The sequence below is a fragment of the Natrialba magadii ATCC 43099 genome, assembly GCF_000025625.1.
Taxonomy (GTDB): Archaea; Halobacteriota; Halobacteria; order Halobacteriales; family Natrialbaceae; genus Natrialba; species Natrialba magadii.
In genome coordinates this window covers 114,648-345,333 of sequence record NC_013923.1, presented here as the reverse complement: position 1 = coordinate 345,333, position 230,686 = coordinate 114,648, and the positions used below count along the sequence as shown (strand labels likewise).

The 230,686-nt window shown below is 60.9% G+C and carries 197 protein-coding genes and 1 CRISPR repeat array (2 of these 198 only partly in view); of the genes, 109 read left to right on the top strand and 88 right to left on the bottom strand.

The annotated features are described in order from the left end of the window. Positions 1–174, bottom strand: partial view of an IclR family transcriptional regulator gene (locus tag NMAG_RS18990; RefSeq protein WP_004214482.1) — the beginning only. 597 nt of this gene lie to the left of the window's left edge; only the first 174 of its 771 coding nucleotides appear in the window; it begins with the start codon at positions 172–174; its stop codon lies off the left edge, out of view. Between the two features lie 511 nt (positions 175–685). Between NMAG_RS18990 and NMAG_RS18985 the strand changes: the two genes are divergently transcribed. Together NMAG_RS18985 and NMAG_RS18980 are read left to right on the top strand one after the other, a co-directional pair. Beyond that, on the top strand, positions 686–1,909 hold the full coding sequence (locus NMAG_RS18985) for an MFS transporter (RefSeq protein ID WP_004214481.1): 1,224 nt from the start codon (positions 686–688) through the stop codon (positions 1,907–1,909). A 94-nt stretch (positions 1,910–2,003) separates the two neighbouring features. After that, the gene (locus NMAG_RS18980; RefSeq protein WP_004214480.1) at positions 2,004–3,206 is read left to right on the top strand and encodes a CaiB/BaiF CoA transferase family protein; all 1,203 of its coding nucleotides are present in this window, start codon (positions 2,004–2,006) and stop codon (positions 3,204–3,206) included. A 205-nt stretch (positions 3,207–3,411) separates the two neighbouring features. Here the strand turns inward: NMAG_RS18980 and NMAG_RS18975 are convergent, their stop codons facing one another. From NMAG_RS18975 to NMAG_RS18965, 3 genes are all read right to left on the bottom strand, one after another. Beyond that, positions 3,412–3,912, bottom strand: a complete 501-nt coding sequence (locus NMAG_RS18975) for an Lrp/AsnC family transcriptional regulator (RefSeq protein WP_004214479.1) — start codon at positions 3,910–3,912, stop codon at positions 3,412–3,414. Positions 3,913–4,007: 95 nt separating this feature from the next. Next, the gene (locus NMAG_RS18970) at positions 4,008–5,240 is read right to left on the bottom strand and encodes a mandelate racemase/muconate lactonizing enzyme family protein (RefSeq protein ID WP_004214478.1); all 1,233 of its coding nucleotides are present in this window, start codon (positions 5,238–5,240) and stop codon (positions 4,008–4,010) included. A gap of 193 nt (positions 5,241–5,433) precedes the next feature. Beyond that, the gene (locus NMAG_RS18965; RefSeq protein ID WP_004214477.1) at positions 5,434–6,831 is read right to left on the bottom strand and encodes an FAD-binding oxidoreductase; all 1,398 of its coding nucleotides are present in this window, start codon (positions 6,829–6,831) and stop codon (positions 5,434–5,436) included. Between the two features lie 160 nt (positions 6,832–6,991). On the opposite strand from NMAG_RS18965, the gene NMAG_RS18960 reads away from it, so the two are divergent. Further along, the gene (locus NMAG_RS18960) at positions 6,992–7,426 is read left to right on the top strand and encodes a universal stress protein (RefSeq protein WP_004214476.1); all 435 of its coding nucleotides are present in this window, start codon (positions 6,992–6,994) and stop codon (positions 7,424–7,426) included. A gap of 32 nt (positions 7,427–7,458) precedes the next feature. Here the strand turns inward: NMAG_RS18960 and NMAG_RS18955 are convergent, their stop codons facing one another. From NMAG_RS18955 to NMAG_RS18940, 4 genes are all read right to left on the bottom strand, one after another. Further along, complete coding sequence (locus tag NMAG_RS18955; protein WP_004214475.1) at positions 7,459–8,949, bottom strand: M20/M25/M40 family metallo-hydrolase; 1,491 nt, start codon at positions 8,947–8,949, stop codon at positions 7,459–7,461. 129 nt (positions 8,950–9,078) lie between these two features. Further along, the gene (locus NMAG_RS18950; protein ID WP_004214474.1) at positions 9,079–9,513 is read right to left on the bottom strand and encodes a Zn-ribbon domain-containing OB-fold protein; all 435 of its coding nucleotides are present in this window, start codon (positions 9,511–9,513) and stop codon (positions 9,079–9,081) included. 2 nt (positions 9,514–9,515) lie between these two features. Continuing rightward, positions 9,516–10,709, bottom strand: a complete 1,194-nt coding sequence (locus NMAG_RS18945) for a thiolase family protein (protein ID WP_004214473.1) — start codon at positions 10,707–10,709, stop codon at positions 9,516–9,518. Between the two features lie 84 nt (positions 10,710–10,793). Beyond that, positions 10,794–11,969: an MFS transporter gene (locus NMAG_RS18940; RefSeq protein WP_004214472.1), complete on the bottom strand. Its 1,176-nt coding sequence runs from the start codon at positions 11,967–11,969 to the stop codon at positions 10,794–10,796. Between the two features lie 220 nt (positions 11,970–12,189). Here NMAG_RS18940 and NMAG_RS18935 point away from each other — a divergent pair, with 220 nt between their 5' ends. Continuing rightward, positions 12,190–13,350, top strand: a complete 1,161-nt coding sequence (locus tag NMAG_RS18935; protein WP_004214471.1) for an NAD(P)/FAD-dependent oxidoreductase — start codon at positions 12,190–12,192, stop codon at positions 13,348–13,350. A 49-nt stretch (positions 13,351–13,399) separates the two neighbouring features. On the opposite strand, the gene NMAG_RS18930 is transcribed toward NMAG_RS18935, so the two are convergent. Continuing rightward, positions 13,400–14,686 (bottom strand): MFS transporter, encoded by a 1,287-nt coding sequence (locus NMAG_RS18930; protein ID WP_049916164.1) that lies wholly within the window; start codon positions 14,684–14,686, stop codon positions 13,400–13,402. Between the two features lie 251 nt (positions 14,687–14,937). Here NMAG_RS18930 and NMAG_RS18925 point away from each other — a divergent pair, with 251 nt between their 5' ends. The 8 genes from NMAG_RS18925 to NMAG_RS18890 all read left to right on the top strand — a co-directional run bounded on the left by NMAG_RS18925 (position 14,938) and on the right by NMAG_RS18890 (position 23,467). Continuing rightward, complete coding sequence (locus tag NMAG_RS18925) at positions 14,938–15,477, top strand: GNAT family N-acetyltransferase (RefSeq protein ID WP_004214469.1); 540 nt, start codon at positions 14,938–14,940, stop codon at positions 15,475–15,477. Positions 15,478–15,753: 276 nt separating this feature from the next. Next, entirely contained in the window at positions 15,754–16,983 is a 1,230-nt protein-coding gene (locus NMAG_RS18920; protein ID WP_012996935.1) for an enolase C-terminal domain-like protein, read from the top strand. 159 nt (positions 16,984–17,142) lie between these two features. Continuing rightward, positions 17,143–18,309 (top strand): enolase C-terminal domain-like protein, encoded by a 1,167-nt coding sequence (locus NMAG_RS18915; RefSeq protein WP_004214466.1) that lies wholly within the window; start codon positions 17,143–17,145, stop codon positions 18,307–18,309. Between the two features lie 168 nt (positions 18,310–18,477). Further along, on the top strand, positions 18,478–19,275 hold the full coding sequence (locus tag NMAG_RS18910) for an HpcH/HpaI aldolase family protein (RefSeq protein WP_004214465.1): 798 nt from the start codon (positions 18,478–18,480) through the stop codon (positions 19,273–19,275). A gap of 231 nt (positions 19,276–19,506) precedes the next feature. Continuing rightward, positions 19,507–20,421 (top strand): CoA transferase subunit A, encoded by a 915-nt coding sequence (locus tag NMAG_RS18905; RefSeq protein ID WP_012996934.1) that lies wholly within the window; start codon positions 19,507–19,509, stop codon positions 20,419–20,421. Beyond that, complete coding sequence (locus tag NMAG_RS18900) at positions 20,418–21,233, top strand: 3-oxoadipate--succinyl-CoA transferase subunit B (RefSeq protein ID WP_004214463.1); 816 nt, start codon at positions 20,418–20,420, stop codon at positions 21,231–21,233. The genes NMAG_RS18905 and NMAG_RS18900 overlap by 4 nt, the downstream gene beginning before the upstream one ends. 251 nt (positions 21,234–21,484) lie before the next feature. After that, complete coding sequence (locus tag NMAG_RS18895; protein WP_004214461.1) at positions 21,485–22,225, top strand: SDR family NAD(P)-dependent oxidoreductase; 741 nt, start codon at positions 21,485–21,487, stop codon at positions 22,223–22,225. A gap of 177 nt (positions 22,226–22,402) precedes the next feature. Further along, complete coding sequence (locus NMAG_RS18890; protein ID WP_004214460.1) at positions 22,403–23,467, top strand: 3-hydroxyacyl-CoA dehydrogenase family protein; 1,065 nt, start codon at positions 22,403–22,405, stop codon at positions 23,465–23,467. A gap of 60 nt (positions 23,468–23,527) precedes the next feature. On the opposite strand, the gene NMAG_RS18885 is transcribed toward NMAG_RS18890, so the two are convergent. From NMAG_RS18885 to NMAG_RS18875, 3 genes are all read right to left on the bottom strand, one after another. Further along, positions 23,528–23,899 (bottom strand): hypothetical protein, encoded by a 372-nt coding sequence (locus NMAG_RS18885; RefSeq protein WP_191219391.1) that lies wholly within the window; start codon positions 23,897–23,899, stop codon positions 23,528–23,530. Positions 23,900–23,960: 61 nt separating this feature from the next. Then, entirely contained in the window at positions 23,961–24,479 is a 519-nt protein-coding gene (locus tag NMAG_RS18880; protein WP_004214457.1) for a DUF7342 family protein, read from the bottom strand. 131 nt (positions 24,480–24,610) lie between these two features. Beyond that, positions 24,611–26,176: a class I adenylate-forming enzyme family protein gene (locus NMAG_RS18875; protein ID WP_004214456.1), complete on the bottom strand. Its 1,566-nt coding sequence runs from the start codon at positions 26,174–26,176 to the stop codon at positions 24,611–24,613. 205 nt (positions 26,177–26,381) lie between these two features. Between NMAG_RS18875 and NMAG_RS18870 the strand changes: the two genes are divergently transcribed. The 5 genes from NMAG_RS18870 (at position 26,382) to NMAG_RS18850 (ending at position 35,636) form a co-directional block, all read left to right on the top strand. Then, a complete protein-coding gene (locus tag NMAG_RS18870; RefSeq protein WP_004214453.1) occupies positions 26,382–27,536 on the top strand; it encodes an acyl-CoA dehydrogenase family protein in 1,155 nt (384 codons plus the stop codon). Positions 27,537–27,613: 77 nt separating this feature from the next. Beyond that, entirely contained in the window at positions 27,614–28,339 is a 726-nt protein-coding gene (locus tag NMAG_RS18865; RefSeq protein WP_004214452.1) for a cyclase family protein, read from the top strand. Positions 28,340–28,416: 77 nt separating this feature from the next. Continuing rightward, the gene (locus NMAG_RS18860; protein WP_004214451.1) at positions 28,417–28,950 is read left to right on the top strand and encodes a helix-turn-helix transcriptional regulator; all 534 of its coding nucleotides are present in this window, start codon (positions 28,417–28,419) and stop codon (positions 28,948–28,950) included. A 496-nt stretch (positions 28,951–29,446) separates the two neighbouring features. Further along, positions 29,447–34,579, top strand: a complete 5,133-nt coding sequence (locus NMAG_RS18855) for a S8 family serine peptidase (protein ID WP_012996932.1) — start codon at positions 29,447–29,449, stop codon at positions 34,577–34,579. A gap of 148 nt (positions 34,580–34,727) precedes the next feature. Then, a complete protein-coding gene (locus tag NMAG_RS18850) occupies positions 34,728–35,636 on the top strand; it encodes an AEC family transporter (RefSeq protein ID WP_004214445.1) in 909 nt (302 codons plus the stop codon). Between the two features lie 117 nt (positions 35,637–35,753). Here the strand turns inward: NMAG_RS18850 and NMAG_RS18845 are convergent, their stop codons facing one another. After that, positions 35,754–36,218, bottom strand: a complete 465-nt coding sequence (locus NMAG_RS18845; RefSeq protein ID WP_004214443.1) for a sensory rhodopsin transducer — start codon at positions 36,216–36,218, stop codon at positions 35,754–35,756. After that, positions 36,215–37,450, bottom strand: coding sequence for a D-arabinono-1,4-lactone oxidase (locus tag NMAG_RS18840; protein ID WP_004214442.1), 1,236 nt, complete (start codon positions 37,448–37,450; stop codon positions 36,215–36,217). The genes NMAG_RS18845 and NMAG_RS18840 overlap by 4 nt, the downstream gene beginning before the upstream one ends. A 472-nt stretch (positions 37,451–37,922) precedes the next feature. Here NMAG_RS18840 and NMAG_RS22850 point away from each other — a divergent pair, with 472 nt between their 5' ends. Then, positions 37,923–38,192 carry a DUF7560 family zinc ribbon protein gene (locus tag NMAG_RS22850; protein WP_081446732.1) on the top strand — a complete coding sequence of 90 codons (270 nt, stop codon included), beginning with the start codon at positions 37,923–37,925 and terminating at the stop codon, positions 38,190–38,192. A gap of 31 nt (positions 38,193–38,223) precedes the next feature. On the opposite strand, the gene NMAG_RS18835 is transcribed toward NMAG_RS22850, so the two are convergent. Both NMAG_RS18835 and NMAG_RS18830 read right to left on the bottom strand, forming a co-directional pair. After that, on the bottom strand, positions 38,224–38,685 hold the full coding sequence (locus tag NMAG_RS18835; protein ID WP_012996931.1) for a pyridoxamine 5'-phosphate oxidase family protein: 462 nt from the start codon (positions 38,683–38,685) through the stop codon (positions 38,224–38,226). Positions 38,686–38,783: 98 nt separating this feature from the next. Continuing rightward, positions 38,784–39,587: a helix-turn-helix domain-containing protein gene (locus tag NMAG_RS18830; RefSeq protein ID WP_004214440.1), complete on the bottom strand. Its 804-nt coding sequence runs from the start codon at positions 39,585–39,587 to the stop codon at positions 38,784–38,786. Between the two features lie 127 nt (positions 39,588–39,714). Here NMAG_RS18830 and NMAG_RS22845 point away from each other — a divergent pair, with 127 nt between their 5' ends. The 8 genes from NMAG_RS22845 (at position 39,715) to NMAG_RS18795 (ending at position 49,074) form a co-directional block, all read left to right on the top strand. Beyond that, on the top strand, positions 39,715–39,870 hold the full coding sequence (locus NMAG_RS22845) for a DUF7560 family zinc ribbon protein (protein ID WP_012996930.1): 156 nt from the start codon (positions 39,715–39,717) through the stop codon (positions 39,868–39,870). A 179-nt stretch (positions 39,871–40,049) separates the two neighbouring features. Further along, a complete protein-coding gene (locus tag NMAG_RS18825) occupies positions 40,050–40,418 on the top strand; it encodes a helix-turn-helix domain-containing protein (RefSeq protein ID WP_012996929.1) in 369 nt (122 codons plus the stop codon). Between the two features lie 105 nt (positions 40,419–40,523). Next, positions 40,524–42,137 (top strand): bacterio-opsin activator domain-containing protein, encoded by a 1,614-nt coding sequence (locus NMAG_RS18820; RefSeq protein WP_004214438.1) that lies wholly within the window; start codon positions 40,524–40,526, stop codon positions 42,135–42,137. A gap of 199 nt (positions 42,138–42,336) precedes the next feature. Beyond that, the gene (locus NMAG_RS18815; protein WP_049916157.1) at positions 42,337–43,311 is read left to right on the top strand and encodes a phytoene/squalene synthase family protein; all 975 of its coding nucleotides are present in this window, start codon (positions 42,337–42,339) and stop codon (positions 43,309–43,311) included. 158 nt (positions 43,312–43,469) lie between these two features. Further along, positions 43,470–45,179, top strand: a complete 1,710-nt coding sequence (locus NMAG_RS18810) for a thiamine pyrophosphate-binding protein (protein WP_004214436.1) — start codon at positions 43,470–43,472, stop codon at positions 45,177–45,179. 276 nt (positions 45,180–45,455) lie between these two features. Continuing rightward, a complete protein-coding gene (locus NMAG_RS18805; protein ID WP_004214435.1) occupies positions 45,456–46,616 on the top strand; it encodes an MFS transporter in 1,161 nt (386 codons plus the stop codon). Between the two features lie 85 nt (positions 46,617–46,701). After that, positions 46,702–47,976: a M24 family metallopeptidase gene (locus NMAG_RS18800; RefSeq protein ID WP_004214433.1), complete on the top strand. Its 1,275-nt coding sequence runs from the start codon at positions 46,702–46,704 to the stop codon at positions 47,974–47,976. Positions 47,977–48,066: 90 nt separating this feature from the next. Further along, the gene (locus tag NMAG_RS18795) at positions 48,067–49,074 is read left to right on the top strand and encodes an LLM class flavin-dependent oxidoreductase (RefSeq protein WP_004214432.1); all 1,008 of its coding nucleotides are present in this window, start codon (positions 48,067–48,069) and stop codon (positions 49,072–49,074) included. Positions 49,075–49,112: 38 nt separating this feature from the next. Here the strand turns inward: NMAG_RS18795 and NMAG_RS22260 are convergent, their stop codons facing one another. Next, positions 49,113–49,265, bottom strand: coding sequence for a hypothetical protein (locus tag NMAG_RS22260; RefSeq protein WP_160165655.1), 153 nt, complete (start codon positions 49,263–49,265; stop codon positions 49,113–49,115). On the opposite strand from NMAG_RS22260, the gene NMAG_RS21795 reads away from it, so the two are divergent. The 4 genes from NMAG_RS21795 (at position 49,248) to NMAG_RS18775 (ending at position 51,883) form a co-directional block, all read left to right on the top strand. After that, positions 49,248–49,451 (top strand): hypothetical protein, encoded by a 204-nt coding sequence (locus tag NMAG_RS21795; protein WP_148221943.1) that lies wholly within the window; start codon positions 49,248–49,250, stop codon positions 49,449–49,451. The two genes, NMAG_RS22260 and NMAG_RS21795, sit on opposite strands and share 18 nt — an antisense overlap. A gap of 359 nt (positions 49,452–49,810) precedes the next feature. Next, positions 49,811–50,788 carry a hypothetical protein gene (locus NMAG_RS18785; protein WP_004214430.1) on the top strand — a complete coding sequence of 326 codons (978 nt, stop codon included), beginning with the start codon at positions 49,811–49,813 and terminating at the stop codon, positions 50,786–50,788. Further along, entirely contained in the window at positions 50,788–51,471 is a 684-nt protein-coding gene (locus NMAG_RS21180) for a hypothetical protein (RefSeq protein WP_012996926.1), read from the top strand. The genes NMAG_RS18785 and NMAG_RS21180 overlap by 1 nt, the downstream gene beginning before the upstream one ends. Continuing rightward, positions 51,458–51,883, top strand: coding sequence for a hypothetical protein (locus NMAG_RS18775; protein ID WP_004214428.1), 426 nt, complete (start codon positions 51,458–51,460; stop codon positions 51,881–51,883). Before NMAG_RS21180 ends, NMAG_RS18775 begins: the two co-directional genes overlap by 14 nt. 792 nt (positions 51,884–52,675) lie before the next feature. Here NMAG_RS18775 and NMAG_RS18770 read toward each other — a convergent pair. From NMAG_RS18770 to NMAG_RS18760, 3 genes are all read right to left on the bottom strand, one after another. Further along, entirely contained in the window at positions 52,676–53,716 is a 1,041-nt protein-coding gene (locus NMAG_RS18770; RefSeq protein WP_004214426.1) for an alpha-ketoacid dehydrogenase subunit beta, read from the bottom strand. Beyond that, entirely contained in the window at positions 53,713–54,861 is a 1,149-nt protein-coding gene (gene pdhA, locus NMAG_RS18765) for a pyruvate dehydrogenase (acetyl-transferring) E1 component subunit alpha (protein ID WP_004214425.1), read from the bottom strand. The genes NMAG_RS18770 and pdhA overlap by 4 nt, the downstream gene beginning before the upstream one ends. Before the next feature lie 511 nt (positions 54,862–55,372). Then, positions 55,373–56,839 (bottom strand): sodium-dependent transporter, encoded by a 1,467-nt coding sequence (locus NMAG_RS18760; protein WP_004214423.1) that lies wholly within the window; start codon positions 56,837–56,839, stop codon positions 55,373–55,375. 379 nt (positions 56,840–57,218) lie between these two features. Here NMAG_RS18760 and NMAG_RS18755 point away from each other — a divergent pair, with 379 nt between their 5' ends. Next, the gene (locus NMAG_RS18755) at positions 57,219–57,599 is read left to right on the top strand and encodes a hypothetical protein (protein WP_004214422.1); all 381 of its coding nucleotides are present in this window, start codon (positions 57,219–57,221) and stop codon (positions 57,597–57,599) included. Between the two features lie 83 nt (positions 57,600–57,682). Here NMAG_RS18755 and NMAG_RS18750 read toward each other — a convergent pair whose 3' ends face one another. After that, positions 57,683–58,897, bottom strand: a complete 1,215-nt coding sequence (locus NMAG_RS18750; RefSeq protein ID WP_004214420.1) for an MFS transporter — start codon at positions 58,895–58,897, stop codon at positions 57,683–57,685. Between the two features lie 111 nt (positions 58,898–59,008). Next, positions 59,009–59,773, bottom strand: a complete 765-nt coding sequence (locus NMAG_RS18745) for a hypothetical protein (protein WP_004214419.1) — start codon at positions 59,771–59,773, stop codon at positions 59,009–59,011. A 316-nt stretch (positions 59,774–60,089) separates the two neighbouring features. Here NMAG_RS18745 and NMAG_RS18740 point away from each other — a divergent pair, with 316 nt between their 5' ends. The 3 genes from NMAG_RS18740 (at position 60,090) to NMAG_RS18730 (ending at position 62,143) form a co-directional block, all read left to right on the top strand. Further along, complete coding sequence (locus NMAG_RS18740) at positions 60,090–60,710, top strand: DUF502 domain-containing protein (RefSeq protein WP_004214417.1); 621 nt, start codon at positions 60,090–60,092, stop codon at positions 60,708–60,710. A gap of 105 nt (positions 60,711–60,815) precedes the next feature. Further along, positions 60,816–61,460: a TetR/AcrR family transcriptional regulator gene (locus NMAG_RS18735; RefSeq protein WP_004214416.1), complete on the top strand. Its 645-nt coding sequence runs from the start codon at positions 60,816–60,818 to the stop codon at positions 61,458–61,460. Between the two features lie 281 nt (positions 61,461–61,741). After that, positions 61,742–62,143: a zinc ribbon domain-containing protein gene (locus tag NMAG_RS18730; RefSeq protein WP_004214414.1), complete on the top strand. Its 402-nt coding sequence runs from the start codon at positions 61,742–61,744 to the stop codon at positions 62,141–62,143. Between the two features lie 207 nt (positions 62,144–62,350). Here NMAG_RS18730 and NMAG_RS18725 read toward each other — a convergent pair whose 3' ends face one another. Further along, entirely contained in the window at positions 62,351–63,796 is a 1,446-nt protein-coding gene (locus NMAG_RS18725) for an MATE family efflux transporter (protein ID WP_004214413.1), read from the bottom strand. Positions 63,797–64,997: 1,201 nt separating this feature from the next. Between NMAG_RS18725 and NMAG_RS18720 the strand changes: the two genes are divergently transcribed. Beyond that, complete coding sequence (locus tag NMAG_RS18720) at positions 64,998–65,840, top strand: ParA family protein (protein WP_004214410.1); 843 nt, start codon at positions 64,998–65,000, stop codon at positions 65,838–65,840. Continuing rightward, positions 65,837–66,574, top strand: a complete 738-nt coding sequence (locus NMAG_RS18715; protein ID WP_004214409.1) for a prolipoprotein diacylglyceryl transferase — start codon at positions 65,837–65,839, stop codon at positions 66,572–66,574. The genes NMAG_RS18720 and NMAG_RS18715 overlap by 4 nt, the downstream gene beginning before the upstream one ends. Positions 66,575–66,586: 12 nt before the next feature. On the opposite strand, the gene NMAG_RS18710 is transcribed toward NMAG_RS18715, so the two are convergent. Further along, positions 66,587–66,895, bottom strand: a complete 309-nt coding sequence (locus NMAG_RS18710) for a hypothetical protein (protein WP_004214408.1) — start codon at positions 66,893–66,895, stop codon at positions 66,587–66,589. 227 nt (positions 66,896–67,122) lie between these two features. Here NMAG_RS18710 and NMAG_RS18705 point away from each other — a divergent pair, with 227 nt between their 5' ends. Both NMAG_RS18705 and NMAG_RS18700 read left to right on the top strand, forming a co-directional pair. Continuing rightward, positions 67,123–68,325 (top strand): CaiB/BaiF CoA transferase family protein, encoded by a 1,203-nt coding sequence (locus NMAG_RS18705; RefSeq protein ID WP_004214402.1) that lies wholly within the window; start codon positions 67,123–67,125, stop codon positions 68,323–68,325. Positions 68,326–68,418: 93 nt separating this feature from the next. Beyond that, positions 68,419–69,639 carry an acyl-CoA dehydrogenase family protein gene (locus NMAG_RS18700; RefSeq protein ID WP_012996922.1) on the top strand — a complete coding sequence of 407 codons (1,221 nt, stop codon included), beginning with the start codon at positions 68,419–68,421 and terminating at the stop codon, positions 69,637–69,639. A gap of 36 nt (positions 69,640–69,675) precedes the next feature. Here the strand turns inward: NMAG_RS18700 and NMAG_RS18695 are convergent, their stop codons facing one another. Together NMAG_RS18695 and NMAG_RS18690 are read right to left on the bottom strand one after the other, a co-directional pair. Continuing rightward, positions 69,676–70,824, bottom strand: coding sequence for an ABC transporter ATP-binding protein (locus tag NMAG_RS18695; RefSeq protein ID WP_004214399.1), 1,149 nt, complete (start codon positions 70,822–70,824; stop codon positions 69,676–69,678). Positions 70,825–70,829: 5 nt separating this feature from the next. Then, positions 70,830–71,495 carry an RraA family protein gene (locus NMAG_RS18690; RefSeq protein ID WP_004214396.1) on the bottom strand — a complete coding sequence of 222 codons (666 nt, stop codon included), beginning with the start codon at positions 71,493–71,495 and terminating at the stop codon, positions 70,830–70,832. 90 nt (positions 71,496–71,585) lie between these two features. Here NMAG_RS18690 and NMAG_RS18685 point away from each other — a divergent pair, with 90 nt between their 5' ends. From NMAG_RS18685 to NMAG_RS18650, 8 genes are all read left to right on the top strand, one after another. Further along, positions 71,586–72,401: a carbon-nitrogen hydrolase family protein gene (locus tag NMAG_RS18685; protein WP_012996920.1), complete on the top strand. Its 816-nt coding sequence runs from the start codon at positions 71,586–71,588 to the stop codon at positions 72,399–72,401. Positions 72,402–72,601: 200 nt separating this feature from the next. Further along, entirely contained in the window at positions 72,602–73,396 is a 795-nt protein-coding gene (locus tag NMAG_RS18680) for a TrmB family transcriptional regulator (RefSeq protein ID WP_237076853.1), read from the top strand. Positions 73,397–73,680: 284 nt separating this feature from the next. Next, entirely contained in the window at positions 73,681–75,072 is a 1,392-nt protein-coding gene (locus NMAG_RS18675; RefSeq protein ID WP_004214391.1) for an ABC transporter substrate-binding protein, read from the top strand. A 2-nt stretch (positions 75,073–75,074) separates the two neighbouring features. Continuing rightward, positions 75,075–76,022, top strand: coding sequence for a carbohydrate ABC transporter permease (locus NMAG_RS18670; RefSeq protein ID WP_004214389.1), 948 nt, complete (start codon positions 75,075–75,077; stop codon positions 76,020–76,022). Beyond that, positions 76,019–76,873 (top strand): carbohydrate ABC transporter permease, encoded by an 855-nt coding sequence (locus tag NMAG_RS18665; protein WP_004214387.1) that lies wholly within the window; start codon positions 76,019–76,021, stop codon positions 76,871–76,873. Before NMAG_RS18670 ends, NMAG_RS18665 begins: the two co-directional genes overlap by 4 nt. A gap of 82 nt (positions 76,874–76,955) precedes the next feature. Then, entirely contained in the window at positions 76,956–78,443 is a 1,488-nt protein-coding gene (locus NMAG_RS18660; RefSeq protein WP_004214386.1) for a M20/M25/M40 family metallo-hydrolase, read from the top strand. Between the two features lie 203 nt (positions 78,444–78,646). After that, positions 78,647–79,612, top strand: coding sequence for an agmatinase family protein (locus NMAG_RS18655; protein ID WP_004214385.1), 966 nt, complete (start codon positions 78,647–78,649; stop codon positions 79,610–79,612). A 135-nt stretch (positions 79,613–79,747) separates the two neighbouring features. After that, positions 79,748–80,956 carry an NAD(P)/FAD-dependent oxidoreductase gene (locus tag NMAG_RS18650; RefSeq protein WP_004214384.1) on the top strand — a complete coding sequence of 403 codons (1,209 nt, stop codon included), beginning with the start codon at positions 79,748–79,750 and terminating at the stop codon, positions 80,954–80,956. 48 nt (positions 80,957–81,004) lie between these two features. Here the strand turns inward: NMAG_RS18650 and NMAG_RS18645 are convergent, their stop codons facing one another. Continuing rightward, positions 81,005–82,864, bottom strand: a complete 1,860-nt coding sequence (locus NMAG_RS18645; protein WP_004214383.1) for an aldehyde ferredoxin oxidoreductase family protein — start codon at positions 82,862–82,864, stop codon at positions 81,005–81,007. 120 nt (positions 82,865–82,984) lie between these two features. Between NMAG_RS18645 and NMAG_RS18640 the strand changes: the two genes are divergently transcribed. Continuing rightward, complete coding sequence (locus NMAG_RS18640; RefSeq protein ID WP_012996917.1) at positions 82,985–84,427, top strand: amidase; 1,443 nt, start codon at positions 82,985–82,987, stop codon at positions 84,425–84,427. Positions 84,428–84,488: 61 nt separating this feature from the next. After that, positions 84,489–85,790 (top strand): ArgE/DapE family deacylase, encoded by a 1,302-nt coding sequence (locus NMAG_RS18635; protein WP_004214381.1) that lies wholly within the window; start codon positions 84,489–84,491, stop codon positions 85,788–85,790. A gap of 159 nt (positions 85,791–85,949) precedes the next feature. On the opposite strand, the gene NMAG_RS18630 is transcribed toward NMAG_RS18635, so the two are convergent. From NMAG_RS18630 to NMAG_RS18615, 4 genes are read right to left on the bottom strand one after another with little or no spacing between them, the layout of a single operon-like run. Then, positions 85,950–86,789: an ABC transporter permease gene (locus NMAG_RS18630; RefSeq protein WP_012996916.1), complete on the bottom strand. Its 840-nt coding sequence runs from the start codon at positions 86,787–86,789 to the stop codon at positions 85,950–85,952. Continuing rightward, entirely contained in the window at positions 86,786–87,706 is a 921-nt protein-coding gene (locus NMAG_RS18625) for an ABC transporter permease (RefSeq protein WP_004214375.1), read from the bottom strand. The genes NMAG_RS18630 and NMAG_RS18625 overlap by 4 nt, the downstream gene beginning before the upstream one ends. Further along, positions 87,703–88,785, bottom strand: coding sequence for an ABC transporter ATP-binding protein (locus NMAG_RS18620; protein ID WP_004214374.1), 1,083 nt, complete (start codon positions 88,783–88,785; stop codon positions 87,703–87,705). Before NMAG_RS18620 ends, NMAG_RS18625 begins: the two co-directional genes overlap by 4 nt. Before the next feature lie 9 nt (positions 88,786–88,794). Next, positions 88,795–89,946 carry an ABC transporter substrate-binding protein gene (locus NMAG_RS18615; RefSeq protein ID WP_004214373.1) on the bottom strand — a complete coding sequence of 384 codons (1,152 nt, stop codon included), beginning with the start codon at positions 89,944–89,946 and terminating at the stop codon, positions 88,795–88,797. Between the two features lie 286 nt (positions 89,947–90,232). On the opposite strand from NMAG_RS18615, the gene NMAG_RS18610 reads away from it, so the two are divergent. Further along, the gene (locus NMAG_RS18610; RefSeq protein ID WP_004214372.1) at positions 90,233–91,351 is read left to right on the top strand and encodes a class II histone deacetylase; all 1,119 of its coding nucleotides are present in this window, start codon (positions 90,233–90,235) and stop codon (positions 91,349–91,351) included. A 165-nt stretch (positions 91,352–91,516) separates the two neighbouring features. Here the strand turns inward: NMAG_RS18610 and NMAG_RS18605 are convergent, their stop codons facing one another. Then, positions 91,517–92,866, bottom strand: a complete 1,350-nt coding sequence (locus NMAG_RS18605; RefSeq protein WP_004214371.1) for an aspartate aminotransferase family protein — start codon at positions 92,864–92,866, stop codon at positions 91,517–91,519. Between the two features lie 259 nt (positions 92,867–93,125). Between NMAG_RS18605 and NMAG_RS18600 the strand changes: the two genes are divergently transcribed. Together NMAG_RS18600 and NMAG_RS18595 are read left to right on the top strand one after the other, a co-directional pair. Continuing rightward, positions 93,126–93,680 carry a pyridoxamine 5'-phosphate oxidase family protein gene (locus tag NMAG_RS18600; RefSeq protein WP_004214370.1) on the top strand — a complete coding sequence of 185 codons (555 nt, stop codon included), beginning with the start codon at positions 93,126–93,128 and terminating at the stop codon, positions 93,678–93,680. Positions 93,681–93,904: 224 nt separating this feature from the next. Further along, the gene (locus NMAG_RS18595) at positions 93,905–95,290 is read left to right on the top strand and encodes a glutamine synthetase family protein (protein ID WP_004214369.1); all 1,386 of its coding nucleotides are present in this window, start codon (positions 93,905–93,907) and stop codon (positions 95,288–95,290) included. A gap of 9 nt (positions 95,291–95,299) precedes the next feature. Here NMAG_RS18595 and NMAG_RS18590 read toward each other — a convergent pair whose 3' ends face one another. After that, positions 95,300–96,559: a methyl-accepting chemotaxis protein gene (locus NMAG_RS18590; RefSeq protein ID WP_004214368.1), complete on the bottom strand. Its 1,260-nt coding sequence runs from the start codon at positions 96,557–96,559 to the stop codon at positions 95,300–95,302. Between the two features lie 104 nt (positions 96,560–96,663). Here NMAG_RS18590 and NMAG_RS18585 point away from each other — a divergent pair, with 104 nt between their 5' ends. Further along, the gene (locus NMAG_RS18585) at positions 96,664–98,682 is read left to right on the top strand and encodes an FAD-dependent oxidoreductase (protein ID WP_004214367.1); all 2,019 of its coding nucleotides are present in this window, start codon (positions 96,664–96,666) and stop codon (positions 98,680–98,682) included. 15 nt (positions 98,683–98,697) lie between these two features. On the opposite strand, the gene NMAG_RS18580 is transcribed toward NMAG_RS18585, so the two are convergent. From NMAG_RS18580 to NMAG_RS18565, 4 genes are read right to left on the bottom strand one after another with little or no spacing between them, the layout of a single operon-like run. Then, entirely contained in the window at positions 98,698–99,519 is an 822-nt protein-coding gene (locus NMAG_RS18580) for an ABC transporter permease (protein WP_004214366.1), read from the bottom strand. Beyond that, positions 99,516–100,496, bottom strand: coding sequence for an ABC transporter permease (locus NMAG_RS18575; protein WP_004214365.1), 981 nt, complete (start codon positions 100,494–100,496; stop codon positions 99,516–99,518). Before NMAG_RS18575 ends, NMAG_RS18580 begins: the two co-directional genes overlap by 4 nt. After that, the gene (locus tag NMAG_RS18570) at positions 100,480–101,556 is read right to left on the bottom strand and encodes an ABC transporter ATP-binding protein (RefSeq protein WP_004214364.1); all 1,077 of its coding nucleotides are present in this window, start codon (positions 101,554–101,556) and stop codon (positions 100,480–100,482) included. The genes NMAG_RS18575 and NMAG_RS18570 overlap by 17 nt, the downstream gene beginning before the upstream one ends. 22 nt (positions 101,557–101,578) lie before the next feature. Then, a complete protein-coding gene (locus NMAG_RS18565) occupies positions 101,579–102,640 on the bottom strand; it encodes an extracellular solute-binding protein (protein ID WP_004214363.1) in 1,062 nt (353 codons plus the stop codon). 173 nt (positions 102,641–102,813) lie between these two features. Between NMAG_RS18565 and NMAG_RS18560 the strand changes: the two genes are divergently transcribed. After that, a complete protein-coding gene (locus tag NMAG_RS18560) occupies positions 102,814–104,175 on the top strand; it encodes a glutamine synthetase family protein (RefSeq protein WP_004214362.1) in 1,362 nt (453 codons plus the stop codon). Positions 104,176–104,278: 103 nt separating this feature from the next. On the opposite strand, the gene NMAG_RS18555 is transcribed toward NMAG_RS18560, so the two are convergent. Then, positions 104,279–105,436 carry an NAD(P)/FAD-dependent oxidoreductase gene (locus NMAG_RS18555; protein ID WP_237076852.1) on the bottom strand — a complete coding sequence of 386 codons (1,158 nt, stop codon included), beginning with the start codon at positions 105,434–105,436 and terminating at the stop codon, positions 104,279–104,281. Between the two features lie 312 nt (positions 105,437–105,748). Between NMAG_RS18555 and NMAG_RS18550 the strand changes: the two genes are divergently transcribed. The 4 genes from NMAG_RS18550 (at position 105,749) to NMAG_RS18535 (ending at position 109,289) form a co-directional block, all read left to right on the top strand. Then, positions 105,749–106,390, top strand: a complete 642-nt coding sequence (locus tag NMAG_RS18550) for a type 1 glutamine amidotransferase (RefSeq protein ID WP_004214359.1) — start codon at positions 105,749–105,751, stop codon at positions 106,388–106,390. Between the two features lie 135 nt (positions 106,391–106,525). After that, positions 106,526–107,911: an aspartate aminotransferase family protein gene (locus NMAG_RS18545; RefSeq protein ID WP_012996914.1), complete on the top strand. Its 1,386-nt coding sequence runs from the start codon at positions 106,526–106,528 to the stop codon at positions 107,909–107,911. Between the two features lie 83 nt (positions 107,912–107,994). After that, on the top strand, positions 107,995–108,147 hold the full coding sequence (locus tag NMAG_RS22255; RefSeq protein WP_004214354.1) for a hypothetical protein: 153 nt from the start codon (positions 107,995–107,997) through the stop codon (positions 108,145–108,147). Beyond that, a complete protein-coding gene (locus NMAG_RS18535; RefSeq protein WP_004214353.1) occupies positions 108,144–109,289 on the top strand; it encodes an NAD(P)/FAD-dependent oxidoreductase in 1,146 nt (381 codons plus the stop codon). Before NMAG_RS22255 ends, NMAG_RS18535 begins: the two co-directional genes overlap by 4 nt. Positions 109,290–110,384: 1,095 nt before the next feature. Here the strand turns inward: NMAG_RS18535 and NMAG_RS18530 are convergent. Then, complete coding sequence (locus NMAG_RS18530) at positions 110,385–111,197, bottom strand: IclR family transcriptional regulator (RefSeq protein ID WP_004214352.1); 813 nt, start codon at positions 111,195–111,197, stop codon at positions 110,385–110,387. A 223-nt stretch (positions 111,198–111,420) separates the two neighbouring features. On the opposite strand from NMAG_RS18530, the gene NMAG_RS18525 reads away from it, so the two are divergent. The 3 genes from NMAG_RS18525 to NMAG_RS18515 all read left to right on the top strand — a co-directional run bounded on the left by NMAG_RS18525 (position 111,421) and on the right by NMAG_RS18515 (position 114,742). Beyond that, complete coding sequence (locus NMAG_RS18525; protein ID WP_004214351.1) at positions 111,421–112,725, top strand: glycosyltransferase; 1,305 nt, start codon at positions 111,421–111,423, stop codon at positions 112,723–112,725. Beyond that, positions 112,718–113,101: a cupin domain-containing protein gene (locus tag NMAG_RS18520; protein WP_004214350.1), complete on the top strand. Its 384-nt coding sequence runs from the start codon at positions 112,718–112,720 to the stop codon at positions 113,099–113,101. The genes NMAG_RS18525 and NMAG_RS18520 overlap by 8 nt, the downstream gene beginning before the upstream one ends. A gap of 129 nt (positions 113,102–113,230) precedes the next feature. Next, positions 113,231–114,742, top strand: a complete 1,512-nt coding sequence (locus NMAG_RS18515; protein ID WP_004214349.1) for an aldehyde dehydrogenase family protein — start codon at positions 113,231–113,233, stop codon at positions 114,740–114,742. Positions 114,743–114,762: 20 nt separating this feature from the next. Here NMAG_RS18515 and NMAG_RS18510 read toward each other — a convergent pair whose 3' ends face one another. Beyond that, positions 114,763–115,782 carry an ROK family protein gene (locus tag NMAG_RS18510; RefSeq protein ID WP_004214348.1) on the bottom strand — a complete coding sequence of 340 codons (1,020 nt, stop codon included), beginning with the start codon at positions 115,780–115,782 and terminating at the stop codon, positions 114,763–114,765. A 146-nt stretch (positions 115,783–115,928) separates the two neighbouring features. On the opposite strand from NMAG_RS18510, the gene NMAG_RS18505 reads away from it, so the two are divergent. Both NMAG_RS18505 and NMAG_RS18500 read left to right on the top strand, forming a co-directional pair. Further along, positions 115,929–117,335, top strand: a complete 1,407-nt coding sequence (locus tag NMAG_RS18505) for a phosphohexomutase domain-containing protein (RefSeq protein ID WP_012996912.1) — start codon at positions 115,929–115,931, stop codon at positions 117,333–117,335. A 177-nt stretch (positions 117,336–117,512) separates the two neighbouring features. Next, complete coding sequence (locus NMAG_RS18500) at positions 117,513–119,024, top strand: aldehyde dehydrogenase family protein (protein ID WP_004214338.1); 1,512 nt, start codon at positions 117,513–117,515, stop codon at positions 119,022–119,024. Positions 119,025–119,082: 58 nt separating this feature from the next. On the opposite strand, the gene hutH is transcribed toward NMAG_RS18500, so the two are convergent. Genes hutH through hutU form a run of 4 tightly spaced genes read right to left on the bottom strand, consistent with a single transcriptional unit; the run spans position 119,083 to position 124,779 of the window. Beyond that, positions 119,083–120,693 carry a histidine ammonia-lyase gene (gene hutH / locus NMAG_RS18495; protein ID WP_004214337.1) on the bottom strand — a complete coding sequence of 537 codons (1,611 nt, stop codon included), beginning with the start codon at positions 120,691–120,693 and terminating at the stop codon, positions 119,083–119,085. Beyond that, entirely contained in the window at positions 120,690–122,009 is a 1,320-nt protein-coding gene (hutI, locus tag NMAG_RS18490) for an imidazolonepropionase (protein ID WP_004214335.1), read from the bottom strand. Before hutI ends, hutH begins: the two co-directional genes overlap by 4 nt. Next, entirely contained in the window at positions 122,006–122,992 is a 987-nt protein-coding gene (gene hutG, locus NMAG_RS18485) for a formimidoylglutamase (RefSeq protein WP_004214333.1), read from the bottom strand. The genes hutI and hutG overlap by 4 nt, the downstream gene beginning before the upstream one ends. Continuing rightward, positions 122,992–124,779 (bottom strand): urocanate hydratase, encoded by a 1,788-nt coding sequence (gene hutU / locus NMAG_RS18480; protein ID WP_004214332.1) that lies wholly within the window; start codon positions 124,777–124,779, stop codon positions 122,992–122,994. Before hutU ends, hutG begins: the two co-directional genes overlap by 1 nt. Before the next feature lie 85 nt (positions 124,780–124,864). On the opposite strand from hutU, the gene NMAG_RS18475 reads away from it, so the two are divergent. The 3 genes from NMAG_RS18475 to NMAG_RS18465 all read left to right on the top strand — a co-directional run bounded on the left by NMAG_RS18475 (position 124,865) and on the right by NMAG_RS18465 (position 127,835). Continuing rightward, positions 124,865–125,512, top strand: coding sequence for a helix-turn-helix domain-containing protein (locus tag NMAG_RS18475; protein WP_004214330.1), 648 nt, complete (start codon positions 124,865–124,867; stop codon positions 125,510–125,512). Between the two features lie 79 nt (positions 125,513–125,591). After that, the gene (locus NMAG_RS18470; protein WP_004214329.1) at positions 125,592–126,845 is read left to right on the top strand and encodes a glycosyltransferase; all 1,254 of its coding nucleotides are present in this window, start codon (positions 125,592–125,594) and stop codon (positions 126,843–126,845) included. An 87-nt stretch (positions 126,846–126,932) separates the two neighbouring features. Then, positions 126,933–127,835 (top strand): universal stress protein, encoded by a 903-nt coding sequence (locus NMAG_RS18465; RefSeq protein WP_004214328.1) that lies wholly within the window; start codon positions 126,933–126,935, stop codon positions 127,833–127,835. Between the two features lie 12 nt (positions 127,836–127,847). Here the strand turns inward: NMAG_RS18465 and NMAG_RS18460 are convergent, their stop codons facing one another. Beyond that, positions 127,848–128,831: a sugar phosphate nucleotidyltransferase gene (locus tag NMAG_RS18460; protein WP_004214327.1), complete on the bottom strand. Its 984-nt coding sequence runs from the start codon at positions 128,829–128,831 to the stop codon at positions 127,848–127,850. Positions 128,832–129,157: 326 nt separating this feature from the next. Then, positions 129,158–131,440: a pyruvate, water dikinase gene (gene ppsA, locus NMAG_RS18455; protein WP_004214326.1), complete on the bottom strand. Its 2,283-nt coding sequence runs from the start codon at positions 131,438–131,440 to the stop codon at positions 129,158–129,160. Between the two features lie 254 nt (positions 131,441–131,694). On the opposite strand from ppsA, the gene NMAG_RS18450 reads away from it, so the two are divergent. Together NMAG_RS18450 and NMAG_RS18445 are read left to right on the top strand one after the other, a co-directional pair. After that, positions 131,695–132,561 (top strand): class 1 fructose-bisphosphatase, encoded by an 867-nt coding sequence (locus NMAG_RS18450; RefSeq protein ID WP_004214324.1) that lies wholly within the window; start codon positions 131,695–131,697, stop codon positions 132,559–132,561. 130 nt (positions 132,562–132,691) lie between these two features. Next, a complete protein-coding gene (locus tag NMAG_RS18445) occupies positions 132,692–134,098 on the top strand; it encodes an ADP-dependent glucokinase/phosphofructokinase (protein WP_004214323.1) in 1,407 nt (468 codons plus the stop codon). 146 nt (positions 134,099–134,244) lie between these two features. Here the strand turns inward: NMAG_RS18445 and NMAG_RS18440 are convergent, their stop codons facing one another. After that, positions 134,245–135,600, bottom strand: coding sequence for a sulfatase family protein (locus tag NMAG_RS18440; RefSeq protein ID WP_004214322.1), 1,356 nt, complete (start codon positions 135,598–135,600; stop codon positions 134,245–134,247). A 453-nt stretch (positions 135,601–136,053) separates the two neighbouring features. Here NMAG_RS18440 and NMAG_RS18435 point away from each other — a divergent pair, with 453 nt between their 5' ends. Beyond that, positions 136,054–136,941, top strand: coding sequence for a universal stress protein (locus NMAG_RS18435; RefSeq protein ID WP_004214321.1), 888 nt, complete (start codon positions 136,054–136,056; stop codon positions 136,939–136,941). Positions 136,942–136,945: 4 nt separating this feature from the next. Here NMAG_RS18435 and NMAG_RS18430 read toward each other — a convergent pair whose 3' ends face one another. After that, positions 136,946–137,341, bottom strand: a complete 396-nt coding sequence (locus NMAG_RS18430) for a DUF2267 domain-containing protein (protein ID WP_004214320.1) — start codon at positions 137,339–137,341, stop codon at positions 136,946–136,948. Positions 137,342–137,684: 343 nt separating this feature from the next. Then, the gene (locus NMAG_RS18425; RefSeq protein ID WP_004214319.1) at positions 137,685–138,149 is read right to left on the bottom strand and encodes a universal stress protein; all 465 of its coding nucleotides are present in this window, start codon (positions 138,147–138,149) and stop codon (positions 137,685–137,687) included. Positions 138,150–138,785: 636 nt separating this feature from the next. Between NMAG_RS18425 and NMAG_RS18420 the strand changes: the two genes are divergently transcribed. Together NMAG_RS18420 and NMAG_RS18415 are read left to right on the top strand one after the other, a co-directional pair. Beyond that, positions 138,786–141,590 carry a cation-translocating P-type ATPase gene (locus NMAG_RS18420; protein WP_004214317.1) on the top strand — a complete coding sequence of 935 codons (2,805 nt, stop codon included), beginning with the start codon at positions 138,786–138,788 and terminating at the stop codon, positions 141,588–141,590. Between the two features lie 334 nt (positions 141,591–141,924). After that, entirely contained in the window at positions 141,925–143,295 is a 1,371-nt protein-coding gene (locus NMAG_RS18415) for a chloride channel protein (RefSeq protein ID WP_012996908.1), read from the top strand. Here the strand turns inward: NMAG_RS18415 and NMAG_RS18410 are convergent. After that, entirely contained in the window at positions 143,292–143,942 is a 651-nt protein-coding gene (locus NMAG_RS18410; RefSeq protein ID WP_012996907.1) for a cytochrome b family protein, read from the bottom strand. The genes NMAG_RS18415 and NMAG_RS18410 overlap by 4 nt on opposite strands. 73 nt (positions 143,943–144,015) lie before the next feature. Beyond that, the gene (gene fer, locus NMAG_RS22510) at positions 144,016–145,263 is read right to left on the bottom strand and encodes a ferredoxin Fer (RefSeq protein WP_004214312.1); all 1,248 of its coding nucleotides are present in this window, start codon (positions 145,261–145,263) and stop codon (positions 144,016–144,018) included. Positions 145,264–145,408: 145 nt separating this feature from the next. Here fer and NMAG_RS18400 point away from each other — a divergent pair, with 145 nt between their 5' ends. From NMAG_RS18400 to NMAG_RS18390, 3 genes are all read left to right on the top strand, one after another. After that, on the top strand, positions 145,409–146,170 hold the full coding sequence (locus tag NMAG_RS18400; protein ID WP_004214311.1) for a proteasome assembly chaperone family protein: 762 nt from the start codon (positions 145,409–145,411) through the stop codon (positions 146,168–146,170). A gap of 92 nt (positions 146,171–146,262) precedes the next feature. Next, positions 146,263–147,366, top strand: coding sequence for a diacylglycerol/lipid kinase family protein (locus tag NMAG_RS18395; protein WP_004214310.1), 1,104 nt, complete (start codon positions 146,263–146,265; stop codon positions 147,364–147,366). Between the two features lie 117 nt (positions 147,367–147,483). Beyond that, complete coding sequence (locus NMAG_RS18390; RefSeq protein WP_004214309.1) at positions 147,484–148,626, top strand: glycerol dehydrogenase; 1,143 nt, start codon at positions 147,484–147,486, stop codon at positions 148,624–148,626. A gap of 156 nt (positions 148,627–148,782) precedes the next feature. Here NMAG_RS18390 and NMAG_RS18385 read toward each other — a convergent pair whose 3' ends face one another. Continuing rightward, on the bottom strand, positions 148,783–149,634 hold the full coding sequence (locus tag NMAG_RS18385) for a universal stress protein (RefSeq protein WP_004214307.1): 852 nt from the start codon (positions 149,632–149,634) through the stop codon (positions 148,783–148,785). Positions 149,635–149,795: 161 nt separating this feature from the next. Here NMAG_RS18385 and NMAG_RS18380 point away from each other — a divergent pair, with 161 nt between their 5' ends. The 4 genes from NMAG_RS18380 to NMAG_RS18365 all read left to right on the top strand — a co-directional run bounded on the left by NMAG_RS18380 (position 149,796) and on the right by NMAG_RS18365 (position 154,021). Beyond that, complete coding sequence (locus tag NMAG_RS18380; RefSeq protein ID WP_004214306.1) at positions 149,796–150,632, top strand: HesA/MoeB/ThiF family protein; 837 nt, start codon at positions 149,796–149,798, stop codon at positions 150,630–150,632. A gap of 246 nt (positions 150,633–150,878) precedes the next feature. After that, positions 150,879–151,130, top strand: coding sequence for a hypothetical protein (locus tag NMAG_RS18375; protein ID WP_004214304.1), 252 nt, complete (start codon positions 150,879–150,881; stop codon positions 151,128–151,130). A 166-nt stretch (positions 151,131–151,296) separates the two neighbouring features. Then, complete coding sequence (locus tag NMAG_RS18370; protein ID WP_012996906.1) at positions 151,297–152,634, top strand: RNA-guided endonuclease TnpB family protein; 1,338 nt, start codon at positions 151,297–151,299, stop codon at positions 152,632–152,634. Between the two features lie 163 nt (positions 152,635–152,797). Then, positions 152,798–154,021 carry a CBS domain-containing protein gene (locus tag NMAG_RS18365; protein ID WP_004214303.1) on the top strand — a complete coding sequence of 408 codons (1,224 nt, stop codon included), beginning with the start codon at positions 152,798–152,800 and terminating at the stop codon, positions 154,019–154,021. A gap of 65 nt (positions 154,022–154,086) precedes the next feature. Here NMAG_RS18365 and NMAG_RS18360 read toward each other — a convergent pair whose 3' ends face one another. Together NMAG_RS18360 and NMAG_RS18355 are read right to left on the bottom strand one after the other, a co-directional pair. Then, the gene (locus NMAG_RS18360) at positions 154,087–154,530 is read right to left on the bottom strand and encodes a universal stress protein (RefSeq protein ID WP_004214301.1); all 444 of its coding nucleotides are present in this window, start codon (positions 154,528–154,530) and stop codon (positions 154,087–154,089) included. A gap of 192 nt (positions 154,531–154,722) precedes the next feature. Then, positions 154,723–155,628, bottom strand: coding sequence for a glycosyltransferase (locus NMAG_RS18355; RefSeq protein ID WP_004214300.1), 906 nt, complete (start codon positions 155,626–155,628; stop codon positions 154,723–154,725). 274 nt (positions 155,629–155,902) lie between these two features. Here NMAG_RS18355 and NMAG_RS18350 point away from each other — a divergent pair, with 274 nt between their 5' ends. Next, positions 155,903–157,255 (top strand): TIGR00341 family protein, encoded by a 1,353-nt coding sequence (locus tag NMAG_RS18350; protein ID WP_004214298.1) that lies wholly within the window; start codon positions 155,903–155,905, stop codon positions 157,253–157,255. Between the two features lie 66 nt (positions 157,256–157,321). Here NMAG_RS18350 and NMAG_RS18345 read toward each other — a convergent pair whose 3' ends face one another. From NMAG_RS18345 to NMAG_RS18320, 6 genes are all read right to left on the bottom strand, one after another. Further along, entirely contained in the window at positions 157,322–157,522 is a 201-nt protein-coding gene (locus tag NMAG_RS18345; RefSeq protein ID WP_004214296.1) for a hypothetical protein, read from the bottom strand. Positions 157,523–157,596: 74 nt separating this feature from the next. Then, positions 157,597–157,788, bottom strand: coding sequence for a hypothetical protein (locus tag NMAG_RS18340; protein WP_004214295.1), 192 nt, complete (start codon positions 157,786–157,788; stop codon positions 157,597–157,599). Between the two features lie 8 nt (positions 157,789–157,796). Then, entirely contained in the window at positions 157,797–159,569 is a 1,773-nt protein-coding gene (locus NMAG_RS18335; protein ID WP_004214294.1) for a b(o/a)3-type cytochrome-c oxidase subunit 1, read from the bottom strand. Further along, positions 159,566–160,354, bottom strand: a complete 789-nt coding sequence (locus NMAG_RS18330) for a cytochrome c oxidase subunit II (RefSeq protein ID WP_012996905.1) — start codon at positions 160,352–160,354, stop codon at positions 159,566–159,568. Before NMAG_RS18330 ends, NMAG_RS18335 begins: the two co-directional genes overlap by 4 nt. A gap of 10 nt (positions 160,355–160,364) precedes the next feature. Further along, the gene (locus NMAG_RS18325) at positions 160,365–160,526 is read right to left on the bottom strand and encodes a hypothetical protein (protein ID WP_004214291.1); all 162 of its coding nucleotides are present in this window, start codon (positions 160,524–160,526) and stop codon (positions 160,365–160,367) included. A gap of 175 nt (positions 160,527–160,701) precedes the next feature. After that, the gene (locus NMAG_RS18320) at positions 160,702–161,214 is read right to left on the bottom strand and encodes a cupredoxin domain-containing protein (RefSeq protein ID WP_004214290.1); all 513 of its coding nucleotides are present in this window, start codon (positions 161,212–161,214) and stop codon (positions 160,702–160,704) included. A 1,031-nt stretch (positions 161,215–162,245) separates the two neighbouring features. Between NMAG_RS18320 and NMAG_RS18315 the strand changes: the two genes are divergently transcribed. Beyond that, on the top strand, positions 162,246–162,737 hold the full coding sequence (locus tag NMAG_RS18315) for a universal stress protein (protein WP_012996904.1): 492 nt from the start codon (positions 162,246–162,248) through the stop codon (positions 162,735–162,737). A gap of 89 nt (positions 162,738–162,826) precedes the next feature. On the opposite strand, the gene NMAG_RS18310 is transcribed toward NMAG_RS18315, so the two are convergent. Next, positions 162,827–163,672 (bottom strand): universal stress protein, encoded by an 846-nt coding sequence (locus NMAG_RS18310; RefSeq protein WP_004214288.1) that lies wholly within the window; start codon positions 163,670–163,672, stop codon positions 162,827–162,829. A 277-nt stretch (positions 163,673–163,949) separates the two neighbouring features. Here NMAG_RS18310 and NMAG_RS18305 point away from each other — a divergent pair, with 277 nt between their 5' ends. Further along, entirely contained in the window at positions 163,950–165,500 is a 1,551-nt protein-coding gene (locus NMAG_RS18305) for an ABC1 kinase family protein (protein WP_004214287.1), read from the top strand. Positions 165,501–165,539: 39 nt separating this feature from the next. On the opposite strand, the gene NMAG_RS18300 is transcribed toward NMAG_RS18305, so the two are convergent. From NMAG_RS18300 to NMAG_RS18270, 7 genes are all read right to left on the bottom strand, one after another. After that, positions 165,540–165,941, bottom strand: coding sequence for a hypothetical protein (locus tag NMAG_RS18300; RefSeq protein WP_004214286.1), 402 nt, complete (start codon positions 165,939–165,941; stop codon positions 165,540–165,542). A gap of 348 nt (positions 165,942–166,289) precedes the next feature. After that, positions 166,290–167,498, bottom strand: a complete 1,209-nt coding sequence (locus tag NMAG_RS18295; protein ID WP_004214282.1) for a phosphoglycerate kinase — start codon at positions 167,496–167,498, stop codon at positions 166,290–166,292. A gap of 43 nt (positions 167,499–167,541) precedes the next feature. Further along, positions 167,542–168,612, bottom strand: a complete 1,071-nt coding sequence (gene gap, locus NMAG_RS18290) for a type I glyceraldehyde-3-phosphate dehydrogenase (protein ID WP_004214280.1) — start codon at positions 168,610–168,612, stop codon at positions 167,542–167,544. A gap of 810 nt (positions 168,613–169,422) precedes the next feature. Beyond that, positions 169,423–171,309, bottom strand: a complete 1,887-nt coding sequence (locus NMAG_RS18285) for a transposase (protein ID WP_012996902.1) — start codon at positions 171,307–171,309, stop codon at positions 169,423–169,425. Positions 171,310–171,528: 219 nt separating this feature from the next. Further along, positions 171,529–171,840 (bottom strand): hypothetical protein, encoded by a 312-nt coding sequence (locus tag NMAG_RS18280; protein ID WP_012996901.1) that lies wholly within the window; start codon positions 171,838–171,840, stop codon positions 171,529–171,531. 232 nt (positions 171,841–172,072) lie between these two features. Continuing rightward, positions 172,073–172,399, bottom strand: coding sequence for a hypothetical protein (locus NMAG_RS18275; protein WP_004214277.1), 327 nt, complete (start codon positions 172,397–172,399; stop codon positions 172,073–172,075). A 385-nt stretch (positions 172,400–172,784) separates the two neighbouring features. Continuing rightward, the gene (locus NMAG_RS18270; RefSeq protein ID WP_004214276.1) at positions 172,785–174,011 is read right to left on the bottom strand and encodes a tyrosine-type recombinase/integrase; all 1,227 of its coding nucleotides are present in this window, start codon (positions 174,009–174,011) and stop codon (positions 172,785–172,787) included. Positions 174,012–174,320: 309 nt separating this feature from the next. Between NMAG_RS18270 and NMAG_RS18265 the strand changes: the two genes are divergently transcribed. Next, on the top strand, positions 174,321–175,292 hold the full coding sequence (locus NMAG_RS18265) for an NADPH:quinone reductase (RefSeq protein WP_004214275.1): 972 nt from the start codon (positions 174,321–174,323) through the stop codon (positions 175,290–175,292). Between the two features lie 111 nt (positions 175,293–175,403). On the opposite strand, the gene NMAG_RS18260 is transcribed toward NMAG_RS18265, so the two are convergent. Beyond that, the gene (locus NMAG_RS18260) at positions 175,404–175,808 is read right to left on the bottom strand and encodes a hypothetical protein (protein ID WP_004214274.1); all 405 of its coding nucleotides are present in this window, start codon (positions 175,806–175,808) and stop codon (positions 175,404–175,406) included. Positions 175,809–176,186: 378 nt separating this feature from the next. On the opposite strand from NMAG_RS18260, the gene NMAG_RS18255 reads away from it, so the two are divergent. Beyond that, positions 176,187–176,786 carry an FAD-dependent oxidoreductase gene (locus NMAG_RS18255; protein WP_004214273.1) on the top strand — a complete coding sequence of 200 codons (600 nt, stop codon included), beginning with the start codon at positions 176,187–176,189 and terminating at the stop codon, positions 176,784–176,786. Between the two features lie 149 nt (positions 176,787–176,935). Further along, positions 176,936–178,033, top strand: a complete 1,098-nt coding sequence (locus NMAG_RS18250; RefSeq protein WP_012996899.1) for a zinc-dependent alcohol dehydrogenase family protein — start codon at positions 176,936–176,938, stop codon at positions 178,031–178,033. Positions 178,034–178,063: 30 nt separating this feature from the next. Here NMAG_RS18250 and NMAG_RS18245 read toward each other — a convergent pair whose 3' ends face one another. Next, positions 178,064–178,516: a GAF domain-containing protein gene (locus tag NMAG_RS18245; protein WP_004214271.1), complete on the bottom strand. Its 453-nt coding sequence runs from the start codon at positions 178,514–178,516 to the stop codon at positions 178,064–178,066. A 279-nt stretch (positions 178,517–178,795) separates the two neighbouring features. Between NMAG_RS18245 and NMAG_RS18240 the strand changes: the two genes are divergently transcribed. Both NMAG_RS18240 and NMAG_RS18235 read left to right on the top strand, forming a co-directional pair. After that, positions 178,796–180,178 carry an aspartate aminotransferase family protein gene (locus NMAG_RS18240; RefSeq protein WP_012996898.1) on the top strand — a complete coding sequence of 461 codons (1,383 nt, stop codon included), beginning with the start codon at positions 178,796–178,798 and terminating at the stop codon, positions 180,176–180,178. Between the two features lie 33 nt (positions 180,179–180,211). Then, positions 180,212–180,613 (top strand): Rid family detoxifying hydrolase, encoded by a 402-nt coding sequence (locus NMAG_RS18235; protein ID WP_004214263.1) that lies wholly within the window; start codon positions 180,212–180,214, stop codon positions 180,611–180,613. Between the two features lie 65 nt (positions 180,614–180,678). On the opposite strand, the gene NMAG_RS18230 is transcribed toward NMAG_RS18235, so the two are convergent. From NMAG_RS18230 to NMAG_RS18220, 3 genes are all read right to left on the bottom strand, one after another. Continuing rightward, positions 180,679–181,242, bottom strand: a complete 564-nt coding sequence (locus NMAG_RS18230) for a pyridoxamine 5'-phosphate oxidase family protein (protein ID WP_004214262.1) — start codon at positions 181,240–181,242, stop codon at positions 180,679–180,681. Between the two features lie 106 nt (positions 181,243–181,348). After that, the gene (locus tag NMAG_RS18225) at positions 181,349–182,698 is read right to left on the bottom strand and encodes an MFS transporter (RefSeq protein ID WP_004214261.1); all 1,350 of its coding nucleotides are present in this window, start codon (positions 182,696–182,698) and stop codon (positions 181,349–181,351) included. Between the two features lie 125 nt (positions 182,699–182,823). Then, positions 182,824–183,045: a DUF7130 family rubredoxin-like protein gene (locus NMAG_RS18220; RefSeq protein ID WP_004214260.1), complete on the bottom strand. Its 222-nt coding sequence runs from the start codon at positions 183,043–183,045 to the stop codon at positions 182,824–182,826. Positions 183,046–183,256: 211 nt separating this feature from the next. On the opposite strand from NMAG_RS18220, the gene NMAG_RS18215 reads away from it, so the two are divergent. The 4 genes from NMAG_RS18215 (at position 183,257) to NMAG_RS18200 (ending at position 188,906) form a co-directional block, all read left to right on the top strand. Then, positions 183,257–184,537 carry an amidohydrolase gene (locus NMAG_RS18215; protein WP_004214259.1) on the top strand — a complete coding sequence of 427 codons (1,281 nt, stop codon included), beginning with the start codon at positions 183,257–183,259 and terminating at the stop codon, positions 184,535–184,537. A gap of 72 nt (positions 184,538–184,609) precedes the next feature. Further along, positions 184,610–185,257, top strand: a complete 648-nt coding sequence (locus NMAG_RS18210) for a hypothetical protein (protein WP_004214257.1) — start codon at positions 184,610–184,612, stop codon at positions 185,255–185,257. Positions 185,258–185,730: 473 nt separating this feature from the next. Next, entirely contained in the window at positions 185,731–187,407 is a 1,677-nt protein-coding gene (locus NMAG_RS18205; protein WP_191219390.1) for a BCCT family transporter, read from the top strand. Positions 187,408–187,544: 137 nt separating this feature from the next. After that, positions 187,545–188,906, top strand: coding sequence for a class-III pyridoxal-phosphate-dependent aminotransferase (locus tag NMAG_RS18200; protein WP_004214255.1), 1,362 nt, complete (start codon positions 187,545–187,547; stop codon positions 188,904–188,906). Positions 188,907–189,004: 98 nt separating this feature from the next. Here NMAG_RS18200 and NMAG_RS22250 read toward each other — a convergent pair whose 3' ends face one another. Both NMAG_RS22250 and NMAG_RS18195 read right to left on the bottom strand, forming a co-directional pair. Then, a complete protein-coding gene (locus NMAG_RS22250; RefSeq protein ID WP_012996896.1) occupies positions 189,005–189,175 on the bottom strand; it encodes a hypothetical protein in 171 nt (56 codons plus the stop codon). Positions 189,176–189,323: 148 nt separating this feature from the next. Continuing rightward, the gene (locus NMAG_RS18195; protein ID WP_004214254.1) at positions 189,324–190,856 is read right to left on the bottom strand and encodes a M81 family metallopeptidase; all 1,533 of its coding nucleotides are present in this window, start codon (positions 190,854–190,856) and stop codon (positions 189,324–189,326) included. A 137-nt stretch (positions 190,857–190,993) separates the two neighbouring features. On the opposite strand from NMAG_RS18195, the gene NMAG_RS18190 reads away from it, so the two are divergent. Next, positions 190,994–191,452, top strand: coding sequence for a universal stress protein (locus NMAG_RS18190; protein WP_004214253.1), 459 nt, complete (start codon positions 190,994–190,996; stop codon positions 191,450–191,452). 192 nt (positions 191,453–191,644) lie between these two features. Here NMAG_RS18190 and NMAG_RS18185 read toward each other — a convergent pair whose 3' ends face one another. After that, complete coding sequence (locus NMAG_RS18185) at positions 191,645–192,163, bottom strand: DUF2267 domain-containing protein (protein WP_004214251.1); 519 nt, start codon at positions 192,161–192,163, stop codon at positions 191,645–191,647. A 265-nt stretch (positions 192,164–192,428) separates the two neighbouring features. On the opposite strand from NMAG_RS18185, the gene NMAG_RS18180 reads away from it, so the two are divergent. From NMAG_RS18180 to NMAG_RS18170, 3 genes are all read left to right on the top strand, one after another. Continuing rightward, the gene (locus tag NMAG_RS18180) at positions 192,429–192,833 is read left to right on the top strand and encodes a secondary thiamine-phosphate synthase enzyme YjbQ (RefSeq protein WP_004214250.1); all 405 of its coding nucleotides are present in this window, start codon (positions 192,429–192,431) and stop codon (positions 192,831–192,833) included. A 304-nt stretch (positions 192,834–193,137) separates the two neighbouring features. Next, on the top strand, positions 193,138–194,394 hold the full coding sequence (locus NMAG_RS18175; protein ID WP_012996895.1) for an MFS transporter: 1,257 nt from the start codon (positions 193,138–193,140) through the stop codon (positions 194,392–194,394). Between the two features lie 626 nt (positions 194,395–195,020). Then, positions 195,021–195,191, top strand: coding sequence for a hypothetical protein (locus NMAG_RS18170; protein WP_191219389.1), 171 nt, complete (start codon positions 195,021–195,023; stop codon positions 195,189–195,191). A gap of 210 nt (positions 195,192–195,401) precedes the next feature. Then, positions 195,402–196,209: a CRISPR direct-repeat array (repeat unit 30 nt; unit sequence CCTTCAACCCTACAAAGGTTCGTCTGAAAC). A gap of 329 nt (positions 196,210–196,538) precedes the next feature. On the opposite strand, the gene NMAG_RS18165 is transcribed toward NMAG_RS18170, so the two are convergent. Together NMAG_RS18165 and NMAG_RS18160 are read right to left on the bottom strand one after the other, a co-directional pair. Continuing rightward, on the bottom strand, positions 196,539–197,819 hold the full coding sequence (locus NMAG_RS18165; RefSeq protein ID WP_004214246.1) for a threonine ammonia-lyase: 1,281 nt from the start codon (positions 197,817–197,819) through the stop codon (positions 196,539–196,541). Further along, entirely contained in the window at positions 197,816–199,171 is a 1,356-nt protein-coding gene (locus tag NMAG_RS18160) for an amidohydrolase (RefSeq protein ID WP_012996894.1), read from the bottom strand. Before NMAG_RS18160 ends, NMAG_RS18165 begins: the two co-directional genes overlap by 4 nt. A 153-nt stretch (positions 199,172–199,324) precedes the next feature. Here NMAG_RS18160 and NMAG_RS18155 point away from each other — a divergent pair, with 153 nt between their 5' ends. The 4 genes from NMAG_RS18155 (at position 199,325) to NMAG_RS18140 (ending at position 204,571) form a co-directional block, all read left to right on the top strand. Then, a complete protein-coding gene (locus NMAG_RS18155) occupies positions 199,325–200,296 on the top strand; it encodes an NAD(P)-dependent oxidoreductase (RefSeq protein WP_004214234.1) in 972 nt (323 codons plus the stop codon). A gap of 6 nt (positions 200,297–200,302) precedes the next feature. Next, entirely contained in the window at positions 200,303–203,515 is a 3,213-nt protein-coding gene (locus NMAG_RS18150; protein ID WP_004214233.1) for an FAD-binding and (Fe-S)-binding domain-containing protein, read from the top strand. 259 nt (positions 203,516–203,774) lie between these two features. Continuing rightward, positions 203,775–204,218, top strand: a complete 444-nt coding sequence (locus NMAG_RS18145; protein ID WP_004214232.1) for a helix-turn-helix domain-containing protein — start codon at positions 203,775–203,777, stop codon at positions 204,216–204,218. Continuing rightward, the gene (locus tag NMAG_RS18140) at positions 204,215–204,571 is read left to right on the top strand and encodes a type II toxin-antitoxin system PemK/MazF family toxin (RefSeq protein WP_004214231.1); all 357 of its coding nucleotides are present in this window, start codon (positions 204,215–204,217) and stop codon (positions 204,569–204,571) included. Before NMAG_RS18145 ends, NMAG_RS18140 begins: the two co-directional genes overlap by 4 nt. 28 nt (positions 204,572–204,599) lie before the next feature. Here NMAG_RS18140 and gdhB read toward each other — a convergent pair whose 3' ends face one another. From gdhB to NMAG_RS18120, 4 genes are all read right to left on the bottom strand, one after another. Further along, on the bottom strand, positions 204,600–205,898 hold the full coding sequence (gene gdhB / locus NMAG_RS18135) for a glutamate dehydrogenase GdhB (RefSeq protein WP_004214230.1): 1,299 nt from the start codon (positions 205,896–205,898) through the stop codon (positions 204,600–204,602). A 6-nt stretch (positions 205,899–205,904) separates the two neighbouring features. Next, positions 205,905–207,083, bottom strand: a complete 1,179-nt coding sequence (locus NMAG_RS18130) for a M24 family metallopeptidase (protein ID WP_004214229.1) — start codon at positions 207,081–207,083, stop codon at positions 205,905–205,907. A gap of 398 nt (positions 207,084–207,481) precedes the next feature. Then, positions 207,482–210,010 carry a heavy metal translocating P-type ATPase gene (locus NMAG_RS18125; protein ID WP_004214228.1) on the bottom strand — a complete coding sequence of 843 codons (2,529 nt, stop codon included), beginning with the start codon at positions 210,008–210,010 and terminating at the stop codon, positions 207,482–207,484. 250 nt (positions 210,011–210,260) lie between these two features. Continuing rightward, entirely contained in the window at positions 210,261–210,485 is a 225-nt protein-coding gene (locus NMAG_RS18120; protein WP_004214227.1) for a hypothetical protein, read from the bottom strand. 101 nt (positions 210,486–210,586) lie between these two features. Here NMAG_RS18120 and NMAG_RS18115 point away from each other — a divergent pair, with 101 nt between their 5' ends. From NMAG_RS18115 to NMAG_RS18095, 5 genes are all read left to right on the top strand, one after another. Then, positions 210,587–210,814: a hypothetical protein gene (locus tag NMAG_RS18115; RefSeq protein ID WP_004214226.1), complete on the top strand. Its 228-nt coding sequence runs from the start codon at positions 210,587–210,589 to the stop codon at positions 210,812–210,814. Continuing rightward, the gene (locus tag NMAG_RS18110; protein WP_004214225.1) at positions 210,811–211,713 is read left to right on the top strand and encodes a cytochrome c oxidase subunit II; all 903 of its coding nucleotides are present in this window, start codon (positions 210,811–210,813) and stop codon (positions 211,711–211,713) included. The genes NMAG_RS18115 and NMAG_RS18110 overlap by 4 nt, the downstream gene beginning before the upstream one ends. Beyond that, positions 211,710–213,482: a b(o/a)3-type cytochrome-c oxidase subunit 1 gene (locus NMAG_RS18105; protein ID WP_004214224.1), complete on the top strand. Its 1,773-nt coding sequence runs from the start codon at positions 211,710–211,712 to the stop codon at positions 213,480–213,482. The genes NMAG_RS18110 and NMAG_RS18105 overlap by 4 nt, the downstream gene beginning before the upstream one ends. 2 nt (positions 213,483–213,484) lie before the next feature. Then, positions 213,485–213,682, top strand: coding sequence for a hypothetical protein (locus tag NMAG_RS18100; protein WP_004214223.1), 198 nt, complete (start codon positions 213,485–213,487; stop codon positions 213,680–213,682). Between the two features lie 160 nt (positions 213,683–213,842). Continuing rightward, positions 213,843–215,006, top strand: coding sequence for a M20 family metallopeptidase (locus NMAG_RS18095; protein ID WP_004214222.1), 1,164 nt, complete (start codon positions 213,843–213,845; stop codon positions 215,004–215,006). 131 nt (positions 215,007–215,137) lie between these two features. Here NMAG_RS18095 and NMAG_RS18090 read toward each other — a convergent pair whose 3' ends face one another. Beyond that, on the bottom strand, positions 215,138–215,632 hold the full coding sequence (locus NMAG_RS18090; protein ID WP_004214221.1) for an Lrp/AsnC family transcriptional regulator: 495 nt from the start codon (positions 215,630–215,632) through the stop codon (positions 215,138–215,140). A 98-nt stretch (positions 215,633–215,730) separates the two neighbouring features. Continuing rightward, the gene (locus NMAG_RS18085) at positions 215,731–217,077 is read right to left on the bottom strand and encodes an aminotransferase family protein (RefSeq protein ID WP_004214220.1); all 1,347 of its coding nucleotides are present in this window, start codon (positions 217,075–217,077) and stop codon (positions 215,731–215,733) included. Positions 217,078–217,253: 176 nt separating this feature from the next. On the opposite strand from NMAG_RS18085, the gene NMAG_RS18080 reads away from it, so the two are divergent. Both NMAG_RS18080 and NMAG_RS18075 read left to right on the top strand, forming a co-directional pair. After that, entirely contained in the window at positions 217,254–218,735 is a 1,482-nt protein-coding gene (locus tag NMAG_RS18080) for a CoA-acylating methylmalonate-semialdehyde dehydrogenase (RefSeq protein WP_004214218.1), read from the top strand. A gap of 1 nt (position 218,736) precedes the next feature. Beyond that, the gene (locus NMAG_RS18075; protein WP_004214217.1) at positions 218,737–220,074 is read left to right on the top strand and encodes an aspartate aminotransferase family protein; all 1,338 of its coding nucleotides are present in this window, start codon (positions 218,737–218,739) and stop codon (positions 220,072–220,074) included. A 239-nt stretch (positions 220,075–220,313) separates the two neighbouring features. Here the strand turns inward: NMAG_RS18075 and NMAG_RS18070 are convergent, their stop codons facing one another. The 3 genes from NMAG_RS18070 to NMAG_RS18060 all read right to left on the bottom strand — a co-directional run bounded on the left by NMAG_RS18070 (position 220,314) and on the right by NMAG_RS18060 (position 222,812). Then, positions 220,314–220,937, bottom strand: a complete 624-nt coding sequence (locus NMAG_RS18070; protein ID WP_004214216.1) for an RAD55 family ATPase — start codon at positions 220,935–220,937, stop codon at positions 220,314–220,316. A 516-nt stretch (positions 220,938–221,453) separates the two neighbouring features. Continuing rightward, on the bottom strand, positions 221,454–222,272 hold the full coding sequence (locus NMAG_RS18065) for a polymer-forming cytoskeletal protein (RefSeq protein ID WP_004214215.1): 819 nt from the start codon (positions 222,270–222,272) through the stop codon (positions 221,454–221,456). Positions 222,273–222,299: 27 nt separating this feature from the next. Then, a complete protein-coding gene (locus tag NMAG_RS18060; RefSeq protein ID WP_049916140.1) occupies positions 222,300–222,812 on the bottom strand; it encodes a DUF7344 domain-containing protein in 513 nt (170 codons plus the stop codon). A 513-nt stretch (positions 222,813–223,325) separates the two neighbouring features. Between NMAG_RS18060 and NMAG_RS18055 the strand changes: the two genes are divergently transcribed. From NMAG_RS18055 to NMAG_RS18040, 4 genes are all read left to right on the top strand, one after another. Continuing rightward, on the top strand, positions 223,326–223,826 hold the full coding sequence (locus NMAG_RS18055) for a hypothetical protein (protein WP_012996892.1): 501 nt from the start codon (positions 223,326–223,328) through the stop codon (positions 223,824–223,826). Positions 223,827–224,066: 240 nt separating this feature from the next. After that, positions 224,067–225,317: a CARDB domain-containing protein gene (locus NMAG_RS18050; RefSeq protein ID WP_004214212.1), complete on the top strand. Its 1,251-nt coding sequence runs from the start codon at positions 224,067–224,069 to the stop codon at positions 225,315–225,317. Positions 225,318–225,475: 158 nt separating this feature from the next. Next, the gene (locus tag NMAG_RS18045) at positions 225,476–226,633 is read left to right on the top strand and encodes a signal peptidase I (protein ID WP_004214211.1); all 1,158 of its coding nucleotides are present in this window, start codon (positions 225,476–225,478) and stop codon (positions 226,631–226,633) included. Between the two features lie 146 nt (positions 226,634–226,779). Beyond that, the gene (locus tag NMAG_RS18040; protein ID WP_004214210.1) at positions 226,780–228,054 is read left to right on the top strand and encodes a DUF5305 domain-containing protein; all 1,275 of its coding nucleotides are present in this window, start codon (positions 226,780–226,782) and stop codon (positions 228,052–228,054) included. Between the two features lie 105 nt (positions 228,055–228,159). Here NMAG_RS18040 and NMAG_RS18035 read toward each other — a convergent pair whose 3' ends face one another. Beyond that, positions 228,160–228,792, bottom strand: coding sequence for a response regulator transcription factor (locus NMAG_RS18035; protein WP_004214208.1), 633 nt, complete (start codon positions 228,790–228,792; stop codon positions 228,160–228,162). Between the two features lie 292 nt (positions 228,793–229,084). On the opposite strand from NMAG_RS18035, the gene NMAG_RS18030 reads away from it, so the two are divergent. After that, a protein-coding gene (locus NMAG_RS18030) for a hybrid sensor histidine kinase/response regulator (protein ID WP_004214207.1) crosses the window boundary here: on the top strand, positions 229,085–230,686 show its 5' portion. Its footprint extends 210 nt past the window's final position; only the first 1,602 of its 1,812 coding nucleotides appear in the window; it begins with the start codon at positions 229,085–229,087; its stop codon lies beyond the right edge, outside the window.

The following is a 230,686-nucleotide window of genomic DNA, read 5'->3' as shown; positions in this document are numbered from 1 at the left end:
GTAGCCGTTCGCTTTGAGCGTCGCGAGGTGTTCAGAGGCAGTGCTGTTTGCGATACCGACTGCTGTCGCGAGCTCCGTCAGCCGCGCGTGGTCACGCTCGGCGAGCGTTTCGATGAGGGCGAATGTGGTCTCTGTCGCCCGGATCCCCCCTCCAGCCTCGGTATTGTGTGACATTCTGTCGGAACAAGTAGTAACTGGATCATAATTCTGCCGGTGTCGTCAGTCTTCTGCATACAACACGTTGAGAGTGTATTCGGAGTACTGCTGGTGATTCCAGATGTATCACTCTGAGTATTACTTCACCATTTCGATGACACCGAAGAAATGATGTGGTGTGCTATACTAGAGCACTACTCAGCGACCCGTTTGGGGTGAAATACCGACATGCTGGTCAAAATTACAGCTGTACATCCGTAATACACTATTACTGGTATGTTATGACTGGTCATACAAGCACAGAACGATGCGGAAAATCCGTGGAATTTCCACTTATACCCAGTAAGAGTTCTACTTTCGTTCTGTCGAGGATACTTTCTACAACGTTCATCCGAACGATATCGTCAGGACAGACACAAACCTATTTCGGCAGAGCCGAAATACCTCTGTTGTCGGGATCGCTCTGGAATGGAGTCGTTTTCGGTGGTATACCAATCTTTAATTGGTCGTACTGCTAGCGTAGGGCCACGTGGTACCCGATCCGTCGCGCTCCCTGACCGCACTCTCCGAGACAGTCGCTGCACTCCGCAAGGACGGCCGTGGGTCGATCCTGCTCGCACTGGCAGGTGGCTGGTTCCTCTCGATGGGCGTTCGAATGATCTATCCGGTTATGCTTCCCCACCTTCGGGAAGCCTACGGGCTTGATTTGACGACCTCTGGCCTGCTACTGACGGTCCTCTTTCTCGCGTACGCGACCGGACAGTTGCCCGGTGGTATGCTCGCTGATCGAATCGGTGAGCGAACCGTGCTGACACTCAGTACGGTCGTTGCCGCGATAACGCTCGGACTTGTCATCACGGCAAACTCGCCGGCGATTCTCTTCGTCGCGACGGCACTGTTCGGGTTCGGAACGGCGCTGTACGCCGTCGCGAGGTACACCATCTTGCCGAAATTGTACCCGGATCGGATCGGCGCGGCAAACGGCGTCACTGCAGCCTCACAGGATGCCGGTCAGTCAGTGCTCCCGCCGCTTGCCGGCCTCATCGCGTCACTGTTCCTCTGGCAGCTCGGGTTCGGATTCGTCATTCCCCTGTTCTTGCTGATGGGCGCTGTCCTCTGGTACACCGTTCCGGTCGAGGAACCGGAAACGAACGGTGAGGACGATTCAGGTCCGCTGTCCGAACGTATCCGCGACCTCCTTACCGTGCTCGGACAGCGGGCTGTCATCTATCCGACTGCCGTGCTGGTGCTCGGACTCTGCGTCTGGCAGGCCTTCACGAGCTTTTATCCCACCTATCTCATCGAAGTCAAAGACCTCTCGACTACTGTCTCCTCGACATTGTTCGGGCTCTTCTTTGCGCTCGGCATTCTCATCAAACCCCTCGCGGGCGGCGCGTACGACCGTATCGGCATTCGGCGTTCGCTCGTCATCGTCGCAAGTGGTCCCGCAATCGCGCTCCTCGCGTTGCCGTTTGTCGAGGGGTTCTGGCCGTTGGTTGGAATAACGGCCCTCGTGAGTACACTCCTTGGGTTCGCGACCGTGACCGAACCGTACCTCCTCGAGACGCTCCCGGAGGAGATTAGAGGGACTGGATTCGGTATCCTTCGAACGATCGCGTTCATGGTCGCAGCGCTAAGCCCAGTCGCGTTCGGTGCGGCCGCTGACAACGACTTCTTCGATCAGGCGTTCATGGCGTTGGCCGTTCTCGCCGGTGTGATGTTGTTGCTCGCCGCTCGCATTCCGAAGCGGTGAGTGTCTCGTCGCCGTCGTCTCTGATCACCGTTCGAGCCTCCCCGTGTGCATTGTTCCCAAAAGCCTTTCTCGATTCACTCACATCCACTGTACTATGCAACCACAGCCGCTGGACGATCTCACCGTTGTCGACATGACACAGTCGGTGGCCGGACCTGTCTGTACGCAACTGCTCGGGGAAATGGGTGCCACCGTCATCAAGGTCGAACCGCCTGCAGGCGACAACTTCAGACACCTGATGGGTGGCAGTATGTTCACGCCGTTCAATCACGGCAAGCAGAGTCTCTGTGTCGACCTCAAGTCAGAAGACGGCCACGAAATCGTCACCGAACTGGTCGACGAAGCCGACGTCTTCATCGAGAGTTTCCGTCCCGGTGTTCTCGAACAGTACGACCTCGACTACGAGTCCGTTATCGAGCGAAACGAGGATGTGATCTACTGCTCGCTGTCGGGCTTCGGCCGCACCGGTCCCTACAGCTCCTACCCCGGCTACGACCCCTGTATTCAGGCGGTGTCCGGGCTCATGGCGACAACCGGCTATAGCGATCGTCCGCCGGTCCGTATTCGTGCGAGTCTCATCGACTGCGGTACGGGTGCGAACGCTGCCTTCGCAATCCTGGCGGCCGTCCGCCATCGCGACCGCCACGGCGAGGGGACCGAGATCGACATCTCGCTGTTCGACGTCGCCGTCGCCTGGATGTCCTACTGGATTTCGCGCTACGACCGCACTGGCGACCTCCCCGAACGCGCCGGCGGCCGCGGAATCGGCAGCGCGCCGAACGGCGTCTTTTCGGCCGGCGAGGACGGTACCGACAACATCTACGTCGCGACACTCTCTGAAACGATGTACGAGCGTCTCTGTCACCTTCTCGGCCGCGAGGACCTTCTCGAGGACGAGCGCTTCCAGACCATCGACGACCGTATGGAACACCGGGAGGTGCTCCGCGACGAGTTCACCGCCGAGTTCGAACAGTACGACGTCTGGGAACTCGAGAGGGAACTGCTCGACGCGGGGGTCCCATCGGGTGCGGTTCGAACCGTCGCAGATCTCGTCGACCGCGACCCACACGTCGAGGAGCGGGAGATGCTCGCCGATTCGTACAACCCGCAGACCGGCGAGTCGGTTGTCGCGCCCGCGCTCCCGTTCCGCTTTAGCGCGGGTCTTCACGACGGCGGTTTTTCCTCGCGACCGCCAGCGAAGGGCGAGCAGACGGCCGAGATTCTCGAGGCGCTCTCGTATTCGGCGGCCGATATCGACCGGCTGCACGAGCAGGAGGTGGTCTTTTCGGAAGCGTAGCTGCTGTCTGACTCTCTGTCTCTGTGTTCGCGCTCGCATTCACACTCGCACTCGCACTCGCACTCGCACTCACACTCACACCCGCACTCAGTCGGACTCGCACTCACACTCACACTCAATCGGACTCGCACTCACACTCACACTCAGTCGGACTCGCACTCACACTCACACTCAATCGGACTCGCACTCACACTCACACCCGCACTCAGTCGGACTCGAGTACAGTCCCAATCATCTCGTCGGACATGTTCGCGATCACCCGCCCGTCCGTTTTCACCTCCTGAATCACGAACTGCGAGGATGTTTCGTTGACGCCGGCGATTTCGACGATATCGTCGATGAGCGCGTGGAGTTGGTCGTGTGTTTGGACCCGTGAGATAACGATGAAGTCGATGTCTCCCATCACGTAGTAGACCTGTGAGACCCCGTCGATTTCGGCAATCGCCTCGCCGATATCCGCAGCGTAGCCGCTCTCGTGGGAGACAGTTACATCTGTGAACACGAGCATATCGAGTCCGAGCGCGTGCGGATCGACTGTCGACGCGGTCGCGGTGATCACCTCGTTGTCTTTCAGTTTGGTCAGTCGGTAGTGGATCGTCGACTTCGAAAGCTCGAGTTCCTCGGCGAGTTCTTCGAGATTCATCTCGCTCGATTGCTCTACTCGCGCGAGGATTCCGACGTCGGTTTCGTCGAGAGCGGCAGTCATACCGTCTGTTCGGCGAACTGTAGCTAAAAATCTCGCGTTCAGGCCCTGTTCTGTTCGGACTGGACGGCACCGGTGTTCAATCCGCCAGCGCTGGCCTACGCGCGGTGTTCTTCGACAACATCCCAGTCCAGTTCGATTCCCAGCCCCGGCGTATCCGGCACTTCGATGTACCCATCCTGAATCAGCGGCTCCTCGCGAGCCACCAGGTCGTCCCACCACGGCACGTCGCGCGCGTGGAACTCGAGTGCCAGGAAGTTCGGCACGGTCGCGCCGACGTGGACCCCGGCCATCGTCGCGACGGGGCTGCCGATGTTGTGGGGTGCGAGCGTCATGTAGTACGTATCGGCGAGTTCGGCGATCTTCTTGGTCTCGGCGATGCCGCCGGTCTTCGGGATGTCGGGGGCAACGAACGAGACGGCTTCCTGTTCGACGAGGTCGCGGAAGCCGTGACGACCGTAGCGGTTCTCGCCGGTGAGCAGGGGTTGCTCGACGCTGCGGTTGAGCGTCGCCATTGCGTCACCGTTCTCCGGCGGCAGGGGGTCTTCGACCCAGGCGAGGTCGTAGGACTCGAGTGCGTGACAGAGTTTCCGGGCCGCGTCCGAACTGAAGTTCCAGTGGAGGTCGACGGCGACCTCTGCCTCGGCACCGACCTCGTCGGTGACGGCCTCGACGAGGCGACGCTTGTGCTCGATTTCGGGACTGTCGAAATGTCGCGAGATGGTGTCGATTTCGCGACCAGAGGGCACGTCCAGGTCGAACTTGATACTCTCGAAGCCGTCATCGACGGCGGCGCGGGCGGCGCGGGCGTAGGCTTCGGGCTTGTAGACGCCGTGTGCTTCGCCCTCGTTGAGCGCCGATTCGACCATTCCCTCGCCCGCATGGCAGTCAGCGTACATTCGGACCTCCTCGCGCATCTTGCCCCCCAGGAGCTGGTAGACCGGCTGGTCGAGAATCTTTCCGGCGGCGTCCCACAGCGCGAGTTCGACGCCGCTGATCGCGATGGTGCCGATGCCGTCCTGTGAGCCGCGTCCCGAGAGCGCCTCACGCATGAGGTGATAGAGCCGCTCGACGTCGAGCGGGTTCTCCCCTTCCAGTACGGGCCCGAAGAAGTCGGTGATGACCTCGTGGACGCCGGGTGAGGGGTAGGCCTCGCCGATGCCGGTGACGCCAGCGTCGGTCTCGACGGTGACGATGGTCCACGGGAAGTTGCCGTCGATGACGACCGTCTCTACGTCGGTGATCGCTGGCGTCTCGGTCGACCGCGCTGGCGTCTGATCAAAATCCGGCCAGATACTCGTTGCTAACCGCGCCGCGAAGTCCGTATACATGGTATCACGTGGCACCGTTGCGAGCCGAGGGTATCAATCTACTGGTACTGGCGATTTGGTGTGGCTGCCAGGGGCTTCGAAGAGCTGTTAGAAACCGTCTCTGTTGGTAGTGACTGGCGATAACGACGACGACAATTACAACTCCTACTCCCACTCCCACTCTTACCGCTGCGACAGCAACCGACGACGACACCTACTCCCGCTCCGGCAACACCTTCCCCGGATTCAGAATCCCGTTCGGATCCATCGTCTCCTTGACCGACTGCATCAACTCGAGTGCGGCCCCGTGCTCGTCGGCCATGAACTTGCGCTTTCCGATACCGACACCGTGCTCGCCGGTGGCAGTTCCACCGAGTTCGATCGCGCGAGTGACGACCCGCTCGTTCAGTTCGTGAGCCCGTTCGACCATCTCCTCGTCGTCCGGATCAACCAGTGGCGTGAAGTGGAGATTCCCGTCGCCAGCGTGGCCGACGCAGGACGTAACGAGGTCGAGGTCGTCGCTCACCTCCTGTACCGTCTGAACGATTTCGGGATAGGACGAGATCGGTACCACCACGTCGCCGACGAGTGCGATATCCCACTCCTCGCGGTAACTCCGCGTCGCAAAGAGCTTGTCCCGGCGGGCCTGCCAGATCTCGTCGATGTCCTCCTGGGCTGCTGCCTCCCAGGAGGTCATGCCGTGATCTTCGCAAATTGCCTTCGCGAACGCCAGATCCTCCTCGATCCCGTCGTTGTTGGCGTGTAACTCGATGAGCAACGTCGGCTGTTCCGTAAACGGCGCATCATCTCGGTAGGCGTTCAGCATCTTCGTCGACATCTCGTCGATGAACTCGAGTGCACCCGGCACGAGCGCAGAACCAATGGCGTCGGCGACGGCTCGCGAGGCCGACTCTCGGTCCGGAAAGGTGACGAGGGCCGCCCGCCGGTGTTCCGGAATGCCGACGAGGCCGATCGTCGCCTCCGTCACGACGCCCAGGGTACCCTCGCTGCCGACGAGCAAGTCTTTCAGGCTGTAGCCCGCGGAGGTCTTGACGACGCCGCGGCCACACTCTACCACGCGACCGTCTGCGGTGACGACCTCGAGCCGGCGGATGTGGTCGCGTGTCTCGCCGTAGCGGACGGCGTTGAAGCCGCTCGCGTTCGTCGCGACCATGCCGCCCATCGTGGCAACTTCACCACTCGAGATGCCCGGTGCGAACCGGAGTCCGTATGCGGCAAGCTCTTCGTTCAGATCGTCGTAGACGACGCCCGCGCCGACGGTCGCCTGCATGTCTGCGGGGGAGACGTCGATATCAGTCAGTTCAGCTGTGTTGAGAACGATGCCGCCGTCGACTGGAACGGCGTTGCCCTCGAGTCCGGAGCCGCCGGACCAGGGAGTGACGGGAATCCCTCGGTCGTTGGCAGCCTGCAGGACGGTCGCGACGTCGTCTGTCGAGGCTGCCCAGACGACTGCCTCCGGGAGGCGACCGGTATGACCGCTCTCGTCGGACACGTGCTGTTTGCGAGCGCTCGCCTCGAAGCTCACCCGACCGTCGATCGGGAGGTCCGCGAGGAAGCGACAGGCTGACCCGGACCCCGTTTCGTGTGCCATCGTCACATATGGTGTGTGGACGAGCACAAAACAGCACCGGTTGCGGAGAGAACCGCTGGCCAGGACCGTTGCTCGTCGCGATCGCTGGCGCTCCCGTCAGCACCTTCTGAGCCGGAAGCTACATACGGATCTGCACACATTCATTCCAACAGAGATTCCAATGTACCAGATTGTTATTCCAGTCGACTCGGAGCAAGACCGCGGCACGAAAGCAGCACAGCACGTGATCGACCTCGTTGGTGAGGACGGCCCGATCGATGACCCCGATACCGTTGCTGTGTCGGTCCTGAACGTGTTCAAGGAGTTCGAAGCGAGGGACGAAGGCATCGCTCGCTCCGAGGACCTCTACGACGAAAACGAGTTCCCGGACGCCGCTCTCGACGTTCGTGACGAACTGATGGCCGCCGGCATCGAACCGGACCTCGTCCGCCGCCACGGCGACCCGGCCGCTGAGATCATCGAGTACGCGAACGAACTGCCGGCCGACGCGATCGTCCTCGCGGGCCGCAAGCGCTCGGCCGTCGGCAAGGCCGTCTTCGGGAGCGTCACACAGGACGTTATTCTCAACGCAGACCAGGCTGTCACAGTCGTCTAAGTCTAAGTCTAAGTCTAAGTCTAAGTCTAAGTCTAAGTCGAAGTTGAGGTCGAGGACGAGGCCGAGGCCGAGGAACCCGAAAGATCTGCCTCGGCAAACTCCGAAAGGAGTGCTACTGTAGTCCGTGCCCCTGCGCGGAAGCACGAGAGTTTGAGGTTCTCGTTCGGCGCGTGGTTACGCTCGTCCTCGTTCGCGTAGGGGATCACGAGACACGGCACGTCCAAGTTGTCCGCGAAGACGTACGTCGGAACAGACCCACCGAGTGTCGGCTTCAGAATCGGCTCGGTGCCCCATCCTTCGCGCGTCGCCCGCATCGCCGGCTCGACCACGGGACTGTCGGCTGGCGTCCGCTGCGGTGCCATCGCGGCGACGCGGGAGAGTTCGACCTCGATGCCAGCCGGCACGTGTGCCGTCGCGTAGTCGACGAGCGACTCGTAGATCGCGTCCGGATCCTGGTCGGCAACCAGTCGGAAGTCGATATTCGCGCTCGCTTCCGAGGGGAGCACCGTCTTCATCCCGTCGCCGTGGTAGCCCGCGTCGAGCCCCGCGACGTTGAGGTTCGGACGCGTAAGCAGGCGCTCGACGTAGTTCTCGTCCGCATCGGTTTCGAACGCGTCGAGCGCGAGTTCGTCTCGAATCTCGTCCTCGTCGACCGGAATCTCCGCGACGATTTCTCGACCGCGGTCGGTTAGCGGCCGCACGTCGTCGTCGAATCCATCGAGCGTCACGTGCCCGTCGTCCTCGAGTGAGGCGAGTAGATCGGTGAGTGCGGCGGCCGGGTTCGGCACCGGGCCGCCGAAGTTGCCCGAGTGCAGGTCCTGATTCGCCCCGCGCAGTTCGAGGTCGACGTACAGGAGTCCGCGCGCGCCGAGCAGGACGTGGGGCCGTCCCGACGAATCGATCGGCCCGTCCGCGACGACGGCAACGTCGCAGGCGAGGTCGTCCCGGTGCTCGCGGACGAGCCACTCGAGATGCTCGCTGCCGCTTTCCTCCTCGCCCTCGATCAGGAGGGTGACGTTCGCGGGGAGGCCGGTGGTTTCGCGCAGTGCGCGGACGGCACAGACGTGGGCGAACCACTGGCCCTTGTTGTCGCCCGCGCCGCGGGCGTAGAGGCGCTGCTCGCCGTCGGGCCCCTCGCGGACGGTTGGCTCGAACGGCGGTGAGTCCCACTCCTCGGGTGTCGCGGGCTGGACGTCGTAGTGGCCGTAGAGGTGGATTGTCGGTGTCTCCTGACTGGTCTCGTCATCGTCAGCCGCTTTTTCTCGCGCCTCTCCGCCACGGTCGGCCGCCGCATGCGCGATAACCGCCGGCTGTCCCGGCGTCTCGACGATCTCCGCCTCGTCGAAGCCGTACTCGAGACACAGTTCCTGCACCATCGAGGCGCACTCGACAACGCCCTCGTCGGTCGCGCTGATCGAGGGCTGGGCGAGCAACGACTCGAGATCGGTGCGGAACGTCTCGTCGTGTTCCTCGAGGGCGTCCGTGGGATCGGACGCGCCGGCGGGCGTACTCGAGTCGGTCACGAACGGAACACCTCGCGTGGTGATCGCGGCTGCTGATGTGACATGCTATCTGAACACACGATTCGTGCCCGGATACAAAGCTCTACGGGAAGCCCAGGCATTTGACCGCGAGACAGGTCGTTGACGCCGTCAGTCGTGGTCCGTGTTCGAGTCTGCGGCCGGATCGCAATCACGCAAGCGAGCCACGAAGAACGGCTCGTCGCCGCGCCGGCCGCGGTCGTACTCGTGCGGATACGCATGGGGCTCAATCACGACGGCGTCGCCGATTGCGAGCTCTTCGTATGGGGCCTCGAACTCGGCGAGCACTCGCGGTCCCTCCTCGAGTGCCACCAGTCCGACGACGAGTTTGTCGTGGAATCCCTCGGCGGTCGCGTGCTGGCGGGTGACCGAGTACAGGGCTCCCCTCCCCGGCGAGTCGGCCCACTCGACGCTTCTCGAGTAACAGTGCGGACAGTTCGGTGCTGGTGGGAAGAAGTACTCATCACACTCCCCACAGTGTGGGACGACGAATCGTCCGTCTGCGAGTGCCTCCCAGAACGGGTCGGTGAACGCGGTTTCGGTCATCGCTACGCACCCCTCCCTCTCGCGAAGACGGTGGCGGTCGCGCCGTTGACGTGGCCGTGCTCTGCGGTCGTCATGACGTGCTCGGCGTCTACAATCTGCGTCGAGGCCGTTCCCCTGAGCTGGCGGACGGCCTCGACGTAGTTGTACAACGGCGTTACCATCGGCGGGTGGCCCCGGCCGAGACAGCCGCCGGAGGGGCTGATCGGGAACGAACCGTCAGGTCGCGTTTGACCGTCGAGACACGCTGTGACGCCCTCCCCGCGGTCGACCAGACCGAGTTCCTCGGTGATGATCGCCTCGATGTGCGGAAACGGCGCGTACGGCTCGTAGACGTCCAGCTCATCTGGTGCCAGTCCGGCCTCCTGGCTCGCCGTCCGGGCTGCTCGCCGAACCGCGGGGAGTTCGGTGATCGGCTCGCCGTGGGTCTGCAGGAAGTGACTCGCCGCGTGGTGGCTGCCGACTCCGGCGACCGTGATCGGTGGGTCGCCACCGTTTCCAGATTCTGTGTCCGTCTCCCCACCATCGTCGGCTGTCACCACCAGCGCCGCCGCCCCATCACACGGTGCCGGACAGTCGTACAGCCGAATCGGCTCTGCGATCGGCCGGGACTCGAGTACGTCCACCCGATCGACCCCGTCGCTGAACAGGGTGTCCGGATCGTCGGCCGCGTTCTCGCGGTTTTTCACGACGATGTCGGCGATATCGTCGCGGTCGATATCGTGTTCGTAACAGTACCGCTGCATGCTCTGGGCGTAGGCCCCCGGCACCGATAGCCCGATTGGGGATTCGAACTCCGCGTCGAACGTGCTGAGGATGTACTCGAAGTAGGGACCGGTCGTCTCAACGATCGAACTCCGTTCGGCGGCGAGGACGACCGCCGTGTCGACGACGCCGTGTCGAACGTCGTGGACAGCGGTCTGAAACGCGTTTGCGCTACTCGAGCCGCCGGTCGACACCTCGAGCGTCCGGTCGGGTTCGATGCCGAGTCTGTGGACGAGCGTGGTCGAGACGAACTTCTGCGCCGCCCACGGCCGCGGCGCGGGCATGTAGAGCCCGTCGATCGCTTCGGGCGACAATCTCGCGTCCGCCAGCGCGTCATGAAGGACAGTCAGTGCGAGTTCTCGTTCGGGACTCGAGTGCGTTCCGTTCGGGAGTAATCCGATCCCGGTAACTGCGGCTGTGCGTGAGTGTCCCATGCGATGGTGGGCTATTGTGGGTGCAGTGCCATACGTCTAGGTGCGGTTGAGATGGCAGGTGTGGGTAATATCGTCTGGGCCAACCTACAAATCCAGCGAGAACAGCCAGTTCGCGGCGAACGCGATAACCGCGAGGAGCAACAGGCCGGCGAGAAACGCGAAGGCAACACCCCAGCCGAGGAAATCGGCAATGAGGCCGACGATGACCGAGCCGAGCGAGGCCGTGATGACGTAGACCGTCCGGACGAGACCGAAGCCCGTTCCGCGCTCCTCGTCCCCGAGCGCGTTGAGAAACCGTGGTAGCAGTGATGCCTCGAAGCTCATGCCGATTCCGAGGAGGAGTACGCCTACTGCGGCGCTGACGAGGCCGGGACCGGCGACGAGCAGCCAGAGACCGATCGCACCGAGGAGGAGACAGCCGGCAGTCGCTCGGTCGCGTCCGAACCGGTCCGAGACCGCACCGACGCCGACCTGTGCGATTCCCTGCGCGACGAAGTACGCCGAGAAGCCGGTCGCCGCGAGGGTCGGTGAGTACTCGCGGTGCTCGATGAGAAAGACCGGGAGGAACGACGCCGCGCCCTGCCAGACGAACTCACCGACGATGGCGACGAACAGCGTGAACGCGATGACGGGCCGCGAGAGAATCTCGAGGAGCGACGCCAGGTCGAACTGGTCGCGCATCGACTGCTCTGGCCGTCGCGGCTCGGTCGGTTTGACTAACAGTGCGAACAGCGCGAACGCCGGAACCCCGACCACAGCGGTGGTGACGATCGCCGCGCGCCAGCCGTAGGTGACGCCGACCCAGGCGACGATCAGCGGCGCGACCAGGCCGGCGATCGTCGCTCCAGAGTTGTGGATGCCGATCGCGGTGCCGACGTTGTCGTGGATCCGCGACAGCAGCGTCGTCGCGACGCTGTAGTGTAACCCCGCGACTGCGCCGAGGATCACCGTCGCGACGACGAAAATGCCGAAGACTGGAGCCACAGCGATGAGCACGCTCGCGACCGCAGTTCCGCCGAGTGCGACGAGGATGACGACTCGCTCACCGTACCGGTCGCCGAGGACGCCGCTCGGGAACTGCGACAGTCCGTAGGCGAGCCACATTCCTGTCAGTGCCACGCCGATGACGGCGTTCGACACGCCGAACTCCTCCGTGATCGACGGCACGACCGGGCTGATCGCGACCCGGCCGTACATCGTCACGAAAAACGCAAGCGTACACAGGGCAAGCACCGTCTCTCGATATCGCCAGCGCATCATCGAACATCGACCGGTCGACTCGACAGTAGTCCGCTCGCACCCCGTCTGCAGCTCGATCCGATGGCGCTCGAGAGGGATGTACTCGAGTCGACTCGCTCTGCGTGATACTCATCCGTCGATACTAAGAATGTAGGGGATTCTGAGACGATGTTGAACGAGAGTCGGCGTCGTTCATACGGCGAACGAAAATGGTATGTCGGTGTTCGAATGATAGTGTCCTATGTGCTCATCTCACAAGGAACGCGATCACGTCGTGATTGTTGGTGCCGGCGTCGCCGGCTGTCACGCCGCCAGAAATCTCGCGGTCGACCACGAGGTCACAGTACTGGACCGAAGCGGTATCGCGGCCGAAGCGACGGGCCTCTCTGCGGGGATCATCGCCCCGACGCTCTTCTACAGTGACGCGCCCGATGTTGCTCGGCACGCGAACGACTTCTTCCGCGAGTTCGACGACTCCCACGGCTTCACGTTCACCAAACGGGATCGGATCGACGTGATGACCGAGGCTGAGGCGACGGAGGCACAGGAGCTCGCCTCCCGACTGTCGGACGAGGGGTTTCCGGTTGCGTACCGGGACTCGAGTGCGGTCACGGAGCGCTACCCCCAGTTCAATCTCGCGGAGTTTGCGGGTGCAGTGATGTACGAGGACACTGGCTGGGTCGACCCGTACACGTACGCGACGGCCCTCCAGAGTGCGGCGCGCGAGCGGGGTGCGACGTTCGAGTTAGATGCGGAAGTAACTGATCTGGTGAGTGACGGTGGCGATGTGTCTGGTGTCGAAACGGCGTCCGGAACTATCGAGGCGGACGCGGTTGTGATCGCGGCCGGCTGGCGAACGAGTAGTCTGTTGCCCGATGGTGTCGACGTTCAGATCCGCCCGTATCGGACGCAGGTCGTCGTCCTCGAACCGGAGGAGCAACTCTCGTCGGAGTTCCCACTCGGGCGCGTCGGGAGCGAACACATCTACTTCCGCCCGGAGCACAACGGTGACCTGCTGATCGGCGGTGGCCACTACCCGATCGACGATCCGGCGTCGTACACGACGGATGTCGACGAGTCGTTCCGGCTCGACATTGCTGATTTCGTCCCCGAGTTCGTCGACGGCTTCGACGACGCTGGCTTCGTCAACGGCTGGGCAGGGATCGATACCGCGTCGCCGGATACGCGTCCGATCATTGACGCGCCGCGGGATGCACCCGACGGCCTGCTCGTCGCAGCCGGATTCAACGGACTTGGCATCATGACCTCGCCGGTCGTCGGTCCGACAGTTCGTGAGCGGCTGACGGGCGAGTCGCCGTCGTTCTCGACCGACCTGTTCGCGGCGGACCGCTTCGGGGATGTCTCCGAGTCGTTCGAGTACGTTTCGACCTCGGACGTCTAGCGTCCCGATCTGTAGAACGAGTCTGCGGCGCTTTTTTGTCCGTTCGTCCTCAGCTCCGTCTGTCGCCAGTTCGTGAGAGCGCAATTGCGAGGACAGCGCCCGCTGCGGGGAAGACGGCGAGGATGACGAACGTCTGCCAGACGGAGCCGATCGAGAGGAGGAAGCCGGCGATCGCCGCGCCGGCAGCACCAATCCCGAAGACGCCCAGATAGGTGTAGCCGTAGGAGAGCCCACGCTCTCCGGGTGGACTATATTCTGCGATAGTCGCCTGGTACATCGGCTGCAAGGAGAACAGCAGGAAGCCAAGCAGCGCGCTGACGAGTAAGAGCGTTGCCAGCCCGGCCTGTGCGGCTGGCACGAACAGGACGGCGACGACGGTGAGCGAGGCGAAGATGACGGCAAGGCCGGTCTCGGTCGGAATGCGGTCGGTGAGCTTCCCGCCGACGTACTGGCCGGCCATGCCGACCATCAGGAGCCCGGCGTAGAGGTAGGATGCGGGGTTGAACTCCTCTGCCATGGGACTATCGGGGTCGAACAACTGGAGCTGCTCGGCGACGTCGGGCATGAAGTCGCTCAGCACGTCCGGCAGGAACGTCAGGGTGCCGCGGTAGAACAGCCCGTTCATCATCACGACCGCGATAGCGACAGTGAAGCCGAGCGTGAACAGCGCGCGACTGTCCGCGACGAATCGCGAGAGCGTCATCTGTCCCTCGGCGTCCCCGTCGACGTCGCCACCGTCGGTCTCGGCCTGCACGGCCGCTCGCTCGTCGAAGCTCGCCGTCAGCGCGTATGCGATCGCGATGCCTGCGGGAATGACGAGCAGTGCAGTAACGAGCCGCCAGTCGAAGAACAACAGGAGAATCGCCGTCAGCAACGGCCCGAAGGCGATGCCGAAGTTGCCGGCCATGCCGTGGTAGGCAAAGCCGGTGCCGCGCTGCTCAACGCCGGTCGAGATCAGCGAGAGCCCTGCTGGATGGTAAATGCTCGCTGCAACACCCCAAAGACAGAGTGCGATTGTGATTGTGACGATTCCCTGTGCAGCACTCAACAGGAGGAACGAGGCACCCATTCCGGCCAGACATGCCAACACGAGCTCGCGGGACCCGAAGCGGTCAACGAGGACTCCCGCCGGCAGCGCGCCGACCCCGAACAGGCCGTAGCCCACCGCGACGACGGTGCCCAGCACCGCCGTACTCACGCCGAACTCGGTGAGCCAGATCACCATCAGGATCGGGATCGAGAGTTCGTACGTGTGGACGACCGCGTGGGAAATCATCGCGAACCCCGTGATCGATTTGTCGTTGTCGTTCATCCGACCGGACTGTGCCGTACTCATTGACAGTTCACACACGAACTCCCTCCGCCATAACGATTTCCACCTGTACGTACCTGGGACGAACTTTCTGAGTATTGTAGAACCTAGTCCTTAACAAACGCATGATGGATGAATAATGTTAAAATAGTATCCGTCCTACGTGTGCACATGTCGCACTGTGACCAGCCCGTCTTTCACTGTCGATGGCCGTCTCGAACCGACCACGATGGTGGCCACGGTTGCCGCGTCACGTGCACTTCCTTACTCGAGTAATGACTGCTCACAACTCAGATTCCGAGACCGAGATGGATAGCGCCCCAGCGAAACAACCGCCGAGTCGGCCGCTCCGAACTGACGGTGGGAGCGACGACAGCGAGGCTGGACACGAAATCGATATCCGTGAAATCGAGTCGCTCGCCGACGTTCGCGATGTCTTTCCGATTCTCGTCGAACTCCGCGATCACCTCGATGAGGAACAGTATCTGGAACACTACGTCGAGATGGCCGGAGACGGCTACACGATGTTCGCCTGTGATGTCGACGGCGACCCCGTCGCGGTCGCCGGCGTGAAGATCACGACCAACTTCTACCTCGGTCGCCACGCCTACGTCTACGACCTCGTCACGACCGAGGGCGAACGATCGAAGGGCTACGGTCGGCGGCTACTCGAGTACGTCCACGAGTGGGCGGCCGACCACGGCTGTGAGGCGGTCGAACTCGAGTCGGGGCTGTGGCGCGACGAGGCGCACGCCTTTTACGAGGATCTGGGGTACGAGAAGTACTGTTATTCGTTTACGTACGACCTTTCCTGATCGGACGGGCCAGGTCCGTTCGAGTATCCTGTTCTGGGGCCGGCTCCGTTCGGGTACCCTGATTCGAGGTCGACTCCGTTCGAGTGCCTGTTTCGAGAGCCGGCTCTCTTCGGGTACCCGAACTGTTATGTTTGGCATTGCTGTGTGTTCACTCATGCCAATTAACGAGGCAGCTAACTCCACGAACTCACCAGCTGGCCGTCGGTGCCAGTGCCGTCCCGCTCGCGTCATCGACCAACGGACCGTTCCTGCCCGCCGAACTCGGAGGGGGTGGCCGTGAAGATCACCGGCTACGAGTGCGTCGAACTGACGGGAACACTCGAGGGCTACGACGATGCGCGAACGTTCTACGAGGAGCGACTGGCGATCCCACTCGACGTCTATGACGAGTTCCGTTCGATCGGTGCAGAGTATCTGATGGGGACGGACGACGTGATGACTCCCTACGTCGACGAGGAGCGAGACGAGATCCGCGTCACGCAGACGTACCTCCGGCTCGAGACCGACGCGGGTATCGAGGGTGTCGCGGGGCCGATCGACCGCGAGTGGGCTCGTCTGGTCGACTCCGTCGCCAGCCTGCTCGTCGGTCGGGACGCACTCGCAACCGAGAAGCTCTGGGATCTCATGTATCGAAACGAGATCCACGGCCGAAAGGGCAAGACGATGAAGGCGATCAGCGCGATCGACTGCGCACTCTGGGATCTGAAGGGCAAGTACTACGACGAGCCGGTCTACCGGCTGCTCGGCGGACCGACACGGACGGAGATACCTGCCTACGCCTCGATGCTCGGGTACTCGGTCGATCCCGCCGACGTTCGCGAGCGTGCGACGACGATGAAGGCAGCCGGCTACGACGCCCAGAAGTGGTTCTTCAGACACGGCCCCGGCTCCGGCACGGACGGGCTGGAACAGAACCTCGAACTCGCGGAGGCAGCACGCAACGCGGTCGGCGACGACTACGACCTCATGTTCGACTGCTGGATGAGCTGGACTCGCAGCTACGCCGAGCGGGCGATTCCGAAGCTCGCCGACTACGACCCGCGCTGGATCGAGGAACCAGTTCACCCCGACCGACTCGACCAGCTCGCACGCCTCCGCGAAACCTCCCACGTCCCCATCGCGGGCGGCGAACACGAGTATACCCGCTGGGGTATCCACCAGCTCCTCCAGCGCGAGGCCCTCGACGTCGTCCAGGCCGATACGTTCTGGGCCGGCGGCATCACGGAACTCCAGCGAATCTGCACGCTCGGTTCCGCCCACGACGTGCCCGTAATCCCCCACGGCCACTCCGTCTCGGCGAACCTGCATCTCACCGCCGCGCAGTCGCCCGCCGTCTCGCCGATACTCGAGTACCTCGTGAAGTGGAACGAAGGGTTCCAGTTCTTCCTGGAGGATCCGCCGGAGCCCGAGGATGGGGTAATTTCGCTCGACGACCGACCTGGGTTGGGGATCGTGATCGACGAGTCGGTGGTGGAGTCGCGGACGCAGGTGTGTTCGTCCTCGTAGGCGGGTTGTTGTTCCGGTTTTTGGGTTTTCAGACGTTCTGGTATTCGGGGTTTGGCTGTTTCGATGGTTTAGCACGTATCTCGCCGTCGTCGCTGTTATCATCCAGCCGGAATCACCGCGGGGAAAGAGATTAGGTAACAGTCGACAATGCGCCGGTAGATGCCTCCCGAGATCACGCGCATCGAGTCCGTCGAGTTCGGCTACGAGTTACCGGACGTCGGTTACGCGCCGAACGGTTTCAGTATCGTCTACGAGCCCGGAACGACCACGGAGCGGAAACTGTTCGCGCTTCGCGTCGAAACCGACGCTGGGATCACTGGCGAGTACATCGGTGGCAACTCGCCTGCCGCCGCACAGCTCAACATGGTCGCCGACTACCTCGTCGGGAAGAACCCACTCGACCGCGAACAACACTGGAGCGCGCTCAAGCGCGCACTCAGGAAGTACGACTGGATGGGGATGGGGCCGATCGACATCGCCCTCTGGGATTTCGCCGGCAAGTACCGCGACGCGCCGGTTCACGAACTGCTCGGCACCTACCGGCGATCGTTCCCCAGCTATGCCTCGACCTATCAGGGCGACCGCAACGGCGGTCTCGACTCCCCGGAAGCCTACGCTGACTTCGCCGAAGACTGCCTCGAAATGGGGTATCAGGGATTCAAGATCCACGACTGGGGCGGCGACTGGACCGACGCAGAGGAGTCGGCCGAGACGGTCCGCGAAGTCGGCCGCCGTGTCGGCGACGAGATGGACCTGATGATCGACCCTGCCTGCAACCCGGTCACGTTCGCGGACGCGCTCAAAATTGGGAAGGCCTGCGACGAGATGGACTACCTCTGGTACGAAGACCCCTACCGGGACGGCGGCATCTCCCAGCACGGCCACCGCAAACTTCGCGAGCAACTCGAGACGCCGCTGTTGCAGACCGAGCACGTGCGCGGCCTCGAGCCCCACACCGATTTCATTGCAGCGGACGCGACGGACTTCGTCCGCGCGGATCCGGAGTACGACGGCGGTATCACGGGCGCGATGAAGATTGCCCGCGTCGCGGAAGGCTTCGGGTTGGACGTGGAGTACCACGCGCCTGGCCCGGCCCAGCGCCACTGTCTGGCGGCGACGCGCAACAGCAACTACTACGAGGTCGCGCTGGTCCATCCCGACTGTCCGAACACCCAGCCGCCGGTGTACGCCGACGACTACTCGGACATGCTCGATACGGTCGACGAGAACGGCCACGTTCAGGTTCCGGAGGGGCCAGGCCTTGGCGTCGAGTACGACTGGGGTGAGATTTACGAGCGCGAGATTGGCCGCCGGACCTACGAGTGAACTGGTCGGAACTCAGCTTGATAATGAGCACGAACACACACTCACGACGAACGTACAGAGATCACGCTCACCAATGTACAGAGACACACCAATGTACAGAGACACTTCCCACCCATAGACAGAGATGCTACCTTACCAACCTACAGGATCACGGAGGCCCTGCTTCCAATGACCGATGATGCCGACAGTGCCGACCTCGCAGCACAGCTTACCTCGGAGAACGCGCTCGGAATGTGGGTCTCGATCGGTCATCCCGCGATCGTCGAAGCGGCTGCCAGCGCGGGATTCGACTTCGTGCTGATCGACACCGAACACACGGCGATGAGTCTCGAGACCGTCGCGGCGCTCGCGCGAGCAGCGACGGCTGCGTCGGACGACCTCTCGGTCGTCGTCCGGCCAGCCTGGAACGACCCCGTTCGAATCAAGCGTATCCTCGATATCGGTGTCGATGGGATCATGGTGCCGATGATCGACGACGCTGCGGACGCACGGGAACTCGTCCAGGCGACGCGCTACCCGCCCGATGGCGACCGCGGTGTCGCCTCTGGACGTGCGGCGGACTACGGGGAGAACTTCGTCGAGTACGTTGAATCCGGCCACCGATCGCTGTGCGTTATCGGCCAGATCGAGACCGAATCGGGCGTCGAGAACGCTGAGGAAATCGCCGCAGTCAACGGCCTCGACGCGCTGTTCGTCGGCCCGGCAGATCTCTCGGCGTCGCTCGACGTCTTCTACGACTGGGACGCGCCCGAACTGGAGGCAGCGATGACCTCCGTCATCGAAACGGTGAACGATGCGGGGCTCGCGGTCGGCACGCTTTCGGTCCGTGCAGCCGACGTCGACAGGGCCGTCGAACGCGGTTTCGACTGGCAGATTGCGGGCAAGGACATGACGAGTCTCATCGAAACGGGCCGGGACGTGTGTGCGGCCTACGAGGAGAGCCTGGAACGACACGGAGAGCGCTGACTCGCTTCTCGCTCTCTCACGCTTCTCGCTTTTCGTCCTCGTTCACTACTTGCGCTCTTCTCGCTACTCGCACTCGTTCTCTACTCGCACTTGTTCGCCACTCGTACCCGATCCTCACCCCTTCCCTGTGCGCTGAACGGTTTCCCACCATTGGGCTGATGTGGTGAATTCGGTATGGATAACAACGCTTATGGCTGCTATTGACTACCACTCAACTATCCAGCCTCATCCATGAGCAAAGTGACCAGTATGCACGACGCCGTCGCGACAGCCGTCGACGACGGAGATAGTCTCTACCTCGCGGGATTCACTCACCTCATCCCGTTCGCCGCGGGACACGAAATCATCAGACAGGGCCGTACGGACCTCGAACTCATTCGAGCCACGCCGGACCTGATCTACGATCAGTTGATCGCCGCCGGCTGTGCGCGGAAGGTAACCTTCTCCTGGGCAGGCAACCCTGGCGTCGGTAGCCTTCCTGCGTTCCGACGCGCAGCCGAGGAGGGGTATCCCACTGAAATCGAACTCGAGGAGTACACGCACTTCGGGATGATCGCGGCACTCGAGGCCGGCGCATCGAACCTGCCGTTCATGCCGCTTCGGGGATTCATCGGTTCGGATCTGCCCGAGCACAACGACAACATCGCGCGGGTCGAGAGCCCGTTCGACGACGACTACGTCTACGCGGTTGCGCCGATCGAGCCCGACGTTGCAGTCGTTCGCGCCCAGCGAGCCGACGAGGACGGCAACGCCCACCTCTGGGGGATTCAGGGCGAAGTGAAGCTCGCTGCGCTGGCCGCGGACACGGTAATCCTCTCCGTCGAGGAGCAGTGCTCCGAGGAGACGATCCGGAGCGATCCGAACCGAACGGTCATCACGGCCGACGAGGTCGACCACGTCGTCGTCGAGCCCTACGGCTCGCATCCCTCCTACGCGCAGGGCTACTACGGCCGGGACAACGAGGCGTACCTGTCGTGGGCCGAGACCGCGGCCGACCGGGACACGGTCGAGGCGTGGCTCGACGAGTGGGTCTACGGCGTCGACGACCGACGCGAGTACGTCGAGAAACTGGGAACCGAACGTATCCTCGACCTCGAACCGGAGACAGCCTATGCAACGCCGGTTAATATGGGTGAGTACCGATGACGACGGACGAGACTGAGACCGACACCGAGACCGAAACTGCACGCGAACGCGCATACACGAACAGCGAACTGATGGTCGTCGCCGCAGCGCGGGAACTCGAGTCCGACGACTCCGTGCTCGTCGGAATCGGGAAGCCGAATCTCGCCTGCAACGTAGCGAAGCGGACGCACGCACCAGAACTGCGGATGGTCTACGAGTCTGGGACGATCGGCTCGAATCCGAAGACGCCGCCGCTGTCGATCGGCGATCCGGGGCTCGCTGCCGGTGCGCTCTCGATCGAACCGATGCGAAACGGGTTCAACTACTACCTGCAGGCGGGCCGCCTCGACGTCGGTTTCCTCGGTGGCGCGCAAATCGACCGGTACGGAAACATCAACTCGACGGTTATCGGCGACTACGACGACCCGATCGTTCGGTTGCCGGGAAGCGGCGGGGCCTGCGAAATCGCCTGTCACGTCGATCGAACGATGATCATCACGCCGCACACGGAACGCCGATTCCCCGAAGAGGTCGACTTCATTACGAGTCCTGGCTACGTCGACGGCCGTGAGGGGCGGGAGGAACTCGGACTCGACGGCGGTCCGGAGGCGGTGATCACTGATCTGGGCGTCTATCGATTCAACGACGACGGCGAACTGTACGTCGACTCGCTCCACCCGTCTGCAACTCGCGACGAGATCCAGTCGAAGACCGGCTGGGAGATCGAGTTCGCCGACGACCTGCAGCAAACGGCTGAACCCACGGACGAGGAACTCCGCCTCATTCGCGAGGAACTCGATCCGGAGGAACTCTACACCGATCAGGCGGAGTAGGTGCTGTCCGCCCTTCCGTGACCACACCCGTCCCAATCTTTCTCTCTCGAACGTACTCCTCTCCTTTCTCTCGAACTTGAACTCGGCCTCGACCTCGGTTTCTGTCCTGGTCCAGCCGAAACCGGACAGCGATCGACCGATCCGAACCTTACAGATCTATTTCCGACCTTTTCGGCTATTCCTCACACAACGATCGATAACAACACACTATTGACAAAAGCGTTAGGTACCCCCTCGAAAAATGGAGTGGTATGCCAACGACACTCGTGACCGGTGCGTCCCGCGGAATCGGCCGTGGGATCGCCGAGCGATTCGCCAGGGATGGATACGACGTCGCCGTCAACTACTACAGCAGCGAGGACGCCGCTACCGCGGTTGTCGACACAATTCGGGACGAGACGGACAGCGACGCCGTCGCCCTGCAGGCAGACGTGAGCGATCCCGATGCGGTCACAGGCCTCGTTGACGCGACGGTCGACCGATTCGGCGGCATCGACCACGTCGTCAACAACGCCGGCATCAACCAACACAAATACACTCCCGAACTGTCCGCCGAGGAGTTCAGTCAACTGCTCGAGGTCAACGCAACCAGCGCCTTCTCCGTGACGAAGACTGCACGGGAGCACCTACTCGAGTCCACCGTCTCTGAAGGGCCGTCCGTCATCAATCTCTCCTCGCGGCTCGCCTACGCGGGGGCGGCGTACGAACCACATTATGCGACGTCGAAGGCGGGAATTATCGCGCTGACGAAGAGCCACGCGAGCGAGTTCGCCCCGGATATTCGCGTGAATGCGATCGCACCGGGGTACATCGAGACGGATATGACGGATCAGACGAACACGGCGGAAGACAAACGCGAGCGACGCGAGCAGATCCCTCTCGAAAAGCTCGGGCAGCCGTCCGAAATCGGACAGGCGGCGGCGTTCCTCCGGGATGCGACGTTCGTGACGGGTGAGACGGTACACGTCAACGGCGGGCAGCGAATGCAATGACTGCTGTTCGATCGCTGTTCGATCGCTGTTCAATCGCCGACCTTTCTCGGCTCCTCGAGCGACGGAGCACATGTCGGACAGCGGCGCACAGTTGTCGATCGCCCGAGATTATGACTGTAACTGCAACTGTAACTGTAACTGCAACTGCAACTGTAACTGCAACTGCAACTGCAACACATGGATACTGAACCGGATCACCAGCCCAACCCACAGTCGGATTCAGACACATCGATGACCGTCACGATCATCGGTGCTGGTTCGATGGGCCACGGCTTCGTCGTCCAGTTCCTGCGCTCGGGACTGTCCGTCAGGCTAGTCGACCACCGCGAATCGAACCTCGAGCGAGCACGAGAGCGAGCCCGAACCGCCGCGAATTTTCTGGCCGAGCAAGAACTCGCCGCACTCGAGCCGGCCGCCGTCGAAACGGATGTAACGTACACGACTGACCGCGCTCGTGCCGTCGCCGACGCTGATGTGGTACTCGAGACGATTTCTGAGGATCTCGATGCCAAGCGCGAACTCTTCAGCGCGCTCGCAGACGAAGCCGACGCGGATGCGCTGCTGGCGTCGAACACGTCGGGCCTGCCGATCACCGACATCGCCGCCGGTGCGCCGGACGCAGCAGACCGAATCATCGGCTGTCACTGGTGGTATCCGCCGTACCTGCTCCGTCCGGTTGAAGTTATTCCGGGGGAGCAGACGAGCCAGCGAACGGTCGAGCGGCTCCGGTCGTTCCTCGCGGGTGTCGACCGCGACCCGGTTATGGTCGAGCGTGACGTGCCAGGCTTCGTCTGGAACCGCGTTCAGCACGCCGTTATCCGGGAGTGTCTCCACATTGTCGAGGAAGGGATCGCGTCAGCCGACGACGTGAATCGTGCAATCCGAGACGGCTATGCGACCCGGACGGCTGCGATCGGGCCACTCGAGACGGTCGACATCGCGGGACTCGAGTTGTTCCAGACGAGTGCGAACGATATTTATCCGGATCTGACGGATCGGGACGATGCGAATCCGCTGTACGGCGAGCGAATCGACGAGGGACGAACGGGGATCGAAGCCGGTGCGGGATTCTTCGACTACGACCGCAAGCCGGACGAGATTACGGGCCGGCGCGACGAGCGAGTTGCGGCAATTCGCCGAGCACTCGGTGGGTTCGCGGACGATTCAGACACCACAGGAGACACGGGCACTTCTGCAGCCGGCTATAGTGGCGATCCTACAGAACCAGACGGGCCCGAATAACGCCGAGGATAGTACTATTGCGTTGCAGTGATAGGTGAGTCGCTCACAACGTGGTCGCCGCTACTGCTGTTCCCATAGTGTCTCGATTCGCTCTTCGATATACTCGAGGACGAGACGGCTTACATCGCGATGGTCGACTGGCCACTGCGCGTTCTCCGCGGCGGTACGACTGGCGGTTGGCGGTGGATGGAAGTGATCCGTCGAGTTGTGTGCGTTCGGATGCCGATCCCACCGACACTTCCACGTACTGTTCTGCCGGTCCTCTTGATAGTGGACGTTGAAATCGTCGTTGCGATACCAGCGAATCTCGAGGCGTGCGGCTACATCAGTCGGGTAATAGTCGCTGGACAGTTCGACGCGAAGATGGAGTTTTCCCTCCTCGACGATCTCCGACGACTCGAACGTGTGATACCCGTCGAATCGGGATCGCATCCGCTCCAACACTGCCCGATCTATCGGTGCGGGACTCGCACCGTCGTCCATCGGCACCATCTCAACTGTGCGACGGTGCCGTCGAACCGGCGACCTTTCTCCGGGCTCGTTCGTGAAGGCGGCGTTCCTCGATGACGGTGGCCCAGTCACCGAGCTCACTGTACACGTCGTCGACCCGAGCCGCATCGAACTCGAGGACGTCGACCTCGGCTGGCGAGTCGACGCCGTATTGGTCGCGGTACGCTTCGACCTGCTCGGTCAATTCCGACACACGGGCCTGCAACTCGTCGACGGTGTTCTCCTGTGCCAGTTGGTTCACCCGCCGCCACTCGAAGTAGTCATCGTTGCGCTCGTATCTGACTGGCCGCCCCTCGTGCCGAATGACGATCCCGAGATCGGCGTAGAAGGACAGATGTGTCCGTGCTGACGCTTCTGAGCAGTCCGCCCGCTCAGCGAGTTCGGTGGCGGTCATCGGCTCCCGGGCGTGCAATACGGCACCGTACACACGCTGTTTCGTGTCTTCGTCTTCAAACGGCCTCTCGAACGGGGGCGGGCCGTCGGGACGAGATCCGTCTGTCATACTCCCACTAACGAACCCAGGACATATATTTGTTCTTTCGGTCAATATATATTGCCCAAATTCGGTTCCAGCACGAACTGTGAGGTGACGTGAGTCCGATACTGAGTACACAACTACTCAGTCACTAGACGCTACTCGCCAGCGACCGACTCGAGTAACGCCTGGCGATCGATCTTGTCACTCTGGGTCATCGGCAGGTCGTCGCGGAACTCGTAGCGGCGCGGGCGCTTGTAGGATTCGATGGCGTCGGAGTTCTGGAAATGCGACTCGAGTTCGCCTGCCGTCAGCGAGTCGTCACCGGGGACGACGAAGGCGGTCACGACCGCGCCCCACTCCTCGTCGGGGACGCCGACGACCGCGCCGGCGGTGACATCGGGGTGGTCGTGGAGCACGTCCTCGACCTCTGCCGGGTAGATATTCTCGCCGCCGGAGACGATCATGTCGTCCTTTCGGTCGACGAAGTAGAGGAAGCCGTCCTCGTCGCGTCGGCCAAGGTCGCCGGTCCGGTACCAGCCGTCGACGATTGCGTCCGCCGTCGCCTCGGGATTGCGCCAGTACTCGCGCATGCAACTCGGCGTCTTCACGAGGAGTTCGCCGACCTCGTTGGCTGGCAGCGTCTCCGCTGGATCTGCTGTTTCGGGGTCGACAACCCGAACCTCGGCCTTCGGCACCGCACGGCCGATGCTCCCGAGTTTGTCGTCGTGGAACTCGGGGAACAGCACCGTCCCGAAGACGATCTCGGTCGTCCCGTAGGCGTTGACGAATTCACAGCCAGGGACGTGCTCGCGACAGCGCCGAGCTACCGACTCCGGCATCGCCGCACCGGAGTACTGGAGCATCCGAAGGTGGGAAATGTCGCGATCCGAAATCGACTCGTCGTCGACGAGCGCGCGATAGTGCGTCGGCACACCCCACATCGCGGTGATTCCCTCGGACTCGATCCACTCGAGTGTCGTCTCCGAATCGAACTCCTGCTGGACGACCGTGGTCGCGCCCATCGAGAGCCCCGGCAGGATGTTACAGAGCAGTGGCCCGACGTGGTACATCGGGCCGAGCGCGAGGTTGACGTCAGTCGGCCGGAAGCGGTTGTACGGCAGGCTGGCGTACGTGGCCTCGACCACGTTGCGATGGGTGTGGAGGACGCCCTTCGGCTGGCCGGTGGTGCCGGAGGTATAGAGGAGTAGTGCCGGGTCGGATTCGTCGATCTCGACGTGATATTCGCGACCGGACTCGAGTGCCTCGGGCGCGCTCTCCTGTCCAAGCGAACTGTACGCGTGGTCTGCGAGCGAGTCGTCGGTGCGAACGCCGATTAGCGTCGAGGGACGGTCTTCGGCGGCCACTTCGGCGACGGTTCCCTGACAGTGAGTATCGAAGACGAGGCCTGCAGATTCGGCGTGGTCGAGGACGTAGGCCAGTCGCTCTGGTGCCATGCGAGAGGAGATGGGGTTGAAGACGAGCCCGGCGTGGGCGCAGGCGAACATGAGTTCGAGGAATTCGACGGAGTCGGTGAGTATCGCTGTGAGGTGGTCGCCGGGTTCGAATCCGATTTCGCGGAGACCGACGGCGACGCGTCTGGCACCCTCGTCGATCTCGTCGAACGAACGGGTAACGTCTCGGTCCGGATCGCGGATCGCGGTCTGGTCGGGATACTTCGCGGCGGCCTGGCTAAGCACGTCGCTCCCGGTCGGGTGGCTCATATGCCGGCTATCGAAGGGGACCGTAATAATGGTAGTGACTGTCACTCATTTCGTCGCCCTCATCTCTCGTCCTTCACGCTTATTTTACACGTCTCTCTGTTTGCCTGTCGGTTACTGACAGCACTGTGTCTGCCCCAGCCCCGAGAGTTATGGTCTCCGGCGCGAACTGTGCAGACGATCAGCCGACCGCGTGAGCACTGATACCATGACAGGGCATTTTGAGCTAACCGAGGCACACCACGAGCACCGCGAGGAAGTACGCCAGTTCTGCAAGGCGGAGATCGACCCGTACGTCGAAACACACGAGTCCGAGGGGACGTTCCCGTTCGACATCGTCGAGACGGTCGGCGAAGCCGGCTTCAACGGCGTCCAGTACGGCACGGAGTACGACGGCCTCGGCCTCGACTACCGATCGTACGCGATCACGATCGAGGAACTCGCCCGAAGCTGGAAGTTCCTCGCCGGCACCGCCTCTATCTGCGGCAGTCTCGTCGGCTACCCGATCCACGAGTTCGGTGCGGAGTGGCAGCGCGAGGAGTGGCTCGGCTCCATCTGTGCCGGTGACTGGATCCCCGCGCTCTCGTTGACCGAACCCGATGCGGGGAGCGACGCGGCGGCACTCGAGACCACTGCCGAACGCGACGGCGACGAGTACGTGATCGACGGCCACAAGGTCTGGACCACGAACGGCGAGGTGGCTGATTTCGTCGTCGTCGCCGCCCGAACTGGCGACGAGGATGACGGGGCTGGCGGCGTCAGTCTCATCGGCGTCCCGAACCCGCAGGAGCGAGACGGCTTCGACGTCGTCCGTGATATCCCATCGATGGAGGGCGAGGCAGCAATCGAGAGCGAAATCAAGTACGATGGCCTTCGCGTGCCCGCCGAGAACGTTATCGGTGAGGAAGGCCGCGGCTTCCGGTACGTGATGGAGGGGCTCGACATCGGTCGGATCGGCACCGCCGCGCAGGGTGTCGGCGTCGCGCAGGCTGCCTTCGAGGCCAGCCGCGACTTCGCGGACGAGCGCGAGCAGTTCGGCCAGCCGATCCGGGAGTTCCAGGGCGTCTCGTTCAAACTGGCGGATATGGCGACGGAGGTGCAAGCCTCACGACTGCTGACGCTCCAGGCGGCTGCCAAACGAGATCAGGGTGAACGCGTCACCCAGGAGGCTGCGATGGCGAAGGCGAAGGCCACCGATGTGGCGATGGACGCCGCCACCGAAGCCGTCCAGATTCACGGCTCGCGTGGCTATTCGAAGGACAGACCGATCGAACGCTACATGCGCGTCGCGAAGGGCATGCAGATCTACGAGGGAACGAACGAGATCAATCGGCTGGTCGTCGCCAACCAGTTGTACGAATAATCGCACCGCCAGGCAACTCGAGTGACCGCTTTGCCCCGAGCGCCAACTGTTATATGACACCCATCCACACGTCGGATATGGCCGAGCTGATAGACCTGACCGCACCGATAACCGAGGAGATGGCAAACCACCCGAGTCACGGCCGGAGTCCGGTCTTTCTCACGGGGACCCGACTGAACCACGACGACGCGGAAGACCTCTGGCGTGGCAAGGGCGTCGAGGACCTCTCGCTGATCAACGGCTTCGTCCTCTTGGCCGAGCACAACGGCACGCACATCGACGCGCCGTTCCACCTCCATCCAGACGGATCGACCACCGAAGAGATCGCACTCGAGGAGTGCTATGGGTCCGCGGTCTGGCTCGACGTCTCGGACGCCGGCGCGAAGGGCGAAATCGGACCGGAACTACTCGAGAGCGCGGCCGCTGACGCCGGGGTCGAGGTCCAACCGGGTGACTCGGTCTTGCTCTACACCGGCTGGGACTCGTACCTGCCAGAGGACGAGGAGACGTACCTCGAGGAGCACCCGGGGCTGTCAGAGGCAGGTGCTGAGTGGCTGCTCGAACGCTCGGTTAGCGTCGTCGGCATCGACTGCGGCAACGTCGACGTGGCTGGTGACGTGTCGTTCCCCGCACACCGCGTGCTCCTCCGGGACGGTGCGCCGGAGGAGTACGTTCTCGTCGTCGAGCACCTTCGCGGGGTCGACGAAATTCCAGCCCACCGGTTCACGTTCAACGCGGCACCGCTGCCACTCGAGGGCGCGACGGCGAGTCCGATTCGAGCGTTTGCCGTCGTCGACGACTAACTGTCAGCAGTGCCCGATCCAAGCGCCGGGATCTCGTTGCACTTCAGTTTTAAGGCACCCGACCCGCTAGAGTGGGTATGGAACAACGGGAACTCGCGAGTATCGGCGTACTCGGTATCCTCGCCGAAGAAGACCGGGCATCCGTCGAGACAGTTCACGAGCGACTGCAGCACAACTTCGGTCGATACTGGGGTGCGAGCACCGGCATCCTCGTCCCCACGATCGATCACCTGGAGGAGCAAGGCCACGTCGAACTGACGGCTAGCACGCCAGTTGCGACGTACAAACTGACGGATTCGGGCCAGGATCGACTGCAATCTCTTCTCACCGAGCCAGTCGAAGACGTTTCGCATCCGTCATTCCGTCCGCATCTCATGCTCAAACTCGGCTTTTTACATCATCTCCCGACTGAACGACAGCGCGACGAACTCTATCAGTTTAAAGATCAACTGCACACGGCCCGCGAGGCCCTGCTCGATATCGACGAGGCGCACGAAAATACCGTCGAGGACCGTGAGGCAGTCGGTTACCGGCGCGATCTCATCGATCTCCGCGTTCGAATTATCGACGCGTTCCTCGCGTGGCTCGACGAAGTCGAGCCGCCACGATAGACGGACGCTGATCACGAGTTGCAGTTTTTGCGCATCTGCCCGTACCCGCGTACTCCGTTGCAGTCGTTATTATATATCACACGTACAATCAGTCGACTCCATTCAATTCTCTTGACACTACTTCTATCGTCGCTCTAGAAGGCAGTCGGCTCAGTGTGGGTGCCCTTTCTCCTGTCTGTGAGCCCCCGTGGCCTATGCGTGTCGGATATTCCGTTGTTCACTCTGTGGTCTTTAATCGACGAACTCCTCAGTTTCCTGTCTTACTCTACTGCGACCACTACTAATCACTGATTATTTTGTTATTCTGATAGCTACCGATCTGGCGTTCCCGAACCACATTACTCCTAACAATCACCGTTAATTATATAGCTCTGTTCGTTCTCGGATAGTTATGTGATCAAACAGTGTGAAATAACAACATTGTTTGATTACTAAACTGTCGAAACGGTACACGCGGCCTGCGTAGTCACAACAATCGCTTAGACAAAACTATCCAATGACAGACTCACGAGAACAACTGACCGCCCTCCTGCTCACCGCCCTCATGGTGCTTTCGCTCGTTGCGATCGCTGGCACCGGGCTGGCAGGGAGCGTTGCGGCAACGGAGCACAGTGACGCCCAATCAGCTGTCGATGCCGACGCCGACGGACCGGCATCGATTGACGCCGAACTCGAAGAAGCGAGTGGGACAGAACAGATATACATCGTCCTCGATCAGTACGATGGGCAACTGAGTGACGATCGCGACCGTGCGATCGCACAGTTGCAGGAGCACGCTGAGGTGTCGCAGGCGGCTGCGACCGAGGATATCGACGCACTCGCTGGCGTCGACGTAATCAACGACTACTGGATCACGAACGCGATTCGCGCCGAGGTTGACACGAGCGCAGTCGACACGGCTGAACTTGCGATGATCGACGGCGCAGAAACGATTCAGCTCCGCCCGGACTACGAGGTGCCGGAACCGGAGCCATCCGTCGAGCCAGCCGTTGAACCTGACGAAGACGACTACACGTACGGTCTCGATCAGGTCAACGCCTCTGAGACCTGGGCTGACTTCAACACCCAGGGTGAGGACGTGAAGGTCGCAGTGCTCGACACTGGCTTCGACATTGATCACCAGGATCTGGACCTCTACACCGAGGATGCAGATGACCCGACCTACCCAGGTGGCTGGGTCGAGATCGACGCGGACGGTGACCCAGTCGAGGGCTCCGAGCCATACGACACGCACTATCACGGCACGCACGTCGGTGGCACGGTTGGTGCAGCCGCACCGGCTGACGACGATACGCCGGCCTACGGTGTCGCGCCGAACGTCGACCTGCAGCACGGCCTCGTGCTGCCGGACGGCTCGGGTGCAGACTCCGACACCATCGCTGGCTTCGAGTACGTCGTCGAAGAGATGGATTCGGACGTGGTCAGCATGAGCTTCGGTGCCGGCTGTGGCCTCACCGGTCCAGTGTACGAAGACGCCTGGATCCCGGTGATTCAGAACGCCAACGACATGGATGTCGTCGCAGTCACCTCCTCGGGTAACTCCGGCGAGGGCTGTGTCGGCTCGCCAGCGAACACCTACGACTCGTTCAGTATCGGTGCCTCGAACGAAGCCGGCGATATCACCGACTTCTCCAGCGGCAACACCATCGCCGCCGACAACTGGGACAACCCCGACCCAGAGTGGCCAGACGAGTGGGTCAAACCAGACGTCTCCGCACCCGGCGAAGACGTCCTGAGCGCGATGCCAGACGACGAGTACGACTACCTGGACGGCACCTCGATGTCCGCACCGCACGTCTCCGGCGTGATCGCCCTCATGCTCTCGGCCAACGACGACCTCACACAGGAGGAAATCGAGGAGACACTCGAGGAGACCGCCTGGAAGCCTGACGGCGAACCCGACGAAAAGGACGTTCGCTACGGCCACGGCATCGTCGACGCTTACGCCGCTGTCGACGAAGTTGCTGCGGGTGCACTCGAGTACGAACTCGGTGACGTCGACCAGGACGGCGATGTAACGGTCCAGGACGTGCAGCTAACCCAGCAGTACCTCCAGGATATGGATCCTGAGCCGTTCGCCGAGGACCTCGCGGACATGGACCGCGACGGTGAGGTCACGACGGACGACCTGAGCCTGCTCCAGCAGAAGGTACAGGGCATGCTCGACGAGGGTGAGATCGACATTACGGGACTCGACGTGCCCGACGAAGTCGACGATGGTGAGATGTTCGAAGTCACCGTCGACCTCGAAAACCTCGGTGAGGAGGGTGCTGTCCAGGAAGTTGACCTCTTCCTTGGCGACGACGATGAGCCGGTCGACACCGAAGTCGTCGACATGGCAGCACCCGGCGTCGACGACCCGATTGACCACCCAGCAGAGACGACGATCACGTTCGAACTCGACGCGGGTGACCTCGACGGCGGCGACCACACTATCACCGTCGAAACCGAGGACGCGGACGCGAGCGACACGGTCACAGTCCTTGCGTCGAACTTCGAACTCTCGAACCTCGACGCACCTGACGAAGCCGACCGCGGTGACGAAATTACCGTCAGCGCAGATGTCGAGAACACGGGCAACGTCGACGACACCCAGGCCGTCGAGTACCGCTTCGACGACCTCGGTGACGCACTGTACGCACAGAACGTCACGCTCGAGGCCGACGAGGAGACGACGGTCACGTTCGATGTCGGCACGGAGAACATCACTGAAGGGACCTACGACCACGGTGTCTTCACCGAGGACGATGAGGCAACGGCCACAATCGACATCCTCGAAGCGTTCTTCAGCGTCGACATCACCGACGCACCTGAGGAACTCGCACCTGGCGAGACCTATAACGTCAGCGCGGATGTCGTGAACTCCGGCGACGCGCCGGACGAACAGACGATCTCTTACGAGGTCACGGAAGGCGAAACCGACGTTGCGGTCGTCGACGGCGACGTCGACGAAGAGGAACTCCGCGAGGAACTCGCCGACCGCGGTGTCGATGATGTCGATCTCGACGAACTCGTCGAGGGAGCCGACAACCTGGCAGATACGCTACAGGACGAACTCGACGACTCCTACGACGTAGAGACGGTCAACGCAGATGACCTGCTCGACGAGGTCGATGCCTACGATGTCTTCGTCGTCAACGACTTCGACGGCGCAGACGTCGATACGTTCCTCGACGAACTCGCAGACGACCAGGGCGTCATCTACCTCGAGAACTGGGGCAGCAGCTCGAACGCAGTGAGCGACCTGTCCGATGCTACTGACGACCCATCGTCCGTCGAGGACGGCTTCAGTGGCTCTGCACCGATTATGCTCGACATCACCGACGACCACGCACTGTTCGATGGCGTCGCTGATGCGGGCGAGACGATCGAACTTCACGACGCGTCCGATGCTGACCGTGCATGGTTTGACGGCTACAGCGGCGACGTCATCGCTGACGTCGGCGATGGCACGCCAGACGGCGCCTCCGTCGGCGTGAGCGAGGACGACGACCACGTCCTGCTCGCCGCGTTCGGTCGCTCCTCGTTCATCACGAACGCGGACTTCAGCGACGAGTCGAACGCCATCATGGCAAACGCTGTCGAGCACGTCGACGACTACGCTGGCACAGCCAGCGCAACCGACCACACGAGTGAGGTCGTCTCGCTCGAACCGAACGAATCGGCCACCGTCGAGTTCACGAACACCCTCGCCGAAGACGACGGCGAACTCGAGTGGCACCACGTTGTCGAGAGCGACGACGATATTGCGACTGCACCGTTCACCATCGACGACGGACCGAACTGGAACGTCAAGGGAACGGTCTCCGACGATGTCACCGACGAACCGATCGAAAACGCGAGTGTCGAACTGGAAGCTGGCAACGAAACGTACACGAACGTGACCGATGCCGACGGCGAATTCGGTCTCGCAAACGTTCCTGCCGGCGAGCACAACCTGACGGTTGACGCCGAGGGCTACGCGGCCCACACTGAGTCCGTCGAGGTTCCCGAAGACGACATCGTCACCGTCGACGTTGGTCTCGAGGAACTGCCCGGAACGATCAGCGGTGACGTGACCGCAAGCGACGACGACGCACCAGTCGAGAATGCAACCATCGTCGCCGAGAACGACGACGGCGATGTCCACGAGGCGACGACCGACGAGAACGGCTCGTACGAACTCGACGGCGTCTCGGCAGGCACGTACGTCGTCAACGTCGTCGACACACCACCGGGCTACGAGATTGACGAGATCGTCACCGTCGCACCCGGCGAACACGTCGACGATGTCGACTTCGTCGTCGACCGCACCGCCGGTTCGATCGAAGGCACCGTCACGAACGCCGCTGGCGTCCCAATCGCTGACGCGAACGTGATTGACGCCGACGACGGCGCGTTCAACGTGACGACCGCCGAGGACGGCTCCTACGAAATCGAGGACGTCACGCCCGGCACGAACGCGCTCCGCGCGGTCGCTGATGGCTACGACGACTCGAACGTCGAGTTCGTCGACGTTGAGACCGGCGAGACGACGACCGCGAACCTCACGCTCGGCACCTACTTCGAGGTCGACGACCTCGCAGCACCTGACACCGCCGAGCAGGGTGAGGAGATCACCGTCAACGCGACGGTCACCAACACCGGCGAGCAGGAAGACACCCGAACGGTGTTCTACTTCCCGCCGGGCACTGACTTCGGCACCGACGTTATCGACTACCAGCCTGAACTGGCCGAGACGGTCACACTCGAGGGCGGCGAGTCGACGACGGTCGAGTTCACCTACGAGGTCGGTGCTGACGACGAACCGGGCGAGTACGAACACGGTGTCTCGGCTGACGAGGTCGAATCGACGTTCATCACCATCGAAGGCGACGAAGACGACGGCGAACCCGTCTTCGACGTGTCGGACCTCGACGCACCGGCAGATGCTGAACCGAACGAGACCGTGTCGGTCACCGCCACGCTCGAAAACACCGGCGACGACGCCGGCACGCAGACGGTCACCTACGCGTTCGACGACGAGACCGTCGCCAACGAGACCGTCTCGCTCGACGCAACCGAGTCGACGGAACTCGAGTTCAGTACCGAACTCCCAGCGGATGAAGGTACGTACGAACACACTGTCTCGTCCGAGAACGACTCTGCGACGGCACAGACCGACGTTGAAGAGGCTGGCGAGCCGGAGCCAGCGTACTTCGAAGTGACCGAGCACGACGCACCGGAGTCCGTTGACGCAGGCGAGGAACTGACGGTCAACGCGACGATCACGAACACCGGCGACGAAGCGGACCAGCAGGACATCTTCCTGTTCTGGGACGCTGCGATGAGCGACCTCGAGGACGCGGAGTCTGTGGCTGAACTCCGCGAGGCAGGTATCGACTCGATGGAATCGATCGAACTCGAGGGTGGCGAATCCGACACGGTGACGCTCACCCACGAGGTCGATTCGGAGACGGAACCGGGTACCTACCAGTACACGGTTTCGACGCTGCAGGAGATGGCTGACGGTGAAGTGACGGTTGATGACGCTGCAGAAGTCGCCTTCCCAGCAGATCCGGGCGGTTTCGATGGGGCACCACCGGGAGCAGCGCTCGGTGCGAACCCGTTTGAAAACGGTATCGCGAACGGAATCGGACTGCTCGGCTAACTCGAGCGCTGTTCTATTCCGTTCGTCCCATCCCGTCACTGTCTGGCACCCACACGCAACTTCCACTTTTTTTGGTGCGAATTCGTCGCCGCTTCGGGCCGTCATAGGCAACCGTGTGGCAGAAACGTCCCAGTCGACTGGGCCGAGTATGGAGGTGCTTCTTCGGCTGTCGGCGTTGCTCGTTGTCCTGCTTGTCGGCACGGGGCTTCGAGTGTCCGGAATTCTCGATGCAACCCGGACTGATCGGTTGAACGCCGTCGCCTACTACGTCGCGCTGCCGGCGCTCATTTTTGTCTCGACGTACGATCAGGCGATTGGTGAGTTACTGTCGCTGGAACTGGTCGGCGGCCTGCTCGTCGTGTTCTTCACGACGGCCGGAATCGCGTGGTTTGTTCACCGGAACAAGGCAGACAGCGGCCGACAGGGCGTCGCGATCGTCCAGTCGTATCACTCGAATCTGGGGTACCTTGGTCTGCCGCTGGTTGCCGCGACGTTTGCCGATCCGGTTACCGCAATCGCGAGCGTGATCCTCGGCGTCGTGACCCTCGTGCAGGTCCCGCTAACGATCGTCGTCCTCTCGACGGCGAACGGTGCCGACGCCGAACTCGCCGAGGAACTGCGCGGGCTGGCCGTCAATCCGGTCCTCGTCTCGCTTCTGGTCGGCCTTGCGATCGGCTCGCTTGGAATTACGTTCCCGGGAACTGCCGTCGTCGGGCTCGACGCAATCGGTTCGCTCGCGCTCCCGCTTGCCCTCCTCTGTGTCGGTGCGTCCCTCGACGTCGATCTGCCGTCGATCGACTACGGCGCAACCGGCTCCGTCGTCGCAGTGAAAATCGTCGCCATGCCGGTGCTCGCGTGGGTCGCCTTCTCCGCTCTCGCGGTCGACACCGCGACGTTCGCCGCCTCGGTCGTCATGCTCGGGACGCCAACTGCTGTTTCGACGTACGTTTTTGCAGCCCAACTCGAGGGCGACGAGGAGTTCGCGTCGTTGAACGTGTTCACCACGACGCTCGCGTCGATCGTGACGTTGTTCGTGTTGATCACACTGATTACGTAGACCGGGACTCGACGCGTCGCGTTCCCTGCCGTCCGGTTCGGTGCCGTCCTGTCGTCCATCGTCCACCAGACGCCAGCTGGTCGCTGTCGTCCACCACCAATCAGCCGTACCAATCAGCTAGCCGTCGGACTCTGTCGACACGTCGTCCTCGCCGTACGCCATCGTGGAGAGCCCCGCGTTCGCCGCCTGGCGCGTATCCTGTCGACTCCACTGAACGACGATCGGCACATTGGACTCGACGACGATCCCGTAGTCCTCGGCCAGCGGCGGCGCGTACGGGTCGATCAGGTCGTTGACCCGAACGTGGCGGACTCGCTCCGGCGCGACGCTGAGCGGATACGGGCCGGCTTCGTGCCCGTTCGCATAGTACAGGGTAAGCTCGAGTGTCGCCATCTCCGGACCGGTGTTCAGCAGACACAGTTTCTCGTTGCTGACCAGCTCCGGCTCCGGGCCGGTGCTCTCGACGGGGACGTGTCCGCCGGGAATCTCCCAGCGCGTTTCGCCGATCGGCGCTAGCGACTCACCACCGGCGTCTCCCGCTTGTTCTGCCGCTGAATCCGTATTTGGTTCCGACTCCGTCATGAGTCGCCCTCCTCGAGTAGCTTCTCGAGATAGTCGGTCATGAACACGCCGTCCGGATCCAGTTCGCGTCGGAGTTCCTGGAACTGGTCCCACTCAGGGTACAGCTCCCGGAGTTCGGGCGCGCGAAGCGTGTGTTTCTTGCCCCAGTGTGGGCGGCCGTCGTACTCGTGGAAGATTGGTTCGATGTCCTCGAAGTACTCCCAGTGGTCCAATTCGGCGTTCTGGATGCACGAAATCGTCATCACGTCGCGGTCGTACTCGGCCGAGAGCATCGCGTCGTCTGCCGCGACGGTACGGACGAGCAACCGCCAGCCGACATCGGCCCGCCAGCGTTCGCGGACCCGTTCGCGAACGCGCTCGAAGCAGTCGAGTCCATCCTCGACTGGGAGTGCGTACTCCATCTCGTCGAACTCGCGGCCGATGTCGTCGTGTTCCGGGATGATCTCCTGCCACCAGCCGGTCTGATCCTCGACCTGCGTCGCGTACGAGAGGTCCTCGTGATCTGTGCCGCCGCCCGGCGCGTTGAGCAGCCGGAGCTTTACCTCGTTCGAACGGGGGTACCAGTAGAAGTCGAAGTTGCGGTTCTCTTCGATCAGCGTCGGGATGTGGTCTTTGCACGCTCGCCAGTTCGTACAGTATTCACGGCGCTGGATCTTGTAGGTCGTCTGCAGGTCCAGTTCGATCTCGGTGAAGATGCCAAGGGTTCCAAGCGATAATTGGGCCGCACGCAGGAGGTCGGGGTCCTCCTCGGCGCTGAACTCCCGCACGTCGCCTGTCCCGGTGACCATTCGACCACCGATGAGTGTCCCCGAGAGATTTTCGAACTCGGGACCCGTCCCGTGCGTTCCCGTCCCGAACGCGCCCGCGACGGTCTGCATCGAGACGTCGCCGAGATTCGGCATGGCGAGGTTCCTGTCGTGGAGCTCCGTCCCCGCCTCCTCGAGTGTCGTCCCCGCGTAGAGCGTTGCCGTCTTGGCGTCCGCGTCGTGAGAGATCAGTCCGGTCATTTTCGAGAGTGAGACGAGCACGCCGTCGGTTTCGACGACTGGGGTCCAGGAGTGACCCGACCCAACAACGCGAACGGTCTCACCCCGCTCGGCACACTCTCGAACGATCGACTGCAGTTCCGTCTCGCTCTCTGGCTCGAGAATTCGATCCGGTTCGAAGGAAATGCTGCCCGACCAGTTCGTCCACATCTCGCTCGTGTCTTCGTCGATTGTGTCCTGTTCCATAGCTGTGAATCGATGTCGGGGTTCGATTGTGCAACCACTGCCACTGCCACTACCACTGTCAGTGTCAGCACGTCCTGTTCGGCGTCAGCCACACGTGCCAAGACAGAGCGGTGATGGGTCCCAACGGGACTGGTACTCGAGTACACATCGAAGCTGCGGATAACGCGTTGGCCTGAACCAGCAGGCGGGGCGTTCAGTGTCTCTGCCCGGGGTGCCCTCCAGAGAACGCGACTTCGAGCACGGGGTCACTGTCGCGGTCGCCGGTGGTGCACTCCACGGCAAGCGTCGCGACGCAGCCACGGTAGTGATTGTCCGGCCGTATCCACTGTTACAGTCGTCTGGGGCCGGATTGGTGGCGTTTCTGCCTTCGGCACTTTGCCGAGTTGCTGTCGAGCATGTGATGAAGGGCCCCTATATAGTGGCTGAGAGTTGGTGATGGGTGGTCCCGTTTTCTCGAGTAGGAGAGTAACCGATGCCTGAAAATGAATCACCGTCCCTGTCCCTGTCCCTGTCCCTGTCCCTGTCCCCGTCTCCGTCACGGGCTGGATCATCGCCGCATCGACACGATGAATTCCCCTCTCAATCTCGATTCACGTTCACCTGCGATGCGTGTCGACACCAGATCGAGGTCGACGACTCGGTCGCAGCAGCGATCGTGAGACACGGCTGTCCGATCTGTGGTTCGAGGGCGACTGCAGCGTGTCTGTGTCGCGTTGCTGCTACACCGCCGTCTGATAACTGACTACTAATTACTGACTACTGATCACTACTCACTACTCGTCGTCCCGTTCGATTTCGGTCCGGCGGCCACTCAGATCTGTCGGCTCGAACTCGTAGAGCTGAATGTTGAGGTCCGGCTTCGATTGGCCCCAGATTTCGAACAACGGCCGTTTTGCCTCGCCGTACTGTTCGATGTGTGCCGCTGTGAGGTCCTCAGGGTCGATCTCGTCGATCGTTCCGACGGCGACGACGCTCCGATACGTGCGCCCCCCGTCGGATTCCTCGTAGACGACGAGGCGGACGCGTGGCGACGACTCGAGGAACTGTCGCTTTTCGCTCTCGGGCGTCGAGACGAGCCGCATATAGAACGTTGCGCTCTCGGCGTCGTAGCCGTACGAGATCGGAATCGCGTACGGCGTGTCCGAATCCGCGAGCGCGAGCACACCTGTTTCGTGACGGCTGAGAAAGGCATCTATCTCTGCCTCCGTCATTTCGGTTTCCTCGGCGAGTGCCATTGTCGTACGCTGAGAGATTTGTGTGCGGTAGTAAACCAGTTCCGTTCCCGTTCGTCGATCACCACGTCGTTCGGGCATGGGGTCGCCGCCACAGCGACTCACTGGCCGAGTACATCCGCAAAAATCTTGCGCTGGGCCGCACTCAGGTGCTCGGTTACCGTCGACTGCGTAATGTCGAGTTCGGTCGCCACCTCCGTCGCGTTCGCGCCTTTTGGCCGCTCGAAGTAACCCATCCGGTAGGCCGTCTCGAGTACCTCCTGCTGGCGATCCGTAAGTTTCCCCCGGTTGACGAACACTCGTTCGTCTGGCGTGCCTTCGAGTGGCGGCTGAAGCAGCCGTTTGACGTCGACACTCGGAAATCGGTCCCGAAACTCGTTCATGATCGTCTGCAACTCCTCGAAATCCGTTGCGTGGAAGACGAGCGTGACGACCCCGTTGTCGACTGTGTAGCGGTGGACGGGACAGCCGAACGAGCCGAGACACGCACATGGGCACGAGCACGGACACGAGTTTTGCTGGTCCTCGTCGCGAACCCAGCGGTAGAGGTTCGTCTCGCCGTAGGAGAATACCGGGCCAAACACGGATTCGGTGACCAGTGGATCGGGTTGTTCCGCTCTGTCGGTCTGTGCTGTGTCGGTCTGTGGTGCGTGTGGTTGCTTGCCAGCGGTGGCTTCGGTGTCCCCGTTGCCGTTCTCAGCAGCAGCGTCGTCGCACTCTTCGACGAGTGATGCCACCGAGACATCGGTCTTCGCCAGAAATTCGGTGGTGCTCTTATCGGCCATCGGCTGCGTGACACTCGTCGAAAGCTGGTCGATCGTCGTCTCCGTGCGTCTCGAGAAGGCTGCGATTGGACACCCAACTGGCGTCTCGAACGACACCGTCGCACGGATTCCGGACGACATACTCTCTGCTGGTGGTTTGTATTCAGGGGTCTTGAACGTGCGGTTTGATCCGACCGTGTGGGAGGCTTCTCACTGAGTCGCACAAGAGACGGGAACTTATTACAACACGCCGTCTCAGCAACTACCAATGAGCACCTGTGAGGACTACACCTTCGTTTGCCCGGAGTGTTCCCAGTCCATTACAGTTAACGCTTCCATGCGGGAGGCTCTCGTCGAGAATGGGTGTGTTATCTGTGGGGCGTCGGTCAATCGGAACGCGTTTGATACTGCCTGTGACGGATAGCTGTGGGTAGAGCCGAACTCGACCTGTCGTGGTACGTCCTGTTCGTTTGCTGTTCGTTCACGAGTTATCTTGCCGTCTCCTCGATCTACCGCTATCTCGGCGATTGTTCTGCATTGCTTATAAAGATCCCATCATATCTGTGGTGCACACTGGTTGGTTCCCCGCGGCTACGCAGTAGTATGAGTCACTCGATGCAGGCGACGTCGCCCCGAACCACACCTGACGGACACAGCGACGACAAACTGGCCGCCGACGGCGATGCCGACAAACTCCTCTCGATCCTTACTGACACCGACTGCCGAGCGATCCTCGAGACGATTACTGACACCGACGACTACCTCTCGGCAAGCGAGGTGTCTGACAGCTGTGACGTCCCACTGTCGACAACCTATCGCAAACTCGACCTCCTCACCGACGCAGCCGTCCTCGAAGAACGGCTTCGAATCCGCCGATCGGGCCAACACGTCAGTGAGTATACACAGAAACTCGACGAGATCAGCATCGCTATCGAGATGGATGGTGGGGTTGCAGTCGAACTCACGCAGTGAGCAACGGACGAGACAGAATACGAGCTGTTTTCGCCGAATCAAACCCTCTGGACGAACTTTCGACTTCCGCGCTCGTTAAGAGCGTGCTCCCCCTAGGTATCACCGATGTCAACCAAGAACGAACTGGCGGCAGCGACACTCGAGACGTTGCCGGTTACGGTCGCTGTTCTTGGGAGTGATGGCGAAATCCTGTTGACGAACCAGGAGTGGCGGACGTTCGGCCCGAACGAGCAGCCGTCGGACCACGTCGGTGTCGACTATCTTGCTGTCGCGTCGACCACCGACGACGAGCATGCCTCGCGCGCAGTCACCGGACTCGAGAGCCTTCTCGCGGGCGACCAACAGACGTTTACGATGGAGTACCCGTGTCACTCGCCCGGGGAAAAACGGTGGTTCTCGATGTGGGCGCGGCAGTTCAGCGTCGACGGCGAACGCCACGTCGTTGTCGTTCACCTCGATATTACGGACCGGAAACTGGCCGAAATCGACGCCGAAGAGTCAGCAACCCGCGTCCGCGCCGAACGGCAGGCACTCGAGGACGTCCTCGAACGGGTCGACGGGCTGATCAGAGACGTCACTGACGCAGCCGTCACTGCAGGAACTCGCACTGAGATCGAACGACGCGTCTGCAGGCGACTCGCAGCGGAGTCGCCATACGAACTCGCCTGGATCGGCCGCGTCGACGTAACGAATCGTCAGATCACACCCAGCGAGTGGGCTAGCCAAGACGAGGTCCCACTCGAGAACAACCAGCTCACGCTCGGACAGGACGAGAGCCATCCGGCAGTCGCTGCACTCGAGAGGGGTGACTCTCGCGTCGTCAGCGACCTCGACTCCTTCGAGGCGGCCGAACAGTGGTGGCCGATCGCAGCGGGGGAGTATATCGACGCCGTGGCTGCGGTGCCAATCGCTTACGGCGAGGTCACGTACGGCGTCCTCGTCGTTTTCGCCGCGGAGACGAATGCGTTCGCAGACCGCGACGTGCTCATCCTCGAGTCGCTCGCCGGGACGATTGCGACCGCAATCAACGCACTCGAGACCCGCCGAATGCTGACGACCGAAGCGGTCGTCGAACTCGAGTTGGCCATCGAGGACTCCTCGTTGTTCGTTACCGCGCTGGCTGACGACCTCGCGGCGACGGTTACCTTCCGCGGAGTCGCCTACGACGGCGACGGCACGCCGCTTGCGTTCGTCCACGTCGACCGTCCCGAGGCGGTCGCGGTGACGGCAGCGGACAGCCACGGTATCACCGACGCGACGGTGCTCTCGGCGACCGACGATGGGACGTTACTCGAGTTGACGCTCGACAGCAGCGGGAGCTTCGTGTCGACGCTCGCCGAACATGGTGCGGTCATTCGGCACCTCGAGACGGACAGCGGCGTCGCCGACATGGCGCTCGAACTGCCTAACGCACAGTCGGGTCGGTCGATGTACGACTACCTCGAAGACCGCTTCGAGCAGGTTGAACTGATCAGCTATCAGGAAGTAGAGCGGCCGGCCCAGACGGCCCAGGATCTCATGTCCACACTCGAGTCGGCGCTCACCGAACGCCAACGGATGGCGCTTCGGAAGGCCTACTACGCGGAGTACTTCGAGTGGCCTCGCAGTATCTCCGGCGAGGAACTCGCTGCGTCGATGGACATCTCGCGGTCGACCTACCACCAGCACCTGCGACTGGCTCAGCAGAAACTTCTCGACGAACTGTTCGAGGGCGAGTGAGGGTAAGGACGAGGGCGAGGGTGAGGGTGAGGGTAAGGGTAAGGGCGAGGGTGAGGGTAAGGACGAGGGCGGGGATGAGGGTAAGGGCGAGGGCGAACCAGAGCCAGAGCCATACTAGTGTGGGTTAGCTCTTTTATCTGTCTCTCGGCTAGACCTGTCACCTGACGACCCCCGTTGCGTCAGCGGAGAGAGAATGCACCTGCACCAGGGCCACATCGACTCGGACAAGGCGAAGGCGATCCAGAAGCGAACCGGGAAGACGTTCTACCTCGCGACCAGGTTCCTTCCGTCACGCGTTCGGCACGCAACACACGTCCTCTATGGATTCTTTCGGATCGCGGACGAAGTCGTCGACGACGCCGCCGGTATGCCACCGGCCGAGCAGCGCGCCGAACTCGAGTCCCTCCGTGCCCAGGCGCTCGGCGAGGTCGACGCCGATGATCCCGTTCTCGCGGCCTTTGCCGAGTTGAAAGACGCAGCCGAGATCACGGACGAAGAGGTCGACGTCTTCATCGACGCGATGGCGTCGGACATCACGACGAGTCGGTACGAAACGTACGCGCAACTCGAGTCGTACATGCGCGGCTCCGCGGCGGCAGTCGGTGTGATGATGACTGCGATCATGGATATGGAGCCCGAACTGGAGGCGGCTGCACTCCCGCACGCGATCGCCCTCGGCGAGGCATTTCAGTTGACGAACTTTCTACGCGATGTTCGCGAGGATATCGTCGAGCGTGACCGTATTTATTTGCCACAGCGGACACTCGAGAAGCACGGCGTCTCCGAGACACAGATCGAGCGTCTCGAGCACAGCCACTCGTTCGAGTCGGTGATGCGCGAGGAACTCCAGCGTGCAGAGGAGCGATACCGTGAGGGAGTTGCCGGCATTCAGTATCTTCCTGATGACTGCCAGTTACCGGTGTTACTCGCTGCAGTTCTCTACGCGGAGCATCACGCGATTATTCGCGCCCAGGAGTACGACGTACTCACGTCGGCTCCGTCGCTGTCGACGGCCCGCAAACTGCGGTGTCTCGTCCGGACGCGGTGGCACTGGCACTGGAACCGTGATCCAGAAGCGGTGTTCCGACGGGTGTCTGCGGTCCCGGTCACGGACACGGACAGCGAGACGGAATCGCGGGGGTCCGGTCACGGTGGCGGTGTGCCGACGCAGTGATGTTTTTCCTCCCGTGTTTTGCCGGTGATACCGACTTCTGTCCGGCACATTCACCGGAAACCCGGTGTGGTGCCAGCTAGCTGAACCGTCACTCGTTACTGCGGCACGTACTATCACACCGGTAGAACAAAGAGCGGTGGAATGGACAACCGTTCTAGATGACGTCCACAGCAGCCACACTCGTCGAGACACTCGAGGACCTCGGCGTCGAGTACGTCTTCGGCTACCCGGGCGGCCGCGTGATCGAACTGTTCGAGGCGGTTCCCGACGCCGATATCGACCTCGTCCGGCCGCGAGACGAGCGCGAGGCGAGCGTGATGGCCGAAATGTACGGCCGGCTAACCGGAGATCCGGGCGTCCTCACCGGGCAGGGGCCGTGGATCGGCAGTATCGGCATGATCGGCCAGATGGAGGCCCGACTTGCCTCTTCGCCGATGGTTGTTCTCACCGAAGCCTCCGAGCGCGGCGAGTACTCGACGCTCGCGCCGTACCAGCAGGCTCGCGGCGATTACGGTGGCTTCAGCCTCCCGGATATCCTCGACGGTGTGAGCAAGGAGTGGTGGTTCCCGCGGACGCCGGTCGAGACGATTCGCTCGACGCAACTGGCGTTCAAACACGCGGTCGCCGGTCGCTCCGGCCCGACAGCAGTTATCCTCGACGGGAACGCGATCACTGCTGAGGTTCCCGAGGACCCAACACCCAGAGCCTGGGATGCAGCAGCACAGACGCGGACGTGGGACGCCGCGCCGACCGCCACCGACACCGCGGCAGCGGTGGGCGTACTCGAGTCCGCCGAGCGACCAGTGATCGTTGCGGGCAACGGCGTCCACGCCGCACAGGCCTACGACGAACTCGCGGCGGTTGCCGAGACGTACGACTGTGCGGTCGTCACGTCCTACCTCGGCAAGTCGACCTACCCTGAAACTGACGAGCGGGCAGCGGGCGTTATCGGCTCCTTCGGCCACGAGGGGGCAAACCGCGTCGTCAGCGAGGCCGACACGCTGCTGGTCGTTGGGTGCCGGCTGAACCCAATGGACACCAACTGGCAGGCGCCCGAGTTCATCCGCCCGGACGAGCAGACGATTATCCACGCCGATATCGACACGCGAAACGCTGGCTGGGTCTATCCCGCGGACGTCGGCCTGATCGGTGACGCCGCCGAGACGCTCGCGGTGCTCGCCGAGGCAGGTTCGGGAGGCTCGTCGAACGGGTGGGCACTCGAGCGCGCCGCCGAGGCTCGTGAGTGGTTCGACGCACCCGAGTGTACGGACGATTCGGCACCGATCAAGCCCCAGCGCGCTGCGACGGCCATCCAGTCAGTCGTCGACGAGGACACCATCGTCACCGCCGACTCGGGGAACAACCGCTTCTGGCTGCTGTACTACCTCCAGACGCCCGCCGTCAGAACCTACTTCGGCAGTGGCGGCGTCGGCGGTATGGGGTGGGCCAACCCCGCTGCGGTGTCTGCGGCGCTCACAACCGACGACGAAACAGACGTCATCGCCGTCGCCGGCGACGGCGGCTTCTCGATGACGATGAACAGCGTCGAAACTGCCGTCGAGTACGGCGTCGCGCCCACGTTCGTCATTCTGAACGACACCAGCCTCGGGATGGTCCGCCAGATGCAACACGAGGATGGCGACATCGCCGGCGTGGAGTTCCACGACACCGACTTCGTCGGCATCGCCGAGGCCTTCGGCGCGGTCGGCAAGCGGGTGACTGAGCCCAGTGAGTTGGCTGGGGTACTCGAGTCCGCCAAGTCGGCGGACGTGCCACACGTGATCGACGTTCGGATTGATCGCGAGGAGGATATGGCGGAAACGCTATCGTCGTCGTTCTACGAGTCAGTTGGCGGGTTACACGAGTGAGTGTGAGTTCTCCTGGTCGGCCACCGTGACAACCAGAATCACACTACATCACTCGGCGTCACACTGCGTCACTCGGCGTCACACCGCGTCACTTGGCGTCACACCGCGTCACTTGGCGTCACACCGCGTCACTTGGCGTCACACCGCGTCACTTGGCGTCACACCGCGTCACTTGGCGTCACACCGCGTCACTTGGCGTTGATGTGTGTGGGACCACATGTAGGCAAACGAGAACTGTTCCGGAAGCCTTGAGATTCACGGTCTGAAATACGGGCTATGGCCAGGGCCCGTCTCTTCACCTCGCTATGCGTTCTCGTCTTCTTCATCAACCTCGCCAGAATCGTCTTTGCGCCCCTTCTCAACGTCTTTATCAGCGAGTTCGGTATCGGCGAGGCGACTGCAGGGCTCATCGTCACGCTCGCCTGGATCGGGAGTGCGGCCCCGCGCTTGCCGACCGGCTGGCTTCTCACGAAAGTTCCCAGACACTACGTCGTGATTAGTTCAGGTTCCATTCTCGCGGTGTCATCCGCAATCGCTGCAACGGCGACGACCGTCGAGCACCTGATGGTCGGCGCGTTCTTCATGGGGATCGCTTCGGGTGTTTACTTCGTCTCGGCGAATCCACTGCTGAGCGAGCTGTATCCGGAGCGGATCGGTCGAGTGATGGGCATCCACGGCGCTGCGAACCAGATCGCGGCCGTCGTCGCTGCGCCGTTCGTCGCACTCACGCTGTTCGTCGACTGGCGACTCTCCCTGTGGGCGATTGCCGTCGGTGCTGCCATCATCACTGTCTACACGTGGTTCGTTGCCCGAGAAACCGAGATGCCCAGTGCGGGACAGGCGGATCGCAACTTCGTCGCCGGCGCGCTCTCGGAGTGGCGGCTTATCGCCACCGCGCTCGCTATCGTCGGTTTCGCGGTGTTCGTCTGGCAAGGCCTGTTCAACTTCTACGAACTGTACATGATCCAGTCGAAGGGCCTCTCGGATCGTGCAGCCGGGATGATGCTCACGATCGTCTTCGCCACCGGCGTTCCAGCGTTCTACTTCGGCGGTGACTTCGCCGACAGGCTTCCGCAGATTCCGTACCTCCTCGGTATCGTCGGCGTCTTCGCCGTGAGTGTGATCGTCCTGACGATGGTCGAGAGCCTGATCGGGTTGATCGTCATGTCCGTTGTCGTCGGCTTCGTCATCCACTCGCTGTTTCCCGCGGTGGATACGTTCATGCTCGATACGCTTCCCGACTCGACGCGCGGGAGTGCCTACGCCGTGTTTAGTTCGCTCTGGATGGCGACGCAGGCGCTTGGCTCCTCAGCCGTCGGGACGCTCATCGAACAGGGATATTCCTACGACGCGGTATTCACTGGCGGTGCGCTCTTGCTCGGTGCCTTGATCGTCGTTCTGACCATCTTCGAGCGCGCCGGCCGACTACCGACGTGACTGGTGGTTCTGGTCACCAAAACACGATGCCGACACAGACCGGCGCTGGGATTTATGTCGCCCAACGTGAATGCGCTACCTATCCATGTCGTTTCACGACCGGCAGTTTATGGCGGGTACTCGAGGAACGCAGGCGGTCGACTGGGAACAGCGCATCGATACCCAGCGCCTCCGCGAAGAGCGCAAAGCGAGGGCGCTCGAACGCCTCCAGGAGACCAACCTCGGGGCCATGCTCCTCGTCTCGGATCCGAACATCCGCTACGTGACCGGGCTGGCGATGACCGGTGGCAGCGGCGCGGACCACTACACCCTCCTTACCGAAAACGGCGACATCGTTCACTGGGACACCGCGGACCACGCGAGCAACCAGCGGTTCAACTGCCCGTGGCTTCACGACATCCGTTATGCCTGTCCGGGGCTCGGCAACGTTCCGCGAGCCTCTGGCAGCGCCTCGGCCCGCCAGTTCCTGCGATCGAAGATGGCCGAAACCGTTCACGACGCGATGGAAGAGTACGGCGTCGCCGACGAGACGCTCGGGATCGATATCGGCAATCAGAGTCTCGTCTCGGTGTTCGAGGACCGCGGCGTTGATGTCGATGTCGACACCGCACAAGCGGTGATGGAGGACGCCCGGAAGATCAAAACCGAGGACGAGATCGAGTGTTTACGGATGGTCGCCTCGATCTGTGAGGCTGGCTTTCAGACCATCAAGGACACCGCCAAGCCGGGGATGCGCGAGACCGAGGTCTGGGGCGAAGCCGTCCGCGAACTCTGGCGTCACGGCGCGTTCGTCGGCGGCGGCTACGTTACGTCGGGGCCGAACACGTGGCCCAAACACCAGGCGAACACCACCGACCGGGCGATCCGCCCGGGCGACCTCGTCTACGCCGACTTCTACAACATCGGCTACCTCGGCTACCGGTCGTGTTACTACCGCACCTTCTCGATCGGCCAGCCAACGCAGGCACAGCAGGACGCCTACGAAAAAGCACGGGACGATCTGTACAACGTACTCGAGTGCATCGAGCCCGGTGCGACGACCGACGAGATCTGCCAGGCGTTCCCGGACGAAGAAGGCGAGCACATGGACTGGTACGACGCCGACGAGTTCTGGGAGATGACGACGAATCACTGGGCCCACGGTCTCGGGCTCCAGCTCTACGAAGTGCCGCTGATCTGGCGTGGCCTTTCACCGGACCATCCGATCGAGATCGAGGAGGGGATGACGATGGCCGTCGAGACGATGCAGCCGGCGGATAGACAGGGTGTCCGCGTCGAAGAGATGGTCGTCGTTCGCGAGAACGGCGTCGAGATTCTGAGTCAGTGGCCGGTCGAGGAGATTACGGTTATCGACCACTGACCTCGTGGTGCGCTCAACAAATCTCCGGGTTCGGACCATATCGTTGCAGTTCGTGTCAACGGTTAAGTTAGTTCACGTACACGTTGGCGTATGAAACTCGGTACTGGCCTCTTCACCGGCCAACGGCGACCGGACGACGACCGCGAGATGGCCGCGCTGTACGACGAACTTCGGACGGTCACACGCGAAGCCGAAGCCGCCGGACTCGACAGCGCGTGGGTCTCCGAACACCACTTCGCCGAGGACGGCTACCTCTCCGGGACGATGCCAACACTCGGCGCGATGGCCGCCGACACCGAGGAGATCGAAATCGGAAGCTGTGTCGCGCTCGGCCCGCTGTACGACCCGATCCATCTCGCAGAGGACGCCGCGACGGTCGACCTGCTCTCGGACGGCCGACTCACGCTCGGCCTCGCAATTGGCTCGAACCCTGACGAGTTCGACGTCTTCGGTGTCCCTCGTGAAGAGCGTGCGGAACGCCTCGCCGACCTCGTTTCGTTTCTCGACGGTGCCTGGAGTGCGGGGGAACTCGAGTACAACTCGAGTTTCCACGACATCCCGACAGATGTCTCGATCACGCCGAAGCCGACCGGCGACTCGGTTCCGATCATGCTCGGCGGGGCGGCCAAGCCGGCCGTGCGGCGCGCCGCTCGCACTGCGGAGGGCTGGTGTGCGCCCTCCTCGCTGCCTGTTGCGGGCGTACGAAAGCGCGTCGAGGACATCCGCCGAGTTCGCGACGAAGAAGGTATCGACGGCGAGTTCACGGTCTACGTCCTCCAGCACGGCTGGGTCGGCGACTCTCGCGAGGACGCCTGGGAAACCATGCGCGACGGCTACTTCTACATCCAGCGCCGCTACGAGGAAATATTCTCGGGTGAGTCCGTCGAGGACCTCGACGACGAGCGAAAACAGGAGCTGAAGGAGCAGGCTATCTTTGGCACCCCCGAGCAGGTGACGGCGGAACTCGAGTCCTACCGTGATGCGCTCGGCGACGACATCCACTTCATTTTCCGGACGGCACACCCGGGTGTCGGAACCGATGCGATGGTCGAGTGCGTCCGCCGACTCGGTGAGGAGGTTGCACCGCAGTTCCGCTAGTACCGCCCAAGACGGACAGGAACTCGAGATTCAGCTACTCATCCTTGACGGGAGGCACGATACCCAGATACGGATTCGGTGAGCAGGTAGGCGACCAGCGTGACGACGAGTACGATGTAGCCAAGGGACTCGAGTGGGATCATCCCGTCTTCGCCGCGGAGCGAGAGGTAGGAGTGGGAATCGCTGGGCACGAGTCCGACACCTCCGATGAGGTGGAATACGCCGAGAGCAAGGCAATAAACGTCCGTGACAATCTCGAGATCGAAGGGGGCGGGACGTGGTCAGTCTGCAACACCAACATAGACGTTGCAGAGCGAAATCTTCGACAGCTCCCCTATCAGGACCGGTACTGGTGGCGTATTGAGACGGCGATCTGATAGCTGAAGTAGGATTCCATTGGTCAATATGACTCTGTTAGTCCACAGGCCTGTGTCTTTTACCTCGGGACGGGGCAACTGTTGTTCAATTTCTGGACTCCACTCAACCACGACTCCCCTACTATTTCGACCACACCGGTATTTCGAGTAATCGTCTATAACACCTCCACGGAGTTCCTGAAGTCGACTTCGAGGCGGCAAAAGACAGACGCTGGCCTGAAATATTGTACCCAAATCAAAAGGTCCGTTAGATCTCCTTATTTAATAAAACACAGCAAATACTATATTAACTAACTCTAGTAAATATTCTCATTAACTTAATAGATACCTTTTAATACTATATTATAACAATATATTGTATGTCGAAAGACAACCCACTCCGCCGTCGTACAGTTCTCGCTGCGGCAGGAGCTTCGGCAACTGCTGGATTAACCACGGTTGCCGCTGCTCGCAATGGGGATCAACAACGAACCCCGGACGAGACCGAGAGTGCAACTCGGCACCTGACTGTCGAAGTCGAACGATACGGCGACAGATCACCCGCCGCGGTCGTGCCTGATCAGTTCGAGACGCTCGCCGATGATTCACAGTCGACGATCAACACCGCTATCGAAACCGGTCGAACCACTCGGTACGAACGACCATGGGTTCGTGGTACTGGCTTCGTCGTCGACGACGAATATTACCAGTACAACGTTTCATTTTCCGGTCGTAAAACAAGAGAGGCGCCGGTACTCGTCGCAGAATCCGTAGATGGAAAGGAACCCGGAACGGATTCCATCACCTCGATTGACGAGTTTACCTCCGCTGCTTGGGAAGCAATTCATGGTGCGATCGGCCGTGAGCGGTATCTGCACCTTCTCGAAACGGAAACCAACACTTCAGTCGACGACACAATGCCCCGCCAGCGCGGGTACGTGTTCGGCGCGTCAGAGAACGTCCCAACCCAGTTGGCCGGCGTGGATTTCCCACACTATGTCCAAGACGAAACCGGGGACTACTACCGACTTTCCCTCAGATCAACGCAGGCAAACGTAGCGATTTACCACGTCCGTACCGAATCTGTCGCGAAGACGGCTGCGGAATTCGACGAGTGGTTCTCCACTGAGCAACTCGTTCTGGACGATCAACTGTCTCTACTCTCAACTCAAGAGCAAGATATACTCACATTTGCAAGTGAGGGGGGTATCACCGAGAAAGGTGAGCCGAGCGAGGCAGTCACACAGTTCCTCAAGCGCATTGGGATCGATCCGGCCGCGCCACTTGATGATAGTCGCTGGGCGAGAATCGGTCCGGAACTTTTGTTTATCGACATCACAACGGGGGTGGGTTGCTAATGTCCAGTCCAGCGTTGGATGTAACATTGTTCAGGGACGAGGATGTCGACAATGACACCCTCATCGTAGCGTCGGACGCCATTGGAAATCTCGCAGACCAACTTGGGACTGACTCATCAGCTACACCTCGCGGCAAACGAGATGGGCCCGACCACGATGACTACGATGGTTATCTGAGTGAACTTGAGGATGAGGATGTACCTGGAGTCAACGTCGACTTCATTCCCGATGGGAATCAGGGGCTCCTTCTCTACAAACGCGACTTGGACAGCGATGTCACAATGGGTGCCAGCCGGAGTCGGCTCCGCTCCGATGATACCTGCTACGCAGTCGTCAATGCGCAGCTTATGGAGAGTATTGTTGGGAGCGAGAGTGCATTTAGGAATGCAGTCAAGCACGAACTCCTCCACTCGTTGATGAACGGCGACGACAACTGTCCAGGAACGCACGGTCCAAGAAGTGACGATCATTCCTGTGGTCACGTTGAGGACTCCTTGTTTCAGGCAACTATTACGCCGATGGCGACGGGGTATGCACTTTCGCTTCCCGGGGTTGGCACCAATCCCCCACCGTCTGAATTCTGTGGGTACGAAGATGACCCGTCAGGGGATCCCAACTGGACACCTGACCTCTCCGAGTGTACCGAATCAGAAGCTACTCGTTGGTTAAATGAAGAATATTGAATTGATGCTCGACACACGTCGGTCGTTCCTGAGAAACGCGACAGCCGCCGGAACAATACTCACAGTTGGCTGTCTGGATGCCGAAGGTGAAGAGCCAACGTACATCTCCGTCAGCAATCGGTACGAAGATCAAGTTATGATCGACGTCATGATCACTAACGTCGATACCGGGGAAGTCGTCTACGACGAGGCGTTGGAGTTCGATGGTTTTGCTGGAGCAGAGGAGGATGGATCACCACCGAGAAAGCAACCTGATCTTGGCATCGAAGAGGCATTCGAAGCAACCGTGACCGTTGTCACCGATTGGGATAGCAATGAACTCACAGGCGACATTGGCCCAAGTGGGGGTTCCTGGATCAGCGTTTTACACGGGTCCGACGCCAAACTCAACATCTCAAAGACCGTCGTCTAATCACCCGAGTATTCGATTTTGATTGTTTTTGAAAGTAAGAAAAACACGGGATTTTAGCCACCTATTTGGAATTCACATCGGAAGAAAAGGTGTGCACCCAGGGGTTCTCGGTTACTGATTTTCCGCTCGAAGGTAGCAGTCGGGACTGATATCGATTATCTCTACGATGTTCCTGCTACGCAACAACCTCCGTTCGGAGGGTCGCTACGTCCTAGACCCACCGATCAAAACACTGTCGTTTGAGTAAGTCTAGTTTGATTCGGTCATATTTAGATATAGTAACAACTGCACCTATTTACACACTGATCGCACGACGGCTGTGCGATCAGGTGCGAAGTGACTTGCAGTGGCTGCTATAGTTCCCACTCTTAGATGTAAGGAAGGTCATATAATAACTTTCACGATACATGATTCGCCGTCTTAATTATGAGGAAACCAATGGCTGAGGGAGTGTGAGAAGAGTCAGTGATCGACAGCAAGCCCTCGGTTCGTTCTATGAGACTAAGAGTTACTAATGTCTGAAGTCGGATGTGACGGTAATCTCACAGGATGCGGCTCAGTATTGCTAGAACAAAGCTATGCTTGTCATAGCGATACCCCGATTAGCTGGATGTGGACAGGTATCGCGGGAGATTATATGCCAACTTCGAAGTTCCGACTCACATGTCTTGTATGATGATTAATCGATGAACGAATTTACTTAGAAACCACGCCAGTTCTTGTGACGGAACTCCCAGATAACTTCTGAACCCAACCAGTGGGCTTTGACCGATTTCGTGGTGCCAATATGCCCTAAAATGAGACTGCCTCGCGAATGCCCTCCTGGATCCGGAGCGCCTGCGGCAGATAGTAGTCCTCGAGTTCGTGCAGCGGCATCGGCACGTCGTAGCCGGCGACGCGGCTGATCGGAGCCTCCTGGTGCAAGAGCGCTTCCTCCTGAATCGTCGCTGCGATTTCTGCCCCCAGTCCGGCTGTTTTCGGCGCTTCGTGGACGATGACGGCGCGGCCAGTCTTCTCGAACGAGTCGACGACGGTTTCTACGTCCAGCGGGGAGAGCGTCCGCAGGTCGACGACTTCGACGTCGATACCGTCCTCGTCGGCGACGTTATCCGCGGCGATAAGCGTCGGATGAACCATCGCACCCCATGTGTAGACCGTCACGTCCGAGCCTTCTCGCCTGATAGACGCCTCGCCGAGCGGTGTCCCGTACGCATCCGTCGGCACATCCTCACGGAAGGCGCGATAGACCAGCTTCGGTTCGAGGAAGACGACCGGATCCGGATCACGAATCGACGCGATAAGCAGCCCCTTCGCGTCCGCGGGCGTGCTCGGAACGACGACTTTCAGACCGGGTTCGTGGACGAAGAACGCCTCCTTGGACTCGGAGTGGTGCTCCGGTGCGCGGATGCCGCCGCCGTAGGGTGCACGAACCACCATCGGCACCGTGTACTGGCCGTGACTTCGGCTTCGCATCCGCGCCGCGTGACTGACGAGCTGGTCGAACGCCGGGTAGGCAAACCCCATGAACTGCAACTCCGCAACCGGCCGCATCTCCGTCATAGCGAGTCCGATCGCCGTACCGACGATTCCCGACTCCGCGAGTGGGGTGTCCACGACGCGCTCGCCGCCGAAGGACTCGAGTAACCCTGCAGTTGCGCGGAAGACGCCACCGTTTTCGGCGACGTCTTCGCCGAGGACCATGACGCGTTCGTTGCGGGCCATTTCGGTGTGGAGGGCGTGGCGGACGGCTTCGACGAGGTTCATCGTCTCGGTTGCGGATTCGGTCTGAGAATCGCGAGGTGTCGTCGACTCGTCGGGGCTTTTCGAACTCATTCTAACACCTCGTGGAACGCGTCGTCGCCGTACTTCTCGCGGAGGGACTCGAGTTCGGCTCGCTGCTCACGAAGGCGAGCAGGAAGTACGTCGTAGACGTGATCGAACATCGTCGCCGGGTCTGTCGTTGCTGCTTCGACGGACTCGACCGCCTCGGTGAGCTGTGTCTCGATCCGTTCGTCGATTTCGGCTTCCAGGTCGTCGTCGAGCAGTCCCCTGTTGGTGAGGAAGTTCTGCATTCGGTCGAGCGGGTCTTTCTCGCGCCAGTCCTCGGCCTCGTCTTCCTCGCGGTACGTTGATGGGTCGTCGGCGGTCGTGTGTGCGCCGTAGCGGTACTGGACGGCCTCGATGAGCGTGGGCCGCCGTTCGTCGTCGGCCGGGTTCTTCGCCTTCTGGAGTGCTGCACGCGTTACTGCGTAGACGGCGAGCGGGTCGAGGCCGTCGACTCGGACCCCCTCTATTCCGTACGCTGCGGCCTTCTGGGCGATGGTTTCACTGGCAGTCTGGTGTTCGCGAGGGACCGAAATCGCCCACTGGTTGTTGTTACAGACGAAGACGGTGGGGACGTCGAAGACGCCGGCGAAGTTGAGGCCCTCGTGGAAGTCGCCTTCGGAGGTCGCCCCGTCGCCGAAGTGACAGAGGACGGCAGTATCCGTCTCTCCCTGTCGTTGCTTCCCCCAGGCCATACCGGTGGCCTGTGGTACCTGCGTTGCGATCGGAATATATTCTGGCATGACGTTTACGTCGTCGGGAATCGCGTACCCTTCCCGCAGACCACACAGTGGCTTCAACAGCGATGCGAGATCCATTCCGTGGACGTACTTGGCGGCGTGCTCTCGATACGTCGGGAGGAGCCAGTCTTGCGCTGCCAACGCGTACCCGGTTGCGACCTGTGCTCCTTCCTGTCCTGTCATCGGCGCGTACGTCGCGATCCGTCCCTGTCGTTGCAGGCTGATCGCCCGCTGATCGAATCGGCGAGCGAGTTTGATGTCTTCGTACATCGCGATCAGGTCGCCGTCCGAAAGGTCTGGAACCGTCGCGTTCGACAGCACGGTTCCGTCCGCGTCCAGAATCTGGAGTGGATCGGCCGTGCCGTGTGCCGTTGCACTGTCTGGTTGCTGGTCCGCTTCGTTTTGCGTGCTCATTGTCGTCGGATGTTTCGCATCTCCGAATGCGTCGCTCTGGCTGTTGCTACCGGGACACTCTCAGCCCTGATCCGGATCGAGAGCGCCGGGGAATCGGTTCGTCGCCGTCGGTCGCTGTTACCGGCCGGCGTCACCATCGGTTGCTCCCTGCGACCGCACGTGAGATATGCGTCGCAGCGACAGCGGGGAAGTGTCCTGAATCGACCGCATCGCACGTGAAATCGAACGCCCCGCCAGCGCCGCTTGCCGTGTCCACCGTGTCCAGAGGAACTGTGTCACCCAGTCTGAACTCACTCGCAGAAACTGGCCACTGGCGCCACACTCCTCCGTTGTGCTGGCGGGTACCATATGAAAGCTAGTCATCAATCATCTACTTAATAGTACCGTGGTAACCAATCGCAATAATACGGTCGAACGGCCTCATACGGACGCCTATCCACAGATAACGCGGTTACGGAACGGGGGTGTACAGGACTGTACTCGAGCCCACACTCGACCACTCGGCTCCACGTTAGTCGGCAGATTCGGTTTTTGGATCAGTCTCCGCTTCAGTTTCGGTATCGGTCGTCGCTTGCTGTGACTCGTTGTCGGTGGACCAGACGATGAGCCCGACGAACGAGACGGCGGTGACGAGTGTGAGTGCGACGAGCGTTTCGGTGTCCGGGCTGTAGCCGAACAGTCGGAGACTGTCGCTGTAGAACGTAAACAGCAGGAATGTTGGGAAAACCGTTCCGAGGGCGTATCGCCATGGAACTGCGATCGAGCGAGCGATCGTTCCAGCGCCGTTGCGGAACTCCTCGACTGCATCTGGACCGAGCACCCACGCGACGTAGAACATGAAACCGGTCAGTCCGATCGTCAGCAGGAGGTCGACGAGCTGATCGGCGACGAGCGTGAACACCGCAGCGCTGAAGGCGTTGAACGCGCCAGTGACCCCGACAACGCTGAGGAGGGCTCCTGTTGCGACGGAGCGGTTCACGTCGAACTCGTCGACGAGGAACGAGACGGGAATCTCGAGCATGCTGATCAGGCTGGTAATTGCGGCGAGCAGCACGACGAGGAAGAAGACGGCACCGAAGAGCCAGCCAGCCGGCAGTTGTGCGAACGCGCCGGCGATACCGACGAATAGCGCGCCGGGACCGCCCGCGGTTGGGCCGTCAGCGAACGAGAAGAGGAGCGGAAACAGGAGCAGTCCTGAGAGGATACCGATACCGAGGTTGAGACTGGCAATCGCGGTAGCATCGAACGGAAGCGAGCGGTCGTCATCGATGTAGGACGCGTACGTGATCATCGTCCCACCGCCGATCGAGAGGGTAAACAGCGCCTGGCCGGCGGCAGCGCCGAGGACCGAGAAGAAGTTGTTCGAGAGGTAGTGGGCATCGAAGTCGAGGAAGAACTCGTAGCCCGCTGCTGCGCCGGGTTGCTGGGACGCCCAGATCGTCAGGCCGACGAGAAGTATCACGATCCCAATCATCATCGATTTCGTCGCGGCTTCGATACCGCGGCGGACGCCAGCCATGACGATCCCAGCGGTGACGCCGAGAACGAACAACTGGTAGACGAACGCCTCGAGTCCGTAGCTAATCGTGTCGAAGTGCGTTCCCGGATCGGCGAAGTACGCACCAGTAAAGCTCTCGACGAAGTACCGGAGGATCCACCCGCCGACCACGCTGTAGAACGACAGGAGTGCAATCGCCGTAACAACGCAGAGAAAACCCAGCGCAGTCCATGCACGAGATCCCGTCAGTGTCTTGAACGCGCCGACAGGATTTCGGTTCGATCGGCGGCCAATGACGAACGCGGCCATCAGGCCAGGAACCCCGACGACGAGAACGATGAGAACGTACAGCAACAAGAACGCGCTCCCACCGTTTTCAGCTGTCATCCAGGGGAACCGCCAGATATTCCCCAGTCCGACTGCGCTCCCGACGGCGGCCAAAATGAATCCGAGTCGGGTTCCCCACGTCTCTCGTGTCATCTTGTCTCATGGGTCCGACTGAACGGCTAAAAGGCCTTCTATCGATTTGGTATGATGATATATGTTGATTGTAGACTGTTATATTAGGGCGGTGGAGAGACGATTCGGTTGAACTGTTTGCTGTCTAACCAGGTGTTGGCCCCTATACGGCGTGGGCGACAATATTCGACACTTTTAATCTTGTAAATATATGCCTCCTGTCTATTCAAACCCATATAACAACCGGACAATACCACTAGTCACTCAGACATATCCCATAGTCTACCAGGGTTATGATGTTCTTGTAGCGATCGAACGCCGCTGGCAATGACTCGTCAGTAGACCCAGTCTGTGGGACAACACCAATACTTCTTGGTCGGTCAGTACACAATTCTTTTCTATGGGAGAAACACCCTCACTCGCACGGAACGGTTCGCTCGCAGTTGGCGCTGGATTGCTCGTTCTCGGTGGCGGCGCGTACGTCGGTTCCAGTTTCGAGAGCGTTACCGCACTCATCCCGGCGCTATTCGGCCTCCTCGTCATTGGCCTGCGACTTGGTGGTGACGCGATTGGTCGAGACCGACTCGCAACGTACGGAATCGGCGCACTCGCAGTCGCCGGTATTCTCGGCTCTGCACGTGGTGTTTCGGATCTCATCGCGTTGCTCACGGGTGGTGCAGTCGACTCTACCATCGCAACTGTCTCGCAAGGACTGATGATTGCGCTCTGTCTCGTACTCCTCGGTATCGTCGTTCAAGCGATCCGAACGGCGGAAGCGTAACCCTGTTCTCGGCAGTCAGTAGTCAGCAATCAGTAGTCAGCAATCAGTAGTCAGCAATCAGTAGTCAGCAATCAGCAGCCTCTTCAGGACTGAGTCGATGCGCCTCCAGCAGTTCCGACGACCACAGCCCAGAACGAGACGATTGTCACCCCGAGTGTGAGCAAGATTGCGACGGTGTAGCTCTCGGTGTAGGCGACGCTCGCCGTTCCAAGTGGCGGCATCGCCAGCGCACCGATCCCACCGCCGACGTTGAAGACACCGATAATCGCAGTGTCTTTCTCGGGATTGTAGGTCTCCATCAGCAACGGGATGTACAGGGTTGCACAGCCACCGAGACCCAACCCGATACTGAAGACAGCAACGGTGAGTATCGCGTACTGCGGGACGAGCAACAGGACGATTCCGACGGCGGCACAGCCGAGTGATGCGAGAAACGCCCGACGCGACCCGACAATATCGGCGATATACCCACCACCGATTCGGGAGATAATACTCACGCCACCGATCAGGCCGAACAACGTTGACGCCCCAGCTTCGGTCAACCCGCGCGCAGCGAACAGGTCGATCGCGTACGCCGCAAGGAGCTGATACCAGGCAAACGCCAGTGACATCCCCACGAAGAGCAACTGGAAGGTTCGCGCCCTGATGAGTCCGCTGAGCCAGGACACGAGCGCGCTATTCGAGTCCGTCGACCGTGTGGCCCAGGGTGGTCGCCGACAGAGCAGGCTTGCAAGGAAGAACGCGCTGGCCGTCGTCGCTATGATGATCAGGAAACCCTCGCGAACACCAACGGTGCTGAGTGCGTACTGCCAGATTGGTGGCAGAACGAACAATCCGAGCCCGTTACCGACGAAGATCAATCCAGTTGCAGCGCCCCGCCGCTCGTCGAACCACCGCGGAACGACGGATGCGACCAGCACGAAAACGGTCCCCAGCGCGAGTCCGAGGGCTGCAAAGACGAACGTAAGCCCGAGATACGAGTCGACTGCGTACAGTGAGGGCGCGAGAAGTGCTGTTACGATGGTACACACCAGCAGTACGCCTCGAACGGGGAGCCGTGCGGCGAAGATGCCGACGAGTCCGGAGCCAATAAAGAAGGTGAACAACATGACCGCGAAAACACCGGAAAGAGCGACGGGAGAGACGGCGAACGTCTCGCTGAACGGCTGCTGGAAAATGCCGTAGGAGAGCGGTGTACCGAACGTAAACACCATCGCAATCGCACCGGCGAGTGCAACGCCCCAGCTACGACGGCTGTCGGGTTCGGGTGACGGTGTCGAGACGGTACTCACGTCCATGAATAGGCAGACTCCCTGCGAAAAGATTCCGTTTCCAGACAAATCCGCCACTGGTGGGCTGCTTGTGTCTCCGTAGCCGTCAGCGCAGACGACCACAGCGACAGCGGCAGTTCAGAGCGAGAACAAAATCAGCGCGTAGACGAGCGATCCCAGCGCGAACGCCCAGAATCGACTCTCGCGTGTTCGCGGGAGTTCGTCTTTGATCGCGTTGAAGATCACGCCACCGGTGAGAAAGCCGAGCAAGACGGTAAACGCTGCATCGGAGAGCGTGTAGACGAGCGCGACGAGGCCACCCGCGATGACGGCACCGGCAAGAATCCACTGTCCAACGTTGTTATAGAGCTTATGATAGTGTTGTTCCATCGCTTCGTCGTTCCCAAAGAGGTGAAATCCCATTGCGAACGCGAAGAGCAGGGTGCTCTCCGTTCCGGTTCGTCCCTGCACAATCACATATCCGATGAACGCATTGTACACGACGAAGCCACCGATGTGGGCCCAGAACACCGAGTGATCGCTGATGCCCATGTCCTTCAGTGGCGATGGGAGATCTGTTGCCTGCGAGAGCGTTGCGACGCGCTCCAGTCCGTAGAACAACGCAATGCCGATGAACACGAGACCGTAGATATGCTCTGCAGTAAGCGTGGCGACAATCAGATCCACGTCTTCAAGTGCATCCCGATGCGCGTCGAGTTCTGGAAAGAGATGGAGGAATGCGTAGACGATCGAGATACCGCCGGCCGCAGAGAGGCTGCTCCCTCGTGAGACGAACGGCACACCGGGGAGAGACGCTGGGAGGAGATGAACGAGTGCGATCCCCAGGATGAGTCCCGCCACCAGGAGTTCGTCAAGCACCACCGCTACCATCTCCGTCATCATCACCACTACCGCGAGCACACCCATCGTAAAGGCAATTCGATGGCTGCGTATGGTTCCTTTTTCGCTGCGAATGCCGGGTAGAGTGGTCCGCAGCGCCAGTGCAGAGTGTTCCGGACCGGCGCCAGTAGTAACGTTTATTTCGACACTGACTAATCGTTCAGTCATCGACGACAGTCGTCAGGTATCAATGGGTCCTCGGAATCGATCAGCAGCGAAACTGGATGGCGATCACAGACATATCCAGCTGACGTTCGGAAAGGTTGATAGCACGCGCACCAGTACTGGTGTGTACTGTCAGACTGGAGGACTCGAGTAGATGTCGGCATGGAAACGCGACTTCGTCAGCGGACTCATCGTTCTTGGCCCGATACTCGTCACGTTGTTCGTCCTCTACTTCATCTATAGTTTCGTCGAGGGACTGACGCCCGAGTTTCTCATTCCGGCGGAACTCCTCGATCATCTCATCGAGAACCCTGCCGTTCGCGATCAAGCGATCGAAATCTTGCGCGTTGTCCTCTCACTGGCGACGCTGTTCGTTGTTATCGGTATCGCTGGGTTCCTGATGCGAACGACCATCGGAACGGTCTCTGAGCGTATTCTCGATGCGGGCGCAAACCGGCTGCCTGGAATCCGCGTCGTCTACAACGCGTCCAAAACCGCCTCCGAGACTGCCTTCGGAGAACAGGAGCAGCTTCAGGAGCCGGTCAAGCTCGAAGTCTGGGACGGGCTCCGCATGACGGCGTTCAAAACGGGCCGTACGACAACCGACGGCAAGGAAGTCATTTTCATCCCAACTTCACCGAACATCACGACCGGATTCCTCATCGAGGTTCACCAATCGGAACTCACCGAACTCGAGGAATCGACTGGCGATGCATTGACCCGTGTGTTGAGTGCCGGCTTCGGCGACGCCAATGATAGAAACTCGAGCAGTTGACGCAGGTGTGTTTTATCTGACCATTCAATTTATTTACTGCACGGTAGCGCACGGCGACACAACGGGAACCTGAAGTATTTACGTCTCATTGTCGAGTATAGCGATATGGCAGATACATCGGACACGGATCATACAGCAACCATCGCCGAGGAACGAGACGACACGACCGAGGCGATCATGGAAGCCGTCTACCTCGCACTTTCGAAACACGGCTATCCGGAGACGACGATGTCCCGAATCGCTGCCGAGTTCGAGAAGAGCAAGTCGTTGCTGTACTACCACTACGACGGCAAAGAGGAGATTCTCAACGACTTCTTTGCGTTCGTCTGCGAGGAACTCGAGACGTCCTTCGAGGACGACACCCACGATGATCCGTTCGAACAGCTCACCGATCTGCTAACCCGGATTCTCCCTGCCGACCTTGACGACGAAGCGATCCAGTTCAGGCAGGCTTTTTTCGAAATTCGCTCACAGGCACCGCACAACCAGTCCTACTACGACCAGATTCTGCGCACTGACGAGATTTTCATTACAGCGCTCACCGAAACACTCGAGTGGGGCGTCGAGTCGGGTCGATTCGTCGATATCGATCCGGAGCGACAGGCAGAGCTCATCTTCTCGACGGTTTCTGGCATTATGGAACGCGGTGTGACGCTCGAAGATCAAGCATTGATCGAACGGAATCGGGCTGTGTTGCTCGACCAACTCGAGCAGACACTGCTCGCTGCGGAGGGGTGTGACGACGCCTGAACCGAACACTGCTTTCTGAACTGATTTGACACCACGTGTCTGACGGTCTGTGGGCTGGTGTATCCGTATTGTCTGACTGCGTGATGCTGGTTTTGGCCGTTCTTGGGCCGTTCTTGGGCTGTTTTGGGCTGTTTTGGGCTGTTTTGGGCTGTTCTGTGCTGTTCTCGTGCGCTTTCTGCTGTTCATGGCTGTTCTGTGCCGCTCGCAAACTGTTCTCGTTCACACACTCTCAACAGGGAGCCACAGGAAGACTTACGGCTGACCAGTCATTCAGTACCTGTATGGATCAGGCGCAGTCTCACTCTCAGACACAATCGAAATCCCGCAAGCGGCCCTGGCTTGCGGCTGTTCTCGGTCTTCTCATTACTGGTCTCGGCCAGATATATCTCCGGCGCTGGCTTCGCGCACTCGGCTGGCTCGCGCTTGCCTTCCTCGTTGGCGGGCTGTTCGTCCCCGAATCCGTCCTCACCGATCCGATGCAGGCCTCGTTCTGGGATGCGGCCCCGCTGCTTGCTGTCGGCGTCGCGAGCGTGCTCGACGCCTACGTGCTGGCACGCCAGCACAACCGCCAGATCGAGGTACAGGAAGCGAACCTCTGTGCCTCTTGCCACCGGGAACTCGAAGACGACGTGTCGTTCTGCCCGTGGTGTGCGACCGAGACGCCGACGACAGCCGATCACTAATCGTTTCGTTCTCTTTTCCGCTTCCACTCATTGCGTGTTCTCCGCCTGAGATGTGAGTACTGTCGACGCTAGTGAACACACGGACGAAAGCCAGCAACACACAATCTCGTGCTGGCACTGTCGTGGTTTCGAAAGTCGGGTGTTTCGATTGTCGCGATGGTCGCCATGGTCGCCATGGTCGCGATAGTCGCAAGAGACGAATTCACCCTAGTCGTCGGCGACTGCAGCATCCGGACGGTACGTCTGGCTGATAGACTTCCACTTGTCCGTCCGGAAACGCCAGTAGTTGATCGCCGCGGGGATCGTTGTCTCTGCGATGAAGGCGAGGTACAGCCCCCAGTAGCCCAGTGATGTGGTCGCACCAAGGTACGCGAGCGGGATCGATCCGAGGAACATCCCGATGAACTGACTGGCGAACGGTACGTTCGTATCACCACTTGCGTCGAGCGGCCCGGCGGCGGCACCGGCGACGCCCTGGAAGACAACGGCGACACAGGCCGCGTAGACGAGGTCCGTGGCGATCGGAATTTCCGCACTGGTTGGGTCGTCCGCGAACAGGACGACGATCTGGTCGGCGAACAGCGCGATCACGATCGCCGAGACGATGTACGTGGCAACAGCGAAGCGAATGATATCGCGACCGTACGCCTCTGCCAACTGTTCGTTGTTCTGGCCAAGTTCCTGGCCGACCAGACTCGAGGATGCCAGGCCGAAGCCCCAGCCGGGCGTGTTCATGATACCCCAGATCCGGCGGGCGATAACGAACGCGGCGACTGTATTCTCGCCGAAGATATTCAGGATCCCGAGCATGGGGAATTCGGCGACGACCCAGACGAGGTTTCGGCCACCCACGGGGAGCCCGATTTTGACGATGTTTCGAATGGTCTCTGGATCGAGATACGAACCGAACGGGTCGATTTTAACCGGAAAGTCGCCGACGCCAGGGAGTGTCCCGTAACTGAGGCCGATAGCGAACCCTGCTGTCACTGCGAGGTTTGCCAGGACGGTTCCGGCGGCAGCGCCGGCGACACCCAGGTCGAGCCCAAAGATAAACACCGCGCTCAAGATGATGTTGAGAACCGCACCGCCGGCACGAACCTGCATTGCCGTGTAGGAGTCATCTGCTCCAACCAGGACGCGGCTGCCGACGAGGTTGAGCCCCGCGAACGGAATCCCGAGTGCCACGTACTGCAGATACGTCGCCCCGTGATTGATCGCCGCCTCGTTATTGGTGATCAGCGAAATGAACTCTTCTGGAAACGTCCAGAACAGTCCCAGCACTGGGAGGCTGATCACGAGAACGAGCAGTGTACTCGAGCGGACGGCGAGTCCGAGTTCCTCGTAGGCTTCAGCACCGTACCGCTGGGAGACGAGTGCAATCGTCCCGCCGGCGACACCGCCGCCAATCGCGAAGGCAAGCCCCCAGAAGGGACCCGCAAAGCCAACACCTGCAACTGCTGAGGTGCCGACTGCAACGCCGACCATCGCGACGTCGACGGCACTTTTCGACATGCGAGCGATACCAGTGATGATGCGCGGCCAGGCGAGCACGGTCGTCCGGATGGCGCGTTCGCGATCTATCAACCCAAGGCGCGCGAGAGCGAGACCGATATAGAGGATCGTCAGCCGCAGCGGATTCGGGAACCGAGTCACGGATAAGTACCAGTTCCTTATCCTATTTGTTCAAAGGAGTTCGTTAGCCGGCAACCCGCGAACCCTATCTATGGCTCCTGTTCTCCAGTAACATGGCATATCAGAACTAGCCACAACCACGCTCTGTCATGTCGGTTACGGTACACCACCGAAACCAAATACGGTCTAGCAGCCGTCCGATCTGACCCCAATCCGTTTTTCCTATCAACTGTGCCTACTAACTCATAATCTGTACACTGATCTGATCGTTCTGGGATGGTGAACTTAGCTGACTAGCTAGTTAGGCTGTCTAGTTAGACTAACTCGCTAGCGGTTGTTGCTAGTCCTCAAACCTGTTGAGTGTCATCACTGTCTTTGGTTGCCCCTCTCTTCAAGACGATTCTGTTGGTCTATTCAGGTGGGCTAATTAGTTAGGCCATCTGGTTATTCTTCCTAGATAGGTGATAGAGTTCGCAGTTTGGGTGCTCGTTGACGTGGTACTCGAGTTGCCCACTCACGACTGGCTTCGCTTTGTCATGGGTTGTCGCTCTGGACGTACTGACTGACATATTCATTTGGCCTATCGGGGCGGCCTAACCAGGAAGCCTATTCGATGCGTTTCTCGGTGGTGGCTATGATTCGTTTCTGGACTGCCTATCAGATCTGTATAGCTATCGAGTATCTCGAGTTTGACTACTTCGGTATCCTGATCGGTTATGCTAACTGGTCGGGCTCATTGAACGCTCGATCCATGCGCCTCGGTTGAGAGCTGGTACGTGTTTTATCTGAGCATTCTGGTCGGGGATTCTGGTTGGCATATTTGGTTAGCCTAACTAGACAGACTATCTATCAGGGCTGCTGCACACTATAGTAACAACTGCAACTATTTACACACTGATCGCCGAGCAGGCTGGCGACCAGGTGTGCATTGACTTGCAGTGGCTACTATATCTACTCACAGACGGACGTGCATATTGAGGTAGCTAGTCTAGGAACTCTTCCTGGTTAGGCTTCTTGGTTAGGCCACCTGTGTTGACTATCCTGGTAGCAGGCCCGTATGGGTAGTTGGCTTCCCGTTCTTGGCAACTCGTCCACTGAAGCGTACTACCGGCCCATCACAATGGTGTCTGTCTTCTCGGTTAGGCTAACTAGTTATGCTATTTCATTAGGCTTTGAAATTCGTATTGCGGAGTATTATATTCGAGGAGACTAACTGGTGGGTATGCTCACGTACACGACCTACTCGGAGGCGGGCGGCGTCGGGAAGACGACCGTCGGCGCAGCACTGCTCGAAGCCCACGCTGAACACGGACTCGATGTGCTTGCGATCGACATGGACCAGCAGAACGGTTCGCTAACGTATCTGCTCGACGTGGACGCGCCGCGAGACGACAGCCAGGCAGACAACATCGTCCGGCATATGATCGATCGACCGAAGGGCGACCTCGCCGACCTCATCCACGAGACAGAACACGGATTCGATCTGCTCCCGAGTCACAACATGCTCGAGAATCTCGAGGATCTCCTGAACCGCGCCCAGCAGATGGCCGACGACCTCGGCGAGGGCGACGACTTCGATCCGTACGACCGACTCCGGCAGGTGCTCATGGACGCCGGCATTCCACAGGAGTACGACGTCATCGTCGTCGACCCGCCGGCGACGGCTGGCCCGCACCTCTATAACGCAGTGTCGGCGACCCGGAGTCTGGTCATCCCGGTCGAACCAACCGGAAAGGGAATGCAAAGTGTCATCGGTCTCGAGGAACTCGTCGAGGGCCTCGAGGACCGACTCGAAGCCGAAATCGGTGTCCTTGCTGCCGTCCCGAACGGTATCGGGCGCACGACCGATCAGGAACGCTACCTCAACGAGATTCACGAACGCGGCTACCCCGCACCTGTCGCGCTGCGAGAACGCTCGTCCCTGTTCGAAGGCTGCTGGGACCAGCAGTGTACGCCGGCGTACTACGTCGAGGAGTACCGTGACCGCACGCGCGACCACGAGATGGAGACACTCGAGAAGATCGACGACCTGGCAACACAGGTCGAAGAGGTGGGCGGGCTATGAAGAAAGGCTCTGGCAGCGATCCGTTCGCAGATCACGAGGCGGAAACTGACGACGGAACGGATCACGAAGAAGACGAGGCTGAACCGGCCAGCGAGGACGCCGGTGATTCCTCAGCAACGGAACAGGAGGCTGTCGAATCTGCACAAGAGACGACGGATGGGTCGGCAAAGGCAACGGCAGGGACAGAGACAGAGACAGAGACAGAGACAGAGACAGAACCAGACACGGACACGAACACGAGCACGGACACAGCCGAGACGACCAACAACTCGAGTACCTCCCACTCACACTCGGCGAGCACCGAAACGACGACAACGTTCGATGAAGCCGCTGCAACCGAGGGGGACTCGAGTAAGGCCGGCGAGGAGACGCCAGCAGCAAGTGTGGCGGAACCAACTACTGGTGACGAGGCGGGACCAACTACTGGTGACGAGACTGCGCCAAAAGAGACGAACGCCGTCGTCCCGGAACCGCCACAGGCTGGCGCTGATGATGGCGGTATTCCGTGGGTGTACGTTCGCGACAACGTCAAGCAGGACCGCGGCATGGTGCAGTTCTATCTTCGGGACTACCTCGTCGACGCCGAAGACGAGTTCGTCGCTGCGGTGAGTGACGAACTCGGAACCGAGGTGTCGAAGACGGACGTCCGCGAGGCGGCATACGAGGCTGCGATGCACAACGTCGACGACGTTGTCGAGCGCCTCGAAGCGTGGGGATTCGAGTCGGCTGAGTAGCGACTGGCTTTTCTACTCGCTCTCTTCGAAAAAGTGCGTCTCGAGTTCTCGCCGGCGAGTCTGTGCGGCAGTCAGCCGTGCAGTTTGTTCTGCGAGCACGGCTGTCACCACGCAACTGACCACGAGGACGGTCGGCGCGAGCGCGGCGATCAAGTGTGGCTCGACACCGGCGAGCGACGGGATTGTGGTTTCGATCCAGCGCTGGGTCGCAGGCGACGGCGTGCCAAGAAGGAGGTGGTACGCCCAGCCCGCAGCGAGGAGGCTGGCGACCGGCGAGCAGACGGCAATCAGTGTTTGTCTGATGCGTGTAGAGGGGATCATCAGCGGGCGAGTTATCTGATCGCAGTGACGATCGAAGAATAAGCCTTCTGTTTCCGCGACCAGTGGTGATTGTCCGGGCTGTATTGTGTAGGCGCTTATCGCTATCGAATCTTGCAGAATGAGCCCAGTGCAACCGATGCGACCACGATATCAGTGCCAGATGTGTTCGTGTGTCACTGTGCGAATAACCCACAACCTGATAGTCGTACTCGAGTAACACTGCGGACATGAATCTGGACGGCATCCGTGTACTCGATCTCAGCCGATTGCTTCCCGGTCCCTACGCCACACAGCTTCTGGCGGAGATGGGTGCCGAGGTGATTCGGATCGAACGACCGGGTGATGCACAATCGGGGCCGACACTCGAGTCAATAAATCGCGGCAAGCGCCGTGTGGCGCTGAACCTCAAGACAGAGGGTGGGCGCGAGGCGTTTCTCGACCTCGCTGCGACCGCGGATGTCGTCCTCGAGCAGTTCCGTCCTGGCGTGGTCGATCGGCTGGGTGTCGACTACGACGCAGTCCGCGAGGTCAATCCGGGAATCGTCTACTGCTCGCTTTCGGGGTACGGACAGACGGGTCCGTACAGCGACCGGGTCGGCCACGATCTGAACTATATCGGGCTGGCCGGCCTGCTCGACATGACTCGCCAGTCCGAGGACGAGACGCCCCGAGTCCCCGGCTATCAGGTCGCAGACATTGGCGGTGGGCTGTTCGCGGCCCTCTCGATCGTGGGCGCGCTGCTTTCTCGGGAACTCGGTGCTGGGAATCAGAATCGGAACGGTGTAGGCGACCAGGCTGACGTGGACAACGACGCAACCGGCGAGTACATCGACGTCTCGCTGACTGACGCTGCCGTTTCGTTCTCACAGGCGGTGGCTCCACGCGCACTCGCGGGCGGTGACCCCCGCCCCGGCGAGACGCCGCTAACCGGCCAGTTCCCCTGGTACGACGTCTACCCCGCTGCCGAGGGCTACGTTACGCTCGCCGCGCTGGAACCGCACTTCTGGCACGCTTTCTGCGAAGCCGTCGACCACGAGGAGTGGATCGAGTATCACATGACTAGCGATCCTGCCGAACTCGAGACGCTTCGGGAGGCACTCGAGTCGCTCTTCAAAACACGAACCCGTGACGAGTGGGTGTCGTTTTTCGAGGGGGTCGATGCAGCAGTTGGTGGCGTCTATACGCCGGCCGAGATGGTTGAACACCCACAGATTGTGGCACGTGGATACGTCGCCGGTGGAGCAGCAGTCGGTGAGGGTGAACCACCGCCACCGGTGGTTGGCTTCCCCGCTCGTGGGACCGATATTGACCACGATGGACCGACCGCGGTTGCAGAACACGGTGACGATACGGAATCGGTCCTGCAGGAGAGTGGCTACGAGGAGGATGCACTCGAGCAGTTGCGCGCGTCGGGAGCAATTCCTGAGTGAAGGCAATGGAGGGAATGGAATCCTCTACGACAATCGCATACCATTACGACCACCACCGAGAGTTAAGTATCGCAACAGGGAACACTGTTCACAATGAACACACCTAAAGCGGGAGCCGGCGTGTCCTTCGAACAGACCGAGGAACAAGAACTCATCCTGGAGAGCCTCGTCGAATTCGTCGAACAGGAAGTCGAGCTGGTAGTTGAGAAGCTAGGCGAGACGCTGTCGAATCCGCGTCTTGGACACGACCCCGACGGCCGGCTGAGCGACGAGGTACTCGAAGCTGAAGCGCAGATCAGGAAGGCGAGCGCAGAGGCCGGGTTCTACGCGATGAACATGCCAGCCGAGGTTGGCGGCGACGATGTCTCGGCGGTGACGTGGTACCTGGCGAAAAAGCAACTCGCGGAGCTTGGGGTTCCGCTGACGAGTGCGGTGCTGGCGGGTCCCGGCGGTCCGAAGCCGCTGCTGGCACAGGCAACGGGTGAACAGGTCGAACGCTATCTCGAACCGACGATGGCCGGCGAGAAGACGACGGCGTTCGCACAGACGGAGCCGGGTGTCGGCTCCGACTCGCCGAACATGGCGACCCGTGCGGAGCGAGACGGTGATGAGTGGGTGCTCAACGGAACCAAGCAGTGGATTACGAACGCACCCTACGCGGACTTCGTGCAGGTGTTCGCCCGGACGAGTCCACAGGACGAGGTCGGTCGCTACGGGGGTGTGACCTGCTTTATCGTCGAAGCCGACGAGTACGAAATCGGCTCGCTCAACAACGCTGTCGGCGCTGTTGGCCGACAGGCGGAGGTGGAACTCGACGATGTCCGGATCCCGGCCGACCGCGTGCTGGGCGAGGAGGGTGCTGCCTTCTACGACGCGATGGACTTCCTCGGCCTCGGCCGGATTGAAATCGCTGCCGAGTCCGTCGGCCGAACGAACTGGCTTCTGGATGCCGCAACCGAGTTCGCAAACGACCGGGAGGCGTTCGGACGAACGATTGGAAACTTCCAGGGAATCTCCCACAAGATCGCTCGCGGCCGGGCGAACGCCTTTGCTGCAGATGCGGCCGGCCTGCGCTGTGCGTGGCTGCTCGATCAGGGTGAGGCCGCAATCGCGGAGTCGTCGATCTGCAAGTGGCTCGCAACGAATACGTTCTGGGAGGTTGCAGACGACGTGGTTCAGATCCACGGCAGCGACGGTCTCGCCGAGGAGAACCCGTTCATGGACAACATCCATCGTGCACGAATTATGCGGATCGTCGAGGGAACGGACGAAATCCAGTTGAATACGATTGCAAAGCAGTACGGCGTCGAGTGATTTGCTCAGGTCGGTTCTCTGATTTTCCTCGCCGGCTCAGCTCTTGTTTTCGATTTCTCGCGTGGAGTGGTGCGAATCGATCGAAGAGCGGTAGTAGAGTCGATCACCTGACTCGCTATCGTATAGATACACGTTCTCGGACGGGAATCGAACGGTGGCCTCGTCGCCGCTCTGTACGTTCGTCGACTCGGGAACCAGCGCCGTGAAGTCGCGCTCGTCGATCGTGAGGTGGACGATCTTGTTCGCCCCCGTGTGCTCGACGATTCGAACCTGTGCGAGGGCCGTGTTTGTCCCCGTCGGTTCTTCAGTCGTCGAAAGCTCCAGGTGTTCCGGTCGGATCCCAAGTGTTGCGTCTCTGTCGAGGAGTTCCGGCGAACCGTCGGCCGGCCGCTCGAGATCGACCTGTACCGACCCGAAGTCTGCCGTCAGTGAATCGCTCGGCGCGGAAAGCTGTGCGTCGACGAAGTTCATCGATGGCGTTCCGATGAAGTGTGAGACAAACCTGTTTGCGGGTTCGTTGTAAATCTCCTCTGGCGTCGCGAACTGTTGTACTTCGCCGTCGTTGATGACGATCACTCGATCGCTCATCGTCATCGCCTGCTCCTGGTCGTGGGTCACGTAGATCGTCGTCACGCCGATTTCCTTCTGGAGTTCCTGTAACTCCTCTCGGATCTCGACGCGGAGTTTCGCGTCCAGACTCGCAAGTGGCTCGTCCAGCAAGAAGACGTTCGGCTCGAGTACCATCGTTCGTCCGATCGCGACGCGTTGCTGTTGGCCGCCCGACAGCTCACTCGGTTCACGGTCGAGCAACTCCGCGATGTCGAGCATCTCGGCGATCTTGATGATCCGCTCGTCTTGCTCTTCCTGGGGGACGTCGGCGACGGAGAGTCCGAACTCCATGTTCTCGCGGACGCTCATGTGCGGGTAGAGCGCGAGATTCTGAAACACCATGCCGATCCCGCGCTTTTTCGCGGGCGTGTTACTCACGTCCGTATCGCCGAAGAAGATGCGCCCACTCGTGAGCTGTTCGAGACCGGCAACTAGCCGCAACGTCGTCGTCTTTCCACACCCGCTCGGTCCCACGATCGAGATGAACTCGCCGTCTTCGATTTCCAGATCGACGTCCTCGACTGCGACGACGTCACCGAACTGCTTGCGAACCGTGTCCAGTGTGATAGACGCCATCGTCGCTAGTCCCCCGCTTGATCGAGCAGTTCGTTCGCCGCCGTTAGATCGGCGAGCGACGCACCGCTCTCGAGCTTCTGGATCGTTTCCTCTTCCTGTGATTTGACCTCCTTACAGTATTCGATCGCCTCGTCGACCTTCTCTCGTCGAAGGAAGAGGACACCGTCTTCATTTCCGATGGCGATATCCCCCGGGTTCACGACGGAGCCGCCGATCTGTACCGGCGAATTTATCTCGCCACCGCGGCCGTGTAACCGGGTCGTTCGAGCACTCTTCCCACGAGCATACACAGGGAACTCGAGTTCATCGATCTCACGCGAGTCTGTGATGCTGCCGTCGATCACTGCGCCGGTGACACCGCTTTCGATCGCCGCTCGTGTCGTCATTTCGCCCCATGGTGCGTTCGTTGTGTGTCCCTGCATGTCGACGACGATGACGTCACCTGGTTCGGCGATTTCGGTCGCCTTGTGAACCATCGTCGAGTCCTCTGGTGGAATGCGGACCGTAACGACCTGGCCGACCATCTCGACCGGTTCAGTCGTCTCCATGAACTGAATCTCCGGTGTCGTGAATCCGAAGTGGAAGTGGTGTCCGAGGTCGTTTGGATCGAGGGTTGCTGCAGCCTCGATGGTATCCGAGTCGACTCGATCGATTGTGTTCATGCTCATCATGAATGGCATTATCACACATATATTTGTAGCTTCTTTACCACTGACCGTGAGTAAATCAGCTACTTGGTGGTGGCTCCAGACCTGTGTGTCATGAGCACATTCACCATTGCGGCGTGCCAGATGGACTCACAGGACGACAAAGAAGCGAACCTCACCCAGGCTCTCGATTTCATCGACGAGGCAGCCCAGAAGGGGGCGGACGTCGTCTCGCTTCCCGAGATGTTCTCGTTTATGGGGGAGAAAGAGGCGTACTCGACGCATGCGGAACCGGTTCCTGGCGAGACGACTGCGGCACTCGCAGATAAAGCGACAACCCACGGACTGCACGTCCACTCGGGCAGTTTCTTCGAGAAAGCCGGCGACGGCGACCGTGTGTACAACACGAGCGTCGTGATCGATCCGGATGGCGAGATTCAGGCACAGTACCGGAAAACACACCTGTTTGACGTGACGATCGGCGACGAAGTCGTCACTCAGGAATCAAAGCACGTTGCCCCTGGCGACGATGTCACCGTCGTCGAGACGGACCTCGCGACGTTCGGGCTCTCGGTCTGTTACGACCTCCGATTCTCCGAACTGTACAGGTCGATGGCGATGCAGGGTGCGGAGGTACTGTTCGTTCCGGCCGCGTTCACGCTGTTCACCGGAAAAGATCACTGGCTTCCGCTCCTGAAGGCTCGCGCGATCGAAACGCAGTGTTATGTCGTTGCAGCCGGACAAATCGGCGATAAACCGAGCTCCGTGCCATCGTTTGGTAAGTCGGTGATCATCGACCCGTGGGGTAACGTTATTAGAATGGCAAGTGACCGGGAGGAGGTCGTCACTGCCGAGGTCGATCTCGACTACCTCGCTGAGGTTCGGCAGAAAATCCCGTGTCTCGAGCACAAGCGAGACGAACTCTACTGACCGTTTTCGCTGCCGAGCCCGCTCTCGGTCTTGCTACTCACGCTGACTGCCTCCCACTACTGCATTTTGCGTGCGGCGACTGACGAACTCCACTGTACCCTGACTGTCATTACCGCAATCATTTCTGCACTAAATACTAACTGGGGCAAGTATTTCACCGGTCCCTAATGCATTTGAGGCTGCTATGGCTATTGTTGACGATGAGCGATGACAGCCGGGATATGACGTCCTATCTGCAGGACGTCGGCCTATCGGAATACGAATCGAGCGCGTACCTCTCCTTGCTCGAACACGGCGTCTCGACCGCAAAGCAGGTCGGCTCAGCCGCCGATATTCCCTACTCACGCGTCTACGACGTACTCGAGTCCCTCCAGAGTTCGGGACTGGTGAAAGTACAACCGGGGCGGCCGAAGAAGTACGGGCCAGTACCGCCGGAGACAGCACTCGATAACGTCAAGCAACGAAAACAGGCGGAACTCGAGAGCGAACTCGCCTCAATCGAGAAAGCAGGGGATCTGTTTCTGGACGCGTACAACGACGACACCGGCGGCTATCCAATTTACGATGAGATCGATATTTTCTGGTCGTACGTCGGGAAAAGCGACATTCTGACCCGGGGTGGGGAGATGATGGAGAAAGCGGACGACCGGATCTACAAGGTTACGACGGAGAACAGTCTCCAGCGGATCGTGACGCAGCACAACGACGTTCTTCGCCGAAAAAGCGAGGAAGGTGTCTCGATCAAGATTATCAGCACCGTTTCAGATCTTCCGGAGACATATATCGAGGCCATCTCCGAGTGGGGTGAGCTTCGTCACCTCTCTGACGTTGAGGGGCGGCTGTATACCTACGACGACGACCGGCTGGTACTGGCGTTCAAGAACGATAGTCGAGAGCGCTACGTCGCGATTTCGATCGAGAACCAGCAGATGGTCCAGACGGCGTACCTGGTTTTCAATCATCTGTGGGACGTGGCCGAACCGGTGTCGGTATGATTGTCGATGACGACACGGTCTCCGGACCTGGTATAGACGCCGGTGCCTGCATTTCAGACCGGGTTCGTTCACAACCGGTCCTCGGCCCACTGCTCGGCAACGTCCTGTCCGAGGACGTCACAACCGGGCAGACGAGTGTGCTGCTGGCACTTCGAACCCAGTGTCAGTGTGCTCTCATCGAGTGCACAGAACCGGCTCGTCGCTGGCCTATACTGGCACGATTCGCCTACCACTCCCGAGTAGTGAATCACACTTAAGCTCTAATATGAGAGTCATACTCAACCATGGGTAATGATACGAAAGATCATGGAAATGGCGCAACGCAGCGTGCAACGTCTCGGGACACGTACCGTCGACGAACTGTCCTGAAGGGTGCAACGACGGGGGCGACGATCGGTGCACTGTCGGTGGCTGGTTGTCTGGGCGGCGGGAACGGCGGCCCAGTGTTGCGAGTCATCAACTCGGCGTACCAGCAACAAGAGGACGAGTACCGTGCAATCTTCGACGAGTTCGAGGAGGAACACGATTGTGAGGTGGAGTACACCCGATCCGATTTCGCATCCGCGCCATCGGAAGCCGCACAGGCACAGGCCGGCGGCAATCCGTACGACCTGCTGATGCTCGCCTCGCCGGGGAACAACGTGTTCGGCGTGCAGGAAGGGCTGTACCAGCCGATCAACGACGTCATCGAGGACATGGGTGCAGAGGACCACTGGCGAGAGGAGTTCCTCGTCCAGATGGACGGCGATTACTACTTCGCGCCGAACACAGGGACAGTTTCGACGCTCATCTACCGCGAGGACCTGTTCAACGAGTACGATGCGCCGATGCCGCCATTTGACTCGTGGGACGAATACCACACCGCCGCCGAGACGATGACCGACGAGGACGAAAACCTGTACGGGAGCCCGGTCTTCCTCGGGAGCAACCACTTCCACGGAATCCTGCCCCTGTCTCTGCTTCACGGCCGAGGCGGTTCGGTCATCAACACAGACGACGAGGTCGTCTACGACTCCGAGGAGACGGTCGAGATGCTCGAGTTCATGCGGGACCTGAACGAATTCAGTCCACAGGCGGCCCACGGTGCTGACATTCCGGAAATGCGTCCGCCGCTGTACCAGGGGACGTACGCGATGACGTGGTACTCCACCAACGTCATTCCGTACGACATCGAAGAATACAACCCGGACCTGACTGGAGACGTGCAGGTTGCGCCGATTCCAGCGTACGACTCGAGTTACGAGCCGGTTGCGCGGCTGACCGGCCTGGGCCACGGACTCGGTGCCGAGACCGAACATCCGGAGCTAGCGAAGGACCTGTTGCGAGAGATCACCTCGTTCGAAGGCGTCATGCGATTGATGACCGCCCAGCCGGCGAGTCACGTTCCGGCGATTCACGGCATACTCGAGGAGGACGACCTGTGGGAGACGGACGTTATGCAGGACTACGAAGAGCACTACCGGGACCTCGTCGACATCGCAGACGAGTACGGTCGGGTCGTCGCCGTCGAGGAAAACGAGGGTCACATCAACCCGGTGACGGGGCAGGCCGTCGCCGAAACACACGTTATCAGTTCCGTTCAGGACGTGATCTTGGAGGACGAAGATCCCCAGGATGCAGCCGAACATTGGGCGGACGAAATTCGCGATGACTACGAAGATCAACTGAACGTCTAGCAATGAGCTACGCGAGCGATTTCATCACAACTGCAAAACGGGAATTTCGGTATCTTGCGCGGCGGGAGTTCGACGAGCTCCAGGAGAATACGGTCGGCATCTTGCTGGTGTTACCGCTAGTCGCGACGCTCGTCGCGCTCTATCTGTACCCGACCGTCCAGGCGATCATCTACAGCCTACAGGACATCAGCATCTTTCTGGGCGATTCGGAGGTCGTCGGGCTCGCGAACTACATCGATCTCCTTCGATCCGGAACGTTCTACAACGCGCTCTGGAATGGGGTCATCTACACAGCGGGGTCGGTGTTCCTCACCGTCGTTGTCGGTGTTGCAACCGGGCTCTTGCTCAATCGGACGTTTACGGGTGAGCGGATCGCGACGGGGTTGATCCTCGTTCCGTACATGGTTCCGACGGTTGCGGCGGTCATCCTCTTTCGCTGGATGCTCGACGGCCTGTACGGCGTCGGCAACTACGCGCTCGTCGTTTCGACGCTGATCGATGAGCCAATCGCCTGGCTCGCGAGTACGCGGTACGCGATGCCCGCGTTGATTTTGATCAGCGGCTGGCGGCTGTATCCGTTCGTGACGATGCTGGTGCTTGCAAAGCTCCAGACCATCCCCAAGTCGTACTACGAATCGGCGCGGCTCATGGGGGCGTCACGATGGGAGATGTTCCGCTACATCACACTACCACAGCTTCGTGGCGTGCTGTTCGTGGCAATCCTCCTGCGCCTTGTCTGGACGTTCAACCTGTTCGACATCATCTGGCTGGGCACGCAGGGCGGCCCCGGGAACGCAACCGAGACGCTTCCCATCATGGCGTACCGGCTGACGTTCATCGGGAACGACCTTGGTGAAGGGGCGAGCGTCGCAGTCGTGACGTTCCTCGTGCTCGCAGTGATCGTGTACGGCTACTTCAGACTGTACGGAACGACGGAGGAACCACGATGACGTCACTCTCACCACAACTCACGCAGCAGCAACGACACTACCTGGAACGAATCGCAACGTACACCGCGGTGATCGTCACGACGTTCGTCGTGTTGATACCGTTAATCTGGGGATTCCTCTCGACGGTTCGGCCGAGTGAGGAACTGTTCTCGTGGCCACCCGTGATCGTCCCCTCCGAGGTGTCCTTCGAGAACTACCACATCCTCTTCGAGCAGACGAACTTCGCGTTGTACTTCCGGAATAGTCTCATCGTCGCGGTAACGACGATCATCCTGACGCTGCTCATCGCGATTCCCGCGGCGTACGCCGTCTCGCGCTACGAGTTCCACGGCCGGCGGTACATCGCGAACCTGAGCGTGTTGATCTACATGTTCCCGCTCATCCTGCTCGGTATTCCGCTGTTCATCATCTTCCAGAACATCGGCCTCACTAACTCGCTGTTCGGGCTCGCACTCGCCCACACAGCGTTCGCACTGCCGTTTGCGTTGCTGTTACTCCGGGTGTTCTTCCTCGATATCACCCCGGAGATCGAGGAGTCCGCGCGACTTGCCGGGGCGAGCAGAGTGACCATCGTCACGAAGATCATCTTGCCACTCTCGCTCCCGGGAATCGTCGCGACGTCGATCTTTGCGTTCTTCCTCTCGTGGAACGAGTACTTCTTCGCGCTCATCATCCTCAACGATAACGCGCTGTACACGCTTCCACTCGGGATTGCGAACCTGATCGATATGGCGACGACCAACTGGGGCATGATCCTCGGCGGCGTGATGATCATGATCCTCCCGCCGGTGTTGTTCGTCTTCCTCGTCTACAAGCACCTGATCAAGGGGTTCGGTGTGAGCACCGTCTGATCACTCTCCGCTTTGGCCGTTCCCGTTCACTCCTCCCATTATCGAGTATAGTATCTTGCACGACCCATGCTAGAGGTAGACAATGATGATTAAAGAAAGCAAACAACTCCGCGAGCAAATTGAGTCAGACCTGGACAATCACGTTCATCGGATTCAGCAGACGATCCGCCAACCGAGCGTCAGCGTCGACAGAAACGGGCTTCGAGGAATCGCCGAACTGGCTCGTGGCTACCTCGAAGAGATCGGATGTGGGGAGGCAGCACTGATCGAGACCGACGGTGCACCAGGCGTCTGGGGGTATTATGACGCCGGCGCAGCGAAGACGGTTGTTAACTATGGAATGTTAGACACTCGTCCCGTCGGCGACGAAGACGAGTGGACGCACGATCCCTTCGGTGGCACACTCGTCGAGACTGACGAATACGGTCGTGTCATCTACGGACGTGGAGCAGTCAAAGTTAAAGGTGCGTTCGTCGCCTGGCTCAACGCTCTCGAGGCGACCAAGCGGGCACTCGGTGAGTTGCCGGTGAACGTTATGTTTCTGCTAGAAGCTGAGGAGCTCAACGGGAGTCCTCACTACTACGAGATGCTCGATCAGTATGCCGACCGCATTCGGGAAGCTGACGCCTGTTTTTGCCCGCTCGCTGGTCAGAGCGAGGACGGAAACGTAACGGGCTCACTTGGCTACAAGTCCGCACTGTATTTCACCCTGCAGGTCTCGGGCGATCGATGGGGACGTGGGCCGGCCGGCGGCGACATCCATGCGATGAGTAACGCGACCGTCGATAGTCCTGCATGGCGACTCGTGGACGCCCTCTCCTCGCTGACTGACGAAAATGGAACCCAGATCGAAATCAGCGGCTTCTACGACCAGTATGAACCGCCGACTGCGGACGAACGCGAGGAGGTTCGAGCGTTCGTCGATCGCCTCGACAGTCAGACGGAGACGCCCAGAGAGGAACTGTGGCAACACCTTCCGGGCCTCTCTCAAGGCGCCGGCGAAGTGACGAAACTGAAATCGGACCTCCATGAAGACGTCGTGGAGGCGTTCGTCCAGCACTTCTACGGACCCGAGTCGTTCAATATTCAGGGAATTAACACAGGCTTCCTCGGTTCCGGAACGGGAACCAAGCCGTTCATCCTTCCGGGAGAGGGACACGCAACGCTCGACATTCGAATGCCTCGCGGCTTCGATCCGGACGTCGTCTATCGGCAACTCCGCGAACACCTCGACAACCAGGGATTTGCGGACATCGACGTTGACGTGTTCGGGAAACATACCTGGTGTAAGACCGATCCAGACTCCGACCTCGTCGTGGCCGCCAGAGATGTGTTCGAGAACCATGATACCGACGTGACGCTGTGGCCGTTCTCCGCAGGCGGTGTTCCCTGGGCGGTGTTCGGGACGCGATTTGACATTCCCGTCCTGTATGGTGTCGGGCTCGGGTACGGCGCCAACTCCGAAGGCGCCGACGAGTTCTTGGCCATTGACGGCAACGATACCATCGGCGGGCTCGTCGACTGTGAACTCTCCCACGCCGAGATGCTGCTGGCATACGCTGACCGTTGATACGATCCGTATGAGTCGTCCGTACCCGCAGTCAACGGATGTTGGCTGGCGAAGCAAGCAGACCCTGAGAGGATGTATCTGTATGCCAGGACAACGGCCACGTAGCGCGACTGACTTTTAACTGACTTCTGGAAAGCAGTATCCTGTACCAGACTGTACCACCTATCAGCATATTTATCCCAGCCGCATCCATTGCCCAGGACATGGGAGAAGATGACACGCAAAACGACGAGCTCTCACCGAGCTACGTCGGCGCGGACTCGTTCCTGAACGGTGTTCGGAAGCCCCGAGACGAACTCACTGACGACGTCGACATCGGCGTGCTTGGTGTCCCCTTCGACGGTGCCGCCTCACGACAACCAGGAACACGGTACGGCCCGGAAGCACTCCGTCGCGAATCGGGCTGGTACGGCCGGAGCGAGCCACAGTACAATGCAGGGACGGGCCAGGTCACAGACTATGGCTCCATCCAGATTCAGGACTGTGGTGACGTTCCCGTGGTAACGACCGATGTCGAGCAGACGGGCGACTACATTCGAGACGCCGTCGAAACAGTTGCCACACACACGTTCCCCGTCGTCCTCGGCGGTGACCACTACCTCACCTACCCGTCGTTCACTGGCTTCTCGAAGACCGTCGACGGCCGCGTCGGCCTGATCCACCTCGACTCCCACTCCGATATTTACGGCGAGCGCGACCTCCACGGCGAACACTGGCACGGCTCACCGATGAACCTCATCGCCGACTCACCCCACGGCAGCTACGAAACCCACGCGATGATCGGCCTGCGTGCCTTCGAAGACCCCGAGTTCCCGTCGTTCGTCGACGAATCCGGTCTCTACGTCGACTACGCGCGAGATGTCCACGACCGCGGGATCGAAGCCTGCCTCGCCGACGCAATCGACCACGTCACAGCCTCCTGTGACGTCGTCTACCTCACCGTCGACATCGACGTCGTCGAACCCACGATCGCCCCTGGAACTGGAACTCCCGAATTCGGCGGCCTCGATGCGAACCAGTTCCTCACCGCACTCGAGTACCTCGGCACCTGCGACGCAATTGGTGCGCTTGACCTCGTCGAGGTTGCGCCGCGACTGGATCCGACACGGAATACGCAGCGACTGGGTGCGGCGGCGGTGTCGCGGTTTATCGAGTCGAAGTTTATGTAGGTACGTCGGCGCTCGACGTTCCGAGCGTCGAGCGTTCGATAGCCCGTTATTCCATGGCTCCTGTTCGCCGGTGTGAGTGCGAGTGCGAGAAGTCAATTCATTTATTTTGCTCCGGATACACGATGGGTGGTAACGATGGGCATAGACCAATCCGAAGGGAGAGCAGATGTCGTCATCATCGGCGCAGGTGCATCCGGGCTGTGGAGCGCGATCGAACTCGCGTCGGACCACGACGTGGTCGTCCTCGAGGCCGGCCGCGTGGGTGCGGGTGCGTCAGGGTACGCCGCCGGCTTCGTCGGACCGTTCGCGGACTGGGCGCCGTATCCGGCCGCCGTCGAGCACTCTATCGAGGCGTTTCGAGCACTCGATGGAAGCCACGGCTTCACGTTTCACGACCGGCCGTACGTCGAACTGGCCGAGACGGACGCCGAACGGGACTCGTTCGTCGAAGCGTACCAGCCGCTGTTCGACCGCGAGGGATACGAACTCGAGTACTGTCCCACGTCGGAGCTAGCGGAGCGCTGGCCCGGTCGGTTCGATCTCGACGGGTTCGACGGTGGCCTCGTGAAGGCAGAGAGTGGGATCATCGACGTTAGAGAGTACGCGACGGCGCTCGCCGAAACGGCACGCGAACGCGGCGCGGAGATCCGAACGCAGACGCCGGTCGAACGGATTGTGACTGACGACGACACCGTCGTCGGTGTCGAGACGCCCGACGGCCGTATCGAGGCCGAGACGGTCGTCTGTGCCGCTGGTGCACAGACTGGGTCGCTTGTCGAGTCGTTCGTGGACCTGCCGACGCGGCAGTTCATCTACTGTAACCTCCGGGTCAACGTAGACGGCGAACTCGACGACGCATACCCGATGATGTACGGCAGGGACGTCTGGTGGCGGCCGGAACCCGACCGGCCGCAGACGTTCCTTGTCTCTGGTGGCATGTACTTCCTGCCGGAGCGCGACCGGCCGCCGCGAAGTCCGCCCGCCGAGTATCTTCGCGAGGTCGAGGGGGTACTCGAGTCCGTCGCAACTGATATCGACGAGGTACGGATCGTGAACGGCAGCTATCACACCTGTTCGAAAGGGTCGGCGATCACGCCCGACGGGCTTCCCGTTCTGGATGCGCCCGAGAACGCACCGGACGGACTGGTGGTCGTTACGGGGGTGACGGCCGGAATTTCGATGTCACCGTTCACGGGCACTGCAGTCCGTGCGCTCGTGACGGGTGAGGAGCCGATGGTTTCGCTCGAGCCGTTCGAACTCGATCGGTTCGACGACCCGCCGGCCGACTTTCGCGTCCACGAGATCGAGGAGATGCCGTCGACGTTTCCGACGGGCGAATATTGAGGGGCTGTGGCTCATACGCCTTACAAAATTGAAAGCAGAACTGGTGTGCTACGCCGACTGCGACTCCGGCGCGAGCGACTCGATCTCGAGCCGTGCTAACGTCTCGGGTGTTGGCTCTCCTGCTTCCGTCCAGCCGCGCTGTTCGTAGTACGAATCGAGCATCGTCTCGAACTGCTCTTCTGTGATCGCGTTCCCGTCCGCCGGCCCACCGCGCTCGAGTGGCGTGGTGAATCGCTCCGGCAAGGCGTCGTCGTCTCGCTCGAACCCTTCGCGGAGGTTGAACAGCCGCGTGGCGTTCCAGGCGCGTTCACCGACCGCCTGCAGGTCCTCGACTGTCACGTCGTAGGCGAGTTCGTTGAGCCACTCACAGACCCGCTCGTAGTTGTACGCGGTGAACGAACACGAGACCATGCTGTAGGTCAGCGCGGTCTCGTCTTGCTCGTCGATGACCACTTCGGCGTGGCCGTCTGTATCGTGTGGGTCTCGTTCCCCACCCAGCGCGTCGGAGCCGATTGGGAACGCCCGCTGGTGGCAGGCACCCCTGTCTGCGGTCGCGTACGCGAGCGCCATACTGAACGAGGCCCGGGGTTCGTAGGCGGGTAACTCGAGTCCCTTCACCTGGACGGCGGCTTCCCGCGCGTCGGGGTGGCCGTCACAGAGCAGTTCCGCCGCGCGGGCGGTCCCCTCTGCGAGTTCGTCGCCGATGCCCTCTCGCTGGGCGATATCGCGGATGACTTCGGCGGCGGCTTCGGCGTCGCCCCAGCGCAGATCGGAGTCGACCAGTCCTTCCTCGGAGACCTCCATCAGCCACGAGAGGACGTTGCCGAGCGAGATCGTATCCATGCCGAGCGTGTCGGCGAGATTCGCGAGTTCGGTCACCTCGGTCACGTTCGTGATGTCCGTATTCGCGCCCATCATGCCGATCGTCTCGTACTCCGGCCCCCAGTCGACGCTGGCTCCCTGGAACACACCGTCGACGTCGGCGTCGCTTTCCTCGAAATCGACCACGTGGCCGCAGGCGACCGGACAGCCGAAACACGAATCGGTGCCGACGTGCCCCTCCGAGAAGGCGTCGATGTTCAGATCGTCGACGTTCTCGACGGTGCCACGCGACCAGTTGTGCGAGGGCAGCGCGCCGACCTGCTGGGTCCAGTCGACGATGAGCTGTGTCCCGCCGTTTCGCGCCCAGGAGACCTCGTCGTCGGTTCCCAGTCGCTGGGTGTGCTCGACCTTCAGCTGTTGAATATCGGGTGCTTTCGGCGGCGAGTTCCCCGTTGCCACGACCGCCTTCAGATTTTTCGAGCCCATGACAGCGCCGACACCGCCGCGACCCGCGTGGTGGGTGCCCTCGTCGCTCGAGATCGTCGCGTAGGCGACCTCGTTCTCGCCGGCCGGCCCGATACACGCCGTTTTCGTCTGCTTGCCCTCGAACTGGCGGGCCGTCTCTTTCGTATCCAGGCCCCACAGCTCAGTGGCATCCTCGAGTGTCAGTTCGCCCTCGGTGATCCGGAGCGTCATCGGGTTCTCCGCGCGGCCCTCGATCGCGATCGCGAGCACGTCCGGCAGCGCGTACCGGACCATGGTCGGGAAGTGGCCGCCGGAGTAGGAGTCGACGAACGTGCCGGTCAGCGGCGACTTCGTGACGGCTCCGTACCGCGAGGTCCCCGGTGCGAATCCGGTGAGCGGTCCGAACATGAAGTAGAGGTTGTTCTCCGGCGAGAGCGGATCGACGCCGGCCTCGACCTCGTCGAGGAGCAACGCCGCACCGAGCCCCTTGCCGGCGATGAATCGGTCGCGGTACTCCTGCGGTACCGTCTCGGTCGTAATCTGTTCGTCTGTCAGGTTCACCCTGACGAGCGTCTCGAGTTGTGTCACCTGCTCGGGGGTGTTGACAGTTGCCTGTGCCATTACCAAACACACGCATTCCAATCTATAAATAAGTTCATAGCGCGGCTGGGTGGCGCAAACTCCCGGCGAAGGATGTGACCGACCCGCATACATTTTACCGACGCGAACGAGCTAGTAGCCGTGACTGACGAACTAACTCACATGTCTGCTGCGGGAATCGCCCGACGGATTCGGGACGGCGACGTCTCGCCGACAGCGGTCGTCGACGCACACCTCGATCGAATCGCCGACCGAAACGAACGGACGAACGCCTTCGTTACCATCACCGAGGAGTTGGCCCGCGAACAGGCTCGCGAAGCCGAACGAGCGATCGAGAACGGCGAGTCGCTCGGTCCGCTTCACGGCGTTCCGGTTGCGATCAAAGACCTTGACAACGTCGAGGGGATCCGGACCACGTTCGGTTCGAAGCTGTACGAGGATAACGTCGCCGAGGAAGACGACCTGTTCGTGTCACGGTTGAAGGAGGCCGGTGCGATCATCGTCGGAAAGACGAACACACCCGAGTTCGGCCTGGGTGTCGCGACGGATAATCTGGTCGCCGGTCCCACGGGAACGCCGTTCGACCCGGGAAAAATTTCGGGCGGCTCATCGGGCGGCGCGGGTGCCGCACTCGGCGACTCGCTCGTCCCCATCGCCCAGGGGTCGGATACCGGCGGCTCCATCCGCGTCCCTGCGGCCTGCTGTGGCGTGTTCGGACATAAACCGACGTTCGGGCTCGTTCCCGAGCCAGGTCGACCGAACGCGTTCAGCAATCACACGCCGTGTAGCCATCTCGGTCCGATGAGTCGAACCGTCGAGGACGCCGCACTCATGCTCGACGTGATGGCCGGCCCCGACGGGCGCGACCCGTTCTCGCTTCCCGACGACGGAACCACGTACGCAGACGCACCTGACCGCCCAATCGACGACCTGACGATCGCGTACAGCCCGGACCTCGGCACGTATCCGGTCTCCGAGACGGTGACGAGCGTCCTCGACGACGCTGTGGGCGCGTTCGAAGATACGGGTGCGACTGTCGAACGCGTCGACCCCGACCTCGGCCACACGAAAGAGGAGATCGTCGACGCCTACTACACCTTCGCGAATGTCCTGTGGGGAATGCTCCTCGAGAATCTGCAAGACGACGGCTTCGACCCCTACGACGCGGACCGAGAGAAACTACGCCCCTACCTGGTCGACCTCATACTCGAGTCCGACGAGCCGACGATGAAGGCCTACCGGGACGCGAACGTCGTCCGGACGGCCGTTCTCGACGGACTCTGCGACCTGTTCGAGGAGTACGACCTGCTCGTCTCCGCGACGATGGCGGTCCCCCCGTTCGACCACGGCGCGTACCCCGAGGCGGTCGACGGCACCGATGTCGAGCAGTACCGCGGCTGGATTCTGACACAGCCGTACAACCTCACCGGCCAGCCGGCGGCTACCGCTCCCGCCGGACTGACCGACGACGGACTGCCGATCGGCATGCAAATCGCCGCACCGCGCCACCGCGACGAAGACGTCCTCGCCGCTGCCGGGGCACTCGAGCGCACGCGGCCGTGGCACGACGCGTACCCGCGGTAGCCCCTGAAGCCGGAGCTGGAGCAGCGGAAACTATACCTTCCGCCACACGGTACCGAATGTCATGGAATCGGAGGTATGCGCTGAGATAGAGCGAACGCAAGATCGACTGTTCGACTTCCTCGAAGAACTGGTCGCCGCAAAATCACTGTCCGGACAGGAGCAACCGGGTCAGGAGGTCGTCCTCGACCGTCTGCGTGAATCCGACGGCGACCTCGAGATCGATACCTGGGAGCCATCGGCCTCGAACCTCGAATCGCATCCGGGGTTCACCGAGACGGTCACCTACGAGGAATACGGCTACGAGGATCGTGAAAACGTCGTCGCCACGCGACCCGGGAGCGATCCCGAGAACGGGCGAAGCCTGACCTTTAGCGGCCACATCGACGTCGTCACACCCGAACCCGTCGCCGACTGGTCGTACGACCCGTGGGACGCGACGATCGAAGACGGCCGCATGTACGGCCGCGGCACGATGGACATGAAAGGCGGCATCGCCGCGTTCGTCCACGCCTTCGAGGTACTCGAGTCCCTCGGCGTCGAACTCGAGGGCGACCTACTCTTGCAGACGACCATCGAGGAGGAAGCCGGCGGGGTGGGCGGCGTGCTCTCCGTACTCGAGCGCGGGTATCAGCCAGATGCCGCAATCATTCCGGAGCCGTTCCAGCTTCCAAATGTCGGCATCGCCGGTGCCGGCGTCTCGTACTTCCGAATTACTGTTCCGGGGAAGGCGGCACACACCGCGCGCAAGTATCGTGGCGTGAACGCAATCGGTAACGCGACGACGATCTATCGTGCACTAGAGGAACTCGACGAAGAGCGCCGGGAGCGGATCTCCTACGAGCCGGCGGTCCGGAAGGACCCGAAGGCCGAAGGCAGCGTCACCAATCTCAGCGTCAGCGTCGCGGAGTCCGGCGACTGGGTGTCGAAGGTGCCGGGCGAAGCCGTTCTCACCGGTCGAATCGGCTGGCCGCCGGGCGAGCGCAGCGAGGATGTTCGCCAGGAGGTCACCGACGCGGTGATGAGCGCCGCACAGGACGATCCGTGGCTCGCCGAGCACGAACCGGAGATCGAGTGGTTCGGCTGGGACGCCGACCCGCACGAGATCGACACCGACGAAGAGATCGTCCAGGTCGCGACGACCCACGCCGAACGAACGACCGGCGGTGAGACCTCGTACGTCGGCGGCCTCGGTGGCCTCGACGAGCGGTTTTACGCCCTCTACTACGACATTCCCGCAATCTCTGTCGGTCCACGTGGGCGGGGTGGACACGGTGCCGACGAGTACGTTGAACTCGAGTCGCTCGTCGAGACGGCACAGACGCTGGCACTGACGGCGATGGAGTGGTGTGGGACCGAGAACTGATCCGCAAATAACGCTTCTTTTTTCAGACGAACTCGTCGACAATCTCCTGCAGCGGCCGTATCAGCTCTTCGTGGCGGTTGAGAGGACAACGCAGAAACGAGTACGAGTACGCGAATCGGGAAGGTGGTGGCGAAGCGGCGCGCCTTGCCTAGTCGTCACCTAGCCGTCGTGCGTCGTGATTCGCTCGACGTTCGTCAGCGCCACCGCGATGAGCACGGTGGAGATGGCGAAGACGATGAAGACGACGCTGATGACGTTCACTTCAGGCGTCGCATGCTGTCGGAGCTGGTCCCACAGGTACGTCGGCAGCGTTTGCGTTCGCGCGTCCTTGACGAAGTAGGTGTAGACGAACTCGTTGAACGAGATCGTAAACGCGAGCAAGCCGGCTGCGACGACGCCGGGCATGATGTTCGGGACGGTGATCTTCCGGAACGTCGTCAACTCGTTCGCGCCGAGGTCGTACGACGCCTCCTCTAACGACCGGTCGAAGGCAACCAGCGTCGGAACGAGGATGAGGACGGTAAACGGGATCACCCGAATGACGTGTGCGGCGACGACCGTCCAGAAGCTCGCCTGGATGCCGACGATGCCGAAGAAGATCGTCATCGCGACACCGACGACGATCAGCGGAACGACGATCGGAAGCACCGCGACGAGCTGGAGTATGCTCTTCCCAGGGAAGACGTAGCGGTCGATGGCGTACGCGATAAGCACTGAGAGCGCCACTGCGATCGGCGTCGTGATGAAGCTGATCTGTAGCGACGTGATCGTCGCGCTAATCGCAGCGTCGTTCTCCAGGAAGACCATGTACCAGTCGAGCGTGAGACTCGACGGTGGGAACGTGAGTACCTCCCGTTCTGCGAACGACATGAAGGTCACGACGAAGATGGGAAACCAGAGGTAGAGGATCGCGAGCACGAGGCACGTGAGCCCTGCCTTTCGTCCGTGGTTGTAAGCGACCCGCTCGAGGAGATTCCACGCAGACGAGAGTGTGCTCATTCGCCCTCACCTCCGAGGTCGAAGAAGTCCCCGCCGGCCAGCATTCCCAGCACGAGCATGGCAACGACGATGACCGCGACGGTGATACTGAGTGCGGCACCGAACGACCAGTTGAACGCCTCGATAAACTGGTTTTCTATTACCATGCCGACCATGGTGTTGTCCGTCCCGCCCAGAAGCTGGGGCGTGATGAACGAGCCGAAGATCGGAATTCCGACAAGAATCACGCCGACCATGATCCCGTTTTTCGTCATCGGGAGCGTGATCGAGAGGAACGTCTTGATCGGTCCTGCTCCGAGATCCATCGACGCGTCGATGAGGTCCTGATCGAGGTACGAGAGCGAGGCGTAGAAGGGAAGGACTGCCAGCGGCAGGTAGATGTAGATAAATCCGATGAGCACCGCCTCGTGGCTGTAGAGCACGCCGAGGGGTTCGTTTATCGCGCCGACGAACAGCAGTGCTGCGTCGAGGACACCGTTCGTCTGCAGGATGTTGATCCAGGCGTACATCCGGATGATGTAGTTCGTCCAGAACGGCATGATGACCAACAGCAGAATCATCGTCGTCCGTCGGGAGAACCGGACCATACTGTAGGCGATCGCGTAGCCGATGAGCACCGTCAGTATCGTCGCCTGCGCCGTAATCACGGTCGTCCGCCACAGGACCGACAGATAGACGTCCTGCGTGACGAGGCGCATGTAGTTCTCGAACGTTGCTGGTGCTGGCGGCATCCCCTCGAGAAGGGAGAGGTACGCCATGAACACGAGCGGCAGGAGGAAAAAGACCGCAAGCACTAGTGCAGGCGGAAAGACGATCAGGAAAATCTTCAGCCGTGGGCGCTCGCGCAGGAATGACTGCCAGTGTTCGAACCCGTCTGCCACGTTCGCACGAATACCGGGCAGTCTGGCCGAACTCATGCCTCAGACTCCCTCCGCGGGAAGAGGTAGGCGGCATCGTCACTCCACGAGACGCCGACCTCGTCACCGACATCGAACTGACTCGATCCTAACTCTGCCGTGACCGTCCCGACGTTGGTGTCGATGTGATACGTCGTCGTTCCGCCCTTGTAGATGCGGTTTCGGACCGTTCCTGCGATTGCGTTCGCCTCGGCTGCTGTGGACGGCTCGATTCGCATATCGTCCGGCCTGATACAGAAGTCGATCTCGTGGTGGCCGTTGTCGCGGACTCCCGGATCGACGTACGAGCCATCAACCGCCCGTGTCGCGTCGTCGATGTCCACCGTGATATTGCCGTTGTCGCGCTCGAGTTCCGCCGGCAGCGTGTTGATATCGCCAATGAAGTTCGCGACGAAGCTGTTGTTCGGCTCGTCGTAGAGTTGCTCTGCGGTCCCGATCTGTTCGATCTGGCCGTTGTTGAGGACGATCAGCCGGTCGGAGACGGCCATCGCGACCTCCTGGTCGTGGGTGACGTAGAGAAACGTGATGCCGGTCTCGTGTTGGATCTGCTGGAGTTCGATCTGCATGTGCTGGCGAAGCTTTCGGTCGAGCGACGCCAGCGGTTCGTCGAACAACAGTAATTTCGGTTCGTTGATCAGTGCCCGGGCGAGCGCGACACGCTGTTGCTCACCACCCGAGAGTTCGTGGGGCTCACGGTCGCCGTACCCCTCGAGGTGGACGATTTCGAGCATCTCCTGGACGCGGTCCTCGCGCTCGTCGGCTGGAACACCGCCTTGCTTGAGCCCGTACGCGATGTTTTCGGCGACGGTCAAATGTGGAAACAGCGCCAGGTCCTGAAACATCATGTTCACGTCCCGGTCAAACGGCGGCTCCCCGACGACATCGTCGCCGCCGATTCTGATCTCGCCCGCCGTCGGGGACTCGAAGCCGGCGATCATCCGTAGAATCGTCGACTTCCCGGAGCCACTCGGTCCCAGAATCGAGATGAATTCTCCCTCGGTGATATCGAAATCGACGTCGTCAACCGCCAGCACCGAACCGAACTCCTTTCGCAAGTCGTGGATTGTAATGTCAGACATCGGTATCAGTCAGTTCTTCACTTCGGTCCAGATCTGGTCGTACGTCTGGAGCAGGTCGTCGCCGAGCGGTTCAGCGAACATGAGGCGGTCCTCGAGTTCACCCCAGCGGAAGAACTCGATTTCTTCCTCGGTGATCGTTCCTTCCTCGAGATCCTCGGCGTACAGCTCTTCGAAGTCGTCGTGGTCGATCGCTGGCGGGTAACCGCTCTCGTGGAAGATGTTCTTGAGGTTGTCCGGCTGGGTGACCCAATCCATGAGCAGCGTCGCTGCACGCGGGTTTGGACAATCCGTCGGGATTGCCATATCGTCGAGCTGGTACAGCCCGCCCTCTTCGGGAATCGTGTAGTTGATCGGCGCTTCATCCTCGAATCGGGCGAGGTACGTCTGCCCGTCGAGCAGCGGACCGACCACGACGTCTTCGTTGACGAAGAGGCCGCGGGCGTGGTTGTACTCGTCCCAGAGCGTTTCGTTGAGGTCGATCTGCTGTTCGAGCACTTCCTGAATTTCGTCCAGATCGTCGGGATCGAACGGGTCCTGGTCCGTGTACAGCGCCGCGATCTGGCAGGGGTACTGCGCTTCGTCCCACATGCAGATGTCGCCGGCGTACTCCTCGTCCCAGAGGACGCCCCACGAATCCGGCGGACTCGAGAAGTGATCTTCGTTGTACGTCAGCGTCGGGTACAGCAGCAACGACTGGGGCATCGCGTACACCTCGCCGTCCTTCCCGGCGTAGTCGTGCATGGTGTCTTGCAGGAAGTCGGGCAGCGCCTCCCAGCCCTCGAACTGGTCGACCGGCAACGGTTCGAAGAAGTCGTTCTCGACGGAGCGAACGGTGTAGTTCCCGGTCGAACCGACGTGGTCGATAGCGTGGTTACCGGCTTCTAAGCGGGAGTACCACTCCGCCGCGGAGGAGTAGCCGGTCGAGGAAGAGCTCTCGATGCCGTACTCTGCGCTGAACTCCTCGACGGTCCAGTCACGGAAGTCGTAGAACCAGTTCCACATGTTGATCTCGTTTTCCGGTTCCACGTCGTCGAGGTCGACGTCGATCGGGCGCACGTACTCGCGGTCATCGCCCCCACCGAGGCAACCGGCCGCCGCCGCTGCGCCGCCGGCAACCGTTGTTTTCAGAACAGTCCGTCGGCTGATATTTCTCTCAACCATGCTCTTTGTTATCTGCTCACACCACATATAGATTTCGACGAGAATGTCTGATGCTGAATTCTGTCCAATAATACTACTAATCAATGGAAAAGAGACGAATGTATGGACAACAGCAGTCTGTATAAGGACATATAACGCACTCTGTCTACCAGGCTCCAGTTTTCGGACGGAAACAATGTCTATGGCCGATCACGAGCCAGATTAGTGGTGTCCCCCCAACGCTTGACCTTGTCAGACCGGTCACGGAGACAGAAGGTCTTATGTGAAATGACAGAGAGTACCAGGCATGGGCCGAACGATAACCGCATTCTGGGACGAGAGCTTCATTGCTCACGAACAGCCAGCCGGCGAATTCGAATCCGAGTGGACTGGCAGACTGGCGTATCGCCAACCACATCCAGACCGACCCGAGCGACTCAAAAACATCTACAGCATCCTCCAGGCCGAACTCGCCGACCACGTCACACTGGCTGACGTCGAACCCGCAACTCGAGTGCAACTCGAGCGCACCCACACCGCCGACCACATCGACGACCTGCAGGCGTTCTGCGCCGACGGCGGCGGGCGGATCACTGCCGAAACCGGCGCGAACGAACACACCTTCCGTGCCGCTACCCACGCCGCAGGTGCGGCCTGCCTCGCTGCCGAACACGCACTCGAGCATTCCTTGGACAACGTTCCGTACGCGATGGTCAGACCGAGCGGCCACCACGCTCAGCCGGAACAGGTCGATGGCTTCTGCTATTTCAACAACGTCGCCGTCGCAGCGGATCACATCCTCGAGACGACCGACACCGAACGCGTCGCCATCGTAGACTGGGACGTGCACCACGGCAACGGCACGCAGGAGTGCTTCGAGGACCGCGACGACGTGCTCGTGATCGGCATCCACAACGACCATTGGTCGTGGGACCCCGAGGCCCACCCGCAGACGGGCGACCTCGACGAGGTCGGCACTGGTGACGGCGAGGGTTACAACGTAAACGTCCCGCTCCCGCCGGGAACCGGTGACGAAGGCTACGAACACGTCTTCGACCGTATCGTCGAACCCCTCTTGCGTTCGTACGATCCCGACCTACTGCTCATCAGCGCCGGCCAGGACGCCGGTACGATGGACCCGCTTGGGCGCAACGTCGTCACGAAGGGCGGCTTCGAAGAACTGGGGCGGCGCGCACGAGTGCTCGCTGACGAGTACGCCGGCGGCAACCTTGCCGTCGTCCAGGAAGGCGGCTATCAGGTCAGCCACCTCGCCTACGCGACGCTCGGTGTTCTCGAGGGCGTCCTTGGCGTCGAAACCGGCATTGACGATCCCATGGCCTGGATGGACGAAGACTACGACTCCGCACGGCGCACCATCGAAGACATCGCGACGTATCACAGCGAGTACTGGCCGGCACTCGAGTAATCGGGGCGACGAGATTCCCTGTTCCCTGCTCCGTGTCTCGTTTCTGGTTTTCGTTTCTCATCTCTCGTCTCTCGTCTCTCGTTTCTTGTGCCTCAGCTTCGGCTCTCGGTTTCGGCCCCAGTCGAGACAGTGTGCGTCAAAAACAGGGTGTGAACGCAGGCTCCGTCAGGACTCTTGCTGTTCGGCGAGCATCGGAGCCACGTCCTTGAACGCCTCTAAGTGGCGGTCGATGTGTTCGTCCTCGTGCTGGACGCTGATGGTCCACTGCTGGGAGGCGTGGTGGGGGTGTGGCAGGACGCCGCGTTCGAGCATGGCGAACCAGTAGTTTTCGTGGAACTCGACGTCGACGTGTTCGTCGAAGTCGCGGTAGTTGTTGATTTCCTCGTCGGTGAAGACGACGATGCCCTGGGAGTTGACCTGTTCGACGTGGCCAGCGAGGCCCTCGTCGGCCATGATTTCCTCGTAACCGGACGCGAGTCGGTCGCCGAGAGCGTCGACGTGGTCGTAGGCGTCGTCCGTGAGCACCTCGTTCAGCACGGTCGTCACGGCGCGCAAAACGAGTGGGTTGCCGTTGTAGGTGCCGTAGTGGGCCGCCCCGTTCTCAATCTCGCGCATGATGTCTTCGCGGCCGCCGAACGCGCCGACGGGCGTGTTTCCGCCGATGCTCTTTGCCATCGTGACCAGATCGGGCTCGACGCCGTAGTATTCCGCCGCACCGCCCGGTGCGACCTTCACGCCGGTCTTGACCTCGTCGAAAATGAGGACGACGTTGTACTCATCACACAGCTCGCGCAGTCCCTGCAGGTACTCGCCGTGTGGCTGCGTGACGCCGACGTTCATCACGATCGGTTCGACGATGAGCGTCCCGATTTCGGTCGCGTTCTCCTCGAGAATCGACTCGATGGCGTCGAGGTCGTTCCACGGGCCGATCTCGACGGTGTCTGCGATCGCTTCGGGAACACCCTCGCTCTCGATCACCGTGGTTGGCTGTTTCGGGTGGCCGAGTTTGTGTGCGGGAACCGACTTGCTCAGCAGGACGTAGTCGTGTGCGCCGTGATACGAGCCCTCGATCTTCAAAACCTTCTCCCGGCCAGAGTAGGCTCTGGCGACCCGAATCGCGTGCATCGTCGACTCGGTGCCGCTGTTGGTGAACCGAACGAGGTCGATCGGATCCCAGCGATCCTTGATCGCCTCAGCAGCCTCCCCGAGCAGTTCGTGTGGGTGGGTGAACAGCGTCCCGTTCTCGAGTTGGTCGCGCAGTGCGTCGGTGACGGCGGGGTGGTTGTGGCCGACCATGCCCGCGCCGTTGTTCAGGTCGTAGTCGATGTAGCGGTTGCCGTCGACGTCGTGGAGGTACGGCCCGTCCGCTCGGTCGATAACCATTGGATACGGTTCGAACGCACGGTACGTGCTGGCGACCCCTGCCGGCACGTGCTCGTAGAGTTCTTCGTATGCTCGTTCGCTCGTTGGCGTTCGCTCGCGGTAGGATGCGTCTATCTCGTCCCAGAGCTCCATATCATGGTAGTTCGAGGCACACCTAATAAATTTTTGTCTTAGAGCGGCCGTTCGCGGCGAAAATCGCTCGATATGTATCGCGCCGCCCATCTGTCTGTCCGGGATGAACAGCTATAGTAGCCACTGCAAGTCACTGCACACCTGCTCGCCAGATGACTCGGCGAGCAGTGTGTAACTAGTTGCAGTTGTTACTATAGGACAAACGCAAGCTATGTGGGTAGTGTGTACACTTATCACACCGTTCGCCAAAACAAACGCTATGGACGACTCTCCGAGCGTCGCATCCGACGACATACGATATCAGGGTAAGGCAGTTTCTGACGAAGACTGGATCCGGGAGTTCCTCGCCGGGCAAGAAACCGGCGTCCTCGGACTCACCGACGACGAGGAACCACACCTCGTCACGCAACTGTTCGTCTGTGAGGGAGATTCGATCTACGTCCACGGTGCCCGCGACGGGCGCGCCTACGACCTCGTCTCGAGTACCGACGAGCCACAGGCCTGTTTCACGACGAGCGAGATGGGCCGGTTCATCCCTGCGGAGGAGCCGGTGAACTTCACCGTCGAATACGCAAGCGTCGTCGCCTACGGCCCGGTCTCGCTTCTCACGGAGCGAGCGGAGAAACGGGAGATACTCGAGTCCTTCATGGACAAGTTCGCCCCACAGCTCACCCCGGGCGAGGATTACGAGCCGATGAGCGAGGAGTCGATCGATCGGACGGCCGTCTACCGGCTCGCGGTCGATCGCTGGAGCGCCAAACGCGGCGAGAAGCCGGCGGACGAACCGGGGGCGTACGACTCCCCGCTCCGATGAGCGCTGTGTGCGGTGGTCCTGACAGTCAGCAGTGACCCGTGTCAACGAGTGACTTAATACGGTCGAGTGAGACGGAAGACGATACGAACAGACAATGGGAGCAGACACCTTCGGGCACCGACGATATTCCAGCACTGCGGCGGGATGCCAGCGACTGGCCGAATCGACTGTGACCGCCTCCGATCACCACCACCATACTGGAGCCACCCACACTGGAGGAGCCAATGACTGACGCGACCGAACCAACACCGAGTGAGCACGACGACGACCACGTCGAGCACATGCTCGACCTGCTTTCAGACCCCGACATCGACCACGTCTTCGTCGAATTTTCAGACATCAACGGCATCTCGCGTACCAAACAGCTACGCACCGACTATTTCCTCGACTCGTGGGAGACCGGGTTTCCGGTGAATCTCCTTCTCCTCGCACAGACACCGCGCAACGCCGTCCCCGAGGGCTCCGGCGTCGGCGAGGAGATCGACTACGGCGACGGCAGACTCCGGCCACTTCCGCACACAGCGTGTCGTCTCCCCTGGCGTGACGACGCGGCCCGTGTCCTCTGTGACGTTGTCGACGGCGGCGGCCTCGTCGGTGCCGCCCCCCGGACCGCGCTCGCGCGGGTACTCGAGTCCGTCCCCGACGAGGTCGATTTCGAGTTCACCGTGGGAAGCGAACTCGAGTTCTACCTGCTTTCCGAGACGGAGTCTGGGTCGGGCTACGAGCCGATCACCTCCCACAAACACGAGTGTGTTTCCTGGGCAACCGAGGAGGTCTCGGCGTTCTACAACGATCTGGCGGCCTGGAGCGAGGAGTACGGCGCAACGGTGACCTCGCTCATGCACGAACACGGTGCCGGCCAGCTCGAGGTGCTGTTCGAGTACGGCGAGCCGATGGGGCAGGCCGACGACACGTTCGATTTCAAGCGCCTGGTCAAACAGACCGGTCGCTGTCACGATCTGTGGGCGACGTTCATGGCCAAGCCGTTCGGCGGGCGCGCAGGAAGTGGATATCACCTCCACATTGGGGCGTTCCGGGACGGCGAGAACGTGTTTGAAGCGGACGACGTGGATATGAGCGAGCGTACCACCAACGACGGCGAGGCCACCCTTTCACGAACCGGCCGCCAGTTCGTCGCCGGCGTCGTCGACCACGCAGACGCCCTCGCCGCGCTCGGCACACCCACGATCAACGGCTTCAAGCGCTACGAACGCGGCTCGTTCGCGCCCTACACCGCCTCCTGGGGCTACGACAACCGCATGACGGGCCTCCGAATCCCTTCCGGAACCACCCGCATCGAGAACCGAATTCCGAGCGCCGACGCGAACCCCTACCTCGTCATCGCCGCCACCATCGCGGCCGGCCTCGACGGCATCGAACGGGACCTCGAACCCGAACCACCCGTCTCCGGCGACCCCGCCGGCGACCGGCCGCCGCTTCCACAGTCACCCGAACTCGCACTCGCCGCACTCGAGTCCGACGAGACGCTGACCGCTCGCCTCGGCGAGGACCTGATCCAGGCGTTCGTCGCCGCCAAGCGAGCGGAACTCGAGTCGTTCCGCAAGACGGTGACCGACTGGGAGCGAGAACAGTACGTCGAGACGCTCTGAGCCGGGTTCCTATTCTGCGCCGACCGTCGAGGATCGGTCGCGGTCGCGCTCGCGCGCTGGCTCCGTCTCACCGTCGTGCGCTGCAGACCGTTTCGGTGCGATCTGTTTGTAGGTGTTGTCAACGCGCCAGACGTAGCCCTCGATGGCGACGACCTCGCCGTTCTCGTCGTACCGCCCTCGTCCCTGCTCGCGGACGCGAATGACGTCTCCGCTGGCTGTGTTCATCCGGTACTCGAGTGCGAACGAGTCGCGCCGGTCGAGGTGCTTCTGGACGGTTTCCCAGATCGCTGCCTGGTCGTCGTCGTGGACGATGTCGTCGCCGACGGAGACCTCGCCGCTGACGAGCTGTGACGACGTATAGCCGGTCAGTTCGGCAATACCCTCGGAGGCGAACTGCACCGGCCAGCCCTTTTCATTCTCGTTGCGGTAGGCGTAGCCGGGGAGGTTGTCCACGAAGGACGTAATGTGCCGAATCCGCTGGCGCTGTGCGTCTGCGTCGGCGTCGACCGCTGTCATCTCCTGTTGGACCGTCTGGGCCTGCTCGGAAACCGTGTTGAGTCGCGTCGCCAGTTCGGAAACGCTGACGGCCTGATCGTCGTTCGCGTCTGCAATCTCGCGGACGCCGTCGCTCGAGCGTTCGACGGCGCGCTGAATCTCGCCCAGCGCGTCGGCCATCTCGTCGACCTGCGCAACCATCTCCTCGACGGATCCCTGCGTCTCGGTGCCGCGTTCGAGTCCGGTCTCGATGTCAGTCGTCAGCGTGTCGAGGACCGAGCGGATCTCGGTCGCGTTCGACTCCGTCTCCTCGGCGAGTGCTTTGACCTCGTCTGCGACGATGGCGAAGCCGGCTCCTGACTCACCGGCGTGTGCAGCCTGGATACTCGCATTGAGTGCCAGTACGTGCGTTTGCGTGGCAATATCGACGATGATGTCGACGATTTCGTGGACGCGGTCGGTCTGTTCGCCGACCGATTCGACGGCGTCCAGCAATCGTTCGACGTCGGCAGATGCCTGATCGGCGTGCTCGCTCACCCTCTCGCTCCGTTCGACGCCGCTCGAAGCAGTGTCGGACGCCTCCTCGGTTAGCGTCTCGACCTCGGTCGCACTCGAGGCAACCTCCTCCATCGTTGCACTCAACGTGTCGATCTCGCGGCGCAGCGCCGCGAGTTCCGTCGACTGCGTTTCGGTTACTGCGACCGTCTCACCGATGCGCTCGTGGACGGTCTCGGTGTGCTCGACCACGTTTTGCAGTTCGCCACGTTCACTCATGTCTGTAGGTTATGTGATACTGGCATAGCAGTTATGGCCGTGATGCGTTGTCGGTCTGTCACGGCTGTCGATACATTTGTGTTGTATGATACCAAGATGCAGGTATGGGTTACGAGAGTCTCTTCGACCCCTTGTCAATCGGTGACGTCACGCTGCGGAATCGAATCATGTCCTCGGGCCACCAGACGACGCTCGTCTCGGATCACCTCCCGACCGAAGATTTCACCGCGTATCACCGGGCCCGCGCACAGGGTGGGGCCGGTCTGATCGTTCTCGAAGCTCACGCAGTCGACGAGAGCGGTCTACTGACCTCGCACACGATCGACGCGAGCCGGGACGCCATCGTTGACGCCTACGAACCCGTCACAGAGCAGCTCCACGACGATGGCGCGGCCGTCTTCGCACAGCTCTTCCACGGCGGCCGCGAGCGCTACACGGGCGACTACGCACCGCCGGCCCCTGCGCCGTCGGATACGCCGACCGACCGACTGAAGGTCGTCCCGAGACCGCTGACGACCGCGGAAGTTCGCGAGATGATCGACTCCTTCGCCGCTGCAGCCGAGCGGATGGAGCGGGCCGGACTGGACGGCGTCGAGATCGTCGGCTCGCACAGCTACCTCCCCGCACAGTTCTGGAGTCCGCATCTCAACGACCGCACCGACGAGTACGGTGGCGACCTCGAGAACCGCTGTCGGTTCACCGTCGACATCGTCGACGAGATCAGGGAGCGAACCAGCGACGGCTTCGCCGTTGGTGTCCGACTGAGCGCTGAAGAGCGCCACCGCCGCGGACTCGACTTTTCGGAGACGATCCCCATCATCGAGCACATCGACGCCGCCTGCGACCTCGACTACTGGAGCGTCGTCGTCGGCAGTTCGAGTACCCACCGAAGTTGTAGCTACATCGTCCCGCCGGCGACGGAGGACCACGGCGTCGTCGAACAGCCCGGAGAGGCCGTCAAGGAACTCGTCGATGTCCCGGTAATCGTCACCTCGCGGATCAACGAGCCTGAAATCGGCGATCAGTTGATTCGAGAGGGCGCAGCCGACGTCGTCGGGATGACGCGAGCGCTCATCGCCGACCCGTCGCTGCCTCGGAAAGTGGCGACCGACAACCGCGAGAACGTAACGCCCTGTGTCGCCTGCAACCAGGGCTGTATCGGCAGATACCAGGAGGGGCTCCCGATCCGCTGTACGGTCAACCCCGAGACGGGACGCGAGCGAGAGTTTGCGGACGACGAGACTGTCTCAACAGCTTCGGCCGTGACCGTCGTCGGCGGCGGCCCCGCCGGACTCGTCTGTGCGACGGCCGCAGCCGACCGCGGCCACGACGTGACGCTCCTCGAGCAAGCGGATCGACTCGGCGGCCAGGTTCGCCACTACGCCGACCTCTCACATCGCGGTGCGTTCGGCGACTGGATCGACACGCTCGCGACCCGTGCGGCGAACGCGGGTGTCGACGTCCAACTCGAGACGCGGTTCGAACCAGCCGAACTCGCGGACGCAGGCGCAGACGCAGACGCAGACGCAGACGCAGACGACTCGGCGGACGCCGTCGTGCTGGCGACAGGAGCGGCTGGCCGCGTGCCGAATATTCCAATCACCGCCGATGCGCGTGTGTTGACGCCCGGCGAACTGCTCGCAGACCCCGATAGCGTCCGCGGCGACACCGTTCTCGTCTCGGACTGGGACGGCAACGAGGCCGCACTGGACGTGGCTATGGCGTGTTCCGAGTCTGGTCGCGCAGCGAGCGTCGAACTCGCGACGGCGACGTACTCGCCCGGCGAAAACGTCCAGCAGTACGTCCAGAACCAGCTCCTCGGCACGCTTTCGGAGCGAAACGTCACGTTCACGCCGCACACGCGAGTCGCCGAAATCGGTGCTGCGGATGACACGGGTGCCGGGACAGACGTTGTACTCGAGAACATCCACAGCGAGACCCGCGAGCGGCGGAACGATATCGACGTGGTCGTCTTCGCTCACCGCGGAGAGGTAGCCTACGAGCCGTTCCGCGAGGCGGCGGCGCAGACGGACGTGCCGGTTCATCGGGTCGGTGACTCCTGGGCGCCGCGCTCGCTCGACGAAGCGGTTCGAGAAGGGTACGAACTGGGACGGGAGCTGTAGCGGTCCCGTTTGTCGTTAGAACCGCCGCAGCCGCGTCGCCATCCCCGCGATGGCGATGCTGATGAGCAACACGACCACGCTGATTGCGTACACTTCTGGCTCGATGTCCGCTCGAACCATGCCCCAGATACGGACTGGCAGCGGCACTGCACCGCCGCCGCTGACGAAGAACGAGATGAGGAACTCGTCGAACGAGAGCGTAAAGGAGAACAGCGCCGCCGCCACGATGTTCGGCATTAGTGCCGGCAGCGTCACCTCGCGGAACGTCGTCAGCGGGTCCGCGCCGAGATCCATCGCGGCCTCCTCGAGTGTCCGGTCGAGGCCGATGACGCCTGCACCGACCACGAGCGTCGCGAACGGCAACGTGTAGAGCACGTGGCCGACGACGATCGGGAAGAAGCCACGGCCGATCCCGAGCTGTGTGAAGAAGACGTACAGCCCAATCCCGTAGATGATGATCGGCAGCGTGAGCGGGACGAAGATGAGGTAGGTCGCGATCGGTCCCTTTCGCTTCGGCCAGTCGAATCGTGAGAGGCCGAACGCTGCAACGACTGCCAGCACCGTCGAGATGATCATCACCACGATGCCGATCTGGATGCTCAGCCACAGCGAGTCGATCAGGTCGCTTCGAGTCGCGAGGCTCGCGTACCACTCGGTCGTAAAGTCCCAGCGCAGCCCGTATCGGCCGGCGTCGAACGACATGAGGACGACGACGAGAATCGGACCGTAGAGGAACAGGTACGTGAGCAACGTCACGAGTTTCAACCCGCTCCCGGCACCGTCGTTGGGATCTGAATCGGAGCCGACCCGATCGCGGATGGAGTCGGCAACGCTCATAGGCCACCTCCGCCAAGGCCACGAGAGCCTTTGACGTCGATTCCCCACCGCATAGCGATCCAGATCGTTCCGAGGACGACCACGACCAGAATCACCGCTAGCGCAGCGCCGAAGTTCCAGTTAAACGCGGTGCCGAACTGGTTTTCGATCACCTGCGCGTACATTCGGCCACTGGTCCCGCCGAGCAGCGAGGGCGTCACGTACGCCGCTGCGGTCTTGATGAAGACGAAGACGCCACCGGCGAGCGCCCCAGGGAGCGTGAGCGGGAAGACGACTTCACGGAACGCTTCCCAGCGCGAAGCACCGAGGTCGCGTGCTGCTTCGATCAGCGACGAATCGAGTCCCTCCATACTCGCGTACAGTGGCAGGATCGTGAACGGGACGAAGACGTAGACGAGCCCGATGATACTCCCGATATAGTTGTTCAACAGCGGTAACGTCGGTAAGCCCACCGTCGTGAGCGCGCTGTTGATGAACCCGTTGTTCGAGAGGATCGGAATCCACGCGTACGTCCGGATCAGGTAGGACGTCCAGAACGGGATAATCACGAGCATCACGAGCGCGATCTTCCAGCGTTCGGGTGCGTACTGTCCGAGGTAGTAGGTGATCGGATACGAGATCACGAGCGACAACACCGTCACGATGACGGCGATCCCGATCGATCGGCCCAGCAACCGCACGTAGGACAACTCACCGAACTGCAGCGACGTGATCGCCGAGACATCGATGAACCGTCCGAAGTGTTCGAACGTCAGCCCCGACGCGAACGGATCCTCGACGAAGATACTGTAGATCAACAGCAACGCGACGGGAACCGCGTAAAAGACGGTCAGCAGGATGAGGACCGGGCCGAGGCTGATCGAGCCCTTGAACACCTCGCTGTCTGCCCACTCGAGTATCCGCTCGCGAAGCGTGCCGGTTTCCGGTGTTCGCTGAGAGCGGACCGGATCCGTAGCGACGTCATCCTGTGAGGACATTGGTGTTCTCCTGATCCCAACTGATCGTACACTCGCTGCCTGGCGTCGGGAGGTTGACCGTGTCGATCACCTGCTGTTCGAGGACGAGTTCGGTGCCGTCGATGGTGACGTGCACTTTTGCGACGTTCCCCTGGTAGATGACGTCCTCGACTTCGCCGCGGAGTGTCACGGAGTTTCCGTTCCCGTTCCCTGCCCCATCGCCGAGTGCGATCTTCTCCGGGCGAATGGACACGGAAAGCGACTGGCCGTCCGTGGCCGCAGAGAGCGAGTCGATCGGGACATCGACGCTTCCACACTCGACGATGGCAGCGTTCCCGTTCTCGACGTAGGTGCCGTCGAGCAGATTCGTGTCGCCGATGAAGTCGGCGACGAACCTGGTTCGTGGGCTCTCGTAGATTTCCGTCGGCGTGCCGCGTTGTTCGATTTCGCCCTCGTTGAGGATGATAATCTCGTCGCTCATCGTCAGCGCTTCTTCCTGATCGTGAGTGACGTAGACGAACGTGATGCCGAGTTCCTCCTGCAGATTCTTCAGTTCGACTTGCATGTTCTTTCGCAGTTTCAGGTCGAGCGCGCCGAGTGGCTCGTCGAGCAACAGCACCTCGGGTTCGGTGATCAGCGCTCGCGCCAGCGCAACGCGCTGTTGTTGTCCGCCGGAGAGTTCGTCGATGCCGCGGTCTTCGATCCCCGGCAACTCGATCAGATCGAGCATCTTCGCGATCCGGTCGGATCGCTCGTCAGCAGGAACGTCGCGCATCTTCAGCCCGAAGCCGACGTTCTCGCCGACCGTCTTGTGCGGGAACAATGCGTAGCTCTGAAAGACCATACTCGTCGGTCGTAGATACGGCTCTTCCATGGTGATGTCGTGGTCACCGAGACGCACGCGACCCTCCGTCGGCGTCTCGAAGCCGGCGATCATCCGCAGTGTCGTCGTCTTGCCACACCCGGAGGGACCGAGCAAGGTCACAAACTTCCCCTCATCGACGGTGAAGCTGACATCTTCGACTGCGCGAACGCTGCCGAAATCCTTCGTCACGGAATCGACGTGTAGTGTTGAAGTCATACGTAGAATACCCTCTCAGCGATTAGACGGTGACGTCCGTCCAAATCTCGTCGTAGGTCTGGATCTGATCGTCGTCGTTGTACGCCGGGAACTCGGTGTTCTCGAGTGCCATCTCGAGGTTGTACTGGTCGAGTTCCTCGTCGGTGTAATCGACCGCGTCGGAGACGACAATGTACTCCGGCCCCTCGAACCACGCCCGGGGGACTTCGGAGACCATGTAGTCGATGAACTGCTCGGCTTCTTCTTTGTTCTCCGAGCCGCGGGCGATACAGAACGAGTCGATCCAGCCGATAGTTCCTTCCTCCCAGAAGGCCAGCGAGACCGGTTCGTCCTCCGCCGCGAGGCGGTGGTAGGCACCGTCCCACGATGTCCCAATCGACGCCTCGCCCTGCTGGAAGATCTGGATCGACTCCGCAGAGGAGGTCCAGTAGGTGTTCACCAGGTCGACGTGTTCGTTCAGCGCGTCCTCGACCGCCTCCAGATCCTCGGGCTCGTCCGGATCCTGGTCGAGGTACTTCGCTGCGGTCCAAATCTGCGTCGCCGCGTCGTCTCGGCTCGTGATCTCGCCGGCGTACTCGTCGTCCCAGAGCACGTCGTAGCTGATCTCGTCGCCGAGATCGCCGACCTCCTCGTGGTTGTAGATTGCGCCGTCGAACCCGAACGTCATCGGGACGGCGTAGAGTTCGTCGTCGAACCAGAAGTCGTCGAGCTTCATCTCCTCGAAGATGTACTCGTCCCAGCCGGGGACGTTATCCAGGTCGATCGGATCGAGGAGGTCGTTCCGATATGCACGCTCGAAGTCTGCGCCTGGCGCGGACGGCGTCCAGACGTCGTACGTTCCCTCTGGAGAGGTCTCGATCTGGTTGATCGCGTCGGCGTTCGACTCGTAAGTCTCGGTGTTAACCGTGATCCCTGTATCCTCCTCGAACGGCTGAATCCAGCTGTCGTCGATGTACGCCCCCCAGCTGAAGTAGTTCACGACGTCGTCGTCGTCACCACCAAGACACCCTGCAACTGTTCCCAGTGCCGCAGCACCACCCGTTGCGGTGAGAAACCGCCTACGTGATTGCTTACCAATTGGCATGTCAACACATGGTCGTATGAAACAGGAGTATTAATAACTAGGGGAGGGTCTGAACGTGAATTGGCAGTCCCCGATAGTGATTGGATATAATTCATCTCGAAAGCAACAGCGTCAGCGATGCTGGCCGAGAGCACCCATATTTTTAAGGTGTCTACCCCGTTTCAGTACTGACAATGACTGACACGGAAGCGCGGCTCGAGTCGATGGTGCAGGCCGACGACATTAATCACGTGTTCATCGAATTTCCCGACCTGAACGGCCTGTCCCGGTCGAAGCAGCTCGATGCGGACTACTTCCTCGACTCCTGGGAGGACGGGTTCACGATGAACCTCGCCTTACTCACACAGACGCCTCGAAGCGACGTTGTAGAGGGGTCGAAGTACGGCGACGAGATCGACTACGCCGACGCACTCGTCCATCCAGATCCACGAACCTGCCGACGTGTCCCCTGGCGCGACGACGCTGTCCGGGTCATCTGCGACTTCGAGTTTCGGGGCCAGTCGGTCCCCGGCGCTCCACGAACCGTCCTCCAGTCCGTCGCCGAACAGATCACCGAGTTCGGACTCGATGCGTCTGTCGGCAGTGAACTCGAGTGCTTCCTTCTCGAGTCGGTCGGTGAGGTGGGGAATAGCAACGGCAGCGACGAGATGCGAGCAGGAACCCAAACGGGGACGAACTATGTTCCAGCGACGAGTGACAAGCACGAGAATCTCACGCGGGCGACGGAGGAGGTGTCTCCGTTCTACGACTGCGTCTACGACTGGGCGTCAGCGTTTGGACTGGATCTCACGACCGTCCATCACGAGTTCGGCGCTGGACAGATCGAGATTCTCTTCAAGCACGGCGACCCGCTCGGCCAGGCCGACCGGACGTTTCGGTTCAAGGAACTCGTCAAGCACGCAGCGACAGCCTGTGACCAGCACGCGACGTTTATGGCGAAACCGTTCACCGACCGGGCCGGGAGCGGCTACCATCTCCACGTGAGTCTCTTCGACGACGGCGAGAACGTCCTCGAAGGGACCGACGGCGACCTCTCAGAGCAGGGGCGACACTTCGTTGGCGGGCTCCTCGAACACGCCGATGCACTCGCCGCGCTCGGGACGCCGAACCTCAACGGATTCAAACGCTACCAGCCGGGTACGTTCGCGCCCTATTCAGCCTCCTGGGGCTATGGAAATCGGATGACAGCGATACGCGTCCCCGGGCACGGAACGACCCGCGTCGAGAATCGCATCTCGAGTGCCGACGCCAACCCCTATCTTGTCGTCGCGGCGACGTTGGCTGCGGGACTGCACGGCCTGGAGGCCGAACTCGAGCCGCCCGCACCGTCGGAGGGGGACCCGTCCGGGTCACGACCGACGCTGCCCCAGTCGCCGCGAGAGGCGATCGTCCGTCTGGAGGCCGATGAGGTACTCACGGAATATTTGGGCGAAGATGTCGTCTCCGAGTATGCCGCACAGAAGCGCCACGAGATCGAGCGCTTTTACAGCCAGACGACGGCGTGGGAGCGAGACGAGTACATCGAGATACTGTAGCTCGTGGTCGGCCACTCTCGCTGTCGCTGCGGTCGATGCCGAGGTTGCGGTTCACGACAGTTTTGGTCCTGATTCGAAGCAATACTGCTCAACGTTGGTCCGGCTACGGACCAGTTTCAGCTGCCGTCGGCGCGATGTAGGGAAACTCCCACGACGGATCCGGTTCGAATCGGTCGGCTCGGTACGGCTCCAGCGGGAACGGGGCGTCCTCATCGGTGACGTGTGCGCGAATCGCGCGGCCGACAGCCGGCCCGGCCATGATGCCGAAGCCGTGGAGTCCGGTCGCGACGACGAGCCCTGTCGGTCCGTTCGACGGTGAGTCGATGATCGGAAGGTGGTCCGGCGTTGCGGCATCCCCGGAGGGGCAGGTGTCGTCGGTTGCGAATCGTGCGTCGGTCAACGCCGGGAGCCGGTCCGGAATCGTCCCGGCGACGAGCCGTTTGAATCCCTCGACTGTCGTCGACCGGATCGAACCCGGCTCGGAAACGTAGTAGGCCCCGCCACCCACGTGGAGGTCGCCGTTGTGTTCGGGCCGCCAGTAGAGCCGTGACTCCTGGTCCCAGGCGATCGGATAGTCACTAATCTCGGCCCCTGTCTCGAGGTTGGCCGTCTGGTAGCGGAACGGACGAACCGGGAGGTCCACGCCGGCGAGGTCCGGCGTGCGCCAGCCTGCGGCGACGACGACCTGGTCGGCGCGGACTTCGCCGTCGTCGGTGCGAACCCCGCGAGCAGTTCCGCCATCGACGATGAGCTCGGTTACCTCGGTGTTCGTCCGTATCTCCGCGCCCTCGCTTACCGCTTCGTCTGCCAACGTGGCCGCGTACGTGTACGGATCGACCCAGCCGGCGTCGTCGAAGACGACCGCGCCAGCGTGTGCCGACGTATCGAACATGTCAGGATAGCGGTCCGCGAGAGACGCACCGTCGTGTGCCGTCACCGCAAAGCCGTCGTCCCGGAAGTCTGCGGCCTCCTCGCGTAGCCCCGGAAGCTCCGGTGTCGTCCGCAGCTGGACGAACGGCCGCTCGTGAAACGAGAACTGGCCAGTGCCGTCGAACTCCCGGAACGATTCAATCGAGTAGCGGGCGGCTTCCCGCCGCTCGGCGTAGTCTGCAACCACGCTAACCAGCCCCGATGCGTGACCGGTTGCGCCGCTTGCAATCGCGTCGCGCTCGAGTACCGTCACGTCGTGATCCGGTGCCAGTTCACGAGCTGCGCTGAGTCCTGCGATACCGCCTCCAACGATGAGGATGTGTTCTGTCATTGGGTTGGTGCCGACCGTCTCAGTCGGTTCGTGAGATTGTGTGTCATAGACATACATAAACGCACCTCTCGTGTTGGCTATCTTGCTTACCACGCACGTTTCATACGCCCACCTCGCTCGCTACACTCATTGCGCTCACCGCAGTCACTACACCTACCACGCACATCACGACGCCAACCGCTCCGCTCACCGCAGTCACTGCACCGATCACGAACACCACGACGCCAACCCGCTCCACTCACTCCGCCGACCACCTTCTCACGACACCGCTTCCCGTCAGAATCATTACGGACCCACACTATGTGTTGACCAATGATACTCGTCCTCGACCTGGAAGTGCAACCCGACTACCGCTACCTCGCCCCCGAAATCGCCCGCCTCACACCGGGTGAGACGGAATATCGCGTCTTCGTCGACAAGCCGGTGCAGCCGGATCTGGAACCGTACGATGGCGTCATCCTGTCTGGTAGTACTGCAAGCGTCTACGACGACGAGCACGCCGACTGGATCGAGCCAGCCGAAACACTCGTCCGCCGCTGTCGCGACGAAAACGTGCCGTTGCTCGGCGTCTGCTTCGGCCACCAGCTCATCCATCAGGCGCTCGGCGGCATCGTCGAACAGGACGAACGACGCGCGACGTTCGTCGAACTCGAGTCCACCGCTGGCGACGACCGCGCACTGGCCGACCTCGACCCCGTCGTCCCCGTCCTGCACGCCGACCTCGTCGTCGATCCGGCCGATGCACTCGAGTCCACCGCGCAGACGGCGTACAACGCACACTTCTGTAGCCGACACGCCGAGGCACCGATCTGGACGGTCCAGTTCCACCCCGAGTTTACCGAGCGTGTCCGCGACGAACCAAGCGACTGGGCCGATGGTGATCACTCGTTCGAGGACTCGAACGCGACGCGGGTCCTCGAGAACTTCGGGCGGTACTGTCACGGCGACGAATAGCGCGATTGGACCGTCCCAGTCTGCCATCGGAGCGAGCGGTTCTCTCGGACGCTGTTGGAACGCTGCTAGATATGGAGAATCGTCTCCGCTCATTTCCCCAAAAGTATTAATAAAATACTACCCCTCCTTTCTACAATGAGCCCTGGTGACAACAGGCATGACCACAGTCGACGACTTCGTGAGCAGACACCGAAGAGCGAGCAGTTACACGAACGAGCAGCCGAAGTAACGCCGCTCGGTGTCGAATCGAACGTCAGATCGTTCGACCCGTATCCCTTCTACGTCGAGGAGACATCGGGCTCGACGGTGACGGACATCGACGGCAACGAGTATCTCGATTTCCTGCTGGCACTCGGCCCGATCATCCTGGGGCACAATCACCCGGATGTCACTTCGGCGGTGAAGGCGCAGGCCGAACGAGCCGATCTGACGGCCACACCCCAGCGGATCGCGATCGAGTTCATGGAGCGGATCGTCGAGATGACACCGAGCATCGAACAGGTTCGACTCGCGAACAGCGGGACCGAAGCGACGATGCACGCGATCCGAACTGCGCGGTCGTACACGGGCAACGACCTCATCGCGAAGCCGGAGGGCGGCTACGCCGGGGCACACGACTACGCGCTGATGAGCGTCTACGCGGACGAGGAGGCGCTCGGGCCGAAGGAGCGGCCGAACACCGTTTCGTACGGGACCGGGATTCCCGATGTCGTTGAGGACACCGTCGTTGCGATTCCGTTCAACGACAAGGAGAACACCGAGGCAGTGTTGCGCGAGCATGCAGACGACCTCGCAGCAGTCATCATCGAACCGGTGATGTTCTCCGCGGGTTGTCTGAAACCCCAGGACGGCTACCACGAGTTCCTCCGCGAACTCACGGAAGAACTGGACATCGTCCTCATCTGGGACGAAGTGATGACCGGCTTCCGTCTCGGCCCGGCCAGCGCGCAGGGTCGGTTCGGCGTGACACCGGATATGACGACGTTCGCGAAGGCGGCCGGCGGCGGCTACCAGGTCGGTGGCTTCGGCGGCAAGCGCGAGATCATGGCCGAAATCGAACCGCCGGAAGACGAGGACGCCGAATCGTGGCACAGCTCGGCGTTCCACGGCGGGACGTATAACGGCCACCCTGTCTCGTGTGCGGCTGGGCTCGCGACGCTCGACGTGCTGCAGAACGAGGACGTCTACGAGCACATCGACCGGATGGGCGAACGCCTGTTTGAGGGACTACAGGAGGTCGCCGACGACGTGGGTCTCCCAGTCAACGTTCAGTACGTCGGTTCGATGGGCCAGGTGTACATGACCGACCACGAGATCCGACACTACCGGGATACCTGGCACGCGAACAGCGAGCAGTACGCCGACTGGTGGCGCGAGGCGGCAGCCGGCGGCGCACTGTTTGGCAACCCGATGCAGAGCGAGCGCTTCTTTACCACCTACACGCACAGTGAGGAGGAAATCGACCGTGCGCTGTCGATCGCTGAGGATGCGTTCAACGAGGTGAATCACGAGTACGAATGACAGACTCGAATCGAACGCGAACCTCGAAACGGAGACCGGCATCGAATCCGAGACCGACACCGATAGTGACCGTGGCAGCAACGATGGGAACGAGCATGATCACGACCACGACGACTGAACCGATCAGAGCCGATCACAAGGGAACCGAGAGCGACGATTCTGACCGTTCTGCAGCCGAAACAAACGCCGAATCGAAAGCCGAATCGAACCACTACAGTTCGGAGGCCCCACGATGAGCGAGCGCGTCGCCATCGTCGGCGGTGGCGTCATCGGCTGCGCCGTCGCACGCGAACTCGCACCCGACTACGACGTCGAGGTCTTCGAGAAGGGACAACTCGCGAGCGAAGCCTCTGCACTCGCAGCCGGCGAGATCACGATGCTCTCGAGTTACGAGGACGAGCCAGCGGTCGGCTGGCACGCGGTTGACTTCTTCCGGGAGTACGACGGCACCGGCGAGTTCTCCTACACGGAACTGCCGAGCATTGGGCTCGTCACGCCGGATCGCGAGGACGAAAAGCGCCGCTACGCCTCGCGAGTCGCGGCTGATGACCTTCCCGTACGCTATCTCGAACGCGAGGAGGCGAGCGAGGCGTATCCCACGTTCGACTTCTCGGATCACGCGGGCGTCATCGAACACGGCGTCTCGGGCTTCGTCGACCCCTACACGTTCGCGATTACGCTCCACCACGACGCGCGCGACGACGGCGCGACCTTCCACACCGACACGGCCGTTCACGACCTGCTCGTCGAGGACGGGGAAGTCACCGGCCTCGAAACCGAAGACGGCCGCGCCGAGGCCGACCACGTCGTCTGTGCCGCCGGGTGGCGCACGCGCGAGTTCCTTCTCGAGTACACTCCGATTCCGGTCCGACCCTATCGCACGCAGTGTATCGTTCTTGAGCCAGAAACACCGCTTCCAGACGGCTTCCCGATGGGCTGGTACCCCGGCGAGCACGTTTACTTCCGACCGGAGCACAACGGCGACTTCCTCATCGGCGGCTGGTCGTTTGCCGAGGAGAATCCGGAGGGTGCGAGCGGACAGGCAGACGCGGAGTTCCGAAATCACGTTGCCGAGCTCGTCCCGACCTTCCTCGAAGGCTTCGAGGAAGCGGGTTACGTCGACGGCTGGGCGGGTGTCGACGGTGCGACGCCCGACACACGACCGATCCTCGACGCACCGGCGGACGCACCTGACGGCCTCGTCGTCGCCACAGGGTTCAACGGCCGCGGTGTGATGACCGCGCCGGTCGCCGCGACCGCCGTCCGCTCGCTGCTCACTGGCGAAGATGCACCGTTCTCACTCGACACCTTCGCGATCGACCGGTTCGATACGCGCAGCGACGACTTCGAGTTCATCAGCATCAGCGCGGGCAACTGATACGGATTGCTGTACTGATTTACCGGCGCAACTACGGCACGGGTCGCAGTTGCACTGGAAATGACTTACAGCAAACCGTACAAACTGCGATCGAGATCCGCCGACCGCTTCATACCGACGCGACCCCGAGTGGACTGCGAGTGTGTTCTTTTCCGTCGACTGCTGGATGGCGACTCTCAGATGAGGCTATAGTAACAACTGCAACTAGTTACACACTGCTCGCCGAGCAGGCTGGCGAGCAGGTGTGCAGTGACTTGCAGTGGCTACTATATTGTCACGCGACTCGAGTACCAGCGTCTTCCATCGAACGGCCGACTTCGCTCTGTGGTCGTCTCGAGTGCTATGCGTTGACCTGGTTTGGCAGACCATTTCACACATGGTAAAACGGTCGTGGTGCCATGTGTTGTGCGAACGTATGAGCGTTCGATTGTGGGAGGTGCAGTGGAAGCTAGTGACAGTCTCATTCTATGCGGTCGCTGTAGAATTGTGTTCATCACTACCGTGGCTTCTTTTCACACATTGTGAAACTGGTGCAGGCACGGGTGCCCGTTGCCGACATGCCAGAAAGAATTTACAAGCGTACTCCTGTAATCACTCGCCAGATTCCAGGAGAGCGGTGCAGTCGCTCGCATCGAACTCATGTTTGATAGCAAGAGACAATTGTGTGGTTATCACAGACAGTCCCAGATAGAGTCCCCAGAAGCGCTGAAGTCGCCGATCACTGTTTTCTAGCTCGCCGACACTCACGTTTCACGCATCGTGAAACACAGGGCGCACTCGGTAACTGAACGGGAAAACAGCAAATAGCGGGACAGACAGTCGCAAGTTGGTGATTAGGTCGCAACGATACCACTATCGGACAGAACTATTCGAAGATCGGTCGCAGAACTGTGGCGTCCCCTCTCGGTGACCGCCACGAATTCACGACCGACTGTTCACTGCCTTTTGTCCGACAGTAGGCGGAACGTGGTGGCCACCGTCGGGAACGAGCACCTGGTAGCAGCGAGACACGGTTCTGATAGTGACAGCGAGCCCACCTTCAGGCTATCGGGGAAGCCGATTCGAAGCTCACAGCAGCCGGCTCCGCTCTCGGTTCTACGGTTTCGCTCGATAGTCGACGGACTCGAGTTGGGTCGCCAGATCGGCCTCGATGGCATCGACGGTTTCGAGCAGATTGTCGATCATATCCGGTTCGACGCCGTTTTCGTAGAAGTAGGTCGGCCAGCCGATACTGAGCGCACCGAAGGTGGTTCCGTCGGGGAGTGAGACTGCGGCGCTGATGTTCGAGAAGCCCTCGAGTACCTCCTGATGAATTTCGGCGTACCCCTGTTCGCGAATCGTCTCGAGTTGGGACTCGAGTGTCTCCCGGTCGGTAACCGAGTAGGGTGTCTGTGCGGGCATCCCCCACTGGTTGAGGATCTCATCGACGCGCTCGTCCGAGAATTCGGCCAAGAGCACCTTTCCCGAGGCGGTGTTGTGAATGTGGTAGTACTGGCCAACGCCGCTCCAGGTGCTCTTGTCTGGGTCACCATACCCGCGAGGCTCGTGGATAACATCGGCGATGGAGATGATTCGGCCGTACTCTTCGACGAGGAACTCGACTTCCAGATTCGTCCGTTCGGCGAGGTCGTTGACGTGCTGTCTGGCCGTGTTGAAAAGCGGCGTTCGGTAGTACGCCGACCGTCCAAAGTGGAGAAACTTGAGTCCGATCTCGTACTCGCCATCGTGCTCGATGAGCCACCCCTCATCACAGAGGGTTGCGAGGTGGTTGTGTGCCGTACTACAGGCGATGTCGACACCCTCAGCGATCGCTGATAATGTCGCCCGTTCGTGCTCCTGAACGAACTCGACGATTCGGAACGATGTCTTGGTCGTTCGAACCGGACGTGGCGTGGTTATCTCACCCATGGTATGTGGTTACAGCGCAGATATAAAACGTTTCACCATACGTGAAACGCATTGTGAGGGACGAGCACTCCATATCGAACGCGGTAGCTGCCTGCGATTCTGCCCCAGCGCATGATTTATGGTCTCTGGGTCAGAGATACACAATCATGGGTAAATATACCATACACACCCCACACACTACTGGCTGCGCGACGCGCTCCGTTTCCAGCGGGGTGGCTCACCCATGAGCGACGACAAGACGATCGCGTTTTTCCCGGAAGCGGCATACGGGCCAGCACTAAATTCCGTCGGCATCGCACAGGAGTGTCGCGAACTCGGCCACGAACCCGTCTTCCTCACCGATCCACCAATGGCGGAGGTCTTCGAAGACCACGGCTTCGAGACGTACGAGGTCAACATGGCGGATCCGTCACTGACGGCTGAGGAGAAATCGAAGTACTGGGACGACTTCATCAACAAGCACATCCCGAACTTCGATAAGGAGCCCTACGACCAGCTCGACAACTACATCACGGAGTGCTGGGACGCCATCGTCGAAACCGCGAAGTGGGCACAGCAGGACTTACCGGACGTACTGGACGAAGTCGACCCGGATCTGATCTGCGTCGACAACGTCGTTCTGTTCCCGGCTATCAAACAGTACGGCGTCCCCTGGGTTCGAATCGTCTCCTGCGCAGAAAACGAGATTCCAGACCCCAATATTCCGCCGTACCTGTCGGGCTGTCGCGCGGACGATGTCGAGAGCCACCACGAGTTCGAGCGCCGGTACGACGAACTGATCGCGCCGGTCCACGACGACTTCAACGACTTCCTCAGAGAACACGGCGAAGAGCCGTATCCGCACGGGCTGTTCTTCGAGACGTCCCCATACCTCAACCTCCTCAAATACCCCGAACGACTGCGCTGGGACCGCTGGAACGAACTCGACCCAGACCGGTTCCAGTACCTGAACGGCTGTCTTCGAGACGAGGACGAAACCTACGAGGTCCCACCGATCGGCGACGAGGACGATCCGCTCGTCTACCTGAGCTACGGCAGCCTCGGCTCGGGCGATACGGACCTGCTGAAGCGCCTCCTCGAGTTCTTCGGCAGCCAGCCCTACCGCTTCCTCGTGAACGTCGGCGAATACATCGACGAGTACGACGACACACAGATTCCGGACAACGTCAAAATCGATAGCTGGTTCCCCCAGCAGTCGGCCATCTCGCAGGCTGACGTCGTTATTCACCACGGCGGGAACAACACGTTCAACGAGTGTCTCTACTACGGCAAACCGGCGATCATTATGCCGTACGTCTGGGACGGACAGGACAACGCCACTCGACTCGACGAGACGAATCACGGCATCAAACTTCACCGCTCTGACTGGACGCCCGAGGAATTCGCCGAGGCACTCGAGACCTGCCTGACTGACGAGGAGATCCAGGCGAACGTCGCACAGACCTCGGCCGACATGCAGGCACAGAGCGGAACAGAAAAGGCAGCGCGGCTGCTCGATGACGTACTGGAGGATCACGATAATGTCTGAAACCCCATCCGATTCCGACGAATCGCCGTCCGTACGCGCGCTTGCGAACCCAACCGACATCGACATTGCGGATCTCGACGACTGGGGTCCTGTTCCGGACATGATCGAAGGCGAATCCCACACAGCGGGGACGGTCATCTACAAGGGTCCCGACGGCGAGTCCGAAAGCGGCATCTGGACCTGCACGCCGGGCTACTGGGAGTGTACGGTCGAACGCGACGAGTTCTGCCACTTCCTCGAGGGCAGTGCAACGTACACGCACGAGGACGGTACCGTAACCGAGATTGAGCCGGGGACGATCGCAACCTTTCCCGCCGGCTGGACCGGCACCTGCCGCGTCCACGAGACCGTGCGCAAAGTGTACATGTGCCGATGACAGACTGTCAGCCATGAGCGCTCCCACGAAACCACAGGACACGCCCACACAACCACAGGGAATGTCCGCACAACCACAGGACAACACCCCAGTTTGGGGCGGAACACCACAAAATCGAGGTGAACCGTAATGACCGAGTTCGACCCGTTCGGCCGTCACATCTTCGCCGACGGCACCTTCCGCGAGAGCGAGTCACTCGAGTCCATGGACGTAATCGACCCTGCGACCGAGGAACCCGTCGGCTCCGTTGCGGTCTGTGATCCCGACGAGGTCGAGGCCGTCATCGAGGGAGCCGTCGAGGCACAGTCAGCGTGGGGCGACGAACCCGCAGGGACACGTGCAGCAGCGCTCCACGAGGTTGCAGATTCGATCGAGGCGGACGATTTCGAGCGCATCGCGACGCTGATGACGAGAGAACACGGCAAGCCCTTCCCCGAATCGGAGGGCGAACTCGCAAACGTCGCGGGCATCTTCCGCTACTACGCCGAACTGGCGCGCGACGACCAGGGGAACGTCCCCGGCTCGACGCAGGCGGAGTCGTTCCAGTTCGACCGGGCGTTTCCCTACGGCGTCACCGTTCACATCGTCCCCTCGAACTTCCCCGTCCTGCTAACGGCCTGGACAGTCGCTGCCTCGCTCGCGGCCGGCAACGCTGTGATCGTCAAGCCGTCCGAGCAGACGCCGCTCTCGACGCTCCAGTTCATAGAGCACTTCAAAGGGCTTCCCGACGGCCTCGTCTCGTGTCTCACCGGCCGCGGCGAAACCGCACAGGCGATGATCCAGTCGGACGGGACGGACGCCGTCGCGTTCACCGGCGGCGTCGAAACCGGACAGCAGGTGAGCACAGCGGCCGGCAAGCAGCTGATGCCCGCCGTCATCGAAGCCGGCGGCAACGACCCGCTCATCGTCACCGAGCACGCGCCCATGGAGGTCGCAATCGCCGGCTCGACCACCGCAGCGTTCCATCTCTCCGGACAGGTCTGTACCGCCGCCGAGCGGTTCTACGTCCACGACGCCGTCCACGACGAGTTCGTCGACGGCCTCGTCGAGATGACCGAGGCACTCCGCGTCGGCAACGGCTTCGAATCCAGCGAGATCGGCCCGCTCGTCAGCGAGGCCGCCCGCGACAACGTCGAGCGACTGGTGGAGGATGCCCTCGAGAAGGGCGCGACACTCGAGTGCGGCGGGCAGGTGCCACCGGAGCAGGAAACGGGCTGGTTCTACGAGCCGACAGTGTTGACAGACGTAACGCCGGAGATGGCCATCGTCCGCGAGGAGGTGTTCGGCCCGGTTGCGCCGATCTGTCGCGTCGAGAGCTTCGAGGAGGCGCTCACGGAGGCGAACAACTCCGAGTTCGGACTGGGCGCGTCGGTCTTCACGACGGATCTCGAGGAGGCGATGCGAGCCTACGAGACGCTGGAGGCGGGCATGGTCTGGATCAACAATCCGATGATCGACAACGACGCGATTCCGTTCGGCGGCTGGAAACACTCCGGCATTGGCCGCGAACTCGGCCGGCAGGGGCTGGATGCGTTCCGCCAGACGAAGATGGGGGTCATCGACTGGAACCCGCAGGTTCACGACTGGTGGTATCCCTACCCCGAGGAGTGGTTCTACGACACCGAGGAGAAGCGGTTCTGACTGGCGGGCTGAGACGCCGGTCAGCCGTCTAATCCGCCACTCGTACCCGTGAACGCACAGCGAAGCGCACCCCGCAGAACCGCTTCCTCACCGAGATCGCTACACACGATTTCGGGCGTCTGCACGACGAGCTGTGACTCAATTTCCTCGCGAATCGGGTCGAGAACGAGCGACTGGTTGTTGAGCGCGACCGCACCGCCGACGCTGACGACCGCCGGCGCGTACGCGTTGATCACGTTCCCCATCCCAAGCACGTTCAGTTCGGCGACCCGGTCGACGACGTGCGTCGCGAGCGGATCCGAGCCGGCGTGCTCGAAGATTTCTGCGGCGGTGAGGTCGTTGGACTCGAGTGGCAGCGCTGTTTCCGTGTGTCTGTCCTCATCTTCGACCTCGTTCTCGTTCTCGCTCTTCCTCTCACCCCCATCCGCTGCCAACAGCCGGGCGAGTGCGGGAATGCTGTTCCCCGAGCAGTAGGCTTCCCAATGGCCGGCCGCGCCGCAGCCACAGGGAAGGCGGCCGGCGGCGTCGATCGTCATGTGGCCAACCTCGCCGGCGTTGCCGTCCGTTCCCAGGAGTGGGCTGCCGTCGCTGATCACGCCGGCTCCGATGCCGGAGGAAATCGTGAGGTAGACGAGCGAGTCGACGTCGGGGTGGGTATGGTGGTGTTCGCCGATCGCACCCGCCAGCGTGTCGTTGTGCAGGACGACGGCGTCGGTCTCGAGTAGGTCCGCGAGCGGATCGACGAGCGGGATAGGGTCGAGCGATTCCGTTTCGGTTCCCAGATTCGACGAGAGACCCACGGTTCCCGCATCTCGGTCGATTACACCCATCGAACCGATGCCAGCACCGGCGATCGTCGAGGGTTCGACAGACGCGTCTCGACACGCTTCGCGAACAACGTCGAGGACTGCTCGTGTGACCGCGTCGGCGGTCGGCCCCTGGGGCGTCCTGGCTCTGGCACGGCCGACGATCGTCCCAGTGTCATCACCGACGACTGCGCGAACGTTCGTTGCACCGAGATCGACGCCGACGGCGTACATTACCGAGAATCAGCCACTGAGTCGACTTAACTGTGCGTGGTTGGCTGTATGCGCCGCCTCCTTGGCCAGAGTGCGTTTCGACGTGCAGGCGAGCCACTGGGCCCGTGAGCCGAGCGTTTATCATCCTCGCCTCGGTACGGTATCACATGAGTCGGATCAGCTTCGGGACCGGCGGCTGGCGCGCGACCCAGGACCACTTCACGGACGAGAACGTGCGCCGAGTCGGCCAGGGTATCGCAGCGTACCTCACCGAGAAACAGGACGTTATCCCGTCCGAAAACACCGTCGCCGTCGGCTACGACGCCAGAGCCACGTCGGCCGACGCCGCAGCGAGTCTCGCGGACGTCTTCTCGAGTGCCGGCTTCGACGTCCTCCTCACCGACCGCGACCTGCCGACGCCCGTCGTCGCCCACTCCGTCGTCGACCGCGACCTCGCCGGCGCGGCGATGGTTACGGCCTCGCACAACCCGCCGGAGTACAACGGCGTGAAGTTCATTCCCGGCGACGCCAAATCGGCCATGCCATCGATCACCGACGCGATTGAGAGCCACATCGAACCACCTGACCCACTGCCAGAGGCCCAACACGGGACCGTCACCCGCTACAATCCCGTCGAAATCCACGCGACGCACGCTGTCGGACTCACCGACCGATACCTCGGCACGGACCTCTCCGACCTCACCGTCGTCTACGACGCCATCCACGGCAGCGGGCGGGGGATTACCGACGCGCTACTCGAGTCCGCCGGCGCGACGGTCATCCGCCACCGCTGCGACCGCGACCCGACTTTCGGCGGGAACGCACCCGAACCAGGTCCCGAAACGCTCGCCGACCTCCCGTCGATCATCGCCGAGCACGACGCGGATCTGGCTATCGCGAACGACGGTGATGCCGACCGGATCACGGTCTGTACACCCGATCGAGGCGTCCTGAGCGGCAACCTCCTGTTCGCCGTGATCTACGAAGCGCTCCTTGCCGAGGCGGAGGTGACGGGACCCGCCATCCGGACGGTTTCGACGACGTTCCTGATCGATCGAATCGCCAGCGAGTACGGTGCCGACGTGCACGAGGTGCCGGTCGGATTCAAGTGGATCGCGGACGGCATGGCGACGTACAACGGCCTCTTCGGTGGCGAGGAGTCCGGCGGGTTCACTATCGACGGCCATATCGGGACCAAAGACGGCGTGCTTGTCGCGCTGCTGGCCGCCGCAGCGGCCGCGACCGAACCGATCGACGACCGACTCGACCGGCTCTTCGCGACGTACGGCCAAATCCACGCGGACAAGGTCAGCGTCGACTGCCCCGACGACCGGAAGGACGCCGTCATCTCGGGTTTCGAAGCGGCACTTCCCGACACCATCGCCGACCAATCTGTCGTCGACACCGTCGCACTCGACGGCTACAAACTGCTCCTCGAGGACGGCTCCTGGATTCTCATCCGCCCGAGCGGCACTGAGCCGAAGATGCGAGTGTACGCCGAGACGCCGGCCGGCGAGCAACTCGAGTCCCTCCTCGATGCCGGGAGCGAACTCGTCGAGGCACAACTCGCCTAATCTGTCATTGGGTTCGAGGATATCTGCGGGAGCTGCCGACTGGCCAAATACGTGTGAGGAATGGAAACACAGTCCAAATTTAAGTGTTGGTGTCGAGTAGTTAGCGGTGTGAGACGAGTGTAGTTTCACTCACACCCACACTACACTCACATCTTCACTCACACCCACACACAACTCATGGCTACCGACAACACACTCATCGAGCGACACGAAGCGGCAATCGACGACGCGACAGCCGAACTCACTCTCGACCACTGGATCGACGGTGCGCACGCCGAACCAGCGTCGGGAGAACGGTTCGAAACGGTCGATCCGGCAGCCGCGGTACCCATTACGACCGTCGCCAGCGGCACCGCAGCCGACATCGACGACGCAGTCGAGGCGGCTAGCGCCGCCGCCGACGGCGAGTGGGGCGATACGACCGCCCGCGAGCGGGCCACCCTCATCTCCGACTGGATGGACGTCTGCCGCGAGCACGTGGACGAACTCGCCCGTCTCGAGTCCCTCGACGTCGGCAAGCCGCTCGCGTTTGCCCGCGACGAAGTCGAAGGGGCACTCGAGTTCTTCGAGTACTACGCGTCCGTGGCACAGGCGAGCCACGGCGAGCAGATTCCGTTCGGGACGGAAAACCACGTCTACACGCGAGAGGAGCCCTACGGCGTCGCGGGGCAGATTCTGCCCTGGAACTATCCGCTCTCGCTGGCCGGCTGGAAGGTCGGCGCTGCGCTGGCCGCGGGGAACACGGTCGTCGCCAAACCCTCCGAGCAGGCGCCGTGTACGATCACGCGACTGGCACAGCTCTCTGCGGACATCCTCCCCGATGGCGTGTTCAACGTCGTCAACGGCTTCGGCGAGGACGCCGGCGCACCGCTAACCGAACACAGCGGTGTCGACAAGCTCTCGTTCACCGGCTCAGTTCCGGTCGGCCAGCAGGTGATGAAGGCGGCAGCGGACGATGTCACGCCGGTAACGCTCGAACTCGGCGGGAAGTCTCCGTACGTCGTCTTCCCCGACGCGGATCTCGAAGCGGCCGCCGAGACCGCTGCGGCAGGTATCTACTACAACACCGGGCAGTCGTGTGATGCGTGTTCGCGAATCCTCGTCCACGAGGACGTCGCAGACGAGTTCACCGACCTGTTCCTGGACGCAGCCGACTACTGGGAGCCCGGCGATCCGCTCGTCGACGGCACGACGATGGGGCCGCTCACGTTCGCTGACCAGTACGAGAAGGTCGACGACTACGTCGAGATCGGGCAGGAAGAGGGGGCAACCCTGCTCGCCGGTGGCGAGCCGCCAGCAGCCGAGGCACTCGAGGAGGGCTGGTTCTACGAGCCGACAGTCTTCGGTGACGTGGACAACGACAGCCGCCTGGCGCAGGAGGAAATCTTCGGTCCGGTACAGTGTCTGATCACCTTCGAGAGCTACGAGGAAGCGATCGAGCTGGCGAACGACGTCCCTTACGGACTCGCCTCGGGCGTCGCGACGCAGGACGCCAGCCTCGCACATCGTGCTGCCGCCGATATCGAGGCGGGCAGCGTCTGGATCAACGAGTACCACGGCGGCGGCGTTGGCATCCCCTTCGGCGGCTACAAGCAGTCGGGTATCGGTCGGGAGTGTGCACGCGAGACGCTCGGGGAGTACACGCAGACGAAGGCGATCAACGTGGCGCTGGACGAGCCGGAGCTGTAGCGGGCAGCCGCCTATACGCTTTTTCTGGACCGATTAGATTTTGTCTGTCGCCGAATCGTCACTGGGTGTCAGCACCGAGTTCATCGACCGCGTCGTCGAGCACGCCGGTCTCGATCAGCGAGTCGACTGCCTTCATGTCGGCGTCCGGTCGACGGTCGCCGGTCAACGGCGGGACGACTTCACGGACCGTCTCGTAGGCCTCACTGGTTCCAGATCCGAGCGATTCGTCGACGTACTCGGCGGCTTCGGCTGCACAGAGGAGTTCGGTGGCGACGACCTGGCGAGCACGGTCGAGCACTCGCCGCGCGTTGACCGCCGCTGTCGCGCTCATACTGACGTGATCCTCTTGACCGCCCGAGACGGGCGTGTTGTCGGTCGCCGCACGGCCAACGCTTCGACACTCGTTGACCAGCGAAGCGGCGGTGTACTGGGCGATCATCAGCCCGGATTCGACGCCGGAGCGCTGGGCGAGGAACGGCGGCAGGTGCGATTCCTGGAGGTTCGGGTTCACCAGTCGATCGGTCCGTCGTTCGGCGACGGCGGCGAGGTCGGTCAGCGCCGCAATGAGGTAGTCGAGTCGATGAGCGAGCGGCGCACCGTGGAAGTTCCCGCCGGAGACGACCGCACCCTGGTCCGTCCCAGAGGCGCGGTCGTCGAAGGCCGCCCGCGGGAAGACGAGCGGATTGTCGGTGACGCTGTTGAGTTCGATTTCGACGGCCTCGCGGAGGTGAGCCACGGCGTCTCGAACCGCGCCGTGGATCTGTGGCAGACAGCGGATCGAGTAGGCATCCTGCACCCGGTCGCAGTTGCGGTGTGATTCGACGACGTCCGAGTCAGCGGTTAGTCGTCGCACGGTGCGCGCGCTCGTCGCCTGACCCGCGTGCGGTCGCACCTCGTGGAGCGGCTCGGCGCAAGCAGCCGTCGTCCCCATCGTCACCTCCGTCGTGAGCGCGCCAGCGGCGTCTGCCGCGCGACAGAGTCGCTCGGCGTCGGCGACGAGCAGGGCCGCGAGTCCGAGCGTCAACTGGGTGCCGTTGATGAGCGCGAGTCCCTCCTTCGCTTTGAGGCCGACCGACTCGAGTCCCACTGCTGTGAGCGCCTCGTCACCGGGAAGGCGCTCGGACTCGGGTGCAGCGGAACTGCCGCCGGATCCGCCGTCAGCCGACGAATCGACCGCCACATCGGCCTCGCCCTCGCCGATCAGGACGAGTGCAAGGTGTGCGAGCGGTGCGAGATCGCCCGACGCGCCGAGGCTCCCACGCGAGGGGACGACCGGATGGACCTGCTCGTTGAGCAGGGACGCGAGCAGTTCGACCACACGAAGGCGGATACCAGAGTAGCCCGCGAGGAGCGCGTTGAGCCGCGTGACCATTATCGCCCGAACCTCCTCGCGGCTGAGTTCGCGGCCGACGCCGGCGGCGTGACTCCGGACGAGATTGGTCTGCAGTTCCGCGACCTCGGTTCGTGGGACCTGCGTGTCGACGAGTTCGCCGAAACCGGTGTTTACGCCGTACACCGGGTCGCCGGCCTCGACGATATCCTCGACTCGCTCTCGAGAGGTTCGAACGCGCTCGCGGGCCTCGCTCGCGAGTTCGACAGCCTCCCCGTGGCGAGCGACGGCAACGACCTCCTCGATCGTCAGCGAGTCGCCGTCGAGGGTGACGGTCATCGGTCCACCTCCGAATCGGCGCGGGAGCGATAGGCCGGTTCGCCACCGATTAGCGCCCGTTCGACGACCGATTCGTCGAACCGGTAGGGGACGTGAGCGTGCGATGGCGCATCGAGGACGAGCAGGTCGCCCGGCGCGCCCTCGCGAAGCGTGCCACAGCCGGCCGGCACGCGCTCGATTTCTGTGCGAGAGGCACCGAGCGCGAGTCCGCCGCCGTAGGTGCCGGCGCGGACGGCTTCTGCGGGGGAGAGCCCCATGCCAACGCAGGCGAGGGTCAGCGCAAACTCCATTCCCGGCGCGTAGCAGTTCGGGTTAAAATCCGTTGCCACGGCGACCTCGCTTCCGGCCGCGAGGAACTGACGCGGTTCCGCATACTCGGTGCCGAGCGCGAAGGCAGTTCCAGGCAGCAACGTCGGGACAACGCCCGCGTCTGCGATGGCCGTCGCGTCCGATTCGGTCGCCTGCAGGAGGTGATCCGCGCTGACGGCGTTCAGCTCCGCCGCGAGCTGACTGCCGCCGAGGTGGGCGAACTCCTCAGCATGGATCTTCGGTTCGAGTCCGTGCTCCCGTCCGGCCGTGAGCACGCGTCGCGAGTCCTCGACCGAAAAGACGTCTTCCTCGCAGAAGATATCACAGAAGACTGCGTGCTCCGCCACTACCGGCAACTGATCCTCGATGACCCGGTCTACGTAGTCGGCAGTCGACTCGCCTTCCGGGACTGCGTGTGCGCCCATAAACGTCGGAACGACGCGAACTGGATGCATCTCTGCTGCCCGGCCGACGACCTCGAGTAGCCGCCGCTCCGTCTCCGTATCCAGTCCGTAGCCCGACTTCACCTCGACCGTCGTCGCGCCGAACGAGAGCATCGTATCGAGACGTTCGAGGAGTAACTCGAGTAGCTTCTCATCACTCGCCGCTCGTGTCGCCCGGACGGTTCGGAGGATGCCGCCGCCCTCAGCGAGGATGTCCTGGTACGGTTTGCCCCTGAGTTTGGCGGCGAACTCGTCGGAGCGGTCGCCGGCGAAGACGGCGTGTGTGTGGCTGTCGACGAAGCCGGGGAGGATCGTTTTCCCGCTTGCGTCGATCGCCTCGGCTGCGCTTTCCGGTGGGTACTCTGCAACGATTTCGTCAGTCGGACCGATGGCGACGATTTTGCCGTCCGCGATCGCGACTGCGCCGTCTTCGATCCGTTCGAGTACAGCATCCGGGTCGGCCGGCGATCCGTCAGCGCCGGGGTGGGAGCCCTCAGCTGTACCTGCGGCCGGCCCCACCACGAGTTCCGACGCACCGTAGATGACGGCGTCGGCGGCGGTCATCGGAGTTCACCTCCGGATGCCTGCACCAGTCCCACAAGCGCGTGTGCAACTGTTCTGGCTGCCGCAGTCACCGTTCGTTGACCCTCGTCCAGCGGCGGCGCACATTCGACGATTTCGACGCCCGCGAGGCGGTCGGTGTCGTGGCTCGCAACCCGCCGAACCAGTTCGAACAGTTCGCGGGTAGTTAGCCCGCCGGGCGTCGGCGCGCTCACCCCCGGTGCGTGGACCGCATCGAGCACGTCGCAGTCGATACTGAGATAGACCGTATCGACGTCCGCAACGGACTCGAGTACCCGGCTGACTGCGCCGTCGAGATCCGAGCCGACCGACGCTGCTGTGACAATCTCGCCGCCCTGCCCCTCGAGGAACGAGGCGTACGCCGTCGACGTCTCGAAGTGGCGCGCGCCGACGCAGGTGTAGGTGTCCAGGCCGGACTCGAGTAGCTCCCTGTACGGCGTCCCGCTGGTCGGGCCGTCGTGGACGTGACGAACGTCGAGGTGGGCGTCGAGGTTGATGACGCCGACGGCGTCGCCACGCTCCAGCAGCGGGCGGACGTTGGGCACTGTCAGCGAGTTATCGCCGCCGAGGAAGATCGGGGTTGCACTCGAGTCGTGAACGGCGCGAGCGACGGGTTCGACGGCGGATCGGATTGTTGTGAGTTCTGTGTCGTCGGTTGCTGCTGGAGTTCCCGTCTCAGCAGTTGCGAGGGAGACGTTGCCGTAGTCACCGACCTGCAACGCCGAACACGGGCCGGCGTCGAAGTGGTGCGTTTTCGCGCCTGCGAGGGAGTCGCGGATCGCGTCTGGTCCCTCGCTCGCACCCGTTCGGCCGATGACTGCCGCGTCGAACGGCTCACCTACGAGCACTGCCTTGACGCTATCCAGATCGTCCGTTGCGACTGGTTCGACGAGTTCGCCGAACGTCTCGTCGGTAGGGTCACTCGAGCGCGAGGCCCACTCGATGTTGGACGATGTCGTTTGCATTACTTGTCCTCCTGTGTTTTTGCGTCTGCCATCGGCACATGCACGTTCGATTCGGCCGCCTCCTCGAGTGCCTCCTCGTAGCCGGCGTCGGCGTGGCGGACGACGCCCATGCCGGGGTCCGTCGTGAACACGCGGCGGGCCTTCTCGGCGGCGAGCGACGAGCCGTCGAGGACGACGTGATTGTTGGCGTGCAGCGAGTTGCCGATGCCGACGCCGCCGCCGTCGTGGACGCTGACGATGTCAGCGCCCGCAGACGCGTTGAGCAAGGCGTTGAGAATCGGCCAGTCCGCGACGGCGTCGGAGCCGTCTCGCATGGCCTCTGTCTCCCGGTTCGGACTCGCGACGCTGCCCGCGTCGAGATGGTCGCGCGTGACGACGACCGGCGCGGAGATTTCACCCTCGGCGACGAGGTCGTTGATCCGAAGTGCAAACTGTGCTCGTTCTGTTAGGTCACCAGGATCATCAGCGGACTGATACCCAAGCCAGCAGACCCTGCTCGGCAGTCCCTGGAACGAGACCTGCTCCTGTGCGAGGTCGATCCAGCGGTGGAGATGCTCCTTCTCCGGGAACAACTCTTTGACGGCCTCGTCGGTGCGGTGGATATCCGATTCGTCGCCGGAGAGAGCGACCCAGCGGAACGGGCCCTTGCCGCGACAGAACAGCGGGCGGATGTACGCCGGAACGAAGCCGGGGAAGTCGAACGCGTCGTCCATATTTCGGTGCTCTTCTACCTGTCCGCGGATGTTGTTCCCGTACTCGAACGCGACCGCACCGCGCGCTTGCATCGCGAGAATTCCCTCGACGTGTCGTTCCATCGTATCGAGGCTCTCCTCGACGTACGCTTCGGGGTCTTTCTCGCGCAACCTCTCTGATTCAGTAACAGAATAGCCAGCTGGGTAATATCCCTCAAGCTCGTCGTGCGCACTCGTCTGGTCCGTCACGATATCCGGTACGAACTCCCGCTCACGCAGTTCGTCGAACATCGTTGCCGCGTTCATGTGCAACGCGATCGACAGCGGCTCGTCCTCGGCTGCTGCAGCCTGGGCTAACTCGAGTGCCTCGTCGATGTCGTCGGTCTTCTCCATGCAGTAGTCCGTCTCGAGGCGGCGGTCGATCCGGTCCTCGTCGACTTCAGCCGCGATACAGACGCCGTTGTTCATCGTCACAGCGAGCGGCTGGGCACCGCCCATTCCACCGAGGCCGGCGGTGACGGTGATCGTCCCGCGAAGCCCATCACGGTCGGGGAAGTGCTGTCTGGCGGCCTCCGCGAGCGTCTCGAAGGTTCCTTGAATGATTCCCTGGGTGCCGATGTACGCCCACGAGCCGGCGGTCATCTGGCCGTACATGATCAGTCCCTTCGACTCGAGTTCGTGGAAGTGGTCCCAGTCGTCCCACTTGCCGACGAGGTTCGAGTTCGCGATGAGAACGCGCGGTGCGCGTTCGTGCGTGGTGAACCGTCCGACCGGTTTGCCGGACTGGACGAGGAGCGTCTCGTCGTCTTCGAGCGTTCGGAGCGACTCGAGGATGGCGTCGTAGGCGTCCCAGCTTCGGGCTGCTCGGCCGGTGCCGCCGTAGACGACGAGCTCTTCGGGTTTCTCGCCGACCTCGGGGTCGAGGTTGTTGTTGAGCATGCGGAGTGCGGCTTCCTGTCGCCACCCTTCGCACTCGATCTCCGTGCCTGTGGGTGCGCCCTGGTACTCCTGCCACTGTTCGGAAGGCGTGCCGATATCGTGTGCAGCGTCGTCGGCCTCGCCGTCGTTCGTCGGCTCCTGTGTGGGTGTGGTCATACCAGTCTAGTCACTAGCACTGTCCGAGAGGATCGTGTTTCCATACGGCTATGGGTTTAAGTCCTCGCGTGCGACAACTGCTGGTATGCACGTGGGCGTGTTCCGGATCGACGGCGGCAGTCCGTACGCACAGTCGACGGCTCGAACGAACACCAGCATCGAACTGTGGTGTAACGATCACTGCGACTTGCTTCACGTCACGGGCGACCAGCAGACGGCTGTCGTCGACCGCGTCAGCGACGAGGTCGGCGTTCGCGAACGAATCGAACAGGACGAGACGACGCAGACGATTATCACCGACGACTGTCTGAAACAGCACGGCGACGACTACATCGAGTCGTACCTCTCAGCACATGGCTGTCTCCTCGTTCCACCGCTTCGCTACGAGGACGGGATGAAAGTCGTCCGCGTGCTCGCTATAGACGGTGCAAACCTGAGCGCGTTCTACCGCGATATCGCCGCCGACTACGCTGTTACCGTCGACTCGAAGTACGACCTCGACGCCGTTCCGGCAGAGACACCGGTGCTCTCGACGGCGTCATCCGTTCCAGACCTCTCCGAGCGCCAGCGAGAAATTTTTCTGCTCGCGTACGAACGTGGCTACTACGAAATCCCGCGGGAGACGACAACCGCCAAACTCGCCGACAGCGTGGGAATCGGTCGGCGAACCGTCGATCACCACCTCCGACGCGCCGAAGCCAAGATCGCCGCTGGCGTCGTCGAGTTTCTCTGAGACGGACTGCTGCTCTGAGACGGAGTACTGAGCACCCCCCACAACTGATACTACCGGTCGTTGTAGGACGGCTAGAACGATGCACGCGCCATCACTTTCAGATCAAACGTTCGACGCGTACACCGACGTGACGGGGAGAGATCGTCTCGAACGGCTTCGGTCGCTGGCCGACACGCTGGCCGACAGCCGTATCCTGCACGTCAACTCGACTGCGACTGGCGGCGGGGTTGCCGAACTCTTGCGATCGATCGTTCCTGTCTGTAACGACCTCGGAATCGACACAGATTGGCTCGTCATGGATGCCGACGACGAGTTCTTCGAGGTGACCAAGGCGATGCACAACGCGCTCCAGGGGAGCGGTCCTCCGCTGACTGAAGACATGAAAGCGACCTATCGAACGGTCAACGAGCAAAACGCCCGCGAACTCGCGGACCACGGTGAGGAGTACGATCTCGCCGTGATCCACGACCCGCAACCGCTTGGCATGCTCGACCAGCTCGAAGAGATGATGCCGGAAACCGTGATCGTCTGGCGCTGTCATATCGACCTCACCGATCCGACCGCCGAGTACCTCGCGTTCGTCTCGGAGTATACAGCGCAGGTCGACCATGGAATCTTCAGTCGGTCCGACTACATCGGCGAAACCGCGGTTCCGGGGACGAGCATCATCTATCCATCGATCGATCCGGTCGCAGAGAAGAATCGATCGCTCGAGGCCGAAACGATCGCAACGATGTGTGATCGCTTGGACCCGCTCTCGTTCGAAGACCCGCTCGTCACGCAGATCTCCCGATTCGATCCGTGGAAGGACCAGTTTGGCACGCTCGAGGCGTACCGCCGTGCCAGCGAGGACGTGGCGGACCTCCAGCTAGCGCTCGTCGGCGGGATGGCCGGGGACGACCCGGAGGGGCTGGAACTGTACGAACAGGTCGCCAAAGAGGCGGCTACCGATCCGAACGTCCACGTGTTGACCGATCTGTCGGATATAGGCGTGAACGTCTTGCAGCGTGAGTCGGACGTCGTCGTTCAGAAGTCGCTCCGCGAAGGGTTCGGCCTGGTCGTCTCGGAAGCGCTCTGGAAACGGACACCAGTCGTGGGATCGGACGTCGGCGGCATCCCACTACAAATCGTCGACGAAGAGACCGGCTATCTCGTTGCGCCTGACGACGCAACGGGCGCCGGTGAGCGCGTCGTCGACCTCCTCGAGAACGACGAGCGCCGGGCGAGATTCGGCGAGAACGCACGAGAGCATGTTCAGGAGCACTTTCTATTGCCCCGGCAACTCGTGGAGTTGCTGGACGTACTCGCCGACGAACTGGAGTATGACCAGTGATGAGACGAGTGAGTCCGTGGCCGTCATCGGAGTCTTTCGCCCCCCTACCATTATCCGCTCTAGCGGTGAAGGAAGAGATAGATTGCCATGACCCGGCTTATCGATTCGATACTCATACCGACGGACGACAGTGAGGGCGCCCTCGCAGGAGCGAAACACGCAATTGCGCTTGCATCGCAAACCGGTGCGGACGTGCACGTTCTCTCGGTCGTCGCCGTTCGCAGTGATCTGGAGGGGATCACCGACGCGATGGAGTCTATGTACGCGTCACTCGAGGACGATGCGAAAGCCGCAGTGGAGACCATCGCGGACATGGTGCGATCCTACGACGAAGATCTCGAGGTAACGACCACCGTCAAACGTGGAACGCCGTTCCAATCGATCCGGGAGTACGCTACACGACGCGAGATCGACATCATCGCCATGGGGACGAAAGGTCGGGACGGAGTAGACAGGGTTCTCCTCGGCAGCGTCACCGAGAACGTCCTCCGGACGGCGCGTACGCCTGTCCTCGTTGTTCCTCCGGAGGCCAACCTGTCCGAGATCAACGAGATCGCTTTCGACGAATTCCTCTTGCCGACGGACGGGAGCGACGGAGCAGCCATCGCGGCCGACTGGGGGATCGCGCTGGCGAGTCGACTCGAGTCGATGGTTCACACCGTGTACTCCGCCGAGACGAGTCGCCTCTCCCGAGCGAAAACGCCAGATGAACTCCTCGACGCGCTCGAGCAAAGCGGCGAGGACGCGATCGAGGCAGTTCGGGAGCAGGCCACAGACGCCGGTGTCAGTATCACCGGAACGATCACGACAGGATCACCAGCGGACGTCATTCTCACGGCCGCAACCGAACGCGACGCCGACCTGATCGTCATGGGAACGCACGGCCGAACCGGAATCGGGCAGTGGTTCCTCGGCAGTGTCACGGAAAACGTCGTCCGACAAGCCGATGTCCCGGTGTTTTGCGTGCCAGTCAGCGCTGAGTCGCCGTAGCGAGTTCCCAACTCACTCCCCTGGAGCGTCTGGAGCGTCCGGAATTTGCGTGTACGCACCGATCATCGCGTCGTGAAGATCGACGCCCTCGAGAGCCGCGCCCTCGTCGACGATCGACCGGCGGATGGTCGTCCCCTCAACTGTCACGTCCGGGAAGATAACCGACCGTTCGACGTCGGTATCGACGAGCGTCGCGTTCGCCATGACGTGGACGTTCGACCCGAGCATCGCGTTCTCGAGTGTCGCCGAGTCGGCCACGCGTGTGCCACCGTCGAGGAACCAGGCAACGGCGTCGAGATAACTCTCCCGCGTGCCGATGTCGAACCAGGCCCCATCGAACACGTACGCGTACGTCGGCTCCCGCGACTGGAGCCACTGGACGAACCAGCCCGGCTCGTCGGGATCGTTGCCCCCTTCGAGATACGTCGGCAGTAACTCGAGTGCGTCTTGCGGGAACGCGTAGCAGCCGATCGAGACGCGCGTCCCCGGTGGATCGTCGGGCTTTTCCTGAAAGTCGACTACGCGGTCGTCTTCGAGATCGACGACGCCGTACGCGGTTGCCCGCTCTGGCGAGCCGACATCGTAGGCGGCGATCACCGGTGCGTCTTTTCGATCGTAGTACGCGAGAAAGTCCTCGATCGCGAAGTCGACGATGTTGTCGCCGGCGATCACCAGCAGGTCGTCGTCGATTCCCTCGCGGTCGACCAGTTGAGCGAGTGCGCCGACGACGCCGAGTTTCTCGTCCTCGGCGCGGGTTTCTTCGACCGAGAGCTGCGGTTTTTCGTAGTCGCTGTCAGCCAGTTGTGCCTCGAACTCCGGGGCAAACCGTTCGTTCGTGCTCACGTAGACTTCCTCGATGCGATCCGCGGTCTCGAGTTCGGCGTAGATGCGTTCGATGACGGTCGTCTCTTCAAGCGGAAGAAACATTTTCGGGCGGTGTCTCGTGATCGGCCACAGGCGCGTGGCGTACCCGCCAGCGAGGACGACAGCTTTCATCGGTCAGCACCTGCCGACGGGCGCTGTTCGGCGTTGGTCACGTGGCAGACGTGAGTCGGTACCTGGGTCGTACTCTGGCTCCTGCTCTTGCTCATGCTCAAACTCATACGAGTCACAGACCCGACTTCCCACGACGTTGGTGGTAAACCTTTCATGGAGTTGTGGTTGCGATCCACGAGCTATGAGCTATGAGCTACGAGCTACGAGCTACGAGCTACGAGCTACGAACTACGAACTACGAACTACGAATCCAGAATCCGGGATCCTGGCCCCTGGAACCTGGCCCCTGAATCCGGATCCCAAAACCACGAATCACGAATCACGAATCACGAATCACGATCCTCGAACTCGGCAACGGTAAGCAGCGTCTCGATAGCGACGTCCGGCGACACCGAAATCGAATCGATATCTTCCTCGAGCAGGAACTCGACGTACTCCGGAATCGTCGACGGTGCGTCGCCGCAGATACCGACCGGTCGGTCGTGACTGTGTGCCGTCTCGATCAACGACGAGATCGATCGCGTGACCGAGTCGTCTGCCTCGTCGAACAGCGGTGCGAGTTGCTCCGAATTCCGGTCGACACCCAGCGTCAACTGCGTGAGGTCGTTCGAGCCGATCGAAAAACCGTCGAACAGCTCGGAAAACCGATCCGCGAGCACAATGTTCGAGGGCAGTTCCGCCATCACGTACACGTCCATCTCCTCCGGCGGCAGGCCGTACTCGGCCATCAGTTCGAGGACGCGCTCGCCCTCCTCGGGCGTCCGACAGAACGGGACCATCACGGTAACGTTGTCCAGCCCGACGTCCTCGCGGACCCGCCGGAGCGCCTCACACTCGAGTCGGAACGCTTCGCGAAAGGCCTCGTCGTAGTAGCGAGACGCCCCCCGCCAGCCGATCATCGGGTTGTCCTCCTCCGGTTCGTACTTCCACCCACCCTCCAGGTTGCGGTACTCGTCGGTCTTGAAGTCGCTGAGCCGAAAGAGAACGTCGTCCGGATAGAACGCGGCACCGATCTTCGCGATACCAGTCTGCAACGCGTCGACGAAGCGCTCCTCCTCGCCGCGCTCGAGCAGTTCCAGGGGGTGATAGCCGACGTGGGATGTCACGATGAACTCCTCGCGCGCCAGTCCGACGCCGTCGACCGGGAGATTCGCGAGCGCGAACGCCCGCGCCGGATCGCCGAGGATCAGTTTGACCTCGGTATCCGTCTCGGGGAGGTCGTCCACCACCTCCTCGCGGACCTCGTACTCGAGTTCACTCTCGTAGACTCGGCCGATGTCGGTCGAGCAGTCGACCGTCACGGGGTCGCCGTTCGACAGCGTCGCTGTCGCGTTACCGGTTCGGACGATTGCGGGGACCCCGAGTTCCCGGGAGACGATCGCCGCGTGTGATGTTTTGCCGCCGCGGTCGGTCACGATTGCGCTCGCTTTCTTCATCACGGGGACCCAGTCCGGGTCCGTCATCTCGGTGACGAGGATGTCGCCGTCCTCGACGCGGTCCATCTCCCGGTGGTCCTGGAGGACGCGCACAGCGCCGCTCGCCACGGCGTTGCCAATCGCGATCCCATCCAGAATTTCGTCGGCGCTCTCCGTCATGCTGTACGTGCGGATGACGTTCCCTTCGGCCGCGCCGTGGACCGTCTCGGGCCGGGCCTGGACGACGAACAGTTCGTCGAGGTCGCCGTCGACGAGCCACTCGATGTCCTGGGGGGTGTCGAAGTGGTCCTCGATACGAGTCGCGTACGTCGCGAGTTCTCGGATTCGGTCGTCCGAGAGTGCGAACTCGTCCTGATCCTCGTCGGGAACCGACTCCAGCTTGGTGCCGCCGTTGCGCCGGACCATTCGCTGGGTCTTCCCGCCCAGTTCTTTCTCGACGATGCCGTTTGTCGGCTTGAAGACGACGTACCTGTCGGGGTCGACGACCCCCTGAACGACGGGCTCGCCGAACCCGTAGGCCGCCTCGATCACGACGACGTTCTCGAACCCGGTGTCTGGGTCGAGGGTGAACAACACCCCCGAAGACGCCAGATCCGCCCGCCCCATCTTCTGGACTGTACAGGCGAGTTTAACGTCGAGGTGGTCGAAATCGTTCGTCTCGCGGTAGACGATCGCCCGGTCGGTAAACAGCGACGCGAAGCAGTATTTGAGCGACTCGAGTAGCTCCGTCGTCCCGGCGACGTTCAGGAACGTCTCCTGTTGGCCCGCGAAAGACGCATCTGGCAGGTCTTCAGCGGTCGCAGAGCTTCTGACGGCAACCTCGGGATCGTCGATCTCCAGCTGAGCTGCCAGCGCGTCGTACCGGTCGACCATCGCAGACGCTAGCTCTGCGGGCATCTCGGCATCCGAAATGAGGCTTCGAATTCGCTCCCCACGCTGTTGCAGATCCGCGACGTCTTCGACGTCGAGTCCGGCCAGTTCCGAGTCGATGGCCTCCTGGATACCCGTCTGCTCGATGTAATACTCGTACGCGGTAGCAGTCGTGGTGAACCCCGGTAAGACGGGAACGTCGAGGGTGGCGAGTTCGCCAAGGTTCGCGCTCTTTCCACCGACGGCTCCCGAATCGGCGCTACTGACGTCGTCTAACCATCGGCTGAACGTGTTTGCTTCCATCGATCAGGCATGCTGACCACACGCATGGTAATAAGTCGACGGGGGTACGCGTCAAAGGCCGCGCGGAAGGACGGTTGGACGGTTGAATGGATGGACGACTCTCACTGTCCCCACCACAAACAGTTTATAGCTCCCTGGTGGAGAACTCGGCGAATGCTACCGATCGACGCGGTTGACACGACCGACGACACCTCGATCGTTCGTCCCGGACGAGAACGACTTCTCGCGAGTGATCACACGCTAGCCCAGGAGACATGACCGACACAACGTCCGCAGTCGAACGCGTCGTTGCAACGGTCGCACAAACAGCGAGTGACATTCATCACGGCCTCGTCGACCGGCGAGTAACAGCCGATGGCGAGAACCCGAGCGGTGAAACACAGTTCGAGGCGGATGTCTTCGCAGACGAGTTGCTCGCCGATCAGCTCTCGTCGATCGACGGCGTCGCCCAGTACGCCAGCGAGGAGCGCGCTGATCCCGTCGACTTCGCTCCCGACGGCCTCGCCGTCGCTGCTGATCCAGTCGACGGCACCTCGAACCTACCGTCGAACAACACGATGGGAACCGTCTTCGGGATCTACGACGCATCCCTCCCAGCCCCCGGAACAGCCCTCGTCGCGGCGGGCTACGTTCTCTACGGGCCGCTGACGACGATGATGGTCGCACACGACGGCACCGTCACCGAATACGCACTCGTTGATGGAGACCGGACCGTCATCCGCGACGACGTCACGATTCCAGCGACCCCCACCGTCTACGGATTCGGCGGCCGCGTCCCGACCTGGATCGACGATTTTCACGAGTTCGCCCGTGGCATCGAGACCGACGACGAGCTCGCACTCGAGTGCCACTACAGCGGAGCGATGATCAACGATGTGAATCAGGTCCTTACGAAAGGCGGCATCTTCGCCTACCCTGCACTCGAGAACAGCCCCAACGGCAAGCTTCGGCTCCAGTTCGAGGGGAATCCGATCGGGTACATCATCGAGACGGCCGGTGGTCGGTCCTCCGATGGGAGTCGATCGATCCTCGATGTCGAGCCGACCGACCTGCACGATCGGGTTCCACTTCACGTCGGTAACCCCGAGTTGGTCGAGCGCCTGGAAGCCGCGATTGGGTGAGGCAGACGGCGAACTGTGGACGACGGACGCCGGAGATAGCAGATCTCCGAGATGTGTCGTTCGAGCGTCGAAATCGCTCGAACGGTGCACGCATACCATTAACTCACTGGCGCTGGGAGCACCCCGTATCATGATGGACGAGTACGCACAGTTAGCGTCCGATATTCAAACACTGGACGGGCTTCCGGTGTTCATCGCGTACAACGCGAACGTCGACGCAATCGTTCGAGTCGACGACGATGTCGAATCGTACCTCGACCGGCCGTCCGACCCCGGCGAGCGACAGCCGCCGAGCCCCCTGGATTCGAAACGCGACCTTGCAACGGCGATTACACACACGATGGCGGCCGGACGGGGCGACGAAGTCGCGATGACGGACGAGTTTTCCGAGACGCTCGAAGCGGAGTTCGAGCCCGACAACCAGCAGATGGGCGGCCAGACGGGGATCATGACGAATCTCGTCTCGTCACTCGGCGCCGCTCCGATCACGTACACGTACCTGCTCTCGGAGCGACAGCTCTCGATGTTCGACCACCCCGATGCGGTGGAGTACCCGAAGGTCAAGGACGATGAGATCGAGTGTATCCCATTGCGTGAGGCGGTCAACACGGATCGGACGAAGATTAACTGGGTGTTCGAGTTTCGCGTCGACGACGAGTTGTTCGGTGTCCGCGCGACCGAAGACACGCGGTTCATCGCGGCCTCGCGGCCGCCGGAGTTCGACCTCGTCACCGGTGATCTCGACGCCCACGTGGATCAGGTCGGTGAGGTCGTCGATGGGGCACTGCTCGCTGGCTATCACAACCTCACGCCAGACCACGTCGAGGAGGGCTACGAGCAGGCCCACCGCCACGCCCGCAACGTAATCCGTCGGCTTCGGTCCGGCAGCGAGGACGACCTGCAGGTCCACATCGAGTACGCGGTGACCCACGATGAGGACCTCCGGGAGAGCATGTACGAGTGGATCTTGCCGGAGGCGGACGTCGTCGGCGCGGACACGCACGAACTCACGCTCCTGCACGACGACGCCGACCTCGCGGTCGTCGAGACGGCCCCGTCGGAAGCGACGCCGTTCGAACCCGAGGAAATTCTCACCCACTACCGCATGCTCGACGCGATCCGAGACGACCTGGGCGTCGGCTGTATCCAGTTACACGCGATGGAGTACCACCTCGCTGTAATGGAGTCGTACCCCCACCCGGACGCGGTCGCACGCGGTCTGGAGTTTTCCGCCGTCAACGCGGCGACGAAAGCCGCACTGGGTAACATCACGTCTCCCGACGATCTCGAAACCGGTCTGGAGTACGAGCCGTCGGCGGCAGGCCGGGACGCGATCGAACTCCTCGCGGATCACCTCGAGGAGACGGCTGAGGACGGCGTCCTCTCGACACCGACGGTCGCCGCTTGCCCCAATCGCGTCGTCGCCGACCCCGTGGGAACGGTCGGCATCGGCGACATCGTCTCTTCCTCGAGTTTCGTTCTCGAACTCGCTACTGCCAGCGACCGTGATCCAGCGACCGATCAGTCTTCCTCATGAGGATATAGGATCTAGGATAGAGGATAGAGGATCTGAGGACCTGATACCCTGAAGATACCGTGATCGGCAGATACCGTGATCGGCTATGTTGTCACGCACGTTGGAAAGGCGATTCGTCTCGACTACGCGACTACGCGACTACGCGACTACGTCGACTCGTGTGGCCACGACTGGATCTCGTCATAATCGCCCGGCAGGACGGGCCCGTCGAGAAGTGGATCGTCCGTTTCGTCCATCCACTCGTACAGCTCTCGAGAGAGGTCCTGGCGAACGTCCTGATACCGGGGTTCGTACACGACGTTGTCGTCTTCCTGCGGCGCATCTCGGAGGTCGTACAGTTCCTCGTACTGGCGTGGTGGAACCCCGTCAGTTTCACGGACTTCGCGGCCGGATTCGCTCACGAATACGTCCGTCGGGAGGTAGACAGTAGGGAGATGCCAGAAACTTCGGACGTACTTGTACCGATCCGTTCGGATCGCTCGAACCGGATTGTACATGTCGTGCCAGGTCATTTCAGCGAAGATCCGCTCTCGCTCCGCGTACGAGTCGCCGTCGTCGGTGATCAGATTGACAAAACTCCGGCCGTCGATCGCTTCGGGAACATCGACATCGATGAGATCGAGGACCGTCGGCAAGACATCGACGTTGCTAATGAGTTCATCGTACCGCTCGTCGGCGGTAATGACGCCCGGGTACCGCATCACGAGGGCCGCCTCGATTCCCGCGTCGTAGCACGTCCCTTTCGCTCGTGGGAACGCAATTCCGTGTTCAGTCGTAAAGATGACGAGCGTGTCCTCTGTCAGTCCGTTCTCGTCCAACGCGTCGAGAATCGTTCCAATGCCCTCGTCGACCGCATACATCATCCCGCGCATTTCGGCGAGGTCATGTCGGTGTCCCCGTCTATCCGGAAGATACGGTAACGGCCGCACGGTATCCGGGTCGTCGGCCCCGTAGTAATTGGCGTCGAACCCGAATCGCCCGTCCTCTTCTTCGGCCCGGTGGCACTCGAAGAACCCAATTGACGCGAAAAGCGGCTCCTCGTACGCCGATGCATCGAGGAACGACGAAACGACCGACGCGACGTTACGGGCTCGATTCGCCTGATGGACCGCCGGTGAGACGCCCGGATAGAGGTTCCCCTCGGAGTGAACGCGGTCGTACTCGAGTCGGTCCGTGTCCTGGGAGATGTGCTGGAGTCCGAACAGGTGCGTTTCGTAGCCGGCGTCGCTCACGTACTGGGGGAGGATCCGTTCGTCGTCGTGGAGTTCCCAATCGCCGTGGGCAAGGCCCATGAGCCCGTTGACGTGTGGGTGGCGGCCGGTCATGAGACTCCCGCGACTGGGAGAACACTGTGGGGCGGTCGCGAAGTGGCGTTCGAACAGGGCACCGTCGGCGGCGAGGGAATCGATGTTCGGCGTCTCGATATCGACGCCGTAACAGCCCAGGTATTGGCCGAGGTCGTGGCCGTGAATCAGGAGGATGTTTGGTCGCGACGAGTCCATGCCCTCGGACTACGACGGGATGATGAATAATTATTGGGTAGTTGAGAGGGTAATTGATGTGGTCACGGCGCTGGCCCTGGTCACAATAGTCGAACCACGAGCGGAACCGTCAGAACTGTCTCGGTGACTGATTGTGGCACTGCCGTGCCCGTTCGAGTCATTGAATAAGCCGACCCTACTCAGCCGGTCGGTATCCGCTAGCCGAATCAGCGAGAACACAATCCCCACTCACGTACTCACTCCGGAAGAACGACCCGAGCGTGTGTTGGCCACGACGGTGATTGGACAGTGCAAAGCAATGTGGTCGCGGGGTGTCTTTATCGGCGTTGCCGTTGAAGACTGACTGGGAAGCGTCCGGGATATCCGAAGACTCCAAAGATCCGGAGAACTCGGACAGCCCGGAGAACCCGGAGAATCCGACGACTCCCACCGATCAGCTACGTTCACATACCCATGCCACGACACGTCCTCGTTCCGATCGACGGATCGGATCACGCCGACGCCGGACTGGAGTATTGTCTCACATCATTTCCTGATGCGTCACTGACGGCCCTGTACGTCGTCGACCCCACACACGATCACGAGGCAGCCGTCGGTTCCCAGACGACGTCCATAGAACGCGCCGAGGAGCGCGGAGACCAGGTTCTCGAGCGTGCAGCGAGCCGCGCCGCCGATCGCGGGCGCAAAATAGAGACGGTACGCAGAACCGGAACGCCACACACAGAGATTCTCTCCCTCGCGACTGACGACGTCGATCACATCGTCCTCGGTAGTCACGGCGAATCGCCGATTACGAGCCCGTTTCTCGGCCGCGTGAGCGAGGCCGTCGTTCGGCGGACACCCGTTTCGACCACACTCGTCCCCGAATCGACGACAGCCATTCGTGACCGCGACCTTCCCGGTGACGTTCTGATCCCGGTGGACGGTTCAGCACAGGCCGACGCCGCACTCGCATACGCACTCGAGACGTTTCCGGACGCCACCCACACCGTCTTTCACGCTTTGTCACTCCCGTTCGACCGCCCTCGGTCGGCAGTCGAGGGAACGTATCTCGAAGCGATCCTGACCGACCGCGAAGAGCGAGCCGAGGCGGTGTTCGAATCGGCAACTACAATCGCCGACGAACTGGGACCGTCGATCGAGACAGCAACCGCGGACGGGAAACCAGCACAGTCGATACTCGAGTACGCCGAAACGAACGGGTGCGATCAGATCGTGCTGGGCGCCCACGGCCGCTCGCTCAGGGCGCGGCTTCTCGGCTCGGTTGCGGAACGGGTCGCCCGCCGATCCCCGCGGACAGTGACCCTCGTTCAGGGTGATCCCCGATCAACGACGACGTAACTCATCACTGCTCCGTTTCCTGTGTTTTGATCAGATCGAACAGCGGGTTGAAGTCATCCGGAAGCTGGTTCTCGATCTTTTCGATATTTCCAGGTGGGACCACGTCAGCGACGACCGCGACGATCTGTTGGGCGTAATAATTGGCGTCTGAGCGGTCAACGTTCGCGCGGTCTGCAACACGGTCGAGAAACTCCTGATAGTCGAAGCGCTGTCCGTGTTCGGCGGTGGTCACGTAGCGATCGATCTCCATCGGTAACGGACTCGCGAGGTCCGTCGCTTCACCCTCGTGTAAGCGCTCGCCGAGCGTCGTCAACACCGCCCGGGTTGCTCTGACTGCCTGTCCGAGTTGTGCGAATTCGAGTCTGTGCTGGACCTGGCCGATGAACGCTTTGTAATTCATAGTCGGGTGATATGGTGTGGTCTGCTGTACGTATCCGCTCGAGTGATCGACGGATCGACGTATCGCCGTGGACGGTACTGGGTGCTCCCAGTCCACCTACTCGAACTCGAGTGTGATACGCTAGTGAATCGGCCGTGCAGCTAAATAAATCTGGATGGCGTCGATGTGAGGCGTCGGGCTGTATAGGGACGATACCCTGCTGTTCCCCTTCGTTCCCGTGCTGCGATATGGAAGAAGAAGCAGCGTCGAGACAGTGTCATACGGATCGTCGTAGCGGTTTGTGGGTGGGGTGATCGTTCCGACGGGCCAGCGGCCACTGGTCCCGAACGACGACGGGGTCGTCTCAGCGGACAACTGTCACCGGAACGTCCGACCGTTTAACGACGGTTTCGGCCGTGCTTCCCATTCGCGCTCCGGCTGCACCGCTCTGGCCACGGTTCCCGATCACGATCTGATCGGTATCCGTCTCGTCGACGGCGGCGACGATAACCTGCGCCGGTGAGCCGACCCCTGTCTCGGTCTCGATTTCGACTCGCGATAGTCGCTCGTTCCTGTTACCGTCATCGTCGTGGCCATCCAGCTCGAGGTTCGCCTGCGCGTCCTCGAGGAGTCGCTCGGCCTGCGACCGTTGCTCGTCGAGCCAGTCGTCGGTCAACGGCGCTAGCTGCTCGTCAGACGCTGTCACCTCGAACGGATCGATCGCGTGGAAGAGAACGATTCGGGCGTTCGGAAAGGTCTCGAGAGCGTACCGGAACGCAGCTTGTGCGTTTGTCGAGCCGTCGTGTGGGACCAGGATCGATCGTGACATCGGTCCGGTATTCATCACGGAGACTCCTAATACTGCCGGACAGAACCATTCGAAGACTGGTCGCGCTACTGCGGCCGTCACCTTGGGGGACGGCCGCGACTTCGCGACCGGTTCCTCACTGACTTCTGTCCGACAGTATAAAGCCACCCGCCGGCAGCTGGCGAAACGGAACCTGTACGCGCGTCGAGTCTCGGTTTCTGTCCCACACACCGAGTCTCGGTTCGGCGGTACCGGTACCACCACCCGGGCCGTGAGAGGTCAGTAACCGTAGAGGTTAGTGGGTGTATTAAATGGCAAATCGTCGTAGGACCCCTCACATGACCGTTCGGATTGCTGGTATCACCAGCACGGAATTTGATCATCGGTTCTGGTCGCTACTCTCTGCACACCTCGGAGCGGCCATACCCACACTCTCGGTGAACACATCGGTGTCGCATCCCAGTTGTGACGACCTGTGCGCTGTCGGAATCGACGACCGGTCTGGCAACCAGGCTCACTACGCGGGGTACTCGAGTCGACACGCAGTGGACAGACTTGCTGCAACGGGCGACTTGTCGGCGTGACGACCGACAGTCCATCTCGTGAGGGATCGAGACCAACTGCGAAAGCGGAGTGAGTATCGGTAACAACAGATCCATGTCACGGTCAGAATACGACGAGCGAATCGAACCCGGCGCTGGCAGCGACTGGCACTCGAAGCCACTCGAGGATGTCTACGCGGAGCGAGAGACATCCGAGGGAGGACTGGTATCTTCGCAAGCCCGTGAGCGACTCGAGCGCTACGGGCCGAACGAGGTTGAGGCCGAAGCGGGAACGTCGCCGTTACGAATTCTCATCGAACAGTACTCGTCGGCGCTGATCTGGGTGCTGATCGTCGCCGCCCTCGTGATGGCAGGCGTCGGACACACGATCGACGCGGCCGTCATCGCGGGAATCGTGGTTTTCATCACGCTGTTCGGCTTCGTCCAGGACTATCGGGCCGAACAGAGTATCCAGGCGCTAAAGGAGATGTCGACGACGTACGCGCTGGTCAGACGCGACGGGGAGAAACGGGAGATTGACACCACCAACGTCGTCCCCGGAGATGTACTCTTCGTCGAGTCGGGCGACGCCGTCCCTGCCGACGCACGGCTCATCGAAGAGTCGAACCTCAGCGTCGACGAGGCGGCTCTGACTGGGGAGAGCGTCGGCGTCTCCAAGGAGGTCGGAACGGTCGAGGAGGATGTCGCGCTCGCCGAGCGTGAGAACATGCTGTTCAAGGATACCGTCGTCGAGCGCGGTTCCGGAATGGCGGTCGTCGTCGAGACCGGTCCGGAGTCCGAGATCGGCCAGATCGCGACGGCTCTCGGAGAAGCCGAAGATCGGGAGACGCCGTTCCAGGCCGAGATGGACCGCCTGGGGAAGATCATCGCCGGCGTCGTCATCTTCGCGGTCGCGGTGATCGCAATCGCCGAACTCGTCGTGGGGGAAACAGCGCCGCTGCAGGTGTTCCTGACGGCGGTCGGTATCGCCGTCTCCGCGGTTCCAGAGGGGTTGCCCGCAGTCGTTACGCTCTCACTCGCACTCGGCGCTCGCCGGATGGCCGATCAGAACGCCCTCGTACGGCGGCTACCGATCGTCGAGGCGCTCGGCTCGGTCGACGTCATCTGTACAGACAAGACGGGAACACTCACGGAGGAGGAAATGACCGTCCAGCGGATCAGCGCCAATCGCGAGGTCTACGAGGTGACCGGGACCGGCTACGATACCGACGGGGAGTTCCTGCAGGACGACGAGTCGGTTGGCGAGGAGCGGGTCGCCGACGTGCTGCGCTGTGGCATGCTGTGTAACAACGTCGACGTGGGAACCCGAGAACGCGACGAAGACGAGGCTGAAGCCACCGAATCGGGTGAGCAGGAACGGACCTACCTCGGTGATCCCACCGAAATCGCGCTGTTCGTCGCCGCCCAGAAGGCCGACTTCGACCACGAGGAGCTCACCGCAGCGTACCCCCGTCTCAGTGAGATCGAGTTCACATCCGCGCGCAAACGGATGACCACTGTCCACGAGACGCCCGACGGCGACCCCGTCGCCTACATGAAGGGCGCACCCGAGACCGTCCTCGAGCGTTGCGATCGAGAACTCGTCGACGGCGAACTCGTCGACCTTACGGACGAACGTCGCGAAGCGATCGAGGCGCAGAACGAAGACTTCGCGGAGGACGCACTGCGCGTGATGGGCTTTGCCTACCGCCCCGACGTGCCAGACGATCAGGTCGACGAACCGGGTGAGGACCTCGAGCGAAACATGGTCTTTCTGGGACTGCAGGGGATGCTCGATCCGCCTCGACCTGAAGTCACCGACGCGCTAGCAGCCAGTCTCGACGCCGGGATCAACGTGGTGATGATAACCGGCGACAACGCAGTGACGGCGCGAGCGGTCGGCGAGGATGTCGGTCTCCGCTCGACGACGGTGATCACGGGACCCGAACTCGAGGAGATGTCCGATGACGAACTCGCAGACGTTGTCGAGGATGTCGACATCTTCGCGCGAACGTCGCCGGACCACAAGACCCGAATCTTGCAGACGCTGCAGGCAATGGGACACACGGTTGCGATGACTGGCGACGGGGTCAACGACGCACCGGCCGTGAAAAACGCTGACGTCGGCGTCGCAATGGGGATCCGTGGGACCGATGTCACCGAACAGGCCTCCGATATCGTCCTGTTAGACGACAACTTTGCGACCATTCGGGATGCGGTCAAGGGCGGCCGGCGTATCTTCGACAACGTCCGAAAGTTCGTCAACTACCTGCTGTCGGGCAACGGCGGCGAGGTCACGATGGTCTTTACCGGCTCGATGTTGGGATTCGGGCTCGTCATTACGCCGATCCAGATCCTGTTCATCAACGTCGTTACCGACGGCATTCCGGCCCTCTCGATGGGCGTCGATCCGCCCGCAAAAGACATCATGGACAGAGATCCGAGACCGCCGGACGAGGGCGTCATCACGAATCGGATCGTCACGTCGATCGTCGGCATCGCCATCTTCATGACGGTTTGCCTGCTCCCGCTGTTCACCCTCAACTTTTTCGGCGAGCTGATCCCGGGCTACGACGTGATGGGGGCGCTCTTCGGGTGGAGCCCCGGCTACGAACCGGGCAGGGAACTCGCACAGACCATGGTGTTCACCGGATTCGTCGTCTTCGAGATCGTCCGTATTCAGGCGATCCGCTACCGGTACGGACTCGGCCTCTTCACGAATCGCTGGCTCGTGATCGCGGTGGCCGTCGCCGTCACGCTCCAGTTGCTCGTCCTCTACACGCCGACCGGACAGTTCCTGTTCGACGTCGAACCGCTCGCGTTCGTTCACTGGGTCCAGATCGGCGTCGCCGCGGTCGTCTTCGCACTGCTGATGGCCGTCTTCGTGAAGGTCCAGGATCGGTACTTCGAACGGTACTGACCGGTCGGGATACCCACCTGATAGTCAGCCGTCGCGAACCGATACACACGACGGAGGTCGAGAGCGACACCCGATTTCCCCGCCTCGAAGAACGTCGCTACGTCCTCGTCTATCTCGACACCGTACGTTTCGCTGGACATACGGCAGGTTCCACCGACTGGACAGTGAACATGTGTTGACACGAGGGCAAAGTCACGTCGACTGATCCGACGGCGTCCGAAACCGATCGACTCGGGCGAACGTCATTCGACGGCGAGTGTAGGTTCGGGTTTCATTCCCGCAGTCGGTGTAACGGGTTCCGCGGCCGCAGATCCCAGTGCGTCGCCGCGTCAGTATGTCCCCGATCCGTATCCTCTCCGACGTCCTCTCCTCCGTCGGCCTCCGCCTCGTCGAGGGGACCGAGACGTCGTTTCGTGGCCGACTGTTCGTCCTCGGCATCGTCGTCGGGATCGCCGGCGGGCTCGGCGCCGTCGCCTTCCAGTACCTGCTGATCGGGTTCACCGCGCTGTTTTTCTCCGGGGCGACGTCGCAGGCGGCGCTGCTCGAGCGAGCCGTCGACCTCCCGTGGTACTATCGCGTCCTCGCACCCGCCATCGGCGGCGCGTTCGTCGGGCTGATAGCCAGCTACAGCGGCGGTGGCCTGGTGAGGGGCGAGGGGGTACCGGAGGTGATCGAGGCGATCGACCGGAAGCGCGGACGGCTCCCCCTGCGCATCGTTCCGGCGAAGGCAGTCGCGTCGGCAGTCTGTATCGGGTCCGGCGGCGCGACCGGTCGCGAGGGACCGATCGTCCAGATCGGCGGCACGGTCGGTGCAGCCGTCGGCAACCGCATCGACCTGCCTGACCCCCAGACGTCGGTGTTACTAGCAGCGGGGGCCGGAGCGGGGCTGGGCGGGACGTTCAACGCCCCGATCGGCGGGATGATCTTCGCCTGGGAAGTCTTGCTCGGGCGCGTCACGAGGGAGAACGTCCCACCGATCGCGATCGCCGCTGTGGTCGGGACCGCGACGGCGAACGTCGTCGTTGGGCTCCCGGATCCGATCTTCTCGGTTCCGGGGATCGCCGTGGAGAGCCCCTGGGAGGGCGCCGCGTACGTCGGCCTCGGCGTCGTGTGCGCGGCCGTGGCGCTCGCCTTCGCCAACTCTCTCTACGCCGTCGAGCACGGGTTCGAGCGGCTCCCCGTTCCTACCGACCTGAAGCCGGCGCTGGGAGGACTCTGTCTCGGCGTTCTCGCGCTCTCGATTCCGCAGGTCTACGGCGTCGGCTACCCGGTGATCCAGGACGCGCTCGTCGGCGGGTTCGCCCTCGAGGCCGTCCTCGCGTTCGGAGTCGCGAAGATTGTCGCGACGAGCCTCACGCTCGGGAGCGGCGGTTCCGGCGGCATCTTCGCTCCCGCACTCTACGTCGGCGCGATGACCGGCACCGTCTACGGTACGTTACTGGACGAGGTGGTCCCCGTGCCCGTCGCCGATCCGACGACGTACGCTGCCGTCGGTATGGGTGCAGTCTTCGCCGGGGCGTCACAGGCGCCACTGACGGCGATCGTCGTCGTCTACGAGTTGACCGGCGACGTCTGGATCGTCCCGCCGCTCGCGATCGCTTGTCTCGTCAGCGCGGCACTGTCGCGACACGCGAGCGAGGGGAGCATCTACACGATCGGGTTGCTCGAGCGGGGCGTCGAGGTCGACTCGAGACGGCTGTTCTAGAGATCGGGTGGATACTCGCCACTCTTCCGATACTCGGAGACGACAGCCGCGAACGCGACCACGTGGAGGATGACCACCAGGACGATCATTGCGAGGTAAATCAGGTGGAGCGGGTCGTCCGAGGGAAAGCCCATCTCTTCGTACGGACGGAGATACGCTCGATCGTAGCCGTGGACGGCCACGAGCCAGAAGATGACGTACGTCCCGTGGCTCTGGTGCCACTTCCACGCTTTTGCACCGAGATAGTCGTAGGCCCAGTTGTTGGAGGTAAACGCCAGCACGATCGCGATGAGGACGGCAACCATGGCCCCGAACGCCCACGGACTCATGTCGACGAGATAGCCGACGACGTCCCAGTCCCGTGCCCAGAAGACGAACAGGACGTGGACGACCGACCAGATGGCGAACCAGATCCCCAGTTCCGACCGCCAGTTCACGGGGAAGTTCCCGGAGAACCGACGCCTGATCGACGGCCGGATGCGAACCAGTGGGCCGATAACCATCACGAAAAACAGGATGAAGAAGGGAATGGCGCCGACGACCCGCTGCTCCCCGTATCCGACGACCCACAGCAGGACTGCGACGACGATGCTTCCGATCGCTACGCCCAGATGATGGGTGAGCTCGTTGTTGGTGTCTGCCGTCATGGTATCGTCGTGTCACTCGATTGTGACCAGATGAACACCGATCGCTCAAATAAAGCTATTCCCGGTAGGACTCCTATACGACGCGATCACGAAGCTCGTCGAGATGCTTCGCCCCATAGACGAGTTCGATCGAATCGCTTGCTGGCGTGGCTACACAAGTCAACCGGAACCCCTTTTCTTCGACTTCCTCCTCCGAAAGACTTCGCTGGACGTCCATCTCGAGTTCCCCCTCGAGCAACACGGCAGTACAGTTCACACAGCCGCCGGCCCGACAGTGAAACGGCCAACTGTGGCCGGCCGCCTCGGCGGCGTCGAGGACGTACTCGTCGCGTCCCACCTCGAACGTGCCGTGAGCCTCGTCGTCGAGGTCGCCTTCCGCGGCCCGCTCGAGGAGGTCCTCGTCCTCGAGTGACCAGCCCCGTTCGTCGACGACCTGGTAATCGAGATACTCGACGGTCACGGCTTCGGCGCGCGTCGCGCTGATGCCGATCACCGGCACGCCGGTGAAACGGACGACGCGTTCGGTCGTACTTCCGAGGAGGTAGCGCCGCAGTCCAGTCTCGCCGTGCGTTCCCATCACGATGCAGTCGGCATCGGACGTTGCGGCAGTCGCGAGGATTTGCTGGTCGACTCGCCCGCTCGGAATCGATATGTCGACGACGTCCAGTTGCGTCCCGCGCAGGTACTCGAGCGCGTCGTCGACCGGTTCGAGACCGATCTCGTCGTCGTCACTAGCCGCAGTAGTATCCGCAACGTCGAACGTCTCCATCTCTTCGACGGCCTCCTCGTCGCTCACGTGGACGATGTGCAGCCGCGCGCCGGTTTCGGCCGCGAGATCGATGGCGTGCTCGAGGGCGGCCTCCGAGCTGTGGCTTCCGTCAGTCGGAACCAGGACGCGCTCGAACGCGCCTTCGAGTGCCGTCTCTTCGTGGACGGTCGCGACCGGGACTGACGACTCCCGTAGCGTCTGTTCGGCGACGCTGCCAAGCAGGAATCTGCCGACTCCGCTGCGGCCGGTCGTCCCCATCGCGATCAGGTCCGCGTCGCGTTCGTCGGCCGCTGCGAGGATCTCTTCGTGAACCGCATCCGCCTGCTCGCGGAGTTCGGTCGTCACGTCGAGGCCGCGATCCCGTGCGCGATCGGCCAGTTCCTCAACCGCTCGTTCACCCTCGTCTTCGTCACCGCTGGCGACGAGCCCTCCCTCGAGGACGGAGACGACGTGTATCGCCGCGTCGAATCGCTCTGCGAGTCCGATTGCGTACGTTCCGACATCTTCCGCTACCGGACTCCCGTCGGTCGGTACGAGAATTGTGTTGTACATCGGGGCCTCCTACCACGTTCGCCCACAAGTAGGTACAGTCCGCTCCCACGTCGGCCGGTGAGCGACGCGACCCGTCAATCAACGAGCGGACTCTTCAGGACCAGCCATACTATCATAGTCACCGACGCTGTAGCCACCCCCACGTATGACTGAACAGACGACAGCCGCGTCGTTCGAGCAGGTCGCGGACGTCCGGGCCAAATCCCCGACGCTGATCGAGGGGCTTCCGGGACATGGTCTCGTCGCGTCGATCGCCGTCGACCAGATCACAGAACAGCTCGGCCTCGAACACTACGGGAATGTCGCGTCGGACGAGTTCCCGCCCGTTGTGACCTTCGAGGACGGCCTCGTCCAGGACCTGGTTCGGGTGTACGCTGGGTCGGATCCGGCCGTGATGACTCTCGAGAGTGACCTCGCACTTCCCGAACCGGCGTTCGAACCGCTCTCGAAGTGCGTGCTCGAGGAACTGTCCGACGACTTCGGCCGGGCGATCTTTCTCGCGGGCGCGCCGGCCCAGTCTGAGGAGGAGATCGGCGAGGTCACTGGCGTTGCGACGACCGACGACATCAGGGATGATCTCCGTGATGCCGGTATTACGGTTCCGGACGAACACGGGCTGGTCGGCGGCATCACTGGCTCGCTCGTTCGCGAATGTTACCAGGCCGACGTTCCGGCTGCCCTGTTGATCGTTCGCGCCCACCCGTACCTCCCGGATCCGAAGGCCGCCAAGTCGGTGACCGAGACCGCACTCGAACCCCTCGTCGACTTCGACATCGACACAACGGCGCTCGACGAGCAGGCCGAAGAGATCCAACAACAGATGCAACAGATCGCCCAGCAGTACCAGCAGATGGCGGAGGACCAGGGCCAGCAGCAACAGCAGGTCCAGACGGGAATGTTCCAGTAATCGTTCTGTCTCTTTACTATCGCCCGACCAGGGTAGGACTAACCCGACCGTTCGACCGCCGCGAATATGACGCATCGACTACAACGACGGGTATGAACGAACGACGGTTCGTGTCCGAGTCCGCATCCGACTCGGACCAAGAGACTGAACCCGACACCGACCGACTGCTCATTTGCAATCCTGCAAGCGGGTCTGGAGACCACGCTCCCGACGTTCGAGCGCGGGGAGCGAAGCGAGGTTTCGAGGTTCGCGAGACGAGGGGCCCGGGTGACGCACGCAGATTTGCTCGCGAGGCGGCCCTCCACGGTAACGGCAACGGTGACAGTGGCGGTGACTGTGACGGTGACGGCAACGGCAACGGTAACAGCAGTATCTCAGTGATCGCTGTCGCAGGCGGCGACGGTACGGTCAACGAAGTCATCCATGGCCTCCGTGAGGCCGACGCGCTCGATCGCGTCGACGTCGCCATCGTCCCGACGGGAACCGCTAACGTCTTCGCCAGAACCCTCGGCATTCCGGACGCAGACGCGGGGTTCGATGCGATCGACGCCGGTACCAGTCGTCGGATCGACGTCGGAATCGCCGACGGCCAGCCCTTCATCAACACCTGTCTAGCCGGCCTCTCCGCAGAGGCCAACGCGACGACGCCCGACGAGTGGAAACGCCAGTTTGGATCGTTCGCGTACGTACTCACGACGCTTCGCTTGCTCCCCGAGTACGACGGGGTCCCCCTCGAGATACGGGTCACTGATGGCGAAACCGCCTGCGCTGGTGCTTCCGGTGGCGACACCGATGACGACGGGACGCCGTCGACGTGGCGGGGAAACGCGTTGCTCGTCCTCGTCGGGAACGCCTTCCGACTGCCGACGGTCAGCAGACGGCCCCGATCCCCCATGTCGGATGGCACTCTCGAGGTCGTCGTTCTCGAAACGGGAGGCGACGACGAGTCGCTCGAGGAGAACGACGTATCGGGCGCGCTCGATGCCGACCCTGGGACGATCCCGGGACCGGTCACCAGGTTCGAGGCGTCGTCGCTGTCGATTGCGACCCGGGCGGACGATGGCGCGCCGGTCAACTTCAGTCTCGACGGCGAACCCCTCTCGGCGACCGAACTCGAGTTGTCGATTTGCGAGCGGCGTCTCTCCGTGCTGGCCGAGCCCGCAGAATCTACTCGTAATCGGTGGGGGCGTCGCTGACGGGGTTTTGCAGGGGGATGACCACTCGGTTCTGACCCAGGGGAATCAGCACTTGCTTATTTGGTCTGTACCGTCGTAGGGGGGACAGCTTCGAGACACCAGTCTCGAGGAGTACGCATGACACAGACACAGACACAGACACAGACACAGACACAGGTATTCAGATCTCCAGCGGGATACGTACAGGGACGAAACGCCATCGCCGACCTCGGCGACCACGCCGAAGACCTCGGGAACAGCGCTGTCGTCCTCGGGGACGATCTGGTCCTCGACCTCGTCGGCGACCGAGTCCGGGACGGACTCGAGTCCGCGGGGTTCGACGTCACGCTCGAGGAGTTCAACGGCGAGTGCTCGGAGAGCGAAATCGAACGCGTCGCCGACGTCCACGAGGAGTTCGGCGCTGACGTTCTCGTCGGTGCTGGCGGCGGGAAAGCGATCGATACCGCGAGAGCCGCACGCGAGCACACCGGCGGTGCGCTCGTTTCGCTCCCGACGATCGCCTCGACTGACGCGCCGACGAGTTCGGTCGCGGTCATCTACACCGAAGCCGGCGAGTTCGTCGAGTTCCACGTCTACGAGCGCCATCCCGAGCTCGTACTCGTCGACACCGAGATCGTCGCCAAAGCGCCGACGCGGTTGTTTCGTGGTGGCATCGGCGACGCGCTTGCGACCTGGTTCGAGGCCGACGCGGCCCACCGCTCTGGTGCGACGACGATCTTCGGCGCGCGATCGACGCGAACGGCCCAGCAGATCGCCAGACTCGCCTACACGACGCTACGCGAACACGGCCGATCGGCGGTCGACGCCGTCGAACGCGATGCAGTCACGGACAGCACCGAAGCGGTCGTCGAGGCGAACACGCTTCTCAGCGGTCTCGGGTTCGAGAGCGGCGGACTGGCCGCCGCCCACGCGATCCACAACGGACTAACGCAACTCGAGGACACTCACGGCGCGACCCACGGGGAGAAGGTTACCGTCGGCACGCTCGCCCAACTCGTCCTCGAGGGGCGGGACGACGCGTTCGTCGAGGACGTGGCCGATTTCGCGGCGTCGGTCGGCCTGCCGACCACGCTCGCCGAGATCGGTCTCGAGGACCCTGAACCGGACGCTCTCGAGGTCGTGGCGGAGGCGGCCTGCGCGGAGGACGAGACGATCCACAACGAACCGTTCCCGGTGTCGCCGGCGGACGTCCGCGACGCGCTCATCGGTGCCGATGCGATCGGTCGGCGGCTCTCGGTGGACGCCACCGGCGACGAGTGACGGAACATGATTCGACGCTCGCGAGCCAGTCACCCCTCGTCCATTCGGACTTCGACGGAGCCGATCCACTCGAACTCCGACGCGTCGGCGGCCGTGTTAGGAGCTGTCTCGATGTTGACGGCCGCGTTAGGAGCAGTGTAAAAGTCGCCGACCGCGTTAGGAGTCTTCGAGCGTCCGAACGGTCAGTACCGGCACACTCGCGTTCGGCACCACCCGCTGGGAGACGCTGCCGACAACGAGCCGTTCGATGTTGGATTTGCTCTCGGTCCCCATTACGAGCAGATCGACATCGTTGTGCTCGGTGTACTCGAGAACGATGTCAGTCGGCGCACCCTGTTCGACGGCCTCGACAGTGTCGACGCCGCGTTCGTCGGCCCGCTCGGTGACACCAGCCGTCGTCTTCTCGCCGTGTTTCTCGAACGCCGAGCGGAGTGCTTCGTTTTCTGGGTCCCCGTCGGGTTCGACGGCGTACAGCACGTGCAGTGTTGCGTCGCAGGCGTCGGCCAGTGCGAGCGCGTGTTCAGTCGCTGCAGCCGATCCCGTCAAGCCGTCGGTGGCCAGACACACGTCGTCGACGTCACCATCGGCGAGGTGGACTGGTCCTTCCGCCCCCGCGCCGACCGTGAGCACTGGCCGCCGGGCGTCCCGGATCACCTCGAGTGCGACGCTGCCCAGCAGCGCCTGTCGTAGCCCCGTCCGACCGTGCGTGCCGACCACGATCAGGTCGGCGTCGACCTCGTCGGCGTGCTCGAGGACTGTGCTCGCCGGACGACCTGCCCGGACGACTGCGGCGGACTCCAGGCCTGCCTCGCTGGCCCGCGTCGCAACCTCCTTCGCGTACGCTTCTCGTCGTTTCCGCCGGTCGTCGCTTCCCCGGCCCTCTTCGACGACCGACAGGGCGTGGACGGACGCCGAGAGCGTTTCAGCGAGTGCGATTCCGGCGGTTGCTGCGTCCGTGGCGACGTCACTGCCGTCCGTTGCAATGAGGATATCGTTGTACTCGTTCATGTCGTGGCGTATGGTGACCACAGTCTTTGCTTTGTTGCAATCGGTACAGTCGTTGCAATCGGTTCAGTCGTCGCAGCCGTGGGTGGCGACACGACTCCACCACGCTCGCCCGGAGTCCCCTCGAACCGCCGTTATTTGATCGTTCGCGTCGGACGAGCCGTATGGACGGTGACTCCACGCTCGAGCCCCGGCAACGGGACCGCTACTCACGTCAACTCTTGATCGAGGGCATCGACCCGGCTGACCAGCGGACGTTGCTCTCGAGTTGCGTCCTCGTCGTCGGTGTGGGTGGACTGGGCTCCTCGATCATTCAGTACCTCGCGGCCGCCGGCGTCGGAACGATCGGTATCGTCGACGACGGGCGAGTCAAACGCTCAAATCTTCAGCGGCAGGTCGTCCACACCGTCGACGACATCGGCGACCCCAAGGTCGACAGCGCGGCGCGATTCGTCGACGCGCTCAACCCGGCGATCGACATCGAGACGCACGAGACGCGGATAGAACCCTCGAGCGCCGAAGCGTTGCTCGAGGGGCACGATGTCGTCGTCGACGCGCTGGACAACTTCGTCGGCCGATTTGTCGTCAACGATGCAGCCGTCCTCGCTGGCATCCCGTTCGTCCACGGGGCGGTCTACGGCTTCGAGGGGCAGACGACTGTCTTTCGGCCCGATGGGCCCTGTTACCGGTGTTTGCTTCCCGAACCGCCTGGCGAGGAGGGAATCCCCTCGGACGAGCCGATGGGGGTCTTCCCGACTGCCCCAGGTACGATCGGCTGCCTGCAGGCCACCGAAGTCCTCAAGCTGCTGCTCGGGATTGGCGAGCCGCTCGAGGGCCACCTGCTTCGCTACGACGGGACGGACGCAACCTTCCTCCGGACGCCACTCAAACGCGACCCGGACTGTCCGCTCTGCGGGCCGAACGGTCCCGAGATCGAGTCCCTCGAGACGGTCGCGTACGACGATCGATGTCGAATCGAGCGGTCAGCGAGTACCGAGTGATGGCTGTCGGACGCGGAACCGTGAGTGTGATCAGTGGCCCGTCCCCGCAACGAGTCACCCACTGTGATATCCTCGCCCGCCGTGAACGGCAGCATTCTCTCGCTGTTTACAGATAGTAGCCAGGGAGGATAGGGTAAGAGAGGGTAGGCTAAGAGACGGTAGGCTAAGAGACGGTAGGCTAAGAGACGGTAGGGTAGCTCACGAGACAGCGAGCGACTTACCATCTCTGGGCGTCTACCCTTCGCTATGGTACTCGGATACGTGAGCGGCACCTGGCAATGTCGCCTGTACGGACACAACTGGCACCACCCCTGGAACCACGAGGTCGTCGTCACGAGTGAGACATCGGTCTACCCGCTCCGATGTCTCCACTGTGCGGAAACACAGTTACTGGACAGCGATGGCAACAACTGGCACCCTGCCGACGAGGACGGCCCGTCGATTCACGAACAGGCACTCGAGTTCGATCCCAAAACGGACGCGTCGCGTCACCGTTGAGACGGAGACCGGCCGTCGAGCGTCTTTTGTATTCCACGGTGCCTGTCGTTTGCATCCCACGGTGTCTATAAAGAATAGCAGCGCGAGTACCACGGGCCACCGTGCCCGTGGGTGAAGCGCGTCACAACACGAACTTTTAATAAGTGTCAAATTATACCAGAATACAGTGCAGTCGTCCAAACTCACCCAAACCTTATCGTTCGGACTAGACATCCATACGGGGAGTGGGGACGACCTGCAAACCGGCTGTATTGAGGCCCGCCGCATCCGCAACGAAGCCAATCGACTCGACCGAGCTGGTTGGGATTGGGACGAGATCAAATCAACTGTTGTCGCCAACGCTGATCACGTCAACAACACCACCCAACTCATCGTTGACAAGGCACTCGGTGAAATCAAAACCTATCACGACAACAAAGATGACGGGTGGGGTCGACCTTACCCATACATCGACGAGTCGTACCCGATGGTGATGAACCACAGCGAAGGCTATCGCCTGTTCCCCGAAGACGACGGGACGGTTCGGTTCCGTATCACCGCCACAAGAGGCACGCACGTCAAAGGTGAACTTCGTGGCAACCCCGACCACTTCGACAGACTCCAAATCGCATTCAACGACGAAGAGTGGCGGGTTGGAACCGCTGAAGTCGTTCACAAACACGGTGAGTGGCGACTCCACGTAACAGTCACCCACGAGACTCATCGCGTCGCCAGCAAGAACGACGCGGACACAATTGTTGGTGTGGATGTGAACGAGGACTGTATTGCCCTTGCTGCAATGAGTCGGAACGGTGGGGTGAAACAGTCGGTTGTGTTTGAGTATCCGTCGGTGAAAGAACAGCGACACGAGTTTTTCACCAAGCGCAAGCGGATGCAGAAAGCCAACCAGACCGCGTTTGCATCCTCCGTGCAGACGGAGGAACGAGACTACGTTCACGATTGCCTGCACAAAGTATCGCGGCAAGTAGTTGACTGGGTCTCGCAATTCGAGGACCCGGTAATCGTCTTTGAAGACCTCAAAGACATGCGAGACTCCATCGATTATGGAACGCGAATGAATCGACGGCTGCACTCACTCCCGTTTGCTGCACTCCAAAACATGGTGTCGTACAAGGCTGCGTGGGAAGGGATTCCCAGCGATGTGGTTGACCCGGAGTACACGAGCCAGCGATGTCCGAGAACAGAGTGCCAGCACACAGAACGAGCGAACCGCCACAAGAAGCGGTTCAAGTGCAAACGGTGTGAGTTCCAAGACCATGCGGATAGGAAAGCGGCGGTATGCGTTGTGCAGGAATGGTTTGACGAGCAGTCTGGAAATGTGCCGTCTCTCGAAACCCTTCCACGCGTGTGGACGGTGAGACGGGCGGCATCGGGGGCTGGTGGAGGCCCCGGCTCTCACGGAGCAATTTTCGCTTCGGGTGTTCACCAACACGGAACGTCGGCGCAACCAGAGATGGAAGCGCGAGAGGAATTAAAGACCGTTGCATCAGCAGTGCAGGACTAAACACGGATGCCCCGCGCCACCGTGCGCGGGGTACTTCACTCCAGTAGTGCACACTGCAGATGAGTGGGAATGCCCACCGCCTATTTGGTATCGTCCACCGTACTCTCACGCACAACCGATACCACGGACGTACTGCCCGACGACCAATCCATTTCCACTCATCATGAATATCGAAACCATCGTTTCGAAAGACTACATCGAGTTCGCCCCGGATACTACCGTCTCGAAGCTCGTCGGAACGTTCGCGGATTCAGACGTCAGCGGCGTCGTCGTTCGCGGCGACGAAAGCGAGTTCGAAGGTGTCATCACCCGTAGACAACTGGCCACGTCGCACCGCCAGCCGAACGAAAAGCTCGGCTCGCTGGTCTGGCATGTTCCCCGGCTGACTCCCGACGAGGACGTCCGAAAGGTCGCACAGTTGATGAACGACAGCGGCTCCCAGCTGCTGCCGGTCTTCGAGGACGACGAATTTCGCGGTGTCGTCACGGTCGACGGTATCCTCGAGGCGGTACAACCGTACCTCGACGCGGCAACGGTCAGTGAAGCAGCCTCGACCGACCTGCGCACGCTGTCACCAAACGCCCGGCTTGGCGAGGCATTGAACACGTTCCGGGAGAACCACATCACGCACCTGCCGGTTGTCGACAACGGGTCGGCAGTCGGCATCCTGAGCCTCTACGACGTCACCGATCTGACGGTCCGTGCCGAGGTCCGAAGCCAGGGTGGGGACGCCGGTGGCGTGGATCCGTTCGGCGGCGAAATCTCCTCGAGTACGGCCCGCGCTCGTCGCGGCGGCTTCGGCGCACGGGAGGGCGAACGCGAGCGTATGCTCGACTTCCCCGTCCAGGACGTGATGGCGACGCCGGTTCGAACCGTGTCGCCGTCCGAAACGCTCGAGACTGTCGTCGAGGAGATGTTCGAGGTCAACGCCTCGTCGCTCGTCGTGACCGACGACGGCTCGCCCCACGGCATCGTGACGAAGACCGACGTCCTCGATTCACTCACCTGGGAAGCCGGCGGCAACCGCGGGGTTCAACTGTACGGTGCCAGCCTGATCGACGACCTCTCCTACGACGATATCGTTGCGATGATCGAGAAGTTCGACGACCGGGACCATGGGATGAACGTCCTCGACGCGAAGGTTCACTTGCAGGAACACGACGAAACGCGCCGTGGCCGCTCACTGCTGCTCGCCCGCGTTCGCCTCTACACCGACAGTGGACTGTTTATCGCGTCCGGAGAGGGCTACGGTGCCAAACACGCGCTAAACGAGGCACGGGAGATCCTAGAGCGCCAGATCCGTGACGAGAAGACCTACGGCCAGAGCAAGAAACCGCCGGGTGAGGAGTTCTGGGAGAAGCGCTTTGGCTGGCTCCTCGAGGAGTGAGTTGAAGCCTGCCGGAGGAACCAGGGCTGCCGGCACCGACACAAACAGTGTAGGGCGGCCGGCTCTCACCTGACGACCGTCACAGGAACCGTCGCCCGCTCGACGATTGACTTTGCAACGCTGCCGATCAGCAGGTCCGTTCGCTCGGAGCGGCCCCGGTGGCCGACGAACAGCGCGTCGAACTCCTCCGCGTAGTCCGTGATCGCCTCCACCGGGTTGCCGTACAGCAGTTCCATTTCGACGTCCGCTCCGTGTTCGTCGGCGACACGTTCGGCGTTCTCGAGGACGTCCAGTCCGCGCGCTTCGGCGTCGTCGAGGCGCTCGATCACCAGCCGGTTGTCGGCGTCCCCGAGGCCGCTGATCGGTTCGGTGCCACCCTCCTCGAAGACGGATGGATCGACGGAGTGAACGGCTGTGATCGAGCCGCCCATCGCGTCTGCGACGTCGATTGCGTGGACGAGCGCGTTCTTCGAGGCGTCGGAGCCGTCGATAGCGACGAGGCAGTGCATGGCAGTACTGTCGACTCGCACGGAGTTAAACGATGGCCCCGGGACTGTGCCACACGGCGGTTTCGGTCGTCGTGAGCCAGCTATCCGACGTCAGTAGCGGGCACCCTCAGCCGGACAGTCTCAATCAGTACGTCTCAGTAGGGCAATCTCAACCGGACAGTCTTGATCAGTACGTCTCAGTCGATCAATCGATCAGTCGAGGACGGTAACGTCGAACGTATCGTCCCAGCGGTACCGTCGGCCACCCCAGACGAACGTCGGACGGACGATCCCAGCAATTCCGAACAGGGGCGCGAGAACGAGCGACGGGACGGCGAACAGCCACGTCCGGCGATCGACGCCAAACGCGCGGTAACGGTTGCGTGCGAGGTACGTGACGCCGAACGCAACGAGCAGCGGCGCGACAATCCCGGCCGCCGCGACAGCCAGGAAAAGCCCGAGGATCGCGAGCGTTTTCCGCGGTGTGAACCGGTAGAAAATCGTCACGAACCGTGTGATCCGCTCGTAGGTGACTCGCGGTCCACCCGGGACACGTACTGGATTGACGAGTTCGTGCGAGGCAACGACCTCGTCGGTGTACTCGGCGAGCAGGGCGTCGTCCGAAACCGTCTGGCGAAGATCGTCGATGTACCCTTCACAGTCAATCTCGCGCCGATCGAACGTAACGCCGCCACCCCAGGTGACCCAATCCGTCTGATCGACCACGAGCGAGGCGAGGACGATGCAAAGCGGTTCCAGCAGTTTGAACGGGTACTCCTCGCTGTAGAAGACCGGAATCGCCGTCACCGTCCCGTGTTCCTCTCCGAGTCGTTTGATCGTTGCCAGCCAGTCGTCGTCTCGTTCGACGTCATCGTCGGTCAACACGATTCGGTCCTGTGAGGCGTGCTCGAGCGCGAGTGCGATGGCGTTTGCCTTCCCAGAACAGCCCTCCGGCTCGCCGGCGACGAGCAACTCGGCACCCACAGGCAAGTCAGCGCTCGCCACCGGATCGTCCGCGCTATCACAGACGACCAGCAGTTCGTCATCGGACTCGAGTTGCCGCCCCAGTTGGTCACACGATCGCGTCCACTCGAACGTCGGAAGGATGACAGTCGCCATCGGTACGTCTACACCAGTCTCCCTGCTAATTCTTGGGGTCGTCTCAGGATCCACAGGAGTTGCGTAGGAGGAGTGGGGAATCGGTAGCCAGTCGCTCGCCACGACCGCGACCGCGAGCGACGTGCCAGTCTACTCGAGTGCGTAACGACGGTTCAGTCGGACGCGCAGAGAAAACCGGTCGATCGATAGTCCGGTCGATCGATAGTCCGGTCGATCAGTAGTCGCTGCTGTCGGTCCGAGGGAACTATCCGTACGCCCGTTGACCGTCTCCGCGATGCGGTACCTCGAGATCACTGTCCCCAGGGACCGTCGACGGGCCGTTCTCGCCGTCCTCGACGACGAGGGAATCGAGTACGTCATCGCCGACGAAGCGACCGCTAGCACGATCGAGGACGCAGCAGTCGTGCGGTTCCCGCTCCCCACGCGAGCGGTTGAACCGGTGCTCGATCGACTGGCCGATGCTGGACTCGACGATGCCCGCGTGGTGGTGATCGACGCACAGACGGTCGTCTCCCAGGAGTTCGACGAACTCCGTGATCAGTACAGTCGTGGTGGAACGCGAGGTGAGCGGACGTCGAGACAGGTATTGCGGACCAAAGCCGATGCGTTTACGCCAGCGATCTCGATCTACCTCGTCATGTTGCTCATCAGCGCGGTCGTCGCCACGGCCGGTTTGCTGTCCGATTCACCCGCAGTCGTCGTCGGTTCGATGGTCATCGCACCGCTGCTTGGCCCCGCACTGGCCGCGAGCGTCGGCATCGTAACCGACGACGCAGAGCTTCGGTCGAGGGGATTCCGGTATCAGACGATCGGCGTCGCCGTCGTCATCGTCGCCTCGATCGCCATCGCGACGCTCGCCCGACTCGGCGGGTTCGAGCCGAGCGGCGTCGACATCGTCGTCGTCGCAGAACTCGAAGAACGGGTCTCTCCAAACGTGCTGTCGCTCGCGGTAGCGCTCGGAGCTGGTGTCGCGGGCATTCTGAGTCTTACACGCGGGTTTTCGGAGGCAATCGTCGGTGTGATGATCGCGGCGGCGTTGATTCCGCCTGCGGCTGCCGTTGGAATCACGACCGCCTGGGGAATGTACGGTGCAGCGCTTGGGGCGTTCGTGCTCGTCGTCGTCAACCTCCTCTCGATCAACCTCGCCGCGCTGGTCACACTCTGGGTCGCTGGATACCGCCCCCAGACACCGGGTCCAGGACTGTTCGAAGTATCGCCCACCCGAAAACGAACGGCTACCTACGCGGTCCTCTTTGGACTCGCACTCGCCATTCTCACCGCTCCGCTAGTTGGGATCACCCTACTCGAGTTCCAGACGACGCAACTCACCTCGACGGCCGACGAGGCGGTGACGGAGGTACTCGAAGACCCCCAGTACGATGAACTCGAAGCAGAGTCGGTCGAGGTCGTTCTCGACGACGAGTATCCCATCCGGTCGGTCGATCGGGTCGTCGTCACAGTTCGCGGGCTGGATCCTGGTCCGCAACCAGACCTCGCTGACCGGCTCTACGAGCGCGTTGCAGCGGAGACCCAGGAGTCGGTCGTCCTCAAACTGCAGTACACCGTCGGTGAGGAACGGGGCGAGCCCGACGAAGACGTATTCTTTCGTACGGTCCGTTCGGGGTAGTGGCTGGTGACTTTCTTCCGTACGGCCCGTTCGGGGTAGTGGCTGGTGACTCGCGTTATACTGTCGTTACGACGGCATTCCGTTGTCGACAGAATCCGTGTCGCCGATGGGTGACATCGCGAGGTACAGTGCACCGAAGATGATGACGACGTTGACCGCAGACACAAATCCGGCCGTCCCCGGACGTCCGAACCCGTACACGACAGTCGGGATCAGCGCAAGCAAGCCGACGGCAACGGCGTGACGTGGTGATACGTCCTCGAGCATGCATCATGTATTCACGCCGGAACGTAATCAATCTATCCGCAGGCATTCTCACTGCTGACTCCGTTCCGATCCGTTCACTGGTCAGCGTTGGTACTCGACGGAGTGAACGCCCAGGCGATCACGATGAGTGTCGCGACGATGCTGACGACTGCTGCTTCGAGGATACTCGTCTCGATGTCGAAGAACGCGAGTACCGTTCGTAGTTCGATGACGATTACGAAGATCAACGCGATCAGGATCAAAAGTTTGGCAGGGGAGGTTCGCATCGGGGGATCTAGGACTTACCGTCGAGTACGGTCTCGAGGTACATGGATGCGTCGGCGACTGGCGGAAGAGACGTAAGGGTTTCCACGATGACGGGGAAGGGTCCGATGTCAGGACCGAACAACCCGCCGCGGCTCACGATATTGGCGAGCGGGAAGGCGTAGGCGATAACGATGAGGACCAGTGCAATCGCGATCCATACCCGAAGGTCGTCGAGAATACGAGGTGAGTCCTCGGGACCGGACAGTGCCGGCGGAATCGTCCCGTCGACGACGGGGATGCTGTCGTTGTTGAACGCAGTCAGGAGGATAATCGTCAGAAAGAGCAGTGCAGAGATGAACAGTAACATGCCGCCGATGGCAAGCTGGGCGCGGAGTTCGGGAATCGAGCCGACGGCAATCTCGTAGTCGAACGAGTATTGCGGTTCCGCGGTTCGCCGGGGGATTCCAATCAGCCCACCCCGGTACATCGAGTTCGTCATGAAGACGATTCCGACGAACCAGAGGACGACCTGTACCAGTGCTAGCTGGCGTCCAACCAGACGGTTGCCGGTCAGTTGTGGAATCAACCAGTACGATCCGGCCATGAACGTTAACGCGACGGCAGTCCCGACCTGCGTGTGGATGTGGCCGGGCACCCACAGCGAGTTGTGGACGAGATAGTTGATGTTCATGCCGGCGTTGACGATTCCGGTAAATCCGCCGAATGCAAAGACGAGACCGGCGAGGGCCATTCCCGTGAACGCAGGGTCACGCCAGGGGAGCGCTCGGAGCCAGTTGAACGTGCCCTCACCGCCGCGCTGGCGCGCCCCATGTTCCATACTTGCGACGACGGTAAAGGCTGTCAACAGGCTCGGCAACAGGAGGAACATGGTATTTGTCATTACTATGTATTTGAATCCTTCAGAGATTCCCGGATCAAGGTACTGGTGGTGAATACCGACCGGCGTTGAGAGCAACACGAAGAGGATGAAGACGACGCGTGCCAGTGGGTCGCTGAACAGCCGGCCGCCCGAGAGCTTTGGCAGGACGATGTACCACAGCATATATGCGGGCAACAGCCAGAAGTAGACGACTGGGTGGCCGAAGTACCAGAACAACGTCCGGGTTAGCGTGGGGTTGAGACTATCGATCAGGCCGAGCGACCACGGCAGGATAAACGCGAGGATCGCGACTGCCACCCCGATCGAGGAGATGTACCACATGATCATGGTCGTTAACACCATGAACGTTGGAAGCGGGATCCGTTCGCCCGGGTTTTCCTTCTTCCATGCCCACCAGGTTCGGAACCAGTCGGCGCCGGCGAGCCACGTTCCAACGACGAACAGGACGAGCCCAATGTAAAAGATCGGGTTCGCCTGTAACGGTGCGTAGAACGTAAAGAGAACGTCGGCGCTCAGTTCGGAGCCGAGAACAGATGGTGGATCGTCCAGAAACCCTGCCAGTATCGCGATCCCAGCCAACAACGTCCCAATCGACATCAACCCGTACCACGTCCAGGTGAGACGCATGTCGACAGGGCCTCGATTCAGGCTGTCCGTCACCGCCCACTGGTAAAGCCCTACGAGAAAGAAGATTGTGAAGGAGATGACCAGAAAGACGCCGTGTCCGGTTAGAATGGTATAGTACGTCGTCGACTCGACGAGTCGTAGAATATCGGTCCGGTGCAACGCCTGCAAGGCACCGAACAGCGCACCGATTCCTAGAGCAATATACGCGGTCGTAAACGCTGCACGGACGACCCGTGCCTGATCGGGATATCTGTCGACGAAGAGATCACTCACGACTCGTCACCCCCGTCATCCGCTTCTTCAACCGTCACGGAACCGCTCTCGGTTTCGTCGTCAACCGTGACCGACCAGTCGTGTTCTCCCTCGCCGAGCTCTTCGGCGTCGACGTCGATCGTCACCGTTTCGGTCTCATCACCCGCGACCGTGACGTCCTCTTCGAACGTTTCATCACCGATCTCTGCCGCAAGCGTGGTGTCGAGATCCTCGAGCAATCCGTTCTCGACCGTTACCGCGAGTTCGAACTCGTCGTCGGGCTCGACGGTATCCGGTGCGTCCACTTCGAGTTCGGTCAGCGCAAACTCGTCTTCAGGGTGGACGATTAGCTCTCCTTCCATGTCGTGATGTCCAGAGCCACAGTACTCGTTGCAGACGACGCCGTATTCCCCGGGTTCGTCGAATTCAACGGTCATCGTCGACACCTCGCCAGGGATGACCATCGTGTTCGTGTTCGTTCCGACGACAGTGAAGCTATGGATGACATCCCGTGATGTGACATAAAAAGTCACCTCATTGTTGGCCGGTATTTCGATCGGATCCGGTTGAAATATGAACGTCATAGCGACGACGTGTGCCTCGAACTCGTCTTCACCTACCTGTTCGACGCCAGGCTCTGCAAAGCGCTCGTCGTCGTTGATATCGTCCGGTGAGAGCGCGTCTTCTTCGTCGCCGATCATGGTAATCCCGAGCCCGACGGTCCCATACGTAATCGTGACGATGAAGCCGACGATCAACACCATTGAGCCGATTAACCACAGTCGTTCGTAGGTGTGTATTTTCATGGGTGCCAACTCACAGGACGATCATCGGCGTCGGAGCGTTACCGACGAACTCGACGAAGTAGGTAAATGCCCACATCAAAATAAGGATGATAAAGTACAGGACAATCAACGCGAGTGTCCCATACGGATCGAATTCGTCGTGGCTTATTTTCCGAGCAGGTGCGTCGTCCATGACAAAATCGCTACCATGGCTGCTAATAAACCCGTGTCGCAGTTTTCGGTTGGAAACAGGAACTTGTGCCCGCGTAACGGTATCACAAACGAACAACTTCACACTCTGGTTGATGACTACCGAATTACCAACCTGTTCCACCACAGACCGGCCCCAAGAGCGTGTAAGGAACGTGCTACTCGGTCCGAATCTCTATCGACCCCTCCATTTCTCTCTCGTGGGTCTCACAGAGGTACACCGCCATCTCCTCACTGGCTGTGATGTCGGCCGTAATTTCTTCGTCCTCTTCCTCGACAAACGAAGTTGAAACCAGGGGTTCGTCCTCATCGTCCCAGATAGCAAAGTTGTGGACGTCACCGTCGGTGTTCGTCCAAACGAACTCGTACTCACGATCCTCGTACAGAGCGATGTCCGGATTCTCTACGCCGTCGATCGATGCTGGACGGCGGCCGATCCACCCGTCGTCAGCGTGCGCTTCGAGTTCGATCGTCTCAACGTCCTCCCACTCATCCTCCCACCCGGTATCTGGAGGATCAGCGTCGTCTGCGTCCGCGTCGTCGCGATCAGGTTCCGGATCTGCCTCACCGTCACCCATTCCCTCGGTACAACCCGCGACGAGGGTGGTTCCGACACCACTCGCGAGCGCGCAGAGCAGCGTTCGCCGGGAGCGTCGGTCGGTTGGTGGCATACCACACCATTCGCCATCCAGACCGGTAAACTCGCGGCAGGCACTTTCTTGGCACGCCGTCAAGGAGTCCCTATTCGGGGAACGAGGGCCGTTTCAGAGCAATCACGGTGATCGGATGTACGCTTCACCTATAGTAACAACTGCAACTCGTTACACACTGATCGCACAGCCCACTCACGGGTCACGTTGTTCCCCGTTCGCTGTGTCGCGGTTCTCACTCACTTCGTTCGCTCGCGGGTCACGTTGTTCCCCGCTCGCGGTCCGCGGTTCTCACTCACTTCGTTCGCTCGCGGGTCACGTTGTTCCCCGCTCGCGGTCCGCGGTTCTCACTCACTTCGTTCGTTCCGAACCGCGCTCGCTCCGAACCGCGCTGCCGTCGTGCGATCAGGTGTGCAGTGACTTGCAGTGGCTACTATACCGGCTCAACGAAGCACGTACCGGGAATCACTCGAACAAGCGCCGATACAGAGACAAAATGGTGCTCCAGAACTGTCCCGATGACCTGTTCCGAACTCCACCGCTCCCAACGGGTACTACTCGAGTTGCACGAAGAGCGAGGAGCCAGCACACTGTGCTAATCGGGGGAGTACTCGATTCGGGCGGCTACTCGACTGGTGATTTGCAGTTTGTTGTCCCCGTTTCTCGGGATGCCAGTGTTGTGTTTGTGGGTACACCGTCGCTGTCCACAGCGGGTTGTATTGCAGATTGAAATTGTGGACGCCGTTCACTACCCGGTCGAAAGTGATTACTGTAAATACAATTGCATCTTTGGCAGCGCGTGCAGACTGTTTCAGCACTGTTGTCTTCCGTTGAGACCAGCTCCCAAACTGGTACGGGAGTATTTACGTTCTTTACATGGGTACTGTTGTAATGTATTGTGGGCGAAATACCGTGTTATCTCCGGTAGTACCAGGTGACTCGGCCAAAAAATGATAGGTGGACGACAAACCTGGTAGCTATCTTTGTTCGGGTTCGATTCACAACTCTGTTTGCCCCTCGAAGTTATTGAACAGGCCGTCGGAACAGACGATATGACGTTTGTCGTTCCCTTCGACGGATCGGAACTGGCAGAAGCAGCCCTCGTCAGGGCGACTGAATACGGCGCCGTTCTCGACGAGGACATCGTTGTCGTGACCGTCATTCCAGAACGGAACCGGTACGCACGCGAGAAAGGCTGGATCGGTGAGAACGAGACGGTTGCCGTCGACGCCATCGCCGAGCAACTACGTGACCAGGTCGAAACTCTTGCGCCAGCAGCGTCGTTCGAATACGAACGTATCCGGGAGTTTCCGCCTGAATCCCGGCTTGCCGGACACATCGAGCGGCTCATTCTCGAACACGAGCCAAGTGTCGTCTTTCTCGGCAGTGACAACGTCGGCCGTGTGGTGACCCCCTTGACGAGTGTTGGTGCTCACGTTGCCGCGGACCACTCCTACGACGTGTTCGTCGTTCGGCAGCCCGCGCCCCCGAACGTCGATGCCGTCGAGGCACACGAAGCGTTCTACGACGAGGACGGAGCATGATGATCGCTCCAGTGATCCACTTTCGAGCGACGTTGTCCGTCCACGTTCGTTCTCGGCCACCGGATTGACTGGATAGGGGCGGTGAGCGATTACTGACTCAGCAAGACCGGCCGGTCGGTCTGGCGCAGCACTCGGACGGTCGTTCCGCCGAGCAACTGCGCTGCTGGTGTGGCGCGTCCGCGAGTCCCCATCGCGATCAAATCTGCGTCGACGGTGCTTGCGCGTGACGTGATTTCCTCCCCTGGAACACCGCGTGTGACAGCAGTCGTGACCGAGAGATCACGCTCACTGGCAGCAGTCCGGAGTCGTTCGACGAGGTCGTGTCCGCCTTGCCTGACGAGTTCGTCCATCGGCTGAGACGGGTCTGCGAGTGCGGGATTCGTCTCGTCGATCACGTGGAGGATATCGACTGCACTTTCGACGTTCGCCGCGAGTTCGAGTGCGTGATCGGCTGTCCGAGACGCACTCTCGCTGCCGTCTGTCGCGGCCAGAACGCAACGCGGTCCATCGTCGGGGAGAGACGCGTCCGTCGGCACGGCGAGCACCGGTGTCTCAGACGTGCTGAGCACACGCTGGGTCGTACTCCCCGGGCCCGCTTCCGCTGTCAAACCGCGAGTTCCCAGGACGATTAGATCGGCTTTACTCTCGGCGAGCGCAACGATTTCCTGATACGGAACACCCTCGCGAACATCCCGGTCGATAGTAAGATCGGCAGCAGCACCGGACTCGACGACCGATGAGAGTGTCTCTCGACCGCGGCGTCTGGTCGCCGACCGGACCGTGCTATCTTCATCTGCGAGCTCGTATTCGACCGGCTCGACGACGAGCATCGCCCTGATCGTCGCGCCGGTTGCCCGTGCGATCGACACGGAACAGTCGAACGCGTTGATCGAAGCGGGACTGCCGTCGATGGGAACGAGAATCGTACCGTACATAGGAACGAGTACGACTGTAACTGATAAGAATCCACACACCAGATCTCGGTAAGCGGGACACACCTGCCCGTAGTAAAATTGACACACTTGCCCGTGGTACGTTGCACACAGGCCCGACCGCCGACCGCGGTGAACTGAATGCCATAACGGAACCGGATGCCATAACGGAACCCGGAGTGGCGGCCAGAGCGGAAAAACCAGTCAGCTATTAGTAGCGTCTCGAGCAACAAGTAATTATGAGTCGCCATCGGACCACATGCGCCGGTGTTCGCCGCCGATGAGATTCTACTATCGATATCTCCAGGTTCTCGTTCGGTTCCTCCCCATCGCGATTGCACTCCTCAGGGACCGCCGACGGTTCCTGCTGTTCGGTCCCTCGCGATCCGTCCCGGAATCCGTCCACCGCACGCGGGCCGACCGACTGACACAGACGATGCTCGACCTCGGTCCGGCCTTTATCAAAGTCGGACAGGTTCTCTCGACGCGCCCCGACATCGTCCCACCGACCTACGTCGAGTCCCTCTCGAGTCTGCAGGACGAAGTTCCCGAAGAAACCGGCGGTGATCCGTTCACTGTCGTCGAAGCAGAACTGGGTGACACCCTCGATCTGGAGACGGTAACGCCGCTTGCCGGCGGGTCGCTCGCGTACGTCTATACCGCTGCGTACGAAGGAGAGGAGATCGCACTGAAGGTTCGACGGCCGGACCTCGCGGCGATGATCGAACGAGACCTCCGCGTCATCCGCCGACTGATCCCACTCATCGCGCTCTTCGCGGACGAACGCCAGCGGTATTCACTCGAGAACGTTGCGAACGACTTCGAGGAGATCATCCGCGACGAACTGGATTTCGAGCGCGAGGCAGCGGTGATGGACGAGATCGGCACGAACCTCGCCGACGACAACCGCGTCGTCGTCCCAGAGACGTATCCGTCACTCTGTTCAGAGCGCATCGTCGCGATGGAGTACGTCGAGGGGACGAAGATTACGGATTCGAACGCACTCGAGGGCGCGGGCGTCGACGAAACCGAGATGGCGACGCTGATCACACGCACGTACCTGCGGATGGGGCTCGTCGACGGGGTCTTTCACGCCGACCCACACCCTGGAAACCTCGCGGTCACGGACGCGGGACGGCTCGTGATCTACGATTACGGGATGAGCCAGCGTCTGACCGAACAAGAACAGGCCGATATTACTGCCCTCTACCGAACCCTCGTCAGGCGAGACGTCGACGGGCTGGTCGACGCTCTCATCGCGCTCGAGGTTCTCGACGCAACAGTCGACCGCGTGGCCGTCCGACGCGTCCTCGAGCTGGTGATCGAAACGCTCGAAGGACGGTCGGAAATCACCTGGCGTGCGATCATCACCGAACTGTTCACCATGCTCCACGACTTTCCGTTCCGGATCCCACCGAACGTGATGTTGCTCGTCAGGGTCGGCAGCGTTGGCGAAGGCATCTGTCGGAGCCTCGACCCGGAGTTCGACTTTCTGGCAACAACCCGATCCTTCCTCATCGATCACGGCTTCATCGAGAGCGAACTCGAGGCACTGTTCACGGACATCCGGGACGACGTCCGTCGGTCAGCACCAGTCGTGGCGGGACTGCCAGCCCGGGTCGATACCGTGTTCGGCCAACTCGAGCGCGGCGAACTCGTCGTCAGGACCGACCCCGTCGAGTCGACCACTCTCGATCCGGGGCTCGGTTATGCCATCCTCTCGAGTGCGTTCGTCCTCACAGCGGCGTTGCTGTCGTTCCAGAACGTGCTGTACGCAGCCCTTGCATTGGTGGTTGCCGTCGTGTTCTTTCTGTTCTACGTGCGGGCCTAGTGGCGCGGACGAACTCGTGTACTTCCGTCACCACCGGCCTCAGACGTAGCCCTCAATATCAACAGTGATCGTCTCTGGCACTCCGTCTTCTAAATCGGTTATTCTGATAAGCAATGAGTGAGTTATGAGGTCATCACCACCCATCCGTGGAGCGTCGATAGAGATTTCGATATTGAGTCCATTTTCGAGGCGAGAGATCGCATCTAACACGAGATCTGGATCCGACTGCATGCCGTTCTGTACAATCACAATATATGAATCGTCGAACGTCGTGTTATCGATGAACTCCGTCACAGAACCGATGTCGGCAAGTTCGCTATCCGCAGTTTCTGGGTCTTCGATTATAGTGTGATACTCCTCTTTCCAGGCGAGGGGCTCTCCGTCTCGTGAAGCGTTCGCTGCCAAAACATCGCGTTCAACATGTACTGTTTCGACAGCCATACCTGAGGGGAGTGTTGGAGAGTTGTACCAGTTCCATCCGAGATACCCGCCCCCCAGTCCAAATCCACCACCGATAAGAGCGAGGTATTTTCGACGATTCAAACTCATAGTGAAATGGTTGTGTGCTACCGATTGTGTGCCAGTCCTATAACTGTCCGCCAAAATACAATCCCCACTTCACTCTCACCCGGTCAGTGTGTCCATGGCGTGGACAGTCGTGTCAACGGATCAGGTGTCCAAAAAGGAGGGGTTCAACAGAGTCGTTGCAGTTGTAGCCATCGCTTGGCCGCCTGCTCCAGTGGTACCTCCAAACGGTGGTAGGAGGGGACTCAAACTGACCTGGAAGTCTCAAGAGTCACACTCGAGTGCGTCGATTCCCGCGAGGGACGCACCGGTCAGAGCGCGGACGTACGCACCGCCAGCGATCGAAACGCGCGTGAAATCGTCCTCGTCGAGATCGTACAGTTCGATCGAGTGGGCTGTATCACCGCCACCGACAACCGACACACAGTCGGTGTCGGCGATCGCTGAAAGTATCCCGACGGTACCGTTGGCGAACCGCTCGTCCTCGAAGACACCGACGGCACCTTTGACGTAGACTGCCTCGGAGTCCGCGATGCGGTCGGTGTAGCGATCGATCGTCTCCGAACCAATGTCGAGATACGATGTCTGCTTCTCGATCCCCTCGACCGCGGTTTCCGCTCGATCGCCGTCGTCTTTGTACGCAAGATCGGTCGGGAGCACCACCGTGGTGTCGTGCGTCTCGAGTGCGTCCGTGATCGTCTCGCTGTGGGCTTCCCACTGATGGTCGAACAGTTCCGTCCCGTCGACATCGTATCCGAGGTCGTGTCCGTCGGCACGCAAGAACAGTTCGCCGATGATACCGCCCAGACAGAAGTGATCGACGACATCCGCGAGTTGTTCCACGACGGGAATGGTGTCTTCGGCCTTCGTTCCGCCGAGAATCATCGTCACGGGGCCGTCGAACGCTCGTTCCCGGATCGCGGTGTTTGCTCGGTACTCCTGTTCCATCACGCGCCCTGCGTAGGCATCCATAACGAGTGGAAAGCCAACGATCGACGCGTGTGATCGATGTGCCGTCGCGTAGGCATCGCTGACGTACGCGTCGAATTCCGTCGAAAGCGTTCGTACCAGTTCCGTCTCGGCCTTGGTCTCTGGCGCTTCTTCGGGTAGTTCTCCCTCACACATTCGCACGTTTTCGAGGAGGAGCACGTCACCGCGTTCGAGGCCATCGATCGCAGACAGCGCTTCCTCGCCGCACGTATCGGCGACGAATTCGACGGGCCGATCGAGATGGTCGGAGAGGATTGCAGCATGCTGGTCGAGGGAAACGAACGTGTCCCGTCCCGGCCGTCCCTGGTGTGCAAGTAAGGCGATCGCGTGGTCGTCTGCGAGCAGTTCCTGAACGGTCTCTGCGTGGCGGGCGAATCGGCGGTCGTCCTGTACGACGCCGTCCTCGACGGGAGCGTTGACGTCGATGCGGACCAGAAGCCGTTGCCCAGGTTCGAGGTCGTCGAGCGTCTGAAAGGAGGTCATGAGTGTTCGTATTGACGTCGTATCGAGTTGCGATCAGTTCACGTCAGTGAGTGATAGTCCCCGTAGTGTCGATCGTATCCGTCTCTGTCGCGACGTAGCGTGCGAGATCCAGCATCTGTGTCGAGAATCCGTACTCGTTGTCGTACCAGGCAAGCACCTTGACGATGTCGTTGGCGACGACCATCGCGGACTCGAGGTCGACGTACGAGGCAAACGGGAGCCCGACGATATCTCTGGAGACGATTTCGTCGTCAGTGTAGCCCAACACACCCGCGAGACCGTTATCTGCTGCGCCACGGATGGCCTCGAGGAGATCGTCTCGAGTAATGTCGGCCTCGACATTGACAGTGATATCGGTGATCGACCCGTTAGGAACCGGAACACGCATCGCCATGCCGTCGAGTTTGCCCTCGAGCCCTGGAAGTATCTCGATCGTGGAGTTCGCCGCTCCGGTCGTCGTCGGGACGATGTTCTCGGCGGCTGCGCGCCCACGGCGTCGTTTATCCATTGGACCGTCGACCAGCCCCTGGCTCCCGGTGTAGGCGTGGACGGTCATGAGGACTCCTGAGACAATGCCGAATTCCTCGTCGAGCACCTGTAAGACCGGCGCGACGGAGTTCGTGGTACACGAGGCGTTCGACAGGACATCCTCCCCGTTGTACGCCTCGTGATTGACACCGTAGACGAACATCGGAACGTCCTTCTCGCCTTTCGGTGGAGCCGAGATGATCACCTTGTCCGCACCTGCATCCAGATGCTGGGCGGCCTCATCGTGCGTCCGGAACAGTCCGGTCGCCTCGAACGCGACATCGATATCGAGTTCGTCCCAGGGGAGTTCTGTCGGGTCACGCTCGGAAAGTAACTGCACTTCGTGGCCGTTGGCGTAGAGGCGGCTTCCCTCACGGGAGACGCCAGGCAGCCGTCCATGGACTGAATCGTACCGCAACAGATACTCCATATCGTCGTCGTCCATCACGTCGTTTACGGCGACGACGTCGATTGCATCCTCGGTCAGCGACGCACGCAGAATGCTTCGTCCGACTCGTCCGAACCCATTGAGTCCGATCCGAAGCGTCTCGTTCGATGTGGTATCACTACCTGTGTTCGCTCTCATAATCGACCGGGCCACCGCGAGCGGTATATTTGTTTGCCCGGACGATGACGCTGTCCAGAGAAGTGAACGAGAAACAGCGGCGTGAACTCGTGGACTCTCTGTGACGTTCAATCTTCTTACCAATAGCAAAGGAAAACGGCAACGCTGGCCCGTATCGAACGACAGGGAACGTACTGCGCATCACGCGTCCACCCGTCAGTCGTCCCCGGGTGGGCGATCTGGACGGAGCGCTGCCATATCTTCGGCTGCGTGGTCCCGATACTGATAGCCTACTCGACTTGTGCTGGGTGTTTTCAGAGCAGTTGTGTCGTATTCATCCAGTAGAACCGGTCTTTGAGTCGGTTTCTCGTGAAACTATAGTAGCCACTGCAAGTCACTGCACACCTGATCGCACGACGAGCGCGCGGTTCGGAGCGAGCGCGGTTCGGAGCGAGCGCGGTTCGGAACGAACGAAGTGAGTGAGAACCGCGGACCGCGAGCGGGGAACAACGTGACCCGCGAGCGAACGTAGTGAGTGAGAACCGCGACACAGCGAACGGGGAACAACGTGACCCGTGAGTGGGCTGTACGATCAGTGTGTAACTAGTTGCAGCTGTTACTATAGTGGGCTCCGGAACCACGCCTAGAAGGCAGGCATTTGACCAAATAATCGGTTGGGCAGTAGATTATCTCGCTACAATATCTATGTATGAAACAAGCGGTTGAGCAGGATGAAGTGGACAGTACAGGAACAGATGAGAATCAGCCGCAAATAAGGAACGCAGAACAGTGCCGCCGCTCAGGAGTCAACCAACACGGGACGACTCAGGATTAGTCGGGTGGGTCGAGACCGTAGTATTTCTTCGCCACAGTCAAGAACTGGTTCGCGTCCACACGCGGCGCATACGTCGTGTTCTCACCCTCGGTGGCGAGTTTCACCAGCAAGTCCACGAGCCGCCAGACGTTGTACAGCACGCACGCAAACACGAAATTGAAGAACCGATACGTGTGGCGTTTACTCGTCGTGCGGACGCGAAACGTCTTGATTTGCTTGTAACCATTCTCAATGCCCCAGCGGTGGCGATACCGGCGAACCATCCGCTCAACCATGTGAATGCGCTCTATCTCGCTGTCGTCGTCATTCAGCGTCACGCTGGGGTGGTTCGTCTCGAACAACGCATACGTCTGCGCATCCTCGTCGCTTCCGACAGTCGGCTCATTTGCCTCCTGCTCACGGAGGTCGTCAATGACCGGACCGAAACCGCGTCTGTCGTCGTCATCGTTTAGGTCGATACCGAGTTCAGCGAGGTCTTCACGCATCTCTTCGCGGACATCCGAACTCCCCTTTACGGGTTCGCTGCTCTCTTCCATATCCTCCGCATCAGGGTCGTCCGTGCTGGAGGGGAGGAACATCCGCTTGCGAGTCGGACCATCTGGGACTGTTTCCTCTTCGATGTGAACGGTCTTTCCGGCACGGCGAAGCCGTGTACACGTCGCTCTTTCAGATTGGCGTTTGCGTGCGCCATTCAGGTAGTAGACCCCGTGTTTATCACACGCGTCCTTCACGCCATCATTATCGAACTCTCTGTCCATCATCACGAGTTCGATGTCGTCTACGAGGTCAAGCGCATTCTCCAGCAAGCTGTCCACGATGTCGGCTCGCTTCATCCCGCGTTTGACGGGTATTGCGTCCAGTACGAGCGGAATGTCGTAGCCCACAATCTGGATGGTCGCCCACTGATAGTACACTTCGCCGTCCTTGTAGCCGAGAATCCAGTCCTCCGTGATGTTGTCGTCCTCGTCGCGCTCGATTTCACCAGTCCACGGATTCCCCTTGGTAATGTCGATGGCGGCCCAAAGTTTGCCGACGAGTTCGGAATTGTGCCGAGCGCGGGCGATGAGCATCCGGGTTGTCTCGTGGAGCATCGAGCGTGTCTCCTCGACGGTGAGCTTCCCTATCTGGTAGCGATGATTGGATGCGCTCGGTGTGTGGTCACGCTGGGAGTCGATGAAGAAGGAGTGTTGACCGCTCTGTGCGTACATATTCTCGCGCATCCCCATGTAGGCGTGCTGTTCCCAGAACGCGTTCTCGTGGATTACGCTATTGTCGGCTCGCTTCAGGTAGAATGTGTCCGTGACGAACGGTTTGGCCTGTTGCCAGACCTCCTTGGTCTTCTCTGCGACGAGTCGCTGTTCGCTCCGCTTCGAGGAGATGTCCCGTTCCTCGGGTCGGAACACTGGGTCAGGAGCAGGAATGCCTTGTTCGCGGGCGAAGGCGAGGGCTTCCTCGGTGGCTGTACGCACGAACTCACGCTGTACGTCGGTGAACTCTTTGTTCCACATCTCCCAGAGCCGGGACTGGCTCGGCGCTCCGCTGGTGTCGCGGTTGTGAGCAACAGAGAAGCCAAAATCACGGCAAATGTTGGGGAACGAGTGAAGGAAGCGGTGGAGGAGTCTCTCGCGGCAATCCCATGCGAGCCTGAGCATATGTGCCTTCACCCACGCGTAAAATGACGTGGTGTTCCGGTGCCACTTCGCGCGGGCATCGCCATACGTTTCGTCTTGGAAGAAGGTGTTTCGTAAGACCTCGATGAAATCGGGCTTCTCGTTGTAGTGAGTGAAGAAGTGGATACTCCCGTTGTATGTCTCGTCGTTGACGGTGAACGTGAAATTCCTGTCGTGGTCAAAGGGAGATTCTGTGTGGGAACAAACCGCCATGTACGACTGGACGAGAAATGCTCTATATAAGAGTATGTGATTTTCTACAGAATTGATGAACTGGACTGCCGGATTCTTGATTGGCAGGTAAGATTCTTATTCTTACGAAATTGAGAACAGTGTGGGGAGTGAAAATCGCGTTCAGTACAGGTGAGCCAGTACCCCAGCGACTCTATTTTCTCTCTCTGGAAACTACAACAATTCTGTAGAGTATGGTTGTTACACTCTCTTGAGAAGACGGATAATAGGTTGAATGACATATAATACCGCATCGGCGATAACCAAATCTTCTTCGTGGCGGCGGTCATAAATGTACAGACTAAGGATGAGTGCTATCGGGAAAACCACTAACAGTATAACGCTGGTGAATGGTTCTGCGCTTCTCAGTATTTCTGAATCAGCCCAGTAACGACCAAGGCCTGCCAGTAGCGTTACTGCACCGGCAATTGCTATTGCATAGGAGAGTCGGCAGGCCTCCAATATCACTGTCTTGCGTGGATACCCGTAGATTCGGTCTGTCTCGTTGGTCATCATTTGTAATAACGTGTGGCTTACATAATAGTTCTTTGCTCCGTTAGGAAATAGCAGAATAGCATCTACAATTGAGGAGAGTTATGGTGGCAAATTCGACATACCTTCAAAATACTCTTCTCCATATTGGTAATAGTTAAATAAAGTAATATAGTCAGTTCGGATGAGATAGTTACCACAGCAACTCCTCCTTCTCTATGGAGTCTGATAACAATTCTGTAGAGTATGCTTGTTACGGTCCCGCACCCCGGAGATAACGAATCAATGCAGCGATGGGGTGAATCACCTTCAATACCGCATCGGCGATAATCAAGTCTCGTTCGTGGCGGCGGTCATAAATGTACAGGCTAAGGCCAAGTGCTATCGGGAAAGCCACAAACAGTATAACGCCGATGACTGGTTCTGCGTCCCCCAATATTCCGGTATCAATCCAGTAAAGACTGAATCCCATTAGGGTTGTTATTATTCCAGTAATCATTATCGCATAGGAAATTCGAAATGCCTCAAGTAATACAACCTTGCGTTGATACCCCAAGATTTGGTCTGAATCGCTGGCCATCGTTTATTGTAAAGAGTGATTGGATAATAGTATACGGGTTCTGTCTCAGACTCTTCCTCAGTTAGGAAATTGCAGAATATCATCCATAACTGAGGAGAACCATAGTAAACAGCTCGTACATGTAGTTGCCGAATCGACCAATTCAGATTCAGATGCACTGAGAAATCCAACCGATTATCCGTGACGTGCCTGCCTTCAGCACGCCAGAATAATATTGCAATATGTGGTTTATCGAAAACCGCTCTACGGAACAGTCGAATCGAAGCTATTGCTGAACGCAGGTGACCCAGCTACCGACTACTCGAGCGAAGATCGATCTACGGACACCACCTGGAGATGGAGCCTGAGTCCAACCGCCAACACACGATCACGGACACGGTAGCCATCACTCGGCCCCAAACACCGCTGCGAGCCGTTCACGCATGAAATCACGACGATATTCCCGCCGTTCAGCCTCAGACAGATAGTTCTTCAACACGACAGACGCATCAGCACTGCCCTGATCGGCCGCGATTGTGTCCAGGTTCTCGAGTAAGTCGCTCATCGCCTCGTTGTACGTCGTATACCAGAAGCGCCGGCCCATTTTTGACGTCGGACGTTCGCCCCGAACGCGCACGTCAGCCTGGTCTGCAAGGCGCTGAAACCGTGCCTGAACGGTCTCGCCGGTAACATGATCACGGTTCGCGTTCGGCGACGGGAACAGATATCCCGACCAGTTGCGATTGCCTGCACCCAACTCGTCGACCCGATTAGACAGTTCCGGCACGCCATAGATCAACGCGACCGTTCCCGGCCCGTTCTTTCGCTCCTCGAACACGATGTGTGGCTCGTCGGACTCGAGTTCAAGCTGGGAGACGTGCAGGCTCGCAACCTCGTTTCGGCGCAGTCCCCACGCACAGAGTGCCAGAACGAGCAGTTCGTCGGACGGAGCGTCCGCAGCGGCGTAGATTGTCCGGACCTGTTCGGGTGAGAGGGCCGCGTTGTCTGGATCGGCTCGAGACCAGTTGTACTCCTCATCGATCGATTCGACGGGGTTGAACGAGGCTTTCGCCCGTCGTTCGAGGTGCTCGTAGAACTGAGAGACGTCGCTGTGATAGCGTAGCTTCGAGGCGTCAGTCCCGAGGTCGGCGTTCAGTTCGTCGAACACCGCGAGTGCGCGGCGGATTTCCTCGCTCTCCGCATCCGAGTCAGCGACGCGTTCGACGAGATTCGCTTTCCCGTGGAGCTCACGGTACAACCGGGTGTAGGTCGCCAGTCGAGACTGTTTCGTCCGTACCGTCGTCTCGGCGAGTTGGCGGCGACGCTCGAGCGTTCGCAGGTAGGACTCGAGTTCGGTGATCGTGGATTCGTCCTCGATCCCCCATTGAAACGACGCACCGGTGTCTCTGTCCTCGTAGCCGACGGTCGCCAGAAATTCCGAGAGCGTCAGTTCGTGGTGTTCGCGAAGTGCGTAGGCGATTCCCGAGAAGCCGGCGTCGGTGACGTCCTGGTAGGTTGGCCGCGTTGTGAGATCGACGCCGTTTCGTCGAAGTTCGGGCTCGATGTCGGTCCGCCAGCACTCCTGCAGTTCGTCGAGTGACTGTTTCGACCAGTTGTAGTGTTCGCTACTCATGTGATGTCACGATTTCCGTGGTTTTCAGTGAGACAGCCCGGTTTCGGAGGGGATGGGTGATTTGAAACCGACCATTTTCGTACGGTTCAGTATATGTGACAGTCGTATAAAACTACTGCTTAGTCGGTTGTCGCAGAGTGGACAACCAAGATAAGTAATTCAGTGACTGGTGGCTCGGTGAGAGGCCTAAATGGCATAATGCTATACAGAATTTGGACCACTACCGAAGGCACGCCGACAGGCCGGTCACCGACTAACTGCAGCTGCGTCGACGGTACCTTTACACCCAACTTCGGTGATAGAGTGGCTATGAAAGCAGTACAGTACCAGAAAAGCGGAGACCCAGATGTTCTCACTCTCGTCGAAACCGAGCGACCCGACCCAGCACGGGAAGAGGTACTCGTAGAGATACGGGCTGCGAGCGTCAACCCAGTCGACGCGAAAATTCGCCAGAGCGGACCCGGTCGGTTACCGAAAACGACCGGTTCGGATCTCGCCGGCGTCGTCGCTGCAGTTGGCGACGGCGTTTCTGACTACGACGTTGGTGACCGGGTTTTCGCGACCGGGTTGCACACCGGTCGATTTTCGGGGGGCTCCTTCGCCGAGTTTGCGACAGTACCAACCGATCTGCTCGCGCCGCTTCCAGACGACGTGAGCTTCAAGGAGGGTGCTGCTGTCGCACTTGTCGGCGTTACTGCATGGCGGGCACTCCTCCACCACGCGGGTCTCGAACCTGTCGAAACAGCGTTCATCCACGGTGGGAACGGCGGTGTCGGGCACGTTGCAGTTGGACTTGCCGACACGCTGGGTTCGACACCCGTTACAACAGCACGGCCATCCCATCACGAGATGGTCAGTGAACTGGGCGCGGAGACAGTCCTCGATTACACTCGAGATGACCTGACCGAAGCAGTTCGCGAGGCCAGCACCGGTGCGGATGTTATTCTCGATCATCTCCCAGAAACGTACTCAGAACTGGATGTCGAGGTTGCAGCGTTCAACGGTGACGTGGTGTTCATTGCAGGCGAGACGACATCGCTGCCGAACGCTGCTATGGCCCGCTCGAAAGAACTCGACGTGCATCTGATGAGTATGTCGAACTTGGCAACTCACGCAGAACTGCCGAATATCGGTCCGATCCTCGACCGACTGGGGCGGCTACTGGCAGCGGACCGCCTCGATGTACGTATCGACCGCACCCATTCGCTCGCGGAGGCTGCCGAGGCACACCGTGCTGTGATCGAAGAGAGCATCGCCGGCAAAATTGTCGTTGTCCCATAGATGATATACATTTGATTGTTCTATACTGTGCATCAGTATGAAGGTGAGAAGATATCCGCTAGCTACGGTGAGTAGCTAAATTGGGATACCTCGAAAACGCAATCACAAATGTTAGATTTCTCCGATCGTCTCTTCCATCATCGAAATACAGTTCCATTCCTCAATTGGCCATTCAACGGAGGCAATCTCCGTTCCATACTGGTCGACAGCAGTGACATCTCGGATAATCGTCCAACTGAGACGGTCAGCACCGGCGTACGCCCCCTCAATTGGCACACGTCGGTGGGTGTTGATATCTAACTCGTCACCATAGTAGGTTGCTGTGACACGCTCCATGTGGGTCGTCGTGTCGAGTTCCTCACGCCAGTACTCGGCAATATACTGCACCTGTACCCAGACCTCGGCGAGGTCATCGCGGTTGGTATCGACAATTATGCGTGTACAGTCCCACTTGGTGAACTCAACACCGTTCTCGACGACCGTCCGTGGCCGGTCGTAGTCCTGTGCTGTTGTCACTGTCGCGATGCCTGATCCAATAGCAGTTGCACTAATGCTGGACAGGATTGATCGCCGTGGCAGTTGCTTATCGTTCCCCATGAGAATACATCCAAGATAGAGGGGAAAATAGCTAACACGCCCGGTATCAGAATCTCAGTTTAGTTGTAATTCACGTTCTGGTAGCCGCAGTGAGTTGCGGAAAAGAAACTACTACAACGGGATGTGCCCTCGAGAGGCACAAAAGAATCCATGCCACACCAGACCGAACAATACACCTGCTGACAGTGCCATCGAAAGCGTACACGCTTCCGTCCCCAGCCCGGTGACACGACTGTTAGGGGGTAACTCGAGTGTCGCTTGTGTGTATTTACTCATCGAGCGATAATGTGTAGCTGTATGAGCGAAACAGACGCAACTGTTGCCGTCGTTGGCGGCGGTCCCGCTGGATTGAGTGCAGCCCTCTTTACACAGAAGAACGGTCTCGACACCGTCCTCTTCGACACGGACGAGACGTGGATGCACAAGGCACACTTGTTCAACTACCTGGGAATCGGCTCACAGGACGGCTCGGCGTATATGGAGACCGCTCGCGAGCAGGTCGACAGCTTCGGTGTCGACCGGAATCAGGGCGAGGCGGTCACCAGCGTCACCGAGACGGACGACGGCTTCGACGTCGAAACGGAAGCAGACGATGGCACGTACGCGGTCGAGTACGTGATCCTCGCGACGGGAGCCAACCGCGATCTCGCGGACGAGCTCGGTTGCGAGTTTGAGGACGATGTCGTCGACGTCGGCGTGACGATGGAGACGAGCGTCGAGAACGTCTACGCGACGGGTGCGATGGTTCGCGTCGACGAGTGGCAGGCCGTCATCTCCGCGGGCGATGGTGCCGCAGCCGCACTGAATATCCTCTCGAAGACGAAGGGCGAGAACTACCACGACTTCGACGTGCCCGCGGACGCGGCGAACGTATTCGAGTCTGTCGTCGCCGAGTAACGCGATACGCGACACCCTGGGACAAATTGCGGCACCGACTCGGCCTCGGCTTCGGCTTTGGTTCCCGTTTTTTCGTACGGCCATCTCGGTGAGCCACTGCCATGCTCGGATCCAGATACGTTAACTCACCCCAGCGCGACGACGTACGCATGCGCGCTGCAGTACTCGAGTCCTACGGCGACCCACTGTCGATCGAGGAGGTCGATCCACCAACACCCGACCCGCACGGTATCGTCGTCGACGTCGAGGCCTGTGGCCTCTGCCGGAGCGACTGGCACGCCTGGCAGGGTCACGGCGAGTGGGCCGACGACCAGGTACCGATTGGCCAGATTCTCGGCCACGAACCCGCAGGTCGCGTTGCACAGGTCGGCGAGCGCGTCGACGAACTCGCCGTCGGCGACCGCGTAGCCGTGCCGTTCAACCTCGGCGACGGTACCTGCTACTACTGTCGAAACGGCCACGGGAACGTCTGCGAGGACGGCTACGCGCTCGGCTTCGAACCGAGCGTCCCCGGCGCGTTCGCCGAGCAGATTCACGTTCCCCACGCGGACTTCAACGCCGTTACGCTTCCCGAGGGTGTCTCCGCGGAAGCCGTCGCCGCGCTGGGCTGTCGGTACGTCACGGCCTTTCACGCGCTGGCCCACCGAGCCGACATCGCAGCCGGCGACTGGGTCGCCGTCCACGGCTGCGGCGGCCTCGGACTCGCCGCCGTCCAGATCGCTGCCGCACTGGGCGCGCGCGTACTCGCCGTCGATATTCGGCCGGCACCACTCGAGTTGGCGAGCGATCTCGGTGCGGAGGTGACGATCGACGGATCCGAGTTCGAGGATGGACCGGAAGACAGCGAGAGCGACGGCGACGAGAGCGTCCCGACCGCAATCAAGTCTCGAACCGACGGCGGTGCACACGTTTCGGTCGACGCGCTCGGCCGTGCCGAAACGTGCCGGAATAGCGTCGATTGCCTGCGGATTCGCGGCACACACGTTCAGGTCGGGCTCACCACTGCGGCCGAACGGGGCGAGATTGCACTGCCGATCGACGAACTCGCTCGCTGGGACGTGACCGTCGTCGGCTCCCGCGGCATGCCACCCTCTCGCTACGACGAACTCCTGCGACTCATCGACGCGGGCACGCTCGACCCCGAGCAACTCGTCACGAATCGGGTGGCACTCGAGGACGTCTCCGATCGGCTCGCGGCGATGAGCGGATACGAGACGGAGGGGATCGAAGTCATCACTGAGTTTTGAGCGGGCGTTGGTTGAATCGGTTGCGCTCGACTACAACTGCTGTGTGAGTTCTGTCCCCCGCTCCAGCAATCGGTCACGTTCGCGGTCGGTGAACTCGTACTGCTCAGGTTTGGCGACGCCGATGGTCCCCTCGAGTGTCCCCTCCGGGCCGAGGAGCGGCGCAGCGAGCGATCCCTCCATGCCCGTCTTGCGAGCACCGGCCTCAGCGACGCCGGAATCGTCCGTCTGGAGGTTACAGACGTCGACCGGTTCCATCCGCTCGGCTGCGATTCCGGCCATCCCTTTTCCGATCGGGATCGAACCGATGCGCTCGAGGACGGGGCCGGGAATACCGACCGCGGCGACGAGTTCTAGCGTGTCGCCCTCGAGTCGGTGCAGCGTTCCGGATGTGCAGTCGAACTCGTCGATGATCGTCTGAAGTTCCGTCCGCATCTCATCGCCTGTCTCGAGTTCCGCAGACGGCTGCTGGTGGCTGTCGTCCATCGTACTCACCACCCATCCCGACGGAGCGGCGCTTAAAGCTGTGGACGGTTGCAGCCGGAGTGGCCGGTAAACCAGACCATACAGTAGGAGGACGCTACTCACAGTCGAATGCGACAGCCAACGGACTGCGGACTGATCCACAGTGTGGGTCGACCAGTCGCGAGAATGGCTTCGATTGAGCGGCCGACGTGGAGCAGCCAAGGCGTATTCAGTTTCTGTATACAGCAAACATGGATACTGTGGACAAGTTATTAATAGCTGTTTCACCTGGGATGCGGTATGGCAGCAGGACCACCGATCGACGAGATTCACTTCGACGATGCGCCAGACGTCGGCTCCGTCCCCGGTCCGGCGACGAAATCGCTTCTCGAGACACAACGTGAAATCGACAGCAGCGCAGTCGCGTATCCGAACGACATCCCCATCGCGTTCGAAGACGGAAAGGGTGCGACCGTCCGCGACGCCGACGGTAACACCTACATCGACATGTTCGCCGGCATCGGCGTGTTGAACGTCGGCCACTCGAACCCCTACGTCCTCGAGGCCGTCCACGAACAGGCCGACAAGTTCGTCCACACCGTCGACTTCCCGACCGACGCCCGACTCGAGTTGATCGAGAAACTCGACGAGATCGCCCCGAGTGGATTGCAGGGGAACAACCGGGTCGTCTTCGGCGGTCCAACGGGCAGCGACGCCATCGAGGCGTCGATCAAGCTCTCGAAGTACAACGCCGACGGTGACGGGCTCATCGCCTTCCGCGGCTCCTATCACGGCGCGACGACGGGTGCGATGAGCGTCACCTCGAACACGAAGCTGAAGAAACACTACGCGCCGCTGCTCTCGGATGTCGTCCACGCACCGTATCCGCACCCGTTTCGGCAGGAGAAGACGCCCGAGGAAGCGGTCGATCACGCACTTGAGGAGGTCCAGGCAATCGTCGAGGATCCCTACGGTGGCCTCGCGAATCCGGCCGGGATCATCGTCGAGCCGATTCAGGGCGAGGGCGGCATCGTCACACCGCCGAAGGGGTTCCTGCAGGGACTCCGAGACATCGCAGACGACAACGACGTGACGCTGGTCTTCGACGAGATTCAGAGCGGCCTCGGCCGCACCGGCCAGTGGTGGGCGAGCGACTGGGAGGACGTGACGCCGGATGCAATGACCTCCGCGAAGGCGCTTGGCGGCGTCGGCTTCCCACTTTCGGCGACGATGTACAAGGAAGAACTGGACACCTGGGGCTCGGGCGACCACGCCGGCACCTACCGCGGCCACGTCGTCGGCATGCGCGCCGGCACCCGCGCCATCGAGTACATTCAGGAACACAACCTGCTCGCTCACGCGCGCGATCTCGGTGAATACATTCAGGACCGCCTCCACGAAGCCGCGGACGAGACGGACCAGCTCGCAGACATTCGCGGCAAGGGACTGTTCATCGGCGCAGAATTCGTCGACGAGAACGGCGCACCTGACAGCGACGTTGTGGACGCGATCCAGCAGTACTGCTTCGAACACGGCGTCCTCGTCTGGACGGCCGGCCGCCACGGCAACGTGCTTCGCCTGCTCCCGCCGCTCGTCCTCACACACGACCTCGCCGAGACGGCTCTCGACGTGATCGTCGATGCGATCGAACACGTGACTGCAGACGTGGCACAGACTGCCTGAATCAGCGGCCAACACCCGCCTCATACACGACCAATGAGCAACCCAACACCCATCGAAACCGACGGCGCACCAGCCACCGACAACCCCTACTCGCAGGGCGTCCGGGCCGGCGACACCCTCTACGTCTCCGGCTACGGCCCCGTCGACCCCGAAACCGGAGCCGTCGTCGACGGCGATATCCAGGCCCAGACCAGACGGGTACTCGAGAACATCGCCGCAGTCGTCGACGAAGCCGGCGGCGACGGTCTCGACGACGTGGTGAAGGTGACGGTCTATCTAACCGACCTCGAAGACTACGAGCGGGTCAACGAGGCCTACGGAGAGCAGTTCGGCGAGGAGCCACCGGCGCGCGTCTGCGTTGAGGTCTCGCGTCTTCCGGAGGACGTGCGTGTCGAACTGGACGCGACCGCCTATCTTGGCCACCACGACGACTGAGTCGATTACGGACTACTCGAGTCGTCGAGTGTTTTCTGTTGGTCAACGGAGAAACAGGTGGGTGCTCACTCTGCATTCGTCACAGATTCGCTCAGTTGGAACGCCTGCCGAATGTGGTAATCTTTCTCCTCTGGGTCGTCACACTGGAGCGCGTTCTCGAGGTGATTCGACCATGGTTCTGGCAGTGGTTGTGATGAGTTGTCGACCACTGGCCCGAACGTTCGGCCGGTTAGTTCGGTCGGTTGCAAGCGATAGAGCTGGAACGAGAGTGCAGGGACCGGCGTATCAGGGCTAATGTTCACTGTTGGGATCATCGCGTTCTCCGCGATAACGGACATGGCGTGTGTGGATTCGTCCGCTGAGACGGGTGCGAGTGCTCCACGAGCGATGACACTCTGTGCTGGCTCGTCGTCGTAGACAGTGAACGTCGCAGTTTCAGTTTGTTCGGCAAACGACTGCTTCGAACTGTGTGCGGCAGAAACGAACTGGAAGTACAGATCCTCACCGTCGTACCCGAACGATTGTGGAATCGCATAGGCGTCTGAGCCGTCAGCGACCGACAACACACCGGTTCCGTGTTCACGGAGGAATGCATCTATCTCCTCGTCAGTCAACGCTTCTGTGGCCATATCCCATGAAGAAGGCTAGAACGATGAGAAAGTGAGAGGGCATCACCACTCGATGAGAATACTACTAGAAAGTGATGAAAAGACAACAGAGGGAGGTGGTGTTTGACTAGGCGTAGGCTTCGAACTCCTTCCCGAAGAGCAGGAAGTACGCGACGCCGATCAGGCCGATAACCGAAGCGATGGTGAACGACACTCCCGGCGTGACGTACTGCCAGAGGAAGCCACCGAGTGCACCACTCGGGATGACGATTGCACCGCGGACGAGGTAGTACGAACCAGTAACACGGCCGCCCGCACCCTGCTCAGCGGGGCCGACGATCAACGCCTTGTGGGCCGGCAGGCCCGCAAACCGGAGTCCAGAGAAGGCAAAGAGTGCGATCAGGACCCAGGCGTTCTCCGGCGCGAAGATGAGCATAATCGGGAAAATCGCGTAGACGAAGAAACCGAGTGTCACGACCGGCTTCAGGCCGGTCGACTCGGCGACCTTGGCTACCGGAGCCATTGTGAGCAGGGCGACGAACATCTCGATACTGAGGAGGACGCCGAAGAATGCGGCTGGTGAGAGATCAATTGCGCCAATCACGGGGAGCGTGAGCGAGAGGCCGATTCCCATCTCGAGTGTAATCACGAGAATGAAGAACGCGTACACCATGCCGTTGGCGAACCGGACCAGTGCGTCCGAGACGAGCAGCGGACGCAGTTCGTCCGGCAACGCCCGCAGGTCGTCGACGACCTGACCGACACCCTGGAACTCCTTGCCGACCGTGTCCTGGTCGGTCTCGTAGAGGAAGTGCTGGCTAATCGTGCCAAGCAGCGCGAAGACGATCCCGATGACGAGCACCCACAGGAAGCCAGGCATGAGTTCGTCGACCACGAGCACAGCGACGATCAGTGGCGCGATCAGGAACGCCGTCCGCCGGAACGTCTCCGTGCTCGCGAAGCCACGCGCCAGTTGGCCGGGTTCCGTCGCCTGCTTCACGATGGCGTAGTGGCCGCCGATTCCGAACGATTTCCAGCACTGGGCCAACAGGAGGCCGACGAAGACCCAGACCCACGGCTCGATGGTGATCACACCGAGGTCGACCCACGGACCGACGGCGACGGCACCGAGTTCAATGGTGGGAACGTACGCGGCAGCGAGCCAGATCGCAAAGCCAAACGTCGAGAGAAAGCCGAACACCGTCAGGGCGTATCGCGAGCCGACGCGATCGGAGACGACCCCGCCATAGTAGGGATACACCGCACCGATGACGTTGCCGAGAGTTGCGAACAGGCCGACGACGAAGCCGCCTGCACCCAGATAGACGAGGTAGTCCGGAATAAACCGATTCGTCATCTGGAACCCCAGACTGAACGCGAACATCGCCAGCGAAAGCACCAGCACGTCTCGACGAAGCGAGAAAAACTGACGAAAGGCGTCGAGGGGGCCGGCGACCTCGGCTTGCTGTCGGGCCATACGTGAGCGTGAACTGACGGATACTAAGAGATTGGTGTTCGCAGTCACACTGGCCGCTCTGCAGAGCGGAGACCAGTGTTCGTATTCAAGAAGCGGCGATGTCAGCCATCAGAATTGGCCCGTCGTTAGTCTTCTTCCCAGTAGTACAGGTCTTCTTTCGGTGCGCTGCAGTTCGGACACTCCTCCGGTAGATCCTCCTCGAGTTGTCCCATCTCACCGCAGTCTCCGCAGCGCCACATGCTGTAACTCGCCTCGGACGAGTCGTGTGGCTCACCGATCGGAATTTCAGTCTCTTCCATCTTGTCGACGCCACTCTTGGTCTGCAGTTGGTCGTTGTCAGGACACATTACAGCCGCAGCTACAATCCTGGTATGGTAAAACATAGCGGATAGGATCAGACGCATCCGTCACTGTATTTTGAAGGACCCACCAGCCGACAGGTGCCGACACCACACAGTCGAATCGAGGTGGATCAGGCAAATCGAACGTGGATTATGTAGAAGCCGTACGCGATTTTCGACCACAATTAAGTACGCACTGTTCGTAGACGCGACCACGATGGCTTCTGATGTGCACACCCGCGTCGTCGATCTCCGACGAGCGTTCCATCGCCACCCAGAACCCGGGTGGCGCGAGTTCAAGACGACCGCACGCGTCGTCTCCGAACTCGAGTCCCTCGGCGTCGACGAAATCGTAGTCGGCCGGGACGCGCTCGCCACCGAGGAGCGAATGGCGGTTCCGTCCGAGGATGAACTCGAGCCGTGGCTCGAGCGAGCGCGGGATGCGGGTGTGCGCGAAGACGTACTCGAGAAGACCGCCGGTGGCTACACCGGTGCAATCGCGGTCCTCGAACAGGGCGAGGGGCCGACGGTCGGGTTGCGCGTCGATCTCGACGCGATTTCGATGACGGAGTCGGCGGCTGACGACCACCGACCGACAGCGGAGGAGTTTCGCTCAGAGCACGAGGGGTACATGCACGCCTGCGGGCACGACGCACACATCGCGATCGCACTCGGCACGATTCAGGCGGTCAAAGCCAGCGACTTCAGCGGGACGTTCAAGGTGTTCTTCCAGCCCGCAGAGGAGATTTCGGGCGGCGGAAAGGCGATGGCTGAGAGTGGCTATCTCGACGACGTCGAGTACCTGTTCGCACCGCACATCGGGCTGGATCACCCGACCGGCGAAATCGTCGCCGGCATCGAGAAGCCGCTGGCGATGGCCCACCTGACGGCCACCTTCGAGGGGGCGAGCGCCCACGCCGGAAAAGCGCCGAACGAAGGCGGGAACACGATGCAGGCCGCCGCAACGGCGATCCAGAACGCCTACGCGATCCCCCGACACAGCGAGGGGATGACCAGGGTGAACATCGGCTACATCGAGGGCGGAACGGCGAGTAACGTCATCGCGGAGGAACTCACGATCGAAGCCGAGGTTCGCGGCGAGACCACGGGCCTGATGGAGTACATGCGAACGGAACTCGAGCGCGTGCTCTACGCGGCGGCGGAGATGCACGACTGCGATGTCACGCCGCGTGTTATCAGCGAATCCCCGCGGGCGGACAGCGACCCGGCGCTGCGCGACCTCGTCAGCGCCGTCGCGCGCCAGACACAGGGCGTCGACCAGGTGATCGGAACGACCGAGTTCGGCGTCAGCGAGGACGTCACCTACCTGATGGAACGCGTCCAGAACGACGGCGGACTTGCGTCCTACCTGCTCGTCGGCTCGGACCATCCGACGAACCACCACACACCGACGTTCGACATCGACGAAACGAGTCTCGAAATCGGCGTGACTGTGCTCGCCGAAGCGATTCGGGAGTGTGCACGCCAGCAGCCCTGACCCCACCTGTCTTCTGGCAGTCATGTTGGCCGGATCAGAAGGATTAATTCGCGGGCTCTCCGTGTATCCCCTATGAGCCAGGACGACGTGCCGGAGTCCTTACAGACGGCGGCGGATTCGGATCGGCCCCGCGGTATCCTCACCCCCTCCGACCGCGATTTCCTTCTCGGTCGAAAGACGGACTACACCGACCACTCGAAAAAACAGAAGCGAAACCGGATTCGGCGGCGCGTTCGGAACGCCATCCTCGATTTCAGTATTCTCTTCGAGTACATGGAAGAACGGGACCGGGAAACGGTGTTCGACCCCGACAACGAGGACCGCGATGCCTACACGCAGGGCATTACGGACATGCTCGCGTTCCTCCACCTCGGAACGATGGGCTATCACACCCCGTTCAAGGACATGCTTTCAGAAGGCGTCGGCAAGGCCGAACAGCGCCTCGCCGGCTCGAACTACCGCATGGTTAACGTCGAGTTCAACGTCGACCCGGTCGGCCAGATCGACGTCGACGAAGTCATCGAAAAACTCGACAACGAGGAGTTCGCCGAACTCACCGACGAGGAACTGCGCGCGTTCGTCCGCCTGCTGACCATGTCCGACGAGTTCTCTTCCGACGAGACCCGCGAGAACATCAAAGACCGACTCGACGAGTACTCGAGTAAGGTCGAGGAGAGTGCGCAGGCACGCGAGCACAAACTCGAGGAGTTGACGAACTGAGCTGCTCGCTGTCGGGTCACACCGGCACGTTCGATGGCGAGTCGGTGGTGTATCGGGAAACGGGTACAACAACAGCAGACCAGCAGAGTAGCAGACACGGTTTCTGATTCACTCTCGCGCAATCCGACCAGCGATGGTGACCGAGTACTGGAGTAAAACCCCCAGCACCGCTGGGAGTGGTGTCATTCTGAAAGCGGGTTTGGAGGGTATAGATTGAGCGTGTTGATGGTGAATGAATGTCATATGTTGGGAAAAGCGCGCCAAAAGTAATCGTTCAGTATATTCTTCACGGTGTGGTCACTCCAGCGGTCGGCGTTCTGCATAAACGCAATCTGTGTATGAGGGTTACGAAAAAGAAATATTTATGCATGATACCAGCAATCACACTGGTATGACATCGCTCAACATGGCGCACGATACCGGGGGTTGGTTACAAACAGCGGCGGCGTATCGCTCGAATGGAGGTGGTTGCGATGAGCGGAAGTGAGGGGAGCGCCGTTGAGCGGTTCGTAAACGAACTTGACACGGTCGTCTTCGCGTTCGGCGCGCTGTTGACGGTGAGCGTGATCGTGGCGTTCTTCGTCAACCGAAGTGCCGTCGAGACGACGATCGACACCGTTCACGGCGAGATGCTCAGCTACATGAGCTGGGCGTTGCTGGTGATCGTGTTCCTGATCGTCATCTTCCTCCTGTTCCTGATCGTGGAACCGTGGGGGAAGATCAAACTCGGCGACGAAGATCCGGAGTACAGCTTCCTGTCGTTTTTCGCAATGCTGTACTCGGCTGGCTTCGCTGCGGGTGTCGTGTTCTGGGGACCGACCGAGGGACTGTTCTACTACGCCGATCCGAATCCGCTGTTCGGCGTCGAAGGTGGGACGAGCGAGGCGATTCCACTCGCCGTCCAGCAGACGCTGTTCCACTGGGCGCTGCCACAGCTCGCAGTGTTTACCATCATGGGCATCGCGATCGGGTACTTCGCGTACAACTACGATAACGTGCCACTCCGTGTCTCCTCCGCACTCACCCCAATCCTGGGGAAGGAGAACCTCGACGGGCCGCTGGCAAAGATCATCGACATCCTTGCCGTCTTCGCAACGATCGGCGGGGTCGCAACCTCGCTCGGCTTCATCGGGAGCCAGTTCGTCACCGGACTGGACTACCAGTGGGGACTCAACTTTGGCGATATGGGTATCCTTCTCGTTGTGACGACGATGACGATCCTGTTTACGGTCTCGATGGTGCTCGGGATCGACAAGGGCATTCGCCGGCTATCAAACTTCAACATGGGCCTGTTCGTCCTGCTCATGGTCGCGACGTTCATCGTCGGGCCGACGATGTTCTTGCTGTTGCTCGGCTCACAGGCCATCGGCGGAATGATCTCGGACTTCACCGCGATGAGCCTCTACACGGGCGCTGCCGAAGGCGGCACTGGCTGGGTCGAAGCCTGGACTGTCTTCTACTGGGCGTGGGCGCTCTCGTGGTCGCCGTTCGCCGGCCTGTTCATCGCCCGTATTTCCAAGGGCCGAACCGTGCGCGAGGTTGCCTTTACCGGCATCGTCGCGACCTCTGCAGCGACGATTCCGTGGTTCACGTTCATCGGCGGGACCGCGGTGTGGGCAGAGCACAACGGTATCGCAGACTTCAGCGAAGTGGTAGCGCCTGAAGGTGCCGGACCAGAGGTTTCTGGCTTCATCCTGTTCGAAGCGCTCACCTTCTCGGTCGACCTCGGGGTCGCCGAGTTCGCCGTTCCAATTGGCTCCGTGTTGATCCTCGGATTCATGGTCCTCGTGACGACGTTCTTCATCACGTCGGCTGACTCCTCGACGCTCGCCGTCTCGATGATGACGACGGGCGGCAAGGAGTCTCCATCGACCATCAACCGCATCTTCTGGGGCGTCGTCCTCGGGATGACCGCTGCAATCTTGATGATCCTCGGCGGCGAGGGCGGTGCCGGTGCACTCGAGCAGGCAGTCGTCATCACCGGCGCGCCGTTCGCGGTCGTCTGTTTCCTCGCGATGCTCTCGTTGATCAAGAACTTCAGCGCTACCAGAGGACGGGTGTTGCTCCAGGACAAAACGGTACTGATCGGGTCGTCCGGAGATCCGTCCAGTGACGATCCGACACCGGCCGCCGAACCTGGCGACGACTAGCGCCTTCTCCCCCGCTCGCTATTGAAAACACCACCCTCTCGTGAAACCGACACCGGCCGCGGAACGATACCCCGCTCACCCGGAGTGTCCCGCGGTCTATAACAAGTTTTAATTTATGCCATACACACAATCTGTGTATGGACAGAGATAGTGCGGAACCGACCGTGGACGCATATCCCGGCCCGAACGCTCAAAAGTGGGTCGAGTTCCACGGAACGAACGCGGCACCCAGCGAATACTCCCACGAGTTCGTCTGGGATATCACCCGCGAGGCCGATGGTCCCTTCGTCACCGACGTCGACGGCAACGTCTTGCTCGATTTTACCTGTCACATCGGCGCGGCCCCACTCGGCTACAACAACGAGAAACTCACCGACAAACTCCGCGAGTTCGACCTCGTCGAACCGATGAAGATCGCCGGCCAGGACATGTACTTCGGTGCCGGTCCGACACCCGAGGAGTCAGCTGTCCCCGGCTCGAGTCACCTCATGGACAAGCTGACTGACCTCTCGAGGCAGTACGACATGGACACGGTCTTCCTCTCGAACTCCGGGGCAGAGGCGATGGAAAACGCGATGAAGATTACCCACGACTACCGCGCACCCGCGAAGTATGGCGTCGCGTTCGAGGGAAGCTTTCACGGACGGACGTTCGGAACGCTCTCGATTACGAAGTCGAAGGAGGTCTACACCCGTCACTATCCACAGGTCAGCGGGATCGAAACGGTCCCGTTCTGCGCCGACCGCGGCTGTGAGGCCGACAGTTGCGACTGTGGCTTCTTCGCGGGCGAGACCTCACAACTTCGTCGCATGCTGGCACCCGAAGGCGGCCGGATCAACCCCGACGAAATCGCGTTTCTGACCCTCGAACCGATCCAGGGCGTCGGCGGCTACCGCTTCCCCAGTGATGCGTTCATGCAAGAGGTTGCAGCCGTGACCGACGAGTACGATATCCCGCTCGTCGTCGACGAAATCCAGGCCGGTATCGGCCGTACTGGCGAAATCTGGGCGTCGGACCACTACCCGATCGAACCCGACGTGATCGCCAGCGCGAAGGCGCTTCGGGTAGGGGCGACCATCTCCCGCTCGGACATCTTCCCCAGTGAGAAAAACCGCGTCGGCTCCACCTTCGGCGGCGGCGACCTCCTCGGTTCGATGATGGGCACGTTCACCCTCGAAGCCATCGAAGAACACGGCCTCCTCGAGAACGCTACCCGCCGCGGCGAACAGGCCAAAGAACTGCTTCGCGACGATGCGCCCGACTACGTCGACGACGTCCGCGGCAAGGGCCTGATGCTCGCCGTCGAGTTCGACACCGCCGAACGCCGAAACGCCGTCGTGAAAGCAGCACTCGAGCGCGGCCTGCTCACCCTCGGCTGTGGGAAGAAAACGATCCGACTGCTCCCGCCGCTAGACTCGAGTACCCGCGAGATCGAACTCGGGATTGGACTGTTCTGTGAGGCGATCGACGCGGTCGGTCCGAGTGCGAAAGCGGCGTAGTACTCGAGTGCGAGCAGCGCTACGTGCGGGTGCCACGTGGTTACTGAAGCGTCTGAGCAGTGACGTGCGCTGGCTGAGATCTCCCGGCGCGACCATCGTTACATGGGAGCGGGAACGATTTCAAAAGTGGCGAGGAGTATCCAGCTCCCCCAGAACACCGCCCAGAGGAGGACGGCGATTGCAACCCATTTGGGGACGTTCCCCGACAGGGCAGGAGTTTCAGATGGGTAGTACGGTGAAAGCGGGTTGTTCGGCTTCCTGTCACCCATACCCGATAGTATACTCCGAAGACAATTAAAGCCCATACAGTAACGGGTTGAGAAGAAGGCGAAGATCAGCTGATCGACTGGTTCATTGGCTCCGGTGTGGGACAAGCAGAGCAGCCTGCTGTCTCGACCGCTGCATTCAGCATGCCACTCATCGCCACTCTGGATACGCGTCGTCGGAGAGGTTGTCAAGCGGGAACTTCGGCCGCTTCAGGCGCTCGAAGGTGAATTTCGACGGGTCAATTGCGGACAGTCCCGGACTATCGACCGGGAGGACAGCGCTGGCCATCGGTTCGTAGTCAGCCCGATAATGGTTCAAGCTTTTAACAACTAACACAGCTAGCCGTTCCGGCTGAATCGTCATATGTCGCCAAATTTCGGCGTCGTATGGCTGCATTCTGGTTTCGGTGAGTAACACGCTCACACCGTCATCTGCACCGCATTCGAGGCGGACAGCGCGTCCGAGGTGGGCCTCTGCTCCCGTCTCCATCGGCCCCGTGTTGACGAACTCACCGTCTGTGATTGCCTTGACATAGCCGTCGACATCGGTGATCGGGGGGCCGTGTAACTCGTCGGTTTTTCCGCCGAGCGTTAGTGAGACTCGCTCCCCGACGCCAGCTTCAACACACTGTGCGACGGCGCTGGGGTCGTGCATGATCGCAAACCCAGCGTTCTCGACTTCTTGGGCGAGCAGTTCCCGGAGTATTGTCGTCCCATCTCCCGCCCCGCCGCCTCCTGGATTGTCACCGAGATCAGCCATGACAACGGGGCCATCATCACGATCACGCGTTCGGACGAGTTGCTTTGCCTCCTCGACTGCTTCGGCCGGACCGGGATACTCAGCGATGAAATCACGTCGTTTTTGCCAGATCGTCTCAGCCAACTCGCGAGCAACAGCACGAGCGACGGCAGACGTGTCCGCGACAACAGGAATGGAGAACCCCGCCGACGGAATATCGGCGTGATAAAACCCCGGAAGCAGGTTGACCTTCACCACGTGCTCCCGTTCCTCGAGGGCACGCGCTTTTTCCATCACCGCTGCCATGGGTCCATCACGAGTATTCTGCTTCGGGTAATACGCCAGCATGGGCGGGCGTTCGACGTGCATCTTCGGGGTGAAATCATCACGAATAGCGCGCACGAGTAATTCCATCCCAACTCGCCCTGTGTCACCCATATCGACATGCGGATACGACTCAAAGGCGACCAGTGCGTCCGCCGCTGCAACCATCTCATCGCTCACATTACCGTGCAGATCAAGTGTGACGACTATTGGGACGTCTTCGCCGACCTGATTACGTACGTTGGCGATCAAATTCCCTTCTCCATCCGTCATTCCGTCCGGCACCATTGCGCCATGAAGTGCGAGGAAAACGCCGTCGAGATCGGATCCACACTGTTCAATTGCCGTTACAATCCGATCCGTATAGAAGTCGTACGCGTCCGCTGTAACGAGGCCACCAGGCATCGCTGCCGCGGCAACTGGAGTGTGGACTTCAATCTGGGAATCCGACGCAGCAGCGAGTGCCCCACCGACTTCAGTGTTGGTCCCGTGGAGTTTCTCACTCACTTCCTCGTCGAAATACTCTCGCCGTTCTTGGAACGCTGCTCGGCCAGTGCGAGACTTCACGAACGTATTCGTCTCGTGGGAAAATTCGCCAACGAGTACAGATTCTCCGGCCATAGAACATGCAGTTCAGGAACCTGGTTAAAAATATCCCTCACGGAAAAAGACTGGTTGCCGGTTCTCTTTCAACACCCACCTGGGCAGTTCCCTATAGTCTTCGAGACCGTTGAACCCGATACGCGAGACGTGAGACGATGTACGACACCATCCTCATTCCGACCGACGGCAGCAAGGGAACCGAGCGAGCGATCGCTAACGGACTCGATATCGCACAGCAGTACGATGCGACCGTACATGCTCTGTACGTGATCGACACCGCCGAACTGCTGGAAGTCGGTTACGTCGGGAACAGGTCCGACTTCGAAGCGACGATCGAACCGCTCGAAGACGAAGCAAAACAGGCCGTCGGCGACATCCGCGAACGTGCACAGCAACACGACGTGGACGTGATTACACTCGTCCGTGAAGGCGTTCCGTACGAGACGATCATGGAGTACGTCGACGAATCTGGCGCCGATTTGATCGTGATGGGCACCCACGGACATCGCGGACTCCCACGATATCTCCTCGGAAGCGTGACCGAGCGGGTCGTTCGGATGGCCGACGTCCCGGTGTTGACTGTGCGGATGCACGATTGCGATAGTAACAACTGAAACTATGTACACACCAATCGCGTCGCCTCCGTGCGAGTGGGTGTGTACTGACGTTCAGTGGCTACTATCGTGACTGTCTCGTCGTCAAGAACGCGCCCCGAACCCAGTAGCACGACTTACTCGAGATCATTCGTAAGTGGTCGCCCCTCGTCGTCACCCCTTGTCGTCACTCCTTGTCGTCACTCCTCGTCGTCACTCCTCGTCGTCAGTCCGAGCGTCATCCGTTGGCTCCGCATCGTGCTGGGTCGGCGTTGTGGGTTGTGGACCACCACCGGTTTGTGCTTCTTGAGCATCGCCCCACCCCCCAGCGTCGACGACTTCGAAGAGTTTGCGCCAGTTCTCGTCGTTCTTGCTCTCCGGGAGCTGATCGCGTAACTGCCGAAAGTCCGACGGTGGGACGATCGTTTCCATCAGATCGACGATGATCCGAGCGTGATAGGCTGCCTCCGGTGGGTCGACCCCCTCGCCTTCGATGTCACTCACGCGCTGGACGAACTCCGTCCAGTCGAAGCGCTGGCCGTGCTCGTGGACCGCGCCCGTCATATACCACTTGATTTCCAGGGGGAGCGAGGCCGCGAAGTCTTCGGCGTTCCCCTTCGGAATTCGCTCACCGAGCGTCATGAGAGTCGCCCGGATTGCTCGCATCGTTCGGCCGGTATCCGGGAGTTCGAGGCGGTGCTGGACCTCTCCAGTGAATTCGTCGAATTTCATGCCACACACACGTCCGACGAGTAACGACGTGAATCCCCATGGCACCTGCAAGTACGCGAGAGAGTCTCCGTCGAGGTGATGTTCGATCCGAGATCAGAATAGTGGATCACATGATTCATCTAACAGTACCCGGGAGAGATTATCCGAAATATCGGCGAACGCCACTGCAGATCGCTAGCTGGATTCGACTTCGATGTGACTCCCCGTCCGGTTGAGTGATAGCTTGCAAACAGGATTATCACTGGTTCGATCGTACGCCAACAGGATGCCCATCGAAATCCAGACCCACGATCGAGTGGACATCGTCGACGTTACAGCAGAAGTCGAAGAAACGATCTCCGACGATGTGGTGCACGGTATTTGCTCCGTGTACGTTCCACACACGACCGCCGGCGTGATCGTCAACGAACGCGAAGGGCGATTACTAGCAGACATCGAAACGGCACTCGAGCGCCTCGTTCCTCGCGACGAGGAGTACGAGCACAACGTGGTCGACGATAACGCAGATGCTCACTTGCGCGCGACACTTCTCGGCGAGAGCGTCACGATACCGATCAGTGATGGAGAACTCGCGCTCGGAACGTGGCAATCGATCCTGTTCGTCGATTGTGACGGGCCACGGGCGCGTCGGTTCCGGGTTTCCGTCATCGCGGATGACTCATCGCGGTGAATCGTCCGTCGGATCAAGTTGCGTTCAACGACGTTCGAAGACGAAGTGAACGGCGTTCGAGGGTCGATCGGGCGCTGTCACGCTCGGATGAGTGGTGAGGTATCGAGTCAGTGATCCATCACGAACAGTAGTGGTAGTATAGTAGTAGTAGTAGTAGTAGTGGTTCCTGGTCCGATTGGGAACGCCGCAAGCTTCCGCACGGCACCGCTGCAGGGCAGAGTGGGATGTCAGTTACCGTCGTTTTTAGTAAGATCACTGCCTACGACAGGCCACTGTGTCGGCGCTGCTTAGACGACTTCGAGACGTGAGGCGACCGCGAGCAGTTGGATCGGTCACCGTCGGTCATGGGGTCAACGAGTTCTTCTCGATCGTCATCCCACCGATTATCCCACTGTTGGTCGCGGACTTCGGAATTACCTACGGACAGGCGGGCGTTCTCGTCACGATCTTCTTCGTGATGTACGCACTGTTTCAGCTGCCGGCAGGGATGCTCGCCGACGTCATCGGCAAGGAACGGCTCCTGATCGCGGGGCTGTTCGGCATGGCTGGCGGTGTGCTAGTAGCGAGCATGGCGACGAGCTACGAAACCCTCCTCGTCGCACAGGCGATTGCCGGCATCAGCGGAAGCGCGTTCCACCCGACCGGCATGGCACTCGTCAGCGACTACGAAACCAAACAGACCGAAGGGAAAGCGATGGGTGTCTTCGGCTTCGGTGGCGCACTTGGGACGATGTCCGCGCCCGTCATCGTCGGCGGCGTCGCCGCAGTCGCCGACTGGCGCCTCGCCCTCGCGACCGGCGTCGCGATCGGTGTCTTAGTCACGTGTCTCGTCGTCTACCTCTTCGTTACAGCCGAGGAGCCTGACGTAGACGAGGTCGACGGGACCGACGACGAATCGGCGTCGACGGCACGGACTGACGGCGGCCGGAGTGAGTCGACGCAATCAGTTCGAGCGGCAATCTGGAACGCGATCGACCTACCAATCACACCCAGCATCGTCGTGCTCTTTTTTGTCACGGTCGTGCTTTCGATGCAACATCGGGCGATCCAGACCTACACAACGTCCTACGTCGCCGCAGAGACTGGCGCATCGGTCGCCGCGGGCAACGTGACGTTCTTCGCACTACTGGTCGGCGGCAGCCTGGCGTCGCTGTACGCCGGCGACCTCGCCGACCGCTTCGACCGAATTACGCTCGGTATCGCCGCGTCGCTGGCCACTGCCGCGCTCGTGGCTGCCACGCTCGCGACGACCCTGCTCGAAGGACTCCCGATCGAACTTCTCACCGCGATTCTGGCAGTCTGGTTCGCCGTTATCGGCGCGGGGATGTACGCCAGCTATCCCGTCAAAAACGCGATGGTCTCCCAGCAAGCCGAGGCGACCTCGAGTGGGAGCCTCTTTGGCGTCATCCAGACGGGATCGGCGATCGGCAGCGCAAGTGGCCCGACGGTGTTCGGCGTTCTATCGACACGCTGGGGCGTCGTCGCGGCCTTCCCGGCCATCGCGGCAGTGAGCGTCGCCCTCGCGCTGTCGTTCGGACTGCTGTGGTTCGTCACTGACTGAGCGCCATCTCGGTAGGCCAAGGATAGAGCGAGACCAATCTACGATATCCTGTTAACGGGGTGCAACCACGAAGGCTATGTCGGCAGTTGGGTCGTGTTCGATGGTAACTCCACTTGCAGCGAAGCCCTGCGTGCCTACTGGCCATGGTTGTGTCAGACGAGACTCCGAATCAACTGAGAGATGAACGAGACTAGGGTGCCCATCAGCGATCTCGTATCGCTGACTGATAGTTTCCGCACTCAACTCGATGGATTCCTCAAAAATAATCTCGTAATCGGATTCAGTCGTTGAAAATGGTGATTCGTCTATTTCGATATGAAATGAGCGAGGTGTGCTGGACGGATTGCGAAGATAGAAAACGTATTCTGATGGCGGATTCTGATCCTCGGATTCGGAATCAGTAGCTAGTATATCCAGACAACCAGACAGGGAACCAATACCTGCTGCACTCAGCGTAGAGAGATATACTCGTCTATGCATACAGTAATCTAAATCCGGCACACATGAAAATTCTGTTATTTGTGTCGGCATACTCACCACTCCCGAACGCAAAATGGAGAGATCCTCAAAAGTTAGGCTAACGAGTTAGGCCAACCAAAGAGTCCAATATAGTGGGGGAACGACCCGTGATTGAGAGCGGACTCGAGTACGTCCAGTTCGATACTGCCGAGCACCGAAACGCGGTTGTGAAAGGAGCACTCGACCGCGGCCTGTTCACGCTCGGCTGTGGGAAGGAGTCAATTCGGCTGCACCCTCCGTTGGAGTCAAGTAACCGCGAAGTCAAGTTCAAGAGCTAAATTGGACTGTTTTGTGAGGTACTCGATGCGTTCGATCCGGGTAAGAAGACTGAGTGAACGCACCGCTCGGTTTGCAGTCGATGGAGAATTAACGTTCTAGTTAGGCCAATTGGATAGGTCACCGAATTCGACTGATTGGGTGAGACACTGTTGGTAGTATGGTTCGTCTGAAACCACCTTGAGGTCGGCGTAGTCCTCCTCGGTTAGCTCGCTTCAACCCTACAAAGGTTCGTCTGAAACCAGGGTCCCTGGTGTCGTAACGCCAATCCGTCTGCGACTTCAACCCTACAAAGGTTCGTCTGAAACTCCCGCCACCGTGTCCACCTGATACTGTGTCTCAGACTTCAACCCTACAAAGGTTCGTCTGAAACTTAGGTCGCCGTCGGCTTCGTCAACAGCTTGGTTCCTTCAACCCTACAAAGGTTCGTCTGAAACGTCGCGTTTTGCAACACAGGGAACGGTATATCACCTTCAACCCTACAAAGGTTCGTCTGAAACACCGAGTCCTCTTTCAGGGAGTGCGAGCAGTCCCACCTTCAACCCTACAAAGGTTCGTCTGAAACACCGAGTCCTCTTTCAGGGAGTGCGAGCAGTCCCACCTTCAACCCTACAAAGGTTCGTCTGAAACGCGAAGACGAGAAACCAGCGAGTAAACGTATCCTATCCTTCAACCCTACAAAGGTTCGTCTGAAACGAGCCGGACGCTCCAGGCGCGCGACCTCGACATTGACCTTCAACCCTACAAAGGTTCGTCTGAAACGAGACACCCGGAGCACGCCGGTCTCCGTCGTGAGCCTTCAACCCTACAAAGGTTCGTCTGAAACCAGGAGGGCACAGCATGACTGACGCCACCGACCAACCTTCAACCCTACAAAGGTTCGTCTGAAACCGTTCCCGACGGTCGGACAACGCTTGCGACGCCCCCTTCAACCCTACAAAGGTTCGTCTGAAACGCCTCGCGACGAAGTTCTACCGTCGCTACTACAAGCCTTCAACCCTACAAAGGTTCGTCTGAAACCCATGCCGGAAATACGGCTATGAGTCACTCATTCGACCGTTCACACAAAGTAATTTCCATCGACCCCTAATACACGTGTTCCCCCCAGGGGTCGATGGAAAACCACACCACGAATGGAGTCCGTGGGCGAGTTCTCACATCGTACAGACAGACTGAGACGATAAGAGGAACGAAACCAGGAGGATCAAAGAGCAACCCACAACAAAAAGTCAAGTCAGACAGTCTAATTGAGGCGACGCCGGTGGACAAGTTCCAATAGTCAACCGTCAAACGACCGTTCGAACGCGCAAAGTGAAAACAAAATCACACCTGAACGGGAGAGAGACCAATCACTCTTCCGGCAACGAAGAAAGTACATCGACGCTGTCGAGTTCCGCAATCGCATCAAGCACGCCCACGAGATGGTCCGGCCCGCTGCCCTCGAGTCCGACCGTCACGGGAACGCGGTTCGGGTGGTCCACCGCGTCCGTTCCGAGCCCCGACCCACGGCGGGCGCGCTCGAGTACGTCCAGTTCTGCACCCTCGGCTTCGACGGTTTCGACCACGTCGCTGACCGCGGTCGGCCAGCCGTCGACGGCTAGTCTCGCTTCGGCGTAGCGCCCTAATTCGTGCAGGCCGGTGCGAGTCAGTTCGGCATGGTCGGTGAGGTTGACGTTCCCGCCAGAAATTACGACGGCGACGTGCTTATCTGCCACGTCGACTGCATCCGAGAGCGCAGCCGCGAGCGGGGCAGCACCGGCCCCCTCGACGACGGTCTTTGCGCGCTCGGCCAGTAACGTGACGGCAGTCACAATGTCGCGGTCGCTGACACTCACTACGTCGTCGACCACCTCACGAACGTTCGCCGCTGTCGTCTCGAGGAGCCTGGTATCTGCGATCCCTTCCGCGACGGTGTCAACGTCCGGCAGTTCGTGGATCTCTCCCGGGTCGGACTCGAGTGTCGGCTTCGCGTGGGCGGCCCCCTCGGGCTGGACGCCGATCACGCGCGTCGTCGGATCGTGGGCCTTCAACACCGTGCCGATCCCCGAGATCAGCCCGCCGCCGCCGATCGCCACGAGGACGGTGTCGAGGTCGGGGTACTGCTCGCGGAGTTCGAGGCCGATCGTTCCCTGGCCGGCGATGATATCCTCGTCGTCGAAGGGGTGGACGAACGTCTCACCGGTTTCGGCGGCCCGCTCGAGTGCGAACTCGTACGATCGTTCGTAGATGTCGCCCTCGACGACGACCTCGGCGCCGTAGCCGCGGGTGGCCTCGATTTTCGCTGCAGGGGTGACATCGGGAACGACGATCGTCGTGTCGGTGTCGAGCACCTGCCCTGCCAGCGCGACGCCCTGGGCGTGATTACCCGCACTCGAGGAGATGACGCCAGCCTCCCGCTCGTCGGCCGAGAGCTGGGCCATCTTGTTGTACGCGCCACGGATCTTGAACGAACCCGTTCGCTGGACGTTCTCGAGTTTGAGCCCGACGGACGCCGCGCCGCTCAGATCGGCGAACGTGCGCGACGTGTCGAGCGGTGTTCGGTGGACAACGTCGTCGATGCGCTCGCGCGCTGCCTCGATGTCGGCACGGGTAACGAGGCCGGTGTCGTCGTTCTTGGTGTCGTCAGTCATGCACCTCGCCCCGCGTCGACAGAATCCGTGTCCGTGTTTGCCGCTGAGGCGACGGAATCCGTGTTCGCGTGTGCGACCGGGTGCTGGCGCTCGAGTTCGAGAATCGTCTCGGAAAGGACGTCGACACCGTGGGTAAGGCTTGCCTCGTCCACGTCGAATTTCGGGGTGTGATGGCTGTCTGGGTGGTCGGTACCGACAATGAGATAGGTTGCGAGCCCACCGTCACGCTGGACGCGGTTCATGAGGAAGGTTGCGTCCTCGCTCGCACCGAAGTCGGCGGCCGGCAGAACGCGCTCGGTTCCGGGAACGCCCTCTGCAACCTCGCTGACGAGCGCCTGGAGTTCCGGGTCGCTGTCCGATCGCGGTGACTCGCTGACGACCTCGACGTCGGCCTGACAGTCGTGCATCGTCGCGGCCGAGTTGATGGTTCGGGCCAGTCGATCCTTCATGTACTCCATCAGTTCGGTCGTCTCGCCGCGCGCCTCGGCCTCCATGTGGGCGCGTTCGGCAATGACATTACTCGCCGTCCCTGCCTCCGCGCGACCGATGTTTACTCGCGTCATCCCGTCGCTATGTCGGGGGATTCCGTAGGTGTTCTCGATCGCCGTTCCCATCGCGTGCATGGCGTTCGCTCCCTCCTCCGGGGCCTTGCCCGCGTGAGCAGAACGGCCGTGAATCGTCGCGTCGACGTGGCACATCGCCAGCGGCTTTTCGATGCCGGCGACGACCTCGCCGGTTGGATGGTCGAGACCGACGTGGACGGCGAGGAGATAGTCCAGATCCGCTGCGAACGCGCTTTTCGCCATCGGACAGCCCCCGCCGCTGGTCTCCTCTGCGGGCTGGAAGAAGACGACCAGTCGTCCCGCAAAGTCGCTTTCCTTGATCGCCTCGAGAACGGCCAGCCCCCACGTCATGTGCACGTCGTGCCCGCAAGCGTGCATCGTCCCCTCCACCTCCGAGCGAAAGCCTTCGGCGGCCGGATCGTGCCCTGTATCGGTCGATTCCTCGATAAACAGCGCGTCGATGTCCACCCGGAGCCCAACTGCTGGGCCGTCGCCGCACTCGAGTACGGCGACGGCACCGGTGTTGCCGCCAGTCATTCGGTCGAGCAACGCCGGGTCCGCTCCAAGTTCACGTGCGCGGGAGATCCAGGGTTCGAGGTCGGCGTCGGGGACAGCCATCCGGTCCGCGGGGTCGTAGGCGTCGGGGCCGACAGCCAGTTCGTCGACGCCGATCGCTCGGAGTTCCTCGACGACGCGTGCGGTCGTGTAGAACTCGCGCCAGGCCGGTTCCGGATGGCGGTGGAGGGTCCGTCGAAGCGTCACGAGTCGGTCTCGTATCGGCTCGTTCATGCCAGAGACTGACTCACTCCATCGACTTAACTATACACAATCTATGTTAACGACGAATACACAAAAGGAATAAGAGAGACGATGCCAACCCTAGGGTAAGACGCAAGGCGGGAGACGAAAGATACCCGTTTCACACACCCACAGGAATTTCACATGAGCACGAACCCAGATATCGTCGTTCTCCGAGAGGGAACGGAAGGCCTGTCGATGGAATCGTACGCCGAAACGCTGCGTGAGCGACTGCCCGACTACACCGTTGCGCTCGCGCGGACGCCACAAGAAGAGCGCGAACTCGTCCCCAAGGCACAGATTGTGACCGGTATTACGATCGAAGAGGACCTCCTCGAACGGGCGGAGCAGCTCGAACTCTTCGCCTGTACGTTCGCGGGAACGGATCACGTACCGATGGACGCGCTGGCCGAGCACGGCGTCGCCGTGACGAACGCGGGTGGCATCCACGCGCCCGGCATCGCAGAGCAGTCGATCGCCAACATGCTCGTCTTCGCACGGAACCTCCACGAAGGCTGGCGGCGAAAACAACACAACGAGTGGCGACACTTCCAGTCCCACGAGTTCACCGACAGCACCGTCACGATCGTCGGCCTTGGCTCGATCGGCCAGGAAGTTGTTACGCGACTCGAGGGCTTCGGCGTCGAAACGATCGGCATCCGCTACACGCCGTCGAAGGGCGGTCCAACCGACGAGATCCTCGGTTTCGACGAGGAGGATATCCACGATGCGTTCGCCCGCAGCGACTACGTCGTACTCGCCTGTCCACTGAACGACCTGACCCGCGGTCTCGTCGGTGCGGACGAACTCGCGACGCTGCCGCCGAACGCGGTCGTCGTCAACGCCGCCCGCGGCGGGATCATCGACACCGATGCACTCGTCGGCGCACTGCAGTCGAACGCGATCCGCGGCGCTGCCCTCGACGTTACCGAGCCCGAGCCGCTACCGAACGATCACGAGCTCTGGGACCTCGAGAACTGCCTCATCACGCCCCACACGGGCGGTCACACGCCAAAACACTGGGACAGGTTGGCCGATATCGTCGCGCACAACGTGCACGCACTCGAGGAGAACGGTGGGCTCCAGAACGTCGTCCTTCACCCGGAGTCGAGCTAACTGGCGATGGCGACCGACGATACGCAGTCGACGACCGACCACAGCCCGCAGACGTCGACGCCGAACGAGCGACGGCTCGGGAGAGACCACGAGAGAGGGGACCAAACTCAGAGCCAGACAGCAGCGTCTGATCCCGCAGCCGACGACCGCGCCGCATACGAGTACGTCGGCGGAGATGTCGATCAACCCGAACTCGTCGCCGCGCTACAGACTCGTATCGATGGGGAGGTCCGGTTCGACGAGTACACGCGACAGCTGTACGCGACCGATGCCAGCGCCTACGAGATGGTCCCGGTCGGTGTCGTCCTCCCGCGGACGACGGCAGACGTGGCGAACGTCGTCTCCTACTGTGCCGAGCACGGGATTCCCGTGCTCCCTCGCGGCGGCGGGACCAGCCTCGCGGGACAGGCGGTCAACGAGGCCGTCGTTCTCGATTTCACGGCACACATGGGCGAGGTGCTCTCGGTCTCGCCGGACGAGCAGCGAGCGACCGTTCAGGCGGGGACCGTCCTCACAGACCTCAACGACGAGCTGGAATCCCACGGCCTGAAGTTCGCGCCGGATCCCGCGGCTGGCAATCGAAGCACGATTGGCGGCGCGGTCGGCAACAACTCCACCGGTGCGCACTCGCTGCAGTACGGCAAGACGGACGCCTACGTCGAGGCCTGCGAGGTCGTCCTCGCTGACGGCACCGTCGAGCGCTTCGGGGAGGTGACGGTCGCCGAACTCCGCGAGCAAGCAGCGCCGGATGGAACCCTGCTCGGACAGATCCACGAGGCGCTGCGGCGAGTCATCGACGAGGAAGCCGACGCGATTCAGGACGTCTTCCCGCAACTGAAGCGCAACGTCTCGGGGTACAACCTCGACCGGTTGGTCGCGGAAGCCTACGGGAGGCCGGACGCGTTCGACGAGTCTACCGGCGGCGGACTCGAGATCGACGCCGACGCCGAACCCGATCCGGACGCAGTCGTCAACCTCGCGCGCGTGTTCGCCGGCAGCGAGGGAACGCTCGGCATCGTGACGGAAGCCGCCGTCTCGCTCGAGCCCGTTCCCGAGACGACCGCCGTGGCGCTGTTGACCTACCACGATCTGCTCGACGCGATGGCCGATGTCGACACGATCGTCAAACACCACGATCCGGCCGCGATCGAAGCCATCGACGACGTGCTGATCGGCCTCGCCGAGCAAACAGAGGAGTTCGAACCGGTCGCCGAGCGACTTCCCGCCGGAACGGAGACGGCGCTACTCGTCGAGTTCTACGCCGAAAGCGACGACGACGGCCGCGAGCAGGTCGCCGACCTGATCGCTGATCGCCTGCCGGACGAGACGGTACCGGATCCTGCTGGCGATGATGGCGAGACAGCATCTCCGGCACCTGTCCGCGCATTCGACGTCCTCGAGGCCCACGACCCCGAGGGGATCGCCGAACTCTGGAAACTCCGCAAGAGCGCCGCTCCAATCCTCCTCTCGCGAACCTCCGATGCGAAGCACATCTCGTTCATCGAGGACACCGCCGTCCCGACCGAGAACCTCGCCGACTACGTGGCCGACTTTCAGAGGGTACTCGAGTCCCACGACACGTTTGCGAGTTTCTACGCGCACGCGGGCCCGGGCTGTATGCACATGCGCCCGCTGGTCGATACGAAATCCGAGGCCGGACTCGCGGAGTTCGAGGCGATTTCGGACGCTGTCACCGACCTCGTCGTCGAGTACGGCGGCAGCGTCTCCGGCGAGCACGGCGACGGACGGGCGCGAACGCAGTGGAACCACAAACTCTACGGCGACGAGGTCTGGGAGCTCTTCCGAGAACTCAAGACCGCGTTCGACCCGGACTGGCTTCTGAACCCCGGGAACGTCTGTGGCGACCACAGCATGACCGAGCACCTGCGCTTCGATCCGGAGTACGACTTCGAGGCCGGCTTCGACCCCGCGCTTGAGTGGGACAACGAGAACGGCTTCCAGGGCATGGTCGAACTCTGTCACGGCTGTGCCGGCTGTCGCGGCGACCAGGAGACGACCGGTGGCGTGATGTGTCCGACCTACCGCGCTGCCGAGGAAGAGAGCCTCACGACCCGCGGACGGGCGAACATGCTCCGGGCCGCGATGAGCGGCGACCTCGAGACAGACGCCACTGACGACGAGTTCCTGGCCGAGGTGATGGACCTCTGTATCGGCTGCAAGGGCTGTGCCCGGGACTGTCCGAGCGAGGTCGATATGGCGAAGCTCAAAGCCGAAGTCGAGCACGCGGCCCACCAGCGCCACGGCGCGAGTCTGCGCGACCGACTGTTCGCGAACGTCGACCGGCTCAACGCCGTCGGCTCGCTGTTCGCGCCGCTCTCGAACTGGGCGACCGCCCTGCCCGGTTCCGGCTACCTCACGGAGAAAACAGTTGGCATCGCCCGCGAACGCGACCTGCCTGCGTTCGCGAGCCAGAGCTTCGAGGACTGGTTCGCAAAACGTGGCCCGCGCATTCCCCGCGACGAAGCGGCCCGCAAGGTCCTGCTCGTTCCCGACACGTCCACCAACTACAACCACCCGCGAGCCGGGAAGGCAGCCGTGCAGGTCCTCGAGACCGCCGGCGTCCACGTCCAGGTACCCGACGACGTCACCGCAACCGGGCGACCCGCCCATTCGAAGGGCTTCCTCGACGTCTCTCGCGAGCGGGCCCGAACCAACGTCGACGCGCTCGCACCCGCAATCGAGGACGGCTGGGAGGTCGTCCTCGTCGAACCCTCCGATGCCGTCATGCTCCAGTCGGACTATCTGGACCTCCTCTCGGGCCCTGACGTGGAACTGGTCGCATCGAATACGTACGGGGTACTCGAGTACCTCGACCGATTCGACCTCGCAAACGACTTGCCGACGGGTGGGATTGGCGAACCGGGCGAGACGCTGACCTACCACGGCCACTGTCACCAGAAGGCAACGAAGAAGGACGGTCACGCAGCGGCGGTACTCGAGACGGTTGGTTACGAGGTCGACGCGCTCGATTCGGGTTGTTGTGGGATGGCGGGTTCGTTCGGCTACGAGGCCGAGCACTACTCGCTCAGCCGACGGATCGGCGAGATTCTGGTCGACCAGGTGACCGCCAGCGACGGCGAGCGCGTCGTCGCGCCGGGAGCGTCGTGTCAGTCTCAGCTTGCGAGTTACGACGGCTGTGACGAGCCAGTGCATCCGATCGAGACGGTCTCAGATGCGCTCGTCGGGAGCACACGGTAGCGGTGTCTTGAGGTGGAGGCTTGTTTTCGAGCGGAGAGCGGGTAGTAAGGGCGGTATCTGGTGAGCTGGACAGCGGCGCAAATTCATAACTGATCGTGAATATTCGAATACATAGGTAGGAGAGTACGCAGGTGCAGGATACACAGGTGCAGAGTACACAGTGGGAAATATATGAATATAGAATACACAGTATACAATCTGAGGGTACATAATACACTTATAAGCCTCGAACTCGATGTGCGAGGTAGGGGAAAATACCGTGCCCATCAGTATCGACGAGTTCGACCACCACGAATCGCCGGATCGACGCGAAACGAATGCGCAGCGAGTTCTTCGATTTCTCATTGAAAACCGTAACAAGGCGTTCAGGGCGACTGAAATCGCTGAAGAGACCGGTGTCAATGCAAACTCGGTTCAGCCAGTTCTCAATCGACTCCGATCACGGGAACTCGTTCGGCACAAGGAGCCCTACTGGGCGATCGGCGATATAGAGCGTATACAGGAGGCAGCCGTCTTTCACTCGACGGCGGAATTTCTCGACGAGGAATTGGGCTCCGAAAGTCGGGAAGCATGGCTTGCGGCCGCGGAGGAATCTGCGAACGACGGTAGCGGAAGGGCAAGCGAGGGTACAAACGCAGACACAAGCGCAAGCGCAACCGAAACCGAGGGCACCGACACGAGTGCAGACGAGGACGACAAGTGACTGAATCAGAGCCCGCGTTCGACGACCTCGAGCGAGGGCACATCGTTCTCGCACCGGATCCGTTCAAATCGGACACGGACATCACAAGACCATGGGTCGTCGTCAACAACGAGCATCATCCGTTCGACGCACAACAGTACGTCGTCATGGGATTGACGACACAGACATGGTACGACGCACGAGTGCCACTGAACGACGACGATTACAGCCACCGACAGGCACCACGTGACAGTTCGATCGTTCCGCACGCAGTTGCCTCGCTGCAGCCACAGCTGATTACGGACTATGTGTGTCGCGTCCGAGGCAAGCCACTCGATCTCGCCGTCGAAATGCTGCTCGCATATCTCCGATAATCGCGCAAAAACAACGATTTCGAGAACGTTACGGCCAGAGACCGCGCTTCGACTTCGCCTCTGCAATTCGGGAAAGTGCAACGACGTAGGCCGCGTCGCGCCAGCTCAGATCCTTCGCCTCGACCTCCGAGCGAACGTCCTCCCAGGCGTCGAGCATCTTCTTCTCGAGTTCCTCGTTCACCTCTTCGAGACTCCACTTGCGGCGGTTGATGTCCTGAAGCCACTCGAAGTAGGAGACGGTGACACCGCCTGCGTTCGCGAGGAAGTCGGGGATAACCGGAATCTCACGCTCTTCGAGGATCGAATCCGCGGCGAACGTCGTCGGACCGTTCGCGCCCTCGACGATGATGTCAGCCTCGATGTCACCAGCGTTGTCGGCGGTGATGACGTTACCAACTGCAGCAGGGATGAGAACGTCCACATCGAGTTCGAAGATTTCCTCGTTGCTGAGCGTCTCCGGCGCATCCTGCTCGAGGACCGCTTCGGGCTCTTCCTCGTGGGACGGAATCGACTCGACGTCGAGTCCATCGGGGTCGTAGATCGCCCCGTTGACGTCGCTGACCGCGACGACGTTCGCCCCCCACTCATCGAGGAGGCGGGCGGCGTTCGCGCCGACGCTACCGAAGCCCTGCACGGCAATGGTCGTCTCTTCGAAGTCATGGCCGTAGTAGTCGACGGCCTCGCGGGTAATGATCGCCGTCGATCGACCGGGTGCCTCCTCGCGGCCCTGAGAGCCGCCGATAACCGGCGGTTTGCCGGTGACGACGCCCGGAATCGTCTCGCCCTGTTGCATCGAGTAGGCGTCCATGAACCAGGCCATCGTCTGGGCGTCCGTCCCCATGTCCGGAGCTGGAACGTCCGTCGTCGGCCCAATTACGTAGCGCAGTTCCTCCGCGAAGCGGCGGGTGAGCCGTTCGGTCTCCGCCTCGCTGAGTTCCTTTGGGTTGACGGAGATACCGCCTTTCCCGCCGCCGAACGGGAGGTCCATGACGGCGCACTTCCAGGTCATCCACATCGAGAGGCCGACACACTCGTCGGCGTTCACTTCCGGATGATAGCGCAGGCCACCCTTGTACGGCCCGCGAACGTCGTCGTGCTGGGCGCGGTAGCCCGTAAAGACCTCGACGCTTCCGTCGTCGCGCTCGAGTGGCACCGAAACCTGCTCGACACGAGTGGGGTGTTTCAGTCGTTCGATGACGCCGTCGTCGACGTCGACGTGTGCTGCGGCGCGCTCGAGTTGCCGGCGCGCTGTGACGAGGGCCGAGTCGAGGTCCTCTCCCGAGGCCGACTCCGAATCTGCGTCCTGGTTGGATGGTGTCGTGGTCATCGGTAGTTACGCAGTGAACAGTTTTCGCGGGAAGTCCGCAAGTGTTTCGACTCCGTTGCTCGTCACCCGGAACGTCTCGCTGGTCTCCATCCCGATGTCTTCCGTCCAGATACCCGGGATCATGTGGAACGTCATGTTCTCCTCGAGTACCGTCTCGTCGCCGGGGCGGATACTCGCAGTGTGTTCGCCCCAGTCCGGCGGGTAACCAAGCCCCACCGAGTAGCCGATTCGGTCCTCTTTCTCGATGTCGTACTTCGCAATCGTCTCGCGCCAGGCTTTCTCGACGTCCTCACAGGTAACGCCCGGTTCGGCGACGTCGAGGGCAGCCTGAATGCCTTCGTTGACGATCTCCGCAGTGCGTTCGAGTTCGGCCGGCGGCTCGCCAACGAACGTCGTCCGTGCAAGTGGCGAATGGTAGCGATGGCGACAGCCCGAGAGTTCGATGATGACCGGGTCGCCCTCCTCGAACGGCCGGTCAGTCCAGGTCAGATGTGGTGTGCCCGTGTGATCACCAGACGGCATCAACGGGACGATAGAGGGATAGTCGCCGCCGAACTCGTCGGTGCCCGAAATCAGCGCGTCGTAAATCGCCGCTGCGGCCTCGTACTCCGGCACCCCCGCCTCGATCGCGTCGAGGCCAGCCTGCATCGCGGTTTCAGAAATCTGGGCCGCCTCGCGCATGTACTCGAGTTCCTGGTCGGATTTTTTGACTCGGACCCAGCCGACGAGGAGAGTCGTGTCCTCGAAGTCGGCGTCGGGGAGGTTCTGCTGGAGGCGCGTGTAGGATTTCGCGGTGAAGTAGGCGGCGTCCATCTCGAGACCGATGCGGCCCTCGGCAACGTCGAGTTCCTCGAGGACGCCTGCGACGTAGTCCATCGGGTGGAGGTCGTACGGTGAGTGGACGTGGTCGTCGCTGTAGGCGCGGATGCTCTCTTCGGAAAGGGACGTCGTCGCTCGTGCACCGTCGGCGTCCATCCCCCGGCCGACCCAGACGGGTTCGTCGCGGTCGGTCGTGACGACGACGGCCTGGTGGACGTAGAACGACCAGCCGTCGTAGCCGGTGAGATAGTTCATGTTGGCCGGATCCGTGACGACGATGGCGTCGAGGTTTTCCTCGCGCAATCGCGTTTTCGTCCGGTCGAGTCGGCGTTCGTATTCGGCGTCGTCGAAGATATCTCGGGACATGATACCAAACCCTACGCGAAGGGACGACCGCCCGGACGTAAAAACTTTCGTGTATGGCGAATACGGATACTGTTTATACTATCTCCCTCAGAGTCGGCCTGCTGTGTCCGTTCTGAAACGGAGGGGTGTAGCAAACTGTGAAAGTGGAACAGCCCAGACGCATTTCGCGGGTGCCTGGCGAGCAGTAAACACAGAAATGCACACAATATAGTAGCCACTGAAAGGCAGTGCACACCCAATCGCACGGCGGCTGCGCGATTGGTGTGTACACAGTTTCAGTTGTTACTATAGTTCCGAATGGGGAGACCACTACGAGAAGACTGGTTTGTCCATCATCCGGCTGAGAACTCGTCGAAATCAACCGCTTGAGAGATTTCCCACCCGCTTCGGGACCGACGTCAGAGCGAGCGCGCCGAATTGATCACGACGAGTGCGCTACTGGCAGCCATCGCCAGCGCAGCAAAGAGTGGATTCAACAGCCCTGTCAAAGCGAGCGGAATAGCAATCGCGTTGTAGACGAACGCCCAGCCGAGATTCTGTCGGATCCGGCTGTGTGTCCCCGCAGCCAGATCGAACGTGTCGGGAACGGCCGCAAGGTCGTTGCTGACGATCACCGCATCCGCCGCGTCAGTCGCAATTTTCGTCGCGCTCCCCATCGCAATGCCGATGTCTGCAGCGGCGAGCGCCGGTGCATCGTTGCTCCCGTCGCCGACCATCGCAACCGTTCCTCTCGATTGGAGACGACGAATCGTCTCGGCTTTAGCCGCCGGCGGCACGCCGGCAAACACCTCGTCGACCCCAGTAACCTCGCGGAATCGGTCAGCCGCGCCGCCGTCGTCTCCGGTCAGGACGATGACCTCACGACCGTCCGCGAGCAAGTTGACTGCTTCCCGCCACTCCTCACGCGGCGCGTCACCGACGACGAGCACTCCCTGGACGCAACCATCCCAGCCGACTGCGACCGGAACGTCCCCTGCTGTCCGGGCCTCTTCGACGACCTCCTCGAGGGTCGAGGGAAGTTCGTGGCCGCGATCTCGAAGGTAGTCGGGGTGGCCGACAGTGACCCGCTCGCCGTCGACGAGACCGCTCACTCCCCGTTGATTGCGCTCGAACTCCGCAACCGCCGCTCTCGCGTGGTCGTCCGAGTCCCCTGCTGGCGCGTCCGAAACGATGGCCTCCGCGATAGGATGCTCGGAGAGCGCTTCGACCGCAGCCGCCCGGCGATGGAGTGCACTCGAGTCGACCCCGGCTATCGTCTGAATAGATGCGACCGTCATCGAGCCGGTCGTGAGCGTCCCCGTCTTGTCGAGGACGACGACGTCGACGTCAGGAGCGTCCTCGAAAATCGTCTCTGCAGCGACGACGATGCCGCGCTTTGCGGCGGATTGGACGCCCGACGCGATTGCAAGCGGGGTCGCAAGCCCCAGCGCACAGGGACAGGAGACGATAACGACGGTCAAGCCGACGAGCAGTGCCTCCGAGATCGAGGATCCAGTGGCGAGCAACACGCCAGTCGCACCGGTCGCCAGAATGAGTACGAGCGGGACGAAAATTGTCGCTAACTTGTCGGCGAGGCGCTGCACGCCGGGCCGGGCGCTCTGGATGGACCACAGCAGCGAGACGAGTCGATCGAGCGTACTCGTCGCGTCGGCACCGACCTCGAGGACGACCGGCGCGTCGGTAACGACTGTTCCGCCCTGTAACTCATCACCCGGTTCCTTCTGGACGGGGAGTGACTCACCCGTGACCAGCGATTCGTCGACGGCGGCCGTCCCCTCTTGCAACTGACCGTCGAGAGGGACACGTTCTCCGGGACGGACCAGAAGGTGGTCGCCTGGCTCGACGGACTCGAGTGCAACCGTTTCGCCGTCCACCCGACGAGCCTCGTCGACCTGCTGTTCGGTGAGATCAGAGAGGAGGCCCGCGGCGCGGCGTTTGATCCGCTCCTCGTAGTACGTGCCGGCGGTGACAGCGAGGATGACGGCGACGGTAACGTCGAAGTAGAGGTCCGTTCGGCCGAGCGTCATGGCGAGGGTGCTGTAGCTGTAGGAGCCGACCGCAGCGGTCGTGACGAGCAGGTCCATGTTCGGATGACCTGCTCTGAGGCTCACGAGCGCCCCTCGCAGGATCGGATACCCAGTATAGAAGAGGACGAACGTGGTCATCAGCCAGATGTTGACCGCGAGGTAGTAGCCGTCGTAGCTGCCGAAGTCGACGACCGGGTCGTAGCCGAAGTAGGTGGGGTAGAGAAAGACGGCGTACCACACCATCACCATCATCCCAAAGAGTCCGCCACCGATCAGGAACTTCACGAGCGCCTGGTTGGCTGCATCCGACTCGTCGTCGGCCGTGCCGCGTTCGCGTGCGGCGTAGCCGTACCCGGAAATCAACTCGGGGAGCTCGCCCGACTCGACCGTCTCCGGATCGTACGCGAGCCGAACCGTCTCGGTTGCGTAACTGGCTTCAGCCGCGAGGATGCCGTCGTTCGATTCGGCAACCGACTCGAGGAATACCTCGCACGTCGAGCAGTGCATTCCTTCGACGGTCAGGAACGCATCGTTGGCCTCGGCTGCTGACGCTGACTCCGCGTCGGTCTGTGCTTCGTCGCCCTGTTCGCCAGAGTCGGCACTGTCAGCAATCCGCTCCCGAATGGCTGCTGGGTCGATCTGTGACTCGTCCGCATCGGTTTCGACCGTCGAGAGTGTCCGTGAAACCTCGAGACAGCCCTGACAGCAGAATTGCCCCGGGGCATCGGATGCAGTAATCGGGGGAGACGGAAGCGGCAGTGAGCAGAGGGTACAGCCACTTGGCTGCTCGTCGGGAACGTCCTCGTCGCCGGCGTGGGAGACTCGAGTAGACGAAGAGTCACCGGCTGCCTGCACGGAATCCGGGGAGGGCGAGTCGTGGTCAGGGAACTGATCGGTCATAGCAGCGTAGAGTAGGTCATTGTCACACCGTGCACCGGAAAGTAACTGCGGGTACTGAAGGCAACCGACCGGGCAGGGACACGGGAGTGCGAATCAGTCATTGGAACGATTGGGACGTGACGGTGAGAGTGTGTACGCGAGAGTGTGTGCGTGAGAGCGTGTACGCGAGATCCAGCTGGGTATTCTGGTACTCGGGCAACGATGATAACGTCCATCCCGCGAATGGACCCGTTAGTTACGAAGCCGTTGATTACGGTGTGGTGCCGTTCGAGTCGTGATCGCGGTCATGGCCGTGTTCGTGGGCGCTCTCCACGGGACTGAACGCGATATAGAGGCATGCAAGGATAAGTACGACATTTACAGCCGAAACGATGCCAGCCATGACAGAGTCGCTGATACCGTACCACGCCAGCGGGAGGAGAGCGATCAATCCGACCGGTAACGCTACTCGCGGGGACGCGTCCTCAAATTCCATGCAAAGAGGTGAGGAGTGGAGACTCTTAAGAAGTACACCCCATTCCAACAAACCGGTAATCCGCTTCTAACGCTAAGTAATGACTGTTCTAACCCGGTCGTATGAGCCAGACGGCCGAAAAGAAAGCGAGCAATGAAACACCGGAGCACGCCCGGGAGATCGGACACGATGAGTTCGATCCGATCGGGACGCTCACGCTGATCGGGGTCTATTTCCTGATCCTGGTGTTCTTGTGGTTCTTCATGTATTTCGTCGAGTTCCTCGGAAACGACCCCACAGTCGTCGGTGGGACCCTGGTACTCCTGGCAACTGGAGAGCGATTGCTATGAATATACACACCTACGAAAAACTGTGGCTGGTTGCAGCGATGGTGTTGATCGTCGCCTTCATCGCGACGATCACGTACGGCTCAGTCGGGCTGGGAATCACGATGGTCGGCGACCAGCAGGATACGGTCGAACCGACCGAGCTCGACGGCGACCGGTTCGACGACCCACGCGTTGCACAGGTCGGCGAGAACGAGTACGAAGCCTACGTGACGGCTCAGATATTTAGTTTCCAGCCTGATCCGGTTGTCGTCCCCGAAAACAGTGAAGTGACGTTCTACGTCACGAGTCGGGACGTTATTCATAGCTTCAGCCTCGTCGGAACCAACGTCAATACGATGGTTATCCCCGGTGAGGTATCCGAGATGGCCGTCGAATTCGACGAGCCACAGGAATACGGTGTCGTCTGTAACGAGTACTGTGGCCCAGGCCACCACGACATGGAGGGGATGGTCCAGGTCGTTCCTGAAGACGAATTTGACCTAACGGAACTCGAGGCCGATGCACCCGACGAAGTCGAAACCGGTGACGATATCGATGTTACTGCGACCGTCGAGAACCGGCAACTCGATCCGATCGAGACGACAGTCGCGCTCGAAATCGGGAACGAGACGTTCAGTGAAGACGTGACGATCGACGGCGAAGAGACGTACGAGACGACGTTCACCGTCGACTCGGCACAGCTAGGCGAGGGCGACCACGATTGGACGGTGACGGTCGATGATTACACTGACAGCTGGAGTGTGACCGTGGTCGATGAACTCGAAGACGACGATGCAGACGAAGAAACCAACGAAAACACAGATGCAGACGATGACGGCGACGAGGACGAGAGCGATACCGAAGACGAAAGCGACACAGACGAGAACGAGAGCGATGCCAGCGGAGGTGACGACGAATGACGAACACCTACATTGAATCGTTCCCCGCAGAAGCGAAGGTCGTTCGCGCGGCGTTCTACAGTTCGTTCCTCGCGCTCGCAATCGGCGGCCTGTTCGGGATCATTCAGACGCTTCACCGAACCGGCTATTACCGATTCATCGACTCGGCGGACTACTACACCGTGCTCACCGCACACGGTGTCTTTCTCGTCATTACGTTCACGATCTTCTTCCTCGTCGCGATCTTTACCTGGGCGATAACGACGAGTCTGGACCGGCCTGTCGAGGATATCCGCTTTACCTGGTTCTGGTACGGACTGATGGTACTCGGAACGATCCTCGCTGCCGTTCCGATCCTCGCCGGGTTCACGGACTCGGAGATGAGTGCGTCGGTGCTCTTTACGTTCTACGCACCGCTGCAGGGCCATCCGCTGTTTTACGTCGGACTGGTACTGTTCGTGGTTGGCACCTGGCTCGCAGGAGCCGACTGGTTCCGTTCGTGGCTGGCCTGGAAACAGGAGAACCCGGACGAGCGGATCCCGTTGCCGACGTTTATGGTGTTGACCACGATGCTGATGTGGTACATCGCCACGCTCGGCGTTGCCGCCGCAATCTTGCTGTTCTTGCTGCCGTGGTCGCTCGGCATCATCGAGTCGGTGAACCCGCTTCTCACCAGAACGCTGTTCTGGTTCTTCGGCCACCCGATTGTCTACTTCTGGCTCATGCCAGCCTACATGATGTGGTACATCATGTTGCCGAAGATTTCCGGCGGAAAGCTGTTCAGCGACCCGCTCGCACGCGTCGTCTTCGTTCTGTTCTTGATCCTCTCGGTACCAACCGGGATCCACCACCAGTATCTCGATCCCGGCATCGCTGAGGGATTCAAGTTCATCGCGATGACAAACACGATGTTCTTACTGCTGCCCAGTTTACTCACCGCCTTTACTGTCGTTGCCAGTATGGAACACGGCGCTCGCCAGCGCGGAGGCAGCGGCTATCTCGGCTGGCTGAAAGCGCTCCCGTGGCGTGATCCGGTGTTCGCGGGTATGGCACTCGCCGGACTGATGTTCGCCGCAGCCGGCTTCTCCGGAATGATCAACGCCGGAATGAACATCAACTACCTCGTGCACAACACCTTCTGGGTCGTCGGCCACTTCCACCTCACCGTCGGGACCGGCGTCGCACTGACGTTCATGGCCGTCACCTACTGGTTCCTTCCACAGGTGACCGGCAAGGCACTCTGGAACCGCTCGGTTGCACTGGGTCAGGTCGTCCTCTGGTTCGTTGGAATGACGTTCATGTCGAACGCCATGCACCGCGCTGGTCTCCTCGGCATCCCGCGACGAACAGCAGAACCCCAGTACGAAGGCTTCGAGTTCGAAGCCGCCGTCGGCAGCGTCGGCGAACTCGACGCCCAGATCGCACTCGGTGGTCTCCTGCTGACGCTCTCGCTCGTGCTGTTCTTCGCCAACATCATCGGAACAGTGCTCAACAACCGCAGCGACGACCTCCCAGCGAACGGGTACGCTGACACGCTCTCGGGCCCCTCGGACGCCCCACTGGTCCTCGACAACCTGAAGCTCTGGACGGCCATCGCCATCGTGCTCGTGATCTTCGCTTACACCTTCCCACTGCTGTCGATCATCGAACGCGGCGGCCTGTTCGGCCCCGAACTCAACGAGCTTCCGGTGAGCATCGGACTCGGACTCGAGTACCTGTGGACCACCGTCGTGACGACGGTGACGTCTGGCGTCGACACCGCCATCGCAATCATCACGGGGGTGCGTTAAGAGTGCGGATCTCGAAGGGCGCGTTGCTCATCGTCATCGCGTTCACCGCACCACTCATCGTCGAGCTTCGGACAGTGCTTGCGTGGGTCAACGTCGAACTCACCGTACTCGAGTCCGTTGTCCTCAGCATCGGGCTGATTGTGTTGATTCTCGTCTGGGCACTGTGGCCCCAGGAGGGGACGCCCCAGGCGACGGAGTAGCGTTCCGAACGGAACAACACTCCGCAGATTCCGTCGTTATTTTGGATAGAGTTCGCGAGTGAAATAGAGTAAGAGTCTCAATCCCATTCTAGAGAACTATTGTAGGACTACGTTCACCACCACCAAAAACTCTTTATTGGGAAATGGTATTTGGCAACGTATGTCACAAGATCGGCGCGAGAACGTCGAATCGCTCGTCGCAGACCTCGTTGCAATTGAAACAGAGAATCCGCCGGGGAACGAACAGGCGTGTGCAGAATACATCGTTGACTGGTTCGCCGACCGGGGTATCGAAGCCGAACTCGTCGAAGAGCCGTACGCGGATCGGCCACAGGTCGGCGTAAAAGTCGGTGACGGCGATCCAGCACTCGTTCTCAACGGACACATCGATGTCGTCCCGGCGGGCGACACCGACCACTGGTCGACAGACCCCTACGTGCCGACCGTCGTCGACGACTCGTTGTACGGCCGGGGAAGCGTCGATATGAAGACCGGTGTTGCGATCGGTATGCTCGCAACAGCACAGCTGGCAGACGAAATCGAGGCCGGTGAACTCGATGGCTCAGTCGTGTTCCATGCGGCAATTGGCGAGGAAACCGCCGAGCCAGGAACCAAGACGCTGCTCGATCGTGGCTACGACGGCGACTACGGCGTTGTCCTCGAACCAACAGCGATGCAAACGGGGACGAGCGAGAAGGGACTCGCATGGTACGAAATCCGCGTGAACGGAGACCCCTCACACGCGAGTCGTCCCGACCAGGGCACGAACGCGATTCGCAACGCACAGCCGGTACTCGACGCCCTCAACGAATACGATGCAACCGTGCGTGAACGAGAAGACGACCTCGTCGGACAGGCGTATTCGACGGTGACAATGATCGAGGCAGGAACGAAAGAGAACGTCGTTCCCGAAGAAGCGGTGATCACGATCGATCGGCGCTTCTTGCCGGACGAGACCATCGAAGAGATCGACGCCGAAATCGAGGACGTACTCGAGACGGTATCCGAAGCGCACGATATCGAGACGACGTGGGAACGGACCCGGACGTACGAATCAGCCGCGATCGAGACAGACAGCCACCTGGCATCGGTGTTTAGAAAGCATTCGAAGGCGGTTGCTGACGTGCCGACGGATGACTGGGGAGTGAGCGCTTCGACCGACGTTCGGAACTTCATCAACGACCACGGAATAGAGGCGATCACCTGGGGACCGGGTGATCTCACGCAGGCACACACGTACGACGAACACGTGTCGCTCCCTGCTGCTGTCGACGGGCTGGAGGCATTGCTTGCTGGCGCTCGCGAACTTCTGGACGAAGAGTAGCGAAACGAGAGTAGCCACTGACAGTCAGTACACACCTGTTCGCAAGGTAAGCGGTGAGCAGTGAGCGGATGTGAGAAAAAGACACCGAGCGGCGAACGGCCGTACGTTCGCCTGCTCACGCTTGCTCACCCCTACTCGACAACCTTGTCGACCATCTCCTCAGACATATTCTCGATGAGTTGGCCACCAGTCTCGAGTTCTTGAATCACGAACCGCGAAGACGTCTCGTTGACGCCCTCGATCTCGACAATATCGTCGATCAGCACGTGCATCTGGTCGTGGTTTTGCACCCGCGAAATGACGATGAAGTCGACGTCGCCCATCATGTAGTACACGTGATTCACGCCGTCGATTTCGGTGAGCGACTCGCCGACATCTTCGGCGTAGCCACTCTCGTGGGAAACGGTTACCTCCGTAAACAGGAGCATATTGAGATCGAGCGCGTGTGGATCCACGTCCGCGGAGATTGTGGTGATCACGTCGCTCTGTTTCAGATTCGTCACGCGGTAGTGAATTGCGGATTTCGAGAGCCCGAGCTCGTCGGAAAGCTCCTCGAGATTCTTGTCATCGGATTTCTCGAGGCGCTTCAAAATCTCGATATCCGTTTCGTCGAGGTCAACGTCCATTTTTCTATCCTTTGGTGAGGTTGTAGTTAAAGGTCATTACTTTCGACGAGTGGTGCGACCGGACGGGACTACCCAGTCACGCCCCGTGGCACACGGCCTCAGCGATCCATCGCCGCGTCCGACACCTCGAGTGCCTCATCGAGAACCGAAACCGCCTCGTCGATATCGTCCTCGGTGATCGTCAATGGCGGCGCAATGATCAGCGTGTTGATCATGTTCGCGACGTAGACGCCACCGTCGGATGCGGCGGCCGCAACCTCGTCGACGACGGTGGACCCCTTCGAAATCTTGTCCTCACGGGTGCCGAACGGCACGCGCTCGTCTGGATCGCGGGTCAGTTCGATGCCACGGAAAAGTCCGACACCGCGAGTGTCGCCGACACTCGGGTGCGCTTCGGCGAGCTCCTCGAGTCGGTCGCCGAGATAGGAGCCGACCTCGCTCGCGTGTTCGATGAGGTTCTCCTCCTGGTAGGTCTCGACTGCAGCGAGTCCGGCCGCACAGGCCACCGGATGGCCGGCGTACGTGTGGCCGTGACAGAACAGTTCGTCCTCGAAGTGGTCCGCGATCTCGGGTGTGACGATCGTCGCTCCAAGCGGTGCGTACGCGCCGGAGAGCCCCTTGGCCATCGTCATGATGTCCGGCTGGACGTCGAAGACGTCACAGCCGAACCACTCGCCGGTGCGACCGAAGCCGGCCATCACTTCGTCACAGATGAGCAGCGCGTCGTGCTCGTGGGCAATCTCCTTGAGCCGCGGCAGGTACTCCTCTGGCGGAACGAGAATCCCGTTCGAGCCGACGATCGGTTCGACGAGAATCGCTGCGACAGTGTCGCCCTCGAGCATCAGCATCTCGTCGATGTACTCGAGACTCTCCATCGGATCGAGCGTCGAGCCGTAAGCGTAGGGGTCGGGTGCCTTGATCGTCCCGGGGATGCCGGGTTCGCCGGCGAGTCGCCGTGGATCGCCCGTGACGCTAATCGAGCCGGCCGTCGCGCCGTGGTAGGAGCGATAGCGCGAGATGATCTTCTGTTTACCCGTGTACATCCGCGCGATTTTGATCGCGGCTTCGACGGCTTCGGTGCCGCTGGTCGAGAAGAACGTCTTCGAGAGGTCACCTGGCGTTACCTCGGCGAGTTTCTCGCCGAGTTTCGCGCGCGCTTCGGTTGCGAAACCGGGCGCGAAGTACGCACCCTCGTGGGCCTGCTCCGCGATGGCATCGGCGACGCCGTCTGCGGAATGGCCGAGGTTCGAGCACATGAGCTGACCCGAAAAGTCGATCCACTCGTTACCGTGTGCATCCTGGAAGCGGACGCCCTCGCCGCCGACGACTTCCGTCGGATCGACCTCGCTCTGGTAGGACCACGTGCCGAAGACGTACTCCTTGTCGAGACGTTCGACATCGGTGCGTTCGTCGCCTGCAGTCATTGTCGTATCGTCGTCCGTCATTCTTTCGCAAGGGTACGAAAGCATCAGGCATTAATCTTTCCCGCCAGAGAAGAATTCGCCTTATAATTCCTGATTAGAACACATATTGGAGAACTCTATTCGATTAGCATACCACTATTTGGAAATATTTCCCTATTCTCCGAAGCATTTATTTCGGCCCTTGCGGTATGTCCTCCATGGTCGAACTCGACTCGTTAGGAAAGGCAGATACGGTTCGAAACTACGTCGGCGGCGACTGGGTAACACCAGAGAGCGACGACGAACTGGTAACGACGAACCCGACAACCGGTGAGGAGCTGGGACGGGTTCCGTTCAGTTCGACGAACGACGTTGACGACGCCGTCAGAACGGCGAACGAAGCGTTCGAAGACTGGTCCGGTCGTCCCGTCGAGGAGCGAATCCAGCCGCTGTTCGAACTGAAGTCCCTCCTCGAGGAGAACCTCGACGAACTCGCAGAGATCCTCGTGCAGGATCACGGGAAAACGCGAGCAGAAGCGCGCGGTGAACTCCGTCGCGGCATCGAGAACGTCGAAGTCGCCTGTGGCATTCCGTCGATGATGCAGAGCGGCACGCTGCTGAACGCCGCGCCCGAAATCGACGAGAGTGCAGTCAGGAAGCCACTCGGCACGTTCGCCGCGATTACGCCGTTTAACTTCCCCGGCATGATCCCGCTGTGGTTCCTCCCCTACGCGGTCGCGACCGGAAACAGTTTCATTCTCAAGCCGAGCGAGCAGGACCCGCTGGTCACCCAGAAACTCTTCGAGCTCATCGACGAGGCCGGCTTCCCGGATGGCGTCGTCCAGCTCGTCAACGGTGGCAAGGACACCGTCAACGACCTGATCGACCACGACGGGATCGAAGGCATTTCGTTCGTCGGTTCCACCCCGATCGCAAAGCTCGTCTACGAACGCGCGGCCGCGAACGGCAAGCGCGTCCAGGCCCAGGGTGGCGCGAAGAACCATATCGTCGTGACCGAAACGGCGGACCTCGAGTTCGCCGCCGAGAAGACGGTCTCCTCGGCCTGCGCCTGTGCCGGCGAGCGCTGTCTCGCGAACGATGTCGTCCTCGTCGAAGAGTCGGTGTACGACGAGTTCGCCGACCTCGTCGTCGCGGAAGCCGAAGCCCAGACGGTTGGCTACGGACTCGACGACGGAACGGATATCGGCTCGCTCATCAGCGAAGAACACGAGACGACCGTTCGCAACTACATCCAGACCGGTATCGAGGAGGGTGCGACGATGCTGCGTGACGGTCGAGACGTCGACGTCGACGGTTACGAGGAGGGGAACTTCGTCGGCCCGACCGTCTTCGGTGACGTGACCGAGGACATGGTCATCTCCCAGGAGGAAATCTTCGGTCCGGTGCTCGCACTCGACGCCGTCGAGTCGGTCGACGCCGCGATCGAGCGCATGAACGCGAGCCAGTTCGGAAACGCCGCGAGCCTGTTCACCGGCAGCGGTGCTGACGCCCAGAAGTTCCGCCACCAGGCCGAAATCGGGAACATCGGTGTCAACGTCGGCACGTCGGCCCCGATGGCCTTCTTCCACTTCGGCGGCTGGAAGGACTCGTTCTTCGGCGACCTGCACGCCCAGGGCGAGGACATGATCCAGTTCTACACGGACAAAGCAATCTACATCGAGCGCTGGCCTGACGCCTAATATGACGACACCCGCTGAGGAAACGACACTGTCCGACGAACTCGAACAGTCGTACGTCGAATCGACGCCGCGGTCCCGGGAACTCGCCGAGCGAGCGCGAAACGTAATGCCGGGCGGCGATACGCGCTCGGTGACGTACTTCCGTCCGTATCCGTCGTACGTCGAATCCGCACACGGTGCACAACTCGAGACGGTCGACGGAGAGACGCTCCTCGACGTGCTCAACAACTACACGCAAAGCGTGCTCGGTCACGCGCCAGAGCCGGTCGTCGACGACGTCTGTAGTCGGTTCCGAGCAGGAAACGGCGTTGCAGCACCGACGGAGCCAGCGGTTGCACTCGCAGAGGAACTCGTCGGCCGCGTCCCGTCAGTCGAGCAGGTCCGGTTCTGTAATTCGGGCACCGAAGCGACGATGAACGCGATTCGGGCTGCGATGGCCTGGACCGAAAACGAGCGTATCTGTAAGATCACCGGCGGCTACCACGGCACGCACGACGTCGTCGAAGTCGGCGTCGCAGACGATGGACGGGAACACACGGGGATTCCGCGGACCGCCGAGCAGCGAGTGCAGACGGTCTCGTACAACGACACCGAACAGCTGAAAGCGACGTTCGAGGCCGTCGGTGACGAACTCGCGTGTCTCATCCTCGAACCGATCCTCGGCGTCGGCGGCATGATTCCGGCCACCGACGAGTTCCTGCAAACGGCACGGGATCTGACCGCCGAAACCGACACACCGCTCATCTTCGACGAGGTGATGTCGTTCCGACTCGCGCCCGGCGGCGCACAGCAGCGCCGCGGGATCGAACCGGACCTGACCGCGTTCGGAAAGCTGATCGGTGGCGGACTTCCGGTCGGTGCCGTCGGCGGCCGCGCCGACCTGATGGCACAGTTCCATCCCGAAACAGGCTCCGTCGATCACTCCGGGACGTTCAACGCGAATCCGGCGACGATGGCTGGCGGTGTCGCAACCCTTCGAGAACTGGACGCGGACGCCATCGAGACGCTGAACCAGCAGGGAGCCGATCTTCGCACGCGGCTCCAGGAGATCGGCGACGACGCCGACCAGCCGATCACGATCACCGGCGAGGGATCGCTGTTTCAGATCCACTTCACCGACGAACCGGTCCGAGACCTCGCGTCATCGTCGGCTGGCAATCCGGCCTCGGAACAGCTCTTCCACGAAATGCGCCGCGAAGGCGTCTTCATCGCACCGCGCGGAATGGGGAACCTCTCGACGCCGATGACCGGGTCGGACCTCGACCAGATTGCGACCGCGTTCGATCGGGCACTCGAGTCCCTCGGCTATAGTAGCCACTGCAAGTCACTGCACACCTGATCGCCAGCCTGCTCGGCGAGCAGTGTGTGAATAGTTGCAGTTGTTACTATAGTACCACTCATTGACGCCCTCCCCGAACGGGGGAGACTTCCGCAACGCACATCGTCAGCAACCAGTCTTCCGGTGGTCTGGGAGTGATGGAGACCCCATCCTCATCGACTTACCCGTCGCAAGCGGTAGTCATGAGGGCGATGTAGATGCGTGTGCGACACCTTCGACAGTGTCGGCAGGAGACAGTCTTACAACGCGAGTCCGGTCATCGTGACTGCCGGGTCAGAATCGTCACCAGTTTCGACGGAGACGACACCGTCGAACAACTGTTTGAGCGTATTCACAGTCTGTTCATCGTGTGCAGCAGAATCGATGAGGTAGATGCCGAGTCCGTCCGCACTCTGAATGCGGCCCGTGAAAACGTGCAGGAAGCGGAAAACAGTCTCGAGGTTTGAATACATCAACAACGTCGAAATCGAGTGTAGCATGACCCGGTTCTCGGTGAGTCCGCGCTTCTCGTAGAACGCTTGCAGGTACTCGGACACGGTGATCCCAATGCCTGTCATGTCGTTTGGCGAGGAGACGTATGACACCTGGTCGCTGTCAGCAGTCGCGTTCGATTGTTGTTTCGAAACACAATCGACGATCCCAAGCGGCGGATCAGGTGTCTGTATGCGCTCGGAAAACCCGGATCGCATGGTGTCGGCATTGTCCTTCGTCGTTACAATGATCGATCCATCCCCTCGTTCGGCCCCCTGTGCGAGAACGTCAAGCGCCAGTCGTCGCTTCCCAGCGAGCGGTGGACCCGTCACGAGGACGTTGGTCCCGGGAGCAATCGTGGCGTCCGGCTGGACGTCCGCGAAATCGTACATAGTAGTGCGTGCCTCCGAAGATTTCGACTGACGGTCGCGATCACAGCGCAGTTGTCTGAAAGTCAGTCATAACGTTGGGAGTCACAAATATAACTGTTGTGAAGAACTGCGAATGACCAGACACCGCGCCCTCAGCAGTTACTGACGGTATTTACCAATACCACCATATGTATTTAAACAAACGGAATACAGGAAGCTAACGGTCATCATATTGGAATACAAGAACGTTTGATGTGGCTCAGTCAGTTGACTCGGCTATGTGAACGACCCTTCCCTACCCTACCCTACCCCAACCTACCCCACTCGTTCACCACGTTAGCAAGTCGAGAATCAACGATTCTCGTCACCAAATAAGACCGAAGGACTCGCGAACCGCGCGGAGTTTCGCTGCGCTCAGGCACGGACACAAAGCCTTCCGAACGACCACGAGGAACTCGACCTGCCTTGCCTGTAAATGCTCAACTTGGGGAGGGGGGGAGTGCTCAGACCGTCTGCGACTCTGTTCACTCGAATTGATTATGCGCCGATCACGTCGCCATCGGCTGTGATACTCGAACCGCCCGACGTGTCAGGCGGTTCGTCGAACATGACGTCCTCACCGGCATGTACGTCACCGTTGAGATCAGCACCGGCCTTGAAATGGATAGTGCCGCCTGCTTCGATGCTTGCACCACCCGTGATATCGACATCCCCTTCAAACGTGATGTCGCCATCGGCGCTGATATCGCCCCGAAGTTTGGTCTCCCCTTCAAAGGTGAGATCACCACCTGCATCGATACTTCCGCCGCCACGGATATCCACATCGTCCTCGAACGAACCATCGTCGTCGACCTCAATGTCGTCGTTCGAGTCGACTTCATCCTCGTACGTTTCCTCCTCGTCGTCACTACCGCACTCGAGTGGGATGGCATGGGCCGTCGTTCGCTCGGCGGTGACACTGACGCCACCGCTGGTCACGAGTTCGACGGAAACGGGAGCCGCCGTATTCGCCGCAGAATCGCCGCAAGCGATGCTGACGACGTACTCGTCGTCGGACTGGTCGACTGTGGTATCGAAATCCGCTGCGTCGACACCATCAATCGACACGGACCCGATCTCGACTCCATCGATCTGGCCCGTCGTATCCGTCAGGTGAAAGAGGTCAACGTCACTCTCGGGAGTGAGTGTGGCCTGTTCAGAGGTGTCAGTGATTTCGAGGAGACTCTCGTTGTCGGCGGCCGTCTGCACCGAAACACCGCGGTCTGCGCTGATCGTTCCGAATCCGAACACCGGACCAGTCAGCACCACTGCCCCGAGGATGATGAACCCGATTCCCAGTGTTGTAATCGTGCGCATAGGTGTGTCTTCGTAGCGTAGTGGCGTTTACGGCGGCCGCTCGACGTCGCCGAGACGCATTCGGCGATTCTGTACGACGTGAACGAGCGCAGAGCCGACGAACAGCGCGACGACGAGCGTCGACCAGCCGAGTGCCGACACCGTTTCAGTCGGGACGAGTTCTAGCCAGAGTCCTCCCATCACGACCGTCGCGATCGCGGAGAGACCGAGGTAGTACAGCCCCCATGGAACCGAGTCGCCAGGGACGATATCGAGGTAGATCTCAAGGTCGGCGGCGTTCTCCGTGAGTTCGATCGTCCGGTCGTCGAACCGCACCATTCCTTCCCGATCGAGCGTCGGGAGGTGTGTCTGCTGTAGCGAGGTGTAGATTCGCTTTCGTTCGGCAGACGTGAGTTCGGCGACCTCCTTGTCTAACTCCCAGGCTGCGACGTGCTCGGCGAGTTCACCGAGTTCGACGGGCCGATCCTCGCGCTTGCAGTAGTGGATGACGTAGCGTCGACGGTGGTTACTCAGCAGGTCGAAGATCGTGCCCTGATCCAGAGACTGAGAGCGAGACTGAGAGCGAGACTGAGAGCGAGACTGTGACTGCCCAGCTGCGCCCCCCTGTACAGCGGAGTCTGCAGTATTGGTCTGCGCATTGGTCGCTGACGCTGTCGACGCTTCGCTGGTCCGTTCTGCTGTCTCTCCAGCCACCGTTTCGGACTCCTGGTCGGCATGACCCTGGCCTACTGTCGTCTGACTCGAGGGATTCGTACTCGATGTACTCGAGTCGGACACGTGTTCAGCGGTGGTCCCGGATTGAGCAGGCATGAGAACGGATCGGTCGTCTAGAGAGTCGGGAGTCGCGACACATAATCCTTGCCGAATATCCCGGCCCGTGGGAACGAAAACCAGGTTCAGAGAGGGCTTGAACGACGGTATCGCTCGGTCAGAAGGTTTTCTGGCTGCTGAATACAAAGTAGATGGAAATACACAGTATGAAATACGAACTGCGTGACGACGGTCGATGACGATGACGATGAGATCGTCGATCGCGCGGGAAAGAGATATATCATGAAACTCAACCGACGAACGACACTGATTGGACTGGGCACGATTGTTGCAGGCGGCGGGGCGGCACTCGGAACGGGTGCGTTCGACACAGTCGAAGCGGATCGGTCCGTGGATATCGAAACAGCAGGCGACGAGGGAGCACTGCTGGGACTCGAGATTCTAAGTGACAGACTCGCTGGAGACGACAACGAGGATGTCATCGAATTCGATCTGGATGACCTCAACCAGAACGCAACCACGACGTTCGAGGACGCATTGGAGATTACAAACAACGGGACAGAGACGGTAGATATCACGATTGAAGACGAAGGCGGAGAGGATCTCATCGGTGCAGACGGTGAGCCAATGTGGTTCAACCCTGAATCGTCAAGTGACGAGATTGAGATTGGAGCGGACGACGAAAATCAGGTCACGCTGGATGTTGAATTCGATACGACCGGGGATGAAGAGCCGGCGTTCCCAGAACAGATCACAATCAGCGCCGAAACAGACGACGAATAAACGGAAACTAGCCACGGCTACGATCACGGCCACGTCACAAGCACGCTATACCGATTGCGGCGGACAACAGTTCCCATTTGTCTGTAACTGTGGGGTACCGTGACCAGGGTACAGAACGCGACCAGAACACTTCACCGACGCTCACCAGCCATGTTTGCCACTGGTGGCTGGAGTCCAGCCTTCGCACGCGACACAACAAACTGAAAGGCAGCGACAGATAGCCGCCACGATCGCACGGAGATGAACGGTAAACTCCTCCTCGTCTGTCTACTCGCACTCTGCGCCACAGTGCCGACAGTGGCCGTTTCGGTGGCAGGCGAACCAGCAGCCGAACCCCAAACTGAAACCCTCGCTGATGGCTCGCTCACACTCGAGTCCACAAGTCCCTACGCGATCATCGACGACGACACCGGCGGTGCCGAGACAGGCGAACTCGAGGTGAACCTCACGCAGCTCAACGACGAGGCAGTGACGACGATAGACGACTTAATGGAGATTACAGCACACGACGACTCTATCGAGGAAGTCGCATTCGAGAGTGACGCGCTGACGTTCTACGAGAGTGCCTCCCGGACACCAATCACAGCCGCCAATCCAGTGTCACTCGATGCGGATGAGTCGGTGTCTATCGGAGTGACCGCCGATACGACAGTGCCTGCAGACGAGTATAGCAAGGAGCACGCAGAGTATACGGTTGCGATCGAAACGACCGATGACGAGACGAGGCCACAGCCGTCGGGTCCTGAACTCACAGTAACGGATGTGGCAATTTCGGTGCGCGAAACGACGGGAGACACAGGGACAAACCAGCAGCTACAACCGGGGAAGCCCCTGGTAGTGACCGCAACATACGAAAATGTGGGCGACACTACCGGCAGCAAACCGGTAACGCTGTCCGCCAACGGGACGATCGTCGACACCGGCTCGGTAACGCTGGATCCGGGAGAGACCGACACCCTCCAGTTCGAGTGGCATCCACACTCTCCAGGTCCACTCGAGATCGGAATCGGCGACGAGGACGCACTGCTATACAGTCAGACTGTACCCGTCGGCGATGGTTCGGACCACGAACCCGAACTGGTCGTCGACGAGACGGTACTCGAGTCGGATGCGGTTGACCCCGGCGAGGAGACGACTGTCCGCGCGACGGTTTCGAACACCGGAAACAAGGCGGGAACGTTCACACCAGGACTCGCCGTCGGGGGCCTCGTCGTCGATGACCGCGCTGTTTCGCTCGCGCCGGGAGAGCAAGCGACGGTGGCGTTCGCGTTCAGTATGGACGACCCTGGGACATACGAGCTGGCAGTTGCGGACGAACCTGCAGGGACTGTGACGGTTGGCGAGGACAACGCCACCGTGCTCACACCGCTCTCTGTGACTGAGTTCGCTTCACCGACGGTCGTCGTAGCAGCCCCACCGGCAGCGATCACGCTCGTTCTCGTCTGGTATAGGGGTGTCGGAAGGATTACGTCGATTCGGTTGTATCGATGAACAGTATCGAACACACAACCACGGAGGCCAGTAGCGAACACCCCATTTCGGTGATCAGCAACGAACGGTCAGGGTTTCGGCGTTCCCACGGATCGTCGTGGTCTCCTGACGGAACAACGGCTACTAACCCCATATTGCAACCACCCAACCACTGACCAATGCGGGCACTTCTGAGTCGAGCGCTCGGTCTCGTTCTGACACTCGTCATCGTCGCGCTGTTACTTGGCCAGCTACTCGGCCAACCGATTCTCCTCGGCTATGTTGCTACCGGGAGTATGGAACCGACGATGGACGCAGGCGATGGCTTCATCGCCGTGCCAAGCGCCATCTCGGGTTCGCCAGCGGAAGGTGACGTTGTCGTCTTCGACGCGATCGATCTCCACGGCGGAGAACTCACAACTCATCGGATCGTCGGCGAAACCGACGAGGGCTACATCACGGCTGGCGACGCGAACCCGTTCACAGATCAAGACGCCGACGAACCGCCCGTCAGCGACGAGCAAATCGTCGCCCACGCGCTACAGGTCAATGGAGAGGTCGTCACCATCCCGTATCTCGGGTCCGCCATCATGGGAGTCCAATCCGTCATCGAATCCGTGTTCGGAACGGTCACAGCCACCCTCGGCGTCACAGCCGTATTCAACGCTGATAACGCCGGTGCGCTGCTCGTCGGCGTCGGGATCGCCCTCCTCGGGTTCGGCGTCCTACTCGAGACCGTCGGCCCAAGAAAACGAGACACACGACGGTCGCGAAGCCGCCCAAATATACTCGGGATCTGGGCGACGATCGGGCTCGTGTTGCTGGTATTCGTCACGTTCGCAACGGCGTCGATGGTGCTCCCCTCGGGTACGATCGCATTCGGCGTTGGAAGTGCAACCACACCGAGTGAGAACCCACAGGTCGCAGAGCCCGGCGAACTCGTCGAAATAGAGCACGAGACCGAAAACTCGGGCTACCTTCCGATCGTCGTCACTCGAGAACCGGGACACGAGACAGTGAACGCGAACCCAGAGTGGCAGACGATCTCGCCGCGGAGTTCTGACGCTGCGACTGTGACCGCCGTAGCGCCGGCCGAAACTGGCGAGTACACCCGTCACGTCGAGGAACATCGATATCTACTGGTGTTACCGCCTACACTCCTGGTCTGGCTTCACAGTCTCCATCCGCTCGTCGCAATTGCTGCGGTAAACGGCGTGATCGTCGGTATCACCGTCGCACTCATGATCGCACTCTTTGGCACGACCGATCTCCGACTTCGGAATCCCGGTGGTAGCCTCCCCCTCCTTACGCGGCTTCGGCGAAAATTCCGATACTAGACCCGATCTGACAGCTGTTTCGAACCAGTATCGTTATGAGTCCCGACACGCAGACATTCACACGAATTCCGCACTCACTGGCCAGACAGTCGAGGAACTCGGCGTAAACGGAAAACTCGTCCAACTGACGAGTGAGGGAGACTACGATGATCGATAATCCGCGGTTCGACCTGGTTGCCGCCAGACACGGCCAGCGGCTTGTACTCATACTCCTCGTCGTTGGCCTCGCACTGCTCGTGCTGACAGGGTGGGTCGTCGCGACACCAGCCACAACAACAGTAACACAGGAAGTCGGTGAAGAACACATCGAGACGAGCGTCTCCACGAGCGCCACCGTCGTTCAGGACGGGCTGTGGGAAAACGGAACGACACTCGAGTCGAGTCCAGTCTATACGTACAACGACACCCCCGAGCTAACGATTACAGCGGAAACGACGCTCACCGATTCCGGTGAGCCACTCGACGAGGCGACCGTCACTCACGAACTAGCAGTGGTTTACGAAGCCGAACGAAACGGCGAGGTATTCTGGAGCGACCGCGACGTGGTACGCAACGAGACGGCAGTCGTCGAGGACGGACACGCAAGCACTGCAGCGACAGTTGATGTGCGAACGATCCGGGAACGGACGACCGAGTTAGAACAGACGCTCGATGGCGTTGGAGACGTCTCTGTCTCAATCGATATCGAACGCGCCTACGAAACGCCCTCGAACAGTGGTATGGAAAGTGATGCAACACCACTGACGCTGACTGGGAACGCATACTGGCTCGAGGGCAGCCACGAAATCGTAGACACGAACCCAGAGACAGCACCGGTGGAAGTACAGGAGTCAACGAATACGGCTGGTGTCGGTCTGCTAGCCCTGCTCGCAGTGCTCTCGCTAACGGGAGCGACACTCGTTGCAGCACGATCGAATGTTGATGTCTCGGACGCCAAACGACGGATGCACGAGCGACGCTACGACGAGTGGATCTCCAGGGGCTCGATACCGATGTGGATCGGCGAGCATCATCTCGAACTCGAGACGCTGGAGGACGTCGTCGACGTCGCCATCGATACGAACGAGCGCGTCGTCCACGATACGCAACGAGACCTGTTTGCGGCCGTTAACGGCGATGTCGTCTACTACTACAGTGATCGTGGCGGCTGGGGTGAAACGGCGTGGCCGACCGTCGAAATCAACCATGACGAGTCCGCAGTATCCGAGACGACCGGCCAGCAACACCCACAGGCACCGTCGGCTCACGGCACCACAGAGACACCAGAGAAAAGAGCTGAGTCGAACCCAGAAGCGACGGAAACTGTCGATGTTCCCGAGAGCGAGGAGAGGGGAGAAGGTGACGAAGAGGATACGACGACTGAAATCACGAAAACAGACTTGCCAGATCCCGACGACGATGACGCCTGGGAGCAGATTTGAGCGCGAATACACCCCATTACAGACCAGTTCCAGCGAGAAGTAGGACGAGGGTCTCTCGATTAGAGACAACGGGCCAGAGACCGAAGATCAGAGCCCGGTACCCGCTCAGTCCGAACCGTGTGAGCGATGATCGCCAACGCTGTCCGTGCCAGAGTCGATATCGCGGAAGACATCGGCGAAGTCGGTATGGTCCTCGAGACGCGCGATCGTCCGATCGGTTTCTGCAGCAATATCCTCGATACGAACCGTGAGTTCCTGATATGCCGGATTTTCAGCGAGTTCGTGTTCGGCTTTCTCCTTCTCGAGAAGGGCACGCTTCGAGACGAGCGAGTAATACTCCCGGATCGACGACTCGTATGCAGCCCGGCCGAGAACGTCTTCAACACTGGCTATGAGCTCATCCTTCGACACCGGCTTGACAAGATAGTCGTCGAACCCCATCTCGATGATATCGAAATCCGGATCGACGGCAGTTACCATCACGACCCGCGTGTCATAGCCGTTCGAACGGATCGCAGAGAGAACATCGTCGCCGGACTGTTCTGGCATCCGACGGTCGAGCAAAACGATGTTTACCGTGTCAGTGATCTTCTCGAGTGCCTCTTTACCACTATAGGCAGTGCTGACAGACCACTCCGCAGACAACCAGCTTTCGAAGAGATCCGCAAGTCGTGGCTCGTCATCAACGACAAGCACCTCCGACTGCTCACTTGTCGGAGAGCCATTTCGTTCCGTCATTGGTCATGCGCCTGGCAAGTGAAAGGTAGCACTGGCATATAAATCTCATGACCGATTCGACGATTCGGAAATGGCATGCCAGCAACATTTAGGGTGTGACACAACTCACACTGCCCCCAGCCAACACAGCCCTGTGCTAGATCATTGTACGGATTGGTGATACGATATCATATTCCGACCGAACCAAACTAGTAACAGAATGGACATATTGGCCGCATAGTATATACCATGTTCGTGTAAACACATTGCTAGTACACCGTTCGTCGAGTATCTTCCAACAAACACAGATGCAATGACCAGTATTCCCTCCGAACTTCGTGACCTCGCCAAAACAGCGACCGTACTACAGGTCGGTTCAGACTGGTCACTCGCCGACTACCCCGAATTTCACACCATAGAGGACGTCTTCCTTACACTCGAACACGAATCCGATCCTGAACGTGCACTCGAGCGGCTCGAAACAACAGCCATCGACTGCGTTGTCACCGATCACGAGCTGCCGAAGATGGATGGCCTCGACCTGCTCACAGCGATTCGTTCTCAGTATCCGGCACTGCCGATCGTCCTGTTTCCAGAAAATGGCAGCGAGGAACTCGCAAGCGAGGCCATTGCGTCCGGCGTCACTGGATACGTTCCACGGACATCACCCGACGCAGGACAACAACTCGTCGAACAGATTGCACAGGCCACAGCATCGTATGAACACCACCAGCTCACACACCAGCTCGATCAAAACTCTGCCGGAGTGCTCGAACAGCTCTCTGACGGTATTATCGTCCTCGACACCGAGTGGACCATTACGTACGCGAACGAGGGTGCACAGAAGTTCTTTCAGCGTCCACCCGCAGACCTGATTGGCCACACGCTTCAGGAACTCACACCAGCAATCAGTACGACCAGTTTCTACGACCACTACCACGATGTACTAGATACCGGCGGCTCGAGGCGTATTGAAGAATACTACGAGCCACAGGACCGCTGGTATGCCGAATACATCTACCCAACCGACAACGGGCTCACCGTTGTTTTCCGTGATATTACTGCACAAAAGGAACGCGAACGCGAACTCGAGGAAACAACGGCACAGCTACACGCCCTCCTCGATAACGTCGAAGCCGCAGTCTGGATTCGAGATCCCGACAGTCGGTTCGTTCTCCTCAACCAGGAGTATCGCACCAGATACGGAATTTCGCGCGAGCAGCCAGTTGTCGGACACCCACCAGAAACAGTCGTCTCCGATGCGATTGCCGCAGAAATTCGAGCACGCGATCAGGACGTTCTGGAACGCGAATCATCACTGACGTTCGAAGAGAAACGACTCACCACAGCAGGGTACCAAACGTATCTCACCAGGATTACTCCGCTGTTCGACGAAACGGGGACAGTCTCCGCAACCTGTGGCGTCTCCTCCGAGATCACAACCCAAAAGCAGACCAAACAGCACCTGGACGTACTCAACCGGATCCTGCGTCACAATCTGCGAAATGATATGCAGATCGTCCACGGGTACGCGACAGAACTCGTCACCGAACTCGACGGACCAACACAGAAACTCGCCGAACAGATACAGGACCAATCTACTGAACTGATCGACCTCGCCAACGACGCCGGGATGGTCAACCAGCTCCTCTCCCAGCCACTCGATCTACAATCACTCTCACTCCCAGCCGTGCTCTCGACCGTCGTCAGTAACCTCCGATCAGAATATCCCGACGCAATCATCACCGTCGACGTCCCCTCAACGGCGATCGTCGCCGCTGACAGACGCTTGCTAACGCTCGTCCTCGAAAACGTACTCGAGAACGGCATCGAACACACGACATCCCACCCCCCACAAGTCCACATCACTACCACCAAACACACACCCAACTCGCGTATCGAGCTTATCGTGACC

Excerpts from the sequence above, each read along its gene's own strand:
- NMAG_RS18980 (WP_004214480.1), top strand. The coding sequence starts at position 2,004 with ATGCAACCACAGCCGCTGGACGATCTCACCGTTGTCGACATGACACAG.
- NMAG_RS18350 (WP_004214298.1), top strand. The coding sequence starts at position 155,903 with ATGCGGTACCTCGAGATCACTGTCCCCAGGGACCGTCGACGGGCCGTT.
- NMAG_RS22250 (WP_012996896.1), bottom strand. The coding sequence starts at position 189,175 with ATGGGTGACAGGAAGCCGAACAACCCGCTTTCACCGTACTACCCATCT.
- NMAG_RS18070 (WP_004214216.1), bottom strand. The coding sequence starts at position 220,937 with ATGTACGATTTCGCGGACGTCCAGCCGGACGCCACGATTGCTCCCGGG.
- NMAG_RS18665 (WP_004214387.1), top strand. The coding sequence starts at position 76,019 with ATGACGTCACTCTCACCACAACTCACGCAGCAGCAACGACACTACCTG.
- NMAG_RS18400 (WP_004214311.1), top strand. The coding sequence starts at position 145,409 with ATGACTGAACAGACGACAGCCGCGTCGTTCGAGCAGGTCGCGGACGTC.
- NMAG_RS18380 (WP_004214306.1), top strand. The coding sequence starts at position 149,796 with ATGGACGGTGACTCCACGCTCGAGCCCCGGCAACGGGACCGCTACTCA.
- NMAG_RS18855 (WP_012996932.1), top strand. The coding sequence starts at position 29,447 with ATGACAGACTCACGAGAACAACTGACCGCCCTCCTGCTCACCGCCCTC.
- NMAG_RS18470 (WP_004214329.1), top strand. The coding sequence starts at position 125,592 with ATGCACGCGCCATCACTTTCAGATCAAACGTTCGACGCGTACACCGAC.
- NMAG_RS18215 (WP_004214259.1), top strand. The coding sequence starts at position 183,257 with ATGGCTTCTGATGTGCACACCCGCGTCGTCGATCTCCGACGAGCGTTC.
- NMAG_RS18545 (WP_012996914.1), top strand. The coding sequence starts at position 106,526 with ATGAGCCCTGGTGACAACAGGCATGACCACAGTCGACGACTTCGTGAG.
- NMAG_RS18045 (WP_004214211.1), top strand. The coding sequence starts at position 225,476 with ATGCGGGCACTTCTGAGTCGAGCGCTCGGTCTCGTTCTGACACTCGTC.
- NMAG_RS18420 (WP_004214317.1), top strand. The coding sequence starts at position 138,786 with ATGTCACGGTCAGAATACGACGAGCGAATCGAACCCGGCGCTGGCAGC.
- NMAG_RS18715 (WP_004214409.1), top strand. The coding sequence starts at position 65,837 with ATGAAGAAAGGCTCTGGCAGCGATCCGTTCGCAGATCACGAGGCGGAA.
- NMAG_RS18805 (WP_004214435.1), top strand. The coding sequence starts at position 45,456 with ATGGCCAGGGCCCGTCTCTTCACCTCGCTATGCGTTCTCGTCTTCTTC.
- NMAG_RS18435 (WP_004214321.1), top strand. The coding sequence starts at position 136,054 with ATGCCACGACACGTCCTCGTTCCGATCGACGGATCGGATCACGCCGAC.
- NMAG_RS18395 (WP_004214310.1), top strand. The coding sequence starts at position 146,263 with ATGAACGAACGACGGTTCGTGTCCGAGTCCGCATCCGACTCGGACCAA.
- NMAG_RS18270 (WP_004214276.1), bottom strand. The coding sequence starts at position 174,011 with ATGAGTAGCGAACACTACAACTGGTCGAAACAGTCACTCGACGAACTG.
- NMAG_RS18180 (WP_004214250.1), top strand. The coding sequence starts at position 192,429 with ATGCCCATCGAAATCCAGACCCACGATCGAGTGGACATCGTCGACGTT.
- NMAG_RS18220 (WP_004214260.1), bottom strand. The coding sequence starts at position 183,045 with ATGTGTCCTGACAACGACCAACTGCAGACCAAGAGTGGCGTCGACAAG.
- NMAG_RS18775 (WP_004214428.1), top strand. The coding sequence starts at position 51,458 with ATGAAGAATATTGAATTGATGCTCGACACACGTCGGTCGTTCCTGAGA.
- NMAG_RS18655 (WP_004214385.1), top strand. The coding sequence starts at position 78,647 with ATGGGAGAAGATGACACGCAAAACGACGAGCTCTCACCGAGCTACGTC.
- NMAG_RS18200 (WP_004214255.1), top strand. The coding sequence starts at position 187,545 with ATGGACAGAGATAGTGCGGAACCGACCGTGGACGCATATCCCGGCCCG.
- NMAG_RS18770 (WP_004214426.1), bottom strand. The coding sequence starts at position 53,716 with ATGAGTTCGAAAAGCCCCGACGAGTCGACGACACCTCGCGATTCTCAG.
- NMAG_RS18330 (WP_012996905.1), bottom strand. The coding sequence starts at position 160,354 with ATGAAAATACACACCTACGAACGACTGTGGTTAATCGGCTCAATGGTG.
- NMAG_RS18280 (WP_012996901.1), bottom strand. The coding sequence starts at position 171,840 with ATGACCAACGAGACAGACCGAATCTACGGGTATCCACGCAAGACAGTG.
- NMAG_RS22255 (WP_004214354.1), top strand. The coding sequence starts at position 107,995 with ATGGGAACGAGCATGATCACGACCACGACGACTGAACCGATCAGAGCC.
- hutH (WP_004214337.1), bottom strand. The coding sequence starts at position 120,693 with ATGACCGTCACCCTCGACGGCGACTCGCTGACGATCGAGGAGGTCGTT.
- NMAG_RS18630 (WP_012996916.1), bottom strand. The coding sequence starts at position 86,789 with ATGAGCACACTCTCGTCTGCGTGGAATCTCCTCGAGCGGGTCGCTTAC.
- NMAG_RS18120 (WP_004214227.1), bottom strand. The coding sequence starts at position 210,485 with ATGGAATTTGAGGACGCGTCCCCGCGAGTAGCGTTACCGGTCGGATTG.
- NMAG_RS18810 (WP_004214436.1), top strand. The coding sequence starts at position 43,470 with ATGACGTCCACAGCAGCCACACTCGTCGAGACACTCGAGGACCTCGGC.
- NMAG_RS18635 (WP_004214381.1), top strand. The coding sequence starts at position 84,489 with ATGGAATCGGAGGTATGCGCTGAGATAGAGCGAACGCAAGATCGACTG.
- NMAG_RS18580 (WP_004214366.1), bottom strand. The coding sequence starts at position 99,519 with ATGAGCGTTGCCGACTCCATCCGCGATCGGGTCGGCTCCGATTCAGAT.
- NMAG_RS18685 (WP_012996920.1), top strand. The coding sequence starts at position 71,586 with ATGAGCACATTCACCATTGCGGCGTGCCAGATGGACTCACAGGACGAC.
- NMAG_RS18885 (WP_191219391.1), bottom strand. The coding sequence starts at position 23,899 with ATGCGATCCCGATTCGACGGGTATCACACGTTCGAGTCGTCGGAGATC.
- hutG (WP_004214333.1), bottom strand. The coding sequence starts at position 122,992 with ATGCAAACGACATCGTCCAACATCGAGTGGGCCTCGCGCTCGAGTGAC.
- NMAG_RS18110 (WP_004214225.1), top strand. The coding sequence starts at position 210,811 with ATGAATATACACACCTACGAAAAACTGTGGCTGGTTGCAGCGATGGTG.
- NMAG_RS21180 (WP_012996926.1), top strand. The coding sequence starts at position 50,788 with ATGTCCAGTCCAGCGTTGGATGTAACATTGTTCAGGGACGAGGATGTC.
- NMAG_RS18230 (WP_004214262.1), bottom strand. The coding sequence starts at position 181,242 with ATGGCCACAGAAGCGTTGACTGACGAGGAGATAGATGCATTCCTCCGT.
- NMAG_RS18970 (WP_004214478.1), bottom strand. The coding sequence starts at position 5,240 with ATGTATACGGACTTCGCGGCGCGGTTAGCAACGAGTATCTGGCCGGAT.
- ppsA (WP_004214326.1), bottom strand. The coding sequence starts at position 131,440 with ATGGAAGCAAACACGTTCAGCCGATGGTTAGACGACGTCAGTAGCGCC.
- NMAG_RS18740 (WP_004214417.1), top strand. The coding sequence starts at position 60,090 with ATGTCGGCATGGAAACGCGACTTCGTCAGCGGACTCATCGTTCTTGGC.
- NMAG_RS18875 (WP_004214456.1), bottom strand. The coding sequence starts at position 26,176 with ATGAGCCACCCGACCGGGAGCGACGTGCTTAGCCAGGCCGCCGCGAAG.
- NMAG_RS18735 (WP_004214416.1), top strand. The coding sequence starts at position 60,816 with ATGGCAGATACATCGGACACGGATCATACAGCAACCATCGCCGAGGAA.
- NMAG_RS18510 (WP_004214348.1), bottom strand. The coding sequence starts at position 115,782 with ATGTACGCCGTCGGCGTCGATCTCGGTGCAACGAACGTTCGCGCAGTC.
- NMAG_RS18325 (WP_004214291.1), bottom strand. The coding sequence starts at position 160,526 with ATGGACGACGCACCTGCTCGGAAAATAAGCCACGACGAATTCGATCCG.
- NMAG_RS18910 (WP_004214465.1), top strand. The coding sequence starts at position 18,478 with ATGACCGATGATGCCGACAGTGCCGACCTCGCAGCACAGCTTACCTCG.
- NMAG_RS18095 (WP_004214222.1), top strand. The coding sequence starts at position 213,843 with ATGTCACAAGATCGGCGCGAGAACGTCGAATCGCTCGTCGCAGACCTC.
- NMAG_RS18155 (WP_004214234.1), top strand. The coding sequence starts at position 199,325 with ATGAGCACGAACCCAGATATCGTCGTTCTCCGAGAGGGAACGGAAGGC.
- NMAG_RS18085 (WP_004214220.1), bottom strand. The coding sequence starts at position 217,077 with ATGACGGACGACGATACGACAATGACTGCAGGCGACGAACGCACCGAT.
- NMAG_RS18620 (WP_004214374.1), bottom strand. The coding sequence starts at position 88,785 with ATGTCTGACATTACAATCCACGACTTGCGAAAGGAGTTCGGTTCGGTG.
- NMAG_RS18670 (WP_004214389.1), top strand. The coding sequence starts at position 75,075 with ATGAGCTACGCGAGCGATTTCATCACAACTGCAAAACGGGAATTTCGG.
- NMAG_RS18930 (WP_049916164.1), bottom strand. The coding sequence starts at position 14,686 with ATGAGTACGGCACAGTCCGGTCGGATGAACGACAACGACAAATCGATC.
- NMAG_RS18720 (WP_004214410.1), top strand. The coding sequence starts at position 64,998 with ATGCTCACGTACACGACCTACTCGGAGGCGGGCGGCGTCGGGAAGACG.
- NMAG_RS18185 (WP_004214251.1), bottom strand. The coding sequence starts at position 192,163 with ATGAAATTCGACGAATTCACTGGAGAGGTCCAGCACCGCCTCGAACTC.
- NMAG_RS18315 (WP_012996904.1), top strand. The coding sequence starts at position 162,246 with ATGACGTTTGTCGTTCCCTTCGACGGATCGGAACTGGCAGAAGCAGCC.
- NMAG_RS18235 (WP_004214263.1), top strand. The coding sequence starts at position 180,212 with ATGAGCAACCCAACACCCATCGAAACCGACGGCGCACCAGCCACCGAC.
- NMAG_RS18570 (WP_004214364.1), bottom strand. The coding sequence starts at position 101,556 with ATGACTTCAACACTACACGTCGATTCCGTGACGAAGGATTTCGGCAGC.
- NMAG_RS18935 (WP_004214471.1), top strand. The coding sequence starts at position 12,190 with ATGTGCTCATCTCACAAGGAACGCGATCACGTCGTGATTGTTGGTGCC.
- NMAG_RS18850 (WP_004214445.1), top strand. The coding sequence starts at position 34,728 with ATGGAGGTGCTTCTTCGGCTGTCGGCGTTGCTCGTTGTCCTGCTTGTC.
- NMAG_RS18950 (WP_004214474.1), bottom strand. The coding sequence starts at position 9,513 with ATGACCGAAACCGCGTTCACCGACCCGTTCTGGGAGGCACTCGCAGAC.
- NMAG_RS18075 (WP_004214217.1), top strand. The coding sequence starts at position 218,737 with ATGACGACACCCGCTGAGGAAACGACACTGTCCGACGAACTCGAACAG.
- NMAG_RS18275 (WP_004214277.1), bottom strand. The coding sequence starts at position 172,399 with ATGGCCAGCGATTCAGACCAAATCTTGGGGTATCAACGCAAGGTTGTA.
- NMAG_RS18605 (WP_004214371.1), bottom strand. The coding sequence starts at position 92,866 with ATGGAGCTCTGGGACGAGATAGACGCATCCTACCGCGAGCGAACGCCA.
- NMAG_RS18535 (WP_004214353.1), top strand. The coding sequence starts at position 108,144 with ATGAGCGAGCGCGTCGCCATCGTCGGCGGTGGCGTCATCGGCTGCGCC.
- NMAG_RS18530 (WP_004214352.1), bottom strand. The coding sequence starts at position 111,197 with ATGGGTGAGATAACCACGCCACGTCCGGTTCGAACGACCAAGACATCG.
- NMAG_RS18845 (WP_004214443.1), bottom strand. The coding sequence starts at position 36,218 with ATGACGGAGTCGGAACCAAATACGGATTCAGCGGCAGAACAAGCGGGA.
- NMAG_RS18355 (WP_004214300.1), bottom strand. The coding sequence starts at position 155,628 with ATGGCGACTGTCATCCTTCCGACGTTCGAGTGGACGCGATCGTGTGAC.
- NMAG_RS18660 (WP_004214386.1), top strand. The coding sequence starts at position 76,956 with ATGATGATTAAAGAAAGCAAACAACTCCGCGAGCAAATTGAGTCAGAC.
- NMAG_RS18125 (WP_004214228.1), bottom strand. The coding sequence starts at position 210,010 with ATGACCGATCAGTTCCCTGACCACGACTCGCCCTCCCCGGATTCCGTG.
- NMAG_RS18520 (WP_004214350.1), top strand. The coding sequence starts at position 112,718 with ATGTCTGAAACCCCATCCGATTCCGACGAATCGCCGTCCGTACGCGCG.
- NMAG_RS18650 (WP_004214384.1), top strand. The coding sequence starts at position 79,748 with ATGGGCATAGACCAATCCGAAGGGAGAGCAGATGTCGTCATCATCGGC.
- NMAG_RS18690 (WP_004214396.1), bottom strand. The coding sequence starts at position 71,495 with ATGATGAGCATGAACACAATCGATCGAGTCGACTCGGATACCATCGAG.
- NMAG_RS18345 (WP_004214296.1), bottom strand. The coding sequence starts at position 157,522 with ATGCTCGAGGACGTATCACCACGTCACGCCGTTGCCGTCGGCTTGCTT.
- fer (WP_004214312.1), bottom strand. The coding sequence starts at position 145,263 with ATGTACAACACAATTCTCGTACCGACCGACGGGAGTCCGGTAGCGGAA.
- NMAG_RS18830 (WP_004214440.1), bottom strand. The coding sequence starts at position 39,587 with ATGTCGTCCGGAATCCGTGCGACGGTGTCGTTCGAGACGCCAGTTGGG.
- NMAG_RS18625 (WP_004214375.1), bottom strand. The coding sequence starts at position 87,706 with ATGAGTTCGGCCAGACTGCCCGGTATTCGTGCGAACGTGGCAGACGGG.
- NMAG_RS18960 (WP_004214476.1), top strand. The coding sequence starts at position 6,992 with ATGTACCAGATTGTTATTCCAGTCGACTCGGAGCAAGACCGCGGCACG.
- NMAG_RS18975 (WP_004214479.1), bottom strand. The coding sequence starts at position 3,912 with ATGACTGCCGCTCTCGACGAAACCGACGTCGGAATCCTCGCGCGAGTA.
- NMAG_RS18105 (WP_004214224.1), top strand. The coding sequence starts at position 211,710 with ATGACGAACACCTACATTGAATCGTTCCCCGCAGAAGCGAAGGTCGTT.
- NMAG_RS18285 (WP_012996902.1), bottom strand. The coding sequence starts at position 171,309 with ATGGCGGTTTGTTCCCACACAGAATCTCCCTTTGACCACGACAGGAAT.
- NMAG_RS18320 (WP_004214290.1), bottom strand. The coding sequence starts at position 161,214 with ATGCCACCAACCGACCGACGCTCCCGGCGAACGCTGCTCTGCGCGCTC.
- NMAG_RS18115 (WP_004214226.1), top strand. The coding sequence starts at position 210,587 with ATGAGCCAGACGGCCGAAAAGAAAGCGAGCAATGAAACACCGGAGCAC.
- NMAG_RS18440 (WP_004214322.1), bottom strand. The coding sequence starts at position 135,600 with ATGGACTCGTCGCGACCAAACATCCTCCTGATTCACGGCCACGACCTC.
- NMAG_RS18515 (WP_004214349.1), top strand. The coding sequence starts at position 113,231 with ATGACCGAGTTCGACCCGTTCGGCCGTCACATCTTCGCCGACGGCACC.
- NMAG_RS18820 (WP_004214438.1), top strand. The coding sequence starts at position 40,524 with ATGTCAACCAAGAACGAACTGGCGGCAGCGACACTCGAGACGTTGCCG.
- NMAG_RS18945 (WP_004214473.1), bottom strand. The coding sequence starts at position 10,709 with ATGGGACACTCACGCACAGCCGCAGTTACCGGGATCGGATTACTCCCG.
- NMAG_RS18210 (WP_004214257.1), top strand. The coding sequence starts at position 184,610 with ATGAGCCAGGACGACGTGCCGGAGTCCTTACAGACGGCGGCGGATTCG.
- NMAG_RS18965 (WP_004214477.1), bottom strand. The coding sequence starts at position 6,831 with ATGGCACACGAAACGGGGTCCGGGTCAGCCTGTCGCTTCCTCGCGGAC.
- NMAG_RS18245 (WP_004214271.1), bottom strand. The coding sequence starts at position 178,516 with ATGGACGACAGCCACCAGCAGCCGTCTGCGGAACTCGAGACAGGCGAT.
- NMAG_RS18295 (WP_004214282.1), bottom strand. The coding sequence starts at position 167,498 with ATGACCTCCTTTCAGACGCTCGACGACCTCGAACCTGGGCAACGGCTT.
- NMAG_RS18575 (WP_004214365.1), bottom strand. The coding sequence starts at position 100,496 with ATGTCCTCACAGGATGACGTCGCTACGGATCCGGTCCGCTCTCAGCGA.
- NMAG_RS18425 (WP_004214319.1), bottom strand. The coding sequence starts at position 138,149 with ATGTCACGATCGATCCTGGTCCCACACGACGGCTCGACAAACGCACAA.
- NMAG_RS18190 (WP_004214253.1), top strand. The coding sequence starts at position 190,994 with ATGTACGACACCATCCTCATTCCGACCGACGGCAGCAAGGGAACCGAG.
- pdhA (WP_004214425.1), bottom strand. The coding sequence starts at position 54,861 with ATGAGCACGCAAAACGAAGCGGACCAGCAACCAGACAGTGCAACGGCA.
- NMAG_RS18525 (WP_004214351.1), top strand. The coding sequence starts at position 111,421 with ATGAGCGACGACAAGACGATCGCGTTTTTCCCGGAAGCGGCATACGGG.
- NMAG_RS18195 (WP_004214254.1), bottom strand. The coding sequence starts at position 190,856 with ATGGCCGGAGAATCTGTACTCGTTGGCGAATTTTCCCACGAGACGAAT.
- NMAG_RS18900 (WP_004214463.1), top strand. The coding sequence starts at position 20,418 with ATGACGACGGACGAGACTGAGACCGACACCGAGACCGAAACTGCACGC.
- NMAG_RS18205 (WP_191219390.1), top strand. The coding sequence starts at position 185,731 with ATGAGCGGAAGTGAGGGGAGCGCCGTTGAGCGGTTCGTAAACGAACTT.
- NMAG_RS18680 (WP_237076853.1), top strand. The coding sequence starts at position 72,602 with ATGAGCGATGACAGCCGGGATATGACGTCCTATCTGCAGGACGTCGGC.
- NMAG_RS18645 (WP_004214383.1), bottom strand. The coding sequence starts at position 82,864 with ATGGCACAGGCAACTGTCAACACCCCCGAGCAGGTGACACAACTCGAG.
- NMAG_RS18555 (WP_237076852.1), bottom strand. The coding sequence starts at position 105,436 with ATGACAGAACACATCCTCATCGTTGGAGGCGGTATCGCAGGACTCAGC.
- NMAG_RS18835 (WP_012996931.1), bottom strand. The coding sequence starts at position 38,685 with ATGGCACTCGCCGAGGAAACCGAAATGACGGAGGCAGAGATAGATGCC.
- NMAG_RS18750 (WP_004214420.1), bottom strand. The coding sequence starts at position 58,897 with ATGGACGTGAGTACCGTCTCGACACCGTCACCCGAACCCGACAGCCGT.
- NMAG_RS18445 (WP_004214323.1), top strand. The coding sequence starts at position 132,692 with ATGATGGACGAGTACGCACAGTTAGCGTCCGATATTCAAACACTGGAC.
- NMAG_RS18870 (WP_004214453.1), top strand. The coding sequence starts at position 26,382 with ATGACAGGGCATTTTGAGCTAACCGAGGCACACCACGAGCACCGCGAG.
- NMAG_RS18905 (WP_012996934.1), top strand. The coding sequence starts at position 19,507 with ATGAGCAAAGTGACCAGTATGCACGACGCCGTCGCGACAGCCGTCGAC.
- NMAG_RS22850 (WP_081446732.1), top strand. The coding sequence starts at position 37,923 with ATGCCTGAAAATGAATCACCGTCCCTGTCCCTGTCCCTGTCCCTGTCC.
- NMAG_RS18860 (WP_004214451.1), top strand. The coding sequence starts at position 28,417 with ATGGAACAACGGGAACTCGCGAGTATCGGCGTACTCGGTATCCTCGCC.
- NMAG_RS18130 (WP_004214229.1), bottom strand. The coding sequence starts at position 207,083 with ATGTCCCGAGATATCTTCGACGACGCCGAATACGAACGCCGACTCGAC.
- NMAG_RS18365 (WP_004214303.1), top strand. The coding sequence starts at position 152,798 with ATGAATATCGAAACCATCGTTTCGAAAGACTACATCGAGTTCGCCCCG.
- NMAG_RS18465 (WP_004214328.1), top strand. The coding sequence starts at position 126,933 with ATGACCCGGCTTATCGATTCGATACTCATACCGACGGACGACAGTGAG.
- NMAG_RS18340 (WP_004214295.1), bottom strand. The coding sequence starts at position 157,788 with ATGCGAACCTCCCCTGCCAAACTTTTGATCCTGATCGCGTTGATCTTC.
- NMAG_RS18430 (WP_004214320.1), bottom strand. The coding sequence starts at position 137,341 with ATGAATTACAAAGCGTTCATCGGCCAGGTCCAGCACAGACTCGAATTC.
- NMAG_RS18675 (WP_004214391.1), top strand. The coding sequence starts at position 73,681 with ATGGGTAATGATACGAAAGATCATGGAAATGGCGCAACGCAGCGTGCA.
- NMAG_RS18600 (WP_004214370.1), top strand. The coding sequence starts at position 93,126 with ATGGACGACTCTCCGAGCGTCGCATCCGACGACATACGATATCAGGGT.
- NMAG_RS18880 (WP_004214457.1), bottom strand. The coding sequence starts at position 24,479 with ATGACAGACGGATCTCGTCCCGACGGCCCGCCCCCGTTCGAGAGGCCG.
- NMAG_RS18360 (WP_004214301.1), bottom strand. The coding sequence starts at position 154,530 with ATGCACTGCCTCGTCGCTATCGACGGCTCCGACGCCTCGAAGAACGCG.
- NMAG_RS18450 (WP_004214324.1), top strand. The coding sequence starts at position 131,695 with ATGACCGACACAACGTCCGCAGTCGAACGCGTCGTTGCAACGGTCGCA.
- NMAG_RS18865 (WP_004214452.1), top strand. The coding sequence starts at position 27,614 with ATGGCCGAGCTGATAGACCTGACCGCACCGATAACCGAGGAGATGGCA.
- NMAG_RS18385 (WP_004214307.1), bottom strand. The coding sequence starts at position 149,634 with ATGAACGAGTACAACGATATCCTCATTGCAACGGACGGCAGTGACGTC.
- NMAG_RS18705 (WP_004214402.1), top strand. The coding sequence starts at position 67,123 with ATGAATCTGGACGGCATCCGTGTACTCGATCTCAGCCGATTGCTTCCC.
- NMAG_RS18505 (WP_012996912.1), top strand. The coding sequence starts at position 115,929 with ATGAGTCGGATCAGCTTCGGGACCGGCGGCTGGCGCGCGACCCAGGAC.
- NMAG_RS18050 (WP_004214212.1), top strand. The coding sequence starts at position 224,067 with ATGAACGGTAAACTCCTCCTCGTCTGTCTACTCGCACTCTGCGCCACA.
- NMAG_RS18415 (WP_012996908.1), top strand. The coding sequence starts at position 141,925 with ATGTCCCCGATCCGTATCCTCTCCGACGTCCTCTCCTCCGTCGGCCTC.
- NMAG_RS18460 (WP_004214327.1), bottom strand. The coding sequence starts at position 128,831 with ATGAAAGCTGTCGTCCTCGCTGGCGGGTACGCCACGCGCCTGTGGCCG.
- NMAG_RS18755 (WP_004214422.1), top strand. The coding sequence starts at position 57,219 with ATGGGAGAAACACCCTCACTCGCACGGAACGGTTCGCTCGCAGTTGGC.
- NMAG_RS18040 (WP_004214210.1), top strand. The coding sequence starts at position 226,780 with ATGATCGATAATCCGCGGTTCGACCTGGTTGCCGCCAGACACGGCCAG.
- NMAG_RS18915 (WP_004214466.1), top strand. The coding sequence starts at position 17,143 with ATGCCTCCCGAGATCACGCGCATCGAGTCCGTCGAGTTCGGCTACGAG.
- NMAG_RS18895 (WP_004214461.1), top strand. The coding sequence starts at position 21,485 with ATGCCAACGACACTCGTGACCGGTGCGTCCCGCGGAATCGGCCGTGGG.
- NMAG_RS18560 (WP_004214362.1), top strand. The coding sequence starts at position 102,814 with ATGACTGACACGGAAGCGCGGCTCGAGTCGATGGTGCAGGCCGACGAC.
- NMAG_RS18565 (WP_004214363.1), bottom strand. The coding sequence starts at position 102,640 with ATGCCAATTGGTAAGCAATCACGTAGGCGGTTTCTCACCGCAACGGGT.
- NMAG_RS18305 (WP_004214287.1), top strand. The coding sequence starts at position 163,950 with ATGAGATTCTACTATCGATATCTCCAGGTTCTCGTTCGGTTCCTCCCC.
- NMAG_RS18090 (WP_004214221.1), bottom strand. The coding sequence starts at position 215,632 with ATGGACGTTGACCTCGACGAAACGGATATCGAGATTTTGAAGCGCCTC.
- NMAG_RS18055 (WP_012996892.1), top strand. The coding sequence starts at position 223,326 with ATGAAACTCAACCGACGAACGACACTGATTGGACTGGGCACGATTGTT.
- NMAG_RS18265 (WP_004214275.1), top strand. The coding sequence starts at position 174,321 with ATGAAAGCAGTACAGTACCAGAAAAGCGGAGACCCAGATGTTCTCACT.
- NMAG_RS18940 (WP_004214472.1), bottom strand. The coding sequence starts at position 11,969 with ATGATGCGCTGGCGATATCGAGAGACGGTGCTTGCCCTGTGTACGCTT.
- NMAG_RS18925 (WP_004214469.1), top strand. The coding sequence starts at position 14,938 with ATGACTGCTCACAACTCAGATTCCGAGACCGAGATGGATAGCGCCCCA.
- hutU (WP_004214332.1), bottom strand. The coding sequence starts at position 124,779 with ATGACCACACCCACACAGGAGCCGACGAACGACGGCGAGGCCGACGAC.
- NMAG_RS18390 (WP_004214309.1), top strand. The coding sequence starts at position 147,484 with ATGACACAGACACAGACACAGACACAGACACAGACACAGGTATTCAGA.
- NMAG_RS18165 (WP_004214246.1), bottom strand. The coding sequence starts at position 197,819 with ATGACTGACGACACCAAGAACGACGACACCGGCCTCGTTACCCGTGCC.
- NMAG_RS18150 (WP_004214233.1), top strand. The coding sequence starts at position 200,303 with ATGGCGACCGACGATACGCAGTCGACGACCGACCACAGCCCGCAGACG.
- NMAG_RS18255 (WP_004214273.1), top strand. The coding sequence starts at position 176,187 with ATGAGCGAAACAGACGCAACTGTTGCCGTCGTTGGCGGCGGTCCCGCT.
- NMAG_RS18825 (WP_012996929.1), top strand. The coding sequence starts at position 40,050 with ATGAGTCACTCGATGCAGGCGACGTCGCCCCGAACCACACCTGACGGA.
- NMAG_RS18550 (WP_004214359.1), top strand. The coding sequence starts at position 105,749 with ATGATACTCGTCCTCGACCTGGAAGTGCAACCCGACTACCGCTACCTC.
- NMAG_RS18375 (WP_004214304.1), top strand. The coding sequence starts at position 150,879 with ATGGTACTCGGATACGTGAGCGGCACCTGGCAATGTCGCCTGTACGGA.
- NMAG_RS18615 (WP_004214373.1), bottom strand. The coding sequence starts at position 89,946 with ATGGTTGAGAGAAATATCAGCCGACGGACTGTTCTGAAAACAACGGTT.
- NMAG_RS18700 (WP_012996922.1), top strand. The coding sequence starts at position 68,419 with ATGAACACACCTAAAGCGGGAGCCGGCGTGTCCTTCGAACAGACCGAG.
- NMAG_RS18250 (WP_012996899.1), top strand. The coding sequence starts at position 176,936 with ATGCGCGCTGCAGTACTCGAGTCCTACGGCGACCCACTGTCGATCGAG.
- NMAG_RS18065 (WP_004214215.1), bottom strand. The coding sequence starts at position 222,272 with ATGCGCACGATTACAACACTGGGAATCGGGTTCATCATCCTCGGGGCA.
- NMAG_RS18610 (WP_004214372.1), top strand. The coding sequence starts at position 90,233 with ATGGGCCGAACGATAACCGCATTCTGGGACGAGAGCTTCATTGCTCAC.
- NMAG_RS18710 (WP_004214408.1), bottom strand. The coding sequence starts at position 66,895 with ATGATCCCCTCTACACGCATCAGACAAACACTGATTGCCGTCTGCTCG.
- NMAG_RS18310 (WP_004214288.1), bottom strand. The coding sequence starts at position 163,672 with ATGTACGGTACGATTCTCGTTCCCATCGACGGCAGTCCCGCTTCGATC.
- NMAG_RS18595 (WP_004214369.1), top strand. The coding sequence starts at position 93,905 with ATGACTGACGCGACCGAACCAACACCGAGTGAGCACGACGACGACCAC.
- NMAG_RS18695 (WP_004214399.1), bottom strand. The coding sequence starts at position 70,824 with ATGGCGTCTATCACACTGGACACGGTTCGCAAGCAGTTCGGTGACGTC.
- NMAG_RS18160 (WP_012996894.1), bottom strand. The coding sequence starts at position 199,171 with ATGAACGAGCCGATACGAGACCGACTCGTGACGCTTCGACGGACCCTC.
- NMAG_RS18745 (WP_004214419.1), bottom strand. The coding sequence starts at position 59,773 with ATGATGACGGAGATGGTAGCGGTGGTGCTTGACGAACTCCTGGTGGCG.
- NMAG_RS18585 (WP_004214367.1), top strand. The coding sequence starts at position 96,664 with ATGGGTTACGAGAGTCTCTTCGACCCCTTGTCAATCGGTGACGTCACG.
- NMAG_RS18840 (WP_004214442.1), bottom strand. The coding sequence starts at position 37,450 with ATGGAACAGGACACAATCGACGAAGACACGAGCGAGATGTGGACGAAC.
- NMAG_RS22845 (WP_012996930.1), top strand. The coding sequence starts at position 39,715 with ATGAGCACCTGTGAGGACTACACCTTCGTTTGCCCGGAGTGTTCCCAG.
- gdhB (WP_004214230.1), bottom strand. The coding sequence starts at position 205,898 with ATGACCACGACACCATCCAACCAGGACGCAGATTCGGAGTCGGCCTCG.
- NMAG_RS18410 (WP_012996907.1), bottom strand. The coding sequence starts at position 143,942 with ATGACGGCAGACACCAACAACGAGCTCACCCATCATCTGGGCGTAGCG.
- NMAG_RS18590 (WP_004214368.1), bottom strand. The coding sequence starts at position 96,559 with ATGAGTGAACGTGGCGAACTGCAAAACGTGGTCGAGCACACCGAGACC.
- NMAG_RS18475 (WP_004214330.1), top strand. The coding sequence starts at position 124,865 with ATGCACGTGGGCGTGTTCCGGATCGACGGCGGCAGTCCGTACGCACAG.
- NMAG_RS18240 (WP_012996898.1), top strand. The coding sequence starts at position 178,796 with ATGGCAGCAGGACCACCGATCGACGAGATTCACTTCGACGATGCGCCA.
- NMAG_RS18800 (WP_004214433.1), top strand. The coding sequence starts at position 46,702 with ATGTCGTTTCACGACCGGCAGTTTATGGCGGGTACTCGAGGAACGCAG.
- hutI (WP_004214335.1), bottom strand. The coding sequence starts at position 122,009 with ATGACCGCCGCCGACGCCGTCATCTACGGTGCGTCGGAACTCGTGGTG.
- NMAG_RS18795 (WP_004214432.1), top strand. The coding sequence starts at position 48,067 with ATGAAACTCGGTACTGGCCTCTTCACCGGCCAACGGCGACCGGACGAC.
- NMAG_RS18035 (WP_004214208.1), bottom strand. The coding sequence starts at position 228,792 with ATGACGGAACGAAATGGCTCTCCGACAAGTGAGCAGTCGGAGGTGCTT.
- NMAG_RS18300 (WP_004214286.1), bottom strand. The coding sequence starts at position 165,941 with ATGGCTGTCGAAACAGTACATGTTGAACGCGATGTTTTGGCAGCGAAC.
- NMAG_RS18225 (WP_004214261.1), bottom strand. The coding sequence starts at position 182,698 with ATGGCCCGACAGCAAGCCGAGGTCGCCGGCCCCCTCGACGCCTTTCGT.
- NMAG_RS18080 (WP_004214218.1), top strand. The coding sequence starts at position 217,254 with ATGGTCGAACTCGACTCGTTAGGAAAGGCAGATACGGTTCGAAACTAC.
- NMAG_RS18760 (WP_004214423.1), bottom strand. The coding sequence starts at position 56,839 with ATGACACGAGAGACGTGGGGAACCCGACTCGGATTCATTTTGGCCGCC.
- NMAG_RS18500 (WP_004214338.1), top strand. The coding sequence starts at position 117,513 with ATGGCTACCGACAACACACTCATCGAGCGACACGAAGCGGCAATCGAC.
- NMAG_RS18890 (WP_004214460.1), top strand. The coding sequence starts at position 22,403 with ATGGATACTGAACCGGATCACCAGCCCAACCCACAGTCGGATTCAGAC.
- NMAG_RS18730 (WP_004214414.1), top strand. The coding sequence starts at position 61,742 with ATGGATCAGGCGCAGTCTCACTCTCAGACACAATCGAAATCCCGCAAG.
- NMAG_RS18785 (WP_004214430.1), top strand. The coding sequence starts at position 49,811 with ATGTCGAAAGACAACCCACTCCGCCGTCGTACAGTTCTCGCTGCGGCA.
- gap (WP_004214280.1), bottom strand. The coding sequence starts at position 168,612 with ATGAGAGCGAACACAGGTAGTGATACCACATCGAACGAGACGCTTCGG.